Consider the following 230,686-nt stretch of genomic DNA (forward strand, 5'->3'; position numbering starts at 1 on the left):
ACCCGTCGCGGCGTGCCGGCGTGTATTTTTTGTGCATGATGCACCTCGCTTGAATTCAGCTTTCTACGGTCAGCACCGAAATGCCGCTGGCTTTGGCCTGGCAAACCAGCTCCGAGGTATCGTCACCACCCGGCAGGGCAATGATCAGGTCGGGGCGGCTGTCGGCCAGCATGAAGTGGTTGCGCTGGCGTTCCGCCTGTTTGCCATGGCGCTGCCAATTGGGTGGATAACGCACCACGTCGATACCGATTTCCCGCGCCCATTCCTCGATCTCACTGCCCAGGAACTGGTTGCCGCCGTGAATCAGTACCTGCACCCGGCGCAGGCGGTGGTAAGCGTCCAGCACATGGCGGGACTTTTTGGTGTCGGCGTAATGACGACCTGCACAGATCAACACGCGCATGAGCAAATCCTTGTATTGCACGCAGGCGACCAGGCAGCCGCCTGCGTTTGAACGGCGGGGAGGGTCAGTACCACTGTTTGAAGCGGCGGATGTAGATCGTCTTCATCAGTTGGGCGACGCAGCAGTAAGCCAGCAAGGTGCCCACCAGCCATGGGAAGTACGCCAGCGGCAGCGGTTGCAGGCCCACCAGGGTGCCCAGTGGTGAGAACGGTACGTAGATGCCCAGGGCGATCACGATGCAGGTCATCATCAACACCGGCCAGGCGGCCGTGCTCTGGAAGAACGGGATCTTGCGGGTACGCAGCATATGCACCACCAGGGTTTGCGAAAGCAGCCCCTCGATAAACCAGCCGGACTGGAACAGGGTCTGCATTTCCACACTGTTGGCCGAGAACACGTACCACATCAGCGCAAAGGTGGTGATGTCAAAGATCGACGAGGTAGGGCCAATCCAGATCATGAAGCGGCCGATGTTTTTCGCATCCCACTTGCGTGGCTTGGCCAGGTATTCCTTGTCCATCTTGTCCCACGGCAGGGCCAGTTGGGAGATGTCATACATCAGGTTCTGCAGCAGCAGATGGATCGCCAGCATGGGCATGAACGGGATGAACGCACTGGCCACCAGCACCGAGAACACGTTGCCGAAGTTGGAGCTGGCGGTCATGTTCAGGTACTTCATGATATTGCCGAAGGTTTCGCGGCCCTTGAGCACGCCTTCTTCCAGCACCATCAGGCTCTTTTCCAGCAGGATGATGTCGGCCGATTCCTTGGCGATGTCGGTGCCGCTGTCCACCGAAATACCCACATCGGCATCCCGCAGCGCCGGTGCATCGTTGATGCCGTCGCCGAGGAAGCCGACGGTGTGCCCGTTGGTTTGCAGCGCCTTGAGCACGCGGGATTTTTGCAGCGGCGTGAGCTTGGCGAACACCGTGCGTTCTTCCACGCGACGCAGCAAGGTGGCGTCGTCCATGGCTTCGATTTCCACGCCCAGCAGCGGCTGGCCGGGTTCCAGGCCAACTTGGCGGCAGATCTTGCTGGTGACCACGGCGTTGTCACCGGTCAACACCTTGATCGCCACGCCAATCTGTTGCAGCGCCGCAATCGCCGGGCCTGCGGTTTCTTTCGGTGGGTCGAGGAAGGTCAAGAAGCCCTGGATCACCAGGTTGCGCTCGTCGCTGGTGGTGTACTGCTGGCGGGCCAGCGCTTTAGGGATATTGCGGGTCGCTACCACCAGCACGCGGAAACCGTCTTCGTTGTAGTCATTGGCGAGTGCCAGCAGTGCCTCACGACGGCGGTCATCCAGGGGCACGGCTTCGCCGGCCTCCATGACATGGGTAGAAATGCTCAGCATCTCTTCCACCGCGCCCTTGCACACCAGCAACTGGTCACCGGCGGCATCCTTGACCACGATCGACAGGCGACGACGGACAAAGTCGAACGGCAATTCATCGACCTTGCTGTAGGCAAACGGCACCTGGAAATTGGGGTTTTGTTCCGAGAACTGCACCACTGCCTGGTCCATCAGGTTTTTCATGCCGCTCTGGTGAAAGCTGTTGAGCCAGGCCAGGGACAGCACGGCGTCATCGCGCTGGCCGAAGGCATTGACGTGATGTTCGAGGATGATCTTGTCCTGGGTGAGGGTGCCGGTCTTGTCGGTGCACAGCACGTCCATCGAACCGAAGTTCTGGATCGCATTGAGGCGCTCGACCACTACTTTGCGCTTGGCCATGGCCGTGGCGCCCTTGGCCAGGTTGGCGCTGACGATCATCGGCAGCATTTCCGGGGTAAGGCCGACGGCGACCGCCAGGGCAAACAGGAAGGCATCACCCCAATCGCCCTTGGAGAAGCCATTGAGGAAGAACACGATGGGCACCATCACCAGCATGAAGCGGATCAGCAGCCAACTGACACTGTTCACGCCCCGGTCGAAGGCGGTTTGCACCCGCGAGCCGACAATCGCCTTGGCCAGGGAGCCAAAGTAGGTGCGCGGCCCCGTTGCCACCACCACTGCTTTAGCGCGGCCGCTGACCACGTTGGTGCCCATGAAGCAGATGTTCGGCAAGTCCAGCAAGTTGCCCTGGTCGGCGGCCAGGGTAGAGGCGGATTTTTGCGTGACATCGCCCAGGGTGTCGTACTTCTCCACCGGCAGGGCTTCGCCGGTCAGCACGGCCTGGCTGATAAACAGGTCGCGGGACTCGATCAGGCGGATATCGGCGGGGATCATGTCGCCGGCGGACAATTGCACGATATCGCCGGCCACCAGGTCACGCATCGGCACTTCGCGCAAGGTGGGCTGAGCACCAACCTGCTCGCGGCGCAGTACGGTGGCGGTGGTGCGTACCATGGCCTTGAGGGCCTCGGCGGATTTGGCCGAACGGTGTTCCTGCCAGAAACGCAGCAGGCTGCTGAGCAACACCATGGTCATGATGATGACGACCTTGGTCGGGTCGGCTTCTTCGCCTTCCTGCATCGGCAGCCAGCAGTCAGTCACAAAGCTGATGCCACCCAGGGTCAGCAGCACGTAGATGAACGGGTTGTTCAGAGCCTGCAGGAACTGGACGATAGCGTGTGGCGGCTTGTCGTGGGCGACTTCGTTATAACCTTCTCGTTGCAGACGCGCCGAAGCGTCCAGTTCGGTCAGGCCGTCCTGGGTGGCCCGTACATTGGCGAGGGTGGCCGCCAGGCCATTGTGGGCTTCACGGGCGGCACGCATCGACAGCTTGGTGTCGGCAGCGGTGCCATTTTTTTTGTGCAGAGGCGTGTTTTTTACGGCGCTCATTGTCTGTACTCCTGTCGCCAATTCTCGACAAAACATACCCGGTACTTACCTGAATACAGGCGAGCGAAAGCATGCCGAGCCGCAAACTTTGCGATCGGTTTAAATAAGGTGTTCACATAACTTCTGAAGGGCCCGCTAACAGCGCGTTAGTTAACGAGCGTGCAGCGGGCTACTACTGGATTTGTTCATAAAGAACTCCAGGGTCATCAATAAGAAAGTTGCTGTTTCCAGCTAGCTCAGGCGGCGCGAGTGCTCAGGTAAAGACCGAGCATCAGGCGCGCTTGCGCCAGGCGGGAAACCTTGGGTCTCTGCGGGTCTTGAGGGTCAGCATGATCCCAATGCTGCACCAGGTGGCCGCTTTCAGGGCAGATGCGCCAGTGCGCCAGCGGCGGTGCCGGGCGCACTTGAGGGGAGGGTGTGACAAAGGTCGAGCGGGTTGGCGAAAAGCCCGCCGGCACTCGGCACAGCTTGGCGCGCAGGGCGGCGACCAGTGTGCGTGTATCAGGCAAAACAAGGAGTTGGAAGGTCATAACACACCTCGGGACCGGACGGGCGACCGGTGAGGCAGTTACGATGGAGCATCAAGCTCTAGCGCAGCTTACCGGACCTGGAACGCGAGTCCTGTCATATTCTGGGTTTGGCGCCCGATGCCCGCAGAGGCGGCGCTCGGACAGCGACTAGATACTGTGTCCATTGGCTTCTTTTGTGAGGTTTAAAAAAGGCCCCAGTTGCGGGCACGGGCAATCTACTCAGGGCGTCACAGAATGTCAACGCATGATTAATTAAATTAGCCCGTGTTCAGAGTTTGTTCAGACAAGAGGCATGCAAGTTATTGGCTGGATAACTTTATATACCGTGCGCGGCGAGTATCGCCAGATAAATCAATACTAAACCGCACGCCGCATAACTCACGCGTTGCCAGCTAGGTGATGCGTTCTTGCGTAGCAGGTTCACCAAGGCGGCGGTAAGAAAACACGAGAGTACCGACGCCAGCATGAAGCCGGCAAAAAACATCAGGGTCTGCCCGTGACTGGGGGTGGTGCCGACAATCCCCGACAGTGCGCTGCCCAAGGCGCCCCAGTAGACGATGTTTTTCGGATTAGCCAAGGAAATCGCCGCGCCCACCGCCAACGCATTTTTGCCTGAGCTGGCAGGGGCGTTGTCGGTTGCGGGTAACTGCCAGGCATCAATCAGGCTGCGGATGCCCAGCCAGGCCAGGTAGAGCGCACAGACGATTGTAAGTGGAACCCGCACTGCATCATGCTGAATCAGCAGTGCGATACCGGTGAGGCCAATCACGGCCCAGACGGCGTCGCCCACCAGTGAGCCGAACTGCACCAGCAACGCCGGCGTGAAGCCATGGAGCAAGCCGCGGCGCAGAGTCTCTGCCAGCACGGCGCCGGGAGAAAGGCAAAATACAAAACCGAATACCAGCGCATAGACAAAGATCGACAGCATGCTCAGTTCCTTTCGAGAAAGTGCCAGAGCATACGTCAGTCCGAGAGAGGGATACCACGTCCTCTGTAGGAACGTTCGCGATGGCGGTATGTCAGCCACTCAATCTTCAACTGAACCACCGCCATCGCAGGCAAGCCAGCTCCCACACTGGTCATGCATTGCCCACAGAATCAGTGCCCGGCGCAGATCCCCTGTGGGAGCGGGCTTGCCCGCGATGGCGGTGTGTCAGCCACTGAATCTTTTACTGAACCAACGCTTTCGCAGGCAAGCCAGCTCCCACATTGGTTATGTACTGCCCACAGAATCAACGCCCGGCGCAGATCCCCTGTGGGAGCGGGCTTGCCCGCGATGGCGGTGTGTCAGCCACTGAATCGTTTACTGAACCAGCGCTTTCGCAGGCAAGCCAGCTCCCACATTGGTTATGTACTGCCCACAGAATCAACGCCCGGCGCAGATCCCCTGTGGGAGCGGGCTTGCCCGCGATGGCGGTGTGTCAGCCACTGAATCTTTTACTGAACCAGCGCTTTCGCAGGCAAGCCAGCTCCCACATTGGTTATGTACTGCCCACAGAATCAGCGCCCGGCGCAGATCCCCTGGGGGAGCGGGCTTGCCCGCGAAGGCGGTGTGTCAGCCACTGAATCTTTTACTGAACCAACGCTTTCGCGGGCAAGCCAGCTCCCACATTGGTTATGTACTGCCCACAGAATCAACGCCCGGCGCAGATCCCCTGTGGGAGCGGGCTTGCCCGCGATGGCGGTGTGTCAGCCACTGAATCTTTTACTGAACCAACGCTTTCGCAGGCAAGCCAGCTCCCACATTGGTTATGTACTGCCCACAGAATCAACGCCCGGCGCAGATCCCCTGTGGGAGCGGGCTTGCCCGCGATGGCGGTGTGTCAGCCACTGAATCTTTTACTGAACCAACGCTTTCGCAGGCAAGCCAGCTCCCACATTGGTTATGTACTGCCCACAGAATCAACGCCCGGCGCAGATCTCCTGTGGGAGCGGGCTTGCTCGCGAAGGCGGTGTGTCAGCCACTGAATCTTTTACTGAACCAACGCTTTCGCAGGCAAGCCAGCTCCCACACTGGTCATGCATTGCCCACAGAGTCAGCGCCTGTCACAGGACCCTGTAGGAGTGAGCAAGCTCGCTCCTAAAAAGGCTGCGGTGTTGAGGCAATGCGGTCGACTGCAGCCTTCAATTCATCTGGCGATAAACTCGCAAAGGGCAGCGCAAAAAACGCTTCGCAGCGTGCGGTGATAATGTCGAGGGTGGCCTTGAATGCAGCGTCTACTTGCGCCTCATCACCCTGCATCTCGGAGGGGTCCTCCAAGCCCCAATGCGTCTTCACCGCCGGGCCAAAATACACCGGGCACGCTTCACCGGCTGCTTTATCGCACACGGTGATGACCACATCCGGCGGGCAGCCTTGAAAGGCGTCATTGCCCTTGCTGTACAAACCTTCGATGCTGATGCCCGCCGCCTGCAGCGTGCTCAGGCTACGGGGCAACACCTGGCCCTTGGGAAAACTGCCCGAGCTGACCGCCTCGAAACCCTCTGGCGCCAGGTGATTGAACATCGCTTCGGACAAGATGCTGCGGCAACTGTTGGCGGTACACATGAACAGGACTTTCATGGCGCGTTCCTTTAGAAACTCAAGCGCAAGGCGAGGGCGGCCAGGGTGATCAGCAGCACGGGCAAGGTCAGCACGATCCCGACCTTGAAGTAGTAACCCCAGGTGATAGTGATGCCTTTGCGCGCCAGGATATGCAGCCACAGCAAAGTGGCCAAACTGCCTATGGGGGTGATTTTCGGGCCCAGGTCGCTGCCAATCACGTTGGCGTAGATCATCGCGTCCTTGACCACGCCCACAGCATGGCTGGACTCGATGGACAATGCGCCAATCAGTACCGTCGGCAGGTTATTCATCGCCGATGAGAGCAGCGCCGTCAGCAACCCGGTGCCCATGGCCGCGCCCCACACACCATAGGTGGCGAAGGTGTCGAGCCAGGTGGCCAGGTAGTCGGTCAGGCCGGCGTTACGTAGGCCATACACCACCAGGTACATGCCCAGGGAAAAAATCACGATCTGCCAAGGCGCTTCCTTGAGGACTTTGCGCGTGGAAATCTTATGGCCCTTGGCGGCAATCACCAGCAGCAGCACGGCGCAGACGGCGGAAATCGCACTGATGGGAATACCCAAAGGTTCCAAGGCGAAACAGCCGATGAGCAGAATACCCAGTACCCACCAACCGGCGCGGAACGTCGCAGGGTCATGGATGGCACTGCTGGGGTCTTCCAGGTCAGCCGGGTCGTAGGTTTGAGGAATGTCCCGGCGAAAAAACCACAGCAGCACTGCCAGGGTCGCGGCCACGCTGACCAGGTTCACCGGCACCATCACGGCAGCATATTCGTTGAAGCCGATCTTGAAATAGTCCGCCGAAACGATATTCACCAGGTTCGACACCACCAAGGGCAGGCTCGCCGTATCGGCGATAAACCCGGCGCCCATGACGAAGGCCAGGGTCGCCGCCGGGGAAAAGCGCAAGGCCAACAGCATCGACATCACGATAGGCGTCAGGATCAACGCCGCACCGTCGTTGGCAAACAGCGCCGATACCAGCGCACCCAGCAACACCATATAGGCAAACAACCGCCGGCCGCGGCCACGGCCCCAGCGCGCCACATGCAGGGCCGTCCAGGCGAAAAAGCCGGCCTCGTCCAGCAACAGGCTGATGATGATCAGCGCGACAAAGGTACCGGTGGCGTTCCAGATGATGTGCCACACCACTGGGATGTCCGCCAGGCTGATCACCCCACAGGCCAGCGCCAGGATCGCCCCCAGTGTGGCACTCCAGCCGACGCCCAGACCCTTGGGTTGCCAGATGACCAGCACGATGGTGACGAGGAAAATCGCAATTGCGACAAGCATGAATAAAAGCTCCGATGGCTCAGCAGCAGGTGCTGGCCCGTTGTGGTCTGTCGCCCATTGCATTCAGACGCAGTGCGTCATCCTGCAACCATGGCTGGTTGGCTTGCAGAGTGGTGTCCAGCACCTGAGTAACCCAGGCGGGCAGTGCCGGATTGATGCGGTAGTAGATCCATTGCCCTTGACGTCGGTCCACCAGCAGCCCGCAACTACGCAATTGCGCGAGATGACGGGAGATTTTTGGCTGGCTGTCGTCCAAGGCATGGATCAACTCACACACACAAAGTTCGCCTTCGCGCAGGATCAGTAAGGTCACCCGTGCACGGGTGGCATCGGCCAGGCACTTGAACAGGGCGGTCGGGATGAGGAGGTCTGACATGATCAAGGACTTTTCAAGTGAATATATTCGAATATACGTATTTCCATATATATAGGTCAAATCTTGTTTCAATTGATATGGATCAAAGGCCTTTGAAACCGCCACAACTGTTTGAAATTAAAATGAAACACAAATGTCCTAACGTGCCTGCCCATTGCTGATGAAGGAAGACCCCGCGTGACCCGAGCCACCCGCAACCTGCGCAAGACCCTGGATTCCGTCGCGGAAAATAACGAAACCGCGGCCTTTGACCTGATGCGCGCCGTGGAAAAACTCGGCGATGAAGTGCTTCGCCAGCGCCTGCTCAATACCATCCACCGGCTGAACCAGGATGCGTATGAATTGCGCGAAGCCCGGGATTCGGTGGAGCAGGTATCAGTCAAGCTCGCCTGAGCAAGATCGTTCAAGACAAGCCTTCGTTCGTGCTGGCATGCTTGTCGACTGTCTGTCGATGAGCCGTTTTCCATGCCCACTGCATTGCCTCATTACGCCTTCACCCGCGGCGCCATCGCCGTCATTCCCTTATCCCTGGCGTGTGCGCCCTGGGGGTTGCTGGCCGGCTCCATGGCCATCGACGCGCAATTTACCCCGCTGCAAGCCCAAGGCTTGTCTGCCATTGTGTTTGCCGGTGCCGCACAACTGGTGGCCATCGGCATGGTCAAGAGCGGTGCCAGCCTGATTTCCATCGTGCTGACCACCTTGCTGCTGACCTCCCAGCACCTGCTCTATGGCATGCATATGCGTCCCACACTGTCTTCGCTCAACACCCGCTGGCGCATGAGCCTGGGGTTTTTGTTGACCGATGAATTCTTTGCCCTGGTCAACCACTATGACCGCCAGACCTTCAATCGCTGGTACGCCCTGGGCGTCGGCCTGACGTTTTACCTGATCTGGAACCTCTTCACCCTTGCCGGCATTGTGCTGGGCAAGAGCATTCCCGGCCTTGATCAATTGGGGCTGGAGTTTTCGATTGCCGCCACCTTTATCGCCTTGATCACCCCCGTGGTGCGCGACGTGCCCACGGTGGTATGCGTTGCCGTGGCACTGCTGAGCTCGGTCTGGTTGAGTTATCTGCATTGGGAGTCGGCGGTGGTGGTCTCGGGTGTGTTGGGGATGAGCGCGGGGTTTGCTTGTAAACGGCTGGGAGTGGGGCAACGATGATTTACCTGATGATTGTGGCCATGGGCCTGGTGGTGTTCTTCAACCGTTACCTGTTTATCGAGCCACGCTTGCCGGTACGGCTCAATCGCGGCGCGCGTGAATTTTTGGGCTTCGCCGTGCCGGGCATGCTCACGGCGATCTGCGGGCCGATTATTTTTCTGGCTGACCATCGGCTTAACCTGAGCCCGAGCAACCCTTACCTGCTGGCCGGCATCTGCGCCGTGGCGTTGATGTATTGGACGCGCAGCGTATTGACCACCGTGCTATTGAGCATGGCGCTGTTCTATCTGTTCCGTTGGTGGTTTTGATACCCAGGCAAAAAAAAGCCCGCGGGGTGGCGGGCAGAAGGGAGACTTCCAAAAAATGAGCCTGGCCACTATAGGCGGCGTGTTTGCCTTTCACAGTGAAACAAAGTTCATGGGCGCGTCAGTTGGCTTTCGCACAGTGGTAGAGTCACGGTTTTTCCAAGGAAGCAATGGCATGCACAAAGTGGTAATAGGCGCATTGATACTGGCGGCACTGGCCGGTTGTGCAGGTTCCAAGATGAAAGAGGCGCGCGCAGGCAGCCCCTACAAGACCCTGGCATCGGACAAGGCCACTCTGGTGGTTGCCCAATGCATCCAGTTCGGTTGGCAGGATGAAAGCGTGTTCGGCATCGATGCCGGCGGCTTCAAGGAAGCGACCGAGGCGGGTGGTTTTACGGTGTACACCACCGGTGGCGATTACTTTGTCGATGTACTCAGCACCGGCGCGGGTTCTACGGTCAACTACTACGCCGCTCAGGACACGATGCCAGCCAAACGTCGCCTGGCAGCACTGGCCACTTGTCTGTAAGTCGGTTGCCTTAGTCATATTCCGAAACGCCTGGCGGGACAGCCGCCGGGCATTGGCTTATGATTCACTCGCTCGTTCGACGTGATGGCTCTTTACCGGTACACGGATGTCGAGGCTTAAACGTCGAACGAGCTCCTCCACCCCACCTCAACGGGGCATGAAACCCAAGTGCCAGCGTCGCGGAATCAACAGTGTCGCCACCCCCAAGGCCCCAGCCAACGCACCACTGACCCACAATGCGCGCAGTCCCATCTGCTGTTCCAGCAGTGCACCGATCACAGCGCCAATGAACATCCCGCCCCACGGAATCAATTGCACGCGCCAGCCATTGCGGCGCTCGCCCAATAACCAACGGCCCAGCCCGCGACCAAAGCGTGACAGCGCTCCGGTGACGTAGGTCAGCCCCACCGGTAACCCGTTCACCTCCTCGACGGCCGCGTTGAGCATGCCCATGGCAATGATCGCTGCGAGCAACGCGGGCAAGGTGTCGGTCGATGGCCACAACGCCGCAGCACAGAGCAAGGCGCCGATGCAGAGCAATAAGGGCAACGCATGGCGCTTGCTGAAACGGCTGACCAGCACGCCCAAGGCATTACCGACCACGAAGGTGGCGACCAGGAGCACCAGCCGCCCGGTGAGCCCCAGGTCGCCCGCACTGATGGCCACCGCCAGGCGCGTGGTGTTACCGCTCATGAACGAGACGAAATCGCCGCTGGCCATAAAACCGATGGCATCGGTCATACCCGCCACCATCGACAGACAAGCCACCAGCATCAAGCCCACCCGCCCGCGCCAGCGCTGTCGATGGGCGAGCGTGGCATTGGTGTAAGGCTTGCGAGACGAAGGCAGCATGGGGCCGGTTTCCTCGGTGAGATTATCCGGCCACTACCGTAGGACGCTTTGCCTGTCTGCGCAATAACCTCAGACACGCTCCAGTTGCCAGCCGATGGCGTGCCACGTCAGATGGTGAGTCGGCTCAATCGCCTGCAAGAATGCCTCGTCGTGTGATACGGCCAGCAGCGCGCCGGCAAACCCCTTCAATGCCTGCTCAAACGCCAGCACCGACTCCAGGTCCAGGTGATTGGTGGGTTCATCCAATAACAGTAATTGCGCCGGTGTCTCACGCCACAAGGCTACGGCCATCGCAGCTTTCAAGCGCTCGCCGCCGCTGAGTTGCCCTGCCGGCTGCGTAACCCGCAGCGCGTCCAACTGCAACAACGCCAGACGTGTGCGCAGTTCGGCTTCGGCCAGGGGCGTGTCGAGCAGGTTGAGTTGCTCGACAAGGCTGCGACGGTCGTCCAGCAGCGCCAGGTGCTGATCGATATAGGCGCTGGGCACCGCGACGCTGCACTCGCCACTGACCGCCTGCCAGTGGCCGGCTAGCACTTTGAGCAAGGTCGATTTGCCGCAACCGTTCGGCCCACGTACGGCAACGCGAGCCGGGCCTGTCAGGTTGAGCGTCAGGTAGCTGGCGGGTGCTTGGGGATCAAGCCAGGGTAATTGCGCCTGTTCCAGCACCAGCACCTGGCGGCCATTCGGGACGGTTGAGCCTGGTAATGCGAGCAGTGTGGGCGTCTCATCCGCCACGCGCTCGTAAGCTTGGCGCACTTGGGCGTCGAGTTGGTTTTTGTGTTCGTGATGGGCACTGCGTACCGTGCTGACAATCTCCTTGGCTGCGCTTTTCCAGCGGGCCTTGGTAAAACGGTCGACGTTTGCGGTCTCGGCCTGTTTACGTGCGCGTGCGGCGTGGCGCTGCAGGTCGTCGTGATCTTTTTGCAGGCGCCGACGCTCGCGGCTGCGGGCCAGACGCGCCTGTTCCCACGCAGCAATCGCGGCCTGCTGATGAGTGTCGCGTTGCTGGCGATAGGCATCGTAGTTGCCGCCATACACTTGAATGCCCAGGGGCGACAGCTCGATGATGCGGCCCATGGCATTGAGCAACTGTCGATCATGGCTGACCACCACCAGGCCACCGCGCCAATCGCGCAACACACGCAACAGCCAGTCGCGCCCGTCAGCATCAAGATGGTTGCTGGGCTCATCCAGAATCAGCAACTGCGGCGCCGCCAACAACGCCCCGATCAGCGCGACCCTGGCAAGTTGGCCGCCGCTGAGTTGATCGGCCGGGGTACTGCCACTGAGAGTCTGCAAACCCGCTGCATCCAGTGCCTGACGCAGGCGTTCGGCGAGGTCCCAGCGATCGTCGATCAGTTCCAGGTCACCGAGGCGTGCATCGCCCTGGCCCATTCGCTCAAGGGCAGCCAAGGCCGCGGCAGTTGCGGTGATATCGGCGATGGTTTGCCCTGGTTGAGCCGTGATGGCCTGGGGCACATAGGCAACGTGGGCCGGTTTTTTCAACGTGCCGGAGGAGGGCAGCAGCACGCCGGCCATCAACTTGGCCAGGATACTTTTGCCCCGTCCATTGCGCCCGACGATACCGGTAGGCGTTTGATCAATGGACAGGTTCACGTCGGCCAGCAAGGTTTCGCCATTGGCGAACTGGAAAGACAGGTGTTGCAGGGAAACAAGTGCGGGCAGCCGTTTGACGTCAGTCATCAGCACCTCCAAAAAAATGTCGAACAGGCCAACAAGCGCGCCAGGCGGCTCGTTGCAGATACATTTTGGAAGGCTTAGTTGTTCACGTCGGCGGTCATCCCGTGAGTCAGAAGGGAGGCAGAGCCTAACCCACCTTAACTTTGTGCGGCAAGTCTTCGGCCAGTTTTTCCAGGAACATTGCCAGCGCGACTTCTTCGGCTTTCAGGCCTTTGCGCACTCGCGGCTTGGGCAGCTTCGACAATTCACCGAGGCTGAAATGCTCAAGCACCGCCGGGTGGATATAGCACTTGCGGCACACCGCCGGCGTGTTGCCCAGCTGCCGGGCGACATCCTTGACCATCGCCACCACATGCCGCTTAGCGTCGGATTCGGGCTGCCACGCCAACTCGCGCAACACCGCCAGCGCCATTGCTGTGCCGGCCCAGGTGCGGTAGTCCTTGGCGGTAAAGTCTTCGCCGGTCAGGCGGTGCAGGTAGTCGTTGACGTCCTGGGAGCTGACGGTATGCCGCTCACCGTCTTCGTCCAGGTACTGGAACAGGTTTTGCCCTGGCAATTCCATGCAACGCTTGACCACCCGGGCCAGGCGCCGATCCTTGACGCTGACTTGGTGCTCCACGCCACTCTTGCCACGAAACTGGAACTGGATCTCGCTGCCCTTGATGTCCACATGGCGGTTGCGCAGGGTGGTCAGGCCGTAGGATTTGTTTTCGCGGGCATATTGGGTATTACCGACGCGGATCAGCGTGGCGTCCAGCAACATCACCACCGTGGCCAACACCTTTTCGCGGGTAAACCCCGGCTCGGCGATTTGTGCTTCGAGCTGTTTGCGCAATCTGGGCAAAGCGGCGCCAAAAGCCTGTAAGCGCGAGTACTTGTCGCTGTCGCGCACCTCGCGCCAGCGTGGGTGGTAACGGTACTGCTTACGGCCACGGGTGTCGCGGCCGGTGGCTTGCAGGTGGCCGCGAGGGTCGGCGCAGATCCACACATCGGTGTAGGCGGGTGGCACCGCCAAGGCGTTCAGGCGTTTGATTTCGTCCGCGTCGGTAATGCGCTCGCCTTTGGCGTTCAGATACTGGAATTTGCCTCGCACTTTTTTACGGCGGATGCCGGGCTGGGTGTCATCCACATAATGCAGGTCGCGAGGCAGGTCGGCGGGTAACGAAGAGTCAGGCATGGGGCGGGTTCCTTGGCAACAAATCAGGCCGGTATGTCTGATTGACCGCAGCGCCCTGCGGTCGTGCCAAATGCTTAAGCCAGTACGGCCACCGCCTTGATTTGCGCCCACAACGTCTGGCCCGGATGCAGTTGCAATTGGTCGCGGGAGAAGCGCGTGATGCGCGCCAGTAACGGCGTGCCGCCGGCGTCCAGGCGCACCAGCACATGGGCGCTGTTGTCCGCGCCGATAGTCTGGGTGACGGTCACCGGCAAGCGGTTGAGGATGCTGCTGTGTTCTTGGGCCTGCAGGCTCAGGCTTACATCCCGCGCCTGGACCTTGACCCGCAGCGGGTTGCCCACCGCCAGCGGGACATGGGCCACGCGCATCTGCAACGGGCAATCGGGCAACTGCAGAGTGAGCAACTGATAGTGCGCGTCGTAGGCAACGACGCTGCCGGCGATCACCACGCCGGCATCGTCGCCCAGCGCCAAGGGCAGGTCGAGGCGCGCCAGGGTCTCGCCGATCGGGCCACTGGCCAGGGCCTTGCCGTCGCTGAGCAGAACGATATGGTCGGCCAGTCGCGCCACTTCGTCCTGGGCATGGCTGACGTAGAGCACCGGGATATCCAGCTCGTCGTGCAGGCGTTCCAGGTAAGGCAATATCTCGCTTTTGCGCTGGCTGTCCAGGGCCGCCAGCGGTTCATCCATCAACAACAACTTGGGGCTGGTGAGCAAGGCGCGGGCGATGCCGATGCGCTGGCGCTCGCCGCCGGACAAGTGTTGCGGATGACGCTCAAGCAAGTGCCCGATACCCAACAGTTCGGTGGCCTGGGCCATGTCCACGCGCCGTTGCGGGCGTGGGATACGTTTGAGGCCGAACTCCAGATTGGCGAGCACCGACAGGTGAGGAAACAGGCTCGCCTCTTGGAACACATAGCCCAGGGCGCGTTTATGCGGCGGCACAAACAGCCCTTTGCGGCTGTCTTGCCACACCTCGTCGTTGATGTGCACAAAACCGTGTTCGGCGCGTTCCAGACCGGCGATGCAGCGCAGGCAGGTGGTCTTGCCTGAACCGGAATGTCCGTACAGCGCGCTCACGCCACGGCCGGGCAATTGCAGGTCCACATCCAGTGCGAAGGCGGAATATTTCAGGTGCAGGCGTATATCCATCATCGCGATCAACTCCAGCCCATCTTGGTTTTACGGCTGGAATAGAGCGCCAGCAACACGAGGAAGGCGAATACCACCATGGCCCCGGCCAGCCAATGGGCCTGGGCATATTCCATGGCTTCGACGTGGTCGTAGATTTGCACCGAGACGACACGGGTCTTGTCCGGGATATTGCCGCCGATCATCAGCACCACGCCGAACTCACCAACGGTATGGGCGAAGCCCAGAATCGAGGCGGTGATAAACCCAGGGCGTGCCAGCGGCAGGATCACCGTGAAAAACGTGTCCCACGGGTTGGCGCGCAAGGTCGCGGCCACTTCCAGCGGGCGCGTGCCGATGGCAGAAAACGCATTCTGCAACGGCTGCACCACGAAGGGCATGGAGTAGATCACCGAGCCAATCACCAGCCCGGCGAAACTGAAGGTGAGGGTGTCCAGGCCCAGCCACTGCGTGAATTGGCCGACGTACCCATTGGGCCCCATGGCCAACAGCAAGTAAAAGCCGATGACCGTTGGCGGCAACACCAACGGCAGTGCGACCACTGCGCCGATGGGGCCGCGCCACTTGGAACGGGTGCGCGACAGCCACAGGGCGATCGGTGTGCCGATGATCAACAGGATCAGGGTGGTCAACGAGGCCAGTTTGAGGGTCAACCAGATCGCAGAAACATCAGCACTTGTCAGGGGCATTTACAGCTCGTAACCGTAGGATTTGATAACGGCAGCCGCTTTCGGGCCTTTGAGGTAGTCCACCAGGGCCTTGGCGGCGGCGCTGTCCTTGCCCTTGTTGAGGATTACGGCGTCCTGTTTGATCGGGTCATGCAGGGAGGCCGGAACAATCCACGCCGAACCGCCGGTGACTTTGCCGTCTTTGTAGATTTGCGACAAGGCCACAAAACCCAGCTCGGCGTTGCCGGTAGCCACAAACTGATAAGCCTGGGTGATGTTCTGGCCCTCGACGAGCTTGTCCTTGACCTTGTCAGTCAAGCCTTCCCTGGCCAGTACCTGGGTGGCGGCCAGGCCGTAGGGCGCTGTTTTGGGGTTGGCGATGGACAAGTGCTTGAATTGGTTTTTCTTCAGCACATCACCGTTGGCATCCACATAGCCTTCTTTGGCCGACCACAGCGCCAGGGTGCCGACCGCGTAGGTGAAGCGTGAACCCTTGACGGTAGCGCCTTCGCTTTCGAGTTTTTGCGCGGTGGTGTCATCGGCGCTGAGGAACACTTCAAACGGCGCGCCATTCTTGATCTGGGTGTAGAACTGCCCGGTGGCACCGTAGGCCGCGACCAGTTTATGGCCGGTGTCTTTCTCGAAGTCGGCGGCAATCACCTGTATCGGGGCAGTGAAGTTGGCGGCCACGGCCACCTGCACTTCGTCGGCATGGGCCGTACCCAAGGCAAAGGCGGCAAGCAGGGGGGCCAGGCGCGAAACGCGGGTCATCATGAAGCAACTCCTTGAAGGTGTACGGCAGGTTGTAGGTAAAAAGGCTTACCGCTATGTATGGGAATATATAGCGGTAGGCTATTACCGGTACAGCACCAAGTTGCTGCGCAGGTCAGTCGCGGGTGAATCTGGCTATCGCGTGCTCGGCCAATTCGCGGGTCAGGTCATAGGTGGACAGGTTTTTGCCCAGCCTCAGAGCCTGGCCCGCCCACAGGTTGCTGAAACCGGCTTCATCCTTGGCCTTGAGTGGCATTAATGCGCCTCCCGCTTTGGGGAACGCCGGCGCCGCTGGGTTGATTGCGCCGAGTTCACGCATCACCCGGTTGACGATGCCCCGCGCCGGGCGGCCGGTGAACAGGTTGGTCAGCGCGGTTTCGCTGGCCTGGGCATGGCGCAGCGCATGGTGATGGGCGGCGCTTACAGTGGCTTCGGGCGTGAACAGGTACGCCGTGCCGATCTGCACCGCCGAAGCGCCGAGGGCAAAGGCCGCAACGATGCCGCGTGCATCGGCGATTCCGCCCGCAGCAATCACCGGCACGCTGACCGCGTCGACGATCTGTGGCAGCAGCGCCATCAAGCCGATCTGGCTATTGAGGTCATCGCTGAGAAACAGGCCACGGTGCCCACCCGCTTCGATGCCCATGGCGATGATCGCGTCGCAGCCGTGCTGTTCCAGCCACACGGCTTCCTCGACGGTGGTGGCCGATGACAGCACCTTGGCACCGGTGGCTTTTACCCGGTCCAGCAAAGACTTCTCTGGCAGGCCAAAATGAAAGCTCACCACTTCTGGCCGAAACGCTTCCACCACCTGGCAGGCTGCGTCATTGAACGGCGCACGGTTGGACACCGGGGTTGGCGCATCAAAGTCGGCGCCCAGCTCATGGTAGTAAGGTTGCAGCAAGGCCTTCCAAGCCTGATCCCGCGCTTCATCGGCATCGGACGGTTGATGGCAGAAGAAGTTGACGTTCAGCGGCGCATGATTGGCCTGGCGAATGAGGGCCAAGGCCTCGCGCAGTTGCTCCAGGCTCAGCGCCGCCGCAGGCATGGAGCCCAGGGCACCGGCTTGCTGAGCGGCGATGACCATGGCGGTGGTCGTCGCGCCAGCCATCGGCGCCTGGATGATCGGCACCTCAATGCCCAACAGGTCAAGAATGCGGGTGTCTGGCCAGGTGCTCATGGGTTGCTTCTCCAGCGTTAGTAGGGCTTTTCGCTGTTTTAGCAGGGCAATCAGCACCCGGCCAGTCTGTTTTATTCACTGGACGGGAGCGGCCTTTTGTGGGACTGGGTTTCGCGCTCAAGTAACTGGCGCTTGCGCTCTACGCCCCAGCGGTAGCCCGACAGCTCGCCATTGCTGCGCACCACGCGATGACAGGGAATCGCCACCGCCAGGTGGTTGGCACCACACGCCTGGGCCACGGCGCGAAAGGAGGAGGGTGCGCCGATACGCTCGGCAATCTGCGCATAGCTGGCGGTGCTGCCCGCAGGGATTTCGCGCAACGCCTGCCACACCCGCTCCTGAAAGGCCGTGCCGCGCAGGTCCAAGGGCAAATCCAGGCCCACGGCAGGGGCCTCGACAAAGCCAACGACCTGGGCCACCAGTTGTTCGAACCCCTGATCCGCGCCGATCAACTCAGCCTTGGGAAACTGGTCTTGCAGGTCGCGCACCAGTTTGTCCGGATCATCACCCAATAAAATCGCACACACGCCACGTTGGCTTTGCGCCACCAGAATCGCCCCCAGCGAGCACTGGCCAACGGCAAAGCGGATGGTGTTATTGGCGCCGCCGCCTTTGTAATCTCGCGGTTTCATGCCGAGCACCTGGTCGGCGGCTTCATAAAAGCGGCTATTGGAATTAAAGCCCGCGTCGTACAGGGTGTCTGTCACCGAATGCTGGCCCTTGAGGCCGTCGCGCACTCTGCGCGAACGCAGGGCGCTGGCGTAACCCTTGGGGGTCAACCCGGTGTTGGCTTTGAATACGCGGTGAAAGTGAAACGGACTCAGCCCGGCGGATCGGGCGAGCGCGTCCAGGCTAGGCGGGGTTTCGGCTTGTTCGATTTGCCGGCAGGCTTCGGCCACCAATTGCCCATGGTGTGCAGCCAACTGCGTCTGGTCGCCGGCAGCGCGTTTACTGGGACGATAACCGGCGGCTTCGGCCTGCGCCGGCGTGTCGAAAAATTCGACATTCTCCGGGCGCGGCAAACGCGAAGCGCTGCTGGGGCGGCAATACACGCCGGTGGTTTTCACGCCGTAGACAAACAAGGCGTCAGCCTTGGCATCACGGGCAATAATGGCAGCCCAGCGCGGATCGTGTTCGTTGTTCATGGCCTGCACTCTTGACGGTTCAGGAGCAGATTAAGCCTGCCGCTCGTCATCGACACTCCGAAGCTTGCGGTCAAATTAGCCCGCGGTGCGAAAGGTCAGGTTGATGCGCTGCGGGCCCATGATCGGATGCACGCCGTCCTTGATAGGCATCACGCCATGAAAGCGCAGGCGATCAACGCCGCCCCACACGACCACATCACCATGAAACAGCGAGACCTTTTGGGTGTTGTCGCTGCGCGCATGCCCACCGAACAGGAAAATCGCCGGCAGCCCCAGGGACACCGAGACCACGGGCGCGCTGTAGTTGCGCTCGTTCTTGTCTTGGTGCAGGGACATTTTCGCCCCCGGTACGTAACGGTTGATCAGGCAGGCATCGGGTAGAAAACCGCTGAAGCCGGCCTCGATTGCCGCTGTCACGGCCAGTTGGCGCAACGTCTCGGGCATGGCGGGCCAGGGCTGCTGGTTGCGCGGGTCGAGTGGGCTGTAGCGATAGCCACGGGCGTCGGTGGTCCAGCCCAGCTCGCCGCAACTGCTCAGCGCCGCCGACATGGTAAAGCCGCCGGGGGTGACCATCTGCCGAAACGGTGATTGAGCCAGGACACGCCGCAGTTCAGGCAATAACCGCTCGATCCAGGGCAAGGCATAGCCCCTCAGTACATACGACTCTTCGCCAATTTGCTCGCGCCCGGGAGGCTGTTGCAGGGCCTCATCGGCAAACAAATCGGCGGTAGGGCCTGGCATGGCTTACAGCGCCTTGCTCACGTTGATGTCGGTGATTTCGTCGCTGGCATCATGAATTTTTGCCAAGGCTTGCTTGGCTTCTTCGACGCTGTTGTTTTGCAACTGGGCAAATTCAAAGCGGCGTTCGCCGTTGAGCTTGTACTTGATGACGTATTTGGTTGTGGTGGTCACAGCTTTTTTCCTGTCAGGTGTTCGGGTCAGCTCAGCTTGCTGCTGGTACGACGAACGATACGAATCTTGTGGGACAACGCAGGCTTGCGGGTCACGCTGATGGCGCGACGGGTCACCACATCCAGGGTGATGTTCCAGAAGCCGGTGCTGGGCGCGGTGATCTTGGCCGGGAATTTATCAAATGCGCCGCCGTGGTAGGTATGGCGGCCGCCATTTTTGAAGCTGCGAAAGTTCGCATCGCTCATCAGGCGAATATTGCAGGTCTGCGAGCATTCGATGACGACAATGTCTCCCTCGTTGAGGTGCTCACGCTGGTGGATGAATTTCATGGGGTGTCTCCAGAAGGGCTTTTTCTGAAAAATCAGAACGATACGTAGGTTAAGATGGAGTTTATCAGCCCCAGCGCGTTTATTATCGGGCCGTCGTCGACGACTTCGACAATTTAAAACAGTTATTTACCGAGTTATCACAGATAAATCCTACGTTGGTGGGAGAAAATTACCATCCCCGCTGTCGTAGGGTCTTTATCGGAGGTTTTTGTATGAAGTGGAGTGTGTTGGTGCTGGCCTTGGCAATAGGTGGGTGTGCTTCGGTTGCAGATATCAAGCAGACCCCGCCAACATTGGTGGTCATCTCAGGGAAGAAGCCGCAGGAATATGCGGCGTGCGTGGTGCGCAAATTGGAGGCGACCCGTCGGCCGCCGCAGATCGAGCCCCATAAAGACGGCATTCAGGTGATCGTGCCGCAGAAGTTCTCGGCAGACCCGTCGGCGATCTTTGAAATTGAAGACCGCTCCAGCGGTAGCAGCATCAAGCTTTATGAAAGCATGTCCAATGTGCCCATCCGCCCGGGCGACGTGAAGAAGGCAGGGGAAGAGTGCATTTCCGGTTGAGCCACAGGCCCACCCCTCAAACCCGATAAAAAAAGCCATCACCCTGCAGGGACGGCCTGCATCCGTTAAACTGTCGGGCATTCACTACAAAGATGCCGCTCAAACCCTGGGTTTGAGCGGCATTTGTTTTTCTGGAAAGCCCGTTATGAAACGAGAACACGTCAAAGCCCGCCATGCCGAAGGGCAGATCTCGGCCACCCATGTCATCCAGAACCCCGCCGATCTGGGCGAGTGGATCGTGTTTTTCAAGAAGAGCGGCGGGCGCAGCTACTTCCTGGTGGACGAACAGGATGAGGTCGAGTCATTTGCTCGTCTGGATGACCTGATCGAAACCCTGCGTGGCCTGGGGGTCAAATTCGCTGAAGTGCACCTGTAGCAGCGTTACTTGCAGACCACCACCACGCTACGGCCTTTGAAGTTGCCCACGTCCTGGCCCAGGGTCTTGTCGCTTTCCTTGAGTGCCGGCGTGCCATTGGTGCCAACGATGCGGTAACCGGTGCCGGCGCAGGATGCGTCCGCTTTCTCGTAGCAACTGGCCCATGAATTGGCCTCGCCCGAGCAGTCGATGGTCAAGCCTTGTTCACCATTTTTCAGCACGGTGTCGGAAGCGGTGGTGCAGCCGGCGAGTGCCAGTACCGCGGTCAGTGCCAGGATTTTTTTCATAGAGGTTCGTCATCGAGGGTATTGGAAGGGCGCGCTGACACTGTCGTGGCGTTGCTGAAGGTTATAGCGAACTGCCATCTAGGTACAGACAAACAAAAAAGCCCCGCTTAACGGGGCTTTCAAAGCGGTGCAACGAGGCTTACTTGGTTTTCGGCCGCTTGCTCGATGCATGGCCTGCCTCATCTACAAACACTTCGGCGACGGCGATCGCCATGCTTTCGGTCTCGAATACGCCGGCAACGCTGTCACCGTGAAAATTGATCAAGTGCCAGCCGTCCGCTCGCTTCGTGATCAGGTAGCCGTTTACACCTTTGGGTTCTGACATCTGTTGGCAATCTCGTGGTCTTGGTTCAAGGCGCCCATGATAGCGCCAAATGCCGGGGCGGGGCGCAAGTTGTTGCGGGTCAGTGCCAGGGGCGCCAAAGCGTGCTAAAACCAATGCAGCCCTTCTAAACAAGGGGCCAAGTCGGATTCTGGCCGACCGTTGGTGATGCGCTATGCAGCATCAGCGGAACTTACGCCGACATTTTTTCTCTATGATGACATTGCAACGCCAGCAGGACCCCATTGTAAGGTGACTGCGGCCTGATTAGACTGCGCCGAATTCCGTACGCACAGCCCTTTGTAAGGACTCATATGATCAAGAAATGCTTGTTCCCAGCAGCCGGTTACGGCACTCGCTTCTTGCCAGCGACCAAAGCCATGCCCAAAGAAATGCTGCCAGTGGTGAACAAGCCACTGATTCAGTACGGTGTGGAAGAGGCACTGGATGCCGGTTTGAACGAGATCTCCATCGTCACGGGTCGTGGTAAGCGCGCGCTGGAAGACCACTTCGACATCAGCTATGAGCTGGAAAACCAGATCAAGGGCACCGACAAGGAAAAATACCTGGTCGGTATCCGTAAACTGCTCGACGAGTGCTCGTTCTCCTACACCCGTCAGACCCAGATGAAAGGCCTCGGCCACGCCATCCTTACCGGCCGCCCGCTGATCGGTGATGAACCCTTCGCCGTGGTCCTGGCGGACGACCTGTGCGTCAACCTGGAAGGCGACGGTGTGCTGACCCAGATGGTCAAGCTCTACCAGAAATACCGTTGCACCATCGTTGCGGTAATGGAAGTCAACCCGACCGAAACCAATAAGTACGGTGTTATCGCCGGCGACGATATTGGCGATGGCCTGATCCGCGTACGCGACATGGTCGAGAAACCAGCACCGGAAGACGCGCCATCGAACCTGGCGATTATCGGTCGTTACATCCTCACGCCGGACATCTTCAAGCTGATCGAAGAAACCGAGCCAGGCAAGGGCGGCGAGATCCAGATCACCGACGCTCTGCTCAAGCAAGCCAAAGATGGTTGCGTGATTGCCTACAAGTTCAAGGGCCAGCGTTTCGACTGCGGCGGCGCTGAGGGCTACATCGAAGCGACCAACTTCTGCTACGAGCATTTCTACAAGACGGGCAAGGCTTACTGATTCACGCTTGCCGGTACGTTTTAAGCGAAAGCCACCTTCGGGTGGCTTTTTCGTTTTTTAGCCCCATGTAAGTCGGTATGCTGGTGTCCTGCCGAGGAGAGTGAAATGGCCTACGATTTTGACCTGTATGTAATTGGCGCCGGTTCCGGCGGTGTTCGCGCGGCGCGCTTTGCCGCAGGCTTTGGCGCCAAGGTGGCGGTGGCCGAGAGCCGCTACCTGGGTGGCACCTGTGTGAACGTCGGCTGCGTGCCAAAGAAGCTGTTGGTGTACGGCGCGCATTTTGCCGAAGACTTTGAACAGGCCAGCGGCTTTGGCTGGTCCCTGGGTGAGGCGAACTTTGATTGGGCGACCCTGATCGCCAACAAGGATCGTGAGATCAACCGCCTCAACGGTATCTATCGCAACCTGTTGGTCAACAGCGGCGTGACCCTGCATGAAGGGCATGCACGCCTGGTCGATGCCAATCAGGTGGAGATCAACGGTGAGCGCTTCACTGCCAAGCACATCCTGATCGCCACCGGCGGCTGGCCGCAGATCCCTGAGATTCCAGGGCGCGAACACGCCATTGGCTCCAATGAGGCATTCTTTCTTAAAGAGCTGCCCAAGCGCGTGCTGGTAGTGGGTGGTGGTTATATCGCCGTTGAGTTCGCCGGCATCTTCCACGGCTTGGGCGCCCAAACGTCATTGCTGTATCGCGGCGATCTGTTCTTGCGCGGCTTTGACGGTTCGGTGCGCAAACACCTGCAAGAAGAGCTGACCAAGCGCGGCCTGGACTTGCAGTTCAATGCCGACATCGAGCGTATCGACAAGCAGGCCGACGGCAGCCTTAAGGCCACTTTGAAGGATGGCCGCGTGCTGGAAGCAGATTGCGTGTTCTACGCCACTGGCCGCCGTCCAATGCTGGATAACCTGGGCCTGGAAAATACCGGGGTCAAACTGGACGAGCGCGGTTTCGTCGCGGTGGATGATCTCTACCAGACCGCCGAGCCGTCGATCCTGGCGATTGGCGATGTGATTGGTCGTGTGCAGCTGACGCCGGTGGCCCTGGCTGAAGGCATGGCCGTGGCGCGGCGGTTGTTCAAGCCCGAGCAATACCGCCCGGTGGATTACGCCAATATCGCGACGGCGGTGTTCAGCCTGCCGAATATCGGCACAGTCGGCCTGACTGAAGAGGATGCACGCAAAAATGGCCACAACGTGCAGATCTTTGAAAGCCGGTTCCGGCCGATGAAGCTGACCCTGACCGATTGCCAGGAAAAGACCCTGATGAAGCTGGTGGTCGACGCCGACACCGACAAAGTGTTGGGTTGCCACATGGTCGGCCCGGATGCGGGTGAGATCGTGCAAGGGCTGGCGATCGCGCTCAAGGCGGGCGCGACCAAGCAGCATTTCGATGAAACCATCGGCGTGCATCCTACGGCGGCGGAAGAATTCGTCACCATGCGCACGCCTGTGGCGCCCTGATCAGCTTGGCTCTGCTGCCTCTGGCAGCGTTGCAACGACGGTCGCCAGGCGCAGGGCTTCGATGCTTGCCTGGGCCTTGATCAGGTCCAGCTCAAGCGCCTTGTTGTGCTGCTGATATTCAAGCAGTGACGCTTGGCGCGATTGGCTGTCCAGCACGGCAACCCGTAGGCGCTCCTGGAGCAGGGTGCGCTCGCTGTCGATCTTGCTGAGCTGTTCCTTGAGTTTCAACTGTAGCGCCTGGTCCTGGCGAGCGTGCTCCTGCAGCGTATTCAATTCCTTGGTTGTCACTCGCTGCTCACTCAGCAGGCGCTCGTTGTCGCGATGCAGTTGGGTGATTTCGTCCTGGCGCACCAGAGCGCTTTGCTGGGCCTGACGCAATTCGGCCTGTACCTGTTGCAACTGGCCCTCATGGCGACGCTGTTCCTGTTCACGCTGCTCCTTGATGGCAGTGCGGTAATGCTCAAGCGCATCGCGGGCGTGCAGGTGTTTTTCTTCCAGTGAGCGAATCTGCTCGTCTTTGTCGTTGAGCCTTAGCTCGTAGTCGCTGCACGCCTGGCTCAGCCCGGCGTTACGGGTTTGCTCGGTCTGCAGGCTGGTGCTGGCGGTTTGCAGCGCCGCGCTTTCTTCAGCGAGGGCAGCGGCCTGGATATCAAATTGCTGTTTGAGTTGGGTGTGCGCTTCTTCCAGGGTTTCTAACTGGGCGAGCAGGGCGGCTTTTTGTTGCTCGAATTGCGCCAGGGCCAGGTCGATCGGCTCTTGGGCCTTCTCTTTCAGGCGTTGGGACAGGCGTGCGACCAGTTCACCAAGCTCATCGTCGATCGGCGCTTGGGTGATGGTCTGGCGCGTCTCACTTTCGTCCAGCTCTTTCAAATAGCGATGAATGGTGGTTTTCGAGCCGGTATTACCCATTTCGATACGCACCGCATCGATGCTGGGGTTTTCGCCACGGGCGAGGATCGCCAGGCGTGCCGTTTGCACTACTGCTTTGTTTATGCCACCGCGAGCCATGGGGTCTCCGTCGATTAAGTACTGTGGTACATGGTATGTATATACATACTATAACATGATTAAAAACTCGTTGAAATTCATGATTTAACAGATGGGATATTGACGTATTATCCCGTGTCATAAGCATTTTCATCAGCCATTCACCCGTCAGCGGTACGAAAAGACGCCTATGAGCGACCTGGACCGATATCTCAACGCTGCCACCCGCGACAACACGCGCCGCAGCTACCGCGCGGCCATCGAGCATTTCGAAGTCAGTTGGGGAGGGTTCCTGCCGGCCACCAGCGACAGCGTGGCGCGCTACCTCGTGGCGCATGCCGGGGTGTTGGCAGTCAACACCTTGAAACTGCGGCTCTCGGCCTTGGCGCAATGGCATACCAGCCAAGGGTTTGCCGACCCGACGAAGGCGCCGGTGGTACGCAAGGTGCTCAAGGGCATCCGCGCCGTGCACCCGGCGCGGGAGCGGCAGGCCGAGCCTCTGCAGCTCACGCAGTTGGAGCAAGTAATCGCCGCCCTGGACATTGAAGCTAAACAGGCCAGCGAGCATCACGACCCGCCGCGCTTGCTACGGGCCAAGCGCGACGCTGCGCTGATTCTGCTGGGCTTCTGGCGCGGCTTTCGCAGTGATGAGCTGTGCCGATTAAGCATTGAGCACGTGCAGGCCGTGCCAGGCGCAGGCATTAGCCTGTACTTGCCACGCAGCAAAAGTGACCGTGACAACCTCGGCAAAACCTACCAGACCCCAGCGTTGCTCCGGCTGTGTCCGGTACAGGCTTATAGCGAGTGGCTCAGCGCCTCGGCTTTGGTGCGCGGCCCGGTGTTTCGCGGCATCGACCGCTGGGGCAACCTGGGTGAGGAGGGCTTGCATCCCAACAGTGTGATCCCGTTATTGCGCCAGGCCCTTGAGCGCGCTGGCATCCCCGCCGATCAATACACCAGCCACTCCCTGCGTCGGGGCTTTGCCACTTGGGCGCATCGCAGTGGTTGGGATTTGAAGTCCCTGATGAGTTACGTCGGCTGGAACGACATGAAATCTGCGATGCGCTATGTTGAAGCGACGCCGTTTCTGGGCATGACCCTGGCAACCCAACCGTTGATTTGAGATTTTTTCTATTAATAGCGTCACCTGATAGAGAAACCCAATCGTCAGCATCAGGTTTGCCAATGAGCCATCGACCGTAAGAGCCGGTAGGATTCACTTCATCAACTTCTTAACCCCTGACGGAGAGTCAACGATGCCTATCATCAACAGCCAAGTAAAACCGTTTAAAGCCACCGCTTTCAAAAACGGCAGCTTCGTCGATGTGACCGACGCTGACCTGAAAGGCAAGTGGTCGGTTGTCTTCTTCTACCCAGCCGACTTCACCTTCGTTTGCCCAACCGAACTGGAAGACCTGGCTGACAACTATGCCGAATTCCAGAAGCTGGGCGTCGAAATCTACAGCGTTTCTACCGACACCCACTTTGCCCACGCTGCCTGGCACAACACGTCGCCAGCCATCGGCAAAATCCAGTACACCATGATTGGCGACCCAACCCTGACCATCTCCCGTAACTTCGACGTGCTGATCGAGGAGGCTGGCCTGGCAGACCGCGGCACCTTCGTGATCAACCCGGAAGGTCAGATCAAGATCGTTGAGCTGAACGACGGCGGTGTAGGTCGTGACGCTTCCGAGCTGCTGCGCAAGATCAAGGCCGCTCAGTACGTCGCTGCCCACCCGGGTGAAGTCTGCCCAGCCAAATGGAAAGAAGGCGAGGCCACTCTGGCGCCGTCTCTGGACCTGGTCGGCAAGATCTAAGTCTGTGAACGCGTATCAAGGGCGGGTATCCGCACTTAAGTAAGCTGCATCCGCCCTCAAAACGCCCGGGCGAGAGTCGCTCGGGCGTTTTTTTGTCTGCAATAAACCGAATGAACAGGAAATCGCCCGTATGTTGGACGCCAATCTTAAAGCTCAGTTGAAGTCATACCTGGAACGGGTCACCCAGCCGATCGAGATCATCGCCTCCCTCGACGACGGTGCGAAATCCCAGGAAATGCTTGCTCTTTTGCAGGACGTAACCAGCCTCTCAACGCTGATTACCCTGAACACCGATGGCAATGATGCGCGCAAGCCATCGTTCTCCATCAATCGCCCGGGTGCTGAGATCAGCCTGCGTTTCGCCGGCATCCCTATGGGCCATGAATTCACTTCGTTGGTGCTGGCCCTGTTGCAAGTGGGTGGCCACCCGTCGAAAGCCAGTGTCGAAGTAATTGAACAGATCCGCGCCCTCAAAGGCGAGTTCAGCTTCGAGACGTACTTCTCGCTGTCGTGCCAGAACTGCCCGGACGTGGTCCAGGCGCTGAATCTGATGGCCGTGCTGAACCCGAACATCCGCCACGTTGCGATTGATGGCGCGCTGTTCCAGGCTGAAGTCGATGAGCGCCAGATCATGGCGGTCCCGAGTGTCTACTTGAACGGAGTCAACTTTGGCCAGGGCCGCATGGGCCTCGAAGAAATCCTCGCCAAGCTCGACACCAGCGGTATCGAGAAAGCCGCGGAAAAAATCAGCGCCAAGGACGCCTTCGACGTCCTGGTGGTTGGCGGTGGCCCCGCCGGGTCCTCGGCTGCCATTTACGCGGCACGTAAAGGTATTCGTACCGGTGTGGCGGCTGAACGCTTTGGTGGCCAGGTACTGGACACCATGTCCATCGAGAATTTTATCTCGGTACAGGAAACCGAAGGGCCAAAACTGGCTAGTGCGCTGGAAGCCCATGTGCGTCAGTACGATGTGGACATCATGAACCTGCAACGCGCTAGCAGCCTGGTACCGGCGAAAAATGCCGGGGAGCTGCACGAAATTCGCTTCGAAAGCGGTGCGACCCTCAAGTCCAAGACCGTGATCCTGGCCACAGGCGCCCGCTGGAGAGAGATGGGTGTGCCCGGTGAGCAGGAATACAAAGCCCGCGGCGTGTGCTTCTGCCCGCACTGCGATGGCCCGCTGTTCAAAGGCAAGCGTGTGGCGGTGATCGGCGGCGGTAACTCCGGCGTGGAAGCGGCCATTGACCTGGCCGGTATCGTCAGCCATGTCACCTTGCTTGAGTTCGACAGCAAGCTGCGCGCCGACGCCGTGTTGCAACGCAAGCTCTACAGCCTGCCGAACGTGGATGTGATTACCAGTGCATTGACCAGTGAGGTCAAAGGCGATGGCCAGAAAGTCACCGGCCTTGCCTACAAGGACCGCGACAGCGGTGAGTTCAAGACCATCGACCTGGAAGGCATCTTCGTGCAGATTGGCTTGCTGCCCAACACCGACTGGCTCAAAGGCACGGTAGAGCTGTCGCCGCGCGGCGAGATCATTGTCGATGCCCGTGGCGAGACTTCACTGCCTGGCGTGTTCGCCGCCGGTGACGTAACCACCGTGCCGTACAAGCAGATCGTGATTGCAGTAGGCGAGGGCGCCAAGGCTTCGTTGAGCGCGTTCGATCACTTGATCCGCACCTCTGCTCCGGCGTAATCCTGGGCTGAAAATGAAAAACCCCATGAGCGATCATGGGGTTTTTCTCGTTCCCACGCCCGGCGCGGGATTCTCGTTCCCACGCTCCGCGGGGGAATGCATCCGGTGACGCTCCGCGTCACGCAGTGCTTATTACATCGGCGCCGGCTGGATGATCTCAACCCAATAGGCATCCGGGTCCTTGATGAACGCGAGGCTCTTCATGCGGCCATCCGTCAGGCGTTTCTGGAAATCACAGCCCAAGGCTTCGAAACGTTCGCACGCCGCCACAATGTCCGGCACCGAGATGCAGATATGGCCAAAGCCGCGTGGGTCGGTGTTGCCGTTGTGGTAGGCAAAGTCGGCATCGTTTTCGGTGCCGTGGTTGTGGGTCAGTTCGAGGATGCCCGGAATCGATTTCATCCATTGGGTACGCTCGGCGGCGTCGGCCGGGATCTGGGCCTTGTCCACCAGGGCCAGGAAGTACAGGCTGAATTCGGCTTCCGGGAAGTCACGTTTCTCGACCAGGGAGAAACCCAGGATGCGCGTGTAGAAGTCCAGCGACTTGGTGATGTCCTTGACCCGCAACATGGTGTGGTTGAACACGAAGTTTGCCGTAGCGTTGTCGGGTTGGGCAGTGACGCCCGGGAAGGTGTTCAATTCGTGCAGGCTCATGGGCCCTCCAGAAAAAATGTGAGATGAGCGGTCCATTGGCTTGCGGCCTGCCTCCATGCAGGCGGGCCATGATACGCAAGGCGCACCGGCTGCGCCAAATGAAAAAGCGCGCTAAACCCTTGCGGTCAGCGCGCGCCGGGCCGCACACTTTGCGGCTGGAACCTTGGGTGTTTTTGCAATGATCGAGTTTCGTAGGCCGCTGTTGAGTGCTGTGTGCGTGTTGTTGGGCAGCCCGTTTGTGCTGGCAGCTGACCCGCAGGTCCATTGGCCCAGCGGTTGGCAGGTCGAAGAAGTCGTGCCTGACGACGAACTCCCTGCCAAACCCCAAGCAGTGTCCCGGCAGCGAGCGATCAAGAATGATGAAAATGGCGCCACGTTGATGGTGATGGAGTTGACCGGGACGCCGATTGAAACCGGCCATAAAGTTAATCTTCCCGGCGTGTTGCTGGAGATGCGCAAGTCGATCCAGAAAGACTTTGCCCGTGGCGGTTATCAAAGCGTGTGCAGCAAAATGCACCCCACGACATTGAGTCGGCTTGACGCGCTGGAAACTACCTGTGTGATTACCGAGAACGGTCGACACGTATTGTCGCAAACATTAGTCGGTGCGCTGGATGTCGATAAGGCCTATGTATTTTCATACGCGGGCCAAGCGCAAGCGTACGAGGCGAGCAAGGAGGAAATCAGTTCGGTGCGTAACAGTCTGAAACTTTGACCCGCTCAAGCTGAGCGAATGTGAACAATGTGAACGCTAAGTTAAATTCGATTCCGAACCGCTAGAGCAAAAAAAGCCCCGCGTATGCGGGGCTTTTTTTTAGTACATGTTTCAGCCGCGAAGCCAGGAATCTACAGTGGCAGCGCCGTACTGTTCTTTCCAGGCTTTAAGGCCGCGGTGGTTGCCACCTTTGGTCTCGATCAGCTCGCCGGTATGCGGGTTGTGGTAAACCTTGACCACCCGTGCGCGGCGCTGTTTTGGCGCGGCGGCGGCCGGTGCGCCGCCTTTGCGTGGCGCTGGGTCGAGGATAGCGATCACGTCGCGCAGGCTTTTGTCGTATTTGCCCATCAGCGTCTTGAGCTTTTCTTCGAATTCGATTTCTTTCTTCAAGCCAGCGTCATTCTTCAAAGATTCCAGCTGTGCAAGCTGCTCTTGAAGGGCTTTTTCTGCTGCGCGAAATTCGGCGAGTCTGGACAAAATCTGTACTCCAATAATGTAGTTGCGGATATCAACTGCAGACAAAGCTATAAGCCAAGAACGTTAAGCCACGTCAACGAAAAAGACCCTTCTGCGAGTTCTGCACAGGCAGAAAAAATTGTAGTAGTTAATTCATTCCGAGTAAATCATGTCTTTTAAAGAAAGACCAATCTTTCATCGTAGACCGCGCAAGGCTATTCAACGATCCCCAAGGATTTAATGAATTCATCGCAGGGTAATGGTCGGCCAAACAGGTAACCCTGTAGGAAATCCACGCCTTGGGCCACGAGGTATTCACACTGTTGGGCTGTTTCTACACCTTCGGCAACAATGCCTAGATCCAGCTTGACCGACAACTCTATGATGCTGTCGAGAATATGCCGCGACAGCGCATCTGCACCGATCATGGCGACAAAGCTTTGATCGATCTTCAAGTAGTCGACATTGAAATTGCGCAAATAGCCCAAGCTGGAGTGGCCGGTGCCGAAGTCATCAATGGCGATCATGACGCCCAGTTGATGCAGGGCCTCGAACAGCCGGCGGGTGGTCTCGGTGGGTTCGATCAGCTCCCGCTCAGTCAGCTCCAGCACCAGGGTGACCTGGCCGGGTGGGAACGCGGCCAGAAATTCCTGGCAGTCCTGCACCAGCGCCATGTCCTGGCAATGGCGTGCAGTGATGTTCACGCCGATATGAAAGCCGGGGCTGAAACGTGCGGCATGGGGCGCCAGTTGCGCGGCGGTCTGGCGCAGCAGGGCGCGGGTCATCGGCACGATCAGGCCAGAGTCTTCGGCCAGGGGAATAAACAGGTCCGGGCGCACCAGGCCTTCTTTGGGATGCCTCCAGCGCATCAGCACCTCACAGCCGGCCCATTGGCGTGTGTCACCCCGTACTACCGGTTGGAAATACGGGATGAACTCATTGGCGCCCAAGGCGCGTTGTAACTCGTGGGTTGGCGCGGACGAGCGTTTTTGCAGCCAGTGAGCGAGCAGCCCCGCCAATATGCCGAAAAACACCACCAGGCTGAACAGCGCCGGATACCGCGCCTGCATGTAGCGCCAGACTTCACCCTCGGGCATCCCGGCTTCGACACTGTAGCGATAGCGCTCGGAAGCCAGGCGTTGTGGGGCCACGGCAAATACCGGCAACGCGCCTTGATGCACCTTGCCGTCGGCCCCCAGCCAGTTCGGGCCGACTTGCAATACCAAGTACGCGTAACGGCTGATCAAGCGCAAGGCGTTGGTGAGGTGGTAACCGTCAACCGAGGCAAACGCGCCTTGATCGCCTTCCACCAGGCGGTACACCAGCAGGGCGGTATCGGGTGTAACGGGGTTACCTTTCATCAACCACAGGCGCCCATCCACATAGTCGTCCGGGTTGACGGGCGATTGGTAGCGACCGCCAAACAACGAGCTGCAATAGATGTTTTTCTGCCAGGACAGCGTCGTGGCCCGCACAAACGGCCGGCGCGTGACTTGTTCACGTAGCGCCAACTTGGCGCTGCTGTCACAAGGTTTACCGGCCAGCGGCAGCAAAGCCTGGGCAGCGATGGCGGTATTGTCGAGCATCAGGTCGAACTGGCGGACCGCTTCTTGAGCGGTTTGCGCCGTGCTTTGCTCAAGGGTGCGCTCGGCTTGCCAGTACAGAATCACAACCCCCAGCAAGATGGGCAACACGCCGCTGGTTGCACTGATGAAATAGCGTGCGGCTCGGCTTCGTGGGCCTTTGACAGTCAGGGACATAGGGGCAGTCAGTCGCGAGAAAAAGAGTGAGATAAGCCGATGATAGATGGCATTACGCAGGCCTGCTCACTTGTTTCAAGCGGGTTGACCTCGCCGTTCGGTCAGTGGTGGCGGGGATCAGGCACCGCCCCCGCCCGAACCCGCAAAGTCCGTTGAAGTACAGAGTGTGGAGGGTGTCGCCGACGCTGCGTTTCACTACATTGGGTGACTATGTAGGGTGCGACGCATGAGAGGACGCTGCGCATAGCCAGGTCACTAAGTGAGCGAGGGGTACAACCCTTGCGCCAGCTCGATGAATGCCAGGGTAGCCGGGGAGGACTGTCGTCGATCCAGCACCGCCAGTCCGATCCGGCGTGGGACCTGCGGCGCCAATGGCAACGCCACATAACGCCAGTCGCTATGTTCCGGCAAGGAGGCCTGCGCAACCACACTCAAACCATCGCCCCGACTGACCGCCTCCAACGTACTGAGCAACTGCGCACAGCGGTACCGGACTTTGGGCTGCAATCGGGCTTGACTGAACAAGCGCATCACCAGCTCCGACGAGCCGGCTTCAGTCAGAATAAAGGGTTCATCGCAGAGCGCTTGCAGGGGCACGGCCTCAAGGGCGGCCAACCGGTGCCCGGCCGGTAGCAGCGCCACCAGTTGATCTTCCAGCAACGCGACCGTATCGAAGCGTTCCTGCTCCAGCACCACAAAACCGATATCCACCCGGCGCTCATCCAGCCACTGAACGACCTGGCGATCAGGCCCTTCATCCACATGCACTTCAATACCCGGATAAACCTGGCGAAAGCGCCTGAGGATAGGCGGCAACAACCGAACCGACGCCGTCGGCCCGAACGAGCCGATACGCAGCGTGCCACGCTTCATGCCGCGTGCATCCGCCGCTTCCTGCTGCAAGGTGTTGGCCAGCCCCAGCATGGCCCGGGCGCGTCCCAGCAATTGTGCGCCGATTTCGCTCAGTTCCACCGCCGTCTGATGGCGCCGAAACAACTCCACCCCCAGTTCCTGCTCCAAGGCCTTGATCGCGTGGGACACCGCCGACTGGCTGATACCCAGGCGATGCGCCGCACTGGTAAAACCTTGCAGTTCGGCCACCAGAGAAAAGATTTCCAGTTGGGTCAGGGTCATGAGTAAAGGCTCATTTTACGATGAGGAGTGATTAGCCAAAGAATACGCCCATTCGTCCCTCACCTGAGCACCGCCTTATGCGTCACGTCGCCGATGGCCTCACTTATCTGAAGCTTGCCGCTGTCACCATGATCTGGGGCGGCACCTTTGTCGCAGGGCGCTACCTGGCTGATCAGGTCCACCCGCTGCTGGCCGCCACTCTGCGCTTCACCTTGGCCAGCGCAGCATTGCTGCTGTTCATGGCCGCTTCGCGCACGGCCCTGGTGCGCCCCAGCACGCGCCAATGGGGCCAATTGGCGGTGTTGGGGTTCTTTGGGATTTTCTTTTACAACCTGTGCTTCTTTTATGGGCTGCAGTACACCAATGCGTCACGCGCCTCGTTGATTGTCGCGTTGAACCCGGCGGTGATCGGCCTGGCGTCCTGGTGGTTGTTCAAGGAGCGCCTGGGCCGCATCAAATGTATCGGTATCGCGTTGTGCCTGGCAGGCGCGGCGACCGTCATCATCAGTCGCAATCCCCAGGCATTGCAGGGCGCGACCATGGCCTGGGCCGGTGACCTGCTGATCCTCGGTTGCGTGGCGGGGTGGGGCGTTTACACGCTGTTCTCCCGTGGGCTCAATCAGAGCCTGGGGCCGTTGCAGACCGTGACCTGGTCGGTGCTGCTGGGCACGCTGATGCTAAGCGTTACGGCGCTGGTTTCACCCAGCGTGACCATGGCAGGGCTGCACGCTATTGATCTACCGCAACTGCTCAGCCTGATGTACCTGGGCGTGATGGGTTCGGCGCTGGCGTATATCGGCTATTACGATGGCATTCGTCGCATAGGCGCCACACGGTCCGGAGTGTTCATCGCGCTCAACCCATTGACGGCGGTCATTTGCGGCGCGGTGCTGCTGGACGAACCGCTGACGATGGCGATGTGGGTGGGGGGTGCGGTCATCCTGCTGGGCATCTACCTGTGTAACAAACCCCTTGCGCAGGGCAGGGTAATGGGGATTTGATAAGACTACGGACAAACCCGGTTACGCTGTGTAGAATCAGTTTACGCATACAAGAATATGGACTTGCGCTCACGCAAGCCTCGGCCGTCAGAGACTGATGACACCATGAAGCTACTTGGCTCCCCCCTCATCTTTGGTGACTTTCTCGCCCGCAGCGTGCGAGGCCTTTCTTGTGCGCCACCCTCCAGCCTCATCCTTGCTCGCAACTAAACAATTGCTACCTACAAGAATGATGAGGCACCGAACATGACCGACCAACATGCAAACCCAATGGGCCTGATGGGCTTTGAATTCATCGAATTCGCCTCGCCGACCCCGGGCACACTGGAGCCGATCTTCGAGATCATGGGCTTCACCAAAGTGGCCACCCACCGTTCCAAGAACGTGCACCTGTATCGCCAGGGCGAGATCAACCTGATCCTCAACAACGAACCCGACAGCCTCGCTTCCTACTTCGCGGCCGAGCACGGCCCGTCGGTGTGCGGCATGGCGTTCCGGGTCAAGGACTCGCAGCAGGCTTACAAGCGCGCCCTGGAACTGGGCGCCCAGCCGATCCACATCGACACCGGCCCGATGGAATTGAACCTGCCGGCGATCAAAGGCATTGGCGGTTCGCCGTTGTACCTGATCGACCGTTTCGGCGAAGGCAACTCGATCTACGACATCGACTTCGTCTACCTTGAAGGCGTTGACCGCCATCCGGTAGGCGCTGGCCTGAAGGTCATCGACCACCTGACCCACAACGTCTATCGCGGGCGCATGATCTATTGGGCCAATTTCTACGAGAAGCTGTTCAACTTCCGTGAAGCGCGTTATTTCGATATCAAGGGCGAGTACACCGGCCTGACCTCCAAGGCCATGAGCGCGCCGGACGGCCAGATCCGGATCCCGTTGAACGAAGAGTCGTCCAAGGGCGCCGGGCAGATCGAAGAGTTCCTGATGCAGTTCAATGGCGAGGGGATCCAGCACGTAGCGTTCCTCACCGACGACCTGATCAAGACCTGGGACGCGCTGAAGAAGATCGGCATGCGCTTTATGACCGCGCCGCCAGACACTTACTACGAAATGCTCGAAGGTCGCCTGCCGAACCATGGCGAGCCAGTGGATCAATTGCAATCGCGCGGCATCCTGCTGGACGGCTCGTCGGTTGCCGGTGACAAGCGCCTGCTGCTGCAGATCTTCTCGGAAACCCTGATGGGCCCGGTGTTCTTCGAATTCATCCAGCGTAAAGGCGACGATGGGTTTGGAGAGGGCAACTTCAAGGCGCTGTTCGAGTCGATCGAGCGCGACCAGGTGCGTCGTGGTGTGCTGACCGCCGATTGATCGACAGGCTAAAGCAAAACAGCCCGGTTTTTACCGGGCTGTTTTGTGCCTGATGCAGCGTGTTGCAAATGGCCTGTGGTTTATTGGGAACAGACGTTTCTTGAAATATCACTCAGAGGGTAGGGCGCAGACAATTTCTGCGTGTCCAATATCAAGAGGCCCTCTTATGAATGTGAATTCTCCTCCCCTTCAACGCCCGATTGGCCCATCTACATCAACCGAGCAGATAGGGCCTGTGCGCAATGTTCGCTCAGCCGGTAATGCAGACCCAGTCGATCAGGCGCGTAAAAAGTTTCTCGATGACAGTGAAACCGAGTATTTGGGCAACACACTCACCGCCAAAGCGCATCAACTGACGGAGGCCGCGCTGTCACCCAACAAACCGGGAAGTCCAGGGGTGCAGGTCTCGACATTTGCCGTTGATGGTGTTCAGTCCAACGACCTGATAATGATCAAGCGGGTGCTGCTTACAGAAGAGGGGCCTAATTTCGTCCTGTACATGCCGGAAGACGACGTGACCTCGTTTCATGAGTTCGATAATGCGCAGCAGATGACAGACTGGCTCAAAGACGTGGCCAATGATCCGATTGAGCGCAAGCGATTTACGAAGCATTTTGCCAATGATCAAGCGCCCAAGCAGGAGGAGCGGGTCAACCAGAAATTTGGCATGTTCGCTGATGGCGATAGCAATGCAGTGGTAGGAAGTTTTGGTTATGAGAAGGGGAATATCTTCGAGCGTTTAAACAAGGGCACTTCGATCCCTCCGGTTCAGGTCTACGGGCTGGTGCGAACACAGCTCTATAAACTGGAACCTGATGGCAAGGCGTTTTATGTCGGATATCGGCCAGATGGAGAAGCCATCGTCTATAGCTACGACGCTTATGGAAACTTGTACGGCGAGGGACAAAAAAAGGACGCCAAGAAGCGCAGATTTTATTTCGTTCAAAATGGGTTGAACGAAAACAAACCGCTTGAACCCATGACGTTCAATGCGTTCCGCAAAAAAATAGCCAGTGTTTCCTTGGACAATGTGGATGCCAATAATCTAAACGGTCTTTACGACGAATTCCTGAAGCAACTCAGAAGTCCTGGGCATGGCCTCGCCACCGCGTTGAAAGCGCTGGGTGTTCCTGAAGACATAGCCCACTCCATCGAAACTATCGCGAAAGACCCCGTCAAAGGAACGTTGCTTGAATTGAACCGCGACAACCGTATCGGCAAGCTGTTTGGTGTCGATCAGCAAGAGATGGATGCCAAGCTGGAAAGCGCAGGCAACCAAGCTCAACACAACATCCCCTATTACGGTAAGTGGCGAGAGAGGTTGGAAGATACCGCCAACGTCATTGAACAAGTTGCCGGCACACCTGATGTGCCGACAACCGAAGTCAGGACCTGACTCAATTGACAGAGGGGTACGGACGCCCCCACAGCCGACATCCACTCTCAGCCTCCCATCAAGCCCGGCGCTGACGCACCAAATGCTTGAATCCCTCATACACCAGCACCATCACCGCCAGCCAGATCGGAATATAGGTCAGCCACTGTCCGCCCTCGATCCCTTCGCCCAACAGCAACGCCACCGCGAGCAGCAATACCGGCTCCACATAGCTCAGCAGCCCGAACAGGCTGAACGCCAACAAGCGACTGGCAATGATGTAACTCACCAGCGCCGAGGCACTGATAAGGCCCAGCATGGGAATCAATGCATAGAGCTTTGGATGCCCATCCAGTACGGCAAAGCCTTGTTCGCCGCTTTGTACAAACCACCAGGCCACCGGCAGCATCAACGCCATATCCAGCCACAGCCCTCCCAGATGATCAGTGGTCAGGTATTTACGCACCACGAAGTACACCGGGTAGCCGATGATCACTACCAGTGTTGCCCAGGAAAAACCACCGGCCTGATACAGCTCATTCAGCACACCCAGCGCGGCAAACACCACAGCAATCTGTTGCAGCCGCGACAGGCGCTCGCCGTAGACCAGGCGCCCGGTGAGCACCATGGTCAACGGCAGCAGAAAATACCCCACGGACACGTCCAGGCTGCGCCCATTGAGCGGCGCCCACATGAACAACCACAACTGCACGCCGAGCAAGGCCGACGACACCAGTACGCCGCCGACCAGCCGTGGCTTGGCCGCCAGCATGCGCAGCAGTTCCCAGACCCTGCGCCACTCGCCGCTGACGAGCATGAACACCGTCATGCAGGGCACGGTGAGCAGCATGCGCCAGCCGAAAATCTCCAGGCCACTCAGGGGCGTAAGCAGTGATGTGAAGTAATACATCACGGCAAACAACACCGAGGCCAAGACCGATAACACAACACCTTTAGACACGCTGCCCTCGCGAAAGCCAATTATTGCGCGGGTAGTCTACAGGCGTGCCAATCGACCGGATACAAAATGCCCGACATCGTTGAACCCCGGCGAGGACGAATGCCCTGGCGTAACCAACGAATCAATGAACGCCTCGTCCTCAGCGCTGATCTTCACCGCCAGCGCTCCGGTGTAGGCGTCCCACTGCGCCTCGGTTCGCGGCCCGACAATCGCCGAGCTCACCGCCGCATTGTTCAGCACCCAGGCGATTGCGAACTCGACGATCCCCACGCCGCGCCCTTGAGTGTATTGCTGGATCTGCTGGGCAATGCGCAGTGATTCAACCCGCCACTCGGTTTCCAGGATGCGCTTGTCCTGGCGCGCGGCACGGCTGCCGGGCTCGGGCGTGACGTCCGGGGCGTACTTGCCGCTAAGAACCCCTCGGGCCAGCGGGCTGTAAGGCACCACACCCAGGCCGTAGGCCGCTGCAGCGGTGATCTGTTCGACCTCGGCCTGACGGTTGACGATGTTGTACAGCGGCTGGCTGATAATGGGTTTATCCACGCCCAGGCGTTCAGCCACGCGAATCACTTCAGCGATGCGCCAGCCTCGGTAGTTGGACAGGCCCCAGTAGCGGACTTTGCCCTGGCGGATCAGGTCGCCGATGGCGGATACGGTCACTTCCAACGGCGTGTGGTGGTCTTCGCGGTGCAGGTAGTAGATGTCCAGGTAGTCGGTATCCAGGCGTGCCAGGCTGGCGTCCAGCGCGTTGAACAGACGCTTGCGGCTCAAACCGCTGCGGTTGGGCACGCCGTCGGTAGGGCCGAAGCCGACCTTGGAGGCCACCACCCAATCCTGGCGGTTGCGTGCAATCGCCTCGCCGACGATTTCCTCGGAGCGTCCGCCTGTATACACGTCAGCTGTATCGATGAAGTTGATGCCCTGGTCCCAGGCCTTGTCGATGATGCGCAGCGAGTCTTCGGTACCGGTCTGCTCGCCAAACATCATGGTGCCGAGGGTCAGAGCGCTGACCTTTAACCCGGACTGACCCAATGTACGGTAAATCATGCAAAGCTCCTCATGGCAGGTAAACGTGAGTCATGCAATACCAGACCCGAGCGCTCTGGAACAAGCCCTGAGCGGATTTGTTCATGCGCGTAGCAAAGTCTCGCAACGGGCCTGTAAAAAACGATGCAGCACTTTCACGCGTTCTGACACTTGCAGGCGGTGAGGGCACATCAGGTTGAATGGCGTGGGTTCGCCTTGCCAGTCGAGTAGCAGGGGCACCAGCCGCCCAGCCTGGATATCACGGGCCACGTCCAGGTTGGCTTTATAGGCAATGCCATGCCCCGCCAACGCCCAGCGGCGGACAATCTCGCCATCGTCGCTGAGATAGTCACCGCTCACTTCAACCTCCTGGAGCAAGGTCCCCTGGCGGAAATACCAGGTGCTATTGGCCTGGCCCCGGCGCATGTAGCGCAGCGTGCTGTGGTGGGCCAAGTCTTCGGGCGTATGCGGGGTGCCGTGGCGCGCCAAGTAGTCGGGGCTGGCGCAGGCAATGCGATGGTGATCGGGTACCACCGGCAGGGCCACCAGGCTGGAGTCTCTCGGCACGCCAAAGCGCAAGGCGATGTCGACAGTGTCGCGAAACAAATCGGCATTGCTGTCGTTGAGCAACAGTTGCAGACGGATAGTGGGGTGCTCCAGCTTGAACTCATCCAACCAGCCCAACAGCACATTGCGACCGAAGTCCGAGGGAGCGGCCAATTGCAATAAACCACTGAGGCTTTGGCCTTGTTGCTTGATGGCATGTTCGCCTTCGGACAGGGCTTCCAGCGCTACCCGCACGCTGTCCAGATAACGCCGGCCTTCTTCGGTCAGGCGCATGCTGCGGGTGGAGCGGGCAAGCAGGCGGATGCCGAGACGGGTTTCAAGGCGCTTGAGGGCGATACTCGCGGCCGCTGGCGTGAGGCCCAGGCCACGGGCGGCGGCCGTCAGGCTACCGGTGTCGGCGCTGCGCACGAAGACTTCAAGGTCGAGAATCGAGCTCATTGATAAAAATCCTTTAAAGATCTTGTCGTTTTACCCGGATTTTTCATCGATTACCAAGCTGGGAAGATGAACGTTCACTTTCTGACCCAGGTAGTTTTCTCATGACCTCTTCCCTGAGCGGTAAAACCATCATCGTCATCGGTGGCAGCAGCGGTATCGGCGCGGCAATTGCCCAGGCCGCCTTGGCGCGAGGCGCGCATGTGATCGTGGCCGGGCGCCGCTTGGCGCCAGGTTCCGACAGCGGGCTGCGCAACGAGCCGGTGGACGTCACCGACAGCGCCTCGTTAAAGCAGTTGTTCGAAACCGTGGGGCGCTTTGACCATCTGGTCTACACCTCGGGGCCTTCGGTGCGGGCCAAGCCTTTGATCGAAACAGACCTGGATGAAGCCCGGGACAACTTCGATGTAAAGCTCTGGGGCGCACTACGCGCCATTCAACACGCGCTGCCGTTTTTGCACGAGCAGGGCAGCATCACCCTGACCTCGGGCCAGTTGGGGCGCAAGTTAGCGGCAGGGCAGTTCATCAAGACGGGCATTAACGCTGCGACCGAGGCCTTGGGCAAGCAACTGGCCAAGGAACTGGCGCCGCGTCGAGTCAATGTGATCAGCCCAGGGGTGATAGACACACCGGCCTATGCAGGGCTTGGCCAAGAGCAACGTTTGGCAATGTTTGCCAAGGCGGGCCAAGGGTTGCCGGTTGGGCGGGTGGGGCAGGCTGAAGAAGTGGCGGCGGGGTATGTACTGGCCATGGAAAATGGCTTTATGACCGGTGCGGTGGTTGATATCGACGGTGGCGGCCTGTTGTAAATACATGGCCCAAGTGGGAGGGAGCAGATCCCTCCCACGTTGAAGGCGTCAGGCCTTGAGCGTGCGCGTCATCCGCAATGCCAGAACACTGCCGCTCACAATCACCGCCGCCAGCAGGTACAACGCCACATCCGTAGAGCCGGTAGCATCCTTCACAAAACCCACGATATACGGGCTGAGAAACCCCGCCATCTGCCCCATGGAGTTGATCAACGCCAAGCCACCCGCCGCCGCACCCGCGCTGAGCATCGCGGTGGGCACCGGCCAGAACATCGGCAGGCCGGTGAGGGCGCCCATGGTGGCGATGGTCAGGCCGAGAATGGCGATAGCGGGGGTGGTGGCGAAGTTAACGGCGATCACCAGGCCAATGGCGCCCATCAACATCGGTACCACCAAATGCCAGCGGCGCTCCTTGCGCAAATCGGCAGAGCGGCCCACCAGCAGCATGAAAACTGCCGCCAACAGATACGGAATCGCGCTGAGCCAGCCAATCACCAGGTTATCGCTGAAACCCATGTTCTTGATGATCGACGGCAGCCAGAAGTTGATCGCATACACGCCACTCTGGATGCAGAAGTAGATCAGGCCGAATGCCCAGATCGCCGGGTTCTTGAACACTTGGGCCAGGGAGTCGCTGGTGGTTTTCGGCTTGTTTGCCAGGTCTGTGGCCTGGTCAGCTTCCAGTACCGCACGCTCATGGGGCTTGAGCCACTTGGCGTTGGCGAAACTGTCACTGAGCAGGAAATAGGCGAGGGCGCCGAGGATCACGGTCGGGATGCCTTGCAGCAGGAACATCCACTGCCAGCCCGCCAAGCCACCTTGGCCTGCGGCAAAGTGATTGAGAATCCAGCCGGAAAACGGGCTGCCGAGCAAACCGGACACCGGGATCGCCGACATGAACAGTGCCATGATTCGCCCACGGCGGAAGGTCGGGAACCACTGCGAAAGGTACAACACCACACCGGGGAAGAAGCCGGCTTCAGCGGCACCGGTGAGCAGGCGCAGGGCGTAGAAATGCGTGGGTGTGGTCACAAACAGCAGGCATGTGGAGAGCGTACCCCACACGATCATCATCAATGCGATCCAGCGCCGCGGGCCAAACCGGGTCAGCGCCAGGTTACTCGGCACGCCGCACAGCACGTAGCCGATAAAGAAAATCCCGGCCCCCAGGCCGTACACGGTTTCACTGAATTTCAACGCATCGAGCATCTGCAGTTTGGCAAAGCCAACGTTTACCCGGTCGAGGTAATTGAACAGATAGCAGATAAAGATGAAGGGGATCAGGCGCAGGGTGATGCGCTTGTAGATGGCGTTCTTATCGTCATCGCTGGCCAGTGCGGCAGTGGCGCTCTGTGACATGGGATTCTCTCTTTATTATGATTTTTCGCGGTGCGAGGGTAACGTTGACCGCCCTGACAGTCTCGGTGACGTGACGGGCAGCTGTCTTTGTGCTGGCGCACAGTCAAGCTGCCTTTGCGCTGTGCCGGTGAACAACCTTTTTTAGGAAATTAGCCCCATGTTCGAGCTGGATCATGCCCTGGCGCAGGAGATTGTCGATCGCACCATGGCAATCCTGCCCTATAACCACAATGTCATGGACAGCCAGGGCTTGATCCTGGGCAGCGGCGAGCCGGAGCGTATCAACACACGCCATGAAGGTGCGCAATTGGTGTTGGCCAATGGGCGTGTGGTGGAAATCGACGGGCAGACCGCCAAGCATCTCAAGGGTGTGCAACCCGGCATCAACCTCCCGCTGTTGCATGATCAGCGCCTGATTGGCGTGCTGGGTATCACCGGAGAACCAGATGGGTTACGCACCTACGCCGAACTGGTGCGTATGACCGCCGAAATGCTGGTCAGCCAACGCCACCAGCAAGCCGAGCAACAATGGCGGCGCCAGCGTTGCGATGATCTGCTGGCCCTGCTGTTGGCCGACAGCGGCGACTCCCCGCGCCTGGTGGACGAAGCCCAGCAATTGGGGCTCAAGCCACAACTGGCGCGCACGCCGTACCTGTTTGAACTGGGCCCGGGCCAAACGGCGGAGGCCCTGAGCACCTGGCTTGCCAGCCGCTACCCGGACAGTTGGTGCGTCAGCTCCGCGCAGTTTTCCTTGCTGTGGTGCCGACCTGCTGCGGTGCAGGTCGATAACCCCCGCTTGCTGGAAAAGCTCGAGGGCCTGGGTTGGAACATCCAGCGCATTGCCATCGGCGGGCAAGCGGAGGGCTTGGCGGGGCTGCGCCGCTGTTACCGCCGGGTAGGAGATCTGCTGGCTTATGGCCGCGATATCCTGCCGCAATCACGCCTGTTGACCCTCAACCGTTATCGCCTGCCGGTCATGCTTTGGCGTCATCGCAACGACGACGCCCTGGACGAATTGCTCAACCCGTTGCGCAAGGTGTTGGCCAAGGACAGCAACGGGCAACTGCTCGCCACGTTGCGCAGTTGGTGCGAGCACGACGGGCAAAGCCAGGCGTGTGCCGACGCCTTGGGCATTCACCGCAACAGCCTGCGCTACCGCATGGAACGCATAGCCGAACTCAGCGGCGTAGACCCGCTGACGCTAGATGGGATGCTTGCCTTGTACCTGGGCGTACAACTGCTGCCCCACCCCCTGTAGGCGCGAGCAAGCTCGCTCCTACAACGGGCATTGTAGAAATGAACAACAAACCCGCCCCACACTTGTGCATCGGCCCCGCGTCATTGCCCCTGCCAACTGGCAGCATGGGCGTTATAAAAACCGGAGAACGTCCATGAAAATCGTGATCGCCCCTGACTCGTTCAAAGACAGCCTGAGTGCCGCAGGCGTCGCCCAGGCGATTGCCGAGGGGTGGGCCGAGGTCTGGCCGGATGCGCACGTGCTTCAATGCCCGATGGCCGATGGCGGTGAAGGCACGGTGGATGCGGTGCTCGCCGCGTGTAAGGGGCAATTACGTCGGCAAACAGTCCGAGGCCCGCTGGGCGACGGCGTCGAAGCACGTTGGGGCTGGTTGGCCGACAGCCATACCGCGATGATCGAGATGGCCGAGGCCAGCGGCCTGCAACTCGTCGCGCCGGGGCAGCGCGACGCCTGTTCCAGTACCACCTATGGCACCGGCGAGTTGATCCGCGCCGCGCTGGATGCCGGGGCGCAGCGCATCATCCTGGCGATTGGCGGCAGTGCCACCAACGATGGCGGGGCGGGAGCGATGCAGGCCCTTGGCGTGCAGCTATTGGATAGCGAACGTCAGCCACTGCCGGCGGGTGGGTTGGCATTGGCACGCCTGGCCCATATCAGCCTTGAACAACTCGACCCGCGCCTGGCGCAGGTGCGTTTTGAAATCGCCGCCGACGTCAACAATCCCCTGTGCGGCCCCCACGGTGCCTCGTCGATTTTCGGCCCGCAAAAAGGCGCGAGTTCCGAGCAAGTGGCACACCTGGACGCGGCCCTTGGGCACTTCGCTGACCATTGCGCTCAGGTGCTGCCCAAGGATGTGCGCGACGAACCTGGCAGCGGCGCCGCCGGTGGCCTGGGCTTTGCTGCCAAGGCGTTTCTCGCTGCCCAGTTTCGTCCAGGGGTTGAGGTAGTCGCTGAACTGGTTGGCTTCGATGAAGCGGTGCGTGGCGCCGACCTGGTAATCACCGGTGAAGGTCGCTTCGACGCCCAGACGCTGCGGGGAAAAACTCCGTTTGGCGTGGCGCGCATTGCCCGGCGACACGGCGTGCCGGTGGTCGTGATCGCGGGCACCTTGGGCGACGGCTACGAGCAGATGTACGCCCACGGTGTGGATGCAGCGTTCGCCTTGCCGTCGGGGCCGATGTCTCTGGAGCAAGCCTGTCACGAGGCGCCGCGCCTGTTGCGTGAGCGGGCCTCGGACGTTGCACGGGTATGGCGCCTGGCAGCTACTCGCTGACCCCGCGCGCCAGCCGCTCCACCCACTGCTCTTGAAACCCCTGTAGCTGCACACCGGGTTGCTGCAACTGCACAAATTCAAGCATCGGGTCTTGCACCGCCGTGCGCACTCCGCTCAGTTCCTCCAGGGTCGCCAAGCCGCAGAACGGCACATAGGCTTCGCTGTAGCCGCCTTCATGTACCAGCACCAGGCGGCCCTGGCACAGACGCTCGGCGGCCAGGCGCAGGGCGCGGGTCAGCAGCCGGAACGATTCACTGTGCAACAGCATGCGCGCCAACGGGTCGACGGCGTTGGCGTCATAACCACAGGCGACGATGATCAACTCCGGCTCGAAGCGCTCCAGCGCGGGCACTACGATGCGTTCCATGGCGTGTAGATAGGTGGCGTGGCCACTGCCTGGCGGCAACGGAATATTGATGTTGGCCCCCACGCCGGCCCCGCGGCCTCGATCCTGCTCGCCGCTGTAGCCAGGCGGGTAGCAGCCGTCCTGATGCAGGGAAATCGTCAACACATCGGCCCGTTCTTCGAAGATCGACTGCGTGCCGTTGCCGTGGTGCACATCCCAGTCGATCACGGCAACTTTGTTCAGTCCGCTGCGGGCCTTGGCGGCCTCGATGGCAATGGCAATGTTGGCCAGAAAACAAAAGCCCATAGCACTGTCTGCCAGGCAGTGATGACCCGGTGGCCGCGACAGCGAATAGGCGTTGTGCGCCTGGCCCTTGAGCACCATGTCCACGGCGGCCAGGGTCAGTCCGGCGGACAGTTGCGCAATTTCGAAGCTGCCCGGCCCAATCGGTGCCTGGGGGCCAAGCTCACCGCCACCCGCATCGCTCAAGGCCTTGAAACGCTGCAGGTAAGCGCGGCTGTGGACCCGCAGCAGATCCTCTTCACTGGCGGGCGGCGCGCTATGCAGTTGTAGTTGGCGGCTCAGTCCGGAGACATCCAACAGGCTTTTCAGGCGGCGCTTGGTCTCCGGTGACTCGGCATGCCCGCTGCCGGCCGGCGGCTGCACCCAGCCGCCCACGGGCAGGGTCAGCGCATGGGCGCCGGCGCTGTGCCACAGGCTCATTTCGTCGAAAAAAAATGCGGTGGTTGGGTTCATACCGGTTCCAGTTCAGTGGGGGAATGGGGACGGCTGGCGACGATCATCACCAGAGACAGCAAGGTGATAGCGGCTGCACCAAGCAGCAACAGGCTGAAACCGCCGCTGGCCTCGATCAGGCGGCCAGCGAGCGCCGGGCCGACGGCCAGGCCGCCGCCGATGACCAGGTTGGAGGCGTTCATCAGCTTGCCGCTGTGATCAAGGTCGGCCAGGCAGGCCAGGATCAGCGGCAGAATGAAGGTCCAGGTGAATTTGAACAGCAGCGCCGCCAAGGCAAATCGCAGCAATGCGGGCTGGCCGAACAACAGAAGCACCGCTGCCGCCATCATCAGGTAGCCCAGCAACAACAGCACTCCACGCGGCAAGCGGGTCCCGATCAGTGAAGCGCTCGCGGCCCCGGCAATGCCCATCACGGTGGCGATGGCGAGGATGTCGCCGCTGTGCTGCGCCGAAATCCCGGCACTGGCGCCCAAGGCACCGATAAAGGTCCAGACGCCTCCCAAGCTGATATAAAAGGCCAGGACCGCGCCAACCCCCAGGGCGGCTTTCCAGCGTGAACCGGGCAAGACCGGGGTGTGGCTGGCGGGCAACGCACGGCTACCGGCGGGAAAAGCCCGCGCCAATGGCAGCAGCAGAGCCATCAACCCTGCCAGGATCAGGTAGCAGGCATTCAAACCAAACCGTTCGAACAAACCAGGCAGCACCACCAGGCCGACGGCACCGACGATCAACTGCCCCATCACCCACAAACCATAGACTCGGCTGGGATTGGCGGTGGTGGCGGCACTGGCCAGGCAGAGGATCATCAACGAACCGCCGGCCAGGGCGCTGGCCCCGCGCAACACCAGCAGCACGGCGTAGGTGTCGGCGAGCATCGACAGCAGGTTGGCCGCAATGAACAACAGCGCGGCGACCCGGGCGGCAGTGCGCCAGTCAACCCGCTTGAGCCACCACCAGGCGGGCAAGGTCGCCAGGCTCATGGCGCCCAGTTCCACGGAAAACAAGTCGCCAATCCGCGCCGGGCTCAGTTGCCATTGGCTGGCCAACTGCGCGGCCACGGCGGGAGCAGTCATCAGGAGGGTCGGAGTGATGGCGGCAAACAGTACGATCGCCGCCAGCCGTGCCGTTATCGCAGGGTTGGAAATGGGCATTTTCAAGCTCCAGGGAAAGGGGTCAGAACACATGCACGAGGCGCAACAGCGCTTCGGTGCCGGCATAACCATTGGAAGCCGCAACGTGTTGCGAAAGGCTGACCATCAGTTGGTTCTGCCGGTCGAGCCAGTGCCCGAGTTCGAAGCCGACTTGGGTGTAGCGCTTGTGGGTATCGTCGAGGCGACGGTTGTTGAGGCGCAGGGCGCCACCGTCGGCCTGGATCAGGCGCAATGCGCCGTAAGTGGCGGAGCTGAAGTCATACGAGGCAAAAGCCTGCAGGCGATACAGCGGGGCTTGCTTGAGTTCGCTGCCGAAGTAATCGTCATTGCGGCCATAGAGCTGGGCTTCCAGGTTGGCTTCCAGCACCCATTTCTCACCGATACCGTGGGTGTAGTTGTAGACAAAGGTGGCGCCCCAGCGATTGGCACCGGGGGACACGTCCGGGTTTTGGCTGTGGTACTCACCTATCGGCACAGTGATCAGGCTCAACAAGCCGCTGTAAGTGCGCGTCACCGGGTCGTTGACGAAAAACAGCGTGCCGCCCACCTGTGGATCGCCCAGGCCGCGCTCGCGGCTGCGCTGGTTGGCGCCGGGAAGGCGTGCGCTGATGTCGGCAAAGGGCAGGATGAATTGCGGCGTGCACAACGTGCCGCAGGCGTCGGTGAAATACACCTGACGGTAGGCCACGGCGTTGACCCTGAGGTCGGCCTTGCCGGTGCTGTCGGCGGGGCCATGGAAATCGCTGGCACGGGTGGCGGGCAGGTACAGCACACCCAGGCGGGTGCCCGGTGGGGCGGCGAAAAAATCGCGGGCGTTGAGGTCGGCAGCCTGGCTGTCGAGGCTGAACAGGCTGGCGCACAGCACTGTCAGGTTACGTAGGCGCGTTGAAGTCATGGCGAAGCGTCTCGTGTTAGAGGAGGCCGGAAAATGGGCAACAGCAGCCCGTGACCGTAAAAAACGACCGTGGCAAAAACGTGGGAGAAGCGGGCAGGGTCAGTCGGGCGGGGCGTGCACCAGGTGCGCTATGCGCGCCTTGTCCTTGACGCCGAGCTTGGCGTAGATGGCGCGAATATGGTGGCGCACGGTATTGGGCGAAAGGCCAAGGTCGCGGGCCACTTCCTTGTAGGTCTTGCCCTCGCCGAAGCCTTGGGCCACGTCGTTTTCCCGTGGGCTGAGCTGGGGCAGGGCACGGTTGAGGCGCGCGGCCAACAGCAATTGGTCGCCCACTGGGGACGCCTGGATGTGGATGCGCTTGCCGTCATACCCGCGCTCATCAAGCGGCACCGGCAGGGTGGGGCCACACCATTGCGGCCATTCGCTGAGCAGCAGGTCGACAAAACCGCGCTCGGCGCATTGCAACACACCCCGAGGGTCGCACACCGCCAGGGCCAGATTGCGCGGGCTGGCCAGGGTTTCACGCATGGCCACCAAGGTGCGGATCTGGTTTGCCGAGACCGCCGCCACCAGGTGCAGCATCAGGTTATTGAGCAACTGGCAATCCTGCGCGTTGAACGTGGGCGCAGTGGGCTGGCGGTAGAGCGTCAGGTGGTGGCTGAGGTGGGTTTGCGGGTCGATATGGATGACACACAGCAATTCACCTAGGCCGTGGCGATGCGCTAGCCAGTTCAAGGCGCTGCCGCTGGCGGGGTCGCGCATATTGATAATTACTGCCTCGCCAGGCGCGGCATGCACCCGTGCAACGGTCACGTCCAGATGGCGGATTGACTGCCAGTCCGCCAGGTAGTCGGGCGGCAACTGGTAGAGGTAGCTGTTGTGCTCTTGCGGCAGACCGTTGATGACAGCCGAGCGCCCCCACCAGGCACTGTCGAAGGCCAGCAATTGGCTGACGCGTGCCAGGGCATGGCACTGGAAGTGTTCGATGTCCTTGTGTTGGGCCAAGCGTTGCAGGTCCAGGGTCAGGGTGCTGAAGGCCTGCAACAGGCCCGAGTAATCAAGACGGCTCATGGGTATTCCTCTGTGGGACTTTTTTTGTTGTTCTCGTCACAGGGTGAAGGCCGAAGTGTCGGGTTGACGGGGCAGGGCCTGAGCTGAGTATCGGCGCTGCGCATAGGGATCGCCATCGTTCAGATGCAGGATGGTGCTGGTTGGCTGGTAAGAAAACGCCCGACTCGTCAGCCAGGCGCTTAGCCTCTACACTGGCCCGCCACTTGTCTTTCAAAGGATGAAATGCAATGCACCCACCTGAACCGTCTATCGTGATCCAGCGTTTTACCGAGGCCCACCTGGAGGGCGTCGCCTCGCTATACAACGAACCGGCTGTTTGCCGTCAGGTGCTGCAAATGCCTTTTCAGTCGGTTGAGATGTGGCGCAAGCGCCTGGTGATGGATAACGAGCGGCGCCTGCAACTGGTGGCGTTGCATGGCAGTGAGGTGATTGGCCAATTAGGGCTTGAGCAGTACCTGCGCGTACGCCAGAGCCACGTTGGTTCGTTGGGTATGGGCGTGGCGCCCGCCTGGCAGGGCAAGGGTGTCGGTTCGCGGCTGTTGGCGGCCGCGCTGGAGGTGGCCGACAACTGGATGAACCTGCGCCGTGTGGAGCTGACGGTCTACGCCGACAACGAGCCTGCGCACAACCTGTACCGCAAGTTCGGCTTCGAAGTGGAAGGGCGGCTGCGCGATTACGCCCTGCGCGACGGTATGTTTGTCGACACCCTGAGCATGGCGCGCCTGCGCACGTCGGCTTGATCCTGTAAAACTGTGGGAGCGGGCTTGCCCGCGAAGGCGGAGTGTCAGTCACTGAATCTTCAACTGAACCACCGCTATCGCAGGCAAGCCAGCTCCCACACGGCTCATGCATTGCCCACAGAGTCAGCGCCCGGTACAGATGCCCTGCAAGGCAAACCCCACCGCGGCCTGCGCGTGCAACGCGGTGGTGTCCAGCAGCGGCAGGGCGCTGTGTTCGGGCTGGATCAGCAGGCAGATTTCCGTGCAGCCAAGAATAATCGCCTGAGCGCCGCGTGCGGCGAGTGTCTGGATCGCCTGCTGATACACCTGGCGCGAGGCGTCGCTGATGACGCCCACGCACAACTCTTCATAGATGATTCGGTGCACCGCCTTGCGTTCATCCGCGTCTGGCACCAGCACGGTGAGCCCCTGGCCGGCAAGGCGCGATTTAAGGAAATCCTGCTCCATGGTGAACGCGGTACCCAACAAGCCCACCGTCAAGGTCCCGGCCTCCAGGGCCGCAGCCGCCGTGGCATCGGCAATATGCAGGAAGGGAATCGACACTGCCGCCTCAATGCGCGGTGCCACTAAATGCATGGTGTTGGTACACAGCACCACACAATCAGCCCCCCCGGCCTGCAAGCGTCGCGCGGCATCTTCCAGGATCAGCGCGGTATCGTCCCAACGCCCGGCATGCTGAGCCTGTTCCACCGGGCCGAAATCCACGCTGTACATCAACACTTGCGCCGACCGCAGCGGGCCGAGCTGGTCGCGCACACGCTGGTTGATAAGGCGGTAATACTCGGCGCTGGACTCCCAGCTCATGCCGCCGATAAGGCCGATGGTGCGCATGTGGTGCTCCGGACAAAAAGTGTGGCTTCACCTTACCCATTGAAGGCGGATGAGTCATACGCAGTTGCCAGCCAATTCACCGGAGCAGTTCAAATAACCTTGATCAACGATCACTTCTGATCAATACCCGGCGCTAAATTAAGGTGCGATGCCTCAACATTGGCTATACCTACCACTCGTTCTTACGATGATGCTCGCCAGGGAGTTCAATAATGAAATTAAGGCTAATGATCGGCACACTGTGCGTCGCTTCGCTCGGTATGGCCGGTTGCGCCAGCAAGGTGGTGCAACCGAATGAGTATTCAGGGTTTCTTTCCAACTACAGCCAGCTCAAGGAGGCCAAGTCACCCTCGGGGGCTGAGGTGATGCGCTGGGTTGATCCACAACTGGATTTGAACCGTTACACGGCGGTGTACATCGAGCCCACCCAGTTTTACCCCAAGCCCCAGGCCACTTCCCGCATTCCAGAGAGCACGTTGCGGGGAATCAACGACTATTACAACCAGGCGCTCAAGCGCGAGCTGGCTCAGTCATTGCCCGTGGCCAATGCCCCTGGCCCTGGAGTGATCGTGGTAAGGGCGGCGATTACCGCCGTGAGCAGCAAGACCGAGAGCCTCAAGCCTTATGAGTTTATCCCCGTCGCCCTAGTGGCTGCGGCAGTGAGCACCGGCACCGGCATTCGCGACCAGGAGACCACCCTGGGCACCGAGGCGCAGTTCCTCGATGGCGCCACTCATAAAGTGCTGGCCCAAGTGGTGCGCAAAGGTACTGGCAAGCCGTTGGCTAATGACTCCCAAGTGATGAAGGCCGACGATGTGAAAAGCGTCATCGACGGTTGGGCGTCGGACCTGCACCAGTCCTACGTGAAACTGAAAAAACACTGAGTCAAAAAAAAGCGCGGCGGGTCATCGCCCGTCGCGCTTTTTTATTCGCCGAGCTTATTTAAGCGGCGTCAACGCTGGTAGCTTCCACTGGCCGCTGCCAACTTCAGGCTTGGGCAGGTAAATGCGCAAGACCGCGTAAAACGGGCCGGGTGGGGCCGGCAACCAGTTGCTCTGCTCAGCCTTGGGAGGTTCGTGGTGCTGCAGCGCCAGGGTCAAGCCACCATCGGCATCGAGCTTGAGGGTCGGCAGCATCTGCGAATTGATCAGGTAGCGCTTCTTGTGATTCGGCACCAGCAATTTGGTCTTTGCGTCATACATCGTCAGTGACCAGAACGCATCGGCCGGCGGCAGCTGGTCCTTGGCAAAATGCACGGTGTAGCTGTGGCGTGCACCATTAGCCGGCTTGCCCTCGCTGTCGATGACGTAGCTCAAGTGCGCGGCTTCATCACTGGAGTTGCCGAACATCCCCAGCTCGGCACCGGCGTAGCGGTACAGGTAGTTGTTTTGCAGGTGGTCGCGGCTGCCGTACAGGTCTGCGTCGGTCACTTGGTGGGTATCCACCTTGGCCTTCTTGAAGGCGGCGAATTCGGCGCGGCCATCGGCGATGCCGTCCTCCAGGGCCTTGCGCTGCTCGGTAGTCAACTGCTTGACCTTGAACGGCGCGCCTGGGGCGATACCGATCTTGGCAAAGCGTGCCAGCAGATCTTTTTCGCTGTCCTGGGGCGCGGCGAAGGCCAGCATGAAGTTCAGGTAGCGAAACAGCTGCGGGCCTTCGGTCATGGTTGCCATCGGCTTGGGCCATTGGATCTTCGGCACAGTGGCAGGCGCGGGTTGCTTCACATAACTGCTCAGCGCCTGCACCTTGTAGCCGCTCTGGATCTGCTTGACCTTGCCCAGGTCTTTGTCATCAAACAGCTGCGTGCGGTAAAGGGCGTAGGCGATGTTGCTTTCGCTGTAGACCACACGGTCGATGTCCACCGGCTGCTGACCTTTCCAGTCTGGCCCGGCGATCATGTAGTGGCCGCCGTTATTGCCAGTGCTGCGGGTGCCCAGGTAGGCAAAATTCTGCGTATAGAGGTCGATCAACTGCACCGAGTAATAGCGCTTGTCATCAATCTTGGGCAGGGTCAGCACCAGCGGCTCTTTACGCAGGTCCATCCACACGAACGAGTAGGGCGTGTCGACGTTGGGGGTGGTAACCGCGTTGTCCTTGGGGGTGAGCACCTGGGCGCCGTTGTCGATACGGTTAAACGGCGCCTTGAAGTGGGCACCGCCTTTATCAACGGCCTGGGTGTAGAGCGTCTTGTACATCTGCACCACCGGGAAGCCGTACAAGTAGGCTTCCTTGGCAATGGCCCTGGCTTCGCTGGGGCTTGCGGTGAAGTCAGCCCAGGCGCCGGAGCTCATGAGTATCCAGAGGCTCGCCAACAGCAGGCGCGTCGGTTTTCCAATCATGTTGTTGCGTCCTTCCTGAGTGCTATCTGAGAGCGTGGCGTGAAGGCGCTGAGTTTCCTGTTTTATTGGCCGGTCGTCACGTTAATCTCTGCAAAGGACGATGAGGAAGGGGCGTTAGAGCATGGATTTGACTTTGTCACGCAATTGATCAATGGAGAACGGCTTGCCAATCACCTGCATACCGGCGGGCACATCAATGTTTTCGGCATAGCCGCTGGCAAACAGGATAGGCAGGGTAGCGCGCAGTTCGCGGACTTTGGTTGCCAGTTGTTTGCCGTCCATGTCGGGCAGGCCGACGTCGGTCATCATCAGGTCGATGATCTGGTCGGTATTTCGCACCTGCGCCAGTGCTTCCCCAGCATCCGCGGCTTCGAGCACCGTGAACTCCAACTCTTCGAGGACATCGACGATCAGCATGCGCACGATGGCGTCGTCTTCGACTACAAGGATGGTGGAGGTGTGGGACATAGTGAACTTTCCTGAACAGTGAGAGCGCTGGGCTTAAAGGCAACTAGATTGTGAGTAATAACAATGCCAGCAAGTTCCGAAGCAATTGCTGGCATTGTGACCTTAGCGGCGCAAAAAGTCCCGTCCGCTTGCGTGCTGACTCACCAAGGTACCGGCGCCATGCGCTTGACCGCATCCGCTGCCAATCAACGCACAAACATAGCGTTGAGCGATGTTATTCGGGCAAACTTGCGGTTTTCCCGCATTTGGCCAAGGCATGCCCATGACACCCGCGTCGTCCGTCGATGAAAAAAGCTTTCGTACCCTGCTGAGCCGGAACGTGGCCCTGCCCTTGGGCGTGGGCGTGCTCAGCGCGGTGTTTTTCGTCTGCCTGATTACCTATTTGCTCTCGGTGATCCAGTGGGTGGAGCACACCGACCGCGTCATTAACAACCTCAATGAGACGTCCAAACTGACGGTTGACCTGGAAACAGGGATGCGCGGGTTCCTGATCACCGGTGACGAGCACTTCCTTGATCCGTACGAAGTGGCCAAGCCGCGGATCATTGCCGACCTGCGCAATCTGCAAGACCTGGTAGCCGACAATCCGCAGCAGGTTGACCGGCTCAAGCGCTTGGAAACCTTGCAGACCGAATGGAACACCTACGCGCAGTCGATGATTGAGCTGCAGCGCAACAGCGGTGATTACCGTGGCGCGGTCAAGGCGGGCCGGGGCAAGCGGCTCACTGATGAAATTCGCAAGGAATACGAAGACGCGGTGGCGATGGAGCAGCAGTTCCGTATCACCCGTAACGCAGAGGTCACCCGCACGACGGTGATCAGTGTCACGCTGTACTTGGTGTTTGTACTGGGGTTGAGTGGTTTTCTGGCCTACATCGGCAGGAAGAATTTAATCTCACTTTCAAAGAGTTACAGCGCAAACCTCGCGTCACAACAGAAGATTGCACGGCGCCTCGAGCAAACCGCCTGGCTGCGCAATGGCCAGACCGAGCTGGCCGAGCAAGTACTCGGCCAACTGACCCTGAACATGCTGGGACGCAATATCCTGCAATTCTTCGCCCAGTACATGGGCTCTGCGGTCGCCGCGCTGTACGTGCGTGAAGAACACGGCGGCCTCAAGCGCGTGGCCACGTATGGTTTCTCCCGCGAGCAGGAACAGCAAGAACAGTCGATCTACAGCGACGAAGGCATCGTCGGGCAGGCCGCTCAGCTCAATCGTCTGATTCGCCTGGACGATGTGCCGGTGGATTACTTCAAGGTCAGTTCCGGTCTTGGCGAAGGGGCCACTCGCAGCATCCTGGTGATGCCGACCAGCGATGATGACCGTGTCAACGGCGTAGTCGAGCTGGGCTTCCTGCGCCCTCTGGATGAGCGTGATATCGAACTGCTGGAACTGATCGCCGGCAATATCGGCACCTCCATCGAAGCCGCGCGCTATCGCCAGCGCTTGCAGGAAGTGCTGGCCGAGACCCAGCAACTCAACGAAGAGCTGCAAGTGCAGCAGGAAGAGCTCAAGACCGCCAACGAAGAGCTCGAAGAGCAATCGCGCATCCTCAAGGAGTCCCAGGCTCACCTGGAAACCCAACAGGCTGAGCTTGAACAGACCAACGAGCAACTCGCCGAACAGACCCAGACCCTGGCCGAACAGCGCGACGCCATGGACCGCAAGAACATCGAGCTGAACCAGGCCCAGCTTGAGCTGGAAGACCGCGCCGATGAGTTGCAGCGCTCCAGCAAGTACAAATCCGAATTTCTTGCCAACATGTCCCATGAGCTGCGCACACCGCTCAACAGTTCGCTGATCCTGGCCAAACTGCTGGCGGATAACCCGCAGGAAAACCTCAGCGCCGAGCAGGTCAAGTTTGCCGAGTCGATCTATTCGGCCGGCAATGACTTGCTCAACCTGATCAACGACATCCTGGATATTTCCAAGGTCGAAGCCGGCAAGCTGGAAGTGCGCCCGGAAAACGCCAGCGTCGAGCGCCTGGTGGATGGCCTGCGTGGCATGTTCGAGCCGCTGGCAATGGACCGCAAACTGGGCTTCCAGGTGGACGTGCAACAAGGCTCGCCAACCCTGCTGTTTACTGATCGCCAACGCCTGGAGCAGATCCTAAAGAACCTGTTGTCCAACGCCATCAAGTTCACTGAACAGGGCGAGGTCAGCCTGTCGGTGTCCCGCGCGCCGGGGGAGGGCATTGCCTTTACCGTGCGCGATTCCGGCATTGGTATCGCCCCGGATCAACAGGAAAGCATCTTCGAAGCTTTCCGCCAGGCCGACGGCACCACCAATCGCCGTTACGGCGGTACAGGCCTGGGCTTGTCGATTTCCCGTGACCTGGCCACCTTGCTGGGCGGCTATATCAGTGTGACCAGCGAACCGGGCAAAGGCAGTATTTTCACGCTCGTATTGCCTGAACAGTATGTAGAACGCGACGAGGCCGCGGCGCCGATCGAGCCACCGCGCCAAGTGGTGGTCGCGCCGGCACCAACGCCCGTCAAGGTATCGCCGCTGCCGGTGGCTGACGCCGAGTTGATCCCGCGCTTTGCCGATGACCGCGAAAAAGCGCCGTTCAGCACTCGCTGCATCCTGGTAGTGGAAGACGAGCCGAATTTTGCGCGCATTCTGTTCGATCTTGCCCACGAGCTGGGTTACCACTGCCTGGTCGCCCACGGTGCCGACGAGGGCTACAGCCTCGCCGAGCAATACATCCCCGACGCGATTCTGCTGGACATGCGCTTGCCCGACCACTCAGGACTGACTGTGCTGCAACGCCTCAAGGAACACGCCAACACGCGCCACATCCCGGTGCACGTGATCTCTGTGGAAGACCGTGTCGAAGCCGCCATGCACATGGGTGCCATCGGTTATGCGGTCAAGCCCACCACCCGCGAAGAGCTCAAGGACGTGTTCGCGCGCCTGGAAGCCAAGTTGACCCAGAAGGTCAAGCGCATCCTGCTGGTGGAAGACGATGACCTGCAGCGCGACAGCATTGCCCGCCTGATCGGCGACGATGACATCGAGATCACTGCCGTAGGCTTCGCCCAAGAGGCCCTCGACCTGTTGCGCACCACCATCTACGACTGCATGATCATCGACCTCAAGCTGCCGGACATGCTCGGCAACGAGCTGCTCAAGCGAATGGCCACCGAGGACATCTGCTCGTTCCCGCCGGTGATCGTCTACACCGGGCGCAACCTGACCCGGGACGAAGAGGCCGAACTGCGCAAGTATTCACGCTCGATCATCATCAAGGGGGCGCGCTCGCCCGAGCGTCTGCTGGATGAAGTCACGCTGTTTCTGCACAAAGTCGAATCCCAGTTGTCCCATGACCGCCAGAAGATGCTCAAGACCGCCCGCAGCCGCGACAAGGTGTTCGAGGGGCGCAAAATCCTCTTGGTGGACGACGACGTGCGCAATATCTTCGCCCTGACCAGCGCCCTGGAGCACAAAGGTGCTGTGGTGGTGATCGGGCGTAACGGCCAGGAGGCTATCGATAAACTCAATGAAGTCGAAGATATCGACCTGGTGCTGATGGACGTGATGATGCCGGAGATGGACGGTTACGAGGCCACCGCCTTGATCCGCCAGGACCCACGCTGGAAAAAACTGCCAATCATTGCCGTGACGGCCAAGGCCATGAAGGACGATCAGGAGCGTTGCCTGGCAGCAGGCTCAAACGATTACCTGGCCAAGCCGATTGACCTGGACCGCCTGTTCTCACTGATTCGCGTATGGCTACCGAAGATGGAACGCATTTAAGTGGAGCAGTGTTTCTTGGATAAGAGTAGCGATATTGAGCTGCGCCTGTTGATCGAGGCGATTTACCTCAAGTACAGCTACGACTTTCGCGACTATTCGGGCGCGTCGGTCAAACGCCGTGTGGCCCATGCCTTGCGTCAGTTCGACTGCGCGACCATTTCCGCACTGCAAGAGCGCGTGTTGCACGACCCTGCGGCGTTCATGCAGTTGCTGCAATTCTTGACCATCCCGGTGAGCGAGATGTTTCGCGACCCGTCGCACTTCCTCGCGATTCGCCAGGAAGTCGTGCCGCTGCTCAAGACCTACCCGTCGATCAAGATCTGGATCGCCGGCTGCAGCACAGGCGAGGAGGTGTACTCCATGGCCATCCTGCTGCGTGAAGAAGGCTTGCTGGAACGCACCATCATCTACGCCACGGACATCAACCCGGCGTCGCTGGATAAAGCCAAGCAGGGCATCTTTTCCCTGGAGAACGTGCGCGCCTATACCGCCAATTATCAGCAGGCCGGCGGGCAACGTTCATTTGCCGACTACTACACAGCAGCTTACGATTACGCGATCTTTGACAAGACATTGCGCGAGAACGTGACCTTTGCCGATCACAGCCTGGCGACCGACAGCGTATTTTCAGAAACGCAATTAATTTCATGCCGTAACGTATTGATTTATTTCAATAAAAAATTGCAAGATCGAGCGTTTGGCTTGTTTCATGAGTCGCTGTGTCATCGCGGCTTTTTGGTGCTGGGCAGCAAGGAAACCCTGGATTTTTCCGCCTACAGCAAGCAATTCGAACCCTTGGTCAAGCAGGAACGGATCTACCGAAAATCATGAGCGACGCGCCGGACACCCCGATTTCGGGGATCGAAGCCATCGTCGTCGGCGCGTCCGCCGGCGGCGTCGAGGCGTTGCTGAGTATTTTCGGCCAGTTGCCCAGTACCTTCGGCCTGCCGATCATTGCCGTGCTGCACCTGCCGGACGAGCGCCGCAGCCAATTGGCGGAAGTCTTTGCGCGGCGCCTGAACATCCCGGTCAAGGAGGCGAGGGACAAAGAAGCGCTGGAGGCGGGCACCTTGTACTTTGCCGGGCCCGGTTATCACCTGTCGGTAGAGCAGGACCGCAGCCTGTCCCTGAGCCAGGAAGACCGGGTGCACCATTCCAGACCCGCCATCGACTACCTGTTTTCCTCGGCGGCCGATGTGTATGGGCCTCGCCTGCTCGCCATTTTGTTGACTGGCGCCAACCAGGACGGCGCAAGTGGGCTGGCCCACGTCAAGCAATCGGGTGGCATTACCATCGTGCAGGACCCACAAGAGGCACGCATTGCCGTCATGCCCCTGGCGGCCCTGGCCTTGCACACACCTGACCATATTCTTTCCTTGAGCCGAATCGGCTCATTGCTGGCTTCCCTGGAACCCTTCCCATGTTAAGTACTGTCCAGGCCAAACTGCTGATCGTCGACGATCTGCCGGAAAACCTGCTGGCCCTAGAGGCGCTGATCAAGCGTGAGGATCGCCAGGTCTTCAAGGCATTGAGTGCCGATGAGGCGTTGTCCCTGTTGCTGGAACATGAATTCGCCATGGCGATCCTCGACGTGCAGATGCCTGGCATGAACGGGTTCGAGCTGGCCGAACTGATGCGCGGCACCGAAAAGACCAAGAACATCCCCATCGTGTTCGTCAGCGCCGCCGGGCGCGAGCTCAACTACGCCTTCAAGGGTTATGAGAGCGGCGCGGTGGACTTCCTGCATAAGCCCTTGGATATCCATGCGGTCAAGAGCAAGGTCAATGTGTTCGTCGACCTGTATCGCCAGAGCAAGGCGATGAAGCTGCAAGTCGAAGAGCTGGAGCGTAGCCGCCGCGAGCAGGAACTGTTGCTCACGCGCCTGCAGGCCACTCAGGCCGAACTGGAACAAGCGGTGCGCATGCGTGACGACTTCATGTCGATTGTCGCCCACGAAGTGCGTACACCCCTGAACGGGCTGATTCTGGAGACCCAGTTGCGCAAGATGCACCTGGCCCGGGACAACGCCGCCGCGTTCACTCTGGACAAGATGCACGCCATGGTTGACCGCGATGAGCGCCAGATCAAAAGCCTGATCCGTCTGATCGAAGACATGCTTGACGTGTCACGCATCCGTACCGGCAAGCTGTCCATACGCCCGGCGCGTTTTGACCTGGCGCAGTTGGTGCGCAACCTCGTGCACAACTTCGAGCCACAGGTCGCCGCGGCTGAATCGTCGATGCAGTTGGTGGCAGACGAGCCTGTAGAGGGCCACTGGGATGAATTCCGTATCGAGCAGGTGATCACCAACCTGCTGACCAATGCCCTGCGCTACGGGGCTAAAAGCCCGGTGGATGTACGGGTGTATACCGAGCATGGCGAGGCGCGCGTGGAAGTGCGCGACCGTGGCATTGGTATCAGTGAAGACAACCAGAAGCGTATTTTCCAGCAGTTCGAACGGGTTTCCGCCAATCATGCCGCCGCCGGCCTGGGCCTGGGATTGTTTATTTCCGAGCAGATAGTAGCGGCCCATGGCGGCACCATCGAGGTGGAGAGCCAGATAGGCGAGGGCGCCTTGTTTCGTGTGTGCTTGCCCCTTGAGGCGACCGCGTGAAATCAATCGTCAGCTCGACGCAACCTCTGCGTGACCCCATGGTCGTAACTGCAGCAATTGACCGGACAAAGGCTTCCCATGAGTGAAGATGCACAAGATGTCGTACTGATCGTCGAGGACGACGAATCCATTATGTTTGTGCTGGGTGAGTACCTGGCAGGCTTGGGCTACCGGGTCTTGAAGGCGATCGACGGGGAGCAGGCCTTCGAAATCCTTGCGACCAAACCGCACCTGGACTTGATGGTCACCGATTACCGCCTGCCGGGTGGAATTTCCGGGGTGCAGATCGCTGAGCCGGCGCTCAAGCTGCGACCGGAACTGAAAGTGATCTTTATCAGCGGCTATCCGCAGGAAATTCTCGACTGCAACAGCCCGATCACGCGCAACGCGCCGATTTTGGCCAAGCCGTTTGATCTGGATACGCTGCAGGAGCATATCCAGCGTTTATTGGCGTGATGATTCAAACGAGACGCGCAAGTTTTGTGCGATAGCAAAAGTTCTTCTCGAACCACCGAGAAGAACCTTTTTGAGGTATTGCGCGTTTTTCCCGCTTGACGACATCCTTTATGCCGAAGGCACGAAATCCTTCAAGGGAAGACCAAACGGCTGTTTACTGACAGGGTCAAGGGCATACCATTTGCCGTTTTTCTGGGTGGCAGCGATTGCTGTTGTTGTCCCTTGCATGTTGGCGTTGCCTATTGTGGCGTTCTCAACGTTCCTGAAGATCTTTACAGGGTCATACTTGATTTTAAACGAAGGTTGATTATTCCGTCCGGGACCACTGTTCGCCAAGTAAGTTATACCTTCTTGCACGAAGCCTTGCGCAATACCCTTTGGATCGATAGGGTTGAGTGCGCTCAGTGTGCCGCGCACCAGTTTTTTTACGGTACTCCCAAACGTAGACGAGGCCGTCCTGACGCCGGCGCCAGCAGCCCTTGCTGCTCCACCGGCACCGGCGAGGATAAAGCCAAAAGCATCAAACGCCAAATCGATGAGGCCCTCGCGCCAGTTTCCGTTGATAAAATTTTTGATAGCGTTAAAACCCGGAATAAGCCCGGCTACAAAATCTACAATTTTTTCATAGAAAGGTACTTCACCGTCGAATGTAGTAGTACCCCGCAGTGACTCTGCGTACTGGCGAATACCGATTTTTTTTACCATGGCATCAGCAATGTACTGCGTTTTTTCGCTGGCGAAGCTGTTAGGGGCATCATTGACCGAGTCGGTGGACCAGGCCGAAAGAACGTTATCCCTGTAATTACCATCAGGGGCGAGGGGGACAAGGCGCTTGGAATTAATCTTATCGTCCAGAATGGCACCTGGGATTTTGCCGTTCAAATCGACACGTTTTCGAATGGTATTCTTTGCGCTGTCGATTTCATAGGTATGGGTGCCTTTATTGCCTTGCGCATCAACAAATTCGCTTTGTAAAAATATACTGGTCGGTGACGAATCTTTTATTTTTTGTATCTGCGAATAAGCCGAGTACGAAACATCTACTTCTTTAGAAATTGTAATCTTTCCATGCTCAATGATCTTCCGGTCCTCGACAGGCAGACTGGAAATCAAATTCTTGACCTGCGTTTGCGTAGCCTGTTCAAAGCGATCGAAATGTGTTTTGAGATCTTTTTCAAACCAGTGCGCCACGACGCTGCTGGATTGCTTCTCAAATTTGATGTTGCTGAGAACGAAATCTTTATCGCTGGAGTCGTAGCGAGTTAAATCAATATCCTCGAGAGTTTTATCGGAATGGAGAAATATGTCCAACAGTGAGTAGGGGCCTGGAAATGACAAAAATTCGGATTCCTTTGGTGTCAGCACCTTTTGTTTGATTTGCTCTTCCGATAAGTGTGGATTTTGCGATCGTATGCTGGCCACTGCCCTGTCATGAAGATCAGGGATCTTCATCGCAAACGTATCGGAAGCCTCACTCAACAAACGCACCTGATCATTGTACGCAGAACGTACAGCCTTCATGTCTTCTTCTGAATATTGATCTGTACTGCTCCTGACCAACACACCATTGTAAACGCCCCAGTCTTTTAGGGCATCCGTTTGAGCCTGCTGTTCAACCAGTTTGTCTGCCAGCGTTATAGGTGCCAACTCATGTCGCATCATGACCTGTGAAAACGTCATTTTGCTGGTTGAACCAGGGGCCTCAGCCTCTATACGGGCTACTGCCGTAGCGAAGCTGACCCAAGAGTGGGTGCCCTTGGTCAATGTTTCGGGTATGTCTTTGACCAGGAGTTCCGGAGCCTTGCGGGCCAATAGAACTTCCATGGCCAGCACGCCGTTGTAATGGTTCGTCACTCCGTTTTCACGCAAGTGATCAGACAGCGTGGCGTATATGTGCCGGGCGTTCATTCCGGAGAGGTTAATGTTGGCCAGGTCGAAGCCTGCAACTTTAGTCCTGTTCGAGTCGGGTGAAGTTGCGTTGATGCTGAGGGGGTCCAACGAGTCGTAGAGCGCTGTCAACATCCAATCGGCGATCACGTTAGGCGATGCAATTTCGCCAAGTTCACGTTCAGCGGCGAGGGCGAATTTCTGAACATTGGAAAACCCGAGGATTCTGTCAATAGCGCGACTACGATCTTCGCGAAAGTCTTCGGAAAGACCCTGCTGATAATCAATTCCACGGGTCAAATAGGCGAGCAAGTTGTTTTCTGGCTGGCCTTCCAAAAACTTACTGGTCATGGCGGCAAGTGCACGCCGATCTTCACTGCTCATCGGCGTTGGCCATGAGTGCGCTCCACTGAGATTGCCATGCGCCGGTGCTTCAATTGGCCGACGTGTCAAAGACTGCGCAATGTCCTTTAACTCCGATGCATTGGTTGGAAGTACTATGCCATGCCCTACGAGGTAGTCGCGCAGCGTCACAGCCACGTTCGGCCACAGTTTGTTGTCTTGAAAATATGAAGAGGCAGGATCGATTTGGATCGCAGTATTCAGCGCAACCTGCATCCGCTCCTCAACAACTTGTTTGTACTTTGCGTGAACTTCCTCGGATGCATTTGGGCCAGGGAGAAACTGCTTCACATTAATATCTACTATCTCTGCGATTTTTGGTATTGCCGCAATCACAGTACTTCGGTTGTTCAGATCACCCAGTTTAGACGCTTGGCTCTTCAGGAGTTCTTGGGTGGGGATATCGAAATTTTCAGCGAAGAGGTTATATTTATCCTGCCACCCGTTGAGGTGCTGCACGATGAATGCCCGCTGCTCTGAAGGCGACGGATCGCTGTCAAAAGGCAAGGTATGACCATGAAACTGAGCGATTTCCGCGATCTTCGCAGTGGTCGCAGTGGCCGTGGGGTCCAGGCTTACAACGTTGCCGGAGCCCGCCAGCGTTTTAGCAGCGCTCTCGAGCAGGGGCCAATCAATAAAGCTTTGAATATCGGAGGATTCGACTTTTGGCTCGCCGATGGGCGTGAACGGCGTAAAATCGAAGGCATTTCGGGGTTCGGCGCGCAGGGTGGTGAAACCGATGGTACCGCTGGCGACATTGATGCTGATCTCTTTTGAGAGGTCTACGTTATGCTCTTTGGCCCAGCCCTTGAACGCTGGACTTTTCAGGAGGTTAGCCAACAGCGTACGCGACTGCATAAAGGACGAATCGCGCGGGATATCTTCAACGGTGTGCTCCCGAACGTTTTGACCACCCTCGGGAAATTGTTTCAAAGCCTGGTTGTACAAGCGGGCTAACTCATGATCCGCCTCTTCGTGGCGGGGCCCCGGCGTTAGCTCTATTGCCAGCTCTAGACGGGCAGGCTGCGGTTGTGGGGCGGCCTTTGCCTGATCGGTCGTGTACAGCTGGCGCAGGTGGGAGTTGGAAATAGCAGTCATCAGAAATATTCCTGGTCGAAGTGGGTAATACGTTGTTCGCCAACGTATGTGGAAAAAAACTCACATCGATTCCATCTGCTGCCTGCTAAACCGTGACGACTTATTGCCACATGTGGCCGCTCTACGCCTGGATCATCTCCCGCACCTTGGCCGTCAACAAATCAAACGTAAAAGGCTTGGTGATCAGTTGCATCCCCGGGTCCAGGAAGCCACCCCGCACCGCGGCGTGCTCGGCGTATCCGGTAATAAACAATACTTTGAGTTCCGGACGAATCTGCCGGCCGATTTCCGCTAGTTGTCGGCCGTTCATCCCCGGCAAACCGACGTCGCTGATCATCAGGTCGATGCGCTGTTCGGATTCAATGATCGGCACCGCCGCATTCGCGTCCCCAGCCTCGATAAACCCGTAACCCAGTTCTTTGAGCACCGCGCTGACCAACACCCGAACTGCGGGATCATCCTCGACGATCAAAACCGTTTCCCCTGCATTGGCAAACGGTAGCAATGTGGGGTTGAGCGGCTCCTGAGCTTGGGGCTCACCGATAAAGCGCGGCAGGAACAAACTGACCGTCGTACCTTTGCCGACTTCGCTGTGGATGGTCACATGCCCACGAGACTGGCGAGCGAAGCCGTAGATCATCGACAGCCCAAGACCGGTGCCTTGGCCGATGGGTTTGGTGGTAAAAAACGGATCAAACACGCGATCCATCAGGTGTTGCGGTATGCCGCAACCGTTGTCGCTGACACTCAGTTCTACGTAGTCGCCCGGGGTCAAGGTGCCGTAGGCGGCGGTAAAGACACTGTCGAGGTGACGATTGGTGGTCTCCACGGTCAGCGTGCCACCCGTGGGCATGGCGTCGCGCGCGTTGATCACCAGGTTGAGCAGGGCGCTTTCGAGCTGGTTCGGGTCGGCCTCGGCCGTCCACAAGGCGTCGCTCAGGCGCATGTCCAGGTTGATACTTTCGTTGATGCTGCGTTGCAATAATTCGCCCATGGACGTGACCAACTGGTTGATCTGCACAGGCTTGGAGTCCAGTGATTGTCGACGGGAGAACGCCAACAGTCGATGGGTGAGGCTCGCCGCGCGGTTGGCCGAGGTCACGCCCAGGTCGATCAGGCTGTCCAGGTCATCCAGTTTGCCCCGGGACACACGTCGGCGTAGCAGTTCCAGGCTACCGATAATGCCGGTAAGCATATTGTTGAAGTCATGGGCGATACCACCGGTCAACTGGCCAACGGCTTCCATTTTCTGCGATTGACGCAGGGCTTCTTCATTGTGACGCAGTTGGGCGGTGCGTTCCTCCACTTGCTGCTCAAGCGTTTCCAAAGTGCGCTGGAGACGCAACTCACTCTCGCTCAAGTCAATCAACCGGTCCCGCGCTTCGTACTGGCGCCGTCGACCGCGCAGGGCCGCGCTCACCAGGCTGATCAAGGTGATGGGATGGAACGGCCGCTCCAGAAACGTGACGTTGCCCAGCAAGCCGCTCAGCCGCGTCGAGCCGTTCTGCTCTTTGCCGCCATGCTGGGTCATCAGCACGATAGGCAGGTCGGACCAGGCCGGTTGCTGATGCAACAGCTCGAGTAACGGCTCAAGGTCGACGCCACGCAGTGCCTCAGCCGCAATGATGAGCAGCCCGGCGCCTTGCGTCAGCTCTTCGCACAAAGCGGCCAGGCTGTTGGCGACAATCCCGCTGTAGCCGGCTTCGTTAAGCATCATCAGCGCCAATGAGCCATCGCGGCCCATGGGCGCCAGCACGATGGCACGCTCGTAGACGGGAGACAGGGCCGGCACTAGCCCTCATCCTTGAGCAGAGGGGAGCCGGCACCCATATAGGTTGGAATGCCCCGCAGCACACCCTGGAAGTTATCCAGGGGTACACCTACCGTCATACCGCGGCTGCCGATGCGATATTCACGAATGGTCGACTCGTGGGAGCCCGTTCTTTTTTTGATGACCGAAATGGCCCGGCGAACTTTACCCAGGGCCTCGAAATAACGCAGCAAGATCACGGTGTCGGCCAGGTAGGTGATGTCGACCGGCGTCTGCATGTCGCCGACCAGGCCGTGCTGGGCCACCGTCATGAAGGTGGCTGCACCACGGCGGTTAAGGTACAGCAGCAGTTCATGCATATGCAGGATCAGCGCGTTTTCTTCGGGCATGGCCGCCTGGTAGCCGTTGATACTGTCGATGACCACGGTCTTGATACCGCGCTCATCCACGCAGCGGCGAACCCGGTGGGAAAATTCGCCGGGGGAGAGTTCGGCCGCGTCGACCTGTTCGATCAGCAGGTTTCCGGTGTCCCGTAAGGCGGCGAGGTCGATGCCCATGTTCTTCATGCGCTCGAACAGCAGGCCCAGCTCTTCATCGAAGATGAACAGCGCAGCCTTTTCGCCACGGGCCACGGCGGCGGCAGCGAAGATCATCGAGATCAAAGACTTGCCGGTACCGGCCGGGCCGAGAATCAGGCTGCTGGAGCCGGTCTCGATCCCCCCGCCGAGCAGAGAATCCAACTCCTCGATACCGCTGCTCAAGGTTTGACGGTTGTAACCGCCGCGATGTTCGGCCGCCACCAGGCGCGGGAATACGTGAATGCCGTCGCCCATGATGGTGAAGTCGTGGAAGCCGCCACGGTATTTCTGGCCCCGGTACTTGACCACACGGATACGCCGACGCTCGGCGCCATAGTTGGGCGTCAGCTCCTCCAGGCGAATCACCCCGTGCGCAACGCTGTGCACGGTCTTATCCAGGGATTCGGTGGTCAAGTCATCCAGCAGTAACACGGTGGCGTCATAACGCACGAAGTAGTGCTTGATCGCCAGGATCTGCCGGCGATAGCGCAACGAGCTTTGCGCCAGAAGGCGGATCTCAGACAGGCTGTCGACCACCACGCGGGTCGGCTTGACCCGCTCTACCACTTCAAAGATCTGGCGGGTGGCTTCACCCAGCTCCAGGTCGGAGGAGTACAGCAGGCTTTGCTGGTGATCGGCGTTGAGCAGGCTTTCCGGTGGGGTCAGCTCGAAGATATGAATATGCTCATCCAAGTCCCAGCCGTGGGATTTGGCACCCTGGCGCAGTTCGTGCTCGGTTTCGGACAGGGTGATATATAAGCAACGTTCACCGTTCTGCGCACCGGCCCGCAGAAAATGCAGGGCCACGGTGGTTTTACCGGTGCCGGGTTCGCCTTCGAGCAAAAACACGTGGCTTCGCGATAGCCCCCCGGCAAGAATGTCATCAAGACCTTCGACGCCGGTGGCCGCCTTTTCACTCAACAGCTGTTTGGATGTACTCAAGAAGTGCCCTCAGGTCACGTACAAGTAGAGGGGCACGCCGACTGGGACGTGCCATATTCACTTGACCGTAGTGGCCACTAGCGGTTCAACGTTTTGGATGAATTGTACGAAGAGAGGTCGCTTTACACGTTTTTTTGCAGTGCTGAGCTGATCGCCTATCAGAGGCCCTGTTGTAACGCCGGATCATCCGGGTTCTGTTGCTCCAGTTGGGCGAGCAGCACCTGAACGTTCTGCAACTGCCCGGTCTCTTTCCAGTAATTGACCAGCAACACGCGGGCTTTGCGATTGGCGGGATGCCGCTGGACGATTTCTTCCAACTGGCGCTGGGCCGCCTCTACTTCGTCCTGGGCGTGCAGGGTGGTGGCCAGGTCATAGCGATAATCCGGGTTGTCCGGCGCAAGCTCCACCGCCTTGGACAGGCCGAGCAGGGCGTAGGGGCGCTCGCCATGGTGCAACAGCCACATGCCCAAGGCATGTTGCAGGTAGGCCGACTCCGGATGCGCCGCCAGTTGCCGGGCCAGCAGTTGGCGCGACTCGTCGGTCTTGCCTTGCTTGTCCAGCAGTTCGATTTGCGATACCACCGCTTGCAGGTTGTCCGGCTGCAAGCGCATTGCCTGCTCCAGGGCGTTTTGCGCCTCCGGCAGCAGGGCGCTGTGGATGTACAGACGCGCCAATTGAATCCAGCCTTCAGCGGTTTCGGGCTGGGCCTTGAGCGTTGTCACGAATTCATCGAGCACCTGCTGCAGTGGGCCAAAGTACAAACCCAGTGTATCGGGCGACAGGCCCAGCAAGGCGTTGGCGGCGGCAAAGCGCACCGATTGTTCCGGATCGTCCAGCACCGGGCCGAGCAGTAAGGTGCGCTGGCCAGTGGGCACCAGGCCGACGATGCTGTGAATAGCGGCTTCGCGCACCAGCGCCGACTCATTGGCGAGGTCTTTATCGGCCAGCTTCAGCGCCTGGGGGCTGGGGTAATTGGGCAGCTCAGCATGCAAGGCGGCGCGGCGCTCGGGCGACAGGTCCGGCCGGCCCAACTGTTGGTACAACACACGTGCGGCGCCGGGCTCGCCGTTATGCGCCTGCTTCAAGGCCTTGGAATAGCCATGGGCGATGGCTGGGGGTACGGCCACTGCAGGGGTGCGGGAGAAAAACCAGGTGATCAGTACGATCAACAACAGGGCGCACAGGCCGATGATGGAGTAACGGCGTGACTTTGACATGCAGGCGTCCGAAAGCTTGGGCAGCAAAGTTCCAAGCTTCGGTCAGTGCGAGGCGAGTGTCAAACCCGCGTCAGGTCAGCACGTAGTCCGCTGGCTCCAACGCTGGCGGCAGGTTGACTTCACCAAGGGCGGCGAGGATCTCGCGCTCCAATGTCCGCAGGATAGCGTCACACGGCAAGTCGTTTTCGTCGAAGCCGAAGGGGTCTTCCAATTCGTCGCCAATCGCATCCAGGCCAAAGAAGGTGTAGCTGACAATCGCGGTGAACACTGGCGTCAACCAGCCAAGTGGCTCGGCCATGGCGAATGGCAGCAAGATGCAGAACAGGTAAATGGTGCGGTGCAACAGCAGGGTGTAGGGAAAGGGCAGTGGCGTGGTCTTGATGCGCTCGCATGCCGCCTGCACCTGGCTCAGGCTGACTAGCCGGGCTTCCAGTTGGGTGTAGCGCCATTCGCTGATCACGCCCTGTTGTGCCAGGACCGAAAAGCGCGCACCGACCGTTTGCAGCACGCTGTCCGGCAAGTTGGGGTGGCCCACTGGCATGCTGATCCAAGGGTGTATCGCCCGGGCTTGATCTTCATGGCGCAAATGCGCGACCAAGCCATGGGCAAAACCGCACAGGCCGCGCAGCAGGCCAGCACGCTCGGCGGTGTCCCCCAGCACCTGGGTCTCGCGAATCAGCGAGCGCACGTCAATGACCATTTGCCCCAGTTGCTTGCGGCCCTCCCACCAACGGTCGTAGCAGGCGTTGTTGCGAAAACTCATGAAGATCGACAGTGACAGGCCCAACAAGGTGAAGGGCGTAGCGTTGACCTTGGAAAAATAGGCGGGGTGCAGGGTTTCCACCAGCACGATGACCGAGGCCAACAGCGTGACCAGCAGGCTGCGCCAGGCAATGCGCTTGGCAATGGAGCCTTTGAGGGAGAACAGGATACCCAGGACGTTGGGTTTAGGGCGAACGATCATGGAGGGCTTCTGTGGCGTGCAGGCGGTCAGATTAGAAGCTGCTATGCATCGCGTCCAATCACTTGGATCGACCGCCTGATCAGTCGACTCAATGACTAACGTGGGAGCCGGGCAGTACATAACCCTGTGGGAGCTGGCTTGCCTGCGAAAGCGGTGGTGCAGTGACAGCTGTGGTGACTGACCCACCGCCTTCGCGGGCCAGCCCGCTCCCACCGAAAAGCGAAAAAGCCCCCCGCGTTTCGCTACGGACTGGCCAAACCAGTCAGCCAAGTTGAAAGCTTTGACCATTGCCGCTGCGCCGCTCTGGAGCGACTATTTCAGCGCTTTTCTCGAGTTGAAAACGTCCTGAAAATAAAAACACAGAAGGATAGGAAGCGATGCGTGAGTATTTGGCTGCCACCACCGAGTTTGATTACCAGCACACCGTCGACGCCGCACTGGCCGGCAACCTGCAAGCGCTCAATGCCTGCGTGGAATGCTGTGACCGTCACGCGTTGCCGGGGCGCATCGCGTTGTTCTGGGAGGGCAAGGACGGACGCAGCGCCACGTCAACCTTTACCGAACTGCAAGAGCAGGCCGCGCGTTTCGCCAACTTCCTCTTGGCCCAGGGCGTCAAGCGCGGTGACAAGGTGGCGGGCCTGTTGCCCCGTACTGCCGAATTGTTGGTGGTCGTGCTGGCGACGTGGCGCATCGGCGCGGTCTATCAGCCGCTGTTTACCGCGTTCGGACCCAAGGCAATTGAACATCGCTTGAACAGCTCGGGCGCAGCGCTGGTGGTCACCGATGCAGTGAACCGTCCCAAGCTGGCGGAAGTCGCCGACTGCCCGACCATCGTCACGGTCGCCGGAGCCAAGGGCGAAGGTATCGTGCGGGGCGACTACAGCTTCTGGGCCGAACTGCCCAGCTACTCTTCTCACTGCGAGCCGGTGCTGCTGGGCGCAGAGGAGCCGTTCCTGCTGATGTTCACCTCCGGCACCACCGGCCCGTCCAAGGCGCTGTCGGTACCGCTCAAGGCCATCGTCGCGTTCCAGGGCTACATGCGCGACGCCGTGGACTTGCGCCCCGAGGACGCATTCTGGAACGTTGCCGACCCTGGCTGGGCCTATGGCATCTATTTCGGCGTGACCGGGCCGTTGTCCATGGGGCACCCGATCACCTTCTACGATGGCCCGTTCACCCTGGAAAGCACCTGCCGGGTCATCAATAAATACGCGATCACCAACCTGACCGGTTCGCCCACGGCGTATCGGCTGTTGATTGCCGGTGGCGAACAGTTCGCCGGTTCGATCAAGGGCAAGCTGCGCATCGTCAGCAGCGCCGGTGAGCCTTTGAACCCGGAGGTGATCCGCTGGTTCGCCGACCACCTGGGCGTGACCATCCACGACCATTACGGCCAGACCGAGCTGGGCATGGTGCTGTGCAATCACCATGGTTTGGCGCATCCGGTGCATGTGGGCTCGGCGGGTTTTGCCTCGCCAGGGCATCGCATCGTGGTGCTGGATGACAACCATCAGGAGCTGCCAGCCGGCCAACCCGGCATCCTGGCCATCGACCGCGAGCAATCGCCTATGTGCTGGTTTGCCGGGTACGACGGCGTGAAAACCAAGGCGTTCGTCGGCAAGTACTACCTCAGCGGCGATACCGTGGAGCTGAACCCGGACGGCAGCATCAGCTTTGTCGGACGCAGCGACGACGTGATCACTACATCCGGCTACCGCGTGGGCCCCTTCGACGTGGAAAGCGCGTTGGTCGAACACCCGGCGGTGGTCGAGGCTGCCGTGGTCGGCAAGCCTTGCCCGGAGCGCACTGAGCTGGTCAAAGCCTTTGTGGTGATCAGCGAGCAATACCGCGCCACCCCGGAGCTGGCTGAAGAGCTGCGCCTGCATGTGCGCCAGCGCCTGGCCGCCCATGCGTACCCGCGGGAAATCGAATTTGTCAGCGACTTGCCCAAGACCCCGAGCGGCAAGCTGCAACGCTTTATTTTGCGCAATCAGGAAATAGCCAAGGCCCAGGCGGCCGTGGCTTGACCCTTTTAAAAGGAAACAACGATGCAGATTGAAAACAAGGTATTCCTGGTCAGCGGCGGCGCGTCGGGCCTCGGCGCGGCCACGGCCGAAATGCTGGTCGCCGCGGGTGCCAAGGTGATGCTGGTGGACTTGAACGCCGACGCCGTGACTGCCAAGGCCAAGCAACTGGGCGACAATGCCCGCAGCGCCGTGGCGGACATCAGCCAGGAAGCCGCTGCAGAAGCGGCCGTGACGGCGGCGGTCGAGGCCTTTGGGGGCTTGCACGGCCTGGTCAACTGCGCGGGTGTCGTGCGTGGCGAGAAGATCCTCGGCAAGAACGGCCCGCACGGCCTGGCGAGCTTTGCCCAAGTCATCAACGTCAACTTGATCGGCAGTTTCAACCTGCTGCGCCTGGCCGCTGCGGCGATCGCTGAAACCGAGGCGAATGCCGACGGCGAGCGGGGCGTCATCATTAATACCGCCTCGGTGGCGGCATTCGATGGGCAGATCGGCCAGGCTGCGTATGCCGCGTCCAAGGGCGCGATCGCCAGCCTCACCTTGCCTGCCGCGCGGGAACTGGCGCGCTTTGGTATCCGGGTGATGACCATTGCACCCGGCATTTTCGAAACCCCGATGATGGCCGGCATGACCGACGAAGTCCGCAACTCCCTGGCTGCCGGCGTGCCGTTCCCGCCACGCCTGGGCAAACCCGCCGAATATGCCGCGCTGGTACGCCACATCATTGAAAACAGCATGCTTAATGGTGAGGTGATCCGTCTCGACGGTGCCTTGCGCATGGCCGCCAAATAAGGAGCAATGGCTATGAACGATCCAATTGTTATTGTCAGCGCCGTGCGCACGCCCATGGGCGGGTTCCAGGGCGACCTCAAAAGCCTGACCGCGCCGCAACTGGGCGCAGCCGCCATTCGTGCGGCGGTCGAGCGTGCCGGTATCGCCACCGATGCCGTCGACGAAGTGCTGTTTGGCTGTGTACTGCCCGCCGGGCTTGGGCAAGCGCCTGCTCGCCAGGCTGCCTTGGGCGCCGGGCTGGACAAGGGCACGCGCTGCACCACCCTCAACAAAATGTGCGGTTCCGGCATGGAAGCGACGATTCTGGCCCACGATTCGCTGCGCGCTGGCAGTGTCGATGTAGTGATCGCGGGCGGCATGGAAAGCATGTCCAACGCCCCGTACCTGCTGGACCGTGCGCGCAGCGGCTACCGCATGGGCCACGGCAAGGTGCTGGACCATATGTTCCTCGACGGCCTTGAAGATGCCTACGACAAGGGGCGCCTGATGGGCACCTTTGCCGAGGACTGCGCCGAGCACAATGGTTTTACCCGTGAAGCTCAGGACGCGTTTGCCATCGCTTCCCTGACCCGCGCACAAGAGGCTATCACCCACGGCAGCTTTGCCAGTGAAATCGTCCCGGTGCAGGTCACCGTGGGCAAAGAACAAAAAACCATTCTGCACGATGAGCAACCGCCGAAAGCCAGGCTGGACAAGATTGCCAGCCTGAAACCGGCGTTCCGTGACGGCGGTACAGTGACAGCAGCCAACTCCAGCTCGATCTCCGATGGCGCCGCGGCGTTGTTGCTGATGCGTGAGTCCCAGGCGCTCAAGCGCGGCCTCAAGCCGTTGGCAGTGATCCACGGGCACGCCGCGTTCGCCGATGAGCCTGGGCTGTTTCCGGTGGCGCCGGTGGGGGCGATTCGCAAACTGATGAGCAAGACCGGCTGGAGCCTCGACGAGGTGGACCTGTTCGAAATCAACGAGGCCTTCGCCGTGGTCAGCCTGGTGACCATGAGCAAGCTGGAGATTCCCCATGACAAGGTCAACGTGCATGGTGGTGCCTGTGCATTGGGCCACCCCATTGGTGCCTCCGGCGCACGCATCCTGGTGACGTTGCTCGCGGCCCTGCGCCAGAAGGGCCTCAAGCGTGGCGTCGCCGCTATCTGCATTGGCGGCGGTGAAGCCACGGCCATGGCCGTTGAATGCTTGTATTGAGGATGACCTATGTTGCCCAATGACGAACAACTGCAGATCAGCGACGCCGCCCGGCAATTTGCCCAGGAACGTTTGAAACCCTTCGCCGCCGCGTGGGACCGCGAGCATCGTTTTCCCAAGGAGGCCATTGCGCAAATGGCCGAACTGGGCTTTTTCGGCATGCTGGTCCCGGAACAGTGGGGCGGTTGCGACACTGGCTACCTGGCCTACGCCATGGCCCTGGAAGAAATCGCCGCCGGCGACGGTGCCTGCTCCACGATCATGAGCGTGCACAACTCGGTGGGTTGTGTGCCGATCCTCAAGTTTGGCAATGACCAGCAGAAAGAGCAGTTCCTCACGCCCCTGGCCAGTGGCGCCATGCTCGGTGCCTTCGCGCTGACCGAACCCCAGGCAGGCTCCGATGCCAGCAGCCTGAAAACCCGTGCGCGCCTTGAAGGCGACCACTATGTACTCAACGGCTGCAAACAGTTCATCACCTCCGGGCAAAACGCCGGGATCGTGATTGTGTTTGCGGTCACCGACCCCGCCGCAGGCAAGCGTGGGATCAGCGCGTTTATCGTGCCCACCGATTCGCCCGGTTATACCGTGGCACGGGTGGAAGACAAGCTGGGGCAGCATGCCTCGGACACTTGCCAGATCCTGTTTGAAGACGTGAAAGTACCGGTGGCCAACCGTCTGGGCGAGGAGGGCGAGGGCTACAAAATCGCCTTGGCCAACCTGGAAGGTGGCCGCGTGGGCATCGCCTCCCAGTCGGTGGGCATGGCCCGTGCCGCCTTCGAAGCGGCCCGCGACTATGCCCGTGAGCGTGAAAGCTTTGGCAAGCCGTTGGTCGAACACCAGGCCGTGGCCTTTCGCCTGGCCGACATGGCCACCCAGATCGCCGTCGCCCGGCAGATGGTGCATTACGCCGCCGCCCTGCGTGACAGTGGCAAGCCGGCGCTGGTGGAAGCGTCCATGGCCAAGCTGTTTGCGTCCGAAATGGCCGAGAAAGTCTGCTCGGCCGCCTTGCAAACCCTGGGCGGTTACGGTTACCTGAACGACTTTCCCCTGGAGCGGATCTACCGCGATGTGCGGGTCTGCCAGATTTACGAAGGCACCAGCGATATTCAACGCATGGTCATCTCACGCAATCTTTAAGGAGCCGATACATGAGTTACGAAACCATCCTGCTTGACGTCCAGGGCCGTGTGGGGCTGATCACGCTTAACCGCCCCAACGCCCTGAACGCTTTGAATGCACAACTGGTCAGTGAGCTGAACCAGGCGCTGGACAGCCTGGAAGCCAACCCTGAAATTGGCTGCATCGTGCTGACTGGCTCGAAAAAAGCCTTCGCGGCCGGTGCCGACATCAAGGAAATGGCCGAGCTGACCTACCCGCAGATCTACATGGACGACTTGTTCAGCGACAGCGACCGCGTGGCCAACCGCCGCAAGCCGATCATCGCCGCCGTGAATGGCTTCGCCCTGGGCGGCGGCTGCGAACTGGCCCTGATGTGTGACTTTATCCTTGCCGGCGACACCGCCAAGTTCGGCCAGCCGGAAATCAACCTGGGCGTGCTGCCAGGCATGGGCGGCACCCAGCGCCTGACCCGTGCAGTGGGCAAGGCCAAGGCCATGGAGATGTGCCTGACCGGGCGTTTTATCGACGCGGTAGAGGCCGAGCGCTGCGGGATCGTGGCGCGCATCGTGCCCGCCGATGAATTGCTCGAAGAAGCGCTGAAAGTGGCCGCCCTGATCGCCGGTAAATCCGTACCGATCAGCATGATGGTCAAGGAAAGCGTGAACCGTGCGTTTGAAGTCAGCCTGTCCGAAGGCGTGCGCTTTGAGCGCCGGGTGTTCCATGCGGCGTTCGCGACCCAGGACCAGAAAGAAGGCATGGCCGCATTCGTGGCCAAGCGGGCGCCGCAATTCAAGGATAAGTAACCCCTGCCAAACGCCGCAGAGCAAAGGTGGGAGCTGGCATGCCTGCGATGGCATCGCCTCGGTTTAACTGATGTACCGAGGTGTCTGCATCGCAGGCAAGCCAGCTCCCACAGGGCTTTGGGTCATGCCCATCAGAGCTGGTAGTTTTTCAACTCCCTGGCAATCACCATCCGCTGAATCTCGCTGGTGCCTTCGTAAATCTGCGTGATCCGTGCGTCCCGGTAGTAACGCTCCACCGGGTAATCCTCCAGATACCCATACCCTCCATGAATCTGCATTGCCTTGGAGCAGACCCGCTCGGCCATTTCCGAGGCGAACAGCTTGGCCTGGGAGGCTTCGGACAAGCACGGTTTGCCGGCGGTGCGCAGGCGCGCGGCGTGGAGGATCAGCAGGCGCGCAGCGTTGAGCTGGGTTTGCATGTCGGCCAGCAGGTTGGCCACGCTCTGGTGTTCGATGATTGCCTTGTCGAACTGCACCCGATCACGGGCGTAGGCCAGCGCGGCTTCAAACGCGGCGCGGGCGATGCCCAGGGCCTGGGCGGCGATACCAATGCGGCCGCCTTCCAGGTTGGAGAGGGCGATGGCCAGCCCCTTGCCGCGCTCACCCAGCAGGTTGGCTTCGGGAACCTTGCATTGGTTGAGGGTGACGGCGCAGGTGTCTGACGCACGAATGCCCATCTTGTGCTCGGTGCGGTCGACCACGAAACCTGGGGTGTCGGTCGGCACCAGGAACGCCGAAATGCCTTTCTTGCCCAGTTCCGGGTCGGTCACGGCGAACACGATGGCCAATTTGGCGCGCTTGCCGTTGCTGACGAACTGTTTGGCGCCATTGATGACCCATTGGCCATCACGCAGTTCGGCGCGTGTGCGCAGGTTATGGGCTTCGGAGCCGGCCTGGGGCTCGGTCAGGCAGAAGCAACCGATGGCCTGGCCGCTGGCGAGTTCGGCCAGCCAGGTGTGTTTCTGTTCGGTTGTGCCGTAGTTGAGGATCGGCCCGCAACCGACTGAATTATGGATGCTCATCAAGGCGCCAGTGGCGCCGTCACCGGCGGATATTTCCTCCACGGCCAGGGCGTAGGCCACGTAATCGACATAGGTGCCACCCCATTCTTCCGGGACCACCATGCCCAGCAGGCCCAGCTCCCCCATCTTCGCCACCAGGGCGTCGTCGATCCAGCCGGCTTTTTCCCAGGCTTGGGCGTAGGGGGCGATTTCGCCACGGGCAAAATCCCGCGCCATGTCGCGGATCATCACTTGTTCTTCAGTGTATTCAAGATCTTGCATGGCTTATTTCTCAATCTGCGCGAAGTCGCGGAAGAAGCTCTCCACATGGCTGGCATCCAGCGCATGGAGGGTGGGCGGGTTCCACTTCGGCGTCTTGTCCTTGTCGATGATCAGGGCGCGAACCCCTTCGATCAGGTCGCCGCGCTCGAACCATTGGCGGTCCAGGTGCAGTTCGAGGGCAAAGCAGTGTTCCAGTGGCAGGTGGCGGCCACGGCGCAGCATCTCCAGGGTCACGGCCATGGCCAGGGGCGAGCGGGTCTGCATGAGGTTGGCGGTGGTCAGCGCCCAGTCATGGCTATCGGCCACGGTGACTTGTTGCAGTTGCTCGACGATGCTGGGCACGTCCGGCAACCCGAAAAAGTGGTCAATGGCCGGGCGCAAGGCCGCCAGCGGGGCGTCGGGCAATTGCTGCACGGCCAGCCTGGCAAGTGCGCCTTGCAAGTCCTTGAGGGGAGACTCGCTCCATTGCAGACGGTCGAGCTTCTGATCCAGTTCAACCAGCTTGGCGCTGTCGATGTACCAGTCCGCCAGCCCGCAATACAAGGCATCCGCCGCGCGGATTTGCACGCCGGTCACCCCAAGGTAGGTGCCCAGTTCGCCAGGAATACGCGAGAGGAAATAACTGCCGCCCACATCCGGGAAGTACCCGATGGCCACTTCCGGCATCGCCAGGCGGCTGCGTTCGGTGACCACCCGCAGGTCCGCGCCTTGCACCAGGCCCATGCCACCGCCGAGTACGAAGCCGTCCATCAATGCCAGTACGGGTTTACGGTAATGGTGGATGGCAAGGTCGAGGGCATATTCCTCGACGAAGAAATCCTGGTGCAGGGTGTCGCCTTGCTTGAAGCTGTCGTACAGCGAACGGATGTCGCCACCGGCGCAAAAGGCCTTCTCACCGGCGCCGCGCAGGACGATGGCATAGACCTCAGGGTCGTCGGCCCAGACCTGCAAGTGCGCGGCCAATTGGCGGACCATGTTCAGGGTGATGGCGTTAAGGCCTGCGGGGCGGTTGAGGGTGAGGTGGCCGATATGGTTACGCACCTGTGCCAGAACTGCATGCTGCTGGATCTCGGCGTGGCTTGCTTGGGATGAAACCTGAGCAGTCATCTCTAACTCCCTGCTTTTATTGTTCTTTATCAAGACGTTCGCGGGCGAACTCTCTCGTGATCGTACCAGTGCAAATTTGCCTCGTACAACTTGGAATCATGCAGGTCGTTGTTGCATTTATGCAGTGTCGCTCAAACCACCCGGCTGGCCAGAACCTCACCGATACTGCGACGCCGGGCATGGCCCTCGGCGGCGTGGATCAGTTGTTCAAGCTCTGTCGGTTCGACATCGTAGAACTGCTCCATCTCGGCCAACGCTAGCTTGAGGTCGGCTGCCGTGATGCTCGGCTCGCTCACGGCGGTGGCAGTGCCCAGGATAACCGGGGCAGGCTCGGCAAGCCCCTTGGGATAACGCGTGCGCGTGGCATTGTTATAGGCCAGCGCGCAGGCGAGCAGGGCGCCGGCCCCTAGCATCACCGGCGCAAGCTCGTACCAGCCGAGGCCGACCGATGCCGGATCGGCCAGCACCAGGGTCATGGCCAGGCCGCCGGCCGGCGGGTGCAGGCAGCGCAGCCAGCAGATGAGGATCACCGTCATGCCTGCCGCCAGGCAGGCGCTGCCCAAGGTGCGCCCCAGGACGCGGGCGACCAGCAACGCGACGACGCCTGCACACAGGTAACTGCCGATTATCGACCAGGGTTGGGCCAGCGCCCCCGACGACACGGCAAACAGCAATACGGCCGATGCGCCAAGAGGGCCGAGCAGGTGCAGGGCCACCTCCATGCCGAACACCTGGGCACAGGCCCAGACACTGAACAGCGTGCCCAGGGCCATGCCGATGGCTGCACGGCTCCATTCGGCGGGACGGGTGTTGATTGCAGCGGGTAACCAGCGAGCGAGCATTGAAAGACGGTCCATAAACAGCGGGCGAAAAAAAAGGCCTGCCTGGTTTCCCGGAACAGCCCTTTGAAGGTTCCAACATTGGGGGAAGGAACCTGCGCAGTGTGCCGCGCTTGATCTGGTGGCGCCACTGCATATTAATGAACATTGAATGCAAAATAAATGCAGTTAACCGGCTTCGCCATAGGTTATCTGCCCGGTGGACGCGGATGCAGCGGGGTTGATCTTGCCCAGCACGCGACTATGGGTTTCTTCGTTGAACAGGCGCGCTTGCAAGTCTTCGCGCAGCCTGGGGTCGTCGGCCAACGGCCCCTTTAACGCCACCAGTGCGTCACGCAATGCCATCAAACGATCCAGCCTGGGTAAGGGTACGGTTAACAGGTCTTCTCGCACGGCATTGTCCTCTCAATGAAGTAAGCCATCGCGCGCGGGCAGCCTACAACGTCCTTGTTGTGAAGTGCCCTGACCCAAGCGTTTCAGGGCAGTCCTGACGATCGGGTGGTAGATAGTAAGTGCACGTGGCAGCGAGTCTACAGTTGGGCTCCGAGCACCGGAAGGGAAAGTGCACCAGCCATTACGCAAACAAATGTAGGTGTTTTCTTGGTACCTATGATGAAAGTCGCCCACTCGTGGAGGGAGTGGGCGTTCTTCTTACAGTGCAGCCGGAAAAGCACTCAAGGCGTCGAGGCTTTTGCCAAATGCAGCAACACATAGGGGGTTTTGTCGAACGCTGCGGTAAGCGTTGGCGTGATTGAACGCAGGCGCGGATCGTCCAGCGCCTGGAAATCAGCCTGGCTCATGACCAACCATGCCGGCGCGTGGACCGGTTTCAATTCGGCAGGCAATTGGGTAAACAGCGGAACCTTGTCGCAATCGAAGTTGACCATGAATTTGATGGCTTTCGCGTCTTTGCCCAGTGCGTGCAACACCAGCGGCGCCGGTTGCTGTTGAACCTGCGCCTTGACGGCGAGGCTGAAGGTGCGGGTGTCGTACACCTGACGTTCCAGGGGTTCAACCACCATGATGTAGGTGGCCCAGAGTGAGAGCACGGCGGCCAAGGCGGGACCGTAGGTGCGCAGCCGCGAGCGGAACAATGCCAGCAGGGCCAGCACCTGTAGCAAGCCAAGCACGACGAAGATCAGCTCAAGGTCGGCCAGCGGTTCCGGGTAGCGCCGCCGCGCCACCACCAAGCCAATGGCCAACAGCGTTGGCAACAGCGTCCAGATGCCCAGCATCAAGGCGCGCAGCCACGCAAACAGTCGCCCTTGTGTGACCGCGAAGGGATACGCGGCAATGATCGCGGCCATCGGCAACATCGGCAGGATATAGCGCGCTTTCTTGGCTTGGGGCACCGACAGCCCCAGCATCACCAACACACCGGCTGCCGCGCAGTAGAGCACCAGCTTCAATGCCGGGTCCGGCGCACGTCGACCGCCCATCAGCACCGCCAGCAGCACCAACAACGCGATTGGATAGGCCAGGGCGTAGTTGCCCAGGGAGCTGGTGAAGTAATACAGCACGCCGCCGGAGCCTTCGCTGCCATCCATGCGCCCCAGGAACTGCATGCGAATCACGTCATGCATAAAATCTTCGCCGCCGCTGAGCTTGGCCAGCAGCAGCAACAGGCCGACGCACGCCGCCAGCAGCGCCAGTGCCAGCAGGCCGAAGCTGAACAGTTGGCGCCACTGGCGGTTGATCAGGTAGTAGCTGCACAACACGCCCGTAGGGATCACCAGGCCGATCGGGCCGCGAATGGCAAACCCCAGCAGCACCAGCAAAAACACCCAATGCAGGCGCTTGGCTGCGGCGAAATGATCATGGGCGTAGCCCAGGTAGAACACCGCCAACGCCACGGCGGCGAGCATCTGGTCGAGGGAGACTGCACGGGTTTCGCTGATGAACGTACTGCTGAGCAGCAGCATCGCAATACTCAGCAGGCCCCAACGTGGCGAGTAGGGTGCAGTGAGGCGATAGACCAGCACCACAATCAGCGCCGACGCGACCGCAGTGGGCAGCCACGCCGTCAGGCTGGTGACCTGGCCCAAGGGCACCGACAGCAGCCACGTCAACAGGGTCGACGTCGCCAGGTAATCGGCATACGGCTGACCATAGGTGGTGGGAAAGAAACTCGGCCCGTGACGCAGCATTTCCTGGGCAAACAGCACAAAGCGCGAATCAAAGCCGATGATCGCCTGGTGCCAGTTGCCGACGATAAACAGCACCAGCGCCAAGAGCCCAAGCCCCAGCGACTGGTGGCGGATCGTTGCGCGCTGCGCGGACGGTAAGGCGTTGTTCACCTAGCAAGCGTCCTTGACCTGTTCCACCCAGTTTTGCTGGGGGATCGGCAACTCGCAGGAATCGCCGCGGCCGATGGGGAAGTATTTGAAGCCTTTGCGCGCCAGGCGCTCGCCGTCGTACAGGTTACGGCCGTCGAAGATCACCGGGGTTTTCAGGCGCTGGTGAATCAGGTCAAAGTCCGGCGCCTTGAATTGCTGCCATTCGGTGCACACGATCAACGCATCGGCGCCGCCCAAGGTGGATTCCGGGGTGCCCATCAGCATCAGGCGCGGGTCATCGCCGTAGATGCGTTGGGTTTCCTGCATGGCTTCAGGGTCAAAGGCGCGCACATTGGCGCCGGCAGCCCACAGCGCTTCCATCAGCACGCGGCTGGGGGCATCACGCATGTCATCGGTGTTGGGCTTGAAGGCCAGGCCCCACAGGGCAAACGTCTTGCCCTTGAGGTTGCCCTGGAAGAACGCGTTGATGCGCTCGAACAACTTGCTCTTCTGGCGCTGGTTGATGGCTTCCACGGCTTCGAGCAGGTCGCTGGAGCAGTTGGCCTGCTTGGCGCTGTGGATCAGGGCGCGCATGTCTTTGGGGAAGCACGAGCCGCCATAACCGCAGCCGGGGTAGATAAAGTGGTAGCCGATGCGTGAGTCGGCACCGATGCCCAGGCGCACCGACTCAATGTCGGCACCCAGGTGTTCAGCCAACTCGGCGATCTGGTTGATGAAGCTGATCTTGGTGGCCAGCATGCAGTTGGCGGCGTACTTGGTCAGTTCTGCGCTGCGCAGGTCCATGAAGATGATGCGGTCGTGGTTGCGGTTGAACGGTGCGTACAGGTCGCGCATCACGTCGCGCACCTCTTCACGCTCGCAGCCGATGATGATCCGGTCCGGGCGGCGGCAGTCGGCAACGGCGGAGCCTTCCTTGAGGAATTCCGGGTTGGAGACGATATCGAACTGCAGCTCACGGCCGGCGGCACGCAGGTTATTGAGGATGTGGTCACGCAACGTGTCGCCGGTGCCTACCGGTACGGTGGATTTCTCCACCAGGATCACCGGCGCCACGCGATGGCGGGCAACTGCATCACCCACCGACAGCACGTATTTCAAGTCGGCCGAACCGTCTTCATCCGACGGCGTGCCCACAGCAATAAACAAGACTTCACCGTGCTCGACGGCGAGTTTTTCGTCGTGGGTAAAGCGCAGGCGTCCGCTTTCCAGGTTGTCCTTGACCATGGCTGCCAGGCCCGGCTCGAAGATGGTCACATGCCCCTTCTGCAGCGACTCGACTTTGTGCTTGTCAACGTCCATGCAAATGACATCGTGACCGACTTCGGCTAATACCGTGGCCTGAACCAGACCAACGTAACCACTACCAAATACACTGATTTTCATGGGGTATTCCTGGGACTTGAGGTGCTAGCACGACGAGAGTTGATAACCAGTACGCCGAGGATGACCAAGGCCACCCCCAGGGTTTTTGAAAGCGAAAAATCTTCGTTGAACACCGGTAGGCTGGCGGCCAGCAAATACACCAGCGCGTAACTGATGCTGAGCAGCGAATAGGCGCGGCCCAGGGGTAAGTGCTTCAGTGCGCCGAGCCAGCACAGCATCGACAGCGCATAGGCGATGATCGCCAGGATCACCACGCCCAGGGCGCCGAGGTCGATGCTGTTGTCCGTGAAGGCAGCCAGCCATTGGGTGGGCAGCGGCAGGCGCGTCATGCTCCAGCGCATGCCCAATTGGGCGCCACTCACCAGGCCGACACTGCCCAGGGCCAGGGCGAAACCCCGCATGCGGCTCATACCTGGCGCCCCAGCAAGACCACGCCGGCAATCACCAGCCCCACACCCAGCCAATGACGGGCATCAATGGGTTCGTGAAACACAAAGCGCGCCATCAGCGTGACCAGCACAAAATTCAGGCTGAGCATGGGGTAGGCAATGCCGACTTCCAGGCGCTGCAACACCAGCAGCCACACCAGCAAGCCCAGGCCTAGGCACACCAGCGCCGACCACAACCACGGCGAGCGCAGTTTCGGTGCCCAGCCGTCCGGCACGCCGCGCCAGCTCTCCACGGCGAATTTTTGCGAGACCTGGCCCATGCAGGTGAGCAGGCAGGCCGTGAGCAGTAGCAGCAGGGTGATCATGGCGCGACCTGCGGGAAAATCAGGATCACGATCTTGCCTTGCGCATAACGCTTGCCGTCAGTGGGCAGCAGCGCGAGTTCTTCCTTTTCGCCGGTGCTATTGACGCGCATCACCACGCCCACCGCACCGGTACGACGGGTTTCGGCCATCCACGTCTGGATGCGGTTACGGTCGACCAGACGCGGGGCCGTGTCCTCGTAAGCCAGGCCGTACTTGACCTCACCCGAGGTGTTGTACAGCGTGATATCCGGGCGTTTGAGGCGCCAGGACAGCGCCGACGCGGCGCCCAGGTCGTTGCTCAGCAGGGCAACGCTGGGCTGCAACTCGTCGATGTGATCAATGATGAACTGATCCGGGGTCTTGTTGTAAACCACCGAATGGGGCAACGCCGCAGGCACCAGCAGCACCAGCAATCCACTGCCGATCAGCGGCGCGGCCCACAATGCCAAGGGGCGTGCCGCTTGCAGCAGATTGACCACGATCCAGCCGAACAAAAAGATGAACACCAGCACCAGGCTGACGGTTTCCTCACCCGGTTCGTAGACCGGCTTCTTCAACTGGAACCAGCTGAGGGCCAGCAACACCAGCACACCCATCACCAGGTTCAACCAGCCATTGATGCGCAGCACACGGCCGCGGCCTTGAGCCAGTTTGTCGCTCAGGGCCGAGCCCATCAGCAAGGCCAGGGGGAGCATGCACGGCATGATGTAGGAGGGCAGCTTGCCTTTGGCCAGGCTGAAAAAGGCCAGGGGCATCAACAGCCACAGTAGCAGGAACGCGGTTTTCGGCACGCGCCGCTGCAGCCAGGCCTGCTTGAGCGCGGACGGCAACAGCGCGACCCACGGCAGTGCGAACCCTACCAGCAGCGGCAGGTAATACCAGAAGGGTTCGGCGTGCTGGGCGTCTTCACCGGCAAAGCGTTGGATGTGCTCGTGCCAGAAAAAGAAATGCCAGTAGTCCGGCTCTTGCAGGTGCACAGCCAACGCCCACGGCACGCTGACAGCAATCGCCACCACTACGGCAACAGGGCCAAATTTGCACAACTCGACAAAACGTTTTTGCCAGACGGCGTAGGGCAGGGCGACCAGCACCGGCAGCAACCAGGCCAGGAAGCCCTTGGTCATGAAGCCCATGCCGCACGCCAGGCCTAGCAAGGCCCAGGACCACAAGCGCGCGCGCCGCGTGGTGCTGTCGAAACAGAACCACAAGGCCACGCCCGTCAGGTTGACCCAGAAGGTGAACTGCGGGTCCAGGTTGGCATAGCCGCCCAGCGCGGCCACGCTGACGAAGCTCATGTAGAGCAACGTGCTGACCAGGCTTTTTTGCGGATCATTCCACAACCGACGAGAGACCAGGTACACCAGCAAAATGCTCAAACCGGTGCTCAACGCCGAGGCAAACCGCACGCCGAACAGGTTCTGCCCGAAGATCGCCTGGCCCAGCGCGATCATCCAATAGCCTGCGGCGGGCTTTTCGAAGTAGCGAATGCCCATGAAGTGCGGCGCGGCCCACTTGCCGGTCAGCAGCATCTCCTGGCTGATTTGCGCATAGCGGGTCTCATCGGGAATCCACAGGCCATGGGTGGCCAACGGCAGCAGGTAGAACACGGCGAATGCCAGCAGGAGCAGGGGCAAAGCCCAGCGGCGGATCATGCCTGCTGCACTCCCAGCCAACCCTCGCGGCCGCTCAAGGCGCCGCGCACCAGCTGTTGCTGGGGCAGGGTGGACACATCCGCGGGCAACAGCTCGCCCAAGGGTTTGAACTCGATGCCGCGCTGCCCGGCCTGGGCGAGCAACTGGCGAAAATCATTGGCCATCAGAATCCCTTCTACTTCCGCGTGGATCGTGTAGACGTTCAGCTTTGACGCGTTGAACCGATCAAGAATGAAGCGGTTGAAATCGTTGGCAGCCACCACCGGCCCGACGACTTCGTCGAAGGTCGGCAGGTCTACCGGAATTTGTGGGGTGCCCGCGCTGCCATCGGCCAGGGTTGGTCGAAACAGACTGGAGCCCCGGCAATCGCTGTTGTAGCGAAAGTTGAAGCCTTGCTTGGCTTGCACCACACGCTCATCGGCACGCCAGCCGGCGGCCGCTGAACAGTCGATGCGCTCGCCGAGGATGTCGCTCAAGGTGTCTACGCCGCGTCGAATCTGCTCGACCAGTTGTGCCTCGCTCCAACGCCCGGTGTTGGCCTGCCAGCCATGGTGGTCCCAGGCGTGCAGGCCGACTTCATGCCCGGCCGCCTTGGCCTGGCGCATCAAATGCCCCAGGTCTCGGCCAATCGGCTTGCCTGGCCAGGCAGTGCCGGCCAACAAGATGTCCCAGCCATACAGGCCGGCCGCGTTGGAGCGCAGCATCTTCCACAGGAACTGCGGGCGGATCAGGCGCCACAAGTGACGCCCCATGTTGTCCGGCCCGACACTGAAGAAGAACGTCGCCTTGACCCCGGCTTCGGCCAGGGAGTCGAGCAACCGCGGCACACCTTCACGGGTGCCGCGGTAGGTGTCGACGTCGATGCGAAGACCTGCCTGCATTACTTTTTATCCGCAATTTCAAGCATGGCTTCACGCAAGAAGAAATCGAGCGTGTTGCCGATGGTTTCGCTCATCTCTACGCTCGGCTCCCAGTTCAGCAGGCGCTTGGCGTTGTCGATGCTCGGCTTGCGGTGCGCCACGTCCTGGTAGCCTGTGCCGTAGAACGCCTTGCTCTCGACGTCGCGGAAACCGGCGAACGGCGGGAAGTTGTGGCGCAGTGGGTGAGCCTCGAACTGACGCAGCAGTTCTTCGCCCAACTGGCGAATGCTGGCTTCGTTTTCGGGGTTGCCGATGTTGATGATCTGCCCGTCGCAGACGCCATTGTCGTTATCAATGATGCGCGCCAGGGCTTCGATGCCGTCGGCAATGTCGGTGAAGCAACGCTTCTGCTCACCGCCGTCGAACAGACGGATCGGCGTGCCTTCCACCAGGTTCAGGATCAGCTGGGTAATGGCGCGGGAGCTGCCGATACGCGCCGAGTCCAGGCGGTCCAGGCGCGGGCCCATCCAGTTGAATGGCCGGAACAGGGTGAACTTCAGGCCCTTGTCGCCGTAGGCCCAGATCACGCGGTCCAGCAGTTGCTTGGAGACGGAGTAGATCCAGCGTTGCTTGTTGACCGGGCCCACTACCAGGTTGGAGGTGTCTTCGTCGAAATACTGGTCTTGGCACATGCCATAGACTTCGGAGGTCGACGGGAAAATCACGCGCTTGTTGTACTTGACGCAGTAGCGCACCAGCTTGAGGTTTTCTTCGAAGTCCAGTTCGAATACGCGCAGCGGGTTACGGGTGTATTCGATCGGCGTGGCGATGGCCACCAGCGGCAGCACCACGTCGCATTTCTTGATGTGGTACTCGATCCATTCGGTGTGGATGCTGATGTCGCCTTCCACGTAATGGAAGTTGGGGTGGCTGCGCAGGCGCTCGATGGCGTCTGAGCCGATGTCCAGGCCATAGACTTCGTAGCGGTCGTCACGCAGCAGGCGCTCGGACAGGTGGTTACCGATAAAACCGTTCACGCCCAGGATCAGCACACGGGTACGGCGCGGCTTGCGGCCCGACTCGGCGCCGCGCAGCACGGAACCGTCTACCAGGCCCAACTCATCGGCCAGGGACGGGCCGGCCAGGTACAGGCCGTTTTCGTTGCGCTGGCCGAACTTGACCACCAGGGAATCTTCACCGCAGGCAATGCGCAGGGGGTTGACGCTGATTACACGGCCAGGCGCCAGACCTTCGTTGCCCTTGACCACGTCGGCTTGCCACACGATCAACTTGTGCTCGCCCACGGCGCAGAAGGCGCCCGGGTACGGCTGGGTCACTGCACGTACCAGGTTGAACAGTTGCTCGGCGGGCTTTTTCCAGTCCAGCTTGCCATCGGCGGCGGTGCGACGACCGAAGTAGGTGGCTTTGCTCTCGTCCTGGGCGGTTTCGCTCAGCTTGCCCTGGGCCAGCTGTGGCAGGGCATCACGCAGCAGGGCAGTCGCCGCATCGCGCAGCTTGGCGTGCAGGCTCAGGCCGGTATCGCTGCGCTCGATGGTGACTTTCTGCTGGGCCAGGATCGCGCCGGCATCGGCACGCTTGACCATGCGATGCAGGGTCACGCCGGTTTCGGTTTCGCCGTTGACCAGCACCCAGTTGGCCGGGGCGCGGCCACGGTATTTAGGCAGCAAGGAGCCGTGCAGGTTGAACGCGCCTTTGCGGGCGGTGGCCAACAGCGGCTCGCTCAGCAGGTTGCGGTAGTAGAACGAGAAGATGTACTCCGGGTTCAGCTTGGCGATGCGTTCGATCCACAGCGGGTGGTTGGCGTCTTCCGGTGCATGCACCGGGATGCCATTGCGGGCGCAGAGTTGGGCGACGGAACCGTAGAAGTTGTTTTCCTTGGGGTCATCGGCATGGGTGAATACGGCGGCAATGTCGTAACCGGCGCTGAGCAGCGCTTCAATGCCTGCGCAACCAATATCGTGGTAGGCGAATACAACAGCTTTTGAACTCATGACTGGACCTGATCCGAAGAAGAAGTAGACGTATGGGAAGACACCAGGCCGTCGACCACGACGACTGGAGCCGGTGCTGCCGGTTGGTTGCGCAGCACTTTTTCAATAAAGAAGCGTGGGCGGGCGCGGACATCGCTGTACATGCGGCCCAGGTATTCGCCCAAAAGGCCCATGCCGATGAACTGGCCACCGGTGAACACGAACAACACCGCAAACAGCACGAACAGGCCATCACCGGCCCAGTCGGCACCGAAGGCCAGGCGCATGACGATCAGGGCAAAGGCAAACAGCACGCCCAGTGCCGCCAGGCTGAAACCGACGATGGACAGCAGGCGCAAGGGCGTGGTGGTCATGCAGGTCAGCAGGTCGAACATCAGGCTGATCAGGCGCATGGCGCTGTATTTGGATTCGCCGTGCTCACGTTCGGCGTGGTGCACCAGGATTTCCGTGGTGTGGCGGGCAAAGCCGTTGGCCAGGATCGGGATGAACGTGCTGCGCTCACGGCAGGCGAGCATGGCGTCGACGATGGTGCGGCGGTAGGCGCGCAACATGCAGCCGTAGTCGGTCATGGCCACGCCGGTAGAGCGCTGCACGGCAAGGTTGATCAAGCGCGAGGGCCAGCGGCGGAAGGCCGAGTCCTGGCGGTTATTACGCACGGTGGCGACCACGTCGTAGCCCAGGGCGGCTTGCTCGACCAGGCGCGGGATTTCTTCCGGCGGGTTCTGCAGGTCGGCGTCAAGGGTGATCACCACTTCGCCACGGCACTGTTCAAAGCCGGCCATGATCGCCGCGTGCTGGCCGTAGTTGCGGTTAAGGATTACCGCCACCACATTGCTGCCGTCTTCGGCGGCGGCGTCTTCGAGCAGTTGGGCCGAATTGTCGCGGCTACCGTCATCCACCAGGATGATTTCGTATTCGTAAGCCAATTGCTTGCAGGCTGCCGTGGTGCGGCGCAGCAACTCAGGCAGGCTTTCTTGTTCGTTGTAGACCGGGATAACGATCGACACGCAATGAATAGGGTAGGGTTTCAAAGATTCATGACCTCGGGCTAAAGCGACTTCAAGCGTGAAAACAGCAGCGTTCATTGGGCAAAACTACAGCCCGCAGGATATAAAACGGGGCTAAAGATGATGCGTTTTCAATAGGTTAGTCGATAATCCACGGATTGCTCTCAAGTGTTGCCTACAAGGTTAAGCGCAAAAATGTGCAACGAATATGAAAGGCGGATGAAAAACTCGTTTATTTGACAGGCAGACAGCTAGGGTTCAGCTAAGTAATCAAGGCGTTACATGTAAGCCTCACAGGGCGATATCGGAGCTTCGTGCAAGACGCTTGGTTCAATCTGAGCGAGGCGATCAGCCCAATGTTTGCCCTTCAACAATCTTCTCTGCATTGGCGCTCAAGTGCCGGTAAAGTAAGCCCTCTCTTGCCAGGGTACTCGGATGAATAGCGTGCAGCTTTTACGCGGCCAGTTGCGGCCAGCGCTGATGGGATTGTTGATGACGGTGGCCTGTGTCACCAGCGTGCGGGCTGATCAGGGCGTCGCGCTGACCCCACTGGACCAGGTGCCGGACGGGGTGGAAGTGCGCGGCAAGCAGGTCGCCGCCTATACCTGGGATGACCGCCAAGGCAAAAACCTGCTGGTACTCGCCGAGCAAGTCGGTGAGCGCGATGACGATGGTACCCAGTCGGCCTTTGTCTACGCGGCGCAATACGTGCTGGGAGGCGAGCGCCCCAAGCGCGTGTGGATGCTGTACGACGATGTACAGCACTGCGAATTCGACGCCGGGCTGCGCTTTGACCGGGCTGCCACCAAGGTCACCGACCTGCTGGGCGACGGCAATACCCAGGCCACGGTCGGTTATTCGCGGGCCTGCACCAGTGATGTCAGCCCCAACGAATTCAAGCTGATCATGCATGCCGGAAAGTCCGAGAAGTATCGTCTGCGCGGCCTCGACCGCGTGGGCGCAAGTTGGTGGGATGAGGACGCGGGCGCCTTGCGCGGCATGCCACTGCCCACTGACTGCAGCGTCGTGGCGCAGCAAGCGTTGGTCAGCCAATACAAGGAGCAGGGCACCGAACTGCCCCTGCCAGGCTGCTATGGCGACGAGAAGGACTTTGCCAAGGCGCCGGACAGTTACCTCGCTTTTATGCGCCAGCAGTGGTTCGCGCTGATGCAGCAACAGGACGCCGACTGGAGCCAGTCCCAGGCCCAACCCCAGGCAGCCAGTGAGGACGACGATACAGCCCCGTGATTTTGTGCCAGGGCCGCTCCTGGGTTAGACTCGGCCTTCGCCAACCCACTAAATACATCGACTAATCAAATAGTTGGTCGATGTATTTAATCCAAAGGCTGATCTACCTTGACCGAGTCCATTCGCAACCCGCTGACCCTTTACCTCACCCGTCTGGCGCCTTCCAGCCAGTTGACCATGCGCTACGTGCTGCAGGATGCCGCCGACCGCCTGGGTTTCGAAGATCTCAACCTCGAAGAGATTGACTGGCACCTGCTGCAGCCCGAACACGTCATCGCACTGGTGGCTGCCTTGCGCGAGGACGGCTTAGCGCCGAACACTTCGTCGCTGTATGTGAATGCGGTGCGCGGGGTCATGAATGAAGCGTGGCGCATGAGCTTGATCAGCCAGGACCACCTGTTGAAGATGCGCTCGGTCAAGGCCACACCCGGCACGCGCCTGAGCCAGGGCCGCAATCTGCGCCGCACCTTGATCCGCGAGATGCTCGACGTCTGCGCCGCCGACCCCCGGCCTCAGGGCCTGCGGGATGCCGCAGTGATCGGTCTGTTATATGGCTCGGGCATGCGCAAGTCGGAGTCGGTGAACCTGGACCTGGCACAGATCAACTTTGACGAGCGCAGCTTGCGCGTGATCGGCAAGGGCAACAAAGAGCTGGTCAAGTACGCGCCGGACTGGGCGTTTGCCAAGCTGCAGGCCTGGCTGGCGTTCCGCCGCGAGCACCTCAAGGAAGGCGAGCAGGACGACAGCTTCTTGTTCAACCGTATCCGGCGAGGCAGCCATATCACCCGGGAACGCATCACCAAGCATGCGATTTACTACATCGCGCGCCAGCGCGGCGATCAAGTGGGGGTCAAGATCATGCCCCATGATTTCCGTCGTTCGTTTATCACGCGGGTGATCGAGGAGCATGATTTGTCGATTGCGCAGAAACTGGCGCATCACACCAATATCCAGACCACCGCCAGCTATGACGTGCGTGACGACAATGAGCGGCGGCGGGCGGTGGATCGATTTGATTTGTAGGCTTGTGGATACACCACGATTCAAATGTGGGAGCTGGCTTGCCTGCGAAGAGGGCCTCACAGGCAACCAGAATGTTGAATCTGCCTGCTCCTCTGCTCAGGAGGAAGGCGGGACGCTTGAAACCAGGTGAGCCGGCAAGCGCCGCAACGTCCACAAGGTGGTCAGCATCGCGGCAAGCGCACACAGCGCAATGCCGATCAACATCGGCGCCGGTGTATGGTCGGCAAAGATCCCCACCAAGGTCATCGCCACAGCCGCCGTGACCATCTGGATCGCACCCAGCAGTGCAGACGCAGAACCCGCCACCGCACCATGATCCTCCAGCGACAGTACCCCGGCCGCCGGCAATAGCAGGCCAAGAAAGCCAAAAGCGATAAACAACAGCCCCATCATCAAGCCCAGGCTGTCACCCCACAGTGTAGTAGCCGCCAGCAAGCTCATGACCGCCGCCACGCCCACCACCGACCAGCGAATCAACGGCGCCAGGCCAAAGCGGGCGCTGAGGCGGGCGGTCAATTGGCTCATGGCAAAAAACGAAGCCGCGTTGAGCGCAAAGCACAGGCTGAACTGGGTCGGTGTCAGGCCAAAAAATTCGATGTACACGAAGGGCGCGCTGCCGATGAACACGAAAAAGGTGGCCAGGCCAAACCCGCACACCACCGACAAACCCGTAAAGACCGGGTCGCGGAGGAGGGCGCCATAACTGCCGAACGCCTGGCCCAGTGTCTTGCCCAGGCGGCGCTCGGCCGGGTGGGTTTCTGGCAGTTGTACGGCGGTCATCACCAGACACAGCACGGCCACCACCGCCAACACGGCAAACACTTCGCGCCAGCTCCAGATCGAAATCACCAGGCTACCGGCCAGCGGCGCGAGGATCGGCGAAACACTCATCACCAGCATCAACAAAGCCATCAGACGCGCCGCTTCATGGCCGGTATACAGGTCACGGACAATCGCCCGTGGGATCACCATGCCCGCACAAGCACCGAACGCTTGTATGGCTCGAAAGCCGATCAGCACTTCGATAGTCGGGGCCAGTGCGCAGCCGACGCTGCCAATGGCAAAGATCACCAAACCCGCATAAATCGGTGGTTTACGCCCGAACACGTCGCTGAGGGGGCCGTAGAACAACTGGCACACGCCGATAATCATGAAGAACACCGTCAAACTCATCTGCACGGCCGCCGGCGAGGCCTGGAGGCTGGCGCCCAGGGTCGGCAGTGCCGGCAGGTAGATGTCGATGGCAAACGGGCCGACTGCGGTGATCAAGCCCAGCAACAGGGCGAGGCGGGCGATACGTTGAGGCATTTGGCAGATCCAGGTAGAGCAACGGACGGTCAGCTTAAGGGAACCGCGCAGATCCGCAAACTTAGGCTTCACTAACAAGCAACAGCTGCCGATACAGCTAGCAGCGACATTGAAACGGTTGGGTTCCCAACCGGCGGTCCTGGCACGGGGTACCACTATGACGATCAAATTACGCTTGGTGCTGTTGATTGCGACCGGGTTGCTCACCGCTTTGATCATGAGCCTGGCTGGCTACCTGGGCAATACGCGGATGGCCGATGCGGTACAGGACAACGACGTCAGCATGACGGTACTGCGCAACCACATGGAAGCCGACATGATGCACGACGCCCTGCGTGCGGATGTACTGTCGGCGATGTTGGTCGGGCTGGGCAAAAGCACCAGTACGGCGGCCGAGGTCAACAGCTCGATCAAGGAGCATGCCGAGCACTTTCGCGAGGTGCTGGCGGACAATCTCAAGCTGCCGTTGGACGCCTCGATCAAGGCCAGCCTGGAAAAAATCAAACCCAGCCTGGACACCTACATCAGTGCCGGCGAGCGCATCGTCGCGCTGGCCCTGGAGAATCCAGAGGCCGCACGAGGGGAACTGCAGACCTTCAATGCCGCGTTCAGCCAGTTGGAAGAACAAATGGCGGCGTTGAGCGAACTGATCGAAAACAATACCCAACTCACCAGCACCGGTACCCGGCAAACCATCAGTAACGCTAACTGGACCGTGATTATTGTATTGGGGGCGAGCCTGCTGTTGCTGCTGGCACAAGGACGTTGGGTGACCCTGAGCATCATGGGGCCGTTGCGCACCGCCAGCCGTATTGCCCAGAGCATTGCCCATGGCAACCTGAGCGAGCCGATTGCCGAACCCAAGAACCAGGACGAAGCCAGTGCACTGATTCGCAGCCTGGCGACGATGCAGCGGGATTTGCGCGGCATGATCGAAGTGGTTCGCAGCAACGCCCATGGCGTCAATGGCATGAGCGAGCGCCTCAGCCAGGGTTGCCATGAAGTGGCAGGCAGCAGCCAGCAACAAAGCGTCGCCGCCAGCACCATGGCCGCCGCCGCGAGCGAAATGACAGCCAGCATCGAAGAAATCACCCGTCACGCCCAACGTGCCCTGGACATGGCCAGCCAGGCTGAAACCCTGGCCAAGGACGGCGGCCGGGTTATCCACCAGGTGGTCAGCGACATGGATGGCATCGCCCGTTCTGCCCAACAGTCAGCCCAAGTGATCCGCACGCTGGACAAGGAGTCCGAGGCGATCTACAGCATTATCCAGGTGATCAAGGGGATTGCCGACCAGACCAACCTGCTGGCCCTGAACGCCGCCATCGAAGCCGCCCGCGCCGGTGAACAAGGGCGCGGCTTTGCGGTCGTGGCCGACGAAGTGCGCAGCCTGGCCGGACGCACCAGCGCCTCCACCCAGGAAATCGCCAGCATGGTCGGGAGTATCCAGCAGAACACCCGTGAAGCGGTGATCAGCATGGAGGAGGGCGTTGCCCAAGTGGACAAGGGCATGGCGGTGACTGCCGAGGTGGAGCGCGCCATTCGCGAGATCCTCCAGGCTACGCTGAGTACCACTGAATTGGTCAACGATATTTCACGCACGATTAGTGAGCAGAGCCTGGCCAGTAATGAGATCGCTCATCAGGTGGAGAGAATTGCGGGGATGTCGGAAAGTAACAGTCGGGTGATTGGCGAGACGGCGTCGACGACGGATGAATTGTCGAGTTTGGCGGGGAAGCTTTCGCAGTCGGTGGATCGGTTTAGGCTTTGATCTGGGGTAACAGCTTATAACTCAACTAAATAGTCATTTAGTTTAGTTATGCATAAGGGATATTAAAAAGGAGAAGGGTAGCTCAGCAGATGAACTCGGGGTAGCTCATCCTTGCTCGTTATCTTCCAAATTTGAACGCTATCTCTCAAGGATTAGAAATTAGCACCCAGTGAAATCACGTGTAGTCGGTAACAAGTCACGTCGTTTATGGGCTGCAACCATCAAGCGTGTGGATGGCTGAATTGATCCTACGCACGAACTGCCGTCAGGATTATCGTGCCGTTAGGTTTTACTTCCAGATCGAGTGTGTCGCCGCAGGCCAACTTGATGGCCGACAGGAGATCGTCAGTCAGCGGTATGATCAAATCGCCAGTGCCATCAGCTGCATCCTGGCATTTTACTTTCCAGCGTATTTTTAGCCTTAGGTTTCGGGTTTATTATTTTCTCCAGGTGGTCAGATGACAGAGGCAATTTATGACCCAGCAGACTCGCTGGTTTGTTCTGAGGCCGTAGCTGTATTTTTGGCTGATGCACACGACACCGGTGACGCGGCTTTCATTGCCGAAGCGATGGCCGTTGTTGCACGCGCCAAGATGCGTATCGAGGCAGATGGCCGAGGTCAGGGGTCATCGTCCTGAACGTGTGTTGCTAGTAGCAACACCTTAACGCTGATCACCTGGTGAAAAGCAGCCTCCAGAACCCCCCAGCTCCGTACAGGACGGTTCGCATAATGTATATTATGTTAAATTAAGTGTTATGCCTTATAGGTTCATGAGCTACGTAAGTCACTGATTCGACGAATTCGTTTTTACGCCTACTCTCTCAACGGGCCATGTCCATAATAGTGCTCTGAAGTAAAAATCCCCCTAGATTCTCTCTTAACCGCCAAAATGCAGCTAAGTACGCCTTAAACGTCGTTTTCTTCAAATCCAGCCTCCCTTGCGTCACTGTACGCCTTATTCTGCATTTACTTCCAAACCCTACAGATCTATTCATTCAGACGGAAAACCGTGGAGTCAGGATGGGCTGAGCGTCTTCTACGGCAACTTCGTCGGTGGTAAATGTCAAAAGTATAGTCCGTGGCTGATCAGTGTGGCCTCTGCCTGAGAATCTGAGTTGCATGTAGGCATAAGCCTGACATTTACTTCAGGAACGCGCGCCTTAGGATGAGTTTTGCTTCACAATCGAGAGCCAAAGCATCAACTTAACTTCAAGCCCACATGCCTCACCATCAGATTTTCTGCAAGTCTGCATTTTAGTGGCTACTAGGCACCAGCTTTGGAGCAAGTCCAACCCTCATCGGGTCGCGACAGCGTCAACTCAAGGCTATTTTTGCTGAGGCAAGAAAATGAAACCCATTCAGGAGCGTGCCGAAATCTACCAAATGTACCCCATAGTACTTCCTAACCGCCTCTCTGTAGCCCATGTAGGCGGCCGCTTCATCTACATCGATCGGCATGAGCCCCGCGACGACGACACACCGTGGTTTTTGGATCTGCCCCTCAATATCTGGCCGCAGCTTCCGACCCTTTTCAATGGCGGAAGCCAATTCAGGATGGGGTATCCATCTATCCGGAGGGCTCACCAACCCTTCCAGGTCAGGTTTACCGACACTGTCTAAGCTGCCACGGGTCATTAGTGCTGCATCAGGCGACCTTACCGTCAGCACCAACGCTTCATGGCCGTAAATGATTGGACTTCCTACACTGCATGTGGATTGTGCAGCCAGAGGCGGATCGAGAACGCCGCACTCCGGATGCTGCAAACATTTGATCACGAGATTTATGTTATCGCTGAGGAAAGACTCCCACTTGGATGCGCTGATATCTTGCGCCAGCATGGTTCCGTAGTGTTGGATCAGACGGTGCAGCTCGCCCCGCTCCACCGACTCCCGCATTGCCTTCAGATCTTCTGGCAGTCCAAGAGGCGAGCCTAGAGTGTATTCTTGCAGACTAGCTAGATAATCTCGCTCAGCGTGATCAGGCGCAGTTAAGTAATCACGCGCGCTATCACCAGAGTAAATTAGCTTGGGTATTAGTTTATTTACAATTTCATCGTAAATGTATGAGCTGCGAGCCTCCTCTTTTTGGCGATTCCAAAAAACATCTGCAAGGTTGAAGGCCTTTCTGAATTTTTCAAGACTCTCTTCAGAAACACACACCACGCTTCCGCGTCTCGACAACTCGCCTCTGAAATTGATTTCGATTGTATCAACACCCTTGTCGAGCTGGAGCGCTCGGAGTACGCCGTTAAGGAATGACTTGAACCCAAGCCCCTGGGCACAGGAATTGAAAAATCGGGAATCGAAGACACGTTCGATGTGTGAGATCGCCGAGCTGAGATCACTTGGCAGCGGCACGGCAAAGGGCTTTGGCAGCCGATAGACGATACGAGGGTAAGGCTTCTCCCGCTGCGTGAGATCGAATATTGAGCCGGGATTGTTAACTGTTGGCCAAGTTTCAATTCGGTCTGCGAAAATCCTCGCAAGCACATGAGTGTGAACGACTGATGAGCCGGTTGGAGGGGCTTCAAGGCCCTTAGGCGACGATATTTCCAGGTCGACGTAGATTGCTCGATTTTCAACCCCTTTCCGAATCCTGGGCCCCGACAGGCTTTTCGTCCGTCCGCGACGCTCCTTCTTTTTTTGGGGGCTTTCATCACTGTCATCTTTCACGCGCTGCTCCCTTGGCCTGAATAAACTAATTATGCCTCACCCCTTCGTGCCCTACCCTTTGTTCCCGCCGTTTGTGTAAGCGGCGAAGCTGGCAAACCCAGGCTTCACCAAGGCATTGCACTTGGATCTTCGCGAAGCAGGCATTTTGATATGGGGGTGGGGTGTAAACCAGTTTTCCATACTGTAAACCTTCGTGGTTTACATTATGGAAAACTGGTTTACATCATTAGGGTGTGGCTGACTTGGAGGCCCTGAGCCGAATTAGGCTCGACATCTGACACGCTTCTAGAGCGCTGCTCGAGGTCACTCAGGCAACAAACCCATGCTCCAATCGCCTGATAAACTCGATGGCCGCATCCGCTTCCAGCCTGGTCGCGACCATAGCGGCAGGAGCTTTGCCGCCAAATGCTTTTACCGGACGTGACATCCAGTGCATGGCTGCGTCAATATCGCCGCAATACAAGCGCTTCGCGGCGTCGAGCACTTCCAAATAACGGGCCTGTTGATCGGGGGGCAAAGTGCTCATCAGTACGCTCCTTCTGCGGTCTAGTCCTAGACTACACCATCGCCATCCGCTCACTGTCTCCCCTTCATAGGCGAGCCTGGCGCCATTTTCAGGCGTGCCTATTACTACGATCCCGGCAGGTGGTTACGTTGGCCTGAGGCTGGCGTCTCAGGAAATGTGTAAACCAGTTTTTTGACGTGTAAAGCGGGGTGGTTTACACATCAAAAAATTTGTTTACACACCGAGTCGAGGGCGGTTTCAAGCTAGATCTTCATTTCTCTCCCGGATTCCCTCCCCGTCCCCCACTGCGTATCAGCACGCTTTGACCCAAGCCCACAACACCATCGTTTCGTCATTCGCATGCTCGCTGCAATCGCTCGGCAAAAAGAGGCAGATAAAGCTCAGACTCGGCTATCGTCTTTCACCTTCCGTTCTCCAACACTTCAGCTTCCAAAATTAATCCAGCATCCTTTCTCACGCGCCTCGCTTGATTGGCCCACGCCATCATCGTATGGTCTCCGGTTTGACAGGGAATTCACTTGGAGTTGCCTGTTCTCGCGTACCACGCAAGTCGGCACAAATCGGACAAGGTTGTTCACGATGGCAAAAAAGCCCAGATACTTGCAGTCGCCCATGGGTGTCGGGCAGGCACCTTCAACAAGCGGGACGGTGGTGCTCGGATAGTAATCGATAAATTTCCAGATGCTGATCACCGCTCCTATAGGACACTCGAACTCGCACCAAGCTCGACGTTGTCGGCCTAACGCAAACCCGAACTCTCTATCCCTCCTGATACGGACGTCATATGGAACTGATTCTGCTTCCAAAAAAATCTGAAGGCCTCTGCCTTGAAAAAATCTATCAACGAGCATTGAGCAAATCGAAAGAGCTTTACATTGTCAGCGCATATCTCACGGAATGGGGTATCGCAGAGGAGCTCGGGAGCCAGTGTGAGTCGTTTCTTTTCATCGTTGGTAAAGACTTTGGTATTACCCGAAAGGACGCCTGCAGAGCAGTCATGAAGTGGCTCCCTGCCGATCGCCATCAGGAGTTCATGGTAGCGGAATCAATCAATGGGTTTCATCCCAAGGCAATGTTCTGGAAAGAACTTGATGGAAGGTGTTATGCGTTACTAGGCTCATCCAACCTGACCCAGGCGGCGTTCTCCACCAATTTCGAGGCCAACGGCTTTGCCTGCATCACTGACGAGCAGTTTCAGCTGGCATCTGAATGGATCGAAAAGGTCTTCGAAGTCAGCGTCACGCTGAATGAAACTTGGCTCGATAAGTATCATGAAGCTCGCCAGCCTGCAGATAAGAACGGCGAAAAGGGAGCGAAACCTGACGCGAGCATAGAAGCCTATCGGCTTCCACTCCCAGCGATACGACGACTCAAAGGCTATAAATCGTACCTTATCCAACGACGTGATCAGATGAAGGTGTTCCGCAAGAACAGGGCTACATTAGTGGAGCTTTTTCGGACGACTAGCAGAATCAGAAACTGGAATCAGACTCGCATTGATGACTTCTATTACAAGATGTCTACTCTATGGTTCTTCGGTGAAAATGGGAGCCGATTTCAAGGTAAAGGTTGGGAGCGCAAGGGGCGAAACAGCGATTTTCGCGAGCTTTCAAAAAGTCTTGTCCGCGTGATCGATGCTCCTTTTGCCGCCCGAGATAGGATGGTGATCCAAGAGATAAATCGTCTTACGGTCATGAGGAATCCGACGAGGGGTGCGCTGTTTTCCGAGATGCTTTGCCAGTTGTTCCCAAACTACTATTACGTTCTTAATCGCCCAGTTCTCGACTGGTTCGCCAGCTTGGATATTGCATTTCCGCGAGGGCTCAGTAAGGGCGAGCGATACGTTAATAGAGCTCGCCTGCTGCGCGCGGCTCTCAAGCGTGCAGATGATTACCCTGCAGAAAATCTGGCGGAGCTGGATTGCCTCATCTGGTTCGCTAGTACCTTGAGCGCTTAAAAGCAGTCAGTACAAATATCACCCAAGCGCATGGTCTCCATTCACGCTGGCGGCCATACAGCATTTTCACTGAGTGATCATCTCTCCGAGCGCAATCCCGCGTTCGACGCTGGCTCAGTGGGTCGGCCAAACCGGCGTGCAGCTCCAGCCACTGGTGGATGCACTGCGGGAGGTCGTACTCGCGCGGCGGGTTGTGCATGCCGATGAAACGCCAGTGCAGATGCTGGCGCTCGGTGAGAAGAAAACGCACCGAGCGTATGTCTGGGATTATTGTACCACGCCATTCTCGACGCTGAAGGCGGTGGTCTACGACTTCAGTCCCAGCCGTGCCGGCGAACATGCACGTAACTTCCTGGCACATGGAACGGCAAGCTGGTCTGCGATGACTCCGCGGGCTACAACGCCAGCTTCGAGCTGGGCATCACCGAAATTGGCTGCATGGCCCACGCCCGCCGCAAGTTCTTCGACCTGCATGTGGCGAACAAAAGCCACCTGGCCGAACAGGCTCTGCACTCAATCGGCGGCCTGTACGAGATCGAGCGGCAAGCCAAGGAAATGAACGATGATGACCGCAGGCGATTACGGCGACGGCGATCAGTTGGCTAATAGTTTTCATGGTAGTTACTCCGGTCGTAATCAGGAATTTGAGGCCGGGTCGTTCAGATAACCTTGATCTGGTAAACCCGTTGCAGTCGTGTTTCTGCATGGGTTTAGATTACGGGCGGGGCGTGAGGCGTCGTTAGCGCAGCAGGCCTTCTTGATCATCCTTTTGCACTCGTTCAGAGCAACGTTCACATCGAAGAAACTAGCACGCTTAGTAGTCGTGATTCGCAGACAATCAGCCTGGTGTGGACACTTAATGCTGATGGAGAAAGTAAGGTAACCAGGATTGCATTGCACCACTTGCACCACAATGGCTGGCGCAAGCCAAGCGTGCTAATGCATCATCAGTTGATCAATACCCCTTTTGGATGGCTCTCCTGTATGAAGACGGATCTCAATCACCAGTTAATCGTCGTTTCTGAAGACGGGGAGCAAGGCCGGGAAGGCTCGGTAGCACGCAGCCTACGCGAAACCCGAGAAATGCTCTTCAATGAGAAGTATCCATGGAATTGGGCAAACGCTTTAGCATTCCGGGCAGCGGAAAACGTAGCGAACAGGATTCAATCTGTACCTGACGAAATCGCCATAATTTCGACAGAGGCATCGGCCTTATTCTCCTTCCCCCCAGGACATCCAAGACGAAAACTGGTTTACGCCCGGCACCCCTCCTCCTCGACCCTTTACTATCCAGTCGCCAGTTTTCATCGAAAAGCCTTCGAACATAAATTCGCCGAGGCCATTCGCCTGCTTACATCCTTAGGCGCCAAAAAAATAAGAGTCGAGCACGAAAAAGGATGGGGGCGTGGCTTTGGTGTTGATTTTTCAGCGAGCGTACCCGAGGCAAACGCGCAAGGTTCGGCAGGCTTTTCATCCTCAAATAAGGCCGATGAACGCCTTCTTTTTGTGGCCACGTTGAAGGGGCACGCCGCGCCAAAAATTCCCGATAATCTTGTGTGGTTTCCTCACGAGCCCGTGTGGCAGCAAATTGCCAGAGATCGAATCGACTGCGGACTTGAGGACTTCGATCTGACAATTAGTTATTCGGATAATTTTGGCGTGAACGCCAAACTCATCGCGAGTCTGACCAAAGGATCATTCGAATTGGGAGGGACATTCGAGGAGCACGAAAGCACGACTTGGCGTATCACCGGAGAGTTTAGCCAACCTCTCGATTAAATCGTCTCTAGCTCTCAGGTTCATCCCTCCAGCATTGGCTGTTCATGTCTGCTGAAAATAACCGCTTGGCCGGTCTCTGCCGGTCACGGCGGCTGAGCTCGGCGAAAGGCGCTCTTCTAGTGTCTAACGACTCAGGGATAAATCACGGCTCTCGAAATTTCACGGACGAATGGCCCACTGTCTGGCTAGCCGGAAAATCCCTAGTGTAGTAGCTTTGGGCTACTACGCTTCGTCATTCAACTGCCGCGCAGGCAGCGTGGAATGCCTCCTTCCGATGGGATGTTTTACCCGTTTGGAGAGAGGTTTGCTCTGGCGAGCTTTCCCCACCTAGTCTGATATGGATATCAAATGCCAAATCTGATTTGCATCGATGTAGTCGACCAATCCCTTATTGAGCAATTTTCTGCCGATGGGGTCGGTTTTCCAGACCGCACCATGTTATGTCCCGAAACTGGTGTGCTCGATACTTCCGTGTTGGAACGGATGATCGGCATGTCCAGATCTCTTCGCCGGATCGAGCAGGCGAACGTGAAACCCGGATTTCGAGTAATGGACTTTCAAAAGACCTCCATTGGTCGTCTGAAGCTCCTACTCAAGGACTTGTTCAACCTCCAGCAGCGCTTGCTCAAAAAGTCGAAAAGAATTGACGGATACCGCAGCTGGGAACGAGTTGTCATGAACGACATAGACCCGACCTGGCACGAACTCAAAGGCGCAGTGGTGCAGCGTTTCGGTGAGCTGACTCAGGAAGACCAAGACACTTTGAGCACCATGCTCGAAAAACGGCTTGATTGGGTTGATAGCGGGAAGAACTGGGAAACCGGACTAAAGGACTTCATTAAGAGTCGCACGTACGTCGATCAGTTAGGTGGAATGGTGGGGATCCTGTTCGATCGATTGGCGAGCTGGAACGAGCTCGACAACGAAGAGCGTCGAACGCTGGCAGATGGCGTCTATGCCATGGCCACGCCTTTCGGCCACGAGCTACTGGGTATTTTCTTGACGTGCCAACCTGAGCTGATGGGGTACTACTCCACGATGCTGGAGGACGAGAGGAAGGCCAGACGGGTTGGCGTGATAGACTCGGTAGAGCAGCCAGGTCAGACAGCGACACCCGTCGAGCCGCCGATTGCATCAATACCCCCCGCCGCACCCTTGAGTCTGTATGCCCTCTATGCTGAGCTGTTTCAGTTAGCCGAGCAGGCAAAAACTGATTCAGGCAACCTTCACTATGCCGAGCAAATCGAGGCGCTGATCTCCTCAAACCTTCCTCGTCTGAAGGAGGAATACTCACTCAGCGATGATACGGTTCGCAAAATACTTGGCGAGTGCATCGACGTTCTGATCAAAATTGGTCGTGAGCTGTCACTGCAGAATTTCGATGACGAAGAGTTTCTAATGGCCTTTAAAACGGCCTGGCTGGAGTTCTTCAACGAGCGTTTGCAGGATGAGGTACCGGAAACTTTCTTGGCTGATTTGACCGACGAGCGTGAAGTAGAATCGGTAGAACTCAAGACCCGTCTTGAGCAAGCTCAAGCGCAGTGCGTCCAAATCGAGAACGACTTGGCTGGTTTCAACGAGAAACTCAAGGTTGCCAATTTTCGTGAAAAAGGTGAATTGCGCAGCAGCATTACCGAGGCAGAAGAGTCTCGCGTCAAGAGCAATAGGCTGCACCAAGAGGTGGAGCAGCAAGGATGTGACCTGTTGCTGCCACCCGGGTACCGGCTTGATTCACTCTCGGCAGACGGGCAAGAAATTGATCTGACACCGGTCGCTTATCACCCCTCCACCAAGGCTGCCTTTACGGCTTGGTCACGAACGTCATCTGCTGATCTGGCTACTCCGCCCCTTCCCAATCCTCTTGGTACACAAAGTAAAACCCCTGTTGGTGATATATCGCCGGCCTCTGTGGTTGGTTTAGGCGCGGATGAAGCTGACGCAGGCGATGAAGAGCCTCCGACCGCTGACGAGCCACAACAAATGGCTGCTCCCGAGGCTGCCTCAGAGCCAGCATCTCTTCCCGAGCCTGAAATCAACATAGCGCTTGAGCCCGCCGTCAATTTTGTTGATCCGGTTGAAAGACAAGACGCAGCTTCAGATCCGACTCTCACCAGTATCGAGAACGATGTAGCTGATGAGTCAACTATGCAGGAAGCGTCGGAAGATGAAGTCAATGTCTCTCGATTCTTCAACAAGCCAAGGGAAACCCTAGAGCGGCTGCAGCATTGTCAGCAGACGATGGATGTCGTTCCCGCGATTGCAGTAGAAAACATCGCATTGCTTTGGTTGAAACGCGGGCAGCTTCCACTGGCCAGCAAGACGCTGGAAATTGCAGGTCGAATGGGCCTTGCGGGTGATCTGTTGTCGCTGCCACTGGTTCAGGCGGCATACCATGGCATGCACGTTTGGCGTGGTGACTCTGCGACCGTAACCCGGGTTCAGCAGAACCTGCATCAGCTGTCCTCGGAGATCATTGAAAGCTGGATTTATCGACGCCCAGGTGGACGTGTTGTTCCCTACCTGGTGTTCGCCGCTACACTTCAGCCCACGTTGTTCTTCGGAATGATGACCAACGCGCCACGCTTGCTCGGCTCTGTCCTCGGCAACTTCGATGGCCCGGTGTCCCGGTTGATCGAAGAAGTGGTCAGTTTCTCCAGCCACAATACTCGTCTGGATGTGGATACCCTGCGTGAGCAACCCACAAGCAACGACAAAGAGGCGCGTGACAAACTCGCCGCCCGTCTTGTTGAGTGGCAAGACCGTATTTTGAACAAACAGACCGGATGGGCTCCGGCTCGCAAAGCCATGAAGGAATGTTTGGCACGTGAAGACTTTGATCTCACCTACAAGAGTATCACCAGAGACGATGCTTCACGGATAGACGACGTGCGTGCGTTTGCCGATCTGTATCGAGACAAGGATGAGCAGTCTCGGCTGATGACGGCTGAAATTCACAAGATGATGAACGAAAGCACCTCCGCTCCGCAGATCGAAGGCAACGCTAAAAACTGGTTCCTACGGTCAATCGACGAGATCGTTGACGTCGCCGATCGGTGGGTCGAAGGCCATAGCCTACTAGGTCGACGAACCAGCGAAGTCAGTAAGTTCGCCCCACGCTTCCTCACGATGCTTGCGGCGGCTTCCGCCCACCTGGAGCAGCGCCTCCAGAACACTGAGGATCCAGAACAGCAAGCCGGCTTGCTACTTGCCATCAGTGTGCTCCAACGCATCAACAAAGTGGCAGAGCGGCATGAAGAAACGATTTGGGAGGTCTCCCGAATCAATGGCTGGCTTCAGTGGCCTTCGGAATGGCTGGCCACCTCGCCAGACGACAATCCTCATCATCAATTGGCCCTTTTGACGAGCCTGCTTGAAAAGGGCGTCAGCGATCTGGAACTTGCCGATCAAGCGCTGGAACGTAAGAACTTCCGTCATGCACTGCTTCTGACCCTCAACCATGAAGACGTCCACAAGGGCTCAATGGCGGAGAACATCGAAGCGATCAAGCGCTCGTTCTTGGAAGATGTTCGCCAATGCAACCTGCGAAGCGATCAGATAAGGGGGTTGCTGGATAACGCGAACATCGCCTCGCTGATCGACGATGAACGACATTACCAACTGCGTGGCGAGCTTGAGCACCTTCAGGATCAACTCAAAAGCCTCAAGGCGCTGGATGACATTGGCGAGATTCACCACAGCTTAGACACCCTTGAGTCAAGCATCGTAACCAAGTTCACGACCAAGAAGCAGGAGCTTGAGGCATCCCTGGATTCACTCGTTAACCAAGCTTTGGTTGATCGCGGGGTGGATTGGGTACCCGCAGTGTGGCAGGAACAGATCCGCTCGGCGCTCAATACACATGACACGACCGTCGCCGAGGAGATGCTTGAACATCTCAAGCACTCGTTGGACAAAGGCGAGGCGCTGCAAAGCGAGACCGAATCTGGTACTGAGCTGCTCAAGCGCTTTCTCCTGCTTGAACCACAGCTCCATTCAATGCTGAGTCAGAATCGCAATCCTCGTGAAGTGATCCGCCATGTTTCCAGCGCAAGCTTGAAAGGTTTGTCTTTGGACACCTTGCCTGCCTACTACAAACTGGCCATCGAGGATCTGATCAGCCTGCGCCGCCGCGTCAAGTCATTGGACAAAGCAACCTACGAAGAGCTGGTACGCATTCTATATGCCTTAGGTCTTGAGGCCGCGACACCCTTCTTTAGCAATGCGACCTCGCAGCGTACCGCCTTCTCCTCGCGAAGCCACATTGCCCACCTCACCTTGAACGTGAGACGGCATGATACGGGGCGTGGGATCGTGTTCTTCAACCAAAAATCTGAAGAGCAGGCCCTCAACGTATTGATTGCCAACGGCGAGTGGACGCTCACTGAGCTTCGCACACTGCTGACCGAGCAGACCCAGTTCCTGCACGAACGTACGGTGTTGATATCGGCAAAAGAGCTTTCGAACGATGAGCGCAACGAGTTGGCCAAGTTTTCAAAACAGCAGAAACATGCGCTACTCCATGTCGATCCCGTCCTGATGACCATGTTGGCTGGTCTCAACGTACCGGATCACCAACGGCTCAAGACCTTCCTGCAACTAAGCTTGCCATGGACGTTCAGTAACCCGTACACCGGCAACCAGATGCAGCCGGCGCCACCGGAAATGCGCTATGGGCGCCAGAAAGACATTAAATCGCTGACCACCATGCGTAACGGTGCAGCCATGATCTTTGGTGGCAGGCAACTGGGTAAAACAACGCTGCTCAACGAAACACGGCGTTTGTTCCACAACCCTGAGCTTCGTCACCATGCCTTCTTGTACCAAATGGATGGAGACCTGGATCGCGCCAACCTTTCTGGCAATGAGCTCGAAAAACACCGGAATCGGGTTTGGCAGATGATTCACCACGCTGCCGTCACGAGCGGTTTGGTCAAAAATTCGTCCCCCTCAGACGCTGATGGGATGGTCGATGAGCTGCGGGATTATTTTTCCAAAGACAACCCAGATGCGCTTATGGTTTGTCTCGACGAAATTGATCCGATTCTGGGACTTGATGCTGCGAACGGCTTCCGCATTTTCCGTGAGCTCAGTGGCTTGGTGAACAACAGCAATGGCCGGTTCAAGGTCGTAATTGCGGGTCTGGAGAACGTACGCCGGTTCGCTGACGCCCCGAACTACCCGCTGCACCAGCTCGGCAGTGCTATTCAGGTCTCGATCATGAGCCCTGCAGAAGCGCTTCAGCTCATTCGCGAACCACTGGGGCATTTGGGTTATGAGTTCGAGTCTCCCTTGCTCATGAACAGGATTCTTGTCGAAACAAACCGCCATCCCGGCCTGATTCACATTGTCTGCCATGAACTGATCCAGACCCTGAATGCACGTCACAACCGTCGCGTGGGATCGGTCACCATCACCGCTGAAGACATCGAGCAGATTCGAAAGGATCCGAACATTCGACAGCTCATCTGCGACCGCTTTGACATCACGCTGAACCTTGACCTGCGTTACAAGTTGATTGCCTACAGCCTGATCTCGCAAAGCACCAGCAGCTTCTCTCCCAGCCGTGCGAAACTCATTGTCCAGGAGTGGGCTCCGCATATCTTCGAGCCGATGACCGATGCGCAGTTTGAAGCGTTTCTGGATGAGCTGTGCGGCCTAGGCGTACTTCAGTACATGCGGCGCATCGAGGGCGGCAAGGAATACGCTCTGCGCAATACCAACATCATGAACTTGGTGGGCGGCCAACAGAGCATCGAAGACAAACTGCTGGCTGCAGTAGATGCGATCAATGAGAACGACCCATTGTCCGCGCACGCATATCCGGTTAACGCTACACGCCCATCCCCGCTTACGCTGCGAGACGAGAAATTGCTCATCAGCGAAGAGGTGCGTGAAAAGCCTACATTTGGTGCCATTGAGGCGCGCTCTTCAAACTACTCCGTCGGCATCATCACAGGGTCGGAGGCCTTGGGGCTGGATCCTCAGTGGATGCTTGAGTCTCTCCTGGCAATTGGGGAAGAGGAGCCTGTTCTGACCACCAACCAGAGCTCTGGCCGCTACGTTCCAGCTCACAAAAGAGACACCGATCTCGGCTCAGCCAGTGAGTTCAAGAAGCTGTTGGTCGAGAGTGTCATTGGTGTTCAGTCGCTTCGCAAGAACATCATGTTCTTCGTTGAGATTACAGGTGAACAACCGATCAGTCTGACGTTGGATCTGCTTGACGTTGCACACGAAGCACGACTGAACACCAACGCCAAACGCAACCGCGTTCGGGTCATTTTCCTCATGTCGCCGCGAGCCCTGTGGCAGTGGGAATCTAATCCTCAGCTCACCCAAGGCCGAGAAACCATGCAGCCCTTCATCGCCTTGGATGTCTGGAAGAAGACCGCAATGGCGCACCTGCTGAACAAGCTAAACCTTGAGAACACTTCAACATCGACCAACACCTTGGAAAGCTATAGCCAGGGATGGTACTTCTCCTTGGACAGGCTGTTGGCTGCCAAGAAAAAGAAATCCGATGTAGTCAAGGTGAGCGGCTTCGGTGCGGCCTACACATCTGTGCTTCAAGCCAAGCCCAAGAGCATGGAAGAGTTCCTCGGAAAGACCGGCGTAACCGCTGTGAGCTGGGGGCGGCAAGTGCTGAGCGCGCTGTGTGAGCAAGAGCGCTTCGATGAAGAAGATATTGAGTTGCAGCTCATGGATGACTATGGGGATGTCGATCCACAGCAGGCACTTCGTTGGTTGACTCGCTTGCGCCTCATCGTTCCTTGCAGAGTGGCTAAGAAAAATTTCTATCGCATTCCTGAAAGCATTAAGGCTGCCCTGCTCAGCAAGGCGCCTCAAGAGGCCAAGGCCTAATCATGACCCAGCAAACAACAGGTCAATCTGGCTGGGTGCAGGTGATGCAGGGTGCGTGGGGAGCAGTTCCCGCTAGTGAACTACTCCACCCCAACTCAGAAGCGTGGTCATCAATCAATTTGACCGCTCCTGATGTAGCCGAATGCACAAGTTTCGCGGTGGCGGGACGGGCTCTGAAATACGGTCAGTCAGTGGCGATTGCGCTGCCATTGATGGGTGGGGAAGGTATCACCCGACTGATGGTATATCTGCAACGGATCCGGCTGGATTCACTGCAAGGGGGGATACGTTCGCCTTGGCTCAATCCGGGCAACATGGAGCAGTGTCCGGACATCGTATTTATCTCCCGGCCCCGTAACGGTTTCCACGATCTCTCGCGTGTAAAGGCCTTGCGTACTCGCGTACTGCGAGCGTCTGACCTCAAGCGCAACAAGGCATCCGCCTCCCAAACGCTAGTTGTGGATGGCTCCACGGACGTAATGGAGCTGGTTGAAGCGATCAGCAAAGCAAGCAAGCCTTTCGTTCTCGTCATAGATGGTACGCTTGGAGGAAATGAAAACTTCGCTGCCGTGGATAGCGCACTGTCAGAGAGTTTCCCTGAGGTACCTCGAATCACGTTGCTCTCGCTGGGTGACAGCGAATCTCTGGACAGGATCCGCTCGAACGGAACTCGTAGCCATCTATGGGTGATGCGACTTGGCGATACAGCTTTGTTGACTTCACCTGCAGGATCCGACTCCCGGTTCAAACTGACGGTGATCCAGGATCGAAGGGCCAACTCAGAGCTGGGACTGATCGCTGATCGGTTCTTCGATTTACGACGCGAGCTGGATCGAAAGGATTTCGTGCTTAAGGAACGCTTGGCCATCATCGGCAAGGTTTTTCGCAGCCTCAACGAGTTGTGCCTCCCCCTTCCCTACTTGGAGACTACATTACAGGCAGCGACTCGCCCGGGTCTTTTCCCTATTCGTTGCTTGGAGCGATGGCTGCAAATTGCCGACAAAGGAAGCTGCCTGTTCGGGGAGTCAGATGTGGCTTCACGCAACCTGATTCAGCAGTTAATGGACTGGCACCAATTGCTTATGCAGTCCATCACAGGCAAGGCTAGATGGCTGCTAAAACACCTTAAGGATTCATGCGCGAACAAGACTGATACGTTGGTGCTGTGTGGCAGCCCCCATGAAGTAGCAGCCTTAGAACATTGGTTCGACAATGAACTCGACGAAGGCTGGAACGAGACCATTCAAATCACCGCGATGGATGGCGTGAAAGCCTATCGACAGTTCTCTGGGGTAGTCGAAGAAGTCGTCATCGTAGGAATGCTATGGCCTAATCGGCAGCACTGGTTAGCTACCCCATGTCGCCGTCTGACTATCCCAGCCTACGAATATGAGAGGCCCTTCGTAGAGCGCATGCTTCATTTATGGTGGTCTAAGCATGGCGTTCAAAGCCGTATCGATGGTGACAAGCTGACTCACTGGCAGCTCGGCTGGAATGATCGTCGATGCGACGATATCGATACGCTGCAGCCGTCCTTGGCCCTGGAAACGTTCACCCTCCCCGATTGCAGTCTGTATCCGGCAAAAGAACGTGCGGTCTCTATTCCGCTGGCAATGGAGTTCAATAATTGGCTCGATCTGCTGATGGAGCAGCCCGTCGAACCTATGGCCTCTGTGCAGAGCGGCGAGTCCTTGGTTCAGGATCTTGTCTGGATCTGCCTCGAAGAGGCGAAGGCAGAGCTGCCCTGGAGCAAGACCCGTCCAGTGCTCGTGCTTCGAGAGGAAGAAATTCACCCAACGCCTGCCGATGAACTGACTGAAGGTGATCAGATCATCCTGCTCCGACACACTGACGAGCGTATCGCCACTCAAGAAAAGCTCTTCGAGATGGTGGCTCTTTCAGAGGGCATGCAGCAGTTCCTCAGAGCCGCCAACCGCTGGAGAACGATGGTCGATACCGTCTCCGCACAACTGACGGTGGCCCAGGTGCAAACCCAGTTGCGCAAGGAAAAGGTGAGTGTGTGCGATGCGACGGTGGGCAACTGGTATCGTCACAAGGTATATGGCCCCCGTGACCGAGCGGCGGTCACCGTGTTTGCTCGTCTTTCCGGTGCCAAAAATCCCGAGAGAGCGGCACTCTACGTAGCCAATGCCATCGAGCAGGTACGAATCGCTCATCAGCAGATTGGCAACCAGCTTCGCCGAGCCATTCTGGAAAGAGCTGCAGGTGCTACCACCGTCGAGATAGGCCAGTTGACGATGGACGGATGGGCCTTCGACGACATGATCGAAATATCGGTGGTGAAGTCGATCCGGACGGCCACCAAGCAGGTCATTTCGTCAAAAGAGGAGGGCTTGATCGACATCGTCAATGGGGTTGCGGACACACATCCTGGGCGTATCCACATGACCACCCCGGCTCTCAAGTCCCTGCGCGACTCGGTGTACCGTGACCATGGAAAATTCCGGGCTTGCCTGTCACTGATGGCCACAAAGTTATACGACCACTACAGTGAGAAAGTGGGTCGACTCCATGACGTGCTTGAGCATTTTAAGCTGGAGAGCATCGACTTCGAACCCAAAATGTCCCCAGTGACAATGGGTATGTACGCAGACAACCGCAAATACAAGGGTAAGCCCGCGAACATGAACAGGCACTTCTGCCTGGGGAACGCCCGCGATCCGTCACGCACATTGCGTATTCACTTCGACTGGGATGCAGATGATAAGGTACTCGTCATCCATCACGCCGGCAAACATCTGGAAACCACACAATCTTAAGGACGAACCATGGCTCTCAACTACCGAGAAGAAATGGGCCTGACGGCTGCATTTCTTGAAGAGATGCGCCTGCGACTGAGTGACAAGGACGTGGATGTACTGCCACAAGACGGCAAACTGTATGACGGCATCGAACCCACCCGCATCAGCCTGGTTGGCTGCCTGGGCGCAGCGCCCGACCCCGCCTATACAGGCCCGCAACCTCCAAACTCAATCGGCATCGTGCTCTTGGTCTCTCCCGATAAGGAAGGTTGGATCAAATGTGAGCTAAGCGGTCAATTCGATGTCGTGCATCGCTACATTCCTGACTTACGCAGCGTGGAAGAAAACCTGGTGCTTGATGCCGGTTCACCAAAAAGAGGCCAAGTTCTGCCCATAGCGTACAAGCGCTACACGGTGTGTTTCTCATCTATCATGCTTGATCTTGACTCCCACAAGCCCAACGAGTGGGTCTCAGGAAAAGCTGCAATCGAAGCTGTGCTGAAGGCGGAACAACAACGATGGGTTAGCGATCCTCGGGTCATGCGGCGCTGTCACACGAATGCGAATGGCAACGCGAAATTCGGTTACAACTGGAGCGACACGGCTCTGGCCGATCAGACGAGCCTCAACCGTACCGTTCATGAGCAGATCGTCAGTGACCAAAATACGCTCCTCAACTATGCGATAAACCTGCGTGCACGTCTTCGCCCTACCCCATCAGCATTCGGTACGAACGCTCAAGGTAGCCTCCTGCTAGAAGTGTTTCTGGAAAACCAGACGACCACCGAGCATGCCCGAGTCTTTGGCGTCGACTCCCCATACCTATTGGATGCCCGCTTGGCCACCAAACTCGTTGCTGGCGAGAACTATAAGGTGCCCCATCGTCTGCAGCCGGAAGAATACCGCTACCGCGATAATGACGGCCTTCCTGGCTACGGCATCAGCTGCGCGGTCGTTGAGGTAGAAAATAAGCTGTTCATGACGGATGGAATGCCTACCTACGCTCAGCCCCGGGTTGATGCTCCATCGCCTGCCGAAGTCGGAATGGACTCAGCCCCGAGCTATGAAATGCTTGCCCGCGATCCACTCCTGGTTTGCGACAGCTTCCTGAAAACGCAAGAGAGCTACCTCGGCGAATGGGCAAGTCGTATCAGTGCATTGGAATCAGCAGGGCTGATGGCAGATAAGGATGTTGCTATTGCTGACCGCAATGCCTTTCAGGAGGAAACAAGCCGGATCCGCGACGGTGTTGAGCTTCTGCGCAAACATGACGACCTGCGTCAATGTTTCCAATGGATGAACGAAGCAATGGGCGCCGCCATCAAGATTCAGGGGAAAAGGTTTACCGGATGGCACTTGTTCCAACTCGGTTTCATTCTCTCGCAGATACGCTCGATCTACGAACGGCATGCCACCTCGGCTGAACTCCGAGGCAGCATGGAAACAGCAGACGTACTATGGTTCGCCACGGGCGGCGGCAAGACCGAGGCGTACCTCGGTATCATCAGCATGGCGTTGCTCTATGGTCGGCTTAAGGGACGCGATTACGGCACGACTGCCTGGCTCAGATTTCCATTGCGGATGTTGTCCGTTCAGCAATTCCAGCGGCTTTCCTTCGTGCTCGCCCAGACCAACATCCTGCGTCACCGTGAGTGTCTTGGCGGATGGCCATTCACGATTGGCTATTACACAGGTGAAGGCACGCCAAACCGGGTCAGCAGCACTTATGGCGAAGACGTCCAGAAAGGCTTCCTGCCATCTTTCAGCGACGAGCGCCTTAAGTCCTACCAGTTCATCTCCGATTGCCCTTATTGCGGAACAGCCGGCTCCATCAGCGTTGAGACCGATATGGCTCGCGCGCGGATCAAGCATGTCTGTAGCAACCCCGAATGCTGGTCGAACTGCGAAGCCGATCCAGGAGAACATGGACAGGGTATCCAGGGGGAGATTGGTATCTACGTCTCAGACGAAGAATGCTACCGGTATCTGCCTTCTGTGCTTGTGGGCACAGTGGATAAGCTCGCCGTCATAGGCCATAACCATCGTTTTGTGAACTTCTTTGGCGGGGCGCGTTACTTCTGCCCTGAGCACGGTTTCTCTCAAAGATCCAAATGTGAACATCGTCGCATCGAGCAACGAAGCGAGAAATGGGAGGCCCTCGACTGCGGTAACAATACCCGCACTAGCGTGGTCAGAGTGGTGCCCACCTCCCCCATGAAAGACCCAGGTTTCTCGCTGCTGGTTCAGGATGAGCTGCACTTGCTTCGCGAATCCCTTGGCAACTTTGACGCTCATTACGAGACCTTGCTCAGCACCCTGCAGATCAGTCACGGCGGGCGTGCGCCCAAAGTGCTCTCGGCAACAGCCACCATCAAGGATTTCGAAGACCACATCCATCACCTGTACCTGCGCAACGCCGTTCGCTTCCCTGCCCCCGGCGTCAACCAGGGCGAGTCCTTCTATGCTCGCAAAGCGAAGGATGACGAGACAGGCTCACACCTGATTCGTCGCTGGTTTGCAGGGATTCTCCCCATCGGTCGTGGCCGTGTTGCCATGAAAGCGGTGGCGGAAGCCAGTTCTCGTTTCCTGGATCAGGTAGATGACTGGCGAGGCAAGCTTGCAAACGGTGATGCACAACTGCTCAAGGCAATCGGCATAACCAATGGCCAGAGTCAGGATGCCCTTCGTTACATCGAGAAAAACCTGAACACCGACCTGGTGTATGCCAACAGCAAACGCAGCATCACCGAAATCATGCGGTACATGGAGGAGGTCAACAGCAAGACCAATTTGGAGCGTAAAGCTCGGTTGCTGGATGGCGAAACCCGCCTGGACATGATCCTCGACGCAATTCGTCATGTCGAAACCAAGGATGCTGATGACACCTGCCGACACATCATTGCCACCAGCGTTGTGTCGCACGGGGTCGACATCGCGGAATTAAACTTCATGATCGTCGCAGGCTGGCCAAAATCGACGGCGGAATACATCCAGGCCTCCGCTCGAAGTGGCCGCGTTCATCCGGGCATCGTGCTCTGCGTGCTTTCATCACATCAGCTGTTTGAGTCTGGTGTTTTCATGAACTTTGGCGACTACCACACGTTCCTTGATCGCCTGGTTGACTCGGTTCCGATCAACAGATTCGCTCCTAACATCATCGACCGCACGCTACCCGGGGTCATGTCGGCAGTACTGCTCAACTGGGCCCCGCAGCAAAGATGGGGAGGCGACCTGGGCCACAGGGTGACCGACCTTGTCACGCTACTGCGAAGCGACATGGGAAAGGCCGCTGCAGCAGAAATCAAAACTGTCGTGATCAATGCGCTGCGCATCCCGGCAGCGCTGAGCAATACGTTTGACTCGCGAGTGATAGCCGGGTTTGACACCGCATTGATGACCCGTGTCGACAACGCGTTTTTTGAATTAGAGCGGTGGCCGGGAAGCAAGAACGAACAGACGTTGAGCGAAGCACTGGGTGACATCTTCGGGTATGCCCCATTTCGCTCGTTTCGCGACATCGAAAACCAGATTGTGATCAAGCCAGTCAACAGTGCGGCTGATCAAGTATTCATGGCAATAGCCAGGTGAGGAAGGAAAAATGGACAAGGAATATGTGAGTCGCAGCCGCCTTTTCAGGGAAGCCTTCCTCCCTGGAGCCTACATGCGCCTTCGCAACCAAGCGTACGGTCGCGTCATGGGTATTCTCAACAATAGTGGGTCAGCGCTGGAAGGGGTTGATAAGCAACAGTTGCGCGAAGCTGTCCTGACATTCGTACATGACTGGGAAAGCGCCGGTGGCGAGATCGACCCAACTTTTTTGACCGCCGCAGAAAAGAAGCGTCTGGAAATCCAATCTCCATCTGAAATTTTTGTCTCCCCTGCACCACTGATTCTCACCTGCAGGCGTTGCAAAGTGCTTGATTTTTACGACGCCCGCGAGCCAGATGACCGGACGCTTTCCAAAATGCAGTCCCGGATCAAAGAGCACAATGGCAGGAGCTTCATCCCTTGCAAGCGCAGAGGTTGCTCGGGAGAAATGATCCAGCTTCCTTACGTTTCGGTGCATCGGTGCGGTTATGCAAGCCCCGTCCACATTCCGCACCCCGCTCGTCGATCCACCAGCATCGGCTACCGAGATGCCGGTTCGTTTTTCCACTCATCGTTTTTTGATGTGGAAACCGGCGATAAGCTGTCGGGCTCATATCAGGACGAGTGCCCCGCGTGCAGTGGTTTGTTTGGTGCCGAAATTCAAAAGCGTGGAACACCACTCACCAGCGGTGAGTCTTTCTACGCCCAGAGTACCCAGTACATCGCGCTGAGCGAAGACAGGGGCAAGCTCATTGCCAGCCTCTTGCAGTGCTTGCAAGGATCAAACGAAAGCGCCGAGGGCATGGCTCAAGACGTTGCCGAAGGTATAGCGCTCGCTTTGCTGAAAAAGATGTCTGGCCGTGAGCTGGAACAAAAACTTTCCATGTTGCTCTCAGCAAATATTAGCGATGCAAACGATCAGGCCGCCCTGCGCACGCAGTTGGAGAGAAAAAGACTCAGCATCGCGAAATATGAAGTAATGGCCGAGGATGACGAAGATTTAGCCCAGATGCTTGATTCAACGCGAAAAGAGGTAGCCACGATTGAGGCAAAGCTCGCGACATCAACCGGCTGTTTCAGTGCCATACGCAATTTGATTCCAGAACCCAGCACCCTAATCGAACTGGTCAGCAATCGGCGCACGCTCGAAGCCGTTTTCTTGCCCCACGATGTCCAGGGCAGGACGATCGAGCAGGAGATCGAAGAAACCACAGATATCGCACAAAAAGACGTGCTTGCCGGTCAGTGGCAGAGTGTACAGGAACGCTATGGGATCGATTCGATCACGCACATCCCTGACCTTCGAGTTGTCTTGGCCACGCTGGGGTACACACGGGAAAGAAGCGCCCCTTCAATCAACCCTGACGCTCCGCCTGTAGTGCTCAACGCCTTTGCTGATCGTGTCGATGAGGGCATGAAAGGCAAAACGTCCATCTACGCGATGTCGGCGAAAACAGAGGCTCTATGGATCCGACTGGATCCTCGCAAGGTGCTTCGTTGGTGTATCGATTCGGCATACCTCGAATCGCCTGATGAAGAGGTACTCAATGACAAAGCCCGCAGTCATGCGTACCTGTTGAGCCACTACCACGTCCTGGCTATGCATCCTGGCAGAGCAGCGAGGGAAATCCCGGCGCGCAACCCCGAAGAAGGTGCCCCTTTCAACCTGCTACATTCGATCAGCCATGCGCTCATGCTCACTGCGCGCCGCCATACTGGGTATGACTCCAAGAGTATTCAGGAATACCTGATACCCATGGATTTGTCGGTCATCCTGTATGTGTCGTCCGTCCAGAATTATACCGCTGGCGGGTTGCTGACGTTGTTCCAGCACTATTTCCTGCCTTGGTTTGATGACGCCAGCATGTTCGCATTCAACTGCGCGTTCGACCCCATATGCACGGATGTCGGCAATTCCTGCAGTGGCTGCGTGCAGATTGAAATTGGCTGCGAAACCTTCAACCAAGGACTTTCTAGGGCTTACATTCATGGCGGCCCGGCCAATCGCGAGTGCTCTCTGACCATCAAGAAAGGCTTTTGGGATAGGTCGTAGTAGTACCCTAATCTGGGCATGCACACTTGAATTTGTACTCTTAAACAATGAGTACCTGGGAACGAGAAATGCCCTGCACGCTTTTACTTGCAGGGCATTTTTATTCGCATATCAAACCCGACTTGGGCTGAGCCATACAAAGGTGCTCATGCCAAGCGACGTCCAGAAGTGCGATCCGATCCACCAGCGGCGAACATCTGGCCTTGAGGGCATCCAACACGCCCATCACCTTCTCACACGCTTGCGGCTGTGAGGTTGAAAAAAGATCCTCGGTATACTCGCCCTTTTGGCATAAGTTAGCCCATCTGCAAGACTCCGCGGATAGTGCCTGAGGTTTTATTCTGGCGGAAGGCTGAACCAGTCAGGCACCAGCTTGGTGTCTCGCCACTCTTCGGTCAGTACAACTCCTGGAATTTTTCCCCAAACGCCATCGTCAGCATGATCGAGCACGATGATCTGCAGCCGTCCTTCAGACGAATTGACCGCGTCGGCGAATGCCTTGAAGACCTTACGCACCGCAACTCGGTCTTCATCATTGAGTTCATGCTCTTCCTCGACCTGCGCGGCACGTTTTACCGGGAAGTAGACTTGGCTGGGCTGATCGAATACGAGGAAATGTGGCACTGGGTGCTCGACCGCTTTCTTGGCCATGAATAGCTTCTGCAGCGCGAGGAGCATGGCCACATGGTAGGCGAGCCAGTTCGCACCACTACCAATTTCCCAAAGGAAGTCATCACGGCCATCATGGCGCACCTTGATGGCCAAGTCCGTGATCGACAGCCCAATCCTCGCGTCCTTCCACTCAGCATCAAGAGTCGGGGTGATTTTCGCGCAATGGGCACTCAAGGAATCTAGGATCTTACGGGTGTTCGCTCTGATCAAATCCACGGACACAAGTGGTGCAAGCTCCGTCATCCGCTTGTCCACCTTCTCCAACTCGCTGGCTAGGGTGCTATCGAATTGAGCCTCTTTGTAGTTTTTGACTGCCTCTTCAAGTCTTCCCAGGTATCGGTCAATGTCTGCTTCGCGTAACGCTTGTCCTTTGGCTTGCGCGTCGACCAACTCAATCGCTCTAATCTCTTTGCGTATGGCATCAAGTTCATCTGAGTCCTCGTTCATCGCGTTTCGGAGCCGTAGCGTTTCGCTCTCGATCGATACGGGAACTATCGGCGCGACGCGCGCGCTGTCTTCGATGCTGCTGAGCGCCTCGCATAGCGCGTCCAGCTCACCCGATGGCGACAGGGTTGGGGACACGAGTGCACCGATAGGTGTCACATTTTCTTTTTTCACCAAGCCTTTGAGCCATGTCGAGAGAGACAGGCGATCCTTCATAGTTTCTAGGGCAGAAACGTAGGCATCTGCATCTCTCTGCAGTCCGCTTAGCTGATTTAGTTTTTGGCGACCTGCGAATAGATTCGCGGCAATAATTTCTTCCCTGATCTTGAGCTCACCAATGGTGGTGATCGAGGCCTGGATTGTCTCTAGTTTCGGTTGAGCATCCCTTGAGGTTTTCATCAGAATCGCGGCAAGCTGTTCGACCGCAACAGGCCACTCCTCGGAAAGCACCGAGTCGATACCAACCAGACCATACTCACGCGCTCGGAAGTACCAGCTATTGGCTTCTCCCCGCAGCCGAGCTGACGCGTCCGCCAGTGTCTTGATTTCTGACCGAAGCTGTTTTTGTCTGCGCTCCAGATCCTTCATTTCCCAAGACGCCAGCAATGTCTGAGGCGTGACAGCACCTAGGATGAAGGGAAAGATGTCTTTCAGTTTTTCCCGGTGGCCAGTCGTGTCTGCCTTATAGAAGAGGACATCCGGATTGGCGACAATGTTCTGCGGCTGAAAGGTGAACGCCATCAGGTCTCGGAAACTGGGCCGGTTCTTGAATCCGAATTTGACGTCTTCGCCGAAACCGATGTTGGGCAGGCCTGACAGCCGATTCAGGATCTCTTTAACGATGTTGCGATTGGAGTTTTTTCGTTCGATCCTGGCTGGGATAGAAATGCTCTGCCCCTCTAGCACGAACATATCATCGGTGGATCGCTGGCGACCCGGCTCGGATCTCGCGAACAGCTTCATGCCCTCATCCGTGTCCACCAGCAGTCCAAACCATGCACAAGTATTCCTGATCGTGCCTACAGGAATCGCACATTTCTCTGAGGCCAGGCAGTAGTCGATAATAGGAATGACCGCGGACTTGCCTGCCTTAGAGGAGCCGCTGATGACGTTCACAGCACCTGGTGTGAACTTCACTTCACGGTAATGGCGACCATTTTTTGGCCACAAAATCAGTTTTTCAATTTGCAGTTTCATCAAAAACCTATCCGTAGGGCGGTCTGGACTTCCTGGATGGAAAGCGCTCCACACCAACCACCAAGCTTGTCTGCGTGTTTGCCTAACTCTCTTACCGTGTCAGGGATGTTGGCCGGGTATCGCTTGGTGCTGTAATTGACGACTGCAGTGGTGCAGTCGAGGGTTAACAGGCCACTGTCCAGTGCGATGCTCACGCTGCTAAGTGATGTTTGTCTCAGCGCCAGCATCCGGCGCTGGATGGATAACAATAACTCCTGCTCCTTGGAAAATTTGGCGGCGAAGAGCCGTAACCCTGAGGTTGAATTGGTCTTGCCTATGATCGTCCGTAGGGGCTCACTGAAGATTATCGGCAATACGAGAAACAGAAACGGCAGCGATGGGCCAGCGCCTGTGCATTGCCGTTTATACCCTTTGACGAACTCCCACATAAGAACCGCCCCAAGGGCAGGATTTTGCACCAAGTAAATCTCGTCGTTGAGCCGAGGAGACATTTTGAATTCAGGGGTTTCCATCCAGGCCAACCTGTTTCAAAGCCAAGCCGCATGCCTCCAGATGGAGCCAGGCAGCCAGCGGTTATAGTATTTATTGACGGGATTCAGAAGCTTCCATCAATCTTCGAGCAGATTCAGGTAGCGAGGATGCCAGCCAACCTTCTTCACGTTGGCGAACTCCTGATAGGTTCCGCGTACGAAGAATCTTGGCGGCTCGGTACCGTCCAGAGGCTCGGATATAAGCATGCACTCCATTTTCAACATCTGTCCTTTATCCTGTTCTGAAGCGGTGGGATAGGCCATGTTTGTCTTCTTATTCAGAAGCTCCCATTTGTCGAATAGAGTCTTGCGAAACGCCTCAAAATCCTGGTCGCACACCAAGCCTTTCTCGCCCCATCGAACCTTGTTCGTTTTGGACTGCAAGAAATCTGACACCGCTTCGAACCCATCCCCTGCCTTGTCAATGAGGTCTAGCTGACGAAGCAATGTCAAAGCCAAGGGTCGGCACTCCTCGATTTCGTCTTGGGAGGGCGCAGGTACGGTATAGGTCTTCAGGAGGTTCAGCGCGCTTCGACTAACGAACGTCGACATGTAGTCTTTGAAAGCGTTGCGCGACAGCGCAGGGTATTGCCTTGCGGCGATCAGCGCGTCGGAGTTGTTTTTGACCCAACCAATGGCAACGTTGCAGGCGTCTTCGAGCCTGTCATCTGGGACGGTAAGCGCGAAGAAATTCGAAATCCTGCCGATCAGATCGTCATTTCCTGTTTCGAGCTCAAAGGCCATGACAAGGTCGGCGCGCTTCGTCTCGTCGTAGTCAAGAAATCTTTCAATGTAGGGTTTGCACTGCTCGGGCTTTTCCGCCGCATAGGCATCACGGATCTCTTGCACCACGCGATCTACCAACACCTTCGTGTGGGCAAAATGGAGCGAGTTTGCAAACTCGCCGTCTTTATCTTGAAGGACATATAAACGGAAGCGGGTTTTGCTCAAGTCGACTAGACCTGCCTCAATGACATCGATCCAGTTCGCGAATGTTTTCCAAAGGTCGATGGAGAAGTTGCTGATAGGGTTTGTCACCAAGCCGCTCTTAGACTCAGCCCTTTCAAGGTCTTCTGTAAAATCCCCTGAAATTCATTCAGGGGGTACCTAAACGATGTGGGCGGAAGTTCTAGCGCGTTTCGAAAAAAAAGCACCTGCCAGTGTCATGGCCAAACTGGCGCTGCAGCAGGCTATTGCCCCCGAGTGGATTGATCAGGTTTTCGAAGAACACCGGCAACGGCAGTATTCTCGTGAGCTATTGTTCTCGACCATCATCAAGCTAATGTCCCTTGTTTCATTGGGCTTGAGGCCATCTCTGCACGCCGCCGCGCGACAACTGGAGGACCTTCCGGTCAGCCTGGCGGCTCTCTACGACAAGATCAGTCGTACCGAGCCTGCTCTGTTGCGCGCCCTGATTACGGGCTGTGCACAGCGCCTGGCTCCAACCATCCGGGAGCTGGGCTGCACGGCGATGCTGCCGGGTTGGCAGGTTCGGGTAGTGGACGGTAATCACCTGGCATCCACTGAAAAACGTCTGGGAGCTTTACGCAACGAGCGCGGCGCCGCTCGTCCCGGTTTTTCGGTTGTTGCATACGATCCCGATCTGGATCAGGTCGTCGACCTTCAGGCGTGTGAGGATGCCTACGCAAGCGAGCGCGTTTGTGTGCTGCCTTTATTGGCCAATGCCGAGCCAGGCCAAGTGTGGCTGGCTGACCGGCTTTATTGCACGCTCCCGGTTATGGAGGCTTGTGAGCAAGTCCAAACTTGCTTTGTCATTCGTCAGCAAGCCAAGCATCCACGCTTGATTCAAGAGGGTGAGTGGCAAGAGCCAGTACCTGTGGAAACTGGCACTGTGCGTGAGCAGATCATCCAGGTCAAAGGCGGTTACCAATGTCGGCGTGTCGAACTGACGCTTCATTCGCCAACGGACTCCGGCGACAGCAGCTTGATGTTCTGGAGCAACCTGCCTGAGAGCGTCAGTGCGCAACAGATCGCCGAACTGTATCGCCGCCGCTGGAGCATTGAAGGTATGTTCCAGCGACTGGAAGCGATCCTGGAAAGTGAGATCGAAACCCTTGGCAGCCCAAAGGCTGCCTTACTGGGGTTTGCAACGGCGGTATTGGCTTACAACGTCCTGGCTGTTCTCAAACGCAGTGTTGAACAAGCTCATCGGGATACCCAGCCTGAAGGATGGGAAGCCTCGATTTACCATTTAGCGGTTCAGGTCAGGAGTGGATATGAGGGAATGCAGATTGCGCTGCCCTCGGAACATTTTCCTGTCATTCCGTTGGAAAAACTGGCTCAGCACTTATTGGCGCTTGCCAGAAATATCCAACCTAAACAAGTTGCGAAAAGCCCCCGTGGCCCCAAGGTACCCAAGCCCAAAACATGGGTTAAAGGCACCGCGGTGAATGCGCATGTTTCAACGGACCGGATAATCAAGGCTGCCAAGACGAAAAGACCTTGAAAGGGCTGGCTCTTAGACTGCTCTAGCAGTACAGACCCGTCAGCATGGTGGACATCTGTATCATCAAATACCTCCAACGCGACGAATGCATCCTTAGGGGCGTCGCAGAGGTGCAGACACATCCGCGTAGCTTGCAGAGAGAACCCCAGGAATGAGCCCGGCCGACTCGACTTAAGCTGAGGGGCCTGGGTTGGTATTGGGTTTGATTCCGAGCCAATCACATTCATTCATCCCTGCTCTGCTGTTAGATTGCCCGCTGCGTGCGTAGGTGGAGCCTGGCGAAGCCGCGATACGCTTGCCTACGAACCCAGGTGACGACGAGTCAAGCAAAAGATCGCACATTGCCATCATTGCCCGCAGGATGTTATCGCACTTGGGGCGCCGGATAAACCGACATAGATCCGCAACATCGTGAGCTCCCCTTAGCCCGGACGAGTGGGAGTACGCTTCTGTGGGAAAAGAGTACATTTGCACTCCACCTATTGTTTCGCGTCAGTCTTCATGGTCTTCAGGCGACTCACCAGTCGGGTTCAATGTACGTAACAATTCTAACTTTGCTTCGCACTGTTCGAGCTGCACCCGTAATTCCTCAGCCCTCTGCTGAGTTGCTATTCCTACCGAATGGACTTCAACGGCCTCTTTTGATTTGGCTTCAAGCTGATGAGCGAGCAGTTCCTTGGCACCTTCCGCCCGTGCAGTAGCAGCATTGGCAATGGTCAGGTCAGCCCGCAGGGTTTCGACAGCCTCACGATGTTGCGAGGCTTCCCTGACATGCTGACGATTTTCAGCAATGAAGCGCTCGTTATCCCTGATTAGACGGGAGATCTCCTCCTGCTTAATCATAAGCGTCTGCTGGAGGACGGTCACCTCTTGCTGCATTTGATAGACTTGGGATTCATGGCGGCTCAGATCCTGGTCTCGCTGTTCCTTAACTGAAGCCCGGTAGTGTTCGAGGGCCTCCCGGGCGTGTGCATGCTTTTGCTCCAAGGACTGGATCTGCCCATCCTTCTCTAAAATCCGCACCTCTAAATCATTGCAGCTCTGGCTGAGCCTGGCGTTGCGCGTGATCTCAGTCTGCAGTGTGGACTGAGTGGTTTTGAACCCTTCAGTTTGAGCAGCCAAGACATCCCCTTGCGCCCTGAAGCCGAGCTTGAGTTCATCGAGTTCGCTCTCAAGTGCCTCGGCTCGGGAGACCAATAGCTTACGCTCGTGCTCGAACTCTGCTCGTGCCTCAAGAAAGGCCTGGCTGCCCTCCTCTTGGACTTGATCCAACAAGCTTTCGACGACCCCGCGCAGCGCGCCGCTCATACGTTCACGAGGGTTCGCTTCTGATCCTGGTGATTCCAGCTGCTTTAGATACCGAGCGATCGTAGTCTTTGAACCCGTATTTCCAATCTCCACCCGGACTGCATCAATGCTGGGATAAACACCACGCATTAGCAGGCTGTTCCGCGCCTTTTGTACCACCGCTAGGTTAACGCCGCCTCGCGCCATACACCCTCCAGACGATTTCGTGTCATGCCACATGTCATGCAATTACATAATACAAAAAAGCCAAACTTTGCTGGAAAGTTGCCGACAACTGGCAAGATATAATCAAGATTTATGGCTTGGCAGTCCTTTGAGCAGGGGTAAAATGGCCTGAAAGGCGGTACAACTGGCGAAGACGAGCCACTTAAGGTTCGATACGGGAAATGTAGGTGGTAGAAGTGGAGAGCAAGGCAGACAGGTACCTAGAGGCGAGCGTTCGGCAGAATACGTCGAAGAGCTATGCGTCCGCCCTCTCCCATTTCGAGGTGACCTGGGGCGGATACTTGCCCACCACTATGGAGTCAGTTGTGCGCTACATCGCTGAATACGCCGACCAGCTGGCGCTGAGCACGCTGAAGCAACGCCTAGCTGCGCTCGCAAACTGGCATCAAAGCAACGGCTTCCCCGACCCCACAAAAGCCCCCAAGGTCAGGCAGCTGCTGAAAGGCATCAGGGCAGTACATCCCGTGCAGCAGAAGCAAGCAGCTCCTCTGGCGTTACTGCACCTCGAAAAAGCAGTGGCGCACCTGGAAGATGAGGTTGCTCAGGCAAGAGCCGCCGGCAACATGGCCGCCCTTCTCAAGGCAACCCGGGACATTGCCCTCCTTACCATTGGCTTTTGGAGGGGATTTCGAGGAGATGAGCTGGCTAGGCTCACGATCGAGAACACCCATGCTGAGCGCTATGTGGGCATTAGGTTCTATCTGGGTTCCAGTAAAGGGGATCGGCAGAACATTGGCCGCGAGTACAAAACACCATCGCTGAGCAAGCTCTGCCCAGTGGAGGCGTATCTGAACTGGATCGAAGTCGCCGGTCTCACCCGTGGTGGTGTATTCCGTGGAATCGATCGCTGGGGCAACATCAGCGATCGCTCGCTTGCTGCCCATAGCCTGATTCCCCTGCTTCGCGACACCCTGGATCGGTGTGGCTTGCCGTCCGAGATCTACAGCGCCCACTCGATCCGGCGCGGATTTGCCACCTGGGCAGCAAGCTCAGGCTGGGACATCAAGACACTAATGGAGTACGTCGGCTGGAGCGATATGAAGTCCGCACTACGCTATGTTGAGCCTGCACAGCAATTTGGCGGGCTAATTAGGAAGCTTGAAGTCCGATAGAGAGAGGCTACGCAATCGCCCTCATGCCATTGCGCAGCGCCATCTCGATCTAATGCTCGCCTTAGGAGGTTGCATGGTAAAGCTCGCGCCTGAAAAGCGTAAAATGCTTCGTGAGTTTCTGAAAGCTTACGATCAACGGATGTGGTTTCTAGTTTCGTATGCTCGAGAGACCGAACTACTGAAATATGATCCAGAGTACGCGACTACCAATCAAAGCATTCGGCAGCTTGGAGCCAAAGCACTGAGAGCGCTTCAAGCTCAGATATTGGCGAACGATCTTGAGATCCCAGTCTGTGGAAAAGCAATAGATGTGGGCGAGTCTAATCTCAAAAAGATAATCGCCCACCAACCCAGGAGCCATGTCCGGTGGCACCTCAACAACGCGCGCCACGAAGTGTTGAATGAGATGAGGAAGGATTGGGCAAATGTGCGCATCACCATTCAATACACTCATCCAGATGCATGAGCAAGTGTTCGTATGCTGGCATGCGAAATGGTCAGCGATGATCAAACCGCACCCGTCGTTTGTGGCTTAACCTGCGAAACGTCTGCACTTATCACGATCAGCGAAAGAGCTGTTGCAACCCGTTCAGGCAAAAACTTAAGTCTGCGCGGCTTGATTTCTGAGGGGGCGGCTATTTTGTCGACGCATTTAGATTGCTTAATGCGGAGTCTCGAATCTCACCATTTTAGCTCCTGAAATAACCTTTTTTATCAACTACTTAAAGAAGTAGTACCCCCGTGACGATAAACCCATAAAATCATCACGTGGAGAGAAATTATATGGCAAGTAAACTTACCCCAGGGGATCGCCTTAACGATTTTTGGGGCAGGTTCGCGGACGCGTTCCAATGGGTCGGTCAGCAACTGGCCAGCCAGTGGGCTCTCAGCATCCTCACGCTGGTTGCGACAGCAGGGTCTACGGTGGCGGCATTTTTCACATGGGAAGCGGCACTTACCGCCAATAGTGTGTCTTCAGCGTCGCAGGCTTTCGCCCAAAAGGTCTACAACGACCAGATCGCGATGGGTCATCCCTCTATTTCAGTCTTGTCGGGGGAGATCTCTGCTGTCACATTGGACACTCGTCAAGAGCAACAGCCGGAGTTTACGACCACTGTAGTTCTGAGAAACTCTGGGCAACGTGCTTCGCCTCGAGCATGGGTGGCACTAGCATCCGAGTCTGTTTTTGGGGAGCAAACTCCTGCAATACTAGTAAGCTTGCCCAAGGACATAGATGTCCCAGTGCGATTCAACCTCAACTCTCAACCCCGAACAATCCGTGGCGATAGCGCATGGTTTGCCGCGGTCATCTACGAGGATGAACGCCCTACGCTCATGACTGCCCCCGGCATACCATCCACGCCGGCGCGGATAAGCCTAGTGTGTTCAGAACCGAAGGTCTTCAGAATGAATACCTGGCCCAAAGACCCTAGTCAAGACCTAGCGGTACGCGTGTTCTCCTCGGGCTCGCCGGTTGTAGCTAACCCTAACCCGCAGGATCCATTTGAGCGCTCCACGGCCTCGAGAATCAAGGCAACGAGCGACCGCGTGCTTCAATCCGCTCGTGCCGCAGGGGCCTGCATCTAGGTATCGAGACATCTTTCCGTCACGGAATGAGCCCGATGAGCTACATCCCTTGCAGGATCATCACTTCTTGCAGGGGAATCAGGCTGACCAAGATCATTCCTGACAACCGTCGGTGCTTTTTCTGGACGGGGCGCAGTGGCATCATTGGCGCACTCCCCCCCTCTCAGGATGGTTATCACTTGCAAAAGCTTATGGAAGCGCGGATCAAGAGTGCCGAGCAGCTGAAGGATCCGGCACACGTGCGCTTTGCGATACTCGGAATTTTCCGCATTGCGATGCAGCACGCCTGTGTCACGCTTGGTGAATGGGTCGCGCAGGCGCTGAGGGAAGACAGCTCTCGCCTGTCCCTACTGACCCCGGTAGACCTTGGCGCTTTCAAGCAACCTGCTGATGGAACCTTGGTCAGCTTGCTATCGCAACTTGTGGTTGCAGCTGAGAACATTGGTTGGAAATCTGTAGGTCGGCATTACTGGGAAAAGGCGGAGATTTCGCCAGAACTTCGCCCGCTCGTAGACGCTGCACGTGCGAACCTTGAAAATGTGCTCCATAAGTTCGTACAGAGCCGCAACGACGGCGGTGAGGGTCATGGTCTACCTGGTGGCTGGACGCCGGCGGCTGATGTGGCTATTGCCAGATTGATGCTGAAGGGTATCGCCAACTTCCTCCCGACCATCGTCAAGGGGGACGACACGCTATATTTCCCTGCCCTCGGTGATCGCCCTCTGACCCCGATCACTACGCTCCGTCTGAGTGACGGCAATCCTATCTGCTACCGAAATCTACGCCGAGCATCAGCCGGCCGGCTGCAAGTGGACGCTCAAGTGCAGACAACACTGCTCTCCCGCGGCGAGACCACTTACGAGGTCGAAAACGTGCTGTTGGGCATCCCGCAGCCAAGCACCCCCGAGTACCAGATTTCCGAGCCCACTTGGTCGGACACGTGGCGCCCGTTCGTCCATATTCCTGAGCGACTTGCCAGCGAAACAGTGTTTACCGGCCGCAGCACAGAGATCACCGCCCTGTGTGAATGGGCTGATGACGCTGACTCTCGAAAATGCATGGTTTGGGGTGACGGAGGCGTTGGTAAAACCACCATGGTCGTGGAGTTTTTGCACCGCTGGCTTGAAGGTAAAACCGATATCCAATGGCGCCCCGAAATTATTACCTTCTACACGGCCAAAAAGACAAGGTGGGGATTGAGCGGCCTGGAGCAGATCTCCGTCCAAGAGATCGGTGTTGCAGACGTGGTACTGGATATCGCTCGCATGCTAACCACCCCGAAGCTTGATCGATCGTGGTTCGAGAAAGACCCCAAAGAAGTTGTGCAGAAACTTGGCACGCTCCAGTCAGAGCTTGAAATCACCCGCGACAACCACCTGATCATCCTAGACAACACAGAGACGATGGCGAACAACGACGCAGACGTCCGGGCGCTCGCGACTCAGGTCAACGAGCTGTCCAGGAGAATTGGGCGTGTCATATTGACGTCGCGTCGACGTGAGCTGATCGAAGCCCTTCCCGTCCAAACCGAGAACTGGGACGACGACGAAGGCGCGGAGTTCCTGCGCAAGCGAGGCGCTACCCTCAGGTGTAATTCTATTGCACAGGCTGGAGTATCAACCCTTAAGCGCTACTCGAGGCAGTTGATCAGCAAGCCGATCGCGCTAGAGGTCTTCGTCCAAGCCGCTGCCAGTCAGAACAACGGCCTTGAGGCGGCGTTCCAGCGCGTGCAAAAGATGCAACGCCAAGACCTGGGTCAGTTTCTCTACGAGGACGCATGGGGGCGCCTGACATCTGATCTGCGTCGAGTTCTCCTGCTGATGAGCCGCTTGGGTGATAGCCATGACCAGTACCTCTTCCAGCTCTGCTGCCAGCGTGTGGGGGTAACGGTTGCGGCCGCAAGTGAAGCAATTGAGGAAAGCCGTGGTATTGGCAGCTTCTCGCGCATTGAGGGTGCACCTCAGATCACACTGAGCCCAGAGTTTTACAACTATTGTGTCGAGCGGTACGAGATCACTGACGGCAAGCGTGAACCCACTGATGATGACGTGAACTGGGTCAAGCATCGCTACCAGCAATTCCTGACCAGCGCCGAAGCCAAGGTCAACGATCGTGCCCTACAGGCATTCCGCACACCGGCTGCCCGGGCCGCCTGGAAAAGCTTTAACGAGGGTAATTATCCCGAAGCCTGCAATTACTACGAGAGCGCAGTACTAGAAGATGCAGAAAACGGCTGGTTGTTCGACCGTTACGCCTACACCCTGATGCGCACGCGCCAGCTGGATGCCGCGCTGGAGCAGTCGCGTAAGGCTACCCGCCTCCTCCCCGAAGAGGCTGATACCTACTTCACCCGGGGGATGATCGAAAGCCGGATTGGTGATATAGCGAACGCAGTGGAGCATCTCGACAAGGCTGAAGCGCTTGGTAAGTCCAAGCACCTATGTGAACTGCAAAAAACATACGCGTACATCAATGCCGAGCCTCAAGATCTGATCGCTGCACAGGGATGCGTTGAGCGAGCCCTTCGTTTGGCACCAAAAGATCGCTTCTACAGTCGTTTCATGGAAGAGGTCACTCGCCTTCAACGCCGCGTGTATTGAAATGCATAAAGAAAAGGCCTCCATAAAGGAGGTCTTTTTTACAGCTTGAATTTCGCATGTTATGACTGGGTCGTGTCCGAGCTTTAAATCAAAGGCCAACAGAATTAATAACCAGATTGGAGGCATGCATGAAAATCACTAGAATACCTTCGGAGCTTTCCTGGATGCTAAGAGTGCACGATCTCGATACTCGTGGGGAGTGTTATTTTAACTCGGGATCACTAGTGATCCTCTCTGCCTTCGAAAACAAATTTTCGACGTGGCTGAGTAACAACTCATGGCAAATCACATACATCCTTGGAATACTCACGCCTCCGCCTCACGATGAAAAACTTGGGATAAGTTACGACACATCACCAGAGCCGCATGCCTGGATCGAGGCCAAGGATAATGATGGTAATATTTATTGGTGGGATCCAACACTGCAACAAAACTCGCGTGTATGGGCTGCGCGCCACAGGGATTTCATGTATGACAAACGCCACGAAATGAATGCGGAGCAAATAAAGTTGTGGTTCAGCGAGAACTATAAAGGAGCAGAGTTTACCGATTATGGAGTGCCGGAATGTGACTGCAGGTTCCCTAAAATTGATCTTGAGGGCAGGATTTTATAGACTCCGTTCCTTTGAGTGTACCGAGCAATACCAGTGAAGAAGCCCATAATCACTGGCGTTTGGTCTTAAGCCCGTCTGCTCAGAGCCTAATCGTTCCCGTAGTCTGGTTCGTACTCGATCTCTCGCTCATCCTGCTCTACGTACTCTTCATCGAAGCCTGCCGCCTTCATAGCCTCGGCATCCTCCAGGTGCAATTCACACGTTGGGCAGTAGAACTCGACGGGTGTGGAGTATCGCTCAACCGTTTCGTACCCACTTTCATGATCCTGCTCGATGACCTCTTCGTGGACACGATCGCCCCCTAAGAAGCCTTTGCTTTCACATGCAGGGCACGGGATGTCCCAGTGGCTATCTAAGTGGTATCTGAAGACCCCTCGATACGTCCACCACTCCAAGCCCTGGGAATGCTCTTGCAGTTCCTTGATCTCTTTAGGAGAACGCTTTTTCGGCTTCTGCTGTGATGACCCAGGCACTTCATCAGGTTTTTCGAAGGTTGCTCGGGCGTTTGCGATGCTTTGTTTGGCTGCCTGCACCTTGATCGTGTGGAAGTCCTTGGCAAGGGCCGCAGGGATTTTTGACGCACTGCCCACCCAATCCTCCAACTCCTGCCCCATGGATGCGAGGATGAGTTCTGAGGTTGTCCAGAACTCCCCCTCCCAGTCGCTATCCACGACGCCGGCGTATGCTGCCTGGCCCGAATGGAGTTCGGCATTTCTACGTGAGGAGATCAATTCGCATGACTTAGCATGCGGTGTGCCGAATTTTGCCACCGTGTGCTTCAGTCGTGCGAAAACCACGTGAGCACTAATGGTCTTCACCTTGGTGTCAGTTTCGACACCGCAAGCCTCCAAAAGGCTATTTGGATTGTCGGCTTCCACGACCAGGCAAGGATGAATCGCCGCAAGCTGAGCTTTACCCAAGAGCTCCAGGGCCAGAGCTGCCCAGATCTGATAGACCACGGAATCTTTTGAGGCCTTAGCCTGCAACGCTCGCAATGCGTAAAGCCGAGACTTCCCTAGCAGGGCCTCCGCCGAGATTGCTGATGGCACTTCCTTGCGCGGCTTTTTTACGTCACTTCCTGTGTTAGCCATGGTTGCCTTTCTCCATTACGGTGACCCTAAGGAGTTTCCGCTCAGTGCTTCCCTGTGCGGATCCGCGGCGATGTAGAAAACGCCAGTTATCAAGCAGCAAGAATTTCCCGGCCTGCCAAGTGATTGCCTGTTCGTCTGAGGGCTCAAAGTGATCGATCGCGCGCACGATTTCCTGAGCGCCGGCATCCACGGGCGTCATGCAGCCAGGGTCGAACCTGTAGTAACGGTCAGAACTTCCTCGAGCCGCAGCGTAAAAGCTGTTGCCGCCATTGGTAATCCTGAAAACCGATGACCGAGCGCCATCTACATTCAATGGATCGAATGTGCTCCCCTCGCAGAAGAGCGTTTGAGCAGTGCAAGGGGCGGTCTCCAAGCAACCCATAACGATGTACCGTGGCGGCGTACTCCAGTGGGCCCCGTCGGTATGCCATGGGAATGGGCTCAACCCATAGCGGACGCTGAGAGAGCGCCGGTTCGCAGATTGCCTATCAGTAGGAATCAGCACATCGACCAAAGGCCCCCGGCGTCGCGTTGCCTTGGGCTGCCCGAGGAGACAGGCAATATCGAGCGCAGTTTGCTGGATTACGGCAGCGCCATCATCCGGCAATTGAAAGATCGCCCATCCGTTTGAGCTCAAAGCTGATAGGGCATTCTTGATGAGATGTGGCATTCGGCATCCTTTCGCAGCTGAGCTAACAACGGGGCCAGTGAGCTTGATTCCTCTTCGTCGAGTCAGCGTAGTAGAAGCTGCACGATCTAGCGCCCCCAAATGCAGAAGCGATCCTGGCCAGTCCGAGCTGCCAATCTAATGCCGATTTGAGCCTTGACAGCCGACTGGGGTGCGGATATTTTTGCAGCTCGAATGGCTGACACCATGTCCATAGGCCACCTATGGGAATCAAACAGTCGTTAAAGCGAGCAGCTGGTAAACCAGCAAAAAAGCACATTTTCCATGCCAGGATATGTGACTTCGTTAGTGGCCTGACGCGTTGCACCTGGCACTGAGAAAGTGCTCATGAAAATCAAATCTGAAAGCTTGAAAGAATTTACCCTGGTTATCTTGGGTAAAGAACGCGCTCCACTTCGCCAAAAAGTCTTTGACAACAAAGATTTTATCCTCCCGGGAACTCTCGTAGGGCCTCGCAGCGATCGCCGCCCTCCTAAGTCACGTCAAGAGAAAATGCAGGCTTGGGCTCGATCACCTATCTCAGATAGGCAAATCGAGATCTCAACCAAGTTCATGCGCCAGCGGAACCCCTTCCATCATCTCGCCAAGGCGATCGACACCTCAAAGCTCACGCTCTCCGCTCCGGGGAACAAGCTCAAAATGTCAGTGAAGGATTTCCGTGCGGAAGCTTCGAAGGCGTATCCAGCGCTGGGTATCAACGCTGCTTACGATACCCATGCCAGGTCGCGCTATGACCTTTCGTACTCAGATCTCGTACTCACAGCTCGCGAGAAGGTCATCAGCAGGTTCAAGGCCGCATTCACGGAGAACCTTGATGAGCACCCGATGAGCGATGAGTATCACAAGGACAAGGACATCTTCTCTCACACTCCTACCTGGACTTCTGAAAGCGCCATCAAGGAGTACAAGTCTTTAGCCAAAAAAGGCCATGTTTATTCGCAGTATCTGGCCGGTTTGTTCCTTGCCTCCAGCGCAGGCGGCTACAAGGTTGAATGTGTAGAGTTTCTGCTTATTGCGTACGAGAACAAGCAGCCGGAAGCTATGCGCGTACTCGCCGAGTACCTTCATTATCGTAGCGACTATTACGGCGCACTTCAGTGCGCGCTCCTGTCGGTCGATGGTGGCGATGACCACTCAAAAGGCATCGTCCGCGATGTCCTCGGCGAATGCTCGGACAAGGTGATGCAGACCAACCTCGGTATGACGCCTTACAGCTTCGTTCTCTTACAGATCCTTCGTCAGAACGGGTTTGATACCATCCTTAGGGAGCACTTCAGCGACCTCAATCCAGGTGTTCGCATGGGGGTACGGCTATGAGCGATGTATTCATGAGTGCCGATGAAGGCCACGACGCTGATCTGGAGATGTTTGAGTGCATTGACTGTGGGTGCACCACGTCAGAGGCCGATTTCGAGTCAGTCGATGATGAGCTGGATCGTCAGTATCCTCGGTGTCCTCCTTGTCAGAGTGCGAATCGAATAGCTCATTCAGAATGCGACTGTGGAGAGCCTGCCAGCTATGAGGTGGAATTAGGCTTCCTCTGTGAGGACTGCTATGAGCACTATGTCAGTGGCTACATTCGGGACTGATTAGGAGGTTATGGGGTCGGAACCCTGTTAAGTTCCGGCCCCTGCCCCTATTTTCTTACGCAGTCTTGTTCTACAACGCCCTCCAACAGCCATGATCGATTGTTGTTGGAGACGCGAGCCCTCGAAATCTGGCTTCGCCTCCCCAAACGCCGGCCTCGCTTCATGACTATGGCTTGTGAAGCTCAGCCACCAGTGTGCTGTTGAAATCTGCGACATCCTCCATCTGCGGAGCATGCCCTCTCCCAGGGAACACGACGAGCCTTGCATTTGGGATCATCTGCTCAGCTCTTTTTCCCAGCACCTTGTAGTTGCCGATCTTCTTCTTGATCTCAGGAGGTGCGATATCACTGCCAATCGCAGTCGTGTCGGCCCCGACATCAATGCCGCGTGTTGGCTCGTCAACGATGAGCACCTTGGGTTTGAGCGCCATGCAACGTGCCAAAATGACCTTCTGCTGATTTCCACCGGACAGTGTCCCAATTGCCACGCTGTCATTGGCCATCTTGATCCGTAACCGTTTCTGGTAGTCCTGGATCAGTTGAGTCTCAGCACGGTCATCAATGAACATCCCCCAGCGCTGCAGCCTGCCAAGACTGGGGAGGGTCATGTTCCAGCGGATCGAATGCCGTAAAAAGCACGCTTGTTGCTTCCTGTCCTCGGGAACCAGAGCAACCCCGGCTGCTATTCCATCTCGTGGTGACTTGAAGGGTGAGGCCTGTCGCCCATTAACGTAGATGATTCCCTCGTCACAGCCATCTGCACCGAAAATCACTCGAGCCAGTTCTGTGCGCCCGGCGCCAACGAGCCCGGCAAAGCCAACAATCTCTCCAGCGCGAACATCAATGGACATGTCTCGCAGCACCGTCTCATTGAGGTTGTGACCACCCTCGCCTGATCCTCTCGAGACGCCTTGAACGCTCAGCATCACCTCCCCAGGCTCACCGGTGAGTGGTTTGCGGACAAACTCCACATCCTGACCAACCATGAGACGGACAATGTCATCAACGCTCACGGCAGCCACCTCACCCGCCGCGATGAAGGCGCCGTCTCGGAAGAAAAAATCTCTGCGTGAGCACCAGCAAAAACCGCACTTCTACGAGGGCATCAAGAAAATTGAAGCCTTGGCCGCTCATACAGACGTCCACTTTATTCACTGGCTGGAGCCTGGCCAGTAACTCGTCCTCATAATGACGGATGAGCCACTTATCCACGGTGGCTCATCCAGATACAGGGCTTTGACACCGGAACCGGGATTGCGGTCAACTGCCTACCCGACGCTACCTCTGGTGACGTCAATAATGCGCCTTTCAGAAAGACATCAAAATACCGCTTAGGACTGAGCATGAACAAACTTCTGGAGCTGCTTGAAAACGACCGCACCCTTCCCATCCGCACCATCAAGGCACTTGGGTCGCATACGGTAAAAATGCCCCTCAATCTGCACCCTGACTCGGATCTAATCAAGCACGATAAGCATGTCGACAAGGACTACGTGGTTGAAGACACCCTCGACTTAAATGATGAATATCCATTCATCCTCAATGCACGACTAGACGACTATGGTTATCCAAATGGAAAAAATCTTTTCAAAGAATTCAGTGCCTTTCGCGGCATAAGATATGACCTTAGCTCACTTGACCAGCGCCGTTCAAAAATTAACTTACGAGGCGTCTTGACTGGTAGTTACCCTGAAATGGATATCGACATTGTCTGTCGAGTAAAAATTCATGCCATAAACAGTGACGATTACGCCGAACTTGAGCTTCATGAGTCCCTGGCGATCGAAGGGTACCTTTTGGAGCAAGAAACCAACTATAAATTGGCGCTATTCATGTATTTCTCTGCTGTTGAGTCGATACTGCGTAACATAATTGAAGAATTAAAAAAAGATGCCAGCAAGGAAGAAGCGAAAAAACTAGAGCATTATGCACTCGCCGAGAAAGCTAAAATTGCTGGGAAATATATCTTTGAGGTTGATGACCTAAAGCAGCTGCCCATTTGGGGCTCTCTCATGGGCTTACTAAAATCAAGCACCAACTTGAGAAACAAGATTGCTCACGCTCAAAAAACGCACACTATCACTCGCGAGGATGCAGACATGGCTGCAGCCTTATACATAATAACTCAGCATATTTTTATTCGAAAAGCGTCCAGCTTGAGCGACATTATCAAGGCTTGTAAATCAAAGAAAAAAAAGGGCAAGGACTAACTTCTTTCTGAGCGAGGAGGAAATTCTTCTCGCCACAAAAAATTCCTGAAAACTTATTTATGGCTTTGCCTTAATTGGAACTTCCCAGAAGTTACAACCCTGAACATTTGGCCATTTCGAGCGCGCGTTTGATAGAGACGCGAAGAGCTGGCTGTAGGCATCAACCACTGCCGATGTTGATTCCTGCAACAAACCCAAGCAGATCACGAAAGCGACCCGCCCCACTACGATCCAGATGGTAACCTTCGATGCCAGCTGCTCGAGGGCCATCAGCATCACATCGCCGGGAGTCTCCGATCATCAAGACGTGAGGCGCGTTCGATCCTGGGAGTTGGCTGGGTGCAACCTCAAGCTGGGTGCAGATGTGTTGGTACATGGCCACATCAGGCTTCATCAGCCCAACCTCGGCGCTGAGCGCATAGCCATCGAGCCCCGGCAGCAAATCCCGGGCTACCAAGCAATACGGGCCACCCAAGTTTGAGCACACGCCAATTTTTATTTGGTGGTGTCGCAGCAGAGCGAGCGCCGGCAGCGCATCCTCAAAGAGTGTGATCGATTCAAGTTCGAGCTCTAGGCAGCTCTGGAGCTCAGTGAGTTGAATGGAGGACAGCTTGATTCCAAGAAAATCAGCAGCCTCCTGCAACCCGCATGTATTGGTCATGATCCAGCGCAGGTCACCAGGGGACGCGGCGCGCCCCTGCTGTGAGCCCAGGTGGAGGAGCCGTCGATAGGGGTTCTGCCTGTTTCGAATCTCCAAAAGCGTACCGAAGAGATCAAAAATTACTGCCGTCATTCATTGCTCCTCATCGGCGCACGACCTCAACCCCTGTCTCGCAGCTGTCCAGATTGTCAGCTACTGTACAATCAGTCCATGCGCGGCGAGCTCGTTTACCAACGTGTCCCGGCGCAGCATCCGGGGGATTTTAAAGAGACTTCTGTATGCATAGAAGAGGCACACAGGCGTAAACAGCAGCCCGATACCAAAAGTCGCTGTTGCGATGATCAAGCCCGCAGGAATTGCCGCTACCGCGAAAATAATCCCTTTGAGAATGCTGGATTTAGCAATCTGGCGCAGGTGATCAAGGTCATATTCAACCTTTCCATCTGCTTTTTTGAACGCCACTAGAACGATGGTTTTCTTGTTCAAATGCTTGTAGTACCACGTACGAGGCTTGTCAGTAACAATCGCCCCGTGCCTTTTCAGGTAGTCCAGCATGCAAACTTCTTTGAAATAGAAGGTTTTTCCTAAACTGTCTTCACACCGAACTTGGCTATAGAGCGTATCGATGTCAGCAGAGTTTTTAACATTGTAGTTCTTGACGGTAAGCTCAATTTTTTTAAGATCAGGCATGCATTTTCCTTAGTGCATTTAAAAGGCCACGTGAATACGGACGCATACGAAGCCGTCCAGCGAGTTGGTCAGCGGGATACATAAAGCTTTAAATCCAAGGCGCTCGCCGCGCCCTGCCAAGTGCTACAGCTTAAAAGCGTTCTTCATGCTGGGTGAGCCAACCCAAGTGGATGCTCACCGCGGCTCGCTGAGCTCGCTAGCGATAACGTAGTAGTCTTTGCCACTTAGGCTGCGCATTAGCTTGAACCCCGCCCTTGTCTCAACCAGCTGAAGTGGAGGGGTAGCAACCGTCATTCCATTCGAGCTTACGTTTGACTGATCGTTGTAAGCGAGCGCCGCATAGCTCTGCCCTACTCGTGCTGCGTTGACAAGGTAAGCGTCGACCACCACACCCCAGGAAATACCCTGTGCCTGAATGACTTCTGAGGGAAGATCCCGCTCAAGCTCTATCGGCTCGACGGCGTGGTCAAAAAAGTGCTTCATCGCCGAAGTGGCCATTAGATTTGGATCTCGAAGTAAGGGTCAAAACCGGTGTTCTCTCCAGGGTAGCCTCCTGGGTTCGAGATCACCCGGCAGCCGGCCAACTCAACATCTGTAGCCTCGTGCGTGTGACCGAACACCCACGCATGGGCTTTCTCTATCAGACCCGGCCAGTCGTTTGTGTAGGCGGCGGTCAGATGCCCATCATGTTTGTCACTAATCAACATGGGGGATGGTGAGTGATGGGTCACGACTACTGTCTTGCCGGCAAACGGACGAGCAAGCTCTTGGGTGAGCCAGTCCTTGGCGATGTGGTTCCGGGAAACCAGGTCATTCGGTCTCAATCGTCTGTAGTTCGAGTCTGCCCTGATATACTTGAAGTCGTTCATGCCTTGCCTGGCAGCATTGCTAGCCGCGATCTGGTTCCCTGTTGACGTGAAGTCAGTCCATGCTGTGCTGCCGAGGATTCTGACATCCCCCAGAATCAGCGATTCGTTTTCCAGCACATGCACGTGGCCGGCCGCGGCGTCCTTCATCTTCTGCAAGGTGCGATCAAGGTGCCCGTCGTAATATTCGTGGTTCCCTGTGACGTACACGACCTGGCAGGCGAACGTCTCGTTGGCCCATTGGACGCCCCTGGCCTTTTTGTTGATGTCGCCAGCGAGGATTACCAGGTCAACCCCAGCATCAAGGGGCGGTGGGTCGAAACGGTGGAACTCGGCATGGAGGTCTGAGTAAATTCTGATTCGCAAAACGCAGGCCTTGAGGCTTTAGCTATAAATTGACGCCGACTGGGTTACAGAGCGCACGCGTGCCGGGACTCGGCACAATGGAACGGAAGCATCCCGACCTTCGCTTCCTCGATCAGAGCACGGCACAAGCGTGCCAGCCAGTTCATCTCACGGCACTATATTGCATGGAGTCGAACCGCGCAATATGGCTTTATCCTCGGCTTTGGGTATTCCAAATGTCGTTGAGAGAACCGCTAGCCGCAGTCTTGAGGCTGACACGTACCGCCCGAAACCTGTCTCAGGAAGACTTTCATGGCCGGGTCGAAGCTCGGCATATGAACAATATCGAGCGCGCGAAAAGCAGCCCTACCCTGTCATCGCTCGAAGACATCGCCATCGCATTGGGCGTTGATCTTGTAGCGCTCGTGGCCGTGGCCAGCGCTCATGACCGTAGCCAGACCCCTAAGGAATTTTTGAAACACCTGGCCGGCGAGATCACCAAGCTTGAGAAGCTCGGTGTCTTGGACAAGCTCGACGGCGAATTCACCGACGGCAAGCTTCAGTCAGTGCACGGTCGCATTCGATCAGGCGCTGCCAATCGAGCGGCGGTGCTTCAGTGCAAAGCTGAAGGTAAGACGCAGAAGGAGACTGCGGAGCTTCTGGGGCTTGCAAAATCGACGGTTAGCAAATACTGGAATGAACACGGCTGACCAGGCGCGCGTCTTGGTATATCCAGACAGCCTCGCTCGCAAGTGCAAGCGCCATGCAGGCTTCCACATTGGAGGTATTTTAATCCCGGTATTCGTCCAACAGGTAATCGATCAGCGCCTCAGCGAACTCCTTCCTTGGCACCCATGACGTCCCATCCCGTGACCGCCGGGGCTGATGAACTACGCCCAAAGCTCAGGGAGCTCGTCGACCAGAAGTTGAGCCAGACGAGCTAGGCATTTACAACACCTTAGTATATTACGTCATAACTACTTTCTATCTAGGTACCCACACCCATGCATTAATGAGAACAATTATAGATTGAAAAATCATACATATCTGCACGTCGAAAACTGGAGGCATTTTATTAAACTACAAATAAATATAGGTTTTGTTCGCCTTTGAACTGTTCGGGTCAATGAACTTCAGCACCAGGCTAGTATCAGGGTAAAATCTTTCGACCTTGTCCACCGCGAGATCTGGGGGAACATAATGTGAAACGTTAGATTTGCATCCGCAGCGCGACGCCGTCAAGTTCTCCAAGTGATCAGCGGATACAAAATAAACGCCATACTCGCCCGTATCTGCTGGCGAAGGAACCTCTGGAATGTCTTTATAAATATGAGAAAAATTTAAGCCAAGAGTTTGCTCCAACACCATATTATGGAATTTTACAACCGTTTCGCCGCCGATAGCGCCTCTAAAAAGAGCACCCCACACGCTATAAAATCCGACCAATCGGTTAATAAGAATCCCCTTGAAGGTGGCCAGCGGGCAATGACCGCGGCCACCATAAGCGCGATAAATACACTGCCCTTTACCAGTTACCACCGCCAGATTGCTGGTTGTTAACGCATTCATAAACCAGCAGACATACGCTAAGGAGGCAAAACAACTGCTACCAGGTTGCAAATTCATCCGTTGATGGAGCGTCAAATCGATGAAAGAGCGATAACATTTTTTATGCTTAGATATATATTTCTTCCAGATATACCTCCTGAGAGATTTTATGCAGCGGATCTGATCTATTTTTGAGATCGATACGACTCCCAAACACTGCATATCGTATAATCTGTCACTACTCCGATCTGAACTCCGACATGTCGAAACCCCTCCTTCTCGCTCATATGAATACTCAAGACTAAGCCTCGCAACAGGAAATCCAAAATCAGCTTGGAACGGCTTTGGAATGTCAATTCTAGCATCAAGATATTGCAATAACACATCATCAAGGCAATCCCTCGATACTCGAGAACTAACCCAACGGTATATATCACCCCCAACAAATCTCTCTGAGTCAGACAGCCACCTAATAAATCCATGATGCCAAGAACCTATTTCTTGATATATAGGCGCAGAAAGATCCGGGCTAGTAAGCCGTTTACCAAGCGCTAACATATGCTCACAAGAGGGTTTTGGTTCTAATGGAAAACTCCGCTTGTAACGTGACGGAAGATGAAGGCAATTCAACAGCTCATAACACTCGGAGCAGCTAACAAGCTTATCACCGTGCCAGGGGCAGGACTGAATTTTTCTAAGACAAAATACAGATGAATGGTACCCAATTTTGATGCAGCTAGGGCAATGCCATATTTGTGGGCCCGTGTAATGGAGATGGTCTCTGGGTATCATGTTAAGAAAGGTACCATCCAGATCGCCAAACTGGAAACCAAGCGTAGTTTCTAATCTTCCTTGGTCAATGGCTCCCTTTGCCCACCAACTAAAAGTGTAAGAGCTACCCATCTCTGGTTTTTTTATAAGATCGATAACTTGCTGTCCATTAACCCGATTGATGAGCATCACCTTGACCAGTATCAACCAGATCGACTCGAAAGGTGCAAGACGCCTTATAAAAGATAATACTTGACGGTCATGCATTAGCTGTATCTCTTGGCGGTGCGTCACTCATCAGCGCTGCGAATTGACTCATCTCAGATCTGGCGATTGCACTTTTAACATCTTTTTCACAGAACGAAAAACCCTCACAATCGTTCAGCCTTCCGCCGACTAATAGATATGAAAGAGCAAGAAAAATATGCTCGGTGGGTATCGTTTTAGCTCCCGCCTCTAACACACAGTTCATTGCGTGCTCGTAAATTTCTTCTGACATAGATACCAGCCTGAAGCCAGCTTGAAACGCGTTGGGCAAAAAAAACTCAGTGAAACTGCAGTTGCTGCCATGCGGGTAAGCGGAGCCTTCGTCGAAATATACTAAAATCGAAGTGAGCCACGCCACACTTCCACAACCGACAAAGTCAATCTTTCGACCCAAGAATCTAGCCAATATCGCCATATGCTTCCCTGCATGCAAAGAGTTTCGAACCCCTTCAATTTCATTTTGCGCAAAGCCAACGGTGGTGAGCTTTAAACCCCGCGTACTGAGCACATTTTGCAATACTTGAAGATGCTGATAGTCTTTGTAGTCTAGGGCCTGCATTTCATCAAGCACCAGTATGAAATGAGTACTTCCAAGACTAGCGAGTTCGCATACTATGTGGTCAATCACTGCATCTCGAATACCGCTCAATTTCGTCCTCGGCTTAATAACTAAACCAATAGCCTTGACCATGGACTGGATAATGCTGTCCTCTCGCGCAATGTCCGCAGTGACGAATTCGACGTACCGATTGGGGAAGTCTTTACGCAGGATAGCCACTGTGGCAGTCGCACATTGAGTTTTTCCCATCCGAGGTACCGCTTGAAAATAGACGCTAGGCATGCTCAACCAAACTTGCTCACGAACCTGTTTGTAGGCCCACTCAATGGTTGGCGTCAAGACGAAATAATTCCGGAGTACGAGAGGATGACTCTCTAAAAGCTGATCACGCATAAATACTATTTTGGGATCAAATTCCGTCACAGTATGACCTCCGATCTACTTGAATAAATTCTTTAGGTTTAGAGGCGTATCTGGAACTACTGAATCGTAAGATCTGGTTGGATCTGTGGGTGGCTGCGTGCGAGGCTTTACCTGTTTAGTTGCTGCCTGTTCGGTGCGCGGAGGCAGCTCCATTCCTGACTCATGAAATGCTTTTTTATAAGCGGAAGCAGCTCCAGCGTTCTGTCGGCCGCTAGGTGTCTGAACAACATTTTCATCGGATTGATGAAGTGACTGCGCTTTTTTCTCCTGATATCTGAGAAACGCCACGATAGGATCGTCTGAGTGCGCGATGATAAGCATTCTATCTCGCACTAGTTTGTTAATGGCCTTTCTGGTGCGCCGACTATGCTTGGTCTTTCCCAGCCACCCGTTGCCATCAATGTACCTAGTGATGATCCGTCTGGTAGATACGCTTCAACAGACCTCATATCCAACTCATCGATCTCAACGGTCAAACTTTTACCGATGAGCCAGGTTGAATATGAGAGAGTTTCACTTTTATACCTAACCCGATCGATCTGAATGTACCCCCTTACTCCGTTAGTGGGGTAGCCGACGACCTTCACTTTTGCAACTGTTTTTTTGTATGCGATCGATGGCAGTACAGCTGCGATAGGACTTCGGGGGATGTAACTTCCGTTGTTGCGTTCTAAATATTGACTGATCATTTCCAGGGGGCTTAGCCCCCACTTGCCTTCAGAAGGCAGACTATTGGACATCGCGAGATGATAATACAACAATTCCTCAACCTCGTCGGCTTCGATACGATACTCAATTGCCGCCTTAATCCCCTTAGCGCCCTGACCCATTTTCGAACCTGCACGATTCGGCAACCGCTTCATATCATGAGCCACGTCCCTGAATGCGCGCTCAACGTTAGGCCTTTGTTCAAATTTCGCCGGCGCGCCATAGCACAGTGAGACCCCGAGCAGCTTTCTAAGCTCCGAGGATACAACAGCTGCTTGATGGGCCAGTGCATTATCAAAAAAAATGGCACATGGCAAAGAGCCCACTAAGGTAGAGAAGACTTCAGTAGGGTATCCTGCACATTCTGGAAGCGTTAGGTTTAAATTATTAGTTCGAGGCTTCGGCAATGTCCCCCTCAAACATTCGGTGATAACTTGGACGATGTCTTGAGAGGTGACCTCTGAACTGAATACTACCTTCATCCACCATGTAGAACTTGAGGCCCTTTCGACCACCGCGATCAGATTAATTCTCTTAAGCCGTACATAAGTCGTAAAGCCTTCATCGTTTTTCATCCCCACGACAAATTGCGCATCAACTTTATACTCGTCAATTTCAAAAACATCTAAAAAGCCATCTAATTTAAAAATGGATTCAATGCCTCGGCCCACTGATAGATGGGCGGCTGCCTCGGCACTTCCGGATATAGAGGTATAGGCATCGAAATATTTTAACTTTACCTGTTTTAAAAATTCCGCCACGGTTCGATAGCCTTGATACTCCATATTCAGGGGCCATTCATCCGCTGGATGGTCATTCGCCTCCAGATATTTTATGAAATGTGAAAACAATGCCTTAGGCTTCACGCTTGTTTCGCTCAACTTTTTCTTGGATTTTCTAGGTATTATTTTATCAATCAAATACTCCTTTAAATCCGGATACTGTTTAAATAGCATCCCTAGAGCACCTGAGTAGCCTCCACGATTCGAGCTTTCAACACTTTGTAAAGGTGCCACTCTCTTATAGGAGGCTAACCTGAAATGAGGGATGAGAGCCCTATAACCTGCCACTAATCCATCCGGATGGATAGACATGCAGCGTTTAATGTAACGCCGCAGATCAGCCCCTGAAACATTGGTTGACTTATAGATTTCCTCAATCGGTGAGCCTTCAACATACATGTCGACGGCTTTTTTTCTCGCATCAAATACCTCCTTGTCAGACTCGTCCATCATGCTAGTGTGCACGTTCCCCCACGGTCGAGTAGCTTCAAGTGAACAAGTGATTTCTAGTCGAGAACGCCTAGCTTTCATTTAGAGACCACCAAGACGAGCGCCCAAAGTCGGTTGTTCCCAAATCAGTTTGTTTGATCACGCCTTGGAATATAAACTTTGCAACGACCCCTATTACTATCATCTCCTCAGCTACACAAACATGATCGATAATTTTTTGAACATCTCCACTTCCGAGTATTTTAAGCGTATTTAAAATAGTCTCTTCCTCAAAAGGCCATTTTTTGTAGCGCATTTGAGCTACAAAAGGCAGCAGTCGTAGCAATCTTGCTGCATATTTTGCACGAAGTACAAGATAGTCTTCCGTGATCGCTCGATATATTGTAAGCCGCTCGCTGCCATCCATATGACGAACCATTGCAGGCATTGCAGCGAGCTGTCCACTTCTCGAGGTTATATGATGTATTTCCTCATCGCCGCCCTCAAGAATAACCATTATCGCCTCAATGGGCTTGAAGCTTTCTTTGGTATCATCTAGTTTAATCTCCAGATTATACCCAAATTTAAATGACTTTATATTTCTGTTGGCTTCCAGATCGGCAAGCCAATAGATGACCTCATTATTACTTGTCAGCGACAAATCCTGATTGAGTTTAACGCTATAGCACAGCCAAAGATTATTTCTGGTATTAGTCCGTTTGCCATGCGCTGCGGCTAACTTACCCCTCATTTTGCTTTTTAGTGATGGCATGAAAGCACCCAAGTGAAATCCTTTTCCCACCTATCGCACATCATGCACGCAATCACAAGTAACTTAAATCGGCTGCCCCCTCCTAAGCATAATAATGCTTGTGATTCGATGTTTTATACAGGCGACTTTTTGTTAGGTATACGCTCCGTTTCTTGTACTGCATACCTCATAACAAAGCGTACGTAGATTCAGCGAGTCATAAGTTTCGTCGCCGTAACTTCACAATTTGGATCATGTTTTTTTGAAGTCCTGAGCGAAAGGTCAATTGTCGTAAAAAAATCCGCTTCGACGTCGGCCAATTTCGATCATCAGTTTATTAGAAATATTGGATGCTACCGGGCACTCTGACCATGCTGGAAGAGCGCTTGTCGTTAAGGCAGCGCGTAATTATCAGACGGGCGGTAGTATCAATTGGGGAAAGCCGAGATGGGCATTACTTAAGTGATGGCGCCACATCCTATATGCGATCAGTGTCTTCGAGCGCCTGCTACCAAGGAACAAAGTAGGGTGCTGGACTGTAGGCCTGGGGTGGTTGGCGTTCCCTATGAAAGGCCTTCTCTTCTATCCCAATCAGATAAAGTGAAGCATTTCATACTCCAACCTATCGTGCCGGAACTCGGAGTGGCCATCAGGCCGCTGATTGTTGCGATAGGTTGACGGGCTTGAATTTTGGGGGGCGGGATAAGAGCTTGGTTTAGCCTAGCTCCCCGTTCTCACCAAGGTTGTCATCACTGCCACTGAGGCGTGCTCAATGGTACGTTTGATCCAGCGCCTTTGACCTGGCTATCAGTTACGTAGCCGCCGGTGGATTCGATTACTAACTCACGCAGAGTTGCTTCATCGATGAAGTGTCAATGACTAGGAGTTTTCGCAGTTTTGCCCCATTACGGTGCGCTAGCGTCCGCCTAGATCTCATGCCTTAGATCATCATCACTTCAAATGTATGCCTTAGATGAGAGTTACTTCAAATTCCTTTGAACTGATTGCAGTGCTAAACCTAGCCCAGATTATGGGATATGAGATGTAGGCTATTGATTTGGGAGGTAGGACATCATAGAGGATCTAGATTATGATTTCCTTCAGAGTACTATAATGCCGTTTCTCTTCAGGTCAACGACTACCGCTGTTCGTGCAAACTGGTGACGCGGCGCCGTTGCCCAGGCTCGTCCCGTTCATATACGTCCACTCAGACTCAGGAACCGCGCTTTCAATGATGCCTGGCGGCGAGTACCTTGAAGCCCTCGATGTCGACTCGGTTTGACGCGGGCGCTGGCGAAAGCGCTTGATGAAACTCGCGTTGATCAACTCTTCCACATCCAGATTCAAAGCACAGTTGACTAGCGCCGCTTCGCGCCTCCTACGATAAGCGCGTCGGTAATCTCAGTTCAGCGCACAATCCGCCGCCTTCGCGATTTCTCAAGGTCAGGGTGCCGCCGAGGGCTTGTGCCAGCTGCTGGGCGATAGCCAGGCCCAGGCCCGTGCCGCCGGTGCTGCGGTTGCGCGAATTTTCCACGCGGTAAAATGGCTCAATCACACGGGCCAGCTCCTCTTCGGCAATGCCGGGACCACGATCCATCACGGTCACCGACAGGCTGTCGCCCTCCTCCGGCTCGACCCGCAGCTGCGCGGCACCGGCGAATTTGAGCGCGTTATCCGTGAGGTTTACCAGCACTCGGCGCAGCGCGTGGGGCCGAGTGTGAATCACCGCGTTGCTTTTGCCGCTGAGCTGCACGTCCTTGCCCATGTCCTGGTAGTCGAACACGAGGCTGTCGAGGAATGAATCAAGATCGGTACGGCGGCTTTCCTCGGTGGCGCCATGCACGCTGCGGGCATAGGCAACGCCTTCACGCACCAGATGCTCCATCTCGCCGAGGTCATTCCACAATTTGTCTTTGTCGCCGCAGTCGTCCATCAATTCGGCACGCAGCTTCATGCGCGTGATTGGGGTTTGCAGGTCGTGGGAAATCGCCGCCAGCAGTTGCATGCGTTCTTTCAGATAGGCCGCAATGCGCGCCTGCATGGCATTGAAGGCGATGGCAGCGTGTGCGACTTCGGTCGGGCCTTGTTCATCCAGATGCACCGGGTGAGTGTTGGGATCGAGGTTTTCCACGGCCTGGGCCAGGCGGGTCAGCGGGCTTATGGCAATGCGAACGGCCAGCCACGTGCATAGAATCATCAAGGCCAACTGGCCCAGCAAAACCACCGGCAGCCACGGCGACAACGGCACCATCGAGGGGCGCACGTCGATGGTCACCGGGCTGCCGTCGGCCAGTTTCAGATGGACCTGGAAATGTTTGATAGGCCCGGGAATGTCTGTCACGGTCATCGGGTAATCCTTGCCGATGGCCTCCTTGATCGAGGTCACTGCAATCGGCGTGTCACGCAGAGCGACGCCTGGCGAGCCTTCGTCGAGCAAATAGCGGTAATTGCGTCGATCCAGTTGTTTCAACCAACTCATGCGTTCCTCGGCGGGCAAGCGGTCAAGGATGGCAATGGACGTCGATACATCGGTTTCCAGGTTACCGAGCATGGTGTTTTTCGCGGTTTCGTAACGCTCGTAATACTGCACGCCGAAGGACAAGGCCTGCGCCAGGGTCAGCCCTACCAGAAAGATCAGCGACAGCCGCGAGATGAGGGTACGAGGCCAATGCAGCGAAGGCTTCATGCCGGTGCTCCAAGCACTTGCACCGGCAGCGAGAAGACATACCCCTCGCTGCGTACGGTTTTGATGTAAGCCGGCTCGCGCGCATCGTCAAGCAGGCGTTGGCGCAGCCGGCTGACCAGCAGATCAATGGAACGGTCGAACAGGTCGGCGTCACGGCCCTGGGTCAGGTTGAGCAACTGGTCGCGATTGAGTACCCGTTGCGGATGGTCGAGGAACACCCGCAGCAGGCGATATTCAGCGCCGCTGAGGGCGACCATGGTGCCGTCTTCATCAAGCAGATGGCGGGCGGAGGTGTCCAGGCGCCAGCGCCCGAACCCCAGCCACCTTCCGGTTTCGGTAACGACCAGGTTGGGCGGCAGCATGCGCGTACGGCGCAGCACAGCGTTGATGCGCGCCAGCAATTCACGGGCGGCGAACGGCTTGACCAGGTAATCGTCGGCGCCCATTTCCAAACCGATGATGCGGTCGGTTTCGTCGTTGCGGGCGGTCAGCATCAGCACCGGCGTGGCCTTGTGTTTGCCGGCGCGAATGTCGCGGCAGAGCACCAGGCCATCGTCGCCGGGCATCATGATGTCAAGCACGATCAGGTCTACCGGCGTGGCCTCGAGAAACGAGCGCATCTGGCGGCCATCGGCAACCACGGTGGTGCGCAGGCCGTTCTTCTTCAGGTAGTTGCCTACCATCTCTCGAATCTCACGGTCATCGTCCACGATGAGGATGTGATCAACGTGTTCCATGGGCCAAGCCTCTGTCAATGGGAATTGCGGCTCAGTCTATAGAGGCTGAGCCCGTTCGCCCGTGGCGGTTTGTATTGCAGTGTATCTGCTGTGGCGAAGGATACATGCAGAGGCAAAAACAACAATTTTCCAGGTTTTGTATGGCTGTGTATCGGGACGGGGTCCTGATACGAACCGATTTATCCGCGCCTGTTTTTGACACAGACGAGATACCTCGCGGGCTTCTAATGAGCCACATCGAGGCCAACCCTAGCGCCTCGGCTCAATCGAACGACCCAACCCTTGAAGCCTTGAGGAAACGACCATGAACACCAATACCCTCTATGCCGCTTGCCTGTTTGCCGCCCTGAATATCTGCACCTTCTCGGCCCGCGCCGAAGCCGACGTCACGCCGCAAACCTACACCTACGGCACGCATCTGGACATCCAGAAAGTCGTGGCATTGACAGAGGATGCCGGGGCTGCCTGCGGCATTGTCGATGCCCAACTGACCTACCTGAATTCGCAGGGCAAGACCGAGATCCTGAACTACCGCAAATTTGCCGAGTGCCACAGCGATAACTGAGCCCGGCCCACATTTCATCAGGAGACCCTTATGTTCCTCATCGCATTCCTGGGCGGCTTATTGACCGTCCTCAGCCCTTGTATCCTGCCGGTCGTGCCGTTTCTGTTCGCCGGTATCGACCGCACACGCTCATCGATCCTGCTTACCCTTGGTGGCATGGTCCTGACCTTCGCGCTGGTTTCCAGCCTGGCCGTGGTCAGCAGTGAATGGGTGATTCAGGCCAACAACACCGGGCGTCTTGTGGCACTGGTGGTGATGGCGCTGTTTGCCTTGTCGCTGATCTCGGCGCGAATCAGTGGCTGGCTGGCCAGCCCGTTCGTGTTACTGGGCAATCGCCTCGACCCCCAGACGCGCAAAATGTCCGGGCCGCTGGGTTCGCTGATGATCGGCGTCGCCACCGGCCTGCTCTGGGCGCCATGCGCCGGGCCTATCCTCGGGGTGATCCTTACCGGCGCCATGCTGCAAGGCGCCAATGCGCAAACCAGCCTGCTGCTGGTGGCCTACGGCTTGGGCAGTGCACTGTCGTTGGGTACGCTGATTTTCGCCGGACGTGGTTTAGTCAATCGCCTGAAGGCCTCGATTCCGGTTACTGGTTGGCTGCGGCGCGCCACCGGTTTTGCGGTCCTGGCCGCAGCGCTGATGATTTCTACCGGTGCCGACAAGACGCTGTTGGCCGGGGCGTCGTCCGAAGGCGTCAGCGTGCTGGAAAACGGCGTGCTGCAAAGCGTCCCCAAAGTCGTCGAATACCTGGTAAGCAAGGCCAAGGCCGAACCCACCCTCGACAACGCCCGAGGCCCGATGCCGTCGCTGTCTGGCGCGGTGGAATGGCTCAATTCGCCCGCACTGACCAGTGAATCGCTCAGAGGCAAGGTGGTGCTCGTCGATTTCTGGACTTACGACTGCATCAATTGCCAGCATACCCTGCCGTACGTGAAGGACTGGGCGCAGAAGTACGAGAAGGATGGCTTGGTGGTAATCGGCGTCCACACCCCGGAATACGGTTTTGAACGCATCATCAGCAATGTCAGGGATGAGGTGAAAAAGCTCGGCATCACTTACCCGGTAGCCATCGATAACAACTACGCGATCTGGCGCAACTTCGATAACCAGTACTGGCCCGCGCACTACCTGATCGACGCCAAAGGGCAAGTGCGTTTCACCCACTTCGGAGAAGGACGCTACGAGACGCAGGAAAAGATGATTCAGCAACTGCTGCAGGAGGCGAAAGCTCCAGCCGCGTAACCCTTGAAAACCCATGGCCCACAGGCAACGTGCTGTGGGCCATTAGCTTTTTCTCCTGCGGCCTGGGTTGCGCGACCACCCTCTCCCGCCAACCCCAGGCTAATCCGACACGATGCTTTTGGCCTCAAGAAATGCTTGCAGCCCAAAGACTCCAAACTCCCGGCCGACACCGGACTGCTTTACCCCGCCGAACGGCGCCAGCAGCTCTGGCGAAATTCTGTTGATCAACACCGAGCCGGCCTGCAGCTGGGCCGCCAGGTGTTGGGCACGGTCCGGTTGCCCGCGATAAGCACAACGCCCGGTATGCCCAGGCGTTGGCCGCGTCGAATCCCCCTCTCCCGCGTTTCAGCGTTGCACAACTTCAAAACGAAACCCGCCGGGCGACGTGCAAAACTCGCCTCGGCGTAGAGCGCTGAAAACGCCGCTTCGCCCCTGGCGTGTCATTTCGCCGTGGCGGCTTTTTCGATGAGGCGGGCAACCGGTTCCGGGTTCGAAACCATCACCACATGGGAAGCGCCCTTGACCACTTCCACGGCTTTGGCAGCGGCGCGCTTGGCCATGAATGCCATGGCTTGCGGGGGAATGTTCTTGTCCTTGTCGCCGTAGATGTACCAGGACGGAATATGCTTCCAGGCAGGGCTGCCGGACGCTTCGTTGAGCGCCGCTTCCGTTACCGGGCGTTGGGTGGCGGCCATCAATGCCGCCTCTTTCGCGGGGACGTCAGCGGCGAACTGGTTGTGAAACTTGTCCTGCTGGATGTACAAGTCCTTGCCCCCATCGGCCAGCGGTACAGGCGCAGCCAGCGTTGGACCCAGCGTGCTGCCCGGGAATTTGCCGGCCAGCCCGGCGACGGTTTCCCCGGCCTCAGGTGCAAACGCACTGACGTAAACCAGGGCTTTGACGTTTGCATGATCGTTGGCCGCGTCACTGATAACGTTGCCGCCATAGGAGTGGCCGACCAACACCACCGGCGAATGAATGCTCGTCAACAATGCCGAGATTGCCGAACCATCGCTCTTTACACTGCGCAATGGGTTGGCAGCGGCAACCACTGGATAACCGTCCTTCTCGAGAATCTTCACGACCCCATTCCAACTCGACGCATCGGCAAAGGCGCCATGTACGAGCACAATCGTGGGTTTTTCAGTTTGCGACCAGGCGTGTGTCGCCATGCTCAGGCTGACGGCGACGGCCAGTGCGGTTACTACTTTTTTCATTGTTGACTCCAGGTTTGACGGGAAATCAGGGAGCGAAGCGAGTGAAGACAAAATCGTGATTACGCACTCGCGCCTGGTGACAGGCGAAGCAAGTTTGGTGTTGGGCTTCATCGGCCGGTTTACCGTTGATAAACCGCCCGAATCCCCAACCACCGGTTGCTGCATATTTTTTCGAGTCCTTGACCATCACCTGCACGGTCGTGGCCGGCCCCGGGATGGACGCCGGCTCGAATTCCGGGGACTGCACATGTTTCCAGGCCAGCTTTACCAGCACCGTGCCATCAGGGAATGGCAGCGTTGAATCCTGATAAGCCTTGATGGCCAAGTCATTGCCCAGCACGGCTCGCAGTTCGTTCAAGGGGGCCGCTTCCTGCGCCGGCGCAATCAGCGGCCATAGGCGGTAGTTTTCCGGCAATTTCACGCCATAGATTGGTGAGGCGTCGCCAGTACTGGCGTCGCCCGAGGCCACACCCGTAGCGCTCAACGCTGCGATTGCAATGGCAGCCGACATCGCGGCCAGAAATTTCAGCTTCATCATCGCCATCCTCTCAGCCGGTTTTCAAAGATGATCGGCGTCGATCACCGCCTGGGCGAAGGCTTTCGGCGCTTCCTGCGGCAAGTTGTGGCCTACACCACCGGTGATCAATCGGTACTCATACTTGCCAGTGAAGCGCTTGGCGTACGCTTCGGCAGGTGGGTGCGGTGCGCCGTTCGCATCACCTTCCAGGGTGATGGTGGGCACACTGATGGATGGAAATGCCGCGAGTTTCTTCTCCAGCGCGTCGTATCTGGCCTCGCCCTTGACCAACCCCAGGCGCCAGCGATAGTTGAAAATCGACACGGCCACGTGATCAGGGTTTTGCAAGGACGCCGCGCTGCGCTCATAAGTGGCGTCGTCGAAATTCCACTGTGGCGACGCCAGCTTCCAGATGAGCTTGGCGAAGTCATGGGTGTTTTTTTCGTAGCCCAGGCGCCCGCGCTCGGTCGCGAAGTAGAACTGGTACCACCACTGCAGCTCGGCGGCTGGCGGCAATGGCGCCTTGCCCGCCTCTTGGCTGCCTATCAGGTAACCGCTCACAGCGACCAGGGCTTTCACTCTTTCCGGCCACAGTGCGGCAACGATATCCGCAGTGCGGGCGCCCCAGTCAAACCCACCCAGCACCGCGGTCTTGATCTTCAGCGCGTCCATGAAGTCGATCAGGTCGGTCGCCAGCGCAGCAGGTTGACCATTGCGAATGGTCTTGGCCGAGAGAAAATGCGTATCGCCATAACCACGCGCAGAAGGGATCAACACTCGATATCCCTTGTCCGCCAAAGCAGGAGCGACATCAGCGTATGCGTTGATATCGTAGGGCCAGCCGTGCAACAAAATGACCACAGGGCCATCGGCTGGGCCGAGTTCCGCGTAAGAAACGTTCAGCAACCCCGCTTTCACATGCTTAAGTGCACCGAGAGAGGTGTGAGCTCCCGGGTTGATCGCCCCAATGGTGGACGCGGGTACATCAGCCGCGTTGGCTTGGGAAAAACCGACAGCCACCGCCGCGAATTGCAGCACTGCTGCTGCCAACAGCGATGGGGCAAGACCCCGCAGGCGGCTGGATTTATTTTGATTGTTCAGCAAGGTCATCTCCATGGTATTTCTCCGTAGCGAGCCGCCGAATAGCGGCCCGGTGTGTTGGCTCGATTGCGTGTGAGCTACTGGCCTGTCTTCGTTGCGCTCAGCTTGGCGCGCAGCGGCCGGAAGGCCTCCCGCAACTCTTCGCTGAACAATTGAGGTTGCTCCCAGGAAGCGAAGTGGCCGCCCTTGTTAACCTGGTTGTAGTAGGAAAGTGATGGGTAAGCGCGTTGCGCCCAGCTTTTTGGCGCCTGATAGATCTCGTGCGGGAAGACCGTGATCGCCACCGGCACCTTGATGCTTGCGGTGTGCTGCGCGGCAGCGCTGAAATTGTTGTTGTTGTTTTCCCAGTAGAAACGCGATGACGATGCGCCTGCGTTCGTCAGCCAGTACAGGCTGATATCGTCCAGCATCTCGTCACGGGTCAATACCCGTTCAGGCTGGCCATCACTGTCCGTCCACGCGGCGATTTTTTCGTACATCCACGCCGCAGTTCCGGTAGGCGAATCGGCCAGCAGGTAACCGATAGTCTGCGGGCGCGTAACCATCATCGCGCCGTATGCTGCATTGCGGCCGAAGAAGGTGCTCAAGGAATCAAACGCTTTGCGTTCAGGCTCAGTGAGCCCGTCAGGGGCCGGGTCACCACTATTGATCGGCTTGACCAATTCGGGCGGGATGGTGGCCGGCATGTTCAAGTGAATGCCCAACAGCCCCGGCGGATTCAGGCGGCCCAATGCATCCGATATGACCGAACCGTGATCTCCGCCCTGGGAAACATAGTGGGTATAACCCAGACGCTTGATGAGCACATCCCAAGCCTTCGCGACTCGATCCGGCCCCCAGCCCAATTCAGTTGGCTTACCGGAAAAACCGTGTCCCGGAATCGATGGAATGATCACGTCGAACGAATCTTCAACCCTACCGCCGTAAGCAACGGGATCCGTCAGCGGGCCGATAGTCTTCAAGAACTCAAACTGTGAGCCAGGCCATCCGTGTGTCAGAAGCAGCGGCATCGCGTTGGGGTTTGGCGAGCGAACATGGATGAATTGAATGTCCACGCCGTCGATAGTCGTGATGAATTCAGGCAGCGCATTGAGCTTCGCTTCGGCCTTGCGCCAGTCATAGCCGCTGCCCCAATACTTCACCAGCGCCTGGACCTGGGCCAACTGCACGCCTTGGGAAACGTCGTTGACGGTCTCTTTGTCCGGCCAGCGGGTCGCCGCAATGCGCTTTTTCAGATCGGCCAATTGCGCTTCATCGACGTGAATTCGATAAGGTCTAATCGATTCGGGATGGGTCGAGGCCGAGCTGGCACCTGACGCATCGACGGCCGGGCCAGCAGCCCAGGCAGCACCGCTGCCGGCTATCAGGGCCAACCCCAAAGCGCCCATTCTCACGGAAGAAGCCAGACAATGGCGCCAGGTGAAACCGAACGTAGCTGCAGGCATTTTGAATTTCCTATAAGTCATTGGTCGACAACGTCGCGAAACGCGCAGAGATAACCGCGAGTTAAATGAGTCATCCATTGGAAAAGGTTTGCGCCTTCTCGATGGGTTCATTTAAAGCCCCGCGGGTATCCCGTATGTGTCATCAACCGACTTAAAGGAATCGCTGTGTATCTATCCAAAGCGCAGATACAAAACGATACAAACCGACCACTCGCTCATAAAAAAGCCAATGCCCCGACTTGTCGGGGCATTGGCTTTTCTGGGACCTGGAAAACATAAGGGCTTTTCAGCCCATCAAGCTCGGCAAAGGGCACCGCGTCGATTGCCAGGCAGCATGACTTGGCTACCCAAGGAACAGGCAGTTCCCCCGCTCCACTTCACGCCCTTCCACGCCTGCAAGAAACTGCAGAAATTTGCCCCTGATTCTGGTTAGCGTTCACCATCGTTTCTACCGCGTTAGCAATCTTATTGAAGCTACTGCTGTTCAGCGACCAAGCAATCTCTTCAGCACCAGTAGAGCAACAGCCCCGATTGCCAGTGCCGCAACCGGTTTTTCTTTGACGAATGTAGAAACGCTGTCCAGTGCGTCACCATAGGTTTGCGTCAGTTGACCCGCAGCCTGGCGTCCAGCGCCCTCAGCTTCCAACTTCGAATCACCAAAAAGCTTCCCGACTGCGCTCTGCGCTTTGCCGGCAACCTTTTCTACAACGCCTTCTACCTGTTCGCTCTTCATGATTAACCAAACCTTCGTGTGTGATTGGGTAACCCAGGAAAAACCTGGGTTTGAGGCAACGTGCAAAGCGTTAGGTGGACAGGCTTATTGATTAGTTCAAAGTTGATGAGCCTCACTTAGTCCAGATCAACCGATAAGTCTTCTTCCCTGTAGCGGCATCGTGATAGGGGTTTTCGCCCGGGACACATCGCGTGCGCACGCACGGGCGTCCCTCGCAGTCAATAATGGCGGCGGCACCACCCTGGCGTTTCAACGCTTCTATGTTTTGCTCAAGCGCCGCTAACTCTCGTTGCCTTTGCGCTCTTCATCTTGAATTCGATCAAAGGACTTTATATATCTGCGAAACCACCCGCCTCATCGCCTCCTCAATCGTCCCTTCATTGCGACAGATCACCCACCCCTGCCCCACCGCCGCTCGTTCAAACGCCTCGGTACACACAACTTGCTCCTCCAGCTTAAACATCACCGTACTGCTCAGCCCGCGCCGTCGTGCTGCCGCCCGAGCCCAGGATATTTGCGCCGCGGTGACAACCCCCACATGCAGATCCGGCACTTGCACCTGTCGATCAATGTTCAGCTCAAGAATGTCTGCAAAGGGTATCAATCGACGAAACGCAGCATCAGATGGGTACCAGCGATCCATCAGGATGATGCTGTCAGGTGGCTGTACGGCCAGTACGTGCTGGGTAATCCAGCTGCGGCTGTCAGCAAAGCGCTCACACACCTCAAGTTCCAGATCCCGGCTGGGGTCTCTGGCGAATTTGTTAACCAGCGCCATCGTTTGCGCTCGATAGGGATCGCTCTTGCGCTCGCACAGTCGGACGACCTTTTTATTGTCGGCCCTCAACGCTGTCGTAACGGCCTCCAACAGCGTGGTTTTGCCGGTACCCTTGGGCCCATCCAACGAAATAAACAGCGCCCGAGTCATACGAGCGCTGCGTCATCGTTAAGGTTGTACAGTTCCATGGGGCCTCTAGTTTGAGCGTTTGGGCAAATCGGACTTCATTATGGGGAACCCTATCGCCCAACGCGAGGCTGGGCTGGCCGCCGCGCCCTCCCCGCGTCGACGGTCAGTCATTCAGCATCCGGCTTTGCGGCACGCCAGCCTCGTAGCTCAACGCCCACGGCGCAATCAACCGCTGCGGGGTCTGGCAGGTTTTGCGTTTAAACACGAAGTTGCGGCATTTCTCGGCAAACTGCTGGCGATTTCCCACCATGTCGAATCGCATCTGTGCCAGTTCCTGCTCGCGACAGCGTTCAACTTGCTGAGTATCCAGCGTGGCTTTACGTGTGCGTGCATGAAGGTACTTATCATCGGTCAACGCACTGTCGGCCTGTTGCAAAAGCCACAAGCCAAATGCTTGTGGGCAACGCGGGCCGATGGCCTGAACCATGCCGTACTGCTGGGCCTGGATGGCGCTGATGGGCAGGCATTCTTCGGTAAGCTTATGCGCGATTTCGCTGCCCACGGCCCGTGGCAGGCTGTAGGTCCAGTATTCGGAGCCGTAGAGTCCCATGGTCTTGTAGTGCGGGTTGAGCACCACACCTTCGCGGGCCAATACAATGTCGGCGGCCAGCGCCAGCATCACACCGCCTGCGCCTGCGCTGCCGGTCAGGCCGCTGATCACCAGTTGCCTGGCAGTGAGCAGCTCCAGGCACACATCGTCGATGGCTTGAATGTTGGCCCAGGCTTCCAGCCCCGGCACGTCGGCGGCCTGGATGACGTTTAGGTGCACCCCATTGGAAAAGCTGCCGCGCCCGCCCTTGATCAGCAACACTTGGGTATCTCGCGCCTTGGCCCAGCGCAACGCTGCGACCAGCCGCTGGCATTGTTCGGTGCTCATGGCGCCGTTGTAGAACTCGAACGTCAGTTCGCCGATGTGGCCGAACTCTTGGTAGCGAATGGGTTGATAGACCCGCTCGTTGAACGCCTGGCAGGCGATTGAACTGTCCAGCACCGGCACCCCGGCCAACTGCTCAGCCAGAACGTGCCGTGCCGGTCGCTTGAAGGTCTCTGGGCCTTTGGGTTTGAGCGAGCCGATCCACAGGCTGTGATCTCCAGCCGCTACCAGCACGGCATCGTCCTGCACTGCGAGGATTTCTCCCGGGGTGCCCTGGCGAGCGTCCAAGTGCGCGTCGTAGAGGTAATATTGCCCGCCCAACAGGCTGGCCAACACGCCGGGCTGGCCATCGGCAGCGTCGATGCTGCGCTTGATAAAGCCTGCGCAATCGAACCAACTGAAGGTGCGGTCGGCCTGGGTCATGTTCGGCTGCAAGCGTCCGATGACGCTGGGTTGGGTGTAATCGAGCGGTGTCGGGACGAAGCCTTTGGCGAATTTCGCCACTACATCACGGATGCAAACCATCGCGGCGTCGCTCACCAGGCCGTTGTACAGCTCGGATTTGCGCACCTGGGCGGGCATGTCGAACTCACAGGTGGACCAGATTGGCCCGGCGTCCATTTCCTCCACCGCTTGCAAGGCGGTGACGCCCCAACGGCGGGCCTGCTGGGTGATGGCCCAGTCCAGCGCACTGGCGCCACGGTCGCCGACGATGCCCGGATGGATGATCACCACCGGGCGTTGCGGATGGCTCCACAGTTGATGCGGCACACGGTCCTTCAAAAATGGGCAGATCACCAGGTCGGCGCCAGACGCCTCGACCTGCTGGCATACCGTGGCTTGATCGGTGAACACCACAACGCTGGGGTCGTGACCCGCTTGGCGCAGATCCAGCCAGGCCCGTTGGGTTAAACCGTTGAATGCCGATGATAACAACAGGATCTTCAGTGATCGCATGGCTGACTCTTCCTTGAGAATATGCGACCAGAGCAGCCCGTTGAGCCGTCCCTGGCCATCGATAAGCGCCCAAGGTTATAGAGCGAGCCAGCCTCCCCACCTGATCGAGATCAATAGATGAAAGCGGCTTATTTTTTCTGAATCACCGCGCAACCTACTCATCAAATGAACATGCCCTGCTCGGGTACGCCTTGTTAACCGTAACGGAGCCACGTTCATGTTCGAGAAACCGCATTACCTCATCAGTTTCATCCTCGACAACCAGCCACAAAGCCGCACGCTTGAGCACGATGCCGACACGCTGGACCCTCAATGGGCCGAGTCCCTGCTCAGGCAGCGCTTTGCAGAGCTCAAGGACGCGAAATTGAGCGACGTCCAGGTGCAAAAGCGCAACAAGCCCGCCGATGAAGGCCATGACATCCCAGGGCATTACCAGCAGCCGTGATCGCGTATCACAAAAGCGCTGACCGTTCACCAATCACTGAATATTCGGAGGACCTATGAACCCGACAACTCAAGGTTTGCCCTGCGCCTGCCCAGGCTGCACCTGCCAGGTGACCCATGACACGCGTCACCAGCGCAACGGCAAAGCCTACTGCAGCCAGGCATGCGCCGACTTGCACCCACAGGGTCAAGCGTGCCCCAGTGCCGATTGCCATTGCGAGTCGAATGTGAAGGTGCGAGACCGCTCCGTCAGCGATAGCCAGCTCGACGAGGCGATCGAAGAAACCTTTCCTGCAAGCGATCCCATATCGCCTTGATCATTCAGCCCCACTAGGAAAACGGGGGTTGCATCGTGGCTCTAGGGTCTAGCAGTTGACAGCCCCCGGCAAAACTCAACAACCTGCACGTCTCACCGCCCTGCCCTGAGGCTGCCCTTGGACTATTTCACCGCGCTCACCGCCTTCATCGAAGCCGCCGAAGGCAACAACTTCTCGCGTGCCGCCGAACGTTTGGGGATCAAGGCCTCAACGGTTTCACGCTATGTGAAGGACCTTGAGCAGGACCTGGGCATCGCGCTGTTCAACCGCTCCACACGCACGCTGCATCTGACCGAAGGCGGCCAGACCTTCCTGATACACGCACGCAGAGTATTGGATGAACTGGAAAACGCCAAGGCAGCCACGTCTGCGCTGAACCAGCATCCCCGGGGCGTGTTGAAACTCAACCTGCCACCGGCGTTTGCTCGCCATCACATCCTGCCGGCGTTGAATGACTTTCTGGCGCGCTACCCGCAGATCAGCGTGGAACTGGTGCTGGATAACAAAAAGGTCAATTTGATTCATGCCGGCGTCGACTTGGCCATCCGCATTGGCGAGCTGGCCGATTCGACGCTCAAGGCACGCAAGCTCAGCGACGGCCACTACCGCTTGGTGGTCAGCCCGGCGTTTGGCACGCAGCACCCTCCTCCGTCCACGCCCACAGACTTGGCCGGTGTGCCTGCGGTGCTGGGCACGGCTACCATCGGCGATATCAGTCTTGTATCCGCCGGCCGCGCGCTCCCGTTGCAGCATGACGGCGTCATTCGAATCAATGACCTGGACGCGCAACTCATCGCCGTGCGCCAAGGCTTGGGCTTTGGGCTGTTGCCGGACTGGCTGGTGGCGCGAAGTATCGAGGCCGGCGACTTGGCAGTGTGGCTACCCGAATGGCACATCCAGGGCGTGGAGCGGGCGTTTGCGGTGTGGTTTGTGTACCCGCCCAAGCGCATCGTGTCATCGAAAGTCCGGTGTTTTATCGACTTTATCGTTGATCGACTGGGCGAAACACCGGACTGGAAGTGACTCAACTGAAGCGGATATCCAACGCACGCAGGTAGGTTTGCAGCCCCGCATCCTGAATCGGGATCAGGAACGCCTCGCTATCCGATTCATTAAAGTGCGCATGCCAGTAACCGGGTGGTGTGACAAACGCCAGGCCGGGCGACCAGTCGACCCGCTGCGGGTTACGGATTTGCCCATCCGCGTCCAGCTCGGTGCCCACCAATGAATAACAGCCCTTGGGGCAATCAATAATGAAGTCCAGTGCAATCGACTGATGCCGATGGGGTTTCTGCACCGATCCCGCCGGCAGAATTCCGTACATGGCCCACAGCACGTGAGTCACCGTGCGCGTCTGCGGGAAATGACGGTTGCCCAGCAGGATGCTGATGCGGCTGCGGTCCTGTGCCCTGGGATCATCGGCCGCTTCACGCAACTTCGCGTTGGCCAGCGCTGCTGGGTACAGGGTCGGCGCAAAGCGATCGGCGCGGGGTGTCACCCCCAGGTAACGCAGCAACGGCTCATCGTGAACATAGTAAAGACGTGCATCCTCGCGGGCACTGAAGTGCGCCTGCTGTAATCCCGGCAGGGCAATAAAGCAGCCCTTGGACCATTGAATCTCATACTCCCCCTGAACCATGCTGCCTTGCCCGGCAATCACGTAGAACACCTGGGAAGTGGCGTTGGGTTGCAGGGTCAGTGTGTCACCACGGTTAAGGCGCATGAAGTTTGCGCATAACCCGGGGCCGGTGGCGGGGCCTTCGCAGCCCAAAGCCTCGCTGAGGTCCAGCGGTACCACGCGGGAGGGGCCATTGTCATACAGCGAGGCGGGAAAGCTGTGGTAGGGAATGCGGGAAATCAGGTTGGCACTGATGGGGTTCGCCGCCTTGCTGTACTCGAAGTACTCGGCGTCCACTTGGTTGATATCCGTCAGTGCGGGGTCCAATTCACGGTTCATCAGGCTCACCTCAGTCTTGGGCTGGATCGCGCAGCGCGGTTGAAGCGCTGCACGGGGTGAGTGGACTATAGGCATTGCCCACTGGCGGATGAATGCCTGTGACGGCACAGCAGTTATGCGAAACGGGGCAGTTAACGCAACTGGAACCAGGTGGTTTTCAGTTGCGTGTACTTATCAAACGAATGCAGCGACAAATCGCGCCCGAACCCCGACTGCTTGCCGCCGCCAAACGGCACGGTCACATCCAGCGCATCAATGGTGTTGACCGACACGGTGCCGGCGTTCAGGGCACGGGCCACGCGATGCGCACGGTTCAGGTCATCACTCCACACCGAGGCCGCCAGGCCATAAAGGCTGTCGTTGGCTTGCTGAATGGCCTGTTCTTCGGTATCGAAAGCGCTCACCGCCAGCACAGGCCCAAACACCTCCTCCTGGGAAAGGCGCATGTCAGCGGTGACGTTGGCGAATATCGTCGGCTGGATGAAGTTTGAACAACCCTCAATGTTCAACTGTTGGCCACCGGTCAACAGCGTGGCACCGTCTGCGTGCGCCCGGCCGATGGCTTGCATGATGCGTGCGGTTTGCCCGCTGTCGACAATTGCACCGGCGGCGCTGGCGGGATTAAGTGGGTTGCCGGGCATCCAGGCGCGGGATTTATCGATCAGGCGCTCGATGAACTCGTCGTGGATGCAGCGTTGCACGTAGAGGCGCGAATTGGCCGAACACACCTCGCCCTGGTTGAAGAAAATCCCAAAGGCCGCCTTCTCCGCCGCCAGGTCCAGGTCCTGACAGTCTGCAAACACCAGGTTCGGGCTCTTGCCACCACACTCCAGCCACACCTGTTTGAGGTTGGACTGGGCGGCGTACTGCATGAAGTATTTGCCCACCTGGGTGGAGCCGGTAAACACCAGGCAATCAACGTCCGGGTGCAACCCCAGTGCCTTGCCGGCGCCCTCGCCCATACCTGGCACCACGTTTAGCACGCCTTCGGGGATGCCTGCCTCCAGCGCCAGTTGGGCCAGGCGCAGGGCGGAAAACGGCGATTGCTCAGCGGGCTTGAGCACCACGCTATTGCCGGCCGCCAAGGCGGGTGCCAGTTTCCAGGCGGCCATGTCCAGCGGAAAATTCCACGGCACCACCGCGGCAATCACACCCAGGGCTTCGCGGGTGATGGTCGCCAACGCGTTGTGGGCAGTCGGCGCGACCTGATCGTAGAGCTTGTCCAGGGCTTCGCCGTACCAGGCGAACACATGGGCCGCGCCGGGCACGTCAACGTTATAGGCGTCCATTACCGGCTTGCCCATGTTCAGGGAGTCCAGCAGTGCGAGTTCTTCGCGGTGGGTCATCAACAGGTCGGCGAGTTTGATCAGGACTTTTTTGCGTTCGCCTGGAGGCATGCGCCGCCACGGGCCGTTCTCAAAGGCGCGGCGTGCGGAGCGCACTGCCAGGTCGACCTCCGCTGCACCGCAGGCGGCGACCTGCGCAAGGACTCGGTTAGTCGCCGGGTTGATGGTGTCGAAGGTCGCCCCGCAGAGTGCACCTACGGGATGGCCGTCGATCAGGGCGGTGCTGATGAAGGTTTGGCGAGCAGCGCGTTGCTGCCAATAGTCTAGGTTGAACATGTTGTATTCCTGAAGCGGGGTATGGATCCAACATCCTGGCCGGCCCTGAGGGCGCCATCGGGGGCAAGCCCCCTCCCACATGAGCCCAGGTGTGTCAGTTGTATAAGTGGGTGGCTATTTCGCTTATTCGGCCATGTGCAATTCCGGCATCCCCACCCGGAACCCTCGGGTGAGGCACAGCAAACACAGCAGCCCCAGGCCCATCCAGCACAGGCCGATGGTGAACGACAGGCCCGACAGGCTCGTCCACAACCACAGCGTGCTGAGAAACCCCAGGCCTGGCAGGGCGGCGTACAGCAGATAGTTGCGTGTACCGCGCAGCTTCTGGTCGCCCAGGTAATGCTTGATCACGGCCAGGTTCACCGCCGAAAACGCGAACAGCGCGCCAAAGCTGATCATGTTGGCCACGGTGTCCAGGCTGATAAACAGCGCAATCAGCGAAAACAGGCTGACCAGCATGATCGCGTTGGCCGGCACGCGTTTTTTCGTCACCAGCTTGCCGAATACCCTGGGCAATGCGCCGTCGCGGCCCATGGCGAACAGCACCCGTGACACGCTGGCCTGGGAGACCATCGCGGAAGCGAAACAACCCGCCACGTAGGTGGCGGTAAATGCACTCACCAGCAGCTCACCGCCGACCCGACGCATCACATCCACCGAAGCCGCGTCGGGATCGGCGAAACTGTTCCATTCCGGGAAGACCATCTGGGCGCAATACGACACCACCAGAAACAGCAGCCCACCGATCAGCGACACCGCCATGATCGCCTGCGGAATGGTACGGCGCGGGTCCGGCGTCTCCTCGGCCATGGTCGATACCGCATCAAACCCCAGGAACGACAGGCACAGCACCGCCGCGCCGGTCATGATCAGCGGCACACTGAAACCTTCATGGTAAAACGGCTTGAGCAGCGGCACCGGCTCGGCTTGCCCGCTGAGGTTGTGGATCGACAACGCCACGAACACCACGATGAACACCAGTTGGGCCACGATCAGCACCCAATTGACCCGGGTAATCGACTCGATACCCACCAGATTGAGCGCCGTCACCAGGGCAATGGAGCCCAATACGCATACGGCGGTGGGCACGGTAGGAAAGTATTCGGACAAGTAGATGCCGATCAGCAAATAGCTGAGCAGCGGCAGGAAGATGTAGTCCAGCAGCAAGGTCCAGCCGGCGATAAAGCCGAAGGAGGCGCCAAACGCCTTGCGCGTATAGGTGTAGACCGAGCCCGAATAGGGGTGCGCCTTGACCATGCACCCATAGCTGTAGGCCGTCAGCAGCATGGCAGCCAGGGTCAACAGGTAGGCGGTGGCCAGATGCCCTTTGGTCATCTGGGTGACCAGGCCGTAGGTGGTGAACACCGCCAGCGGCACCATATACGCCAGGCCGAACAGTACAAGCCCGACAAGGCCCAGGGGTTGTCGAAAGCGGCGCGATGAGGTCAGTTGGGTTGAGGTTTGATGGGCGGGAGTATCGGCTACGTTTGTTATTGTATTCATTGCTGACTCCTGGAAAGTGGAATGCAGGGCACCGCGGTGTTCGATCAAATCGACACCGTTGATGAGTCATCCATTGGGAGCGGTGGGCAGGCCGCTATGGGGCGCCCACCCTGTTCAACCGAGCGGCATGCAGGGGCTTAGCCCTTCACAGTTTTCCCGCGATCCGTGCGGTGCGGTCCACCGCGATGCGGGTTTTGTCGACCAGCTCATCAAGCTCCGCGCGGCTGGCGACCAGGGCCGGCGCCATGATCATACGGCCCAGGGTCGAGCGAATAATCACGCCTTCTTCGAAGCCAAACGTGCGGCATTGCCAGGCCAGGTCGTTTTCATTGGCAAAGCGTTTGCGCGTGCCCTTGTCCTCGACAAACTGCAAGGCTGCCAGCAGGCCGGTACCCTGGATCTCGCCGATCAGCGGGTGGTTCCCAAAGACTTCATGCAGGAGCGTGTGCAAATACGGCCCGGTGTCGTCCTTCACCTGGCGCACGATCCCTTCGTCACGCAGCGCCTTGAGGTTGGCCAGGGCCACCGCCGCCGCAACCGGGTGCCCGGAATACGTCAGTCCATGGGCAAACACCCCGCCTCGCTCCACCAGGGCTTCGGCCATGCGCTTGCTCAATACCAAACCGCCCATGGGCAGGTAACCGGAGGTCAGGCCCTTGGCGATCGACAACGTGTCGGGTTCGAAGCCGAAATGCTGATGGGCAAACCATTCACCGGTACGGCCGAAACCGCCAATCACTTCATCAGCGCACAGCAGCACATCGTATTGGCGACAGATGCGCTGGATCTCTGGCCAGTAGCTTTCTGGGGGGAAAATCATGCCGCCGGCGCCCTGGAAAGGTTCAGCGATAAAACCGGCGACGTTTTGCGCGCCCAACTCCAGGATCTTTTCTTCCAGTTGTAGAGCGCAGCGCCTTCCGAACTCGGCCGGGGTCAACTCACCGCCCTGGGCGTACCAATAAGGCTCGTCAATGTGCGCGACGTCCGGGATCAAGCCGCCCATTTCATGCATGAATTTCATGCCGCCCAGGGCAGACGCCGCCAGGGTGGAGCCGTGATAGCCATTCCAGCGACCGATCATGATCTTCTTCTGCGGCTTGCCGAGCACTTGCCAGTAGCGGCGTACGGTGCGGATCAGCACCTCGTTGGCTTCGGAACCGGAGTTGGTGTAGATCACATGGCTGTAGTGCTTTGGCAACAGGCTGAACAGCAACTCGGACAGCTCGATCACCGCCGGATGGGTGGTGTGAAAGAACATGTTGTAGTACGCCAACTGATCCATCTGCGCAGCCGCCGCAGCGGTCAGGTCCTTGCGCCCATAACCCAGCTGCGTACACCACAGGCCCGACATCCCGTCCAGGTAACGCTTACCCTCGCTGTCCCACAGGTACAGGCCCTCACCGCGGACCATTACGCGTGGGCCTTCGGCATTCAGCGCCTTTTGATCCACAAAGGCATGGATATGGTGCGCCGCGTCCGAGGCCTGGTAGTCCTGGGTCTGGCGTTGCGGTTCAAAGGGTAGGTTCATGGCTTTTTCTCTTGTTGTGGGTGGTCATGCAGCCGGTCAACGGCTTTTGCTCATGTAGCGTTCGAGGGGGTCTTTGCTCAGCCCGCCCTGGGCCTCGGCCAACGAGTCGATAAACAGGGAAAACAGTTCCGATTGCGTGCCGATGTCGAGCTTGCTGTAGATGTGCTTACGGTGGGACTTGATAGTGTCTTCGGAGACTCCGAGGCGCTCGGCCAGCGAACGTGTGGAGTGGCCGCGCAGGATCAACTGGGTGATCCGGCATTCGCGTTCGGTGAGCAGCGACGAGCCGAAGTTGTTGAGTGCCGAGTGAATACGCTGTTCCAACAGGCTTTCGAAGCGCGCGCCCTGAGTCTCCAGGCCGGCGAAGTGCTTGCCCAGCACCGCCAGTACCCAAGGTGCTATGCGCTTGAATTGCTCGGTGGTGGCCGCGTCGAGCTTTTGCGTAAAGGCCAGCGACACCGCCAGGCTCAAGCCGTTGCTCGCCTGCAGGATGTAGTTGAGCTCATCCTCCAGGTGCGAATGCCGGTAAAAGGACTGGTAGTACTCGCTGTGCTCGAAGTGATCGGGGGCTACGTCGGCGAGGTCGTAGCAGCCGGAAGCCGCCCCCTCCACGCAGGCGCCGTAGAACGGGTCGAGCAAGTAAAACCCGGAGAGGTACTGGCGCACATTGCCCTGGGGCAGCCATGGCCCGTCCAGTTCGAACACTGCGCTGGGCATGCCGTCGTGGGGGTACAGGTACAAGGTCGTGGCCTGAATGGGGCGGATACACCCCAGGGCATCGAACAACGTGGCGGCAAACCCCGCGTGCCCGATGCTCTCGGTCACCCTGGCTATCTGTTCGAACCACTGGGCTGAAGACAGTCGATCATTATCCACTTCGAAGACTCGCCGTCATAACGGTTGGGTGCGACACCAGGTCACTGGCGCCGGGGACTGAAGTGATAGTCCCACACCCGCAAAGTCATCGAAATCACCCCTTAGGGTGAGGGGGTGCGCGCAAACCTCGGAATCGCCAAGCCCAGGCTTTCACGCAAGGTCGAGCCCTCGTAGGCCGTGCGATAAACACCGCGCTCCTGCAGCAAAGGGATCACCTCCTGAGTAAAACGATCAAATTGCCCAGGGTGCCCGATGTAGATATTGAACCCATCCACCGCCCGCGCCTGGAACCAATCCGCCAGTTTCTGCGCCACCGTGGCGGCGCTGCCCACGAACGCGCCTGGGCGCAATTGCCGGCCAAACTCGACGGCCTGGCGCAGGGTAAAGCCCTTTTCCCGGGCCTGATCTGCGATGCGTTTGGCTGCGGTGAAAAAACTGCTGCGCGCGGCCTCCAGGCTCTCTTGCGGGAACGGCGCGTCCAGGTCGTATTGGCTGAAATCATGCCAACCAAAATTGCGCCCGAACTCCTTGAGCGCCAGCGCGAAACTGTGGTCGAGCTGATGATAGTGCTGCTCGATTTCCCGGGCATGGGCATCGGTGTCGCCCACGTAAATTTCCGCACCGGGCATGATCAGTACCTGTTCCGGATCGCGCCCCCGTTGTGCCGCCCTACCCTTGATATCCCGGTAAAACGCCTGGCCCTGCTCGATACTGGCTGCGTGGGTGAAGATCACATCGGCGGTGGCGGCGCCCAGGTCACGGCCTTGTTCGGAGTCGCCAGCCTGGAATATCACCGGTTGGCCCTGGGGGGAGCGCTGGATATTCAGCGGGCCCACCACCGAAAAGTGTTCGCCCTGGTGGTTCAGGCTGTGCAGCTTGCTCGGGTCGAGAAACTGCCCAGTGGCACGGTTGCGCACAAACGCATCATCTTCATAGGAGTTCCACAGCCCCTGCACCACCTGAACATGTTCGGCGGCACGCCCGTAGCGGGTGGCGTAGTCGTAGTGTTCGTCGCGGCTGTAATTGCCGGCGGTACCGGCATCGCCACTGGTCACCACGTTCCAGCCGGCGCGGCCTTTGCTGATCAGGTCCAGGGAGGCCAGGCGCCGGGCGACGTTATACGGCGAGTTATACGAGGTGGTCAGCGTACCGACCAGGCCGATATGCCGCGTGCTCACGGCCAGTGCCGACAGCAACGTCAGCGGCTCCAGGCGATTGAGGTAATGGGAGGGCGAGCCTTCGGTGATGAACTGGCTGTCGACGATGAACAGCAGGTCGAACAGCGCCGCCTCGGCCTGGCGCGCTATCTCGATGTACCAATCGACGTTGACGCTGGCATCGGCCGGCAATTGCGGGTCAAGCCACAGGTTATGGCGGCCCGGCCCACCGCAGCCCATGGTCAGAGCGCCCAGTTTGAGCTGTCTTTTAGTCATTGCGCAGTAGTCCTTCAAGCGGTCAGGGCTGGGTGGTGGCGACGGCGGGTTGCAAGGCGGCCGCGAATGAAGGGTCGAACAACGTGGCGGCCGAGTAAGACTTGACCAGACCCAGGCCGGCAAAAAAGTCCACGGTCTTTTGCGCCTCGATGGGCGCCTGAGGCGTCAGCGGCTCGACGGTGGTGCGTGCGCGGGCAAACCAGACGCGGGCGATGTCGGCATCAGCGCGGGTGCGCTTGGCCCAGGCATCGGCATACGCGTTGGCGTTGGCCGGGCTCTGGCGCGCCCAATCGCGGGCTTTTTTCAGGCGCTGGAGAAAGTCACTGATGGGTTCACGCTTGGCCTCCACAGCACTGGCGTTGGCGGCAATGAAACTCTGGGCCGGGATCAAGTCTTCAGCGGTTGCCAGCACCCGCGCACCTTGGCGTTCCTGTTGCGTGACGTAGGGTTCCCAGGTGGCGATCACGTCAACGGCACCGCCTTCCAGCGCGTGGGAGGCATCCAGGGCGCTGAGGTAGCGCCATTGCAGCGAATCCCGCGCAACCCCGGCCTTGTCCAGTGCGGTCAGCAACAGTTGCTGGCTCCAGGAACCTTTCCAGATCGCAGCGCGCTTGCCTGCCAGATCGGCCAGGCTGTGGATCGACGAGTCTTTTTTTACCAGGATGGCTACGCCGTCGAGATTTTGCCGGCTGACGGCAATCACCTTGATCGGTGCACCCAAGGCGCCCAGGAACAACACCGGGGCATCGCCGAGCAGGCCCAGGTCCAGGCTGCCGACGTTGAGCGCTTCGGCCACTGGTGAGCCGGCCGTGAACTGTTTCCAGTCCAGCGTGTAGGGCAAGTCATCCAGCACCCCCGCCGCTTCCATCACGGCCTGGGCGTTGTAGCTCTGGTCGCCGACCACCAGGGTTTGCGCTTGCGCCGTCAGGCACAGAAATGAGGCGGCGAACCCGGCCGCCAGGATTTTGAGGTAACGCACGTTCGTCTCCAGATGCCTTGTGGGGCATGCAAGTCGATCCGCACGCACGGTCTCGGTTTAAAAGGTTATTGTTTATAGCTATGGGGTGTGAGGGCTATTTTTGCGGGCTGAAGGTAAGATGTAAAATACTGATTACGCATAACCTAATTCAATAAAAATGCGTATATCGCATCACGCTAGCGCGCAAATTCAATCCGGGCCATCAAGCCCGAACCACGCCGAAGGCGAAAGAACGGGTCGAATACACGCTCCAGGTCCGCTTCGGGAATCCCCGGCCCCTCGTCGCTGACCTCAGGCCGGCCCGGCATACAGCCCCGGCGCTCGTTAGCACGCCTGCTCAAACGTCATAATCACAGGGGCATCTGCGTGGTAATCTCCCGGCACCACGAATAGACATTGATCGTCACTTGACGATGACCAAAGCCAGGAAAGACCATGCCCAAGATTTCTCACTCAGCGCTACGCCGTAACTTCCGTGACCTGCTGGCAACGCCCCTGTGCGTTGAAACCGCCTCCGTATTCGACCCCATGTCTGCCCGCATCGCGGCCGACCTGGGGTTTGAAGTGGGAATCCTGGGCGGTTCAGTCGCCTCCCTGCAGGTGCTGGCGGCCCCCGATTTTGCGTTGATTACCCTGAGTGAGTTCGTCGAGCAAGCCACCCGCATCGGTCGTGTGGCCCAACTGCCATTCATCGCCGACGCCGACCACGGCTACGGCAACGCCTTGAACGTAATGCGCACCGTCGAAGAACTGGAACGCGCCGGCGTCGCGGCGCTGACCATCGAAGACACCCTCTTGCCCGCGCAATTCGGGCGTAAATCCACGGACCTGATTTCCGTCGAAGAAGGCATCGGCAAGGTCAAGGCCGCGCTGGAGGCACGTGTCGACCCGGCGCTGTCGATCATTGCGCGCACCAATGCCGGCGTGCTGCCCACCAGCGACGTGATTGCGCGGACCAAGGCCTACGAAAAGGCCGGTGCTGACGGCATCTGCATGGTCGGCGTCAAGGACTTCGACCACCTGGAGCAAATCGCGGAGAACCTCAGCGTTCCGCTGATGCTGGTGACCTACGGCAACCCGCAACTGCACGACAGCGAGCGCCTGGCCAGCCTGGGCGTGCGCATCGTGGTGGCCGGGCATGGCGCCTACTTCGCCGCGATCAAGGCCACTTACGACAGCCTGCGTGCCCAGCGCCAGCTGACCCACAGCACCTCGAACCTCAGTGCGACGGAGTTGACCCACACTTACACCTTGCCTGAGAGCTATGTGGCGTGGGCCGAAGAGTTCATGGATGTAAAAGAGTAATCAATCACTCACGGCTCAGCCGTTGGCGCATCCCTGCGCTGGCGGCCGGGCCGGGCTGTACCACGCACTGATCCATCGCCACCCACGCACCTTCCTCCGTCGCCATCATCGGCTGCACCGGCCGGCCCGTCTCGCGTTCCACCACCTCGACACTGATGCCCTCCTCGGCGTAATGCCGATTGCCCCAGGCCACCAACGCCATCAGCACCATACGAAAGTCTTCGCCTCTGGCCGTCGGCACGTATTCGTAGCGTGGCGGCCGCTCGCTGTAGGCGCGGCGCTCCAGCATCCCCGCTTCTACCAAGCCATTAAGGCGCCGCGTCAGCATGTTGGGCGCGATGCCCAGGCTGCGCGAGAACTCGTCAAAACGGCGCAGGCCGTGCAAGGCGTCGCGCATGATCAGCATGCTCCACCACTCCCCTACCCGTTCAAGGCTACGGGCGATGGGGCATTCGGCACTGATGAGGGATTTGCGCTGCATAAGTATTCCTGTGTGCGAGTACAAACTTGTAGGACACCATGTTACTTTCATGATGATAGTGACGTCCATACGCTGTGTATCCTTCAAGCAACAGGAGTCGATTGAGCATGAGTAAACGTATCGTCGTGACGGGCATGGGCGCGCTGACGCCGCTGGGGTCGAGCGTGGAATCCACTTGGCAGCGCTTGCTGGACGGGCAGTCGGGCATCCGCTGTTTGCCGCAAGAGATGATCGGTGATCTGGCGGTCAGCATCGGCGGCCAGGTGCAAAGTGCGTTGCAAGACCCCGAAGCCGGTTTTGATCCTGATCGACTGTTGGCGGCCAAGGAACAGCGCAAGATGGACCGCTTTATCCTGTTCGCCCTGGCGGCGGCGGATGAAGCCCTGAAGCAGGCCAATTGGGCCCCCAAAACACCTGAGGAGCAGGCGCGCACGGCGACCATCATCGCCTCCGGTGTCGGTGGTTTCCCGGCCATTGCCGATGCGGTGCGCACCACTGACAGCAAGGGCCCGCGTCGTCTGTCGCCCTTCACCATTCCATCGTTTCTGAGCAACATGGCCGCCGGGCATGTGTCGATCAACTATGGCTTGAAAGGCCCGCTGGGTGCGCCAGTAACCGCGTGTGCAGCCGGGGTTCAGGCTATCGGCGACGCAGCGCGAATGATCCGCGCCGGGGAAGTCGACGTCGCGGTATGCGGCGGTGCCGAAGCGGCGATTCATCGCGTCAGCCTGGCCGGTTTCGCCGCAGCGCGAGCGTTGTCCAGCGATTTCAATGCCACCCCGCAGCGCGCTTCGCGCCCCTTCGATCAAGCGCGCGACGGCTTTGTGATGGGCGAAGGCGCCGGCATTCTGGTAATTGAAGAACTGGAGCATGCCCTGGCGCGGGGCGCGCAGCCGATTGCCGAACTGGTGGGCTATGGCACCAGTGCAGACGCCTATCACATGACCGCAGGGCCTGAAGACGGTGACGGTGCGCGCCGGGCAATGACTCAAGCGTTGCGCCAGGCGGGCATCGAGGCATCGCAGGTGCAGTACCTGAATGCCCACGCGACCTCCACGCCTGTGGGCGACAAGGGCGAGCTGGCGGCGATCAGGACGGTATTCGGTACCGGCGGCAGCCCGGCGATCAGCTCGACAAAATCCGCCACCGGCCACTTGCTCGGTGCTGCGGGGGGCATCGAAGCCGTCTTTACCGTGCTTGCCCTGCGTGACCAGATCGCGCCAATGACACTCAACCTGGAAAACCCGGACGCCCTCGCCGACGGCCTGGACATGGTGCGCGATGAGGCGCGTCCCATGCCGATTGAATATGCGCTGTCCAATGGCTTCGGCTTTGGCGGCGTGAACGCCAGCGTACTGTTCCGGCGCTGGATATAAGCCGGGGTTTGCCCCTGGGCCGAATTTCACCGACCATGGCGCCTTTCTGTTCCTGCCAACACGAGGTGCCCATGGCCAACCACGACCTGTCCTATACCCCTGACCCGGACGCCGATTCCATCTCCTCCGACGTGATCGGCTTCAACGGCATCCTGGTCTCCACCCAGATTCCCACCCATGCCGATGGCAGCCTGGAGCTGGGCGATATCACCCTGCAAAGCGAGTGCACCCTGCAAGCGCTGAAAGTTGCGCTGGAAAAAGCCGGCAGCTCCATGGACCGGGTCATGCACCTGACCATCTACCTCACCGACATGGCCGACCGCGCGGCGTTCAACGAGGTCTACAAGCGCTTTTTCGCCAAGCCCTGGCCAGTGCGGGCGGCAGTGGGCGTTGCCGCCTTGGCGGTAGAAGGTATGCGGGTGGAAGTGACGGCGATGGCTGCCAAGGCTTGAATCTGTGACGCCGTTAGCGCCGATCTGATCGGAATGTCGAACGCCGTCAAAAAGGTGGGAGCTGGCTTGCCTGCGATAGCGGTGGTGAATGTTCAATCGCCATCGCAGGCAAGCCAGCTCCCACATTGGGGCTTCGTTGCGTTGAGTAATGCGTTCGCTTAACGGACTTGCATTAGGCCCGACAGCCCTGCGGTAGATGCCGCCCAGGCATTTCACAGCTACAATGCGCGCCTCAACCGTGACAAGCCTGACTAAAAAAACTATGTCCTTGCCCAAGCATCACCTGGAATTGCTCAGCCCTGCCCGCGATGTCGCCATTGCGCGCGAGGCTATCCTGCACGGCGCCGACGCCGTTTACATCGGCGGGCCGAGCTTTGGCGCCCGCCATAATGCGTGTAACGAGGTGAGCGATATCGCCCAACTGGTGGAATTCGCCCGCCGTTACCACGCCCGCGTCTTCACCACCATCAACACCATTTTGCATGACAACGAGCTGGAGCCCGCGCGCAAGCTGATCCATCAGCTCTACGATGCCGGTGTGGATGCGCTGATCGTGCAAGACCTGGGCGTGATGGAGCTGGATATTCCGCCGATCGAGCTGCACGCCAGCACCCAAACCGACATCCGCACCCTGGGCCGGGCCAGGTTTCTCGACCAGGCCGGTTTCTCGCAGTTGGTACTGGCCCGCGAGTTGAACCTGCAAGAGATCCGCGCCATTGCCGACGAGACCGATGCCGCCATCGAGTTCTTTATCCACGGCGCCCTGTGCGTAGCGTTCTCCGGGCAGTGCAATATCTCCCACGCGCAAAATGGCCGCAGCGCCAACCGTGGCGACTGCTCCCAGGCCTGCCGCCTGCCCTACACCCTGAAAGATGACCAAGGCCGCGTGGTGGCCTTTGAAAAGCACCTGCTGTCGATGAAAGACAACAATCAGAGCGCCAACCTGCGCGCCCTGGTCGAAGCGGGTGTGCGTTCGTTCAAGATCGAAGGCCGCTACAAGGACATGGGCTATGTGAAGAACATCACCGCCTACTACCGACAGCGCCTCGACGAGATCCTCGAAGACCGCCCGGACCTGGCCCGCGCTTCCAGCGGGCGTACCGCGCACTTCTTCCTGCCCGACCCGGAAAAAACCTTCCACCGGGGCAGCACCGATTACTTTGTCAGCGACCGCAAGATCGACATCGGCGCGTTTGACACCCCGACCTTTACCGGCCTGCCCGTGGGCACCGTGGAAAAAGCTGGCAAGCGCGACTTGCAGGTGGTCACCCATGAGCCGCTGTCCAACGGCGACGGCCTCAATGTGCTGATCAAGCGTGAAGTGGTGGGTTTTCGCGCCAACATCGCCGAGCCCAAGGGTGAGTTCGAGGAAGACGGTGAAAAGCGGTACCGCTACCGCGTCGAGCCCAACGAAATGCCGGCCGGCCTGCATCAACTGCGCCCCCATCACCCGCTCAATCGCAACCTGGACCACAACTGGCAACAGGCCCTGCTCAAGACCTCGGCCGAGCGCCGTATCGGCTTGTCATGGGTCGCGTGCCTGCGTGAAGAGCAGCTGCAAATCACCGCGACCAGCGAAGAAGGCATCAGCGCCAGCGTCACCCTGCCCGGCCCGTTTGGCGTGGCCAACAAGCCGGAACAGGCGCTGGATACCCTGCGCGACCTGCTCGGCCAACTCGGCACCACCGAGTACCATGCCACCCGCATCGAACTGGATGCGCCACAGGCGTTCTTCATTCCCAATTCACAGCTCAAGGCCTTGCGCCGTGAAGTGATCGAAGCACTGACCGCCGCACGCGTCGCCGCGCATCCGCGGGGCGGGCGCAAGGCTGAAACCTCGCCGCCGCCGGTTTACCCTGAGGCGCACCTGTCGTTCCTGGCCAACGTCTACAACCAGAAGGCCCGGGACTTCTACCATCGTCACGGCGTGAAGCTGATCGACGCCGCCTTCGAAGCCCACGAAGAAACCGGCGAAGTGCCGGTGATGATCACCAAGCACTGCCTGCGTTTCTCGTTCAACCTGTGCCCTAAACAGGCCAAGGGTGTGACCGGGGTAAAGACCAAGGTGGCGCCGATGCAATTGATCCACGGTGACGAAGTGCTGACCCTGAAGTTCGACTGCAAACCCTGCGAGATGCATGTGGTGGGCAAGATCAAGGGGCATATCCTCGGCCTGCCGCAGCCTGGCAGCGCGGTGGAGCATTTCAACCCGGAAAACCTCATCTATCAGGGCACGCACTAACCCTCATCTGTAGGAGCGAGCTTGCTCGCGAAAAGCTCGAGGACGCCGCGTTTCAACCCGATGCGCTGCGTCATCGTTAGCCTTCTTCGCGAGCAAGCTCGCGCCTACCGAGGTTGCGGGGCCACCACCAGCCCCGCTGCAACCCTGCCGCTGCCAGCAGAATCGCCGCCACACCCAGCCATTGCAGCCACCCCAGGCGATGCCCGAACGCAATCCAATCCACAAAGATCGCCGCAATCGGGTAGATGAACGACAGTGCGCCGGTAATGGCCGTCGGCAGTTTCTGGATCGCGCCATACAGCAGTACATACATCAAACCCGTGTGCACCACCCCCAAGGTGACCAAGGCCGCCCACGTCGTGGTGGATGCCGGCAGGCCATTCCAGGGCACCAGCGGCGCCAGCAATAGCGCGCCAGTGGCCACCTGGATCAATGCCATCAAATGCGGCGGTACTTCCTTGAGGCGCTTGATGATCAACGCCGCGACCGCATACAAAAATGCCGCGCCCAGGGCCAGCGCGATGCCTACCAGGTAATCTCCTCCACCCGTTTGCTCGCCATGGGCGGTAACAATCGCCAACATGCCCAGGAACGCCACGCTCAACCACGCCAGTTTCTGCACGGTGATTTTTTCACCGAGAAACACCGCCGCCAGCATTACCAGAATAAACGGCTGCACGTTGTACACCGCGGTGCTGATCGCGATGGAGGCACGGGAGTAGGATTCGAACAGCAGCAACCAGTTGCCGACAATGGCCACACCGCTGAGCACGGCCAGCCCCAGTTTTGCCCAACTGAGCAGGTCCAGGCGCAGGTAACCCAGCCAGGCGCACACCAGCACCAGCGTCAGCGCACCGATCACGCAGCGCCAGAACACCACCTCGATCACCGACACGCCAGACACCAGCACAAACCAGCCAATGCTGCCCGAGATCAGCATGGCGGCGACCATTTCCCACGACCCGCGACGGATGGATGAATCCATGATTGAGGCTCCTCAAGTGAGGCTCCAGTATGGCAATCTGTCGGCGACGTCTACAGCGACTAAAAAAGGCAAAAGCCCGAAATCACCTTTTCTTATTAGGCACAGACCATGATCGACACCATCGACCAGCAATTGATCGCCGCTTTGATGGACGACTCGCGGTTGTCCCTCAAGGCCCTGGCAGGCATCACCGGGCTGTCGTCACCCAGCGTCAGCGAACGTCTGCGGCGCCTGGAAGAACGCGGCGTGCTGACCCACTACACCGTCGACATCGACCCCAAACACTTCGGTTACCTGCTGCAAGCCATCGTGCGCATCCGCCCCCTGCCCGGCAAACTGCAGGAAGTGGAGCGCCAGATCCAGGCGATCCCTGAGTTCACCGAATGCGACAAGGTCACCGGCGAGGACTGCTTTATCGCACGCCTGCATGTGCGCACCATGGATCAGTTGGACAGCCTGCTGGACCGGATCAATGGGTATGCCGAAACCAATACTGCGATTGTGAAGAAAACCCCGGTGAAACGGCGCTTGCCGCCGCTGGGGGCTCGCTGAGGTGTCATGCCAAGGGAGTGTCATGACCAAACACAGTCAAATGTGGGAGCGGGCTTGCTCGCGAATACAGGGTGTCAGACACCGACTCTGTTGACGGGTATACCGCATTCGCGGGCAAGCCCGCTCCCACAGAATGCCACTTCAACCCGGTGATTGTTTGAACCCGCACTTGGCCACCGCCCTCCAACCTGAATGAACCACGGCCGGGTGCACGCACTATGACTTTCATTCTATGGTTGGCCGTATTGGGCGCGGTGCTGCTCACCCTCGCCCTCACGTCCTCCTACCTGCGCTGGATGCCGGTCACCACTTCGGCGGTGTGCCTGTTGCTCGGCATCGCCATCGGCCCCCTCGGTGTGGACCTGCTGCACCTGGACATCAAGGGGTCGGCGCGCTGGATGGAGCACCTGACCGAAGTGGCAGTGCTGTTTTCGCTGTTTGTCAGCGGCCTTAAATTGCGCCTGCCGCTCAAGCATCGCACCTGGCGCATCGCCTTCGGCCTGGCCGGCCCGGTCATGCTGTTGACCATCCTCGGCACCGGGCTGTTGCTGCATTACCTGCTTGATCTGTCGTGGGGGGTGTCTTTGTTGGTGGGCGCGATCCTGGCGCCGACCGATCCGGTGCTGGCGGGCCTGGTTCAGGTCAACAATGCCCAGGACTACGACGCGCTGCGCTTCGGTCTGTCCGGCGAAGCGGGGCTGAACGATGGCAGCGCCTTTCCGTTTGTGATCTTCGGCTTGCTGTTCATGCAACACGGCGGCTTCGATGGCGACTGGGTCGGCGGTTGGGTGCTGAAAAACCTGGTATGGGCGGTGCCGGTCGGGCTATTGATCGGCTACTGGATGGGCCGAGGTATCGGCCGTGTGACGTTGCGCCTGCGCCTGATCAATGCCGACAGCACCCTCTCGCCCAATGATTACCTGACACTGGCATTGATCGCCCTTGCCTATGTGACCGCCGAAGCCGTGGGCGGCTATGGCTTCCTGTCGGTATTCGCGGCGGGCCTGGGGTTGCGTCAGGCCGAGGTGAAGTCCACCGGCAACGCCCAGACACCCGCCGAGCACCTGGCGCAACCGGTGGTGGGCCACCTCGAAATCGAGCCCGAGCAAGCCTTGCACGGCGACGTCAGCCAGTTGAAGGACACCCAGATCGCGGCAGGCGTGATGATGGGTGACATGCTGGCCTTCGGCAGCCTGGTGGAGCGGGCCATGGAGGTGTTCCTGGTGACCGTCTTGGGCATCGTGCTGGTCAGCCACTGGGAGTGGGCCGCGTTGGCGGTGGCGCCGTTACTGTTCTGTGTGATTCGCCCCGCCAGTGTATTCGCCATGCCTTGGGGCCGCCTGCTGGACCATCGCCAACGCAGCCTGGTCAGTTGGTTCGGCATCCGTGGGATCGGCAGCATTTACTACCTGTTCTATGCGCTCAACCACGGTCTGGTGGGCACCAGCAGTGCGGTGGCGGTCAACCTGACGTTGTCGGTCATCGCATTGAGCATCCTGGCCCATGGCCTGACTACCCAGCCCATGCTGGCATGGTATGAGCGTCAGGCTGCGCAAAAAAATTGAATCCTGCACCACGCCGGGGTTTCAAACAGCCAAGACCCACACTGCGAGTCAGCTAATGAAAAAGATCGCCCAACGATTGCTTGAGGAACGCCAACGCCTGGGATATTCGCAGCAATACCTGGCGCAGGCAGGCGGCGTGACCACACGCGAGCAACGTCAATATGAACTGGGCGAAGACCTGCCCCATGCCAACTACCTGGCAGCTCTGGCCGAGCATGGGGTGGATGTGGTGTATGTGATCACTGGCAAGCGCAGCACGGTGGTCAATATCAGCCGCGATCAGGCGCAGACGCTGATCGATAACCGCGTGGTGGGCCAGGAGGTGTCGCTGGACGGCGGGGCCGAGGAAGACGTCTACTTCAAGCTCAGCAATCCCTCGGGCCCGCCGCCGGATCAGTCCTGATTTTCAGTGTTGCCAACGTCCGCCGCTTCATCCAGGTCGTTCAGCGGCACCTCGGCATCGTCCATCAACGAACCCGGGTCTTCATTGCCGGGGTCGTTGAGTTCATCGTCCAGTTCTTTTGACATGTGCGTCTCCTCTAACCGCCTTGGGTATCGATATCGGCATCGGTTTCAGGCTTGTGCTCGCGCTCGGGCTTGAAGTCTGGACTGTAGTCGTTTTCCTTGGCCTTTGGGTCGCTCGCAGGCGTTGGATCCTTGGGCGCATCGGCGGCGGTGCCAGGGGCAGGCTCGCCGCCGTCGATGGCGGGGTCGTTGCGATTGTGGGTCTGGGGATCTTTAGGCTGGGTCATGAGGCACCTCTTTGCAGGCCGATGAAAAATCTGAACCGCATAGAGCTAAGGCGTCACGGCCACGGCTGAAGTTCCGTCCGCGTGGTCAGCGCAGTGGATTGTCCACCTGGATATAGAACGCATAGATGCCCAACACCAGCCAGAACACCATGAACAACCACGGCGCACGCATGGAAAACAACAACGACTTGCGATAGCCCTTGTGGCTCGACTCCACTTCGGAAAACAGGGGCGACTCATCGTAGGCCATGCCCATCACTGGCTCGCTGCGCAGCAATTCGCTTTGCTTGTAGTGCCAGTGGTCGATGATTTCATACGCCGCACGGATACCGGGCCAGGCATTCAGCGAACTGAGAATACCCAGCGAAACCAGGAAGATCGGCACCACCAGCGTGAACAGCTTGCCCCATTCCGGGTTGAGGTTGCCCATGCCGGAGACAAAGGCAATCACCAGGAAGGATTGCGCGGTCAGGTAGGCGTCGGTGCGGTTGGCCAGGATGCTGGTTTCGTACTGGATCTCGCGCCGGTAAAAGTCGAGGCGGTCCTTGGGCGAGCCGAATATCTTTGCGTTGTGTTCGCTGTGGTCGTTCAGGGCCGCTTCCGGAGTGTGGGGGGAGATGATTCTGGACACGACGGTGCTCCACAAGGTGACGAAACTCCTTAGAAGAATCGGGGCTCGATGAAGTTCAAGTGGGTTGGCGCACCAATCTGAAACACGCCGCGCCCCATTGTGGTGAGCCCCCTCCTGTGGCGAGCGAGCTTGCTCGCGCTGGAGTGCGCAGCGCTCCCGCTTTTATTGGGGCCGCTGCGCAGCCCGGCGCGAGCAAGCTCGCTCGCCACAGGTTATTGATGCCTAGTTCGCATTCCGGCACAGGCATTGCTTTATCCATTCACCACCCGGAAAACAGGAGCATGCGTTACCCCCCGACCCAGAGCCGCCCCCATAAGAAAGTAAGGACCAGGTCTGTTGGCACCTTCAGCCACGGGCTCATAAAAACATGCGTTTTTTTAAGCGGCAGTGCCACCCAAAGCCACACTGGGCACTGACAAGGTACTGGAATGGCTCGATCTTTCTTTGATGAAATGAATGACGCAAACGGCGTTTGCCGTGCGCATTATCAGGACTTCTCTCGCTGGCTGGCCCACACGCCGCCGGAACTGCTGGCCCAGCGTCGCCGTGAAGCGGATTTGCTGTTCCATCGCGCCGGGATCACCTTCACCCTGTATGGCGACGAGCAAGACACCGAACGCCTGATCCCCTTCGACATCATTCCCCGCAGCATCCCCGCCAGTGAGTGGAGCCTGATCGAACGCGGCTGTATCCAACGGGTCAACGCGCTGAACCTGTTTTTGGCCGACATCTACCACGACCAGCGCATTATCAAGGCCGGGATCATTCCCGCCGATCAGGTCCTGGGCAATGAGGGCTATCAGAAAGCCATGGTCGGTCTCGACCTGCACCGCGGCATCTATTCGCACATCTCGGGCGTCGACCTGGTGCGCGACGGCGACGGTACCTACTACGTGCTGGAAGACAACCTGCGCACCCCCAGCGGCGTGAGCTACATGCTCGAAGACCGCAAGATGATGATGCGCCTGTTCCCGGAAGTGTTCGCCAAGCAGCGCATTGCCCCGGTGGACCACTACCCCAACCTCTTGCTCAAGACCCTCAAGAGCGCCAGCCGCCTCGATAACCCGAATGTGGTGGTGTTGACCCCTGGGCGCTTCAACAGCGCTTTCTTCGAACACGCCTTCCTTGCCCGGGAAATGGGCGTGGAACTGGTGGAAGGCGCCGACCTGTTCGTGCAGGACCTCAAGGTGTTCATGCGCACCACCGACGGCCCCAAGGCCGTGGACGTGATCTACCGACGCATCGACGATGCTTTCCTCGACCCCCAGGCGTTCAATCCCGAGTCGATGCTCGGCGTGCCGGGGCTGGTGGCGGCTTACTGCGCCGGCAATGTGGTGCTGGCCAATGCCATCGGCACCGGGGTGGCTGACGACAAGTCGATCTACCCCTACGTACCCGCGATGATCCGCTTCTACCTGGACGAGGAACCGGTCCTGCAGAACGTGCCGACCTTCCAATGCCGCAAGCCCGATGAGCTGTCCCATGTGCTGGCCAACCTGGAGCAGTTGGTGGTCAAGGAAACCCAGGGCTCCGGCGGCTACGGCATGCTGGTGGGCCCGGCGTCGACGGCCGCCGAGATCGAAGACTTCCGCCAGCGCATCAAGGCCCGCCCCCATGCCTATATCGCTCAACCCACCTTGAGCCTGTCCACCTGCCCGACCTTTGTCGAAAACGGCATCGCGCCCCGGCACATCGACTTGCGACCCTTCGTGCTCTCGGGCAAGGAAACCCGCCTGGTGCCCGGTGGCTTGACCCGCGTGGCGCTGAAGGAAGGCTCGCTGGTCGTCAACTCGTCGCAAGGCGGTGGAACCAAGGACACCTGGGTGGTGGAGGGCTGAGTATGCTGAGTAGAACAGCTGCAGATCTGTATTGGATGTCGCGTTACCTGGAGCGCGCCGAGAACCTGGCACGCATGCTGGAAGTCAGTTATTCGTTGTCCTTGATGCCCCAGGCCGGGCGCAGCGATGGCCTGGATGAACTGGCGATGTCGTTGCTCAGCAGCGGCACCCTGGACAGCTACCTGGAGCGGCACCAGACCCTGGATGCCGAACGCATGTTGCACTTCTTTGCGCTCGACGCGCAAAACCCCGCGAGCATCTACAACTGCCTGCGTGCCGCCCGAGGCAATGCCCATGCGGTACGCGGGCGCATCACCGCCGACATGTGGGAAAACCTCAACGCCACCTGGCTGGAAATGCGCAGCATCGCCGCCGGTGGCCTGGCACGGCATGGCATCAGCCACTTCTGTGATTGGGTCAAGCAACGCTCGCACCTGTTTCGGGGCGCAACCTCGGGCACCATCATGCGCAATGACGCGTACCGCTTCATTCGCCTGGGCACCTTTGTCGAACGTGCTGACAACACCTTGCGCCTGCTGGATGCGCGCTATGAGATGTTCGGCGAGGAGTCGGAAGAAGTCAGCGACGTATCGGCACGCGGTTATTACCAGTGGAGCGCCCTGCTGCGCGCGTTGTCGTCGTTCGAGGCCTATACCGAGCTGTATCCGAATGCCTTGAATGCACGCTCGGTGTCAGAGTTGCTGCTGTTGCGCAGCGATGTGCCGCGTTCGCTGCATGCCTGCATCGAGGAGTTGAGCCATATCCTGGCCGACCTGCCCGGCAGTTACGGGCGCACGGCGCAACGCCTGGCGGCGGAGTTCGAGGCGCGGCTGCGGTACACGGGGATTGATGAGATTCTGGAAGATGGGCTGCACACTCGGCTGACAGAATTCATCGACACCGTGCGTGAGTTGGCCCGGGAGATACAGAGCTCCTACCTGGAAGTGGTGTAGCCCAAACCTGTAGGAGCGAGCTTGCTCGCTCCTACAGGGGCTTGATCGCCCACCAACGCGGCAACAACTGCTGCACCCGCGATTCGCTAAAACGGTCATCGATCAGCATCACCACCCCGCGATCCTGCTGGCTGCGGATCACCCTCCCCGCTGCCTGCACAACTTTCTGAATACCGGGATACAGGTAGGTGTAGTCATACCCCGCGCCGAAAACAGCGCCCATACGTGCCTTGATCTGCTCATTCACCGGGTTGAGCTGCGGTAAACCCAGGGTGGCGATAAACGCACCGATCAGGCGCGCTCCGGGCAGGTCGATACCTTCGCCAAACGCACCGCCCAGCACCGCAAAGCCAATGCCCTGGCTGTGGTGGGTGAACTGCTCCAAAAAGGCTTGGCGCTCGGCCTCGGCCATGCCCCGCGCCTGCAACCACAACGCAATCTGCGGGTGCCGTTCGGCCATTAACTGGGCCACCTGTTGCAGGTAATCGAAGCTTGAGAAAAACGCCAGGTAGTTACCCGGTTGCGCAGCGAATTGCCGCGCGAGCAGTTCCACGATAGGTTCCAGCGACGCCTGGCGATGCACAAACCGCGTAGAGATGCGGTCAACGATGCTGACCTGCAATTGCTCGGCCTTGAACGGTGATGCCACATCAACCCAGGCGGTATCCGCCGGCAGGCCCAGCAAGTCCGCGTAATAATGGCGCGGGCTCAAGGTCGCGGAAAACAGCACACTGCTGCGCGCGGCGGTCAGCCTGGGCCGGATGAACTCGGCCGGCACCACGTTGCGCAGGCACAGAGTCGAGCTATTGCGCTTGCCGCTGAACGAGCGCTTGGTGATATCGAAGATAAAGTGCTCATTGAACAGCTCGGCCACTTTGGCCCATTGCAGCGCGTCGAAGTAGAAGGCTTGCAGGTCACCGCTGAGGGCTTCGGGGTGGTCGTTGAAGTAGTCGCCCATGGCGCTGGTGCACAGGCTCAGGGCCTGGAGCAGTTTGTCAGGTTTGGCGGCGTACGCCTGATACGGTGCGAGTTGGTCCTTGTGCAAGGCATTCCACTCACGGTTCAAGCGCTGCAAGGGTTTGTTCAGGGGCTCGGGCGCGTTATCGCGCAAGGTCTTGAGGCTGTACTGGTCCAGGCTGGCGCTGTACATCGAGCGCGCGCGTTCGACCAGGTTGTGCGCCTCGTCCACCAGCACCGCGACACGCCACTGGTTGAGCTGGGCCAGGCCGAACAGCATGGCGCCAAAGTCGAAGTAATAGTTGTAGTCGGCGACGATCAGGTCGCTCCAGCGCGCCATTTCCTGGCTCAGGTAGTACGGGCATACCTGATGGGCCAGCGCCACGTGGCGCAGACTTTTTTGATCGAGCAGGCGCACCTTGGACGCGGCCTGGCGGGCGGCAGGCAGGCGGTCGTAAAAGCCCTTGGCCAATGGGCAGGAATCGCCGTGGCAGGCTTTGTCCAAGTGTTCGCACGCCTTGTCCCGGGCCACCAGTTCAAGCACACGCAGTGACAGCTCGGGGCTGCTGTCGTACAGCACCTGGGCGGCATCCAGCGCCAGCTTGCGCCCGGGCGTCTTGGCGGTGAGGAAGAACAGCTTGTCCAGTTGCTGCGGCGCCAGGGCCTTGAGCAGCGGGAAGATGGTGCCGATGGTCTTGCCAATACCCGTGGGCGCCTGGGCCATCAGGCACCGGCCCGTAGTCACCGCTTTGTAGACCGACTCGGCCAAGTCGCGCTGCCCGGTACGGAAGTCGACATGGGGAAACGCCAGGCTCTGCGCGCCAGCGTTGCGTGCCGCACGGTGCTGCATCTCCTGCCGGGCCCAGTCCAGGAACAGCGCGCATTGCTGATTGAAGAACTGCTCAAGGTCGGGTGCATCGAACCGCTGGTTCAGCACGGTTTCGCCTTCGCCGACGATGTCGAAGTACACCAGCGCCAGGTCGATATGATCGAGCCCGAGTTTCTGGCACATCAGCCAGCCATACACCTTGACCTGGGCCCAGTGCAGTTGCCGATGGTTGGCGGGCTGGGCAGCGAGGTCGCCACGGTAGGTTTTGACTTCTTCCAGGCGGTTGGCGTCCGGGTCGTAGCCGTCCGCCCTGCCCCGCACCTTGAGCTGCTGGTAATCGCCCTCCAGGGTGACCTCATGCTGATAGTGCGCGCTGCGCCGGGATGCCACCGTGCGATGGCCGACGATGCCTTCCTGGGCGCTGGGCGACGGCGTAAAGCGCAGGTCGAGGTCACCGACCTTGGCCGTGAACTCACACAGCGCCCGCACGGCCACGCTGTAACTCAAGCGGGTTGCTCCGCCCAACGCACGTAGCAGACGGTGACCGGCATCTGGTACTCGCCGCAGAACGCCAGCCAACGCAACTGGTTGTCTTGCAGGCGGTCGCCGGGGCCCTTGACCTCGATCATGCGATAGGTGTTTTGCGCCGGCCAGAACTGGATGAGGTCCGGCATCCCGGCCCGGTTGGCACGGATATCCTGCAACAGGCGCGTGAACCAATGGCGCAAATGCTCGGCGGGCAGGCAGGCCAGGGCTTGCTCCAGCAGGTCTTCACTGAGCAGGTTCCAGAACACAAAGGGCGACTGGATGCCCCATTTATCCACGTAGCGTTGGCGGATGCTTGCCTTGTAGCGACCGTCCTTCAGTTGCGCAAAGCACGCGGCAAACAAAGCTTCTCGGCGTTGATAAAAGTCCTCGCTGTGCAGGTCCGCCGGCCCGCGCTGGAACGGGTGGAAGAACGCCCCCGGCAACGGCGCAAAAATCGCCTCCCAGCACAGCAAGCCAAACAGCGAATTGATCAGGCCATTCTCGACGTAATACACCGGTGCATCCGGTTCGCTCAGGTGCGCCAGCACGCAGGATTCCACCGACAGCAGCGGTTCCTGCACCAGCGAAAGGTCCAGGCGTGCCACCGCTTGGGGCTTGGCCCTGGGCAGCGCCGGCCCGCCGAGTTTGCGCCGCAGGCGCGGCACTACGCGAAGCAGGTGTTGGTGTTCCGCTGCGCTGTGTGGGGCCTGTTGCGCCTCGGTCGCCAGGGCCATGGCTTGGGCGTAATCCTCCTGACGTTCCAGTACGCGGATCAGCCGCGCCCGCGCGCCGGGATGAGTGCAATTGCGGTAGATCTGTTCGGCCAGTGCCAGCTCGGCGCACCGTTCGCAATACTGGCCGATCTGGAACAGCAGCTTGGCACGACGCTTTTCCAGCCACGGGTTGTCGGTACACAACGTGGCGACCTGCGCCAACACCGTATCCAGTGCCTCACCGGCTTCAAAGGCTTGCTGGCACTGGTGCAGGAATAAAAACCCATGCACGTCGTCACGGCTGCGTAAACCACGAGACTCGGCGCAGAACTCGACTTTTTCATAGGTATAGATGCCCAGATCTGCCAACACGAATTCCGACCAGTCCTGGTGCAGGTTGCCGAAGAACATCAGGCGCAGGCGATCACACAACTCCATCACTGTCAGGCTATACAGCACATCGCCCACGTCGGGACACCACTGGGTAAAGCTGCGCGGTTCGGTAAATTGCGCCGCCAAGGGTTCAAGCCAGTCGGCCTTGTTGCCCTTGGGTTGGTCGATCCAGGGCCTGAAGGCGCCGAGCAATTCACTTTTTTGCAGCAGGGCGAACAGGGTGGCAAACGGCAGCGGGCTTTGATCCTCCACCCACCCCAACTCCCGCAGTGGCCCCGCCGCCGCATGAGGGCAACCGATTTCCAGGTAATGGAGCTTGGTGGCGCGAAAATGCACGCCCTTGCGCATCACCATCCGCACCAACAACGCCTGGGACGCCAGAGGCAACCTGTCAAATTGCTGAATGAAATGCTGTTCGTGCGCATCGAGCAAATCGGCATAGCGCTGCCCCAACCAAACCAGCACTTGGCGGAAGTTATGCAGGTAATACAAGGGGTCTTCGAGGGGGTTGGCCATGGCGCAGAGCAATCAAATACTGGTTATGCATACAGAGTGCCGGGGCAAAGCGGTTGTTGCAATCAGTAATAGATAAATGGCGCCTGCAACTTTTTGCAAAAAAACAATCTGATGAGGGGGTTGATCAAGTAATATTTATGGCCGCGCAGCCAGACGCTGCGGGACTTTTCAGGGTTAAAGGTAAGGGTTATGAACATGAAGAATTTGGGTCTGCCACTGGTTGCACTCACTTTTCTGGTATTGGCCGGTTGCTCCACGCAAACCGTGGTGACCTTGCAGAACGGCACGCAGTATTTGACCAAGGACACGCCCAACGCCAAGACCGCCGACGGCTTCTACGAGTTCACCGATATTGCCGGCAAGCGTATTCGTATCAAGGCCGATGATGTGGCCACGGTGCGTAAGGAAAAGTGATCTTCTAGCAACACCCCATCAAATGTGGGAGCTGGCTTGCCTGCGATAGCGATTTGTCAGTCACCGCATGGCTGTCTCGACCGCCGCCATCGCAGGCAAGCAAGCTCCCACACCGAATACGTTAGCTGATGACTATCCCCTCCCCCGACAGACTGCTCACACCCACCAGCGTCACCGAATCCGTACCAAAGCTAATGACGGTATCCGCGCCCACCACCTTGACGTGGTCGCGGTAATCGGTGCTGCCCGCCACGTCGTTGAACACCAGCTTGTCCGTCGTCTGGTAGCCAATCACCCGGTCATTGCCAAACTGCCCGCTAAACAAAAACGTGTTATGCCCGCTGCTGTCACGGATGGTGTCATTGCCCTTGCCACCTTCGATAAAGTCCGCGCCCCTGCCGCCTTTGATCAAGTCGTCGCCGTCACTGCCAATGATGAAGGTATTGCCCTTGTGCGCCTCGGCATTGCGGTTGAGGTCTTGCACCCAGGTGGTGGCCCGTGCCGGATCGGACAGGTTGGCGACGATCACCGTCGAGTCGCGGGTCATCTGTTCGTAGAAGCCCGAGTCGAGGATGCGGGTCATGCCGTCGCCGTAACCGGTGGGCAAGTGCGAGACCCAGGTGGGCAGGTTGAGAATGGAAAATGGCAGCAGGTTCCACAGGGATGAAGCGTAGTGGTCGTTGAAGCTGACGATGTTGTCGGTGCTCGACTCGTGGGGCTTGTCGTGCACGCCCAGGGACGACAGGTTGAATGACGAGCCATCCAGGGCGCGGAACACCGGGTCGTTTTCATAGCCGACGTTAAGCACCTTGTCGCCGGCGCTCTGGGTCGGCGACGCGTAGGCCACGTAGTTGGAGTCCTTATAGAACCCCGACCAGCTGTTGTCGCTCAAGTCGGCCATGCTGTTGACCGCTAGGCCCCCAAGGCTGTGGCCGCTGACCACTACGTCGTTGCCGCCCAAGCCCTGGGCACTGGCGTAGTCCGCCACGTTTTTGAGCAAGCCGCCAAAGGCTTCCCCCGCGTAGTTCTTGGCATAATCCTTGGGCCCGAAGGCGGCGAGCAGGTCGCTGATCACATCGCCGATGGAGTCGGTGATCACGCTTTCCCGAGGCCCCGAAGTGCCGCGAAAACTGATGCCGATTTCCTGCAGCTTGCCCGCATCATCGTACTTGCCCAGCACCTCGGCCTGCGCCGTGCCGTAGCCGAATTTTTCGCCAAAGAAGGTGCCGCGCGCATCGACCTTGCCGCTGTAGCCCAGGGTACTGGCGCTGATAGGCTTCCAGCCGGCTGCTTGCACCGCCTCCAGGGCGGCTTTTTCCGAGTCGGGGTTCCAGGGGATCCCGGGGATGACCCCTTGGGCATTGCTGCCGCCAATCAGCGCGCTGACCAGGGTGGCAGGCAAGCCCAGCCCGAGGCCGTTGTTCTGGTAACCGACGGCAAAGCCGTTATCCAGGTTGTGGTAGGAATACAGCGTGATCGCCATGGCATCGGCGAACAACGCCTTGGAGTCCTCGGTACCGAGGTTTTTATAGTCAAAGATACCCATTGGTAGTGCCTCTCTGTTGTTGGATTTGTAGAGAAAGCCAAAACACCTGTTATCCGTTACCACCTGTAGGAGCGAGCTTGTGTGGCGAGGGAGCTTGCTCCCGCTGGGCTGCGCTGCGGCCCCAAAAACTTGCGGGCGCTGCGCACCCGAGCGGGAGCAAGCTCCCTCGCCACAACCAACTGCACTTGGCCTTTAGAACGCCCAGTCCAGGCTCAAGCCGACGCCGTGCACCTTCTCCTTGCTGGCCAGCAGGCCGTTGTAATCGAGGTTCACCCGCGCATCCTTGCTCAATGCCAGGCTGACCCGTGCTCCGACCAACGCGGCATCGCGCACCATTGGCGCACTTTCCACCGTGAACGACGGGCCGCCCGAGGCAAACGCCAGGTGCTGCTCCGAATCGGTGCTGCTCAGGTTGTGCTGCCAGCCCAGGGTGCCGGAGACTTCCAGTTGCTGATGGTCGTTGATATTGAAGGTCTTCAAGGCACGCATACCCAGGGTGCTGAGCACCAGGTCACGGCTGTCGTCGCCACTTCTCAGCGCGGCGGCGTCGCCCTTCTCTTTGAAGCTGTCAGTGTCCAGGTGCACGTAGGCCAGATTGGCGAACGGCTCCAGGGCCAGCGGTTGCAGGTTGATACGGTACGCCGCCTCCGTGAATACCTGGGTGCTGTGGGCATCGACCTTGGCTTTTTGCTTGCCGCTGACGTCGCCGTATTGCAGGTCGCGTTTGACATCGGCGCGGTGCCAGCTGTAGGTCGCGCCGCCACTCAGGCGCCAGGCGCCGATTTCATGCCCGGCATAGGCGCCGAAATGATAGCTGTCGACCGAGGCGCGGCTGTGGGTGCCGCTGCCCATGTTCAGCGACGTGTCGCTGTAGCCGGCCACCAGGCCGATGCGTGTGGCCTCATCGAGGGCGCCGTCCACACCGGCGAGCATGCCGCCGATAGAGGTGGTGTAGCCCGCCGTGTCGTTGCGGCTGTCGGTCTTGCCCCATGCACCCAGTGCCTTGACCCACACGTTGCCACGGCTGTCGATGGCTTGGCTGGTAGCGCCCATCTCGCCATTGCGCAGGCGTTCGCCCACGGCTTCGCGTACGTAGCGGCTGTCATTGACCAGTGCGGTTTCCAGCGCCGGGTATACCTCCCCGCTCAGTTGCTGGAACGCGCCTTGAGCCGAAGCGGCCGTGGGTGCCAGCAGCAAGCTTTCATACACGCCATTGCCTGCGCCCAATTGCTCGGCGGCGGCGGCCACGGCGCGCTGGTTCGGCGTAGCCGCCACGCTGGCGAAGCTGTTAGTGCGTGCCACATCCAGCTGCACACCGTTGGCGGCGTAGTTCAAGGTGCCGCCGACAAACAGGTAATTGGGCACCACTGCCGCGAAGCTACCGGTGACGCCGCCTGCCGCTTGCAGGATGTTGTACTGACGGCCGATCAGGCTTTGGGCCTGGGTGGCGCTCAGCAAGGTCGGGCTGTTTTCCAGGGCAAGAGTCACGGTGCCGCCGTTGAGGGTGGCCGTGCCGCCGGCGACGATGCGATCGCTGCTGGTGGGCGACAGTTCTACCGCGTAGGTCGAACCCGGTTCAAAGTTGACGTTGCCCGCCACGTTCAAGGTGCCGATGGAATTGCCCGGCGCCACGGTGCCGCCGCTTTTCGCGCTCAGCGAACCGATACGCCCCGAACCACCGACCACACCGCTCTGGCTGACGGTAACGTCGGAGGTGACCGAACCGTTGATTGCCAGCAAGCCCTGGTTGACCAGCGTCGGCCCGCTGTAAGTATTGGCGCCGGTGAGCACCAAGGTACCGATGCCTTGCTTGGTCAGGCCGCCATGGCCCGAGATGTCGTTGCTCCACACATCCCGCCCGCAGTGCAGGTCATCGCACACACGCTGGGTGGGTTTGCCGGCATCCACCACCGCGCCGACACCCGGCAGGTCCGCGACGAACTGGCCGCTGCCGTAGGCGCCGTCGATACGGAACTCGGCCGGGATATCCTCAGCGGTGATAAACATCCCGGGGCCGTTGACCGCCTTGCCCAGGTTGATCATGCCCCAGCCATACAGCGAATCGATGCCCGGCGCGCCGAGGTCGGTGGCGGTGGTCTTGAGCACGGTGGAGATCTGGTCGCCGCTCATGTATTGGAAGCGCTCCATCAGCACCGCTGCGGCGCCTGCCACGTGAGGTGCGGCCATGGAGGTGCCATTTTTGTTGGCCCAGTCGGTGGTGAGGTTGCTCAGGTCGGTACCGTTGATGATCGAACTGTAGATCTTGGTGCCGGGTGCCGACACGCAAAAGCTCGCCGCATAGCCACAACGCGAGGAGAAAGTACTGATCACATACGGATCGGGGCTTGCCGTATTCGGGTTCTGCTGGAGGGCCGCGACGGACAGCCAGTTAGGCGCGATCTCTGGCACAAAATACGCAAGGCCGGAAATCGCATCCGGGTTGTTGAGGTTGTAGTCATTGCCTGCAGCAAAGATGGTCAGCACACCGCTGCGGGCCGCGTCGATGGCGCCTTGGTACGCGCCACCTGCTAGGGTGCCAAGGATCGGCCTGATGGTATTGAACTGCGCCTGGGCTTCGTTGACGGTGAAATTGGGGAACGCCGGATCGCGGCCGCCCTTGGCGTACTGATCACCGATGCCGATGCCCCAGCTGTTGTTGATGATACGCGCGCCACTGGCGACCAGCCCATCCCAGCCGGCCTTGTACACGGCGCCGTCGTTGCCGAGGATGATCCCGTCTTCCGGGCCCGGGTCACCGTTTTCGGCGGTGAGGATTTGTGCGTTGAACGCCACGCCGTGCATCGGCCCGCCATCGCGGTTACCGGCCGCAATGCCGCCGACATGGGTGCCGTGGTTACCCAGCTTGCCGTTGGAGTCCTTGGACGGCGTGCCGTCGTAGCGGAACGCGTCGCCGGCCTTCACTGGGATATACGGGTCGGTGTATTGGCGAATGCCCTCGGTGACAATCGTCACCACCTTGTCGGGGCTGGCAAACTCCGGGTGCTGGGCGTACACCGGCTGGTCGAAGATCCCCAGCTTGACGCCCTTGCCGGTATAGCCAGCCGCATAGGCGGTGTCGGCGTGCACGGCGCCCAGGCCCCAGTCGGCCTTGAACTCATTGCTGCGCCAGCTGGCGGCGTCGCCCAGTTTGCCGGTTTCCACATAGGGTGCAGCCTGGGCGGTCCCCAGGCTTGCCAGGCAACACAGCAACGCGCCGTATGGCACGCAGCTCAGCGCCTTGAGCGGATAGCCCGGGCCTGTGTGGATGGCGGTAGTTAACCCTGACTTGCTTTTTTTCACGGTGACCTTCCTTAGTTTTCTTATTGCACGTGTGTAAATCACTTTCTCCAGAACACCGCCGCTGATCATTCCCACGCTCCGCGTGGAAATGCGGCCCCGGACGCTCTGCGTCCCAAAGCGTGACGCGGAGCGTCACAGGAGGCGTTACCACGCGGAGCGTGGGAACGATCAGCGGAGCGTGGGAACGATCAGGTTCGCGGTGTCTTCAGAACTGCCAGTTCAGGCTCAAGCCCACGCCCTGGGTTTTCGCGCGCCCACCCAGCTGGCCGTTGTAATCCAGGTTGACCCGCGTCGACGCATTCAACGCCAGGCTGGCCTGCACGCCCACCAGGGCAGCGTCGCGCAGCAATGGCGCACTGCGCACCGCGAATGAAGGCCCGCCGGCGACAAACGCCAGGTGTTCCTCTGACTCCACCGCCGTCAGGCTGTGTTGCCAGCCCAACGAACCGGACAGGTCCAGTTGCTGGTGGTCATTGAGGGCCAGGGTTTTCAGGGCGCGCACACCGAGGGTGCTGAGCACCGCATCACGCCGGTCGCTGCCGCGTTCCAGGGCAGCGGCATCACCTTTTTCGTGGAAGGACTCGCTGTTCAGATGCACATAGGCCAAGTTGGCGAACGGCTCCAGGGCCACCGCTTGCAGGCGGATGCGGTACGCGGCTTCGGTGAAGACCTGCGCCGTGGTCGCGTCCAGCTTGGTTTTTTGCTTGCCGCTGACATCCCCCCATTGCAGGTCGCGCTTCACGTCGCCGCGATGCCAGCTGTAGGCACCGCCGACGCTCAGGCGCCAGTCACCCAGCTCGCGCCCGGCGTACGCGCCAAAGTGGTAGCTGTCGATGGACGCCGATGAATGGGTACCGCTGCCCATGTTCAAGGAGCTGTCGCTGTAGCCGGCAACCACACCCACGCGGGTCTGCTCATCCAGCGCGCCGTCCACACCCGCCAACAGGCCGCCGATGGAGGTGGTGGACCCCGCCGTTTCAGTGCGGCTATCAGTCTTGCCCCAGGCGCCCAGTGCTTTGAACCACAGGTTGCTTTCACCGGCCACTGGCACATGGCGCAGGCGCTCGCCCACGGCGTTACGCAGTTGCAGGCTGTCGTTGATCAGCATCGCACCCACAGCCGGGTAGATTTCCCCGGACAGTTGCTGCAAGCCCTGCTGGGCCACGGCAACCGATTGCGACTGCAGCAGGCTTTCATACACCGGGTTGCCGGCGCCCAATTGCTCGGCGGCCACCGCGACGTTGCGCTGGTTGCGGGTCGCGCCGACGCTGGCGAAGCTGGCGTCGTTGCGCCCCACGTTCAGTTGCACGGCATTGGCGGCGTAGTCGAGGGTGCCACCGAGGAACAGGTAGTTGGGCAGCACTTGCCCGAACTGGCCCTGAATGCCACCCGCCGCCTCGAGAATCGAGTACTGCCGGCCGATCAGGCTTTGGGCCTCGCTCTGGCTGAGCAAGGTGGGGCTGTTTTCCAGCGCCAGCGTGACGGTGCCGCCGCCCAGAACCGCCTGGCCGCCGGCAACAATGCGGTCACTGCTGGTGGGCGTCAGCTCCACGGCATAGGTCGAGCCGGCGCCGAGGTTTACGTCCCCTGCCACTTGCAAGGTGCCCACGGAATTGCCCGGCGCCACACGGCCGCCGTTGTTTACCGACAACGCGGCGATACGCCCGGAACCGCCGAGGGTGCCGCTGTCATTCACCGTCACTGCTGAAGTCAGCGAGCCATTGACCGCCAACAGACCGCCGTTGACCAGGGTCGCACCGCGATAGGTGCTGTCGCCGCTGAGCACCAGGCTACCGGCACCGGCCTTGATCAGGCTGCCCTCGTACACACGCTGGGCCGCCGCTTGGTCGCGGGCACTGCCGATGGCGTAATCAGTCTGGTCCTGCTGGCTGGCAGAGGCACCCACGCCGTTTTGCCAACCCTTGTCGATCAGGGTTTGCTGCCAGGCCGTGTGCTCGGCGCGGTCCTCGGCCTGGCGCTGGATGAGCGCCTGGTCGGAGATGCCGTTGCTCCACACATCGCCCTGCCCGGCGGCCAGGTTGACCTCCATGGGCCCGAGCAGTTGCCCAGGACCGTGCATCGCCCGGCCCAGGTCAGGCACGCCCCAGCCGACAATGGCGTTGGGCGCCTGGGTGATCGAGCCGTCGAGCTGCGTGGCGGTGGTCAGCAGCACCTGCAAGGCTTGCTCGTTGGTCATGTAGGGATAACGTTCCATCACCAGCGCCAACGCGCCGGTGGCATGGGGCGCTGACATCGAGGTGCCGGACTTCACCCCATACCCCCCGTCAGGAATGGTGCTGTTGATCAGCGCGCCGGGGGTAGAAATACACCAGTACTTGGCGACGCCGCATTTGTTGTATTTCTGGTTATTGGCCTTATCCAACCCGGACACGGCCAGCCAGTGGCCTTCCAGTTCCGGCTGGAAATACGGCAAGGCCGAGCGCACGCTGGCGTTGGCATAGCCGCTGTTGCCGGCGCTGAACACGTTGATCACACCGGCCTTGGCCACGTCCGCGGCCGCGTCCAGCCAGGTGCCACGGTTGTAATGCTGGGCGTACGCCGCGTGCATATTGTCCAAGGTCTGGTAGCTGACGTCCTTGGGCTGGCTGCCCCAGCTGTTGTTGATGGCGCGCACGCCGGAATCCACCAGTGCGGTGTACACGGTCTTGAAGTATTTGGGGTCTGGCGTGGGGCCGAACAGGAAGCTGTCGTTGGCGTTGGTGTTGCCCACATAGACCTGCGCGTTGTAAGCAACGCCATGCATACCCACGCCGTCGCGGGCGGCGCCCATGGTGCCGGTGACGTGGGTGCCGTGGGAATCATTGTTCGGGTTGAGCGCGCCCGTGGTGCTGAAGGCGCTGCCATCGACATAGGTGCCCGTGGCGGTGACCGGGTGAAAACGGTCTTTGGAAGCTTCCGGGTGATTGGTATCGAACCCTGAGTCCAGCGCACCGATTTTCACGCCTTGGCCGCTGATCCCGGCGGCGTAGGCTTCATCGGCCTTCATGCGGCCCAGGCCCCAGTCGCTCTGGTACTCGGCGGAGCGCCAGCTGGCGGGGTTACCCGGTTGGCCGGTCTCGGTGTATTGCGCCTGTGCCGCAACGGACAGCAAGAGCAAGGAACCTGCGGTGAAGGGTTTGAAACGTGGTGAATCGGTGATCATGTGCACACTCCCTATTATTGTTATTCCCTGCCCTGTGGCGAGGGAGCTTGCTCCCGCTGGAGTGCGAAGCGCTCCCTAAAAAAGCCGGCTCCAGCTTCGCTGTCGAGCGGGAGCAAGCTCCCTCGCCACAAAATACGCGCTCCTACAGTTTTCCATCCGGGCCGAAGGCTTCGTCCACTTTGGCCAAGTCGGTGTCACGCAAGTTGCCCGCGTAGTAGTGCAATTTGGTCCAGGCCATCAAGTAGTCATAACGCGCCTGGGCCAGGTCGCGGCGGGTGCTGTACAGCTGCTGTTCGGCGTTCAAGGCATCGAGGTTGACGCGCTCTCCGCCGAGAATGCTCTGCTTGGTCGACACCACCAGCGCCTCGGCGGATGCCAGCGCTTTCTGATAGGCGCGCAACTTACTCACGCCCGACAGGCACGCACTGAACTGGCGACGCAATTCGATCAGGGTTTCCCGGGTCTTGCCTTCCAACTCGTACTCCGCCTGCTCCATCGCGCGGCTGGCCTGGCGGGTGGAGGCCGAGATACCGCCACCGGCATACAGCGGCATGCTCACTTCGACGCCGATGGTGTTGGTGTCGTAGCGCTGGTTATAGGTGTTGCCGCTGTCGGACTCCTGCTTGCGCGAGGTGGCATACGCGGTGATTCTGGGCAAATGCCCGGCACGGTTGCGTTCCACTTCATAGCGCGCCACTTCCAGGGACTGGCGCTGCGAAGCCAGCACAGGGTTGTTGGTCAGCGCCAACTCATGCCAGGTGTCGTAGTTGGCCGGGGTCAGGGTGAACGCGGCAAAGCTCTGGTTCAGCGGTGCCAGGTCGTTGATGTTGACGCTTTGCACACCGATCAATGCGCCCAACTCCCGGAGCGAGGCGTCCTGCTCATCCAGGGCCTGGATCTCTTCGGCGGTGGCCAACTCGTAGCGCGACTCGGCTTCAAGGATATCGGTGCGGGTGCCCTCGCCTTGCTGGAACAAATGCCGGTTCTGCTGGAACTGTTGTTCGAACGCCTTCTTCTTGGCCCTGGCGATGTCGATCTGGTCCTGGGCAAAGAGCGCCTGGGTGTAATAGCTCAACACCCGCACCAGCAACGCCTGGCTCTTGTCGCGAAAGCTTTCATCGGCGAACAGCGCCTGGGCCACGCCCTTGCGGTAGTTGGCATAGGCTTCGTAGTCGAACAACGGCTGTTGCAGGCTGAAGGTCGAGCCATAGCTGTTGTAGTTACGGTCGTCGCGGTAACTACCGCCGCGCCCGTCGGGCAGGTGCGCTTCGGAATTGTTGCGGCCCTTGTTGTAGTTGTAGGACAGCCGCGGCAGCAAGCCGGCACGGCCAATGGTGCGGTTTTCCAGGCCGGCGTCGCGCTCCTTGATGGCGCCGAGGAACACCGGGTCGTTGCGCAGCGCCTGCTCGTACACATCGAAGGGCCCCATCGCGGCCTGGGCACTGCCACACACCAGCAACAGCGAAATGAACACTGGCTTCATGCTCATTCCTCAGTCAACGCAGAGCCGGCGCGGTCCAGCAGCGGCTTGAACAGATAGTTGAGCAGTGAACGCTCGCCGGTGCGCACGAACATCTCGGCGGGCATGCCGGGCTTGATCACCAGGCCGTTGAGTTTTTCCATCGCCGCCTCGCTGACGCTGGTGCGCAGCACGTAGTACGGCGCACCGGTCTTTTCATCGAGCATCTGGTCGGCGGAGATCAGGCTGACTTCGCCCGGCACCCGTGGCGTGCGGCTTTGGTTGAAGGCGGTGAAGAGGATGTCGACAGGCAAGTGTGTGCCGACCTTGTCCACCAAATGCACCGGCAGGTGCCCTTCCACTTCCAGGCGTGTGCCCTGGGGCACGATCTCCAACAGGGTTTCACCGGCACGCACCACGGCGCCTTCGGTGTGCACGCTGAGGTTGACCGCGATGCCATCGGCCGGCGCGTTGATCTCGCTGTGTTGCAGGTTGAAGCCGGCGGAGGTCAGTTGCTGTTCAAGAGTCAGGCTGCGCAGTTGCGCGTCGGCCAATTGGCTGCGCACCTCTTTTTGATATTCCTCGCTGTGCTGCTGCAATTTGAGCCACGACTCAACAATGCCCTGCTCTATCCGGCCGCTTTCACCGGCGTTTTGCGCCAGGTCCTGCTGCACCTGGGATAACTGGCGCTGGTAGTCCATCAGGCGGTTGCGCGGGATGTAGCCGTTGTCGGCCAAGGGTTGCAGGTTGCTCAGTTGCGCGCGCAGAGATTGGGCCTGGGCGGTCAAGTCACTGCGGGCACGGCGCATACCACTTAGCTGAGAGTTGGCGCCCTCGATGCTGGCGCGGATCCCGGCTTGTTCACGGGCAAACGCGTCGCGACGGCTGCTGAACAGTTGGCGCTGACCTTCTAGCACCAGCATCAAGGCCGGATCGGGGTTGGCACTCAGTTCTGCAGGAAAGGTGATGCTGGAGAGGTTGTCACGCTCGCTCTGCCAGCGCGCCACGCTGGCCCAGGCCATGCGGTACTGGGCTTGCAGCGATTGCACATCGGCCTGGTTCTGGGTCTGGTCGAGACGAAACAGCGGCTGGCCTTGCTTGACCAACTCGCCCTCTTTCACCAGGATGCGGCTGACCACGCCGGGGCTGAAGGTTTGTACCGCCTTGCGCTTGCCAGACACCACCACGGTGCCTTGGACCGGAATGCCTTGGTCCAACGGTGCGAGGCTGGCCCAGAGGAAAAACCCACCGGCACCGACAATGGTCATCACCCAGCCCATTTTTACGAAAAAGCCGGCATCGCGTTCTTTGATTTGAGGTTCAACAGTAAGGCTGCTCATGCGCCTGGATTCCTTCCGGCCTGGTAGTGACGGCTGAAGCTGACACCGGTTTTTTCTTTCGGCGCTTCCTGCTGCCCGGACAACGCCCGCAGCACCTCCTGACTGGGCCCGAACGCTTGCAGTTGGCCTTCGCCGAGCACTAGCAACTTATCGGCCTGGGCCAATGCCGAGGAACGATGGGTGACCAGCACCACGCTGCTGCCCTGGGCTTTCATCTGCATGATGGCGCTGGCCAATGCGGCTTCGCCGACGGTGTCGAGGTTGGAGTTGGGTTCGTCCAGCACGATCAGGCGCGGCCCGCCGTACAGGGCGCGGGCCAGGGCCACGCGTTGTTTCTGGCCGCCGGACAAGCCACCGCCGTTGTCGCCCAGCACGGTGTCGTAGCCTTGGGGCAGGCGCAGGATCAGTTCATGCACGCCGGCCTGTTGCGCGGCCTTGACCACCAGTTCCGGGTCGGCCTCGCGAAAGCGCGCGATGTTGTCGGCGATGCTGCCACTAAACAGCTCGATGTCCTGGGGCAAATAGCCGATATGCGGGCCGAGGTCGTCGCGGTTCCAGCGGTGAATATCCGCGCCGTCCAGGCGTACGGTACCGGCCAGGGTTGGCCACACGCCCACCAGCACGCGAGCCAGGGTGGACTTACCGGAACCGGACGCGCCGAGCACGCCCAGCACTTCACCGGCAGCCAGGTTAAAGCTGACCTGATGCAGGGTCGCCATGCGCCGCCCCGGCGGGCCGGCGCTGACCTGTTCGAAACTGACTTGGCCGTTGGGCGCAGGCAAGGCCATGTGCTCGACCTCTGGCGGGAATTCGCGCAGCAGTTCGTCGAGGCGCTGATAGGCCAGCTTGGCCGAACTCCATTGCTTCCACACTGCAATCAGTTGGTCGATGGGGCTGAGTACGCGGCCCATCAAGATGGAGCCTGCGATCATCATGCCGGCGGTCATGTCGCCCTTGATCACCAGGTAGGCGCCCAGGCCCAGCACCAAAGATTGCAGGCACAGGCGCAAGGATTTGCTTAAGGAGGTGATGATCGAACCGGTGTCGCTGGCCTGGTTCTGCAAGCCCAGGAACTGCGAATGCACGCCAAACCAGCGTTGGCGCAGCGCACCGAGCATGCCCATGGCCTGGATGGTTTCGGCGTTGTGCAAATGGCTGGTGGCCAGTTGGGTGGACTGCTGCGAATAACCGCTGGCCTCGCCCAATGGCTTTTTGGTCAGGTATTCGTTAAGGCACGCCAGGCCAATCAACAGCACCGCGCCGGCCGTGGCCAGCACGCCGAGCCACACATTGAACAGGAAAATCACGAACAGGTAGATCGGGAACCAGGGCGCATCGAAAAACGCGAACAGCGCTGGCCCCGTGATGAATTGGCGCAGAGCGGTCAGGTCGCCCAAGGATTGCCCGGCGTGCCCTTGGCCGCGCTGCAGGTTGCGTTCGAACGCGGCTTTGTACACGCGCAAGTTGAAACGTCGCTCCAACTGGCTGCCAATGCGGATCACGATAAAGCTGCGCACCACTTCCAGCAGGCCGATAAACGCAAAGAAGCCCACGACCATCAGCGTCAACATCACCAGGGTGGTTTCATTCTGGGAGGACAACACCCGGTCATACACTTGCAGCATGTAAATCGAGGGCACCAGCATTAATAGGTTAATCAATGCCGTGAAACAGCCAACGCTGATCAAAATACTCTTGTATTCACCCAACGCCCTGAATAAGGGCGCCACCCCATGGGACTTCGCCATATTAATTGTTTTTCCTTGCAGCGAATTACGCAAAAGGGTCACCCCTACCAAGTAGGGTACGGCCGCCTAACAAATCGAGTTATATGCTTATAACTTTTAATTAAAGTTTTCGTTGCAGCCTTACAACTTCGCCCGCTTTAGTGCGGGCTTGATAGTCGCCCTCTTTCTGGCGATTCAAATGGGTGATCCCTGAGCCTTCAGCGTTAAACAGCCAAATACCATCCGGGGTGGGCGACCACGTCAGCGGCTTGTCGCCCAGCCATTGCTCGGCACAGGCGATATCGCCCTCCAGGGCGTTGGCTTGCTCCACTAACTTGAGCGCGCACACCTGATCCTGCTGCTTCAGCTCCCACTGCCCGGCAAGCTGCGCGGAGGTGGGTAATACAAGACTGCTAGCCATTGCGTGGGCTCCTGCCGACACGAACAACACCTGCACAACACAGGCGATCAAATGGGAAAAACGTGGCATATCCAACTCCGGCCTGGAGCGCGGCGCCGAAGCACCGCGCGCTTTACATCAGGCTACGATGTCACTGGCAGCCGCCTGGCCAACGGTGGTGACGAGGAAATCCGCCACGCCGTGCCCGGAGAAGTCCACCGCCAAGGTGCCCAGGTTGGTACCTGAGGCATAGGTCAGTACAGCATCGCCGGCATGCCCGGTAAATGCGTTGACGAAGGTCACGCCCGCACCCTTGGTGATACCGGACAGGTCGATCTTGTCCGAACCGGAGGTGAAGTCGAAGATCTTGTCCGCAGCCCCTGGCCTGGAGTCGGAACTGGCACCGTACACGAAAGTGTCGCTGCCAGTGCCGCCCCACAGCTGGTCCGCACCGCCGCCGCCGTAGATGAGGTCGTTGCCGGCCCCGCCCTTGATGGTGTTGGCGACTTGGTTACCAATGATCAGGTCGTTGCCCGAACCGCCGAACGCGTTCTCGATGGTGACGCCCTTGGCGATGGATACATTGCCCACCAGGCCGCCCACATCAGAGAACGAGGTGGCAGTGAGGTTGATCTTCTGGTTCTGGGTAAAACCGGAGAAGTCCAGGGTGTCGTTGCCGCCACCGTCCCATACCGAGAACACCAGCTTGTCGGCATTGGAACTGGCGCTGAGGAAATCACGCCCGGTGTTGGAGTTGAACCCGTAGGTGGTGTCCGTGGCGCGGGTGCTGAGGTTGGCACCGTAGAGCTTCTGGATCGCGGCGATGTCGTCGATCAGCGGGCCGGAAGCGTAAGCCTCGACACCGCCTTTGCTGAAGTTCTGGTTGGTGTTGCTCTCGCTCCAGTAACTCATGAGGCTATAGCCACGCGTGTCCTGTCCATAGGTGGCGTCGTTATAGGTCGGGTTGCCGTTCCCGGCGTTGTAGTCGCCAGGGTGAGCCAGGCCCAGGGTGTGGCCGATTTCGTGGGTCAGGGTCTGCCGGCCATAGTTGTTCAGGTCCGGGGTCTTGTTCGGCGTGTAGCTGTTGTTGGTCAGGTACCACGAGGTGCCATCGTAGCCCGCACCGGTGCCGGGCAGGTAAGCGAAGGCCGCGGCGCCGTCCTGGCCGCTGCTGTAGTTGCCGAAGGTCATATGGCCGTCACCGCCGGAAGCCTTTTCAGTAAAGGTCACGTTGGCGACATCCGCCCAGGATTGCATGGCCAGTGCGGCCTGTGCTTTCTGCTGGGTGTTGAATTGGCTGAACCCTGAGATGCCATGTTTGTTCATGGTGCTCTGGGTAGCCGAGGTGAGGAAGGTGTAGGTCAGATCGATCTTGCCGTTGCCATCAAAGTCCCGGTACGCAGCACCATCCCGCAGCAGCTGGGTCGCTGCCTGGTCTACGGTGTAGGACGGTTTGCCATTGACCGTGAGGTTGCCGCCACGGTCATACAAATGGCTGAAGCTATCGATTTGCGAGTAAGCAGTGCTGGCTTGCGCGGCAGATACAATAGCTTTGTCTTTTACTTTTGACATAAACGTACTTCCTTGTTTGCAAGTGCATCAGTCTTTGTTCGATAGGAACCTCGCGGGCGAGGATAGTCCTATCACTCACCTCTTTTGAAGGCGTAAGAAAACTGACACAACTTGAAATCTTTCGTCTACATCTATTTCCATCGCACACTTGTGACGCAGGTTCAAGTTGAAGAAGTCGCACGCAGTGTTTATTGGGGGCCGTTGCGTTTGTGTGGCCGAATCGGCGCACACCACTATTTAAATATTAAATACAAGTAAAGCCACTCTAAGTGAGCGGCCCACTTGATTAATGGATCCAATATATTGTCACGGTGTCATTAGCAACATTAAAGAGCCACTATTCGCACTATTAAAGTGCGCTGTCCCCCATTACCGGGACATACTCCAGCCACACTGTTGCATGGCTGCCAAGAGGGTTTCGCCAGCCAGGCCCGGCACCTTGACGCCGTCTTGAGTGGTCATGTCTTCACCTGCCAGAATGGCATTGATGATCGCCTCCTCCACCGCCTCTGCCGCCGCGCTGAACAGCGGCGAAATATGGTCGTTGTTGACCATCTGCAAGCCGGTGCTGAGCGGCAGGTCCTTGCGCCCATAGTCGGCCGGCGGCAAATCACGGTTACCGGTGGCAAACGCCAGGAACAGGTCGCCGCTGGAATCCTCGGTGCCGCCACCGGTGCGCGCAATGCCAATGGACGCGCGCTGTGCCAGGCGCTGGCATTGGTGCGGCAGCAAGGGGGCGTCCGTGGCGATGATCACCACGATGGAGCCCATGCCGGGAGTGCCACGCTCGGCAAAGGGCGAAGCAATGTCCGTCAAATGACGGCCCACCGGGTAACCATCGACCCGCAGCTCCTGGCGCTTGCCATGGTTGGCCTGCACCAGTACGCCCACGGTCCAGCCGCCCTGCTCCGTTGGCAAGCGCCGTGACGCAGTGCCGATGCCGCCCTTGAACTCGTGGCAAATCATGCCGGTGCCACCGCCTACCGCGCCTTCCTGCACCGGGCCGCTTTCAGCCTGGTCCAGGGCCTGGCGCACATGCTCAGGGCGAACATGCTGGCCCCAGATGTCGTTGAGCAGGCCGTCATAAGTTTCCATGACCACCGGCATGCACCAGTACACCGCCGGGTCCGCCAGACGCTCGCGCTCCAGGGCGATCAGGCTGTCGCGCACCACCCCGATACTGTGGGTGTTGGTAATGGCCATCGGCGTGGTCAGCAGCCCCGCCTCGCTGATCCATTCAAGCCCCGTGGCGTCGCCATTGCCGTTGAGCACGTGACAGCCGGCAAAACACGGTTGATGTCGCGCTTCCCCGGCACGCGGCTGGATCAGCGTAACGCCGGTGCGCACCTGCTTGCCGTCGACCTGTGCCTTGAGCGTGGCATGACCGACGCGAACCCCGGGAACATCGGTGATGGCATTCAATTCGCCGGGCATGCCCAGCCCCAACGTGATGCCCAATTGACGTGCACGCATACCCACTCCTTACAATTTCTGAAACGCCGGACTCAACCGGCCACTGATGCAATACAAAATCACCGACAGGGCCAGCAAGCCGATGATGATCATGATGTCGCGTACCGAGGCCTCCAGGATCAAGGTGACCAGCAGGTAACCGGCACCCAGTACCGCCAGCAATGCCGGCAGCGGCCATAACGGCATGCGATAGGGATGCTCGCGATCACGCAACAGCACCCGGCTCATCAGCGCGCTCAGCGCCACCACCAGGTACACCAGCATGATCAGCAGCACGCTGAATGAGGTCAGGTCGGCCAGGTTAGAACTGAAGCTCAACAGCGCCGAGGGTATCGCCAGGAACAGCGTCGCCAGCCACGGTGAGTCCCAGCGCGGGTGAATACGCGTGAACAGCTTGTTGATGCCAGGCGTCCACAACGCATCGCGGCCGCTGCTGAACACCACCCGGCCAATCTGGATCACGATGGCAACGATGGCGTTGAACACCGACAGGAAGATCCCGGCGCTCACCAACCGCGACAGGGTTTCATTGCCATGGCTGGTCAACAGGTAGCCGATCGGGTCGGGGCTGCTGATCATCTCGCTCAGGGACGGCGCGCCGATCAACAGCGCGGTGATCGGCACCAACTCAATCACCACCACCAACCCCAACGACCAGAGCACCGCCTTGTGCACGCCCTTGCCGCCGCACTTCATGTCTTCGGCCAGCAACACCGCCGGGCCGTAGCCGTTGAACGAGAACAGGCCGATGCCGACGGCGCCGATCACCAGCGCCCAGGGCGCCAGGTGCAACACGCCGTTTTCGACGATCTGCGGCTGCAGCAACACACTGGCCGGCTGCACCGGATTACCGAAGCCGATCACCACAATCACCAGTAACGCCGCCACTTCCAACAGCAGGCAGGTGCCGGTGATCCAGGCGTTGAGCTTGATATTGAGGATGCCCAGGGCGTAGCTGCATACCACGATCACCAGAGCGACAGTTTGCGCGTCGAATGTCGTGCCCAGAGCGTTATTCAGATAAGTCGCCGCACCGGTCGCCAATACCGGCGGGATAAACAACAACATCACCAGCACTGTCAGGAAGGTGGCATAACCGGCCATGCCACCAAACACACGCTTGGCATACACGTACTCGCCACCGGCGCTGTTATGGGCGCGGCCGAGCTCGGCGTAACAGAAGGCAAACATCAACGCGAGCAACGCCGCCATCACGAATGCCAGGAACACGCCACTGCCCGCCTGCTGGATGGCAAACGGGGCGATCACGAAGACGGAACTGGCCGGCGTTACCGCTGAAACGGTAATGGCCACTACATCGAAGACGCTCAGGGTGGGCTTGAGCACGCCATCGGGCGCGGGGGAAGCACTCATATCGTTATCCTCTGTCGTTGTTTTTGGTGTGAGGCAGAAACGAAACATGATTTTTCCTCGGGATATGCTTCCCGTTGGACAGTGACGACGTTATCGGCTGGCGGGGCTGTCGGCCAATTCCCCTATTGGCGTACTCCCCTTGACGGTGCCCCCCAGAAGCCTAACCCTTGGCTGATCATTTGAGGGTGGGGATGTTGAGATGAACCTGTTCCGGGAAATCGGTATGCACGCGGGGTTGGGCCGCACCCTGTCTCAGATCGGCACGGAGCGGTTCTGGAAGCAATTGGTGCTGTTATTGCACCAATCCCTGCCCTTCGATAATGCCCTGGCGATTTTCTATCCGCTGGATGGCCCGCCCCAGGCCCTGGAAGAGTACGACGCCCAGCCCAGCAGCAAGCCGGCGTCGATGCTGGTGTACCTCAACGGCTTGTACCTGCTCGACCCGTTTTACCAGGCCTGCCGCGAAAACTACGCCAGCGGCGTATACCGCCTGGAGGAAGTGGCGCCGGACCATTTTCGCCAGAGTGAGTACTTCCTCAATTATTTCCATGACAATGTGCTGGAAGACGAAGTGCAATTGATCCTGCAATTGCCTGGCGCCGGCACCCTGTCGTTGTCACTGGGCATGCAACGGCGCTTCAGCTTTGAAGAAACCGGGCTGTTGACCACGCTGTCGGCCTGGGTGTTGCCGCTCATGCAGCAGCATTGGCAGCAAAGCACCGAGCGGGCACCGGCCATGGACAGCCAGATTCGCGATGCCCTGAGTCATTTCGGCAGCGGTGTACTGTCGGACCGCGAACTGGAAATCGCCCGGCTGGTGTTGCGGGGGTTCTCCTCCAAGGCCATGGCCGAACGCCTGAAGATCTCGCCGGACACCGTCAAGGTGCACCGCAGGCATTTGTACGCCAAGCTGGACATTTCGTCGCAACCCGAGTTGTTTTCGTTATTCATTCAGTCGTTGGGGCATGACTTGGAGAATCCATAGGCTTAGTCCGAATGAAAGAAATTAATATGCTGCGGCAAAAGATTTACGCCATCAACGCGTATAGAAAAGTTCGGCCCTTCAGGGTTGACCTTGATAGTCAAAGTGCTCACGCCAAACTCATGAGTCAGTTGCACATCCCCCACTTCCACGGGCGGGCCTGGCTGAATATTAATAGCTGAGATGTTGTGGTCTTTTAATACCCCGGCCACATCGATTTCATCCTCCTTGGGGTTGAAATTCAACAGGGTGTCAGGGTCATCGCTAAGGGAGTCGGTACTTTTTTCATATTTGAATGTGTTTTCACCCTGGCGCCCCACCAGCTGGTCGCCACCGCCACCGCCGATGAGGACCGAGGGCTCGCCACGCCTGGCTTCGAGGCGCTCACGCTGGTCTGTGCCGCGTAAGGTGGGCGGGCTGTTTTCCGGTTGGGTCCAAGTGCCGCCAGTGGGAAGGCTTTGTATGGAAGACATATAAGTCACCTGTCAGATCATGAGTGTATGTGAAAGTGTTACGCGTTGCGGATTGAAATCTCTCACGCAGGCAATAACACTTTCCACTCCAAATAATTGACATCACATGTCTTAACTATGACGTGATTATTTATTCCACCCAGTACCGATGACTTATCGGCCTTCCTGGTGGCGCTGTTTTCCTGTTATTTAACGCCCCGTACGAATGGTATTCCAAACCCGAGTACGCACCCGGTCGATGTTCAACGGCATGGCTTGCAGTGCAAATAACTTGCCCATCATTTCCGCACTTGGATACACCTTGGTATCGGCCTTGATCGCCGGGTCTACCACGCTGTCGGCCGCCGCGTTGCCGTTAGCGTAATGCACGTAGTTGGTGATACTCGCCATCACGTCCGGGCGCAGCAGGTAGTTCATGAACGCATAGCCGGCTTTGTCATTCGGTGCGTCGACAGGCATGGCGACCATGTCGAACCAGATTGCCGCGCCTTCCTTGGGAATGTTGTAGCCGATATTCACGCCGTTTTTGGCTTCTTTGGCGCGGCTTTCGGCCTGCAGGATGTCGCCGGAGAAACCGACGGCGACACAGATGTCACCATTGGCCAGATCGGCGGTGTATTTCGAGGAATGGAAATACGCCACGTAAGGTCGCACTTTCATCAGCAAGGCCTCGGCCTTCTTGTAGTCTTCGGCTTTTTTGCTGTGGTGCGGCAAGCCCAGGTAATTCAGCGCGGCTGGCAGCAGTTCGGGGCCGTTGTCGAGAATGGCGACGCCGCATTTTTGCAGCTTGGCCATGTTTTCCGGTTTGAAGATCAAGTCCCAGGAATCCACCGGGGCGTTGTCGCCGAGTACCGCCTTGACCTTGTCGATGTTGTAGCCGATACCGGTGCTGCCCCACAGATACGGGAAGCCGTGGGCATTGCCGGGGTCGTTGTCTTCCAGGGCCTTGAGCAGCACGGGGTTGAGATTTTTCCAGTTGGGCAACTGGCTCCTGTCGAGTTTTTTCAGGGCGCCGCCCTGGATCTGTCGCGCCATGAAATGGTTGGAGGGGAACACCACGTCATAGCCCGATTTACCGGTCATCAGCTTGCCGTCGAGGGTTTCGTTGCTGTCGTACACGTCATAGGTGAAACCGATGCCAGTGTCTTTCTGGAAATTCCTGGTGGTGTCCGGCGCGATGTAGTCCGACCAGTTATAGATCTTCACGGTCTCGGCGGCCTGGCTGATAGAGGCCACCAACATCAAGGGCAACAGGGCAATGGCTTTCATGGTTCGATTTCCTGGCGGTTTTAGGGCTGTTTTTATGGCAGGCGATCAAGGATCAAAGCGTTACAGAATCAGGACATAGGTCTTGCGCACGGTTTCCTGGATATCCCAGATACCGGTGCTATTGGCTGGCAACATCAGTGCGTCACCGGCTTGTATGTGCAGGGTTTCCCCATTGTCAGGCGTGAAGGTGCAGCGCCCCTGGATGAAATGGCAAAACTCCTGGGACGTGATCTGCCGACGCCAGCGCCCCGGGGTGCAGGCCCAGATGCCGGTCTCGACGCCATCGTTGCGCTCCACGCTCAAGGTGGAGGCCACGGCGATGGGCGCGCCCAGGGGCACCGCCACCGGTGATGAATCTGGCAGAGGGGTGTTCAGCGTGTCTTTGAATTGGGTAATGCTCATGGTTTTTCCCTGTGGGTGACGAGTCAGTGCATGAAACCTTCCATGAAACCGGCAATGCCGGTCGCCAGCTTGCGGCGCCAGGGCGCAGTGTTGGGGTTGGCCAAGACCTGGTCTTCATGAACAAAACTACGGATGATCGCGTTGTAACCCAGCCAGCGGCACGGCTCCGGCTCCCAGGCCTTGAGTGCTTTGAGGCCGCCTTCGCGAATCACCCAGGGTTGTTGGGTCAGCAAGGTGTCGCGGCCGAGGATCAAATCGGCCAGGGTGCGGCCGCCGAGGTGGGTGGCGCCCACGCCCTCCCCGCCATAACCGCCGGACAGTGCGATGCCCGTGGCGTGGTCACAGAGCATGTGCGGACGAAAACGGCGCGACATGCCGAGGTTGCCGCCCCAGGAATGGGTAATCCTGGCCTTTTTCAGCTGTGGGAAGAGTTCGCCAAACAGGTAGCGACGCAACTCCACTTCGCTGTCGGTCAGGTCGAAGTTGTGCCGCAACTTGCCGGCAAATTGATAGCCACCACGGGCGCCGAAGACCAGACGATTGTCGGCCGTACGCTGGCCGTAGGTGACCTGTCGGCTGCTCTCGCCAAAGGCCTGACCCTGACTGAGCCCGATGTCTGCCCAGGTACTGGCCGGCAGCGGTTCGGTGGCGACGATCAAGCTCTGCACCGGTAACTGGTAGCGGCCCAATGGGGGCAAGGTATTGGCGTAACCCTCGACAGCAGGCACCACCCAGGCGGCGCGCACGCTGGCCTTGGCGGTGCGCAGGCCGCCGGACTGCCAATGGGTCACGGGGCTGTTTTCGTAAATGGTCACGCCCAGGTTCTCAACCGCCCGCGCCAGGCCACGCACCAGCTTTGCCGGGTTGATCGTCGCGACGTGGGGGGCATAGATGCCGCCATAAGGCTTGGCAATGCGGACCTGCTCGGCCAATTGCTGCGGGCTGAGCCAGCGGTAGTCGTCTTCGGTGAGGCCCTGGGCGTACAGCTTGTCCAGATAGCGGCGCAGGCTGACTTCCTGCTCGGGGTAGCGTGCGGCGCAATACAAGGCGCCGCCTTTGCGGTAGTCGCAGTCAATGCCTTCGCGGGCCAGCACCTGGGCCACTTCATCAGGGATACCGTGCAGCAGGTCAAACGAAGCGCGCCGGTGCTGAGGGGCAAGCTCAGCCAGCAGTCGGTCTTCCCCCAAGAGGTTGCCCATCAACCAGCCACCATTGCGACCGGATGCGCCAAACCCAGCAGTCTGTGCCTCGATGATCGCGATTTTCAGCTCGGGGGCCTGGCGCTTCAGGTAATAGGCGGTCCACAGGCCGGTGTAGCCGGCGCCGATAATCGCCACATTGACGTCCAGGTCGTGCTCCAGCGATGGACGCGCTAACAGCGGGTCGTCCAACTGGTCCATCCATAAACTGATATTGCGCCATGCCGGCATGCCAGCTTCCCCTACCTCGGTTCGATAGGGCCGATCCTAGAGTGCAGTGTCAGGGGCTGTCTTGCGCGCGTGCACGCAGGGAAATTTGTTTGAGGTACGCCTTGGGCGATTGCCCGGTGTGCTGGCGAAAAGCGCTGTAAAACGCCGAGAGTGAATTGAAACCGGCCGCAAAGGCCAACTCATCAACTTTGACCGGCGCGGTGGCGTGATCCAGCGCGGCCAGTAAATGCTGGAGTCGCGCCTGGTTGACGTAGCGATAGAAGCTCTGCCCCAGCACTTGGTTCAGCAGGTAGGACATCTGGTTGCGACTGTAGCCACAGGCCTTGGCGACCCGCTGCAGATCCAGCTCCGGGTCCAGATACGGCTGCTGACGCTCAAAATATTGTTGCAGGTCATTGGCCATATAACCCAACTGCTGGGGCGACAGGCCCAGGCGGCTGACCGTAGGGCGCAAGGCCTGGGCGGGTTGCTCGTGCACCAAGGACGCATATTCATTCACCCGCCAGATCAACCCGTCGCGCACCGTAATGGCCTCACTGGTACGAAACGACACCAGGCCCTGGCCGCCACGCAAGGTGATGCGGTACTGGATAAACGCCGTATCGCCATCGGCGCGGATGCGGTCAGTGTGTTCAATGGCCTCATCCGCCTCACGGGGCATGCTGGCTTGCAAGTACTCGCGCAACTCGGCATAGCCCACCACACGGTTCTGGAAAAAATCGTGGTACTGGATCTCGGGATGGTAGTAAGCCATCACCCCGTCCAGATCGCGATGACGCCAGCACAGGTGATGGCGCAGCACCAACTGGCCGGTAGCGTGGGAATTCTGGCACTCATCGTCTGGGGCGATGTCGGGCATATTGGGCTCTACGACGGGAGAAAATGTTTGAGAGTGCCGAAGTTTACCCGCCCCTTCAATGGTCAAATCGAGCGCCTGACTAATGGCCTTTTGCCTATTCCTCTGTAGGACATGACCTATATCAAAACCAGGCGAAAGAACCGCCGAACGGGCGCAAAAAAGTCACCTTGCAGTTGCGAACGAATGCTATTTTTAAGCCCTAGATGTCATGACCAGCGAAGGTCCTGGCCCCTGCCGCGAGCTAAAGGAAGCGCTCAATGAACAAGGTGGGCAACATGAACAAAGTGACATTTCCCAACGCCTGCCAGCTGATGCGCTGGCATTTTCACCCCATGGGCTTCGAGGGCAGCATGGACGCCCCCGGCAGCATGATCGCCCGCCTGTTCGACCGGGCCAGCGGCGAGACGTTGATCGCTATCGCGGGGATTCCGTGCGCTACGGTGATGAACGCGGCTGATGTGGAGCGCATCATCGAGGCCGTGGAGGATGAATTGGAGAGTTTCGTGCCGCCGGTTTCGTTGCGGGCGTGAGGCGGGGCTAACCGCCCCACTCTGACGGTAACCACGATGCGAAGCGAGTCGCTCTTGATCTGCTTTTGATCTCAGGCGCCCCGTTCCAACTGTGTCGCCTGTCAGGCCGCCTTCGCGAGCAAGCCCGCTCTCACAGTTGGATCGTGGAGTGTCAGGTAGATAGGCGTCTGCTGTCAGGCCGCCATCGCAGGCAAGCCAGCTCCCACATGTTCGATCCCGTGTTGTCAGGTAGAGACGCGTCGGCTGTCGGGCTCTTATCGCAGGTCAGCCAGCCCCCTTCGGCGCACGCTGATCATCAAAAAACACCTTCCTGCCATCCACCCGCTCAGACGCCCTGGGCACATTCACGCCTTGGCCTTCCGGCTTCTCCACATACCAATAGCAATGGCTGACCGCCCGGGTGATCCCCACATAGGCCAGGCGCAACACCTCGTCTCTCTGGGCATTGTCATAAGGCTCACTGTCGCCATCCTTACCCAAGCCCGCCATGCGATAGACCTGATTCTTGTACGGCGAGCTGGTGACATGCTGACAATCGCCCAGCAAGAACACCGCATCCGCCTGCAAGCCCTTGGCACTGTGATAAGTCAGCTGTTTAAGCCTGCGCGCCTGAGGCGCCGAGCTAGAATCCACATTAACTACAGACTGAATATGCTCTTGAATCAATAACTTATCGCTACTTTTTCGATAAAGCATCAGGATCGAATCGCCCCGCTGATAGTGCTCGAGCAACCGCTGCCCCAGTGCCGCGTCGTCACGCTCCAACACCGTGACGGGCACCAATACCTTGGGCTCGCCACTGGCCTTGGCCTTCTTGCCCGGGATGGCCGGCGCGCTACGGACGATATGTTCGGCAGCGTCGATGATGTGCTGGTGGCTGCGGTAGTTCTCGCCCAGCATCACGCGGGTGGTGCTGGGCGAAACAAACTCCTTGTTGAACTCCATGAAGTACTTGGGCGAGCTGCCGCGCCAGCCATAGATGGATTGCCAGTCATCCCCCACGCACAGCAAGGATGAGCGTTGGGCTGCGCGCCCGACGTGCATGGCCGGCCCACGGCTGCGGATTTCGCGCAGGCTGGCGCGGATCCAGGACACGATCTGCGGCGATACGTCCTGGAATTCATCGATCATCAAGTGCGACATCGGCCGCAACAAGGGATCACTCAGCAGCTTGAGGTTCTCCGGGGTGTTTTCGCCAAACAGCGAGAACATCCGGTTGTAGGTCATGATCGGCGGCGATTGTTCCAGCAGGTGATCTTCCAGCGCCTTCCAGAAAATGCTCAGGGCCTCGAAGAACAGCCGATCCGGGTCGTCCTTGGCAAAACTCATCTGGCCAACCGCCGTGGGGACATCCAGGCCGAGGTTCTCGATAAACCCGGCTGCCATGACAAAACTGTCCAACAGGGGCGCCGAGGCGAGTTCGCCTTTAACCTTGTAATCGAAGCCTGGCCCGGCCGTGGCATCGCCGCCCAGACTGCTCAAAAGGCGCTTTGAAGATTCGTAATTATCCAGCCATATCAGTGGCTTATTACAGAAAGCTTGAAACAACGTGCGCTTTACTGCCCATTCTGCACGCACCGAGAGTTTCGAACTCGGCCGACTGATCTGCGGGTTTTCACGCCCATCGAACCCCAGTACCACCCAGGCGTCCAGCTCCGGGATGTAGCCGTGGCAATGAAATCGCGCGCCGTTGATTTCAAAGGTCTGACGGCTGGGTTCGATACCTTTGATCGGCCAGGCACCGGCGCGAAACCACAGGTCCTCAATCACATCACAGAGTTCTTCATCGCGCTTGGCGGCCAATTCAGTCACGGCCATACGCTTTTGCACGTCAGGATGATCGCGCTCCAGCTCCTTGAGCTGAAGGCTATGGCGGGCCAAGGGTGCAATCAACTCGCGAAAACGCTGATGGCGGCCATACAAGCGGTGATAACAAGCGTTCATCTGCTGGCGCTGGGCGTCACTGATACGCAGGTCGAAGGCGTTGCTGTCGGCGTCTTCAAAACCACCGCTGAGGTTCTCAAAGGCCTGCAGCCGCTCAAAACCCGGCAGGCTGCGCACCATCGGCAGGATGCGCGAATGAAAGGTGCGCACCAGCGCCTGGGCTTCCTTGCTGCCAAGGGGTTGGCCCCACAGGTTGAGAATTTCCATGAGTTTGTTGATGAAGTCCTTGCGCGACTCGCGGGTGAACGTCACCACAGTCATTGAACTCAGTTCAAAGCCCAGGTAATGACTGAGCAGCAGGATGCGCAGCACCAGGGACGTCGACTTGCCAGCGCCGGCCCCCGCAATCACCGAGGTCGAGGGGGTGTCGCTGAAGATCATCTTCCATTGCGCCGCGCTTGGCTGCGCATGGGCTGGCAGCAGGCGCGCGACATCGGCCTTCATGCGCTTCTTCACCTCTGCGGTGAGCGGCAATCGCCAATCGTCGAACAGGCTGTCATCTATGCCTGGCGCACGGTGCTCATCGGGGCGAAAGTCACGAATCAGCAGGACTTGTCGGCCCTCCTCGATGCCATCAGCCCTACCCTCACGGTAACCGTACTCAACGCCCGCCTCATGCCCACTGCGAAAGCCGTCGGCCTGGCCATGCAACCAGGAAAACCTGTGCTGCGCACGCAAACGGGTGAGGCCATGGCCGAACAGGCGCGCGGCAAGCCGCTTCAACAACGGCATTTCAGCCAAGGGGCGCAGTTCGGGGGGTAGATCAGGCTGTTGTTGCGACACGCGGACTCCTGCGGTGAGCTTGTTTTGACCAAGCCGTCATGGTCGCCGGAAACGCCGCTCAGTTCCAGCCAAATGCTTTGTTGTCATGCAGTTAGGCGATGAAGTGAAAGTGAACACCGGGGTTAAACATCGAATAAATGAATCATAAACAGGCATTTTTTACGCTTTTTCTCGATCATGCGCTGCTGGATGATAGGTTCATCAACAGGAGACGATCATGCTTGAACTTCGACCTTTCAACACACTGGGCGGCGCCCACCATGGCTGGCTTGACGCTCATCACCACTTTTCCTTTGCCGAATACCACGACCCCCAGCGCATGCACTGGGGCAACTTGCGGGTATGGAACGACGACATCATCGCCCCCGGCAGCGGCTTTCCCCAGCACCCGCACCGCGACATGGAAATCATCACCTATGTGCGCGAAGGGGCCATCAGCCATGCCGACAACCTGGGTAACAAAGGCCGCACCGAAGCCGGCGACGTGCAAGTAATGAGCGCAGGCACCGGCATTGCCCACAGCGAGTACAACCTGGAGGCTACGCCAACCAAGATCTTTCAGATCTGGATCATTCCCAATGAGGCTGGCTTGCCGCCGTCCTGGGGCGCCAAACCGTTTCCACAGGGCAACCGCGAGGGCTTTGTAACCCTGGCCAGCGGCAAGGCTGGCGACAGTGAAAGCTTGCGAATTCGTGCGGATGCACGCTTGGTGGCAGCTAACCTGAAAGCTGGAGAAAGTGCGGAGTACCGGCTGGACAGTGGCCGCCGGGCGTACCTGGTGCCCGCCACGGGCGTGATTGACGTCAATGGCGTGCAGGCAAAGGCGCGAGATGGTGTGGCGGTTGAGGATGAACAGGTATTGCGGGTAACGGCGATTGAGGACAGCGAAATCGTGCTGGTGGACCTGGCCTGATCTCAACTCTCGTTGCTATCTAATGTGGGAGGCGGCTTGCTCCCTCCCACACTTCTACCGCATGAGTGTCAGTTATTGGCTGATTGCACCATCAACCAACACCTGCGCCTCCTCCACCAGTTGCTTGAGGTGCTCTTCGCCAACGAAACTCTCGGCGTAGATCTTGTAGATGTCCTCAGTGCCCGAGGGCCGTGCGGCAAACCAGCCGTTTTCGGTCATGACTTTCAAGCCGCCAATCGCCTGGTTGTTGCCCGGCGCATGGCTGAGGATCTGCTGAATGGTCTCCCCGGCCAATTGCGTGGACGTGACCTGCTCCGGCGACAGTTTGCCCAGTAGGGCTTTTTGCGCTGGAGTGGCTTTGGCATCCACACGGATAGCGAACGGCTCACCGAGGGCATCGGTCAGGCCGCGGTAGATCTGGCTGGGGTCCTGGCCTTTGCGCGAGGTCATTTCGGCGGCCAGCAAGGCCGGGATCAGACCGTCCTTGTCGGTGCTCCACACGCTGCCGTCCTTGCGCAGGAACGAGGCACCGGCGCTTTCTTCGCCGCCAAACCCCAACGACCCTTCAAACAAGCCATCGGCAAACCATTTGAAGCCCACTGGCACTTCGTACAGGCGACGACCAATACGCGCTGCGACGCGGTCGATCAGGCCGCTGCTCACCACGGTCTTGCCTACGGCTGCATCGGCGCGCCAGTCCGGACGGTTCTGGAACAGGTAGTCGATGGACACCGCCAGGTAGTTGTTGGGCGCCAGTAAACCTCCGGAAGGCGTGACAATGCCGTGGCGGTCGTGGTCCGGGTCGCAGGCGAAGGCAACGTCGAAACGCTCCTTGAGCCCGATCAGACTTTGCATGGCGTAGCTGGAAGACGGGTCCATGCGAATCTGGCCGTCCCAGTCGACGCTCATGAAGCGGAAGGTTGCGTCGACCTCGGTATTCACCACCTCCAGGTTCAAGCGGTAGTGCTCGGCAATCGCCGACCAGTAGCGCACCCCTGCTCCGCCCAGTGGGTCCACGCCCAAGCGCAGGTCGGCGCTGCGGATCGCGTCCATGTCGATCACATTGATCAGGTCGGCCACATAGCTGTTGAGGTAGTCATGGCGATGGGTGGTGTCGGCCTTGAGCGCCTGGGCGTGAGTGATGCGCTTGACCCCGGCCAGCTTGTTGGCGAGCAGTTCGTTGGCCTTGGCTTCGATCCACTTGGTGACATGGGTATCAGCCGGGCCACCGTTAGGCGGGTTGTACTTGTAGCCGCCACTTTGCGGCGGATTGTGGGACGGTGTAATCACAATGCCGTCCGCCAGGCCGCTGGTACGGCCGCGGTTGTAGCAGATGATGGCGTGGGAAATCGCCGGCGTCGGCGTGTACTCGTCGCCCTCGGCCAGCATCACATGCACGCCGTTGGCCGCCAGTACTTCCAAGGCGCTGGCACCGGCTGGCGTCGACAATGCATGGGTATCCAGGCCGACAAACAAAGGGCCAGTGATGCCCTGCGCTTCGCGGTACAGGCAGATGGCCTGGCTGATAGCCAGCACATGCCACTCGTTGAAACTCAGTTCAAACGAGCTACCGCGGTGCCCGGAAGTACCAAAAGCCACACGCTGAGTGGAGATCGCTGCATCAGGCTGGCCGGTGTAGTAGGCCGTGACCAGTCGCGGGATATCCACCAGCAACTGGGCTGGCGCCGGTTTGCCCGCAAAAGGACTGATAGTCATGCATAAACCTCGAAAAGAAGGATTCGGAAAAAATGACAGTTTACTGGGACTTGGACTACTGCGCGACGGTATCGATCCGACAGCCTGAAGAGAAATTTCGGATAATTGAGGTGAGGATATGCACTCGGCCTGACAGCCTGATTGGCCGTCAGCCCCCTATCGCTGCATCGGTATCTACACAATTTTGGTGCGACGCTGGACCTGTGGCGAGGGAGCTTGCTCCCGTGACGGCCCTGCAGACGGCGCTGATCTAACTGACGCGCCGAGATCTCAATGTGGGAGCTGGCTTGCCTGCGAAGGCGGCCTGACAGTCAACACAGTTGGACCGTGTACATATCCATTCCTGCGGTTAAGGCTACTTAGGGTTCCGCCCTGACGGCGGCTCACTTTTGAAAAGCGCAAAAGTAAGCAAAACGCTCTTGCCCCACCACTCGGCACCTCGCTTAGGCTCGGTGTGCCCGTAATCCGCCAGTGATTTGGGGGGCCGCCGCCACGCGCCATCCATGGCGCGGGGCGGCTAAACCGGCATCCCTGCCGGTTTACCCCCCAAATCCCTGTCGAATTCCGGCCAGCGTGGTTTAACGGGGCGCTTGAGATCAAAAGCAGATCAAGAGCGGCTCGCTTCGCATCGTGGTTACCGTTGGCTGCTACAACCTACAAAATTGTATAGATACCTATGCCTATCGCAGTTCAAGCCAGCTCCCACATTGGATAGTTGTAGGAGCGAGCTTGCTCGCGAAAAACGCACAGGCGCCGCGTCTATTCAGGCAGCGCGCGTTATCGTTGTCGTTTTTCGCGAGCAAGCTCGCTCCTACTCAGTCTGCGCCTGCCGTAGTGACTGCGCCAGCGTATCCAGGGCGATGTCCAGGTTGGGGTGGCCACTGAAGGTATGGCTCAAGCGCATATGCTGGTGGTGCAAACCACTGAGGCTGAACAACTCGCCCGGGGCAATCACCACCTGCTGGGCGAGCATGCGCTGAAACACCAGGCGCATGTCCACCGGCGCCGTCGACTGCAACCAGAAACTCGCCCCGGCCACGGGCATGCGGTAATACACCCGCCCTTGCAGACGCACATCCAAGCGGTGACTCATGGCATGGGCCTGCTCGTGGAGGCGCTGACGCAGCGTCTGCAGGTGCAGGTCAAACCGCCCACTTTCATAAAGCCGGGCAATGGCGCGTTGTCGGATAGCGGACAGTCGAAACGAACGCAGCAGGAATTGGCGCTGCAATTCACTGCTCATCTGCTGCGCCAGCAGGTAACCAAAGGGCGCCTCCGGGCCCAACACCTTTTCGAACGAAGAAAACACAATCAGCCGCTCTGGGTTGACCAGGCCGCGCAAGGCCGATCCGGGCGGCGCAAAGCTCAGGTCACCAAAGGTATCGTTCTCCAGCAACCAGCAGCCGTGCTGGTCTAGCAGACGCGCTACGTGCAGCCGCTCGGGCTCGGTCATGGCGTTCCCCGAGGGCATGCTGACCACGGACGAGAGCAGCACCAAGTGCACCGGCTCATGGCGCAGCAGGTGCTCAAAAGTGGCCAAATCGGGGCGGCCGTCGGCGCGCCAAGGCCATTCAATGACCCGCACACCTGCGGCCTGTAGCAGGCGCAACACCAGGTAATCGCAGGGAGATTCAACCACCACCACGGTGCCTTTAAGGCCCAGGGCATCAATCAGGATGTCCAATACGCCTTGAAGGTCGGCCCCCACATACACCTCATCCGCTTGCCAACAACGGGTGGGCGACGAGGTATAGCGTGCGGCCAAGGCGGCGCGCAACTCCCACACACCACAGGGTTGCGAAGGTTGCAGGTGATGGGGATACCGGCGTACCAGTTGACGCTCCAGCGCCAGCAACGCGCCATCCAGCGACCCCAACAGCGCCGGTTCATCGCCACTGAGCACCACCATCGCCGGGCGCCGGGCGGCCGTGTACAAACGCTCGAGCAAGTCTGTACCTGCCATAAGGGGCGCGTTTGCAGCCACGGGCCAGGCGAAGTAGCCGGACTTGGCCACCGAGTACACTCGTCCTTCCTTTTCCAGCAACGAATAGGCGTACTGAATCGTCGAGATCGACACATTCATGCGCGTCGATAACTGCCGCAGGGAAGGCAGTTTCACTGGCGTTTCCCGGCTGACTTCGTTGATCAGATTGATCATGTAGCGGTACACCGCCTGATAGGCAAAGTCTACTTGCCGCTCCCCCCGAAGGTTCATTGTTGATCACCGGCTTTGATTGGCGAATACACGCTGCTAACGCCCCGACACTTGGGCGATGCGCACCTTGGGCCGCGCCAGCGTTTGTTTGCATACCCGCATGCCGCGCCCTCCCAGCAGCGGGCCCTTACGATACAGGTGCTGCAACAGCGGCAGCGGCAGCCCACTGGTATCCACTAGCCACTGGTGCAGGATGTCCGCAGCGGGTTTGCCCTGTAGTGCCTTGTGCAGCTCAGGAAGTGCCACCAGCATGCCGGGATGGCATTGACGCAAGAAGCTCTCCAACCGTTCGCCATGTTGAACGAAGGGCGCAAACAACAGGCACGTCAACTGGCTGTCGTCCAGGCCGGAGAACTCCTGAATGTAGGCGGTGGACAGCAACTGCCCCTCTGGCCCTGACGCTTCTTTGATCAGCGCGACCGGTACTTGCCTGCGGTGCAGGAAGTCTGCCGCACGCCGAACAAACCCCGCGACGCCATGTTCGTAGGACAGCTCACGCAGACACTGGGCCTGCACGCCGTGCAAATGCGCCATGAGCAATGGGTTGGGATAGGCGGGATGGCTGAAATGGAACTCGAACGGGTCCCGTTTGTAGGCGAGGAACCCGGTGAGCAGTGGCGCATGGGCGACATCGGCGTCCTTGAGCAGATCAGCGATGCCGATATAGGCCAAATGACGATGCCCGCCCCGGCCCGGACTTTCGCTGCCGGCATAGTGCTCGCCATAGAGATCGCGGTAGCACCCCACGCTCCATTCCTCCATGCGTGCAAACCACCCATTGAGCGACGATGGCTTGCCGGGCGCAAATGCAAGGCCGGTCGCCAGCGCATTTTTTTTCAGCCACGCGATGTATTGGCTTTGCTTGCGCACTGAATCACCGCTGACCAGGGCATGCACGCCGCCGTTCCAGGTAGCGACCCGCTGGTAGAAATCGCCCAGGGCCAGGAGCGTGTCATCGCACAGGGCGGCGCGGATATCGCCGGACGTCAGGTGCCCAATCATCAGTTTGTTACGCTGGCTGATTTCCCGAGCGGCACTGGACGCCGGGCGCTGATGGTTGAACGGCAGCACCTCATGGTTTTCCACCATCAACAGCTCTACCCGTGGGTCGTCATGGAAGAACAGCGCTGCGTAGCCCTGATTCAGGCAGTCGAGCGTTGCTTGAGTCATACCCGCATGCCGCAATGTTGCCACCCGTATCTGAAAAGTCTTGGGCGAGCGGCCGGCAATGGTCAGTTGCGCCGCACGCAGCAACGCGAGGGTGTAGCTGCTCACTTCGCCGCCACCGTGGGCGATCAGTACTTTGTAATTGCCCACTTGTTCCATGCCGCCTGCGGCCACCACGATGCGCTGAACGAGCAATTGAAGTGACGTTCGTTCGGCACGCGTAAAGTGCCCGATTAAACGTTGCAGAACTTGCTGGTAAACATAGCTCATGGCTTGTTCATGAATAGTGCTCATCGTTCTACTACCCGAGTTGAAATATCAGTTTCAAGCAACTACCAAACAGCGTTGCTCGACTTATTACATCTGTAGGCTTGTCATCCAGTGCGCAGCACAAGTTTGAGTCAACATTAGCACCTTGCAACAAAAGCGCAGGTGAGAGCATTGAGGGGGCCTATGGCCGCCCCGCCGGAGAATCCAGCGCCTGCGCGGGCTCTAGCGAAATAGCTATTAGCCTTAGGAATGTTCCGACAACGTCCTACACTGTTTTAACTAAGCAATTAGAGAATTGTCCGACAAATATTAATCACCTGCGCACCTTGGGTGCGCGTAAAGCAAAAGGGTATTCGTTTTGCACTTGCCGGGAAAAACAATCCGAGCCTCGTTAGTTCTGAAGGTGCGTGACGCAACTGCCGTGTAATCAATCATGGCTCAATCCTTGAGATAACAATGAAGACTCAATTATCGGCACTCAAATAATGATTAACAGATACAGAACAGCGTCAAAAAGCAGCTCAGATGAGCTGCCTGCCCAACTTAAATGACGCCCACACACAAGCGCCGCACTGGATTTCAGGGCGGCGCAAGGCAATAACAGTATTGTTTACGGGGCAGAACGCCCCTGCGGCGGCTCAACCCCGGTGCGGGTTAAGCCCTGTCAAATGGCGCATTTGCCTCATCAGCTCAGGCGCCAGCGTATTCATTTGCGAATACTCCTACAGCTCAAACAGCTTCAACCTGCAACGCCACCCGTTCGCGGCACGGGCATTCGTCCATGTATCGGTGCGCTTCGACGAACTGACTGAATGGAAATACCGTAGTCTTCAGTGGGACAAGCACCCGGTCGGCTGTCAGCTGGTTGATATCGCGCAACGCGCGCTGCAACGCCACGTGATCCTGGATAATGCCCAACTCCGGCTTGCCGGTGAAGTTGCCGATACAGTGCACAAAGAACTGAATGTTCTTCTGGAACGCCGCACAGGCCGGGAATGGCGTCTGGTTGCCACCTTGCAGGCCATACAGCACCAGGCTGCCGCGCGGCGCCAGGACGTCTCCGAGCAGCGACATCTGCGGGCCACCCAGGCCATCAAACACTACGTCGACGCCCCGGTTGTCGGTGAACTTGTTGATCTGCATCAGCAGGTCTTGTTCTTCGGTCACGATGACTTTTTCTGCCCCGAGGGACAGCAGGTATTCACGTTCAGCACTGTCTTTGGTGGCGGCAATCACCCGCACACCCAGGGCCTTGCCCAACTGCACAAACGAAGGGCCGGCACAGTGGCTGGCATCGGTCACCAAAGCGAACTGGCCGGGTTTGACCCGCGCCAGGTCCATGTAGGCAAAGTACGCAATCAGCAGTGGCGTGTAGTGCACGCTCGCTTCAATCGGACTCAAGACATCGGGATAACGGGTCAGGGCCGAACGGGGCAGGACGATCTGCTCGCCATACACCGGGTAATCATTGGGGCTCTCGGCCGGAAAACTGGCCACTTTATCGCCCACCGCCAAGTCATCCACGCCGTCGCCGAGGGCAACCACAACCCCGGCCATCTCATGGCCCAGGCCAGAAGGCAGGCGTGCATGGGAAGACGCCAGGTTCTGGCGCCACAGGATGTCGTACCAACTGATGCCGATCGCGTCGACACGCACCTGCACTTCGCCCGGTGCGGGCTGCGCGGCCGCATGCTCTTCGCATTTGAGCACCTCGGCCGGACCAAACTTGTGAAAACGGATCGTGCGGGACATCGCAAACCTCGTCAAAGTAACCTCTAATGCCATGAACTTTATCTGGGCTTTGGGGGTAAGACCACCGGTCACCATTAATAGTCGACATGCCTGTCATTGATTCCGCGAAGGAGGAACACCCCTCAACTATCGTAGGAAAAATCAATTAGCCGGTGCAGAGTACCAGCCTTTCCCCGTAAGATTCATGCCGGTCATCCCTCTGAATCGAACCTCAGGGGTTGCTACATGACCGCTCACATCAAGTTTGCTGACTCTTCCAGGACACAAGATGAACCGTAACGACCTGCGTCGTGTCGACCTTAACCTCTTGATCGTATTCGAAACCTTGATGCATGAGCGCAGTGTGACCCGCGCCGCCGAGAAATTGTTCCTCGGCCAGCCGGCCATCAGCGCAGCGTTGTCACGCCTGCGCGGGTTGTTCGATGACCCCCTGTTCGTGCGCACCGGGCGCAGCATGGAACCCTCGGCCCGCGCCGTGGAAATCTTCGCCCTGCTCTCCCCGGCCCTGGACTCGATCTCCACCGCCGTCAGCCGCGCCGCCGAATTCGACCCTGCCACCAGCACCGCCGTGTTTCGCATTGGCCTGTCCGACGACGTGGAATTCGCCCTGCTCCCGCAACTGCTCAAACGCCTGCGCTCCGAAGCCCCCGGCATCGTGCTGGTGGTACGCCGCGTCAACTACATCCTGATGCCCAGCCTGCTCGCCTCCGGCGAAATCTCCATCGGCGTCAGCTACACCGCCGACCTGCCCGCCAACGCCAAACGCAAGGTACTGCGCCGCAGCCTGCCCAAACTGCTACGCGCCGACAGCGTACCGGGCTCGCTGAGCCTGGATGACTTCTGCTCACGGCCCCACGCCCTTGTGTCCTTTGCCGGCGACTTGAGCGGGTTTATCGATGAAGAGCTGGAAAAACTCGGCCGCAAGCGCCACGTTGTGCTCGCGGTGCCGCAGTTCAACGGCCTGGGTACGTTGCTGGCGGGTACGGACATTCTGGCCACCGTGCCGGATTACGCGGCGGAAGCGCTGACCTCGGCGGGTGGGTTGCGTGCCGAAGACCCGCCGTTACCGGTGCGCTCGTTTGAGCTGCATATGGCGTGGCGGGGTTCGCAGGATAATGACCCGGGGGAGCGGTGGTTGAGGTCGCGGATTCAGATGTTTTTTGGGGACCCCGATAGCCTGTAATAGAATTCCACTAAATTCCATAAACCCGTTTTATAACAATAATTTATTGGTTATTTCAGTCCATCGTCGTCTGTCTAAATCCAACGATTGCGCAGTCAGTAGGCAAAGGCTGGGTGTTCGTCTCTCCGGTCTATCCGGGACGTCCCATAAACCCGACCTCTATGCTCAAGTCTTTTCAGCGCATCTGGCCGGAGTACAACATGACGGCCCATGGCTTTCGTGCCCTACAGGACCATTGCACACGAGCATTTGGGTATAGATCCTATCGTGCTTGAACTGTCTTTATCCCACCGAATGCCGGCTGCGCTCGGAGCAGTGTACGCACGGGCTCAATTGCTCTTGACGGTGTACTTGTTTATTACGGGGTTCAAACACGAAAAGAAGAACGGTGGATACCGGCTATACCCACCACCAGCCCCCACACGTCAGGGCAATGACCGCGCCTACTCCCAGCAGCCACCAGAACAGGGTGCGCTTACGCACTTGTGCACCCGCAGGTACGCATTCAGGAGGGCCCTCAGGGAGCGGTTCAATTGGCACAATCACCACGGGCAAGTTGTCTCGGTTGAAGGGCTCTATACCGGCAAGCCCCATGCAGCGAAAGCCAACGTGGAGGGAATCGTAATCAGCAGGTCGAAGCAGGCTCTGACAGCCCGTGAGGGTGAAGAAAAACAAAAGAAGGCAGGCCTGGTTTTAACATGGCGTCCGTGCGTCCTTGCGGTAAAAACAGGCATTATGCCGGCGATTGATCCCATGCCCAATTCGCAGCTCCCCCAGGTCAAAGCGTTTTTGCAGAGCAAAGGGGGCTCCTTTGGCGACCCGATAGCCTCTAAGCGTCGAAAGTCCGGCATGCGTGCGGCGTTATGCCGGTAACCCACGCTTGAATCCAGACCTGCACAGGCCTACCCTGCACGCGTCGAACAATCACCCAACACGTCAAGGAAGACTTCAAATGTGGGATGGCAGCGTTACTTTTGGCGACTCATGGGCCGGTTACATTGGCCGTGCCGATCAAAACACTGCTCACTCCCATGTCGCCATCCAACTGTGCATCGGCGTAGGCCAACCCGCCACCCTGGAGCTGCCGGGAAAGGTGATCCGTGCGGCAGGCGTGATCATCGGTCCCAACGTCGAACACCGTGCCGTGGCCGAAAGTCATCCGGTGGCATTTTTGTATGTCAGCCCGGACACGGCGTTGGGCCGTGCGCTCAATGCGTTGCTGCAAGACGATGGCATCGCCCTGGCCAGTGACGAACTGCTGGAGTGTTTTCGCCGGAGCACGTCCCTGTCGCACTTTGTCGACGCCCTCTCGCGGCTGCTGGCAATTACCCCGCCGATCGACCACAGGCTCTACAAAGCGCTGAATATTTTGCGCCTTGACCGCGACGGCCCTGGTTGCGTCAGTCGCGCAGCCCAAGCGGTGGGGTTGTCCAGCCCGCGCTTGCGCTGCGTCGCCACCCACCAGATGGGTGTTTCCCTCTCCCAATGGATCATCTGGAACAAATTGGAGCGCGCCTCCAAATCCCTCGCCGGTGGGTCGACGTTGTCGGACGCCGCTGCCGACGGCGGCTTCTCCGACCAGGCGCATCTGGCTCGCATGATGCGCCGCATGATTGGCATGACGCCGCGCACCGCCGCCGAGGTTTTGCGTAAGACAAGCGTTTCGTTCAAGACGCGCTGATATCAAAACGCCAATATCAATCGCATCTTATTCGCGACCACGTTAAGCGCTGAGCACCGGCTCCCAGAGCACCTCAGCGCCACCGAAAGTGAATAGAAGAGTGTTCGCCCGGGGCACCTGTGCCTGCGATTCGGCGAAACGCACCATGAATTCTTTCGATGAATCCGCAGGATGCGCCCTACATGTCAGCACAGCAAAAATTAACCGTCCTTCTCACTGGAGGCTCAGGGGTGCTCGGTGAGTCACTGATCGACTGCCTGGCAGAGGACTTTCACTTGGTCTGCCTGGCGCGCAAAAGCCGTATCCGCGATCCCCGAGTGGAAGTGCTCAAGGGTGATATTTGCAGCGCTGACCTGGGCTTGGCCAGCGACGTTTATGCGGCGCTGGTTGAGCGTGTCGACTGGGTGATCCACGCCGCGGCGGTGACGCGACTGGACGGTGATATCGACCAGATTTTTTCGGTGAACTACCTCGGCACCGAAAACGTCGTGGCCTTTGTGCAGCAAGCCAAGGTGCCGCTGTATCACATCAGCACCGCCTTTACTCACCCCTGCGACTATTACGAAGGCGTACAAGCAGAAACGCCTTACGAAGTCGCCAAGCGCCAGGCCGAAACCCTGGTGCGCTCGGCCGGCATCGACGTGTCGATCTTTCGTCCGTCCATCATTATTGGCGACGCCAGCACCGGGCATATGCCCAACTTCCAGGGTTTCCATATGACCATGGGGCTGATGATGTCTGGCGTGCTGCCCATCGTGCCCTGCCCGCCTGCTGGCTATGTCGACCTGATCGCCCGTGACGTCGCGGCGCGAGCGATCGCCAACGCGCTGCACCAGCGTTTGATCGGCGACGATTATTTTCTCACAAGCGGCCCGCAGGCCCTGGATCTGACGGGTCTGCTGGACCTGATGTGCCAGTCCATGGACACCCAGAAACAACCCTTCACACGGCCACGCTGCATGGCGCCGGACATTTATGAACGGTTGATCCGCCCGGTATTTCTACCGGCGCTGAGCGGCAATATCCAGGCCGCCCTGACCCGTGCCACCCAGTTGTGCCGCTATGCCTGCCTGCGCACGCCACTGCCCACTTCATTGCCGCAGTTACTCGGCGAGCCGGCATTCAGCCAACGCGACGTCAGCCGTGAGTTGCTGCTCTCGCTCAACCACCTGGCGCCCAAGCTGGGGGCTCTGACGCGCATGCTCAAGCAGCCGGTGACAACGCCCACAGAAGCGAGCGTGGCATGAACCACACTGTTATCGAACCTACTCTCGACGCCGCACAGGTCGACCAATACCTGCGCCAGCACGTCAACTCAGGCTACGCACGCCTCGCGTCGCTGATGAACCTGCCAATCGAGCAGTCCAGCCGTGGCGTCTACATCTACGACGAGCAAGGCCGCCAATACCTGGATGCAGGCGGCTATGGCGTGTTTTTCCTCGGGCACGGCCACCCGGTCGTCGTGGAAGCGGTTACTCGGCAACTGCAGCAAAACCCTTTGGCCAGCAAGTTGTTGCTCAACCCGCAACAGGCCTTTGCTGCCCACGCTCTGGCCGCACTGTGCCCGGGTGACCTGGACTATGTGTTTTTTTGCAACTCGGGCGCCGAGGCCACCGAAGCCGGCTTGAAACTCGCCCGCCTCAACGGTTGCCGCCGCACGCTGTCGACGCTCGGAGGCTTCCACGGCAAGACCCTCGGCGCCCTCGCGGTCACTGGCCGCGAGAGCTACCGAGAGCCTTTCAGCGGGTTGCTCAGCAACAGCGAGTTCGTGCCGTTTGGCGACAGCGTCGCGCTGGAGCAGCAACTGCGCGCATCGCCGGACAAGGCTTGTGTGATCCTCGAACCGATCCAGGCCGAAGCGGGGGTGATCCTGCCGCCATCCGGCTACCTCAGGCGCGTGCGCCAACTGTGCGATCAATATGGCGCCGTGCTGATTATCGACGAAATCCAGTCTGGCCTGGGTCGCACCGGCTATTGGTGGGGCTGCGATCAGGAACAGGTGGTGCCCGACATCATGCTGGTGGGTAAAAGCCTGTCCGGCGGCTGCGTACCGGTGAGCGCCATGGTGGCCCGCGCCGAGATCTACGCGCCGTTCAATCGCAACCCTACGGTCCATACCTCGACCTTCGGCGCCAACCCGCTGGCCATGGCGGCTGTGCAGGCCACGCTGCAAGTGATGGTGCAAGAAGACCTGGTCACGCGTGCCCGCCTGCTCGGCTAGGACCTGCACGCCCGCTTCAGCGCGCTGTTGCAGCAACAGGGCTTGGCCGAACGCGTGCAACTGCGCAGCGCGGGCTTGCTGCTGGGCTTTGAATTCGCCGAGGCCTCAATCGCCGCCAACATGGTCATGGCGCTGATCGAGCAACGCATCATTGTGTGCCACTCGCTCAATGACCACCGGGTGCTAAGGCTCACGCCGTCGCCACTGCTGACGGCCCAGGATTGCAACTGGCTGATCGAAGGCTTCGCCCAGGCGCTGACCACTTCGATGCCATCCCTTTAAATGGAGTTTCCCCCCATGCAAGAAGTCAACGTGCAGGCCCATATCCCCCATGCCTGCGCTGATGAAGTATTTGCGGTGATCAGCGATTTCAGCAACTACGTCGAGCTCTGCGAATCGGTGCGCAATATCAGCATCAACAAGGTCAGCGACCAGGTGTCGTTCACGTCCTGGGAGGTCAACTTCCACAGCGGCATTCTCAAGTGGCAGGAGCGTGACACCTTCAATGCCGACACCCGAGAGATTCATTTCGAGCAGATGGCCGGCGACGTCGATCACTTCTCCGGCACCTGGCACGTCTTGCCGGATGGCAAAGACGCGATCATCACCTTCAAATCACGCTTCGACCTGGGCCTGCCGATGCTCGCGGACATGCTCGACCCTGTGGCTAAACAAGCTATCCGGGACAACATCCACTCGATCATCACCGGCCTGTTTCCGGCGAGCTACTTGAAGGCCTGAACCATGTCACTGTCGTTACTCAATCGCTCACGCGATTTGCTTGAACGCTACGCCCCGGGTTTTGACGAGCGTTTGGCGGCCATTCCGAGTGCCCAGCGCGAAGCGCCACAGAGCGAGGTCATCGCCCTGTTCAAGCAACATGGCCCGGTAGGTCTGCTGGTCAACCGTGAAGCCGGCGGGCTGGGCGCGAACATCCTTGACGCGGTGCATGTGCAGATCGCCCTGGGCGCCCGCTCGCCCTCGCTGGCGGTGGCCAGCACCATGCACCAGTTTTCCGTGGCGAGCCTATTGGCACTCACGCAAAACGGCGGCGGCGCCGAAGGCCTGTTGCTGGCCGCCGTCGCGCAAAACCGCTTGCTGCTGTCTTCGGGGTTTGCCGAGGGCACCTCCGGAGCGGGCATTCTCGACTCGGCCATGCAGGCAGTGCACACCCCAGACGGGGTGTTACTCAGCGGCAGCAAGAAGCCCTGCTGCCTTGGGCAGTCGATGGACTTGCTCACCGCCAGCTATATCCGCCAAACCCCTGGTGGCGAAGAGCTGATGGTCGCATTGATTCCGGCCACTGCAGCGGGCATCAGCCGTAATCCTTTCTGGCAGAACAGCGCCCTGGCCGGCGCAGAAAGCATCGAAGTACGCCTCAACGAAGTGCTGGTGCCCGAGCGCATGGTGTTTTCCGCCGGTTACACGCACCAACTGGGAGACGTGCAAACCGTGGGTTTCATCTGGTTCGAACTGTTGATCTGCGCATCTTATGTGGGTGCCTGCGCCAGCCTGATCGAGTCGGTCACAGACGCCGCTCGCTGGACCGCGCATCACCGCGTGGACCTGGCAGCCGACCTGCAATTGGCGATCAGTGCCCTGGAAGGCGCGGCCCTGGATATCGAGCGTAACCCACAGGACTTGCCTAACGTGTTGGCCCGTCTGCTGCTGGTGCGTTACGGCATTGAGCAACGGCTTGCCCAGCTCTCCGACCAGGCCCACGCCATGTTGGGCGGGATGGCGTTCATCACCAGCAACCTGAGTTCCAACGGACTGATGGCCTGCCGCGGCTTGCAATTTCATCCACCGGCCAGGATCTCGATGGCGACCAACCTTGACACCTACCTGTCAGCATCAACCTTCAGCATGACCGGAGCGCACTCATGAACCTGCTCGGAAAAACCATTGTTATCACCGGTACCGCGCGCGGCCTGGGTTTCGCCGCGGCCAGCAAGCTCAAGCGACTGGGCGCCACCGTGATTGGCCTCGATATCCTCGCACCGCAAGACAGCGGCCTGCTGGACGCGTTTTATCAAGTCGACCTGTGTGACCGCCACGCCGTGGCCAACGTGATCAGCGCTATCAGCACCGATTTCGGCGACATCGACATTCTGGTCAATAACGCCGGCACCCTGACACTGGAACGCGGCGAAACCGGGGTCACCGATGAGGTGACCCGCGCAGTGGACGTCAACCTGTTCGCGCCTTGGCAACTGACTTCGGGGTTCCTACCGGGGCTACTGCGAAAGCGCGGCAAAGTGGTCAACGTGTCCTCATTGTTCGCGCTGGTGAATGCGCCCTACGTGGCCGCCTATGCTGCGAGCAAACGGGCGCTGAGCGCTTATTCGGATGTGCTGCGCATGCAGTATCGCGGGGAGCTTGACGTGGTCACGGTGTACCCGGGGTTCATCGACACGGCGATCCACTTGCCCGCGCAGCGTGTGGGCCTGTCGGTCAAACGCCTGGTGACCTTCAAGTGGGGTGACAAGACCCTGCTGTCCCTGGAAGAAAAACTGGATGCCGCCGCGAACGGCCTGGTGCGCGCCTGCCAGAAAAATGGCCTGCGCAACCGGGGGCTTACGTTCATGGGCACGCTGGCCATGTACACCGCGCGCAGCGTGCCGAGCGTGGTCGATGCCTTTATCGCCATGCGCCTGCGTACGCTCACGCGTGGCGGTCATCTGGTGCTCAACCCTGAACTGATCGAGTAAGCCCTCGCCAATGGCCAGCCATTTACACCCCAAGCCCCAGGTCCGCCTCGCCCGTGCCTTGTTCAAGGCTCGGGCGGGGGAATCCTTGCTGATCATCGCCTACGCCTTGAGCCTGTACCTGCTGCCACTCGCGCTGTTTGTGTGGGTGGCCAACACAGCCTCCACCCTGTGGACGCTGGTGTGTTTGCCATTGGTGGTATTGGCGGGATATGGGTTATTTCTGCAAGCGATCCTTGGGCATGAAGGCTTCCACTTCAACCTGAGCGCGAACCCCATGCGCAGTTGCTACCTGGGCATTGCTACCAGTTCGCTGCTGCCGGGGTTCTGTGTGACCGGTTACTTCGTCGACCATTGGCAACACCACCGGTACAGCAACAGCGCGAAAGACCCGGACTACCAGCTCTTTTCGCGTTATCACACACTGGCGAGCCGCATCACCCTGTCGCGCTTGATTGCCACCCTGCGTTATCTGCAGACCACCTGGCGCCTGGCGTTCGGGCCATTGGTCAATCCTTCGGCGCTGCCGTTGAGTTCGGCGCAAGTGCAATGGCTGGCCCGCTGCAATATCGCCTGCCAGGTTGTATGGCTCAGCCTGTATGGGCTGGCTATCTGGCTAGTCGACGGCCTGTTGTTGGGGTTTTCCTTGAGCCTGGCGGTGGCGTTCCTGCTGTCGGCGGTCAACGCTTATCAGGAACATGCTTTCGACACAGGCCATCTGTTGCCGCCAGCGCGTTCACGCACTTCGCGCCTCAACACCTGGCTGCACGCGGGCTCGAACTTTCACCTGGAACATCATTTTTACCCCGCGGTGCCTTGCTGGCGACTGCCCAAGGTACACCGTCAACTGCTGGAAGCGGGATGGTACGAAAGCCGGCAATACCTGCTGGAAAAGCACTTTGTGCGCTCCTTCCGGTACGCCACCGGTCGCCATCCTTATCGTACAAACACGGTAAACGACACACACCCTTAATTTCCGATGGATTTTGGGCCTGACCCTTCAGGCCGCAGGAGCACGCATGCCTTTTGATATCGACAGCCACATTGAAACCGAGCGCGAACAGCTGTTCAGTCACCCACTGTTCGGCAGTATCCGCAGCGTAGAAGATGTACGCACCCTGATGGAGTTTCACGTGTTCGCCGTCTGGGACTTCATGACCTTGCTCAAGCGTATCCAGCGCGACCTCACGTGCGTGGAGTTGCCCTGGGTACCGCCGGTCCACATCACCGCCGCGCGCCTGATCAACGAAATCGTGGTGGGTGAAGAGACCGACGAGCACCCCGCGGGCGGTTTTATCAGCCACCTGGACCTGTACCTCGCCGCCATGGATGAAATCGGCGCCGACAGCAGCGTATTCCGCTGCTTCCTGGCCGCCATCCAGGCCAAGGTGCCTCTGGCTAAGGCGCTCAACGACGCGCAGATTCCGACGGCCGCCAAAGTGTTCATGTGCCAGACCCTCGATGTTGCACAACACGGCAGCACCGAAGCGGTCCTGGCGTACTTCTTCTTCGGGCGTGAAGACATTATCCCCGACATGTTTGGTCGCCTGCTGTCGCAATGGTCGGTCAGTGAACGCGATGTACCGATGCTCACGTATTACTTGAAGCGCCACATCGAGATGGATGGTGACGATCACGGCCCGGCGGCCAAACGCATCATCGCCGAAATCGTCACCAGCCCCGCGCAACACCTGCACATGGTCGAGAGTGCGAAAACCGCAATCAACTCACGGATTGACCTGTGGAATGGCGTGCATCAGTTCCTGCTGGACAAGGCTCAGCCGACGGTGAGCCGTCCTGCGCGGGAGGTCCACACCGTTTCTGAGCCTGCTTGACCTCAACGCGCATCGACAGGGAGTACCACATGACCAAAGGCAAGTTGATAAAACTGACGCTGTGTGGCGTCGTGGTCGGCGGGTTGCTGATTCTGGGCTGGCAGCGCTGGCAGTATTCCAGCACTTACGTGAGTACCGACAACGCCGAACTCGACGGGGTGATCATCCCGGTACGGGCCAAGCTTTCGGGCGTGGTGATCAGTGTGCCGGTGGTGGACAACGTCAGGGTACAAAGCGGCGACCTGCTGTTTCAGATCCGCGACAGCGAGTACCGCTATCAGTTGCAGCAGCGCGAAGCACAGTGGCAAGCATTGCTCGCCGCCGCCGGGCGCGCAGGCGTGCCGGGCGCGCTGGACAGTCAGGTGCTCGGCGCGGTGGCCATGCGCGAGGCCGCGCAGGCGGCCCTGGCTCAAGCAAGCGCCAACCTTGAGCAAGCGCGCAACGACTACCAGCGTGCCCGTCGCCTCGGCGCCCAAGGCGTGCTGAGCACCCAGGACCTGGAAGTGGCCAAGGCGCGTTTCGACGCCCTCAGCCACGCCCAGGGAGTGGCGCGCAGCAACGCCCAGGCCGCCGCTCAAAGTACCTTGGCCAACAAAGCCGAACTCAAGGTGCAGGACTATCGGATCGCGGCCGCGCAAGCGGAGCTGGAACAATCCAGGATCCAGCTCAACGACACCCGCCAGACCGCGCCGATGCGCAGCATTGTCTCGAAAAAAGAGGTGGAACCCGGCCAGTTTGTGGTCGCTGGCCAAAAGCTCATGAGCCTGATCGCCACCGACGCACTGTGGATTACCGCCAACTTCAAGGAGACCCAGGTGGGCCGCGTGCGCGTGGGCCAGACTGCCCGCGTCACCGTGGACGCCTTCCCCGGGCACGCCTTCGACGGCGTCGTCGAAAGCCTGGCACCGGCTACCGGAGCCAAGTTCTCATTGCTGCCCCAGGAGAATGCCACGGGCAACTTCACCAAGGTGGTGCAGCGCGTGCAGGTGCGCATCGCGCTCCACGATGTGCCGGATGACTACAAGCCGCTGTTGAGCCCGGGCATGAGCGCGTTTGTCGAAGTGGCCGCACCTGACGACGCCGGCCACACGCTATGAAGTCGCCTTATCTGATTGCGCTGACCGTCACGCTGGTGTCGATGATGGAGCTGCTCGATGTCACCATCGTCAACGTAGCGATTCCCAGCCTGATGGGCACCTACGGGGCGTCGGTGGATGAAATCTCCTGGGTCTCCACCGGTTATGTGGTGGCCAACGTGGTGATTCTGCCGGTCAGTGGCTGGCTGTCGGCGTGGTTCGGCCGGCGGACTTATTACCTGGTCTCTACCGCGCTGTTCGTGCTGGCATCGTTGGGTTGCGCGATGTCTGCCGAACTTTGGCAACTGGTCGCGTTCCGGGTGCTGCAAGGCCTGGCGGGCGGCGGGTTGCTGGGGATTTCCCAGGCAATCATCTACGACGTGTTCCCCAAGGAAAAGGTCAGCAGCGGCATGGCGCTTTACGGCGTGGGCGTGATGATGGGGCCCACCTTGGGTCCGACCGTCGGCGGCTACCTGATCGACACGTTGTCGTGGCATTGGATCTTCCTGATCAACTTGCCGATCGGTGCCGTGGCCTTGTTGTTGTGCTGGCTGTGCATCAACGACTCGCCCAACGAACAAAAACCTTCCAGTGTCGACTACAGCGGCTTTTGTTTGCTGGCGCTGGGCGTGGGCAGCCTGCAGATCCTGCTGGAGCGCGGCGAGCACTGGGACTGGATGGCGTCCAACTGGACCGTGGCCTGCCTGTTGCTCAGCAGCTTCAGCCTGGTGGGTTTCTTCTGGTGGGAGCGGCGTGTGGCCAACCCGATCGTCAACGTCGCGCTGTTCCAGAACCGCGAGTTCCTGATGGGGTGCATCTGCGCCTTCTGCGTGGGCTTCGGGCTGTACAGCACGTTGTTCATGGTGCCGCTGTTCTTGCAGACCCTGCTGGCGCAGAGCGCTTACCAGAGCGGGTTGGTGATTTTCCCCGGGGCGGTGGCCAGCGCCATCAGCACCTTGGTGATCGGCAAGCTGTCCCAGGAAAACAAGATCGACGAGCGTGTGTTCGTCACCCTGGGCATTGTCATGTACTGCTATGCGATGTTCCTGCACACCCAGTTCACTCTCGACAGTAACCCCGACTCGCTGTACTGGCCCTTGGTGATCCGCGGCCTGGGGCTGGGCATGATCTTCGTGCCGCTGACCAACCTGGCGATGCGTCGCCTGCCGCTGACATTGATCTCCGGCGCCTCAGGCGTACTCAACCTGATGCGCCAGTTGGGGGGCAGCGTGGGCATCGCCATCGCAGCCACCTTGCTCACACGGTTCTCGTGGGAACGCTATCGCCTGCTCTCCGAGCATGTCACCGAATCGAGCCTGGTGGCCAGTGGTTGGGGAGGTGTGGAAACCGACCCGTTGTTTCTTTCCCTGGGCTTGGCGAGCCATCAACAAGCCCTGGCCCTGATGCCTTACCTGCAAGCGCGCGAACAAGGGCAAATGCTGGCGTTCAGCATGCTGTTCGGCACCTTGGGAGCGGTGATGGCCATCGGGATTCCCATGGTGCTGATGATGCGCAGAAGCCACATCAGTCGATAAATCTTTCAGTGGAGCACACCCCTTGCGTATTCCAGGCCTGCATCTGAACACCACCCCGCTGCTCATGCCGCTGTATTGGCTGGCACTCGCCTGCGCGCCCACTCAGGTGTTGGCAGATGACTTGTACCAGCTGTACCAGAAGGCGTTGACCCACGACATGCAGTTCGCCGCCGCCCAGGCCCAGCAATTGGCCACGGCAGAAAAGGAACCGCAAAGCCGTGCCAACCTGCTACCGGACCTGTCTGTCACCGGCGGCGCGGCCTGGGTCGATGCCGAGGATTCCTCCGACTATCATCGCAATCGCAATAACACCAACGCCTACGCCGTGGTCCTCACACAGCCGCTGCTGCGTTGGCAGAATGTGATCGCACACGACCAAAGCAAACTGTTGATCAGCGCCAGTGAACTGCACACCGAACAGGCGCGCCAAGCGCTGATGCTGCGCGTCGCCCGCGCTTATTTCGACGTACTGCTCAATCAGGAACTGTTGAACACCCGCACGCAACAGC

General features: G+C 58.6%; 193 protein-coding genes and 6 pseudogenes (2 of these 199 only partly in view). 81 read left to right on the top strand and 118 right to left on the bottom strand.

Annotated features, from left to right (window positions below):
- The 8 genes from MHH62_RS02815 to MHH62_RS02850 all read right to left on the bottom strand — a co-directional run.
- On the bottom strand, positions 1 to 37 hold the 5' portion of the coding sequence (locus MHH62_RS02815) for a hypothetical protein (protein WP_339232405.1). The gene continues 776 nt to the left of window position 1, outside the view; only the first 37 of its 813 coding nucleotides appear in the window; its start codon is at positions 35 to 37; the stop codon falls past the left edge of the window.
- 18 nt (positions 38 to 55) lie between these two features.
- On the bottom strand, positions 56 to 403 hold the full coding sequence (locus tag MHH62_RS02820) for an SLOG family protein (RefSeq protein WP_339232406.1): 348 nt from the start codon (positions 401 to 403) through the stop codon (positions 56 to 58).
- A 64-nt stretch (positions 404 to 467) separates the two neighbouring features.
- Positions 468 to 3,182, bottom strand: coding sequence for a magnesium-translocating P-type ATPase (mgtA, locus tag MHH62_RS02825; protein ID WP_339232407.1), 2,715 nt, complete (start codon positions 3,180 to 3,182; stop codon positions 468 to 470).
- Positions 3,183 to 3,418: 236 nt separating this feature from the next.
- Entirely contained in the window at positions 3,419 to 3,712 is a 294-nt protein-coding gene (locus MHH62_RS02830; RefSeq protein ID WP_038450218.1) for a hypothetical protein, read from the bottom strand.
- 316 nt (positions 3,713 to 4,028) lie between these two features.
- Positions 4,029 to 4,640: a LysE family transporter gene (locus MHH62_RS02835; protein WP_014718532.1), complete on the bottom strand. Its 612-nt coding sequence runs from the start codon at positions 4,638 to 4,640 to the stop codon at positions 4,029 to 4,031.
- Between the two features lie 1,152 nt (positions 4,641 to 5,792).
- Positions 5,793 to 6,275 carry an arsenate reductase ArsC gene (locus tag MHH62_RS02840; RefSeq protein WP_168223843.1) on the bottom strand — a complete coding sequence of 161 codons (483 nt, stop codon included), beginning with the start codon at positions 6,273 to 6,275 and terminating at the stop codon, positions 5,793 to 5,795.
- Positions 6,276 to 6,286: 11 nt separating this feature from the next.
- The gene (locus tag MHH62_RS02845) at positions 6,287 to 7,570 is read right to left on the bottom strand and encodes an arsenic transporter (RefSeq protein ID WP_014718530.1); all 1,284 of its coding nucleotides are present in this window, start codon (positions 7,568 to 7,570) and stop codon (positions 6,287 to 6,289) included.
- A 19-nt stretch (positions 7,571 to 7,589) separates the two neighbouring features.
- Positions 7,590 to 7,946: a metalloregulator ArsR/SmtB family transcription factor gene (locus MHH62_RS02850; RefSeq protein WP_014718529.1), complete on the bottom strand. Its 357-nt coding sequence runs from the start codon at positions 7,944 to 7,946 to the stop codon at positions 7,590 to 7,592.
- A 177-nt stretch (positions 7,947 to 8,123) separates the two neighbouring features.
- On the opposite strand from MHH62_RS02850, the gene MHH62_RS02855 reads away from it, so the two are divergent.
- From MHH62_RS02855 to MHH62_RS02870, 4 genes are all read left to right on the top strand, one after another.
- The gene (locus MHH62_RS02855) at positions 8,124 to 8,339 is read left to right on the top strand and encodes a hypothetical protein (protein WP_003191339.1); all 216 of its coding nucleotides are present in this window, start codon (positions 8,124 to 8,126) and stop codon (positions 8,337 to 8,339) included.
- A 72-nt stretch (positions 8,340 to 8,411) separates the two neighbouring features.
- Positions 8,412 to 9,107: an AzlC family ABC transporter permease gene (locus MHH62_RS02860; protein WP_014718528.1), complete on the top strand. Its 696-nt coding sequence runs from the start codon at positions 8,412 to 8,414 to the stop codon at positions 9,105 to 9,107.
- Complete coding sequence (locus MHH62_RS02865; RefSeq protein WP_014718527.1) at positions 9,104 to 9,415, top strand: AzlD domain-containing protein; 312 nt, start codon at positions 9,104 to 9,106, stop codon at positions 9,413 to 9,415. The genes MHH62_RS02860 and MHH62_RS02865 overlap by 4 nt, the downstream gene beginning before the upstream one ends.
- A 172-nt stretch (positions 9,416 to 9,587) precedes the next feature.
- Positions 9,588 to 9,941, top strand: a complete 354-nt coding sequence (locus MHH62_RS02870) for a hypothetical protein (protein ID WP_032903026.1) — start codon at positions 9,588 to 9,590, stop codon at positions 9,939 to 9,941.
- Positions 9,942 to 10,088: 147 nt separating this feature from the next.
- Here the strand turns inward: MHH62_RS02870 and MHH62_RS02875 are convergent, their stop codons facing one another.
- The 11 genes from MHH62_RS02875 to MHH62_RS02925 form a co-directional block, all read right to left on the bottom strand.
- The gene (locus MHH62_RS02875) at positions 10,089 to 10,793 is read right to left on the bottom strand and encodes a YoaK family protein (RefSeq protein ID WP_339232411.1); all 705 of its coding nucleotides are present in this window, start codon (positions 10,791 to 10,793) and stop codon (positions 10,089 to 10,091) included.
- A gap of 69 nt (positions 10,794 to 10,862) precedes the next feature.
- Positions 10,863 to 12,497: an ABC-F family ATP-binding cassette domain-containing protein gene (locus MHH62_RS02880; RefSeq protein ID WP_339232413.1), complete on the bottom strand. Its 1,635-nt coding sequence runs from the start codon at positions 12,495 to 12,497 to the stop codon at positions 10,863 to 10,865.
- Between the two features lie 124 nt (positions 12,498 to 12,621).
- Positions 12,622 to 13,671: a DNA topoisomerase IB gene (locus tag MHH62_RS02885; protein WP_339232416.1), complete on the bottom strand. Its 1,050-nt coding sequence runs from the start codon at positions 13,669 to 13,671 to the stop codon at positions 12,622 to 12,624.
- Between the two features lie 74 nt (positions 13,672 to 13,745).
- Complete coding sequence (gene modC / locus MHH62_RS02890) at positions 13,746 to 14,825, bottom strand: molybdenum ABC transporter ATP-binding protein (protein WP_032903032.1); 1,080 nt, start codon at positions 14,823 to 14,825, stop codon at positions 13,746 to 13,748.
- Between the two features lie 5 nt (positions 14,826 to 14,830).
- Complete coding sequence (modB, locus tag MHH62_RS02895) at positions 14,831 to 15,511, bottom strand: molybdate ABC transporter permease subunit (RefSeq protein ID WP_339232418.1); 681 nt, start codon at positions 15,509 to 15,511, stop codon at positions 14,831 to 14,833.
- Positions 15,512 to 16,264 carry a molybdate ABC transporter substrate-binding protein gene (gene modA / locus MHH62_RS02900; RefSeq protein ID WP_339232419.1) on the bottom strand — a complete coding sequence of 251 codons (753 nt, stop codon included), beginning with the start codon at positions 16,262 to 16,264 and terminating at the stop codon, positions 15,512 to 15,514.
- 112 nt (positions 16,265 to 16,376) lie between these two features.
- Positions 16,377 to 17,441, bottom strand: coding sequence for a nitronate monooxygenase (locus tag MHH62_RS02905; RefSeq protein WP_014718519.1), 1,065 nt, complete (start codon positions 17,439 to 17,441; stop codon positions 16,377 to 16,379).
- Positions 17,442 to 17,512: 71 nt separating this feature from the next.
- Positions 17,513 to 18,586 carry a bifunctional DNA-binding transcriptional regulator/O6-methylguanine-DNA methyltransferase Ada gene (ada, locus tag MHH62_RS02910; protein ID WP_200599159.1) on the bottom strand — a complete coding sequence of 358 codons (1,074 nt, stop codon included), beginning with the start codon at positions 18,584 to 18,586 and terminating at the stop codon, positions 17,513 to 17,515.
- A gap of 75 nt (positions 18,587 to 18,661) precedes the next feature.
- A complete protein-coding gene (gene alkB / locus MHH62_RS02915) occupies positions 18,662 to 19,327 on the bottom strand; it encodes a DNA oxidative demethylase AlkB (RefSeq protein ID WP_339232421.1) in 666 nt (221 codons plus the stop codon).
- Between the two features lie 3 nt (positions 19,328 to 19,330).
- The gene (locus MHH62_RS02920) at positions 19,331 to 19,498 is read right to left on the bottom strand and encodes a hypothetical protein (RefSeq protein WP_014718516.1); all 168 of its coding nucleotides are present in this window, start codon (positions 19,496 to 19,498) and stop codon (positions 19,331 to 19,333) included.
- Between the two features lie 26 nt (positions 19,499 to 19,524).
- Positions 19,525 to 19,827: a DUF1883 domain-containing protein gene (locus tag MHH62_RS02925; protein WP_003191319.1), complete on the bottom strand. Its 303-nt coding sequence runs from the start codon at positions 19,825 to 19,827 to the stop codon at positions 19,525 to 19,527.
- 212 nt (positions 19,828 to 20,039) lie between these two features.
- Between MHH62_RS02925 and MHH62_RS02930 the strand changes: the two genes are divergently transcribed.
- Both MHH62_RS02930 and MHH62_RS02935 read left to right on the top strand, forming a co-directional pair.
- Entirely contained in the window at positions 20,040 to 20,390 is a 351-nt protein-coding gene (locus MHH62_RS02930) for a hypothetical protein (protein WP_003191317.1), read from the top strand.
- A 145-nt stretch (positions 20,391 to 20,535) separates the two neighbouring features.
- Positions 20,536 to 20,766: a hypothetical protein gene (locus tag MHH62_RS02935; RefSeq protein WP_014718515.1), complete on the top strand. Its 231-nt coding sequence runs from the start codon at positions 20,536 to 20,538 to the stop codon at positions 20,764 to 20,766.
- Positions 20,767 to 20,771: 5 nt separating this feature from the next.
- Here MHH62_RS02935 and MHH62_RS02940 read toward each other — a convergent pair whose 3' ends face one another.
- Both MHH62_RS02940 and MHH62_RS02945 read right to left on the bottom strand, forming a co-directional pair.
- A complete protein-coding gene (locus MHH62_RS02940; RefSeq protein ID WP_014718514.1) occupies positions 20,772 to 21,053 on the bottom strand; it encodes a hypothetical protein in 282 nt (93 codons plus the stop codon).
- 139 nt (positions 21,054 to 21,192) lie between these two features.
- On the bottom strand, positions 21,193 to 21,378 hold the full coding sequence (locus MHH62_RS02945; RefSeq protein WP_003191311.1) for a hypothetical protein: 186 nt from the start codon (positions 21,376 to 21,378) through the stop codon (positions 21,193 to 21,195).
- A 311-nt stretch (positions 21,379 to 21,689) separates the two neighbouring features.
- Here MHH62_RS02945 and galU point away from each other — a divergent pair, with 311 nt between their 5' ends.
- Together galU and gorA are read left to right on the top strand one after the other, a co-directional pair.
- A complete protein-coding gene (gene galU, locus MHH62_RS02950; RefSeq protein WP_003173830.1) occupies positions 21,690 to 22,529 on the top strand; it encodes a UTP--glucose-1-phosphate uridylyltransferase GalU in 840 nt (279 codons plus the stop codon).
- 105 nt (positions 22,530 to 22,634) lie between these two features.
- Positions 22,635 to 23,993: a glutathione-disulfide reductase gene (gorA, locus tag MHH62_RS02955; RefSeq protein WP_336826629.1), complete on the top strand. Its 1,359-nt coding sequence runs from the start codon at positions 22,635 to 22,637 to the stop codon at positions 23,991 to 23,993.
- Here the strand turns inward: gorA and MHH62_RS02960 are convergent, their stop codons facing one another.
- Positions 23,994 to 25,001 carry a DNA-binding protein gene (locus tag MHH62_RS02960; protein WP_336826627.1) on the bottom strand — a complete coding sequence of 336 codons (1,008 nt, stop codon included), beginning with the start codon at positions 24,999 to 25,001 and terminating at the stop codon, positions 23,994 to 23,996.
- A gap of 169 nt (positions 25,002 to 25,170) precedes the next feature.
- Between MHH62_RS02960 and MHH62_RS02965 the strand changes: the two genes are divergently transcribed.
- The 3 genes from MHH62_RS02965 to ahpF all read left to right on the top strand — a co-directional run bounded on the left by MHH62_RS02965 (position 25,171) and on the right by ahpF (position 28,496).
- The gene (locus MHH62_RS02965; protein WP_020302757.1) at positions 25,171 to 26,103 is read left to right on the top strand and encodes a site-specific integrase; all 933 of its coding nucleotides are present in this window, start codon (positions 25,171 to 25,173) and stop codon (positions 26,101 to 26,103) included.
- A 133-nt stretch (positions 26,104 to 26,236) separates the two neighbouring features.
- Positions 26,237 to 26,800, top strand: coding sequence for an alkyl hydroperoxide reductase subunit C (ahpC, locus tag MHH62_RS02970; protein WP_003191303.1), 564 nt, complete (start codon positions 26,237 to 26,239; stop codon positions 26,798 to 26,800).
- A gap of 130 nt (positions 26,801 to 26,930) precedes the next feature.
- Positions 26,931 to 28,496: an alkyl hydroperoxide reductase subunit F gene (gene ahpF / locus MHH62_RS02975; RefSeq protein WP_020302758.1), complete on the top strand. Its 1,566-nt coding sequence runs from the start codon at positions 26,931 to 26,933 to the stop codon at positions 28,494 to 28,496.
- Positions 28,497 to 28,628: 132 nt separating this feature from the next.
- On the opposite strand, the gene gloA is transcribed toward ahpF, so the two are convergent.
- Positions 28,629 to 29,150 carry a lactoylglutathione lyase gene (gloA, locus tag MHH62_RS02980; protein WP_003191301.1) on the bottom strand — a complete coding sequence of 174 codons (522 nt, stop codon included), beginning with the start codon at positions 29,148 to 29,150 and terminating at the stop codon, positions 28,629 to 28,631.
- Positions 29,151 to 29,328: 178 nt separating this feature from the next.
- On the opposite strand from gloA, the gene MHH62_RS02985 reads away from it, so the two are divergent.
- Complete coding sequence (locus tag MHH62_RS02985; protein WP_014718509.1) at positions 29,329 to 29,865, top strand: DUF4946 domain-containing protein; 537 nt, start codon at positions 29,329 to 29,331, stop codon at positions 29,863 to 29,865.
- 111 nt (positions 29,866 to 29,976) lie between these two features.
- On the opposite strand, the gene MHH62_RS02990 is transcribed toward MHH62_RS02985, so the two are convergent.
- The 3 genes from MHH62_RS02990 to MHH62_RS03000 all read right to left on the bottom strand — a co-directional run bounded on the left by MHH62_RS02990 (position 29,977) and on the right by MHH62_RS03000 (position 33,215).
- The gene (locus MHH62_RS02990) at positions 29,977 to 30,342 is read right to left on the bottom strand and encodes a histone-like nucleoid-structuring protein, MvaT/MvaU family (protein WP_014718508.1); all 366 of its coding nucleotides are present in this window, start codon (positions 30,340 to 30,342) and stop codon (positions 29,977 to 29,979) included.
- 194 nt (positions 30,343 to 30,536) lie between these two features.
- A complete protein-coding gene (locus tag MHH62_RS02995) occupies positions 30,537 to 32,081 on the bottom strand; it encodes an EAL domain-containing protein (protein ID WP_339232422.1) in 1,545 nt (514 codons plus the stop codon).
- A gap of 255 nt (positions 32,082 to 32,336) precedes the next feature.
- Positions 32,337 to 33,215 (bottom strand): LysR substrate-binding domain-containing protein, encoded by an 879-nt coding sequence (locus tag MHH62_RS03000; RefSeq protein WP_072434587.1) that lies wholly within the window; start codon positions 33,213 to 33,215, stop codon positions 32,337 to 32,339.
- 77 nt (positions 33,216 to 33,292) lie between these two features.
- Here MHH62_RS03000 and MHH62_RS03005 point away from each other — a divergent pair, with 77 nt between their 5' ends.
- The 3 genes from MHH62_RS03005 (at position 33,293) to MHH62_RS03015 (ending at position 36,935) form a co-directional block, all read left to right on the top strand.
- The gene (locus MHH62_RS03005; protein WP_038450190.1) at positions 33,293 to 34,216 is read left to right on the top strand and encodes a DMT family transporter; all 924 of its coding nucleotides are present in this window, start codon (positions 33,293 to 33,295) and stop codon (positions 34,214 to 34,216) included.
- Positions 34,217 to 34,462: 246 nt separating this feature from the next.
- Complete coding sequence (gene hppD / locus MHH62_RS03010; RefSeq protein WP_014718504.1) at positions 34,463 to 35,539, top strand: 4-hydroxyphenylpyruvate dioxygenase; 1,077 nt, start codon at positions 34,463 to 34,465, stop codon at positions 35,537 to 35,539.
- A 235-nt stretch (positions 35,540 to 35,774) separates the two neighbouring features.
- A complete protein-coding gene (locus MHH62_RS03015) occupies positions 35,775 to 36,935 on the top strand; it encodes a DUF6543 domain-containing protein (RefSeq protein ID WP_339233045.1) in 1,161 nt (386 codons plus the stop codon).
- A 58-nt stretch (positions 36,936 to 36,993) separates the two neighbouring features.
- Here the strand turns inward: MHH62_RS03015 and rarD are convergent, their stop codons facing one another.
- The 3 genes from rarD to MHH62_RS03030 form a co-directional block, all read right to left on the bottom strand.
- The gene (rarD, locus tag MHH62_RS03020) at positions 36,994 to 37,875 is read right to left on the bottom strand and encodes an EamA family transporter RarD (RefSeq protein ID WP_014718502.1); all 882 of its coding nucleotides are present in this window, start codon (positions 37,873 to 37,875) and stop codon (positions 36,994 to 36,996) included.
- A 36-nt stretch (positions 37,876 to 37,911) separates the two neighbouring features.
- Positions 37,912 to 38,922: an aldo/keto reductase gene (locus tag MHH62_RS03025; protein ID WP_032903041.1), complete on the bottom strand. Its 1,011-nt coding sequence runs from the start codon at positions 38,920 to 38,922 to the stop codon at positions 37,912 to 37,914.
- An 81-nt stretch (positions 38,923 to 39,003) separates the two neighbouring features.
- A complete protein-coding gene (locus MHH62_RS03030) occupies positions 39,004 to 39,906 on the bottom strand; it encodes a LysR family transcriptional regulator (protein WP_014718500.1) in 903 nt (300 codons plus the stop codon).
- Positions 39,907 to 40,007: 101 nt separating this feature from the next.
- Between MHH62_RS03030 and MHH62_RS03035 the strand changes: the two genes are divergently transcribed.
- Positions 40,008 to 40,712: an SDR family oxidoreductase gene (locus tag MHH62_RS03035; RefSeq protein ID WP_038450187.1), complete on the top strand. Its 705-nt coding sequence runs from the start codon at positions 40,008 to 40,010 to the stop codon at positions 40,710 to 40,712.
- Between the two features lie 48 nt (positions 40,713 to 40,760).
- On the opposite strand, the gene MHH62_RS03040 is transcribed toward MHH62_RS03035, so the two are convergent.
- Complete coding sequence (locus MHH62_RS03040; RefSeq protein WP_032903042.1) at positions 40,761 to 42,071, bottom strand: MFS transporter; 1,311 nt, start codon at positions 42,069 to 42,071, stop codon at positions 40,761 to 40,763.
- A 157-nt stretch (positions 42,072 to 42,228) separates the two neighbouring features.
- Between MHH62_RS03040 and MHH62_RS03045 the strand changes: the two genes are divergently transcribed.
- Together MHH62_RS03045 and MHH62_RS03050 are read left to right on the top strand one after the other, a co-directional pair.
- Entirely contained in the window at positions 42,229 to 43,329 is a 1,101-nt protein-coding gene (locus MHH62_RS03045; RefSeq protein WP_339232425.1) for a sugar diacid recognition domain-containing protein, read from the top strand.
- A gap of 133 nt (positions 43,330 to 43,462) precedes the next feature.
- Positions 43,463 to 44,602, top strand: coding sequence for a glycerate kinase (locus tag MHH62_RS03050; protein WP_339232426.1), 1,140 nt, complete (start codon positions 43,463 to 43,465; stop codon positions 44,600 to 44,602).
- On the opposite strand, the gene MHH62_RS03055 is transcribed toward MHH62_RS03050, so the two are convergent.
- The 4 genes from MHH62_RS03055 to MHH62_RS03070 form a co-directional block, all read right to left on the bottom strand.
- Positions 44,592 to 45,704, bottom strand: a complete 1,113-nt coding sequence (locus MHH62_RS03055; RefSeq protein WP_339232427.1) for a class II histone deacetylase — start codon at positions 45,702 to 45,704, stop codon at positions 44,592 to 44,594. The two genes, MHH62_RS03050 and MHH62_RS03055, sit on opposite strands and share 11 nt — an antisense overlap.
- Complete coding sequence (locus MHH62_RS03060; protein WP_339232429.1) at positions 45,701 to 46,855, bottom strand: MFS transporter; 1,155 nt, start codon at positions 46,853 to 46,855, stop codon at positions 45,701 to 45,703. The genes MHH62_RS03055 and MHH62_RS03060 overlap by 4 nt, the downstream gene beginning before the upstream one ends.
- Before the next feature lie 22 nt (positions 46,856 to 46,877).
- Complete coding sequence (locus MHH62_RS03065) at positions 46,878 to 47,750, bottom strand: transporter (RefSeq protein ID WP_191948712.1); 873 nt, start codon at positions 47,748 to 47,750, stop codon at positions 46,878 to 46,880.
- Positions 47,751 to 47,849: 99 nt separating this feature from the next.
- Positions 47,850 to 48,821 (bottom strand): helix-turn-helix transcriptional regulator, encoded by a 972-nt coding sequence (locus tag MHH62_RS03070; RefSeq protein ID WP_102666207.1) that lies wholly within the window; start codon positions 48,819 to 48,821, stop codon positions 47,850 to 47,852.
- Between the two features lie 227 nt (positions 48,822 to 49,048).
- Between MHH62_RS03070 and MHH62_RS03075 the strand changes: the two genes are divergently transcribed.
- Positions 49,049 to 49,561, top strand: a complete 513-nt coding sequence (locus MHH62_RS03075; protein ID WP_014718491.1) for a GNAT family N-acetyltransferase — start codon at positions 49,049 to 49,051, stop codon at positions 49,559 to 49,561.
- A 123-nt stretch (positions 49,562 to 49,684) separates the two neighbouring features.
- On the opposite strand, the gene MHH62_RS03080 is transcribed toward MHH62_RS03075, so the two are convergent.
- Positions 49,685 to 50,392, bottom strand: coding sequence for an aspartate/glutamate racemase family protein (locus MHH62_RS03080; RefSeq protein ID WP_032903051.1), 708 nt, complete (start codon positions 50,390 to 50,392; stop codon positions 49,685 to 49,687).
- Between the two features lie 212 nt (positions 50,393 to 50,604).
- Between MHH62_RS03080 and MHH62_RS03085 the strand changes: the two genes are divergently transcribed.
- Positions 50,605 to 51,276, top strand: coding sequence for a DUF3313 domain-containing protein (locus MHH62_RS03085; RefSeq protein WP_014718489.1), 672 nt, complete (start codon positions 50,605 to 50,607; stop codon positions 51,274 to 51,276).
- Positions 51,277 to 51,330: 54 nt separating this feature from the next.
- On the opposite strand, the gene MHH62_RS03090 is transcribed toward MHH62_RS03085, so the two are convergent.
- Positions 51,331 to 52,731 (bottom strand): DUF1254 domain-containing protein, encoded by a 1,401-nt coding sequence (locus MHH62_RS03090; RefSeq protein ID WP_339232432.1) that lies wholly within the window; start codon positions 52,729 to 52,731, stop codon positions 51,331 to 51,333.
- Between the two features lie 114 nt (positions 52,732 to 52,845).
- Entirely contained in the window at positions 52,846 to 53,199 is a 354-nt protein-coding gene (locus tag MHH62_RS03095) for a response regulator (protein WP_060767421.1), read from the bottom strand.
- A gap of 262 nt (positions 53,200 to 53,461) precedes the next feature.
- On the opposite strand from MHH62_RS03095, the gene MHH62_RS03100 reads away from it, so the two are divergent.
- From MHH62_RS03100 to MHH62_RS03120, 5 genes are all read left to right on the top strand, one after another.
- Positions 53,462 to 56,959 (top strand): response regulator, encoded by a 3,498-nt coding sequence (locus MHH62_RS03100; protein ID WP_020302771.1) that lies wholly within the window; start codon positions 53,462 to 53,464, stop codon positions 56,957 to 56,959.
- Positions 56,960 to 56,974: 15 nt separating this feature from the next.
- Entirely contained in the window at positions 56,975 to 57,790 is an 816-nt protein-coding gene (locus tag MHH62_RS03105) for a protein-glutamate O-methyltransferase CheR (RefSeq protein WP_014718485.1), read from the top strand.
- Complete coding sequence (locus MHH62_RS03110) at positions 57,787 to 58,386, top strand: chemotaxis protein CheB (protein WP_020302772.1); 600 nt, start codon at positions 57,787 to 57,789, stop codon at positions 58,384 to 58,386. The genes MHH62_RS03105 and MHH62_RS03110 overlap by 4 nt, the downstream gene beginning before the upstream one ends.
- Positions 58,380 to 59,573, top strand: a complete 1,194-nt coding sequence (locus MHH62_RS03115) for a hybrid sensor histidine kinase/response regulator (RefSeq protein ID WP_020302773.1) — start codon at positions 58,380 to 58,382, stop codon at positions 59,571 to 59,573. The genes MHH62_RS03110 and MHH62_RS03115 overlap by 7 nt, the downstream gene beginning before the upstream one ends.
- Before the next feature lie 78 nt (positions 59,574 to 59,651).
- Entirely contained in the window at positions 59,652 to 60,029 is a 378-nt protein-coding gene (locus MHH62_RS03120) for a response regulator (RefSeq protein ID WP_005788286.1), read from the top strand.
- Positions 60,030 to 60,137: 108 nt separating this feature from the next.
- Here the strand turns inward: MHH62_RS03120 and MHH62_RS03125 are convergent, their stop codons facing one another.
- The 5 genes from MHH62_RS03125 to MHH62_RS03145 all read right to left on the bottom strand — a co-directional run bounded on the left by MHH62_RS03125 (position 60,138) and on the right by MHH62_RS03145 (position 68,888).
- Positions 60,138 to 63,416 carry a hypothetical protein gene (locus tag MHH62_RS03125; protein WP_339232436.1) on the bottom strand — a complete coding sequence of 1,093 codons (3,279 nt, stop codon included), beginning with the start codon at positions 63,414 to 63,416 and terminating at the stop codon, positions 60,138 to 60,140.
- 121 nt (positions 63,417 to 63,537) lie between these two features.
- Positions 63,538 to 65,208 carry an ATP-binding protein gene (locus MHH62_RS03130; RefSeq protein ID WP_020302775.1) on the bottom strand — a complete coding sequence of 557 codons (1,671 nt, stop codon included), beginning with the start codon at positions 65,206 to 65,208 and terminating at the stop codon, positions 63,538 to 63,540.
- The gene (locus MHH62_RS03135) at positions 65,208 to 66,707 is read right to left on the bottom strand and encodes an ATPase domain-containing protein (protein ID WP_014718480.1); all 1,500 of its coding nucleotides are present in this window, start codon (positions 66,705 to 66,707) and stop codon (positions 65,208 to 65,210) included. Before MHH62_RS03135 ends, MHH62_RS03130 begins: the two co-directional genes overlap by 1 nt.
- 158 nt (positions 66,708 to 66,865) lie before the next feature.
- Complete coding sequence (locus MHH62_RS03140) at positions 66,866 to 67,924, bottom strand: tetratricopeptide repeat protein (protein WP_003191245.1); 1,059 nt, start codon at positions 67,922 to 67,924, stop codon at positions 66,866 to 66,868.
- Between the two features lie 70 nt (positions 67,925 to 67,994).
- Complete coding sequence (locus MHH62_RS03145; protein ID WP_014718479.1) at positions 67,995 to 68,888, bottom strand: bestrophin family protein; 894 nt, start codon at positions 68,886 to 68,888, stop codon at positions 67,995 to 67,997.
- 377 nt (positions 68,889 to 69,265) lie between these two features.
- Here MHH62_RS03145 and MHH62_RS03150 point away from each other — a divergent pair, with 377 nt between their 5' ends.
- The 5 genes from MHH62_RS03150 to MHH62_RS03170 are packed head-to-tail and all read left to right on the top strand — an operon-like array spanning position 69,266 to position 74,823.
- Positions 69,266 to 70,915 (top strand): AMP-binding protein, encoded by a 1,650-nt coding sequence (locus MHH62_RS03150; protein WP_014718478.1) that lies wholly within the window; start codon positions 69,266 to 69,268, stop codon positions 70,913 to 70,915.
- Positions 70,916 to 70,936: 21 nt separating this feature from the next.
- On the top strand, positions 70,937 to 71,704 hold the full coding sequence (locus MHH62_RS03155) for an SDR family NAD(P)-dependent oxidoreductase (RefSeq protein WP_014718477.1): 768 nt from the start codon (positions 70,937 to 70,939) through the stop codon (positions 71,702 to 71,704).
- 12 nt (positions 71,705 to 71,716) lie between these two features.
- On the top strand, positions 71,717 to 72,901 hold the full coding sequence (locus MHH62_RS03160) for an acetyl-CoA C-acyltransferase (RefSeq protein ID WP_032903056.1): 1,185 nt from the start codon (positions 71,717 to 71,719) through the stop codon (positions 72,899 to 72,901).
- A gap of 9 nt (positions 72,902 to 72,910) precedes the next feature.
- Positions 72,911 to 74,038, top strand: a complete 1,128-nt coding sequence (locus tag MHH62_RS03165; protein ID WP_014718475.1) for an acyl-CoA dehydrogenase — start codon at positions 72,911 to 72,913, stop codon at positions 74,036 to 74,038.
- An 11-nt stretch (positions 74,039 to 74,049) separates the two neighbouring features.
- Entirely contained in the window at positions 74,050 to 74,823 is a 774-nt protein-coding gene (locus MHH62_RS03170; RefSeq protein ID WP_014718474.1) for an enoyl-CoA hydratase, read from the top strand.
- Positions 74,824 to 74,954: 131 nt separating this feature from the next.
- On the opposite strand, the gene MHH62_RS03175 is transcribed toward MHH62_RS03170, so the two are convergent.
- From MHH62_RS03175 to arnC, 12 genes are all read right to left on the bottom strand, one after another.
- Positions 74,955 to 76,106: an acyl-CoA dehydrogenase family protein gene (locus MHH62_RS03175; RefSeq protein WP_014718473.1), complete on the bottom strand. Its 1,152-nt coding sequence runs from the start codon at positions 76,104 to 76,106 to the stop codon at positions 74,955 to 74,957.
- Between the two features lie 3 nt (positions 76,107 to 76,109).
- Positions 76,110 to 77,213 carry an enoyl-CoA hydratase/isomerase family protein gene (locus MHH62_RS03180; protein ID WP_032903058.1) on the bottom strand — a complete coding sequence of 368 codons (1,104 nt, stop codon included), beginning with the start codon at positions 77,211 to 77,213 and terminating at the stop codon, positions 76,110 to 76,112.
- A gap of 131 nt (positions 77,214 to 77,344) precedes the next feature.
- Positions 77,345 to 78,055 carry an HPP family protein gene (locus tag MHH62_RS03185; protein ID WP_019817055.1) on the bottom strand — a complete coding sequence of 237 codons (711 nt, stop codon included), beginning with the start codon at positions 78,053 to 78,055 and terminating at the stop codon, positions 77,345 to 77,347.
- 165 nt (positions 78,056 to 78,220) lie between these two features.
- The gene (locus MHH62_RS03190; protein WP_256200704.1) at positions 78,221 to 78,409 is read right to left on the bottom strand and encodes a type VI secretion system contractile sheath small subunit; all 189 of its coding nucleotides are present in this window, start codon (positions 78,407 to 78,409) and stop codon (positions 78,221 to 78,223) included.
- Positions 78,410 to 78,726: 317 nt separating this feature from the next.
- The gene (locus tag MHH62_RS03195) at positions 78,727 to 80,349 is read right to left on the bottom strand and encodes a glycosyltransferase (protein ID WP_339232441.1); all 1,623 of its coding nucleotides are present in this window, start codon (positions 80,347 to 80,349) and stop codon (positions 78,727 to 78,729) included.
- A complete protein-coding gene (locus MHH62_RS03200; RefSeq protein WP_014718468.1) occupies positions 80,350 to 81,732 on the bottom strand; it encodes a UDP-glucose/GDP-mannose dehydrogenase family protein in 1,383 nt (460 codons plus the stop codon). It abuts the gene before it with no gap.
- On the bottom strand, positions 81,729 to 82,142 hold the full coding sequence (gene arnF, locus MHH62_RS03205) for a 4-amino-4-deoxy-L-arabinose-phosphoundecaprenol flippase subunit ArnF (RefSeq protein WP_014718467.1): 414 nt from the start codon (positions 82,140 to 82,142) through the stop codon (positions 81,729 to 81,731). Before arnF ends, MHH62_RS03200 begins: the two co-directional genes overlap by 4 nt.
- On the bottom strand, positions 82,139 to 82,486 hold the full coding sequence (gene arnE / locus MHH62_RS03210; protein WP_014718466.1) for a 4-amino-4-deoxy-L-arabinose-phosphoundecaprenol flippase subunit ArnE: 348 nt from the start codon (positions 82,484 to 82,486) through the stop codon (positions 82,139 to 82,141). Before arnE ends, arnF begins: the two co-directional genes overlap by 4 nt.
- Entirely contained in the window at positions 82,483 to 84,138 is a 1,656-nt protein-coding gene (gene arnT / locus MHH62_RS03215) for a lipid IV(A) 4-amino-4-deoxy-L-arabinosyltransferase (protein WP_032903060.1), read from the bottom strand. Before arnT ends, arnE begins: the two co-directional genes overlap by 4 nt.
- Positions 84,135 to 85,019 carry a 4-deoxy-4-formamido-L-arabinose-phosphoundecaprenol deformylase gene (gene arnD / locus MHH62_RS03220; protein ID WP_336826593.1) on the bottom strand — a complete coding sequence of 295 codons (885 nt, stop codon included), beginning with the start codon at positions 85,017 to 85,019 and terminating at the stop codon, positions 84,135 to 84,137. The genes arnT and arnD overlap by 4 nt, the downstream gene beginning before the upstream one ends.
- Entirely contained in the window at positions 85,019 to 87,010 is a 1,992-nt protein-coding gene (gene arnA, locus MHH62_RS03225; RefSeq protein ID WP_014718463.1) for a bifunctional UDP-4-amino-4-deoxy-L-arabinose formyltransferase/UDP-glucuronic acid oxidase ArnA, read from the bottom strand. Before arnA ends, arnD begins: the two co-directional genes overlap by 1 nt.
- A complete protein-coding gene (gene arnC, locus MHH62_RS03230; RefSeq protein WP_003191219.1) occupies positions 87,007 to 88,041 on the bottom strand; it encodes an undecaprenyl-phosphate 4-deoxy-4-formamido-L-arabinose transferase in 1,035 nt (344 codons plus the stop codon). Before arnC ends, arnA begins: the two co-directional genes overlap by 4 nt.
- Positions 88,042 to 88,452: 411 nt before the next feature.
- Here arnC and MHH62_RS03235 point away from each other — a divergent pair, with 411 nt between their 5' ends.
- Complete coding sequence (locus tag MHH62_RS03235) at positions 88,453 to 89,265, top strand: hypothetical protein (protein WP_032902545.1); 813 nt, start codon at positions 88,453 to 88,455, stop codon at positions 89,263 to 89,265.
- 108 nt (positions 89,266 to 89,373) lie between these two features.
- Entirely contained in the window at positions 89,374 to 90,288 is a 915-nt protein-coding gene (locus MHH62_RS03240; protein ID WP_014718461.1) for a tyrosine-type recombinase/integrase, read from the top strand.
- A gap of 96 nt (positions 90,289 to 90,384) precedes the next feature.
- Here MHH62_RS03240 and MHH62_RS03245 read toward each other — a convergent pair whose 3' ends face one another.
- The gene (locus tag MHH62_RS03245; protein ID WP_339232444.1) at positions 90,385 to 91,596 is read right to left on the bottom strand and encodes a multidrug effflux MFS transporter; all 1,212 of its coding nucleotides are present in this window, start codon (positions 91,594 to 91,596) and stop codon (positions 90,385 to 90,387) included.
- A gap of 157 nt (positions 91,597 to 91,753) precedes the next feature.
- On the opposite strand from MHH62_RS03245, the gene MHH62_RS03250 reads away from it, so the two are divergent.
- Positions 91,754 to 93,367 (top strand): methyl-accepting chemotaxis protein, encoded by a 1,614-nt coding sequence (locus MHH62_RS03250; RefSeq protein ID WP_339232445.1) that lies wholly within the window; start codon positions 91,754 to 91,756, stop codon positions 93,365 to 93,367.
- Positions 93,368 to 94,682: 1,315 nt separating this feature from the next.
- On the opposite strand, the gene MHH62_RS03255 is transcribed toward MHH62_RS03250, so the two are convergent.
- Complete coding sequence (locus tag MHH62_RS03255; RefSeq protein ID WP_339232447.1) at positions 94,683 to 96,041, bottom strand: hypothetical protein; 1,359 nt, start codon at positions 96,039 to 96,041, stop codon at positions 94,683 to 94,685.
- A 307-nt stretch (positions 96,042 to 96,348) separates the two neighbouring features.
- The gene (locus MHH62_RS03260; protein WP_339232448.1) at positions 96,349 to 96,567 is read right to left on the bottom strand and encodes an antitoxin Xre/MbcA/ParS toxin-binding domain-containing protein; all 219 of its coding nucleotides are present in this window, start codon (positions 96,565 to 96,567) and stop codon (positions 96,349 to 96,351) included.
- A 784-nt stretch (positions 96,568 to 97,351) separates the two neighbouring features.
- Between MHH62_RS03260 and MHH62_RS03265 the strand changes: the two genes are divergently transcribed.
- The 7 genes and pseudogenes from MHH62_RS03265 (at position 97,352) to MHH62_RS03295 (ending at position 115,564) form a co-directional block, all read left to right on the top strand.
- Complete coding sequence (locus MHH62_RS03265) at positions 97,352 to 98,524, top strand: phospholipase D family protein (protein WP_339232449.1); 1,173 nt, start codon at positions 97,352 to 97,354, stop codon at positions 98,522 to 98,524.
- Between the two features lie 91 nt (positions 98,525 to 98,615).
- Positions 98,616 to 99,121: pseudogene (locus MHH62_RS03270) on the top strand (IS66 family transposase); the annotation flags it as partial.
- Between the two features lie 387 nt (positions 99,122 to 99,508).
- On the top strand, positions 99,509 to 100,303 hold the full coding sequence (locus MHH62_RS03275; protein WP_339232450.1) for a hypothetical protein: 795 nt from the start codon (positions 99,509 to 99,511) through the stop codon (positions 100,301 to 100,303).
- A 348-nt stretch (positions 100,304 to 100,651) separates the two neighbouring features.
- Complete coding sequence (locus MHH62_RS03280; protein ID WP_339232451.1) at positions 100,652 to 107,161, top strand: hypothetical protein; 6,510 nt, start codon at positions 100,652 to 100,654, stop codon at positions 107,159 to 107,161.
- Between the two features lie 2 nt (positions 107,162 to 107,163).
- Positions 107,164 to 109,941 carry a hypothetical protein gene (locus tag MHH62_RS03285; protein WP_339232452.1) on the top strand — a complete coding sequence of 926 codons (2,778 nt, stop codon included), beginning with the start codon at positions 107,164 to 107,166 and terminating at the stop codon, positions 109,939 to 109,941.
- Positions 109,942 to 109,950: 9 nt separating this feature from the next.
- The gene (locus tag MHH62_RS03290; protein WP_339232453.1) at positions 109,951 to 113,511 is read left to right on the top strand and encodes a helicase-related protein; all 3,561 of its coding nucleotides are present in this window, start codon (positions 109,951 to 109,953) and stop codon (positions 113,509 to 113,511) included.
- A gap of 10 nt (positions 113,512 to 113,521) precedes the next feature.
- Positions 113,522 to 115,564 carry a hypothetical protein gene (locus tag MHH62_RS03295; protein ID WP_339232454.1) on the top strand — a complete coding sequence of 681 codons (2,043 nt, stop codon included), beginning with the start codon at positions 113,522 to 113,524 and terminating at the stop codon, positions 115,562 to 115,564.
- Positions 115,565 to 115,769: 205 nt separating this feature from the next.
- Here the strand turns inward: MHH62_RS03295 and MHH62_RS03300 are convergent.
- From MHH62_RS03300 to MHH62_RS03315, 4 genes and pseudogenes are all read right to left on the bottom strand, one after another.
- A pseudogene (locus MHH62_RS03300) lies at positions 115,770 to 115,862 on the bottom strand (DUF4113 domain-containing protein); the annotation flags it as partial.
- 38 nt (positions 115,863 to 115,900) lie between these two features.
- Entirely contained in the window at positions 115,901 to 117,877 is a 1,977-nt protein-coding gene (locus MHH62_RS03305; protein ID WP_339232457.1) for a DUF3732 domain-containing protein, read from the bottom strand.
- Positions 117,877 to 118,389 (bottom strand): three component ABC system middle component, encoded by a 513-nt coding sequence (locus MHH62_RS03310; RefSeq protein ID WP_339232458.1) that lies wholly within the window; start codon positions 118,387 to 118,389, stop codon positions 117,877 to 117,879. The genes MHH62_RS03305 and MHH62_RS03310 overlap by 1 nt, the downstream gene beginning before the upstream one ends.
- A 96-nt stretch (positions 118,390 to 118,485) precedes the next feature.
- Complete coding sequence (locus MHH62_RS03315) at positions 118,486 to 119,445, bottom strand: ABC-three component system protein (RefSeq protein WP_339232460.1); 960 nt, start codon at positions 119,443 to 119,445, stop codon at positions 118,486 to 118,488.
- Between the two features lie 127 nt (positions 119,446 to 119,572).
- Here MHH62_RS03315 and MHH62_RS03320 point away from each other — a divergent pair, with 127 nt between their 5' ends.
- Positions 119,573 to 120,874 (top strand): IS4 family transposase, encoded by a 1,302-nt coding sequence (locus MHH62_RS03320; RefSeq protein WP_080643517.1) that lies wholly within the window; start codon positions 119,573 to 119,575, stop codon positions 120,872 to 120,874.
- Positions 120,875 to 121,366: 492 nt separating this feature from the next.
- On the opposite strand, the gene MHH62_RS03325 is transcribed toward MHH62_RS03320, so the two are convergent.
- Complete coding sequence (locus MHH62_RS03325) at positions 121,367 to 122,368, bottom strand: DNA-binding protein (protein WP_339232462.1); 1,002 nt, start codon at positions 122,366 to 122,368, stop codon at positions 121,367 to 121,369.
- Positions 122,369 to 122,712: 344 nt separating this feature from the next.
- Here MHH62_RS03325 and MHH62_RS03330 point away from each other — a divergent pair, with 344 nt between their 5' ends.
- The 4 genes from MHH62_RS03330 to MHH62_RS03345 all read left to right on the top strand — a co-directional run bounded on the left by MHH62_RS03330 (position 122,713) and on the right by MHH62_RS03345 (position 128,320).
- Positions 122,713 to 123,519, top strand: coding sequence for a tyrosine-type recombinase/integrase (locus MHH62_RS03330; protein ID WP_339232463.1), 807 nt, complete (start codon positions 122,713 to 122,715; stop codon positions 123,517 to 123,519).
- A 73-nt stretch (positions 123,520 to 123,592) separates the two neighbouring features.
- Positions 123,593 to 123,985, top strand: a complete 393-nt coding sequence (locus MHH62_RS03335) for a hypothetical protein (protein WP_339232465.1) — start codon at positions 123,593 to 123,595, stop codon at positions 123,983 to 123,985.
- A 1,156-nt stretch (positions 123,986 to 125,141) separates the two neighbouring features.
- A complete protein-coding gene (locus MHH62_RS03340; protein ID WP_339232466.1) occupies positions 125,142 to 127,706 on the top strand; it encodes a hypothetical protein in 2,565 nt (854 codons plus the stop codon).
- A gap of 128 nt (positions 127,707 to 127,834) precedes the next feature.
- Positions 127,835 to 128,320, top strand: a complete 486-nt coding sequence (locus tag MHH62_RS03345; RefSeq protein ID WP_339232468.1) for a hypothetical protein — start codon at positions 127,835 to 127,837, stop codon at positions 128,318 to 128,320.
- 86 nt (positions 128,321 to 128,406) lie between these two features.
- On the opposite strand, the gene MHH62_RS03350 is transcribed toward MHH62_RS03345, so the two are convergent.
- Entirely contained in the window at positions 128,407 to 129,411 is a 1,005-nt protein-coding gene (locus MHH62_RS03350; RefSeq protein WP_339232469.1) for a hypothetical protein, read from the bottom strand.
- 1,015 nt (positions 129,412 to 130,426) lie between these two features.
- On the opposite strand from MHH62_RS03350, the gene MHH62_RS03355 reads away from it, so the two are divergent.
- A complete protein-coding gene (locus tag MHH62_RS03355) occupies positions 130,427 to 131,416 on the top strand; it encodes a hypothetical protein (RefSeq protein ID WP_339232470.1) in 990 nt (329 codons plus the stop codon).
- 438 nt (positions 131,417 to 131,854) lie between these two features.
- Here MHH62_RS03355 and MHH62_RS03360 read toward each other — a convergent pair whose 3' ends face one another.
- Complete coding sequence (locus MHH62_RS03360) at positions 131,855 to 132,700, bottom strand: ATP-binding cassette domain-containing protein (protein WP_339232471.1); 846 nt, start codon at positions 132,698 to 132,700, stop codon at positions 131,855 to 131,857.
- On the opposite strand from MHH62_RS03360, the gene MHH62_RS03365 reads away from it, so the two are divergent.
- Together MHH62_RS03365 and MHH62_RS03370 are read left to right on the top strand one after the other, a co-directional pair.
- On the top strand, positions 132,684 to 132,863 hold the full coding sequence (locus MHH62_RS03365; protein ID WP_339232472.1) for a hypothetical protein: 180 nt from the start codon (positions 132,684 to 132,686) through the stop codon (positions 132,861 to 132,863). The two genes, MHH62_RS03360 and MHH62_RS03365, sit on opposite strands and share 17 nt — an antisense overlap.
- Positions 132,864 to 133,030: 167 nt before the next feature.
- On the top strand, positions 133,031 to 133,897 hold the full coding sequence (locus tag MHH62_RS03370; protein ID WP_339232473.1) for a hypothetical protein: 867 nt from the start codon (positions 133,031 to 133,033) through the stop codon (positions 133,895 to 133,897).
- 160 nt (positions 133,898 to 134,057) lie between these two features.
- Here MHH62_RS03370 and MHH62_RS03375 read toward each other — a convergent pair whose 3' ends face one another.
- The 4 genes from MHH62_RS03375 to MHH62_RS03390 all read right to left on the bottom strand — a co-directional run bounded on the left by MHH62_RS03375 (position 134,058) and on the right by MHH62_RS03390 (position 136,480).
- Entirely contained in the window at positions 134,058 to 134,690 is a 633-nt protein-coding gene (locus tag MHH62_RS03375) for an HAD family hydrolase (protein ID WP_339232475.1), read from the bottom strand.
- Positions 134,691 to 134,750: 60 nt separating this feature from the next.
- Positions 134,751 to 135,248, bottom strand: coding sequence for a hypothetical protein (locus tag MHH62_RS03380; protein ID WP_339232477.1), 498 nt, complete (start codon positions 135,246 to 135,248; stop codon positions 134,751 to 134,753).
- A 174-nt stretch (positions 135,249 to 135,422) separates the two neighbouring features.
- Positions 135,423 to 135,746, bottom strand: coding sequence for a hypothetical protein (locus tag MHH62_RS03385; RefSeq protein WP_339232478.1), 324 nt, complete (start codon positions 135,744 to 135,746; stop codon positions 135,423 to 135,425).
- Entirely contained in the window at positions 135,746 to 136,480 is a 735-nt protein-coding gene (locus MHH62_RS03390; protein ID WP_339232480.1) for a metallophosphoesterase family protein, read from the bottom strand. The genes MHH62_RS03385 and MHH62_RS03390 overlap by 1 nt, the downstream gene beginning before the upstream one ends.
- Before the next feature lie 314 nt (positions 136,481 to 136,794).
- Here MHH62_RS03390 and MHH62_RS03395 point away from each other — a divergent pair, with 314 nt between their 5' ends.
- Positions 136,795 to 137,169 (top strand): helix-turn-helix domain-containing protein, encoded by a 375-nt coding sequence (locus MHH62_RS03395; RefSeq protein WP_339232482.1) that lies wholly within the window; start codon positions 136,795 to 136,797, stop codon positions 137,167 to 137,169.
- 370 nt (positions 137,170 to 137,539) lie between these two features.
- Here MHH62_RS03395 and MHH62_RS03400 read toward each other — a convergent pair whose 3' ends face one another.
- The 6 genes from MHH62_RS03400 to MHH62_RS03425 form a co-directional block, all read right to left on the bottom strand.
- Complete coding sequence (locus tag MHH62_RS03400) at positions 137,540 to 138,028, bottom strand: hypothetical protein (protein WP_339232483.1); 489 nt, start codon at positions 138,026 to 138,028, stop codon at positions 137,540 to 137,542.
- Between the two features lie 1,009 nt (positions 138,029 to 139,037).
- Entirely contained in the window at positions 139,038 to 140,027 is a 990-nt protein-coding gene (locus tag MHH62_RS03405) for a hypothetical protein (RefSeq protein WP_339232486.1), read from the bottom strand.
- Positions 140,028 to 140,359: 332 nt separating this feature from the next.
- Positions 140,360 to 141,970, bottom strand: a complete 1,611-nt coding sequence (locus tag MHH62_RS03410; RefSeq protein WP_339232488.1) for a hypothetical protein — start codon at positions 141,968 to 141,970, stop codon at positions 140,360 to 140,362.
- Positions 141,971 to 142,037: 67 nt separating this feature from the next.
- Entirely contained in the window at positions 142,038 to 142,730 is a 693-nt protein-coding gene (locus tag MHH62_RS03415; protein WP_339232490.1) for a hypothetical protein, read from the bottom strand.
- A 1,345-nt stretch (positions 142,731 to 144,075) separates the two neighbouring features.
- Positions 144,076 to 145,383 carry a HAMP domain-containing sensor histidine kinase gene (locus MHH62_RS03420; protein ID WP_032902600.1) on the bottom strand — a complete coding sequence of 436 codons (1,308 nt, stop codon included), beginning with the start codon at positions 145,381 to 145,383 and terminating at the stop codon, positions 144,076 to 144,078.
- On the bottom strand, positions 145,380 to 146,120 hold the full coding sequence (locus MHH62_RS03425) for a response regulator (RefSeq protein ID WP_014718447.1): 741 nt from the start codon (positions 146,118 to 146,120) through the stop codon (positions 145,380 to 145,382). The genes MHH62_RS03420 and MHH62_RS03425 overlap by 4 nt, the downstream gene beginning before the upstream one ends.
- Before the next feature lie 304 nt (positions 146,121 to 146,424).
- On the opposite strand from MHH62_RS03425, the gene MHH62_RS03430 reads away from it, so the two are divergent.
- Complete coding sequence (locus MHH62_RS03430; protein ID WP_198833127.1) at positions 146,425 to 146,685, top strand: DUF2790 domain-containing protein; 261 nt, start codon at positions 146,425 to 146,427, stop codon at positions 146,683 to 146,685.
- Between the two features lie 30 nt (positions 146,686 to 146,715).
- Positions 146,716 to 147,927, top strand: coding sequence for a cytochrome c biogenesis protein DipZ (locus MHH62_RS03435; protein WP_339232493.1), 1,212 nt, complete (start codon positions 146,716 to 146,718; stop codon positions 147,925 to 147,927).
- Between the two features lie 99 nt (positions 147,928 to 148,026).
- On the opposite strand, the pseudogene MHH62_RS03440 reads toward MHH62_RS03435, so the two are convergent.
- From MHH62_RS03440 to MHH62_RS03480, 9 genes and pseudogenes are all read right to left on the bottom strand, one after another.
- Positions 148,027 to 148,203: pseudogene (locus MHH62_RS03440) on the bottom strand (aldehyde dehydrogenase family protein); the annotation flags it as partial.
- Positions 148,204 to 148,277: 74 nt separating this feature from the next.
- Positions 148,278 to 148,355 (bottom strand): annotated as a pseudogene (locus MHH62_RS03445) (creatininase family protein); the annotation flags it as partial.
- Between the two features lie 12 nt (positions 148,356 to 148,367).
- Positions 148,368 to 149,144, bottom strand: coding sequence for an alpha/beta hydrolase (locus MHH62_RS03450; RefSeq protein ID WP_198833129.1), 777 nt, complete (start codon positions 149,142 to 149,144; stop codon positions 148,368 to 148,370).
- A gap of 25 nt (positions 149,145 to 149,169) precedes the next feature.
- On the bottom strand, positions 149,170 to 149,679 hold the full coding sequence (locus MHH62_RS03455; RefSeq protein ID WP_103451372.1) for a cytochrome P460 family protein: 510 nt from the start codon (positions 149,677 to 149,679) through the stop codon (positions 149,170 to 149,172).
- Positions 149,680 to 149,703: 24 nt separating this feature from the next.
- On the bottom strand, positions 149,704 to 150,777 hold the full coding sequence (locus MHH62_RS03460; RefSeq protein WP_198833131.1) for an alpha/beta hydrolase: 1,074 nt from the start codon (positions 150,775 to 150,777) through the stop codon (positions 149,704 to 149,706).
- A 62-nt stretch (positions 150,778 to 150,839) separates the two neighbouring features.
- Entirely contained in the window at positions 150,840 to 152,207 is a 1,368-nt protein-coding gene (locus tag MHH62_RS03465) for an epoxide hydrolase family protein (protein ID WP_339232498.1), read from the bottom strand.
- Between the two features lie 484 nt (positions 152,208 to 152,691).
- Entirely contained in the window at positions 152,692 to 152,940 is a 249-nt protein-coding gene (locus tag MHH62_RS03470; protein ID WP_014718439.1) for a CsbD family protein, read from the bottom strand.
- A 319-nt stretch (positions 152,941 to 153,259) separates the two neighbouring features.
- A complete protein-coding gene (locus MHH62_RS03475; protein ID WP_339232500.1) occupies positions 153,260 to 153,868 on the bottom strand; it encodes a dTMP kinase in 609 nt (202 codons plus the stop codon).
- Between the two features lie 142 nt (positions 153,869 to 154,010).
- Positions 154,011 to 155,738, bottom strand: a complete 1,728-nt coding sequence (locus tag MHH62_RS03480) for a hydrogenase maturation protein (RefSeq protein ID WP_020301502.1) — start codon at positions 155,736 to 155,738, stop codon at positions 154,011 to 154,013.
- Between the two features lie 217 nt (positions 155,739 to 155,955).
- Between MHH62_RS03480 and MHH62_RS03485 the strand changes: the two genes are divergently transcribed.
- From MHH62_RS03485 to MHH62_RS03495, 3 genes are all read left to right on the top strand, one after another.
- Positions 155,956 to 156,183, top strand: a complete 228-nt coding sequence (locus MHH62_RS03485) for a hypothetical protein (RefSeq protein WP_003191203.1) — start codon at positions 155,956 to 155,958, stop codon at positions 156,181 to 156,183.
- 55 nt (positions 156,184 to 156,238) lie between these two features.
- Positions 156,239 to 156,499, top strand: a complete 261-nt coding sequence (locus MHH62_RS03490) for a metallothionein (RefSeq protein ID WP_014718436.1) — start codon at positions 156,239 to 156,241, stop codon at positions 156,497 to 156,499.
- Positions 156,500 to 156,616: 117 nt separating this feature from the next.
- Positions 156,617 to 157,522, top strand: a complete 906-nt coding sequence (locus MHH62_RS03495; protein ID WP_339232504.1) for a LysR substrate-binding domain-containing protein — start codon at positions 156,617 to 156,619, stop codon at positions 157,520 to 157,522.
- 1 nt (position 157,523) lies between these two features.
- On the opposite strand, the gene MHH62_RS03500 is transcribed toward MHH62_RS03495, so the two are convergent.
- The 8 genes and pseudogenes from MHH62_RS03500 to MHH62_RS03535 form a co-directional block, all read right to left on the bottom strand.
- On the bottom strand, positions 157,524 to 158,456 hold the full coding sequence (locus MHH62_RS03500; RefSeq protein ID WP_339232505.1) for a cupin: 933 nt from the start codon (positions 158,454 to 158,456) through the stop codon (positions 157,524 to 157,526).
- A gap of 131 nt (positions 158,457 to 158,587) precedes the next feature.
- Positions 158,588 to 160,078, bottom strand: coding sequence for an aldehyde dehydrogenase (locus tag MHH62_RS03505; RefSeq protein ID WP_020301498.1), 1,491 nt, complete (start codon positions 160,076 to 160,078; stop codon positions 158,588 to 158,590).
- A 123-nt stretch (positions 160,079 to 160,201) separates the two neighbouring features.
- Positions 160,202 to 161,581, bottom strand: a complete 1,380-nt coding sequence (locus tag MHH62_RS03510; protein WP_339232506.1) for an APC family permease — start codon at positions 161,579 to 161,581, stop codon at positions 160,202 to 160,204.
- A gap of 145 nt (positions 161,582 to 161,726) precedes the next feature.
- Positions 161,727 to 163,109 carry an aspartate aminotransferase family protein gene (locus tag MHH62_RS03515; protein ID WP_014718431.1) on the bottom strand — a complete coding sequence of 461 codons (1,383 nt, stop codon included), beginning with the start codon at positions 163,107 to 163,109 and terminating at the stop codon, positions 161,727 to 161,729.
- A gap of 36 nt (positions 163,110 to 163,145) precedes the next feature.
- On the bottom strand, positions 163,146 to 163,985 hold the full coding sequence (locus MHH62_RS03520) for a helix-turn-helix transcriptional regulator (protein ID WP_032873985.1): 840 nt from the start codon (positions 163,983 to 163,985) through the stop codon (positions 163,146 to 163,148).
- 101 nt (positions 163,986 to 164,086) lie between these two features.
- Positions 164,087 to 165,418: an LLM class flavin-dependent oxidoreductase gene (locus MHH62_RS03525; RefSeq protein WP_032902618.1), complete on the bottom strand. Its 1,332-nt coding sequence runs from the start codon at positions 165,416 to 165,418 to the stop codon at positions 164,087 to 164,089.
- Positions 165,419 to 165,440: 22 nt separating this feature from the next.
- Positions 165,441 to 166,397 carry an ABC transporter substrate-binding protein gene (locus MHH62_RS03530; RefSeq protein WP_201915088.1) on the bottom strand — a complete coding sequence of 319 codons (957 nt, stop codon included), beginning with the start codon at positions 166,395 to 166,397 and terminating at the stop codon, positions 165,441 to 165,443.
- Positions 166,398 to 166,573: 176 nt separating this feature from the next.
- Positions 166,574 to 166,690, bottom strand: a pseudogene (locus MHH62_RS03535) (ATP-binding protein); the annotation flags it as partial.
- Positions 166,691 to 166,832: 142 nt separating this feature from the next.
- On the opposite strand from MHH62_RS03535, the gene MHH62_RS03540 reads away from it, so the two are divergent.
- Complete coding sequence (locus MHH62_RS03540) at positions 166,833 to 167,702, top strand: oxaloacetate decarboxylase (RefSeq protein ID WP_014718426.1); 870 nt, start codon at positions 166,833 to 166,835, stop codon at positions 167,700 to 167,702.
- A gap of 4 nt (positions 167,703 to 167,706) precedes the next feature.
- Here the strand turns inward: MHH62_RS03540 and MHH62_RS03545 are convergent, their stop codons facing one another.
- Positions 167,707 to 168,183 carry a helix-turn-helix domain-containing protein gene (locus MHH62_RS03545; protein WP_032873990.1) on the bottom strand — a complete coding sequence of 159 codons (477 nt, stop codon included), beginning with the start codon at positions 168,181 to 168,183 and terminating at the stop codon, positions 167,707 to 167,709.
- A gap of 107 nt (positions 168,184 to 168,290) precedes the next feature.
- Here MHH62_RS03545 and fabF point away from each other — a divergent pair, with 107 nt between their 5' ends.
- The 3 genes from fabF (at position 168,291) to MHH62_RS03560 (ending at position 172,253) form a co-directional block, all read left to right on the top strand.
- Positions 168,291 to 169,559, top strand: a complete 1,269-nt coding sequence (gene fabF / locus MHH62_RS03550) for a beta-ketoacyl-ACP synthase II (RefSeq protein WP_019820073.1) — start codon at positions 168,291 to 168,293, stop codon at positions 169,557 to 169,559.
- A 71-nt stretch (positions 169,560 to 169,630) separates the two neighbouring features.
- Positions 169,631 to 170,011: a RidA family protein gene (locus MHH62_RS03555; protein ID WP_014718423.1), complete on the top strand. Its 381-nt coding sequence runs from the start codon at positions 169,631 to 169,633 to the stop codon at positions 170,009 to 170,011.
- Between the two features lie 262 nt (positions 170,012 to 170,273).
- Positions 170,274 to 172,253, top strand: coding sequence for a U32 family peptidase (locus MHH62_RS03560; protein WP_014718422.1), 1,980 nt, complete (start codon positions 170,274 to 170,276; stop codon positions 172,251 to 172,253).
- 76 nt (positions 172,254 to 172,329) lie between these two features.
- Here the strand turns inward: MHH62_RS03560 and MHH62_RS03565 are convergent, their stop codons facing one another.
- Complete coding sequence (locus MHH62_RS03565; RefSeq protein WP_032903427.1) at positions 172,330 to 173,238, bottom strand: DMT family transporter; 909 nt, start codon at positions 173,236 to 173,238, stop codon at positions 172,330 to 172,332.
- A gap of 108 nt (positions 173,239 to 173,346) precedes the next feature.
- Here MHH62_RS03565 and MHH62_RS03570 point away from each other — a divergent pair, with 108 nt between their 5' ends.
- The 3 genes from MHH62_RS03570 (at position 173,347) to MHH62_RS03580 (ending at position 175,758) form a co-directional block, all read left to right on the top strand.
- Positions 173,347 to 173,790 (top strand): Lrp/AsnC family transcriptional regulator, encoded by a 444-nt coding sequence (locus MHH62_RS03570; RefSeq protein WP_014718420.1) that lies wholly within the window; start codon positions 173,347 to 173,349, stop codon positions 173,788 to 173,790.
- A gap of 218 nt (positions 173,791 to 174,008) precedes the next feature.
- Complete coding sequence (locus MHH62_RS03575; RefSeq protein ID WP_019820078.1) at positions 174,009 to 175,355, top strand: cation:proton antiporter; 1,347 nt, start codon at positions 174,009 to 174,011, stop codon at positions 175,353 to 175,355.
- Between the two features lie 55 nt (positions 175,356 to 175,410).
- Positions 175,411 to 175,758: a helix-turn-helix domain-containing protein gene (locus MHH62_RS03580; RefSeq protein WP_014718418.1), complete on the top strand. Its 348-nt coding sequence runs from the start codon at positions 175,411 to 175,413 to the stop codon at positions 175,756 to 175,758.
- Here the strand turns inward: MHH62_RS03580 and MHH62_RS03585 are convergent.
- From MHH62_RS03585 to MHH62_RS03595, 3 genes are all read right to left on the bottom strand, one after another.
- A complete protein-coding gene (locus MHH62_RS03585; RefSeq protein WP_014718417.1) occupies positions 175,749 to 175,883 on the bottom strand; it encodes a hypothetical protein in 135 nt (44 codons plus the stop codon). The two genes, MHH62_RS03580 and MHH62_RS03585, sit on opposite strands and share 10 nt — an antisense overlap.
- An 11-nt stretch (positions 175,884 to 175,894) precedes the next feature.
- Positions 175,895 to 176,107 carry a hypothetical protein gene (locus MHH62_RS03590; protein WP_072434553.1) on the bottom strand — a complete coding sequence of 71 codons (213 nt, stop codon included), beginning with the start codon at positions 176,105 to 176,107 and terminating at the stop codon, positions 175,895 to 175,897.
- 85 nt (positions 176,108 to 176,192) lie between these two features.
- Complete coding sequence (locus tag MHH62_RS03595; RefSeq protein WP_014718415.1) at positions 176,193 to 176,738, bottom strand: hypothetical protein; 546 nt, start codon at positions 176,736 to 176,738, stop codon at positions 176,193 to 176,195.
- 428 nt (positions 176,739 to 177,166) lie between these two features.
- On the opposite strand from MHH62_RS03595, the gene MHH62_RS03600 reads away from it, so the two are divergent.
- Positions 177,167 to 178,576, top strand: coding sequence for a circularly permuted type 2 ATP-grasp protein (locus MHH62_RS03600; protein ID WP_014718414.1), 1,410 nt, complete (start codon positions 177,167 to 177,169; stop codon positions 178,574 to 178,576).
- Between the two features lie 2 nt (positions 178,577 to 178,578).
- The gene (locus MHH62_RS03605) at positions 178,579 to 179,529 is read left to right on the top strand and encodes an alpha-E domain-containing protein (protein ID WP_014718413.1); all 951 of its coding nucleotides are present in this window, start codon (positions 178,579 to 178,581) and stop codon (positions 179,527 to 179,529) included.
- Positions 179,530 to 179,560: 31 nt separating this feature from the next.
- Here the strand turns inward: MHH62_RS03605 and MHH62_RS03610 are convergent, their stop codons facing one another.
- Positions 179,561 to 181,822, bottom strand: a complete 2,262-nt coding sequence (locus MHH62_RS03610; RefSeq protein WP_038450078.1) for an ATP-dependent DNA helicase — start codon at positions 181,820 to 181,822, stop codon at positions 179,561 to 179,563.
- A complete protein-coding gene (locus MHH62_RS03615) occupies positions 181,819 to 183,465 on the bottom strand; it encodes a VRR-NUC domain-containing protein (protein ID WP_339232510.1) in 1,647 nt (548 codons plus the stop codon). Before MHH62_RS03615 ends, MHH62_RS03610 begins: the two co-directional genes overlap by 4 nt.
- Before the next feature lie 189 nt (positions 183,466 to 183,654).
- Here MHH62_RS03615 and MHH62_RS03620 point away from each other — a divergent pair, with 189 nt between their 5' ends.
- Positions 183,655 to 183,879: a YgdI/YgdR family lipoprotein gene (locus tag MHH62_RS03620; RefSeq protein WP_003191162.1), complete on the top strand. Its 225-nt coding sequence runs from the start codon at positions 183,655 to 183,657 to the stop codon at positions 183,877 to 183,879.
- Between the two features lie 121 nt (positions 183,880 to 184,000).
- On the opposite strand, the gene MHH62_RS03625 is transcribed toward MHH62_RS03620, so the two are convergent.
- The 10 genes from MHH62_RS03625 to MHH62_RS03670 form a co-directional block, all read right to left on the bottom strand.
- Complete coding sequence (locus MHH62_RS03625; RefSeq protein ID WP_032903424.1) at positions 184,001 to 185,425, bottom strand: lipase; 1,425 nt, start codon at positions 185,423 to 185,425, stop codon at positions 184,001 to 184,003.
- 192 nt (positions 185,426 to 185,617) lie between these two features.
- Positions 185,618 to 188,725 carry an autotransporter domain-containing protein gene (locus MHH62_RS03630; protein ID WP_339232511.1) on the bottom strand — a complete coding sequence of 1,036 codons (3,108 nt, stop codon included), beginning with the start codon at positions 188,723 to 188,725 and terminating at the stop codon, positions 185,618 to 185,620.
- 205 nt (positions 188,726 to 188,930) lie between these two features.
- Complete coding sequence (locus MHH62_RS03635; protein ID WP_339232512.1) at positions 188,931 to 191,888, bottom strand: autotransporter domain-containing protein; 2,958 nt, start codon at positions 191,886 to 191,888, stop codon at positions 188,931 to 188,933.
- 142 nt (positions 191,889 to 192,030) lie between these two features.
- Positions 192,031 to 193,371 carry a TolC family outer membrane protein gene (locus MHH62_RS03640; protein WP_003191155.1) on the bottom strand — a complete coding sequence of 447 codons (1,341 nt, stop codon included), beginning with the start codon at positions 193,369 to 193,371 and terminating at the stop codon, positions 192,031 to 192,033.
- A 2-nt stretch (positions 193,372 to 193,373) separates the two neighbouring features.
- Positions 193,374 to 194,687 carry an HlyD family type I secretion periplasmic adaptor subunit gene (locus MHH62_RS03645; RefSeq protein ID WP_339232514.1) on the bottom strand — a complete coding sequence of 438 codons (1,314 nt, stop codon included), beginning with the start codon at positions 194,685 to 194,687 and terminating at the stop codon, positions 193,374 to 193,376.
- On the bottom strand, positions 194,684 to 196,435 hold the full coding sequence (locus tag MHH62_RS03650) for a type I secretion system permease/ATPase (protein ID WP_014718406.1): 1,752 nt from the start codon (positions 196,433 to 196,435) through the stop codon (positions 194,684 to 194,686). Before MHH62_RS03650 ends, MHH62_RS03645 begins: the two co-directional genes overlap by 4 nt.
- A 100-nt stretch (positions 196,436 to 196,535) precedes the next feature.
- Positions 196,536 to 196,904 carry an AprI/Inh family metalloprotease inhibitor gene (locus tag MHH62_RS03655; RefSeq protein WP_014718405.1) on the bottom strand — a complete coding sequence of 123 codons (369 nt, stop codon included), beginning with the start codon at positions 196,902 to 196,904 and terminating at the stop codon, positions 196,536 to 196,538.
- 48 nt (positions 196,905 to 196,952) lie between these two features.
- Complete coding sequence (locus tag MHH62_RS03660; RefSeq protein ID WP_014718404.1) at positions 196,953 to 198,386, bottom strand: serralysin family metalloprotease; 1,434 nt, start codon at positions 198,384 to 198,386, stop codon at positions 196,953 to 196,955.
- A 369-nt stretch (positions 198,387 to 198,755) separates the two neighbouring features.
- Positions 198,756 to 199,859, bottom strand: coding sequence for a P1 family peptidase (locus tag MHH62_RS03665; RefSeq protein ID WP_058410439.1), 1,104 nt, complete (start codon positions 199,857 to 199,859; stop codon positions 198,756 to 198,758).
- 9 nt (positions 199,860 to 199,868) lie between these two features.
- Complete coding sequence (locus MHH62_RS03670) at positions 199,869 to 201,233, bottom strand: APC family permease (protein WP_014718402.1); 1,365 nt, start codon at positions 201,231 to 201,233, stop codon at positions 199,869 to 199,871.
- A 199-nt stretch (positions 201,234 to 201,432) separates the two neighbouring features.
- Between MHH62_RS03670 and MHH62_RS03675 the strand changes: the two genes are divergently transcribed.
- Positions 201,433 to 202,218 carry a helix-turn-helix transcriptional regulator gene (locus MHH62_RS03675; protein WP_339232515.1) on the top strand — a complete coding sequence of 262 codons (786 nt, stop codon included), beginning with the start codon at positions 201,433 to 201,435 and terminating at the stop codon, positions 202,216 to 202,218.
- A 2-nt stretch (positions 202,219 to 202,220) separates the two neighbouring features.
- On the opposite strand, the gene MHH62_RS03680 is transcribed toward MHH62_RS03675, so the two are convergent.
- From MHH62_RS03680 to MHH62_RS03700, 5 genes are all read right to left on the bottom strand, one after another.
- Entirely contained in the window at positions 202,221 to 202,688 is a 468-nt protein-coding gene (locus MHH62_RS03680) for a M10 family metallopeptidase C-terminal domain-containing protein (protein WP_014718400.1), read from the bottom strand.
- Positions 202,689 to 202,877: 189 nt separating this feature from the next.
- Complete coding sequence (locus tag MHH62_RS03685; protein ID WP_339232516.1) at positions 202,878 to 203,957, bottom strand: polyamine ABC transporter substrate-binding protein; 1,080 nt, start codon at positions 203,955 to 203,957, stop codon at positions 202,878 to 202,880.
- 60 nt (positions 203,958 to 204,017) lie between these two features.
- A complete protein-coding gene (locus MHH62_RS03690; RefSeq protein ID WP_032903416.1) occupies positions 204,018 to 204,359 on the bottom strand; it encodes a cupin domain-containing protein in 342 nt (113 codons plus the stop codon).
- A 23-nt stretch (positions 204,360 to 204,382) separates the two neighbouring features.
- Positions 204,383 to 205,789 (bottom strand): FAD-dependent oxidoreductase, encoded by a 1,407-nt coding sequence (locus MHH62_RS03695; protein WP_038450061.1) that lies wholly within the window; start codon positions 205,787 to 205,789, stop codon positions 204,383 to 204,385.
- Between the two features lie 49 nt (positions 205,790 to 205,838).
- On the bottom strand, positions 205,839 to 206,648 hold the full coding sequence (locus MHH62_RS03700; RefSeq protein WP_014718396.1) for a helix-turn-helix domain-containing protein: 810 nt from the start codon (positions 206,646 to 206,648) through the stop codon (positions 205,839 to 205,841).
- Between the two features lie 257 nt (positions 206,649 to 206,905).
- Here MHH62_RS03700 and MHH62_RS03705 point away from each other — a divergent pair, with 257 nt between their 5' ends.
- Positions 206,906 to 207,178 (top strand): DUF1652 domain-containing protein, encoded by a 273-nt coding sequence (locus MHH62_RS03705; protein WP_014718395.1) that lies wholly within the window; start codon positions 206,906 to 206,908, stop codon positions 207,176 to 207,178.
- Between the two features lie 264 nt (positions 207,179 to 207,442).
- Here MHH62_RS03705 and MHH62_RS03710 read toward each other — a convergent pair whose 3' ends face one another.
- Positions 207,443 to 209,905 carry a UvrD-helicase domain-containing protein gene (locus MHH62_RS03710; RefSeq protein ID WP_032903413.1) on the bottom strand — a complete coding sequence of 821 codons (2,463 nt, stop codon included), beginning with the start codon at positions 209,903 to 209,905 and terminating at the stop codon, positions 207,443 to 207,445.
- A 217-nt stretch (positions 209,906 to 210,122) separates the two neighbouring features.
- Here MHH62_RS03710 and MHH62_RS03715 point away from each other — a divergent pair, with 217 nt between their 5' ends.
- Positions 210,123 to 210,818, top strand: a complete 696-nt coding sequence (locus MHH62_RS03715) for a pirin family protein (protein WP_014718393.1) — start codon at positions 210,123 to 210,125, stop codon at positions 210,816 to 210,818.
- Positions 210,819 to 210,890: 72 nt separating this feature from the next.
- On the opposite strand, the gene pgm is transcribed toward MHH62_RS03715, so the two are convergent.
- From pgm to MHH62_RS03735, 4 genes are all read right to left on the bottom strand, one after another.
- The gene (pgm, locus tag MHH62_RS03720) at positions 210,891 to 212,534 is read right to left on the bottom strand and encodes a phosphoglucomutase (alpha-D-glucose-1,6-bisphosphate-dependent) (protein ID WP_014718392.1); all 1,644 of its coding nucleotides are present in this window, start codon (positions 212,532 to 212,534) and stop codon (positions 210,891 to 210,893) included.
- Positions 212,535 to 213,345: 811 nt separating this feature from the next.
- A complete protein-coding gene (locus MHH62_RS03725) occupies positions 213,346 to 214,749 on the bottom strand; it encodes a PLP-dependent aminotransferase family protein (protein ID WP_198833145.1) in 1,404 nt (467 codons plus the stop codon).
- Positions 214,750 to 214,785: 36 nt separating this feature from the next.
- Positions 214,786 to 216,210, bottom strand: coding sequence for a hypothetical protein (locus MHH62_RS03730; RefSeq protein ID WP_177324605.1), 1,425 nt, complete (start codon positions 216,208 to 216,210; stop codon positions 214,786 to 214,788).
- Positions 216,211 to 216,915: 705 nt separating this feature from the next.
- Positions 216,916 to 217,938 (bottom strand): zinc-dependent alcohol dehydrogenase family protein, encoded by a 1,023-nt coding sequence (locus tag MHH62_RS03735; RefSeq protein ID WP_014718390.1) that lies wholly within the window; start codon positions 217,936 to 217,938, stop codon positions 216,916 to 216,918.
- A 268-nt stretch (positions 217,939 to 218,206) separates the two neighbouring features.
- Between MHH62_RS03735 and MHH62_RS03740 the strand changes: the two genes are divergently transcribed.
- From MHH62_RS03740 to MHH62_RS03805, 14 genes and pseudogenes are all read left to right on the top strand, one after another.
- The gene (locus tag MHH62_RS03740) at positions 218,207 to 219,121 is read left to right on the top strand and encodes a LysR family transcriptional regulator (RefSeq protein ID WP_032903409.1); all 915 of its coding nucleotides are present in this window, start codon (positions 218,207 to 218,209) and stop codon (positions 219,119 to 219,121) included.
- A gap of 101 nt (positions 219,122 to 219,222) precedes the next feature.
- Positions 219,223 to 219,460 (top strand): annotated as a pseudogene (locus MHH62_RS03745) (integrase); the annotation flags it as partial.
- 613 nt (positions 219,461 to 220,073) lie between these two features.
- The gene (locus MHH62_RS03750; RefSeq protein ID WP_019820103.1) at positions 220,074 to 220,802 is read left to right on the top strand and encodes an AraC family transcriptional regulator; all 729 of its coding nucleotides are present in this window, start codon (positions 220,074 to 220,076) and stop codon (positions 220,800 to 220,802) included.
- Between the two features lie 182 nt (positions 220,803 to 220,984).
- A complete protein-coding gene (locus tag MHH62_RS03755; RefSeq protein WP_072434674.1) occupies positions 220,985 to 222,049 on the top strand; it encodes an SDR family oxidoreductase in 1,065 nt (354 codons plus the stop codon).
- A complete protein-coding gene (locus tag MHH62_RS03760) occupies positions 222,046 to 223,023 on the top strand; it encodes an aminotransferase class III-fold pyridoxal phosphate-dependent enzyme (protein ID WP_339232519.1) in 978 nt (325 codons plus the stop codon). The genes MHH62_RS03755 and MHH62_RS03760 overlap by 4 nt, the downstream gene beginning before the upstream one ends.
- Positions 223,024 to 223,065: 42 nt before the next feature.
- Positions 223,066 to 223,305: a hypothetical protein gene (locus tag MHH62_RS03765; protein WP_339232520.1), complete on the top strand. Its 240-nt coding sequence runs from the start codon at positions 223,066 to 223,068 to the stop codon at positions 223,303 to 223,305.
- A 15-nt stretch (positions 223,306 to 223,320) separates the two neighbouring features.
- Positions 223,321 to 223,764, top strand: coding sequence for an SRPBCC family protein (locus MHH62_RS03770; RefSeq protein ID WP_019820107.1), 444 nt, complete (start codon positions 223,321 to 223,323; stop codon positions 223,762 to 223,764).
- 3 nt (positions 223,765 to 223,767) lie between these two features.
- Positions 223,768 to 224,910 carry an acyl-CoA/acyl-ACP dehydrogenase gene (locus MHH62_RS03775; protein ID WP_014718384.1) on the top strand — a complete coding sequence of 381 codons (1,143 nt, stop codon included), beginning with the start codon at positions 223,768 to 223,770 and terminating at the stop codon, positions 224,908 to 224,910.
- On the top strand, positions 224,907 to 225,734 hold the full coding sequence (locus MHH62_RS03780) for an SDR family NAD(P)-dependent oxidoreductase (RefSeq protein ID WP_014718383.1): 828 nt from the start codon (positions 224,907 to 224,909) through the stop codon (positions 225,732 to 225,734). The genes MHH62_RS03775 and MHH62_RS03780 overlap by 4 nt, the downstream gene beginning before the upstream one ends.
- Before the next feature lie 10 nt (positions 225,735 to 225,744).
- Positions 225,745 to 226,704, top strand: coding sequence for a fatty acid desaturase (locus tag MHH62_RS03785; protein WP_058410508.1), 960 nt, complete (start codon positions 225,745 to 225,747; stop codon positions 226,702 to 226,704).
- Positions 226,705 to 226,750: 46 nt separating this feature from the next.
- The gene (locus tag MHH62_RS03790) at positions 226,751 to 227,566 is read left to right on the top strand and encodes a DUF3050 domain-containing protein (RefSeq protein ID WP_103451302.1); all 816 of its coding nucleotides are present in this window, start codon (positions 226,751 to 226,753) and stop codon (positions 227,564 to 227,566) included.
- 29 nt (positions 227,567 to 227,595) lie between these two features.
- On the top strand, positions 227,596 to 228,663 hold the full coding sequence (locus MHH62_RS03795; protein WP_014718380.1) for an HlyD family secretion protein: 1,068 nt from the start codon (positions 227,596 to 227,598) through the stop codon (positions 228,661 to 228,663).
- Positions 228,660 to 230,177, top strand: a complete 1,518-nt coding sequence (locus MHH62_RS03800; protein WP_014718379.1) for a DHA2 family efflux MFS transporter permease subunit — start codon at positions 228,660 to 228,662, stop codon at positions 230,175 to 230,177. The genes MHH62_RS03795 and MHH62_RS03800 overlap by 4 nt, the downstream gene beginning before the upstream one ends.
- A 22-nt stretch (positions 230,178 to 230,199) precedes the next feature.
- Positions 230,200 to 230,686: the 5' end (the start) of a TolC family outer membrane protein gene (locus MHH62_RS03805; RefSeq protein ID WP_014718378.1), read on the top strand. The gene runs 857 nt beyond the window's last position; only the first 487 of its 1,344 coding nucleotides appear in the window; the start codon lies at positions 230,200 to 230,202; the stop codon falls past the right edge of the window.

This window comes from Pseudomonas sp. FSL L8-0168 (assembly GCF_037976155.1).
GTDB lineage: Bacteria > Pseudomonadota > Gammaproteobacteria > Pseudomonadales > Pseudomonadaceae > Aquipseudomonas > Aquipseudomonas paracarnis.

Bases quoted from the DNA above. Each gene is read 5' to 3' on its own strand.
- alkB (WP_339232421.1), bottom strand. From the start codon at position 19,327: ATGCCAGGCCCTACCGCCGATTTGTTTGCCGATGAGGCCCTGCAACAG.
- MHH62_RS03460 (WP_198833131.1), bottom strand. From the start codon at position 150,777: ATGGAGATGACCTTGCTGAACAATCAAAATAAATCCAGCCGCCTGCGG.
- MHH62_RS03660 (WP_014718404.1), bottom strand. From the start codon at position 198,386: ATGTCAAAAGTAAAAGACAAAGCTATTGTATCTGCCGCGCAAGCCAGC.
- MHH62_RS03250 (WP_339232445.1), top strand. From the start codon at position 91,754: ATGACGATCAAATTACGCTTGGTGCTGTTGATTGCGACCGGGTTGCTC.
- MHH62_RS03050 (WP_339232426.1), top strand. From the start codon at position 43,463: ATGAAAATCGTGATCGCCCCTGACTCGTTCAAAGACAGCCTGAGTGCC.
- MHH62_RS03500 (WP_339232505.1), bottom strand. From the start codon at position 158,456: ATGAACCGTGAATTGGACCCCGCACTGACGGATATCAACCAAGTGGAC.
- MHH62_RS02835 (WP_014718532.1), bottom strand. From the start codon at position 4,640: ATGCTGTCGATCTTTGTCTATGCGCTGGTATTCGGTTTTGTATTTTGC.
- MHH62_RS03075 (WP_014718491.1), top strand. From the start codon at position 49,049: ATGCACCCACCTGAACCGTCTATCGTGATCCAGCGTTTTACCGAGGCC.
- MHH62_RS03125 (WP_339232436.1), bottom strand. From the start codon at position 63,416: ATGACTGCTATTTCCAACTCCCACCTGCGCCAGCTGTACACGACCGAT.
- MHH62_RS03685 (WP_339232516.1), bottom strand. From the start codon at position 203,957: ATGAAAGCCATTGCCCTGTTGCCCTTGATGTTGGTGGCCTCTATCAGC.
- MHH62_RS03335 (WP_339232465.1), top strand. From the start codon at position 123,593: ATGGTAAAGCTCGCGCCTGAAAAGCGTAAAATGCTTCGTGAGTTTCTG.
- MHH62_RS03340 (WP_339232466.1), top strand. From the start codon at position 125,142: ATGAGCTACATCCCTTGCAGGATCATCACTTCTTGCAGGGGAATCAGG.
- MHH62_RS03675 (WP_339232515.1), top strand. From the start codon at position 201,433: ATGAACCTGTTCCGGGAAATCGGTATGCACGCGGGGTTGGGCCGCACC.
- ada (WP_200599159.1), bottom strand. From the start codon at position 18,586: ATGAACAACGAACACGATCCGCGCTGGGCTGCCATTATTGCCCGTGAT.
- arnF (WP_014718467.1), bottom strand. From the start codon at position 82,142: ATGAGCCGCATGCGGGGTTTCGCCCTGGCCCTGGGCAGTGTCGGCCTG.
- MHH62_RS03465 (WP_339232498.1), bottom strand. From the start codon at position 152,207: ATGCCTGCAGCTACGTTCGGTTTCACCTGGCGCCATTGTCTGGCTTCT.
- MHH62_RS02940 (WP_014718514.1), bottom strand. From the start codon at position 21,053: ATGAAAAAAATCCTGGCACTGACCGCGGTACTGGCACTCGCCGGCTGC.
- MHH62_RS02985 (WP_014718509.1), top strand. From the start codon at position 29,329: ATGATCGAGTTTCGTAGGCCGCTGTTGAGTGCTGTGTGCGTGTTGTTG.
- MHH62_RS03770 (WP_019820107.1), top strand. From the start codon at position 223,321: ATGCAAGAAGTCAACGTGCAGGCCCATATCCCCCATGCCTGCGCTGAT.
- modA (WP_339232419.1), bottom strand. From the start codon at position 16,264: ATGATGACCCGCGTTTCGCGCCTGGCCCCCCTGCTTGCCGCCTTTGCC.
- MHH62_RS02965 (WP_020302757.1), top strand. From the start codon at position 25,171: ATGAGCGACCTGGACCGATATCTCAACGCTGCCACCCGCGACAACACG.
- MHH62_RS03295 (WP_339232454.1), top strand. From the start codon at position 113,522: ATGGACAAGGAATATGTGAGTCGCAGCCGCCTTTTCAGGGAAGCCTTC.
- MHH62_RS03570 (WP_014718420.1), top strand. From the start codon at position 173,347: ATGATCGACACCATCGACCAGCAATTGATCGCCGCTTTGATGGACGAC.
- ahpC (WP_003191303.1), top strand. From the start codon at position 26,237: ATGCCTATCATCAACAGCCAAGTAAAACCGTTTAAAGCCACCGCTTTC.
- MHH62_RS03000 (WP_072434587.1), bottom strand. From the start codon at position 33,215: ATGACCCTGACCCAACTGGAAATCTTTTCTCTGGTGGCCGAACTGCAA.
- MHH62_RS03355 (WP_339232470.1), top strand. From the start codon at position 130,427: ATGAAAATCAAATCTGAAAGCTTGAAAGAATTTACCCTGGTTATCTTG.
- MHH62_RS03140 (WP_003191245.1), bottom strand. From the start codon at position 67,924: ATGTCAAAGTCACGCCGTTACTCCATCATCGGCCTGTGCGCCCTGTTG.
- MHH62_RS03625 (WP_032903424.1), bottom strand. From the start codon at position 185,425: ATGGGTATCTTTGACTATAAAAACCTCGGTACCGAGGACTCCAAGGCG.
- MHH62_RS03395 (WP_339232482.1), top strand. From the start codon at position 136,795: ATGAACAATATCGAGCGCGCGAAAAGCAGCCCTACCCTGTCATCGCTC.
- MHH62_RS03470 (WP_014718439.1), bottom strand. From the start codon at position 152,940: ATGAAGAGCGAACAGGTAGAAGGCGTTGTAGAAAAGGTTGCCGGCAAA.
- MHH62_RS03515 (WP_014718431.1), bottom strand. From the start codon at position 163,109: ATGAACCTACCCTTTGAACCGCAACGCCAGACCCAGGACTACCAGGCC.
- MHH62_RS03485 (WP_003191203.1), top strand. From the start codon at position 155,956: ATGTTCGAGAAACCGCATTACCTCATCAGTTTCATCCTCGACAACCAG.
- MHH62_RS03070 (WP_102666207.1), bottom strand. From the start codon at position 48,821: ATGAGCCGTCTTGATTACTCGGGCCTGTTGCAGGCCTTCAGCACCCTG.
- modC (WP_032903032.1), bottom strand. From the start codon at position 14,825: ATGATGGATATACGCCTGCACCTGAAATATTCCGCCTTCGCACTGGAT.
- MHH62_RS03665 (WP_058410439.1), bottom strand. From the start codon at position 199,859: ATGCGTGCACGTCAATTGGGCATCACGTTGGGGCTGGGCATGCCCGGC.
- MHH62_RS03790 (WP_103451302.1), top strand. From the start codon at position 226,751: ATGCCTTTTGATATCGACAGCCACATTGAAACCGAGCGCGAACAGCTG.
- MHH62_RS03580 (WP_014718418.1), top strand. From the start codon at position 175,411: ATGAAAAAGATCGCCCAACGATTGCTTGAGGAACGCCAACGCCTGGGA.
- MHH62_RS03095 (WP_060767421.1), bottom strand. From the start codon at position 53,199: ATGTCCCACACCTCCACCATCCTTGTAGTCGAAGACGACGCCATCGTG.
- MHH62_RS02930 (WP_003191317.1), top strand. From the start codon at position 20,040: ATGAAGTGGAGTGTGTTGGTGCTGGCCTTGGCAATAGGTGGGTGTGCT.
- MHH62_RS03510 (WP_339232506.1), bottom strand. From the start codon at position 161,581: ATGAATACAATAACAAACGTAGCCGATACTCCCGCCCATCAAACCTCA.
- MHH62_RS03620 (WP_003191162.1), top strand. From the start codon at position 183,655: ATGAACATGAAGAATTTGGGTCTGCCACTGGTTGCACTCACTTTTCTG.
- MHH62_RS02875 (WP_339232411.1), bottom strand. From the start codon at position 10,793: ATGCTGCCTTCGTCTCGCAAGCCTTACACCAATGCCACGCTCGCCCAT.
- MHH62_RS03110 (WP_020302772.1), top strand. From the start codon at position 57,787: ATGAGCGACGCGCCGGACACCCCGATTTCGGGGATCGAAGCCATCGTC.
- MHH62_RS02885 (WP_339232416.1), bottom strand. From the start codon at position 13,671: ATGCCTGACTCTTCGTTACCCGCCGACCTGCCTCGCGACCTGCATTAT.
- MHH62_RS03560 (WP_014718422.1), top strand. From the start codon at position 170,274: ATGTCCTTGCCCAAGCATCACCTGGAATTGCTCAGCCCTGCCCGCGAT.
- MHH62_RS03690 (WP_032903416.1), bottom strand. From the start codon at position 204,359: ATGAGCATTACCCAATTCAAAGACACGCTGAACACCCCTCTGCCAGAT.
- MHH62_RS02960 (WP_336826627.1), bottom strand. From the start codon at position 25,001: ATGGCTCGCGGTGGCATAAACAAAGCAGTAGTGCAAACGGCACGCCTG.
- MHH62_RS03350 (WP_339232469.1), bottom strand. From the start codon at position 129,411: ATGGCTAACACAGGAAGTGACGTAAAAAAGCCGCGCAAGGAAGTGCCA.
- MHH62_RS03325 (WP_339232462.1), bottom strand. From the start codon at position 122,368: ATGGCGCGAGGCGGCGTTAACCTAGCGGTGGTACAAAAGGCGCGGAAC.
- MHH62_RS03775 (WP_014718384.1), top strand. From the start codon at position 223,768: ATGTCACTGTCGTTACTCAATCGCTCACGCGATTTGCTTGAACGCTAC.
- arnT (WP_032903060.1), bottom strand. From the start codon at position 84,138: ATGATCCGCCGCTGGGCTTTGCCCCTGCTCCTGCTGGCATTCGCCGTG.
- MHH62_RS03410 (WP_339232488.1), bottom strand. From the start codon at position 141,970: ATGATGGACGAGTCTGACAAGGAGGTATTTGATGCGAGAAAAAAAGCC.
- MHH62_RS03655 (WP_014718405.1), bottom strand. From the start codon at position 196,904: ATGCCACGTTTTTCCCATTTGATCGCCTGTGTTGTGCAGGTGTTGTTC.
- MHH62_RS03385 (WP_339232478.1), bottom strand. From the start codon at position 135,746: ATGGCCACTTCGGCGATGAAGCACTTTTTTGACCACGCCGTCGAGCCG.
- MHH62_RS03715 (WP_014718393.1), top strand. From the start codon at position 210,123: ATGCTTGAACTTCGACCTTTCAACACACTGGGCGGCGCCCACCATGGC.
- arnD (WP_336826593.1), bottom strand. From the start codon at position 85,019: ATGCAGGCAGGTCTTCGCATCGACGTCGACACCTACCGCGGCACCCGT.
- ahpF (WP_020302758.1), top strand. From the start codon at position 26,931: ATGTTGGACGCCAATCTTAAAGCTCAGTTGAAGTCATACCTGGAACGG.
- MHH62_RS03635 (WP_339232512.1), bottom strand. From the start codon at position 191,888: ATGATCACCGATTCACCACGTTTCAAACCCTTCACCGCAGGTTCCTTG.
- MHH62_RS02845 (WP_014718530.1), bottom strand. From the start codon at position 7,570: ATGCTTGTCGCAATTGCGATTTTCCTCGTCACCATCGTGCTGGTCATC.
- modB (WP_339232418.1), bottom strand. From the start codon at position 15,511: ATGCCCCTGACAAGTGCTGATGTTTCTGCGATCTGGTTGACCCTCAAA.
- MHH62_RS03730 (WP_177324605.1), bottom strand. From the start codon at position 216,210: ATGAGCACTATTCATGAACAAGCCATGAGCTATGTTTACCAGCAAGTT.
- MHH62_RS03320 (WP_080643517.1), top strand. From the start codon at position 119,573: ATGGCCAAACTGGCGCTGCAGCAGGCTATTGCCCCCGAGTGGATTGAT.
- MHH62_RS03505 (WP_020301498.1), bottom strand. From the start codon at position 160,078: ATGTTCAACCTAGACTATTGGCAGCAACGCGCTGCTCGCCAAACCTTC.
- MHH62_RS03080 (WP_032903051.1), bottom strand. From the start codon at position 50,392: ATGCGCACCATCGGCCTTATCGGCGGCATGAGCTGGGAGTCCAGCGCC.
- MHH62_RS03175 (WP_014718473.1), bottom strand. From the start codon at position 76,106: ATGCAAGATCTTGAATACACTGAAGAACAAGTGATGATCCGCGACATG.
- MHH62_RS03305 (WP_339232457.1), bottom strand. From the start codon at position 117,877: ATGAAACTGCAAATTGAAAAACTGATTTTGTGGCCAAAAAATGGTCGC.
- MHH62_RS03585 (WP_014718417.1), bottom strand. From the start codon at position 175,883: ATGTCAAAAGAACTGGACGATGAACTCAACGACCCCGGCAATGAAGAC.
- MHH62_RS03480 (WP_020301502.1), bottom strand. From the start codon at position 155,738: ATGCGATCACTGAAGATCCTGTTGTTATCATCGGCATTCAACGGTTTA.
- MHH62_RS03060 (WP_339232429.1), bottom strand. From the start codon at position 46,855: ATGCCCATTTCCAACCCTGCGATAACGGCACGGCTGGCGGCGATCGTA.
- MHH62_RS03605 (WP_014718413.1), top strand. From the start codon at position 178,579: ATGCTGAGTAGAACAGCTGCAGATCTGTATTGGATGTCGCGTTACCTG.
- galU (WP_003173830.1), top strand. From the start codon at position 21,690: ATGATCAAGAAATGCTTGTTCCCAGCAGCCGGTTACGGCACTCGCTTC.
- MHH62_RS03290 (WP_339232453.1), top strand. From the start codon at position 109,951: ATGGCTCTCAACTACCGAGAAGAAATGGGCCTGACGGCTGCATTTCTT.
- MHH62_RS03200 (WP_014718468.1), bottom strand. From the start codon at position 81,732: ATGAAAATCAGTGTATTTGGTAGTGGTTACGTTGGTCTGGTTCAGGCC.
- gorA (WP_336826629.1), top strand. From the start codon at position 22,635: ATGGCCTACGATTTTGACCTGTATGTAATTGGCGCCGGTTCCGGCGGT.
- MHH62_RS03565 (WP_032903427.1), bottom strand. From the start codon at position 173,238: ATGGATTCATCCATCCGTCGCGGGTCGTGGGAAATGGTCGCCGCCATG.
- MHH62_RS03735 (WP_014718390.1), bottom strand. From the start codon at position 217,938: ATGTCCCGCACGATCCGTTTTCACAAGTTTGGTCCGGCCGAGGTGCTC.
- MHH62_RS02995 (WP_339232422.1), bottom strand. From the start codon at position 32,081: ATGTCCCTGACTGTCAAAGGCCCACGAAGCCGAGCCGCACGCTATTTC.
- MHH62_RS02935 (WP_014718515.1), top strand. From the start codon at position 20,536: ATGAAACGAGAACACGTCAAAGCCCGCCATGCCGAAGGGCAGATCTCG.
- MHH62_RS03760 (WP_339232519.1), top strand. From the start codon at position 222,046: ATGAACCACACTGTTATCGAACCTACTCTCGACGCCGCACAGGTCGAC.
- MHH62_RS03045 (WP_339232425.1), top strand. From the start codon at position 42,229: ATGTTCGAGCTGGATCATGCCCTGGCGCAGGAGATTGTCGATCGCACC.
- MHH62_RS03645 (WP_339232514.1), bottom strand. From the start codon at position 194,687: ATGAGCAGCCTTACTGTTGAACCTCAAATCAAAGAACGCGATGCCGGC.
- MHH62_RS02860 (WP_014718528.1), top strand. From the start codon at position 8,412: ATGCCCACTGCATTGCCTCATTACGCCTTCACCCGCGGCGCCATCGCC.
- MHH62_RS03090 (WP_339232432.1), bottom strand. From the start codon at position 52,731: ATGATTGGAAAACCGACGCGCCTGCTGTTGGCGAGCCTCTGGATACTC.
- MHH62_RS02870 (WP_032903026.1), top strand. From the start codon at position 9,588: ATGCACAAAGTGGTAATAGGCGCATTGATACTGGCGGCACTGGCCGGT.
- MHH62_RS03525 (WP_032902618.1), bottom strand. From the start codon at position 165,418: ATGACTAAAAGACAGCTCAAACTGGGCGCTCTGACCATGGGCTGCGGT.
- MHH62_RS03435 (WP_339232493.1), top strand. From the start codon at position 146,716: ATGTTCCTCATCGCATTCCTGGGCGGCTTATTGACCGTCCTCAGCCCT.
- MHH62_RS03265 (WP_339232449.1), top strand. From the start codon at position 97,352: ATGGAACTGATTCTGCTTCCAAAAAAATCTGAAGGCCTCTGCCTTGAA.
- gloA (WP_003191301.1), bottom strand. From the start codon at position 29,150: ATGAGCCTGCACGAATTGAACACCTTCCCGGGCGTCACTGCCCAACCC.
- MHH62_RS03100 (WP_020302771.1), top strand. From the start codon at position 53,462: ATGACACCCGCGTCGTCCGTCGATGAAAAAAGCTTTCGTACCCTGCTG.
- MHH62_RS03555 (WP_014718423.1), top strand. From the start codon at position 169,631: ATGGCCAACCACGACCTGTCCTATACCCCTGACCCGGACGCCGATTCC.
- MHH62_RS03425 (WP_014718447.1), bottom strand. From the start codon at position 146,120: ATGGAACACGTTGATCACATCCTCATCGTGGACGATGACCGTGAGATT.
- MHH62_RS03035 (WP_038450187.1), top strand. From the start codon at position 40,008: ATGACCTCTTCCCTGAGCGGTAAAACCATCATCGTCATCGGTGGCAGC.
- MHH62_RS03650 (WP_014718406.1), bottom strand. From the start codon at position 196,435: ATGGCGAAGTCCCATGGGGTGGCGCCCTTATTCAGGGCGTTGGGTGAA.
- MHH62_RS03795 (WP_014718380.1), top strand. From the start codon at position 227,596: ATGACCAAAGGCAAGTTGATAAAACTGACGCTGTGTGGCGTCGTGGTC.
- MHH62_RS03615 (WP_339232510.1), bottom strand. From the start codon at position 183,465: ATGGCCAACCCCCTCGAAGACCCCTTGTATTACCTGCATAACTTCCGC.
- MHH62_RS03260 (WP_339232448.1), bottom strand. From the start codon at position 96,567: ATGAGCACTTTGCCCCCCGATCAACAGGCCCGTTATTTGGAAGTGCTC.
- arnE (WP_014718466.1), bottom strand. From the start codon at position 82,486: ATGATCACCCTGCTGCTACTGCTCACGGCCTGCCTGCTCACCTGCATG.
- MHH62_RS03725 (WP_198833145.1), bottom strand. From the start codon at position 214,749: ATGAACCTTCGGGGGGAGCGGCAAGTAGACTTTGCCTATCAGGCGGTG.
- MHH62_RS03345 (WP_339232468.1), top strand. From the start codon at position 127,835: ATGAAAATCACTAGAATACCTTCGGAGCTTTCCTGGATGCTAAGAGTG.
- MHH62_RS03600 (WP_014718414.1), top strand. From the start codon at position 177,167: ATGGCTCGATCTTTCTTTGATGAAATGAATGACGCAAACGGCGTTTGC.
- MHH62_RS03280 (WP_339232451.1), top strand. From the start codon at position 100,652: ATGCCAAATCTGATTTGCATCGATGTAGTCGACCAATCCCTTATTGAG.
- MHH62_RS03450 (WP_198833129.1), bottom strand. From the start codon at position 149,144: ATGAAAAAAGTAGTAACCGCACTGGCCGTCGCCGTCAGCCTGAGCATG.
- MHH62_RS03575 (WP_019820078.1), top strand. From the start codon at position 174,009: ATGACTTTCATTCTATGGTTGGCCGTATTGGGCGCGGTGCTGCTCACC.
- MHH62_RS03180 (WP_032903058.1), bottom strand. From the start codon at position 77,213: ATGACTGCTCAGGTTTCATCCCAAGCAAGCCACGCCGAGATCCAGCAG.
- MHH62_RS03185 (WP_019817055.1), bottom strand. From the start codon at position 78,055: ATGCTCGCTCGCTGGTTACCCGCTGCAATCAACACCCGTCCCGCCGAA.
- MHH62_RS03150 (WP_014718478.1), top strand. From the start codon at position 69,266: ATGCGTGAGTATTTGGCTGCCACCACCGAGTTTGATTACCAGCACACC.
- MHH62_RS03005 (WP_038450190.1), top strand. From the start codon at position 33,293: ATGCGTCACGTCGCCGATGGCCTCACTTATCTGAAGCTTGCCGCTGTC.
- MHH62_RS03370 (WP_339232473.1), top strand. From the start codon at position 133,031: ATGAACAAACTTCTGGAGCTGCTTGAAAACGACCGCACCCTTCCCATC.
- mgtA (WP_339232407.1), bottom strand. From the start codon at position 3,182: ATGAGCGCCGTAAAAAACACGCCTCTGCACAAAAAAAATGGCACCGCT.
- MHH62_RS03055 (WP_339232427.1), bottom strand. From the start codon at position 45,704: ATGAACCCAACCACCGCATTTTTTTTCGACGAAATGAGCCTGTGGCAC.
- MHH62_RS03040 (WP_032903042.1), bottom strand. From the start codon at position 42,071: ATGTCACAGAGCGCCACTGCCGCACTGGCCAGCGATGACGATAAGAAC.
- MHH62_RS02905 (WP_014718519.1), bottom strand. From the start codon at position 17,441: ATGAGCACCTGGCCAGACACCCGCATTCTTGACCTGTTGGGCATTGAG.
- pgm (WP_014718392.1), bottom strand. From the start codon at position 212,534: ATGACTATCAGTCCTTTTGCGGGCAAACCGGCGCCAGCCCAGTTGCTG.
- MHH62_RS03590 (WP_072434553.1), bottom strand. From the start codon at position 176,107: ATGACCCAGCCTAAAGATCCCCAGACCCACAATCGCAACGACCCCGCC.
- MHH62_RS03780 (WP_014718383.1), top strand. From the start codon at position 224,907: ATGAACCTGCTCGGAAAAACCATTGTTATCACCGGTACCGCGCGCGGC.
- MHH62_RS03700 (WP_014718396.1), bottom strand. From the start codon at position 206,648: ATGCCCGACATCGCCCCAGACGATGAGTGCCAGAATTCCCACGCTACC.
- MHH62_RS03785 (WP_058410508.1), top strand. From the start codon at position 225,745: ATGGCCAGCCATTTACACCCCAAGCCCCAGGTCCGCCTCGCCCGTGCC.
- MHH62_RS03540 (WP_014718426.1), top strand. From the start codon at position 166,833: ATGCCCAAGATTTCTCACTCAGCGCTACGCCGTAACTTCCGTGACCTG.
- MHH62_RS03705 (WP_014718395.1), top strand. From the start codon at position 206,906: ATGAACAAGGTGGGCAACATGAACAAAGTGACATTTCCCAACGCCTGC.
- MHH62_RS03380 (WP_339232477.1), bottom strand. From the start codon at position 135,248: ATGCCTGATCTTAAAAAAATTGAGCTTACCGTCAAGAACTACAATGTT.
- MHH62_RS02925 (WP_003191319.1), bottom strand. From the start codon at position 19,827: ATGAAATTCATCCACCAGCGTGAGCACCTCAACGAGGGAGACATTGTC.
- MHH62_RS03800 (WP_014718379.1), top strand. From the start codon at position 228,660: ATGAAGTCGCCTTATCTGATTGCGCTGACCGTCACGCTGGTGTCGATG.
- MHH62_RS02945 (WP_003191311.1), bottom strand. From the start codon at position 21,378: ATGTCAGAACCCAAAGGTGTAAACGGCTACCTGATCACGAAGCGAGCG.
- MHH62_RS03275 (WP_339232450.1), top strand. From the start codon at position 99,509: ATGAAGACGGATCTCAATCACCAGTTAATCGTCGTTTCTGAAGACGGG.
- MHH62_RS03695 (WP_038450061.1), bottom strand. From the start codon at position 205,789: ATGCCGGCATGGCGCAATATCAGTTTATGGATGGACCAGTTGGACGAC.
- MHH62_RS03085 (WP_014718489.1), top strand. From the start codon at position 50,605: ATGAAATTAAGGCTAATGATCGGCACACTGTGCGTCGCTTCGCTCGGT.
- MHH62_RS02865 (WP_014718527.1), top strand. From the start codon at position 9,104: ATGATTTACCTGATGATTGTGGCCATGGGCCTGGTGGTGTTCTTCAAC.
- MHH62_RS03030 (WP_014718500.1), bottom strand. From the start codon at position 39,906: ATGAGCTCGATTCTCGACCTTGAAGTCTTCGTGCGCAGCGCCGACACC.
- MHH62_RS03670 (WP_014718402.1), bottom strand. From the start codon at position 201,233: ATGAGTGCTTCCCCCGCGCCCGATGGCGTGCTCAAGCCCACCCTGAGC.
- MHH62_RS03170 (WP_014718474.1), top strand. From the start codon at position 74,050: ATGAGTTACGAAACCATCCTGCTTGACGTCCAGGGCCGTGTGGGGCTG.
- MHH62_RS03165 (WP_014718475.1), top strand. From the start codon at position 72,911: ATGTTGCCCAATGACGAACAACTGCAGATCAGCGACGCCGCCCGGCAA.
- MHH62_RS03455 (WP_103451372.1), bottom strand. From the start codon at position 149,679: ATGAAGCTGAAATTTCTGGCCGCGATGTCGGCTGCCATTGCAATCGCA.
- MHH62_RS02830 (WP_038450218.1), bottom strand. From the start codon at position 3,712: ATGACCTTCCAACTCCTTGTTTTGCCTGATACACGCACACTGGTCGCC.
- MHH62_RS03365 (WP_339232472.1), top strand. From the start codon at position 132,684: ATGTCATCAACGCTCACGGCAGCCACCTCACCCGCCGCGATGAAGGCG.
- MHH62_RS03375 (WP_339232475.1), bottom strand. From the start codon at position 134,690: ATGACGGCAGTAATTTTTGATCTCTTCGGTACGCTTTTGGAGATTCGA.
- MHH62_RS03755 (WP_072434674.1), top strand. From the start codon at position 220,985: ATGTCAGCACAGCAAAAATTAACCGTCCTTCTCACTGGAGGCTCAGGG.
- MHH62_RS03310 (WP_339232458.1), bottom strand. From the start codon at position 118,389: ATGGAAACCCCTGAATTCAAAATGTCTCCTCGGCTCAACGACGAGATT.
- MHH62_RS03545 (WP_032873990.1), bottom strand. From the start codon at position 168,183: ATGCAGCGCAAATCCCTCATCAGTGCCGAATGCCCCATCGCCCGTAGC.
- MHH62_RS02820 (WP_339232406.1), bottom strand. From the start codon at position 403: ATGCGCGTGTTGATCTGTGCAGGTCGTCATTACGCCGACACCAAAAAG.
- MHH62_RS02840 (WP_168223843.1), bottom strand. From the start codon at position 6,275: ATGAAAGTCCTGTTCATGTGTACCGCCAACAGTTGCCGCAGCATCTTG.
- MHH62_RS03065 (WP_191948712.1), bottom strand. From the start codon at position 47,750: ATGACTTCAACGCGCCTACGTAACCTGACAGTGCTGTGCGCCAGCCTG.
- MHH62_RS03490 (WP_014718436.1), top strand. From the start codon at position 156,239: ATGAACCCGACAACTCAAGGTTTGCCCTGCGCCTGCCCAGGCTGCACC.
- MHH62_RS03680 (WP_014718400.1), bottom strand. From the start codon at position 202,688: ATGTCTTCCATACAAAGCCTTCCCACTGGCGGCACTTGGACCCAACCG.
- MHH62_RS03475 (WP_339232500.1), bottom strand. From the start codon at position 153,868: ATGACTCGGGCGCTGTTTATTTCGTTGGATGGGCCCAAGGGTACCGGC.
- MHH62_RS02880 (WP_339232413.1), bottom strand. From the start codon at position 12,497: ATGACTGACGTCAAACGGCTGCCCGCACTTGTTTCCCTGCAACACCTG.
- MHH62_RS03120 (WP_005788286.1), top strand. From the start codon at position 59,652: ATGAGTGAAGATGCACAAGATGTCGTACTGATCGTCGAGGACGACGAA.
- MHH62_RS03740 (WP_032903409.1), top strand. From the start codon at position 218,207: ATGAACCGTAACGACCTGCGTCGTGTCGACCTTAACCTCTTGATCGTA.
- MHH62_RS03235 (WP_032902545.1), top strand. From the start codon at position 88,453: ATGAATAGCGTGCAGCTTTTACGCGGCCAGTTGCGGCCAGCGCTGATG.
- MHH62_RS03420 (WP_032902600.1), bottom strand. From the start codon at position 145,383: ATGAAGCCTTCGCTGCATTGGCCTCGTACCCTCATCTCGCGGCTGTCG.
- MHH62_RS03285 (WP_339232452.1), top strand. From the start codon at position 107,164: ATGACCCAGCAAACAACAGGTCAATCTGGCTGGGTGCAGGTGATGCAG.
- MHH62_RS03155 (WP_014718477.1), top strand. From the start codon at position 70,937: ATGCAGATTGAAAACAAGGTATTCCTGGTCAGCGGCGGCGCGTCGGGC.
- MHH62_RS03025 (WP_032903041.1), bottom strand. From the start codon at position 38,922: ATGATTTACCGTACATTGGGTCAGTCCGGGTTAAAGGTCAGCGCTCTG.
- hppD (WP_014718504.1), top strand. From the start codon at position 34,463: ATGACCGACCAACATGCAAACCCAATGGGCCTGATGGGCTTTGAATTC.
- arnA (WP_014718463.1), bottom strand. From the start codon at position 87,010: ATGAGTTCAAAAGCTGTTGTATTCGCCTACCACGATATTGGTTGCGCA.
- MHH62_RS03640 (WP_003191155.1), bottom strand. From the start codon at position 193,371: ATGAAGCCAGTGTTCATTTCGCTGTTGCTGGTGTGTGGCAGTGCCCAG.
- MHH62_RS03160 (WP_032903056.1), top strand. From the start codon at position 71,717: ATGAACGATCCAATTGTTATTGTCAGCGCCGTGCGCACGCCCATGGGC.
- MHH62_RS03430 (WP_198833127.1), top strand. From the start codon at position 146,425: ATGAACACCAATACCCTCTATGCCGCTTGCCTGTTTGCCGCCCTGAAT.
- fabF (WP_019820073.1), top strand. From the start codon at position 168,291: ATGAGTAAACGTATCGTCGTGACGGGCATGGGCGCGCTGACGCCGCTG.
- MHH62_RS03750 (WP_019820103.1), top strand. From the start codon at position 220,074: ATGTGGGATGGCAGCGTTACTTTTGGCGACTCATGGGCCGGTTACATT.
- MHH62_RS03145 (WP_014718479.1), bottom strand. From the start codon at position 68,888: ATGATCGTTCGCCCTAAACCCAACGTCCTGGGTATCCTGTTCTCCCTC.
- MHH62_RS03400 (WP_339232483.1), bottom strand. From the start codon at position 138,028: ATGAATGCGTTAACAACCAGCAATCTGGCGGTGGTAACTGGTAAAGGG.
- MHH62_RS03115 (WP_020302773.1), top strand. From the start codon at position 58,380: ATGTTAAGTACTGTCCAGGCCAAACTGCTGATCGTCGACGATCTGCCG.
- MHH62_RS02850 (WP_014718529.1), bottom strand. From the start codon at position 7,946: ATGTCAGACCTCCTCATCCCGACCGCCCTGTTCAAGTGCCTGGCCGAT.
- MHH62_RS03245 (WP_339232444.1), bottom strand. From the start codon at position 91,596: ATGCCTCAACGTATCGCCCGCCTCGCCCTGTTGCTGGGCTTGATCACC.